Here is a 226,349-nt window from a genome sequence, read left to right on the forward strand (position 1 = left end):
GTAGTGAGGAACACGCGGTAGTCAGAAGGCAGAGCGGCGCCAAGAACTGACTCTAGCTTTCTTACCGCTTCGAAAGACATGGGTTGTGATGCCTAACGCCTAAGTTAAGCCGCGCCGCGAAGCGGCGTCGGCTTGAATGAATTGTTAGGTGCCAACCCGGATAGCTGAGTGCGCGGGCTCTACCACTGCCAAGAACTGACTCCTCACGTCTTGGGACGAGTATGCGGCCTTGGCCGGAACTGTGAGAAACGGCAAGTTGATGGCACGGCACACATTGGCCAGCAGTTCGTCACGAGCCTGCGCCCGTTGGCTGGTGTGAGATTTGTCATTGAGCTCGACAGCGCAGACAACTGATAGGTCGCCGGAGCGGCATACAAGGAAGTCAAAGTGCTTGTAAGCGATGCGATTGAGCGCGCCTTGCCGGGCAGAGTTGCCTAAGCCCGACTTGACCGCAGCTACGTCCGCTACCCGAACCTTGCCAAAGACGCGGTGCTCTTGGCCCACAGCCTGGTCAAGTACGCCAAGGAAAGAAAGCTCCGCAGCCGAGAAAAGCGGTTTGGCAGGTTGATACGGAAATCCGATCTTGCCGGAGCCGCCGCCTTGTTTGCTCTTGAGCGCAGCAAGGACGATGAAGACAACGAAGACGATAACAGCGAGCAAAACTAGCGATGACATGCGAAGTGCTCCCCTTGGCACCTAACACCTAGTAGACCCCGAATCAGGGGTGTAGCAAGAAGCATGTGGCTTCTCATGCTGCTCGTCAATCCGGAAATTTCCTCACGGAAACATGGACTTGGCTGATGCATCAGGTCGTCGTGGGGCCAGGATGACCGTCTGTTTTTGGGGAGCTAACTGATATCAGCCACCAAATGAGGTGATATCCGGCGCAATGATTTGCCCAACGGGTCAGCCTGCCCCCGCAAGGACAATCTGGCCGGCACCGGCCGATTCGCAAGCTTCTCCACGGCGCTCAGCCCACCAGCCTCTCCAGCAGCAACACTCCCCCCAGCCCGACGATGGAGATCGTCGTTTCCATCACCGTCCATGAGGCGAAGGTCTGCTTCATCGACAGGTTGAAGAACTCCTTGAACATCCAGAACGCGGAGTCGTTGACGTGCGAGCCGAACACGCTGCCTGCGCCGACCGCCAGCACCATCAGTTCCGGCGACGCTCCGGTGGACGCGATCAGCGGCGCGACGATGCCTGCGGCGGTGATCACCGCGACCGTGGCCGAGCCGATCATCACCCGCAGCAGGGCGGTTGCCAGCCAGGCGAAGATCAGCGGCGGCATCTGCCAGCTTTCGCTGAGGGCGGCGATCCGCGCGCCGACGCCGCTGTCGACCAGCACCTGTTTGAACACGCCGCCCGCGGTGATGATCAGCACGATCACGGCGATGCCCGCGATGGCGGCGTTGAGCCACTTCGTCTGGGTCTGCAGGTCCACGCCGCGCCGATGGCCCAGCCACCAGAAGGCCACCAGGCTGGCCAGCAGCAGCGCCACGGTGGGATTGCCGGCGAACAGCAGGACGGTGCGTGCCGGGCCTTCGGGCAGCAGCGCATCGGCAAGCACCGACAGGCTGATCAGCAGCACCGGCGAGAGCGCGATCAGGAACGAGCTGGCGTTGCCCGGCAACTCGCGCGGCCCGTCGCTGGACGCGAACAGGTCCAGCAGCGGCGGGTTGATCGCCTGCATGCGCCGGCCCAGCAACGGTCCGGCGACGACCACCGCGGGGATCGCCATCGCGATGCCGTAAAGCAGCGTGCGCCCCATGTCCGCGCCGAAGGCGTTGACCAGCACCACCGGCCCCGGATGCGGCGGCAGGAAGCAGTGGGTGGTGCTGAGCGAGGCGACCGTGGGAATGGCCAGGTACAGGATCGGCAGGCCGGTGCGGCGCGCCAGCGAGAAGATCAGCGGCACCAGGATGATGAAGCCGGCGTTGAAGTACAGCGGGATGCCGACCAGGAAGCCGGTGAGCAGCAGCGCCCACTGGATGTTGCGTTCGCCGAAGGCGGCGATGAGCGTGGTGGCGATGCGTTCGGCCGCCCCGCTCTCCTCCAGCACCTTGCCCAGGATCGCGCCCAGCACGATCACCAGCGCCAGCCCCGCCAGGGTGCTGCCCACGCCGGCGTCGATGGTCTTGAGCAGGTCCTGCGGCGACATGCCCAGCGCCAGGCCCATGCCGATCGCCACCAGCAGCAGCGACAGGAACGGACTGAGCCCGCGCGCCGTCAGGAAGATCTGCAGCGCGATCGCTGCCGCGATGACCAGGAACATCTCCATGCAATACGCCTCCTCGGCAGCTGGCGGGTTTGGAATACGGGCGGCGGGCGTCAACGCGCCGCCAGCGCGGCGCGCCCGGCCTTCAGCGTCTCCACGATGGCGTCCACGTCGTAGACGCAGCCGCCCCAGGTGCCGCCACCCACCTCCTGCAGCGCGGCCCACAGGCGGGTGTCGGCCGGCAGGCGCGCGTGCGCGGCCATCGCCGGATGCGGCTCGCGCGTCGCCAGCAGCGCCGCTGCGGCATCCGGATCGAGGGGGGTCTCCGGATCGGTGCCAACGAAATCGATCCGTCCCTCCAGCCGCGTCCGGTCGATCTGGATGCACACGATGTCGCCATCGCGCAGGCGGCCGATCGGACCGCCCGCCAGGGCTTCGGGGCCGACGTGGCCGATGCAGGCACCGGTCGAGACACCCGAGAAGCGCGCATCGGTGATCACAGCCACGTGCTTGCCCCAGGGCAGGTGCTTGAGCGCGGAGGTGAGCTGGTAGGTTTCCTCCATGCCGGTGCCGGCCGGGCCGCAGCCGGCGAGCACGACCACGTCGCCCGCCACCACCGCGTCCGGGCCCTTCGACTTGATCGCGCGGATCGCGTCGCGCTCGCTCGCGAACACGCGCGCGCGCCCGCTGTGGCGATAGACGTTGTCGGCACCGACCACCGAGGCGTCGATCGAGGTGGCCTTGATCACCGAGCCCTCGGGCGCGATGTTGCCGCGCGGGAACACCAGCGCGCTCGACATCCCGGCCGCACGCGCCGCCTCCGGCGCCATGATCACGTGCGCGGGATCGACGCCGTCGAGTTCGCGCAGGCGCTCGCGCGCGATGCGGCGCGCGTCGCTGCGCTCCCACCAGTCGAGGTTGTCGCCGAGGCTGCGCCCGGTCACGGTCGCCACATCCAGGTGCAGCAGGCCCATGTCGCGCAGGTGCAGCATCACCTCGGGCACGCCGCCGGCCATGAACACCTGCACCGTAGGATGGTGGCGCGGACCGTTGGGCAGCGCGTCCACCAGGCGCGGCGTGGCGCGGTTGGCGCGGATCCAGTCGTCCACCGTCGGCCGCGCGATGCCGGCGGCGTGCGCGATCGCCGGCACGTGCAGCAGCAGGTTGGTCGAGCCGCCGAACGCGGCGTGCACCAGCAGCGCGTTCTGGAAGGCCTCGCGCGTGAGGATGGCCGACAGCGCGGTGCCGTCGGCGGCCAGCTGCATCAGCGCCAGCGCCGAGCGGCGCGCGACATCCAGCCAGACCGGCTCGCCCGACGGCGCCAGCGCGCTGTGCGGCAGGGCCATGCCCAGCGCCTCTGCGATCACCTGCGAAGTCGCCGCAGTGCCCAGGAACTGGCAGCCGCCGCCGGGCGAGCCGCAGGCGCGGCAGCCCATCGCCGCGGCGTGCTCGAGGTCGATCAGCCCATGCGCGAAGCGCGCGCCGATGGTCTGCACGATGGCGGTGTCCTCGGCGCCGCGCGCCGGCAGGGTCACCCCGCCGGGCACCACTACGCCGGGCAGGTCGCTGCAGCCGGCCAGGGCCAGCATCATCGCCGGCAGGCCCTTGTCGCAGGTGGCCACGCCGAGCACGCCGCGGCGCGTGGGCAGCGAGCGCACCAGGCGCCGCATCACCATCGCCGCGTCGTTGCGGTACGGCAGGCTGTCGAACATGCCGGTGGTGCCCTGGGTGCGCCCGTCGCAGGGATCGCTGCAGGCCACGGCGAACGGCAGGCCGCCGGCCTGCGCGATGCGCTGGGCGGCCGCGCGCACCATCTGGTCGAGCTCCCAGTGGCCGGTGTGCAGGCCCAGCGCCACCGGACTGCCGTCCTCCGCGCGCAGCCCGCCCTGGGTGCTCAGGATCAGGTAGGGATCGCGCGCGACCTCCGCCGCGCGCCAGCCCATGCCCGCGTTCTGGGTCATGCCGAACAGATGGCCGCTGGGCGCCTCGCGCAAGGTGTCGGCATCGATCGGCAGGCGTCCGGGCGGACCTTCGCCGCTGGTGCGCGTGGCCAGCAGCGCGGAGCCGTCGCCGAGCAGGGTGTCGAGCGCGTGCGTGCTCATGGTCGTGTCCCCGTGGACGGTAGGAAGGCAGGCGCCCCGCCCTGCCCGGTCCGGATCGAGCGCAGCGGGTGGGCGCGGCCGCGGGACGCCCTCATTCGACCGGGTTCTCCAGCACCAGGCCGTCGATGTCGATGCGCACCACGTCGCCGCTGCGCAGGCTGAAGTCCTCGCCCGGCACGATGCCGGTGCCGGTGAACAGGAAGGCGCCGGCGGGCTGGCGCAGTTCGCGGAACAGCCAGGCGGCCAGTTCCTCCAGCCCGCGCTTGATCTGCGAGGTGCGGGTCAGGCCGGCGAATACGCTGGCGCCGCCGCGCAGGATCTCCAGCGCGATCGGCAGGTCGCGCATGGTGTCGGCGCTGCACAGGCGGATGCCCGGACCGATCGCGCAGGCGCCGTCGTAGACCTTGGCCTGCGGCAGGTACAGCGGGTTCTCGCCCTCGATGCTGCGCGAGGACACGTCGTTGCCGGTGGTGTAGCCGACGATGCGTCCGCCCGAATCGAGCACCAGCACCAGTTCCGGTTCGGGCACGTTCCAGCCGCTGTCGGCGCGGATGCGGATCGGCTGCCCGCTGCCGCGCGCGCGCCAGCCGGTAGCCTTGAAGAACAACTCCGGACGCTCGGCGGCATACACCTTCTGGTAGACGTCGGCGCTCTGCGACTCGGCCTCGCGCGCCATGCGGCTGCTGAGGTAGGTCACGCCGCTGGCCCAGAGTTCCTGCGCATCGTCGATGGGTGGCAGCAGCGGGGCATCGGCCGCGGCGCCGGGCGCCACGGCCTCGAGTGCGTCCGCGGCCGCGGACGGCGACAGCGTGAGCCACTGCGACAGGGTGAACCCGGCGGGAAGGTAGCGGCCGTTGAGTGCCCAGCGCGGACCGTCCGCGGTGGCGTGGCGGGTCAGCAGGTCGTGCATCGGTGCGTGCTCCATGCGGGACGGCGGGGAATCGTTGTTTGCGCATGCTTGCAAGGGTGCCGGGCGGCGCGCGCGCGCCACGGTTGCGCCTGCAACGGCGGCGCACCGGCGCCATGCGCACGGCTATGATGCGGAGGCAGCGCATGCCGGATCCCGGCATCGCACGCAGCCTGCGGCAGGCCTGTCGCGGGCATGCGGTCCGGACGCCGCGTCCGGCCCCTTCCGCCACTTCCAGACAGGACATGCCGATGCGAATGCTTCCCTCGCTGCTGACCGCCGCGCTCGCCGTCGCCCTCGCGGGCTGCTCGGACGGACGCGACGCCGCGACCGCCGCGACCACCGCCCCGCAGGACGCGACCGCGCCCGCGGACGCGGCCGACACCGGCGCGACCGCCGCGGCCGCTTTCGAGACGGTCGGGCGCGTGACGTCGTACGACGCGGCCTTCGCCGACGTGGTCGACGCCGACGCGCGCATCGAGAAGCTGACCGGGGACGAGTTCACCTGGTCGGAAGGCCCGGCCTGGATCCGCGACGGCGGCTACCTGCTGTTCAACGATCCCCCGGAAAACCGGATGTACCGCTGGTCGCAGGCCGACGGCCTGTCGCTCTTCCTCGAGCCCTCCGGCTATGCCGGTCCGCCGCTGGACACGCTGCGCGAGGGCGGCGCCAATGGCCTGTTCGCCGAGGCCGACGGCAGCGTGCTGCTGGCCGACTCGGGCAACCGGCTGGTCGCCCGCTTCAATCCGGCCGACAAGTCGCGGGTCGCGCTGGTCGAAACCTTCCAGGACAAGCGCTTCAGCAGCCCCAACGACGTGGTCGCGCGCGGCGACGGCACGGTGTTCTTCACCGATCCGCCCTACGGGCTGAAGGACGGCGACGAGTCGCCGGCCAAGGAGCAGCCGGTCAACGGCATCTACCGGCTCGATGCCGACGGCAGCGTGCACCTGCTGGACGATTCGCTCAGCCGCCCCAACGGCATCGCCTTCTCGCCCGACGGCAACACGCTGTACGTGGCCAACTCCGACGACAAGCGACCGATCTGGATGGCCTACACGCTCGATGCGGCCGGCGGGATCGTCGACCGCCGCCAGTTCGCGGACGCCAGCGACCTGATGGGCGACGACGCGCCCGGCCTGCCCGACGGCATCGCGGTGTCCAGCGAAGGCCTGGTGTTCGCCACCGGCCCCGGCGGCGTGCTGGTGTTCGCTCCCGACGGCAAGCGCCTGGGCCGCATCGAGACCGGCAGCGCGGTGGCCAACTGCGCCTTCGGCGACGACGGGCGCACGCTGTACATGACATCGCACCGCTTCCTGGCCCGCGTGCCGCTGAAGGTGACGGGCCTGGGCTTTCAAGGCTGAGGCCCCTGCGCGGCGGCGAGGGCCAGGGCCACCGCCGCCGCGTCGCCCGGCGCGAGCGTGGCGTAGGCGCCGCGCAGCGCCTCGACGAAACGCGCGTCCCCGGCCAGCGCGCCGAACACCGGCTGCAGACGGAGGAATGTTTCGACGTCGTGTGCGGCATCGCCGGTAGCGCGGCGCCCGGCCTCCAGCAGTGGCGCCTGCAGCGGATCGACCAGCGCCTCGCCGCTGCGCGCCTGGCGCGCGACGAAATGCAGCCAGCCCGCCACCGGCAGGCACAGCCGGTCGATGTCGTGACCGGCCGCGAGCGCATCGGCGATGGTGCCGAGCAGGCGCACCGGGATCTTCTGCGAGCCGTCCCAGGCGATCTGCGACAGCAGGTGGCGGATGGCCGGATTGCGGAAGCGCGACAGGATCGCGTCCACGTAGGCCTGCGCATCGAAGCCGGCCGGCAGCGCCAGCGTCGGCACGATGTCCTCGCGCATCAGCCGCTCGACGAACCCGGCGAGCGCCGGATCGCGCATGGCGCGGGCCACGGTGTCGAGTCCGAGCAGCGAGCCGAGATAGGCCAGCGCCGAATGCGGCCCGTTGAGCAGGCGCAGCTTGGCGCGGTCGTAGCCGGCGATTTCGCCGCTGAAGACCACGCCCACGCGTTCCAGCGGCGGGCGGCCGTGGCGGAAATCGTCCTCGACCACCCACTGGCTGTAAGGCTCGCGCTGCACCGGCCAGGCGTCCGCGACGCCCAGCGCCGACGCGACGCGCGTGCGCAGCGCGTCGTCGGTGGCCGGGGTGATGCTGTCGACCATCGAACGCGGGAACGACACCTCGGACTCGATCCAGGCCGCCAGCCCGCGGTCGATGCGGCGCGCATAGTCGAGCACCGCGCGCCGCAGCCGTCCGCCGTTGTCGGCGAGGTTGTCGCAGCTCAGCACCGTGTACGGGGACAGCCTGCGCGCGCGCCGTTCGCGCAGGCCCGCGACCAGCCAGCCGATCGCGCTGATCGGCTGCTCGGGCGAGACCAGGTCGCGCGCGATGTCCGGATGCGCGGCGTCGAGGCCGTCGCCGGACAGGCAGTAGCCCTTCTCGGTGATGGTCAGCGTGACCAGTCGCACCTGCGGGTCGACCAGCCGCGCCATGACCGCCTTGCGCTGCTGCGGTGCGCACAGCACCTCGCGGATCGCGCCGACCACGCGCAGCCGCACCGTCTCTTCCAGCAGGGCGAGCGTGTACAGACCGTCCTGCGGCTGCAGCGCATCGCGCACCCCCGGGTTGTGCAGGGACACCGCGCAGATCGCCCAGTCGGGATCGATGGCCAGCAGGTCGTCGAAGTACGCCGCCTGGTGGGCGCGATGGAACGCGCCCGGGCCGAAGTGCACCACGCCGATGCGGGTGGCCGCACGCACGTAGACCGGGCGCCCGACCTGCGCCGGCAGCCCGGCGAGCGCCGCCTCGCCGAGGCGGGGGTGTCCCGCCTCCGCGCCCCTGCCCTGCGCCTGCGGCGCCTGGCTCACTGCGCCTCCACCTCGAACTGGCTGCCGATGCGCAGGTCGCCGCTGGACGCGCCGATCTCGACCGCGTAGCGGCCGGGATCGACCGCATAGCCGCGCGCTGCCTCGTCGTAATGGCGCAGGTCGCGCGAGGGAACGAAGGTGAAGCGCAGTTCGCGCGACTCGCCCGGCGCCAGGTGCACGCGCTGGAAGCCGCGCAGCTCGCGCACCGCGCGCTCGCGCCCGGGCGAGAGCGCCCGCAGGTAGAGCTGCACCACCTCGTCGCTGGCGCGCTGGCCGCTGTTGCGCACGGTCACGGTCGCGGTGATCGTGTCGTCGGCGGCCACGCGGTCGCGGTCCAGCCGCAGCCCGCTGTAGTCGAAGCTCGTGTACGACAGGCCATGCCCGAACGGATACAGCGGCTCGCCCCTGAAATAGCGATAGGTGCGACCGGCCATGGCGTAGTCGTCGAAGGCCGGCAGCTGCTCCTCCGCGCTGTAGAACGTCACCGGCAGGCGGCCGGCCGGGCTGACGTCGCCGAACAGCACGTCCGCCACCGCGCTGCCACCGCGCTGGCCCGGGTACCAGGCCACGAGGATGGCGGGCAGGTTGGCCTTGGCCCAGTCGATGCCCAGCGCCGAGCCGGTGGTCAGCACCAGCACGACCGGCTTGCCGGTCGCGTGCAGGGCCTCGAGCAGCTTCTGCTGGGTGGCGGGCAGGCGGATGTCGGTGCGGTCGCCACCGGCGAAGCCCGGGTAGTCGACCTTCATCTCCTCGCCTTCGACGTCGCCGGTCAGGCCGCCGACGAACACCACCGCATCGGCATCCCGCGCCGCCGCCAGGGCTTCCTCGAACGGCGGCTTCGCGCCGGGCAGGTCCCAGGCCAGCCGCACCGAGGCGTCGCGCTCGCCCTCGTAGTACTCCAGGCGGATGTCGTAGGCGCGGCCGCCTTCCAGGTCGAGTTCGACGCTGTCCGCGCGCAGGCGCTCGGCATCCTCCCAGTGGTCCAGGACGAGCTTGCCGTCCAGGTACAGGCGGAAGCCGTCGTTGGCGCCGGCCTCCAGCCGGTAGCGCCCGCTGACCGGCGGCAGCAGCTGGCCGCTCCAGCGGATGCTGAAGTTCTCGTTGGGCACCGCGTTGTCCGGGCCGGCCTCGCCGCGAGCCATCAGGTTGTCGGTGGGCGAACCGCGGTCCCAGCGGAAACCGATCTGCGCGTCCACGCGCACCAGCACGGGCTCGCCAGCGAGGTCTTTGTTGCGGAAGTACTCTCCGCGCAGGCCGCGCTCGTTCGAACCTGCCGCGGGCCGCAGGTACTGCGGTTCGATCAGCGGTGTCGCCCCCGGATCCTCGCGGCCCTCGACCAGGTCGGCCCCGCGCGCATACACCACATCGACCCCGGGCAACGCCTCGCGGATGCCGCGCAGCACGGTCACCGGGTCGGCGGGCGTGCCGTAGTAGTTGCCCAGCAGCGCCATGGTGTCGTCCGCGGTGGGACCGACCACGGCCAGGCGGCGGATGGCCTTCGACAGGGGCAGCACGCCGTCGTTCTTCAGCAGCACGATCGATTCCTGCGCCGCGCGTCGCGCCAGCGCGTCATGCGCGGGCGCCTGGTTGACCGAATACGGCACCTGCGCCCACGGCACCTGCCCGGCCGGATCGAGCATGCCCAGCTCCATGCGCGTGGTCATCAGCCGGGTGAGCGCGTCGTCCAGTTCGGCCTCGCCGATCAGTCCCTTGCGCACCGCCACCGGCAGGTGCTTCGCATACGTGCTGCCGCAGTTGAGCTCAGTGCCGTTCTTCACCGCCAGGGCCGCGGCCTCCTCGGGCGTGGCGACGATCTTGTGGTTCTCCCAGATGTCGACGATCGCCCAGCAGTCGGACATCACATAGCCCTTGAAGCCCCACTGGTCGCGCAGGATGTCGCGCAGCAGCAGCTTGCTGCCGCTGGCCGACTCGCCGTAGACGCGGTTGTAGGCGCCCATCACCGCCTTGACCTGGCCCTCGGTGACCAGCGATTCGAAGGCCGGCAGGTAGGTCTCCCACAGGTCGCGCGCGGTCGGATGCACGTCGAAGGTGTGGCGGTCGGCTTCCGGGCCGCTGTGCACGGCGAAGTGCTTGGCGGTGGCGTCGAGCTTGCGGTATCTGCCACCCTGCGATTCGGGCAGCAGCGAGCCGTCCGGCGCCACGCCCTGCAGGCCGCGCACGAAGGAGATGCCCATGCGCGCGGTCAGGTACGGATCCTCGCCGTAGGTCTCCTGGCCACGGCCCCAGCGCGGGTCGCGGAAGATGTTGATGTTCGGCGACCAGAAGGTCAGGCCCTGGTAGCGGCCGTGCTGGCCGTTGCGGAAGGCCTCGTGGTGCTTGGCACGAGCCTCGTCGCTGATGGTGCGCGAGATCTCGTCCATCAGCGGCACGTCGAAGGTGGCCGCCATGCCGATGGCCTGCGGGAACACCGTCGCCGCGCCGGCCCGGGCGACGCCGTGCAGGGCCTCGTTCCACCACTCGTACTCGGGCACGCCCAGCCGTTCGATGGCCGGCGAGTCGTTCTGCATCTGCGCCGCCTTCTCTTCCAGCGTCATGCGCGACACCAGGGCCGCGGCGCGCTCCTCGAAACTCTTCGAGGTGTCGAGCCAGGGTCGCCCGGCTTCCTGCGCCTGCGGCGCCAGGACCGGCAGCAGGGCCAGCAGGCCGGTCGCGCAGGCGCGGGCCAGGCGACGTCGGGACGCGACGCGCCGTGCCGCCGCGGATTCGTGCAGTGCTCGCATCTCGGTCTCCTTTCCAGGTCGTGTCATGGCGCGGCGCGCTCGTCGCGCGCGTGCGGGCCGAGCGTGGCGCCGACGAAACCGCCGGCCGCGTCGGTGCTGAGGATGGTGCCGTCGGCATCGCGCACCAGCCACTGCACGCCCTGCCCGTCGCCGGCATCGAAGCCGAAGCCGTAGACGCCCGCGTCGCCCTTGATGTGCAGCGTCAGCGCGTCGTTGGCGGCGGCGGCAGGCCGGCTGGCGACCACCTCGACCTCGGCGCCGGCCTTCTTCTCGAGGAACACCTCAACGCCCTTCCCGCCCCGGCGCACGCCGAGGAAGTACCAGTGGTCGTCGCCCTGGAAGGCGGCCAGGCCCGCGGCCACGCCTTCGCCCGGCAGTTCCATCGCCGCGCTGGCGTCGAAGTTCATGTGCTGCTGGCGGCGCGCGTAGAAGGCCATGTTGGTCTTGGCATCCAGCCGCTCCTTCAGCGGGGTGATCGCCAGCCAGCCGGGGCGCGAGCTGCCGTCGTACCACGGCGTCTTCGGCACGCGCGCGGTCATCCAGCCCTTGCCCAGTTCGACCGTGTCGAACTCGTCGCGCCAGGTGAAGTTGCCGGTCATCGGCGCCTGGTCGGCGGGCTTCTTCATGAAGGACGGCCCCGGCAGCGCATACGGGATCTTCTCGCCGCGCGGCAGGATCACCGGCCAGCCGTCCTTCCAGGTCACCGGCAGCAGGAAGGTCTCGCGCCCGGTGTTGTAGTGGTCCACGCCGTAGTTGCGGCTGGCCAGGAAGGTCGCCCACCAGCTTCCGTCCGGGCCCTGCACCATGTCGGCATGGCCGGCATTGGTGACCGGCAGCTCGCGCCCGGGGTCGAGGTCGCGCTGGGTCAGGATCGGGTTGTGCTCATAGGATTCGTACGGCCCCCACACATCGCGGCTGCGCAGGACCACCTGCGAATGCTGCGGGCCGGTGCCGCCCTCGGCGTCGCTGAGGTAGTACCAGCCGTCGACCTTGTAGATGTGCGGCCCTTCGATCCAGATCGGGTTTTCCTCGGGCTTGATGCCGCCGTCGATGAGCACCTTGCGCGGCCCGAACGGCTTGCCGCTGGCGATGTCGATCTCCTGCAGCCAGATCGCGCGGTGGCCGTCGTAGCGCACCGGCACCGCCGGCTCGTCGTTGTTGAGGATGTAGACCTTGCCGTCGTCGTCGAAGAACAGCGAGGGGTCGATGCCGCCGATGGTCGGCAGCCACACAGGATCGGACCAGGGGCCGGCCGGATCCGACGCGGTCACGAAGAAATTGCCGCCCGCGTCGACCGAGGTGTTGACGACGTAGAAGGTGCCGTTCTGGTACTCGATCGCCGGCGCGAACACGCCGCGCGACATGCCCAGGCCGTCGAAGTCCAGCTGTCCCGGACGATGGATCGCATTGCCCACCTGCTTCCAGTGCACCAGGTCCTCGCTCTCGAACACCGGGATACCCGGGAAGAAGGCGAAGGTCGAGGCCACCAGGTAGAACTTCCCGTTGGCCGCGGTGATGCTGGGATCGGAGTGGAAGCCGGCGAGCACCGGGTTGCGGTAGTGGCCCTCGGGCAGCGGCGCCTCGAAGGCGGCATCGCGGCCGGTGTACTCGAACCAGTCGAAGTGGACCGGCGCCGGTGCACCGGCCGCGGCGGCGGGTGCATCGCCGCTGGCGGCCTGCGCCTGCGCGGCGGGCTCCCCGCCGCAGGCGGCCAGCAGCAGCGCGGCGATGCCGCCTGCGAGGATGCGGGTGGCGTGGCGCCGGCGGGCGCTGCGTGCGTTGCGTACAGTCATCATCACTCCCCTATCGAATTGGTGCTTGCTTACCAGTCCCACATCGCGCCGTCTTCCAGGCGCGCGATCGGCAGCTGTTTCGGCGCGTACGGATACTTCGCCGCCAGCTGCTCGTCGATGTCGACGCCGATCCCGGGCGTGTCGCCCACGTGCAGGCGGCCATCGCGCAGCACGTAGTCGTGCGGGAACACCGCGTCGGTTTCGTCGGTGTGGAACATGTATTCCTGGATGCCGAAGTTCGGCACCCAGGTGTCGAAGTGCAGCGCCGCGCCCATCGTCACCGGCGACAGGTCGGTGGCGCCGTGGAAGCCGGTGCGCACCTGGTGCAGGGCGGCGAAGTCGGCGATGCGGCGCACGTGGGTGATGCCGCCGCCGTGGACGATGGTGGTGCGGATGTAGTCGATCAGCTGGTTCTCGATCAGGTGCTTGCAGTCCCAGATCGAATTGAACACCTCGCCTACCGCCAGCGCGGTGACCGAGTGCTTGCGGATCAGCTCGAACGACTTCTGGTTCTCGGCCGGGGTGGCGTCCTCCAGCCAGAACAGGCGGAACGGCTCGACCGACTTGGCCAGGCGCGCGGCCTCGATCGGGGTCAGGCGGTGGTGCACGTCGTGCAGCAGCTCCACGTCCGGGCCATGGTCGGCGCGCAGCTGTTCGAACAGCTTCGGCACCACGTCCAGGTAGCGCGGGGTGTTCCAGGTGGTCTCCAGCGGCAGCTCGCTCTCGGCCGGCTCGTAGCCCTTGGCGTTGGAGATGCCATAGGCCTTCTTGATGCCCGGCACGCCGCACTGCGCGCGCACCGCCAGGAAGCCCTGCTCGATGAACCTGCCGACCGCGTCGGAGGCCTCGGCGATGTCGCGGCCGTTGGCGTGGCCGTAGACCAGCGCGCCCTCGCGCGAGCGGCCGCCCAGCAGCCGGTACACCGGCAGGCCGGCCATCTTGCCGAGGATGTCCCACAGGGCCACGTCGACCGCGGCGATCGCGCTCATGGTCACCGGGCCGCGGCGCCAGTACGCGCCGCGGTACAGGAACTGCCAGATGTCCTCGATCCGGCCCGCATCGCGGCCGATCAGGTTCGGCACCACGTGGTCCTGCAGGTACGAGGCCACCGCCAGCTCGCGGCCGTTGAGCGTCGCGTCACCCAGGCCGTAGATGCCGGAGGCGGTGGTGATCTTCAGGGTGACGAAGTTGCGCCCCGGACAGGTGACGATGACCTTCGCGTCGATGATCTCGCGGTCGTTCTTCGAACCGTGGGGAGTGGTTTGCGCAGGGATCTGGCTGCTCATCGTGCGTGCTCGTCATTCGCCTGCGGCGCAAGCGGGAATTCGAACGGACCGGCGGGCATGCCGTCGGCGTCGTACAGGGTGCAGACCGGGCTGTCGGCCCAGCAGTAGCGGATGCGCGTCGCCTGCGCGGCGTTGGACGCCTGCAGGGCCACGCGGTTGCCGCGGATCTCGGCACGCGCGTACTGGCAGCTGCCGGCATCGGCGCCGCACAGCTCGAAACCGATCGGAGACTCGGCGCTGTACGCCACCAGCTCGCCGCCGACGTCGCCGAACTCGACCACCACGGCGTCGCCCTCGCGCGCGGCCGCGCGCGGCACCGGGCCGGACGGCGCGATGCGCTCCCCGTACACCGCGTGGCGCGCGGCCTGCGCCAGGCGCTTGCCGACCTGCTGCTTGTTGGCCGGATGGATGTCGTAGCGGTCGCCGATGTCGATCGCCACGGCCAGGCCGGAGCGGGCGTCCTCGGCCGCCACCAGCCGCTGGGCCTCGCGAACGCCGGCCCAGCCGCTCTCGGTGGGCCGGGTGGGGGCCGGGCCGAAGTTGGCCAGCTGCACCACGAGGAAGCCCAGGTCCTTGCCGAACTGGCGGCGCCAGTCGCTGCGCAGGGCGCGCAGCAGGTCGGCGTAACGCTCCGGCTCGCCGGTGTTGGACTCGCCCTGGTACCACAGCGCGCCCTTGAAGCCATGGCCGACGAGCGGCGCGATCATGCCGTTGTACAGGGTGGTCATGCCGGCGGCGCTCTGCCACGGCGCGCGCGGCGGCTCGGCGATGCCGGCCGGCGCGATGCGGTAGCTCCAGCGCGCATCCAGCTGCAGCCGGGTGCCATCGGCCAGGCGCACGGCGTGGGTGGAGGCGGGACCGGACAGGCCGCCTTCGCGGTAGGTATCCAGCACGTTCACCACCACGGTGTTCGTGCCTGCCTTCAGCAGGCCGGACGGCAGGCGGTATTCGCGGCCGCCCCCGGCGCCATAGGTGCTGCCCACGGCCTGGCCGTTGACCCAGGTCATGTCGACCTCGTCGGCCGGACCCAGCTCGAGCACGGCTTCCTGCGCGGCCTGCGCCGCGTCGAGGGCCAATGTGGTGCGGTACCAGACCATGCCGTTGTAGTCGGCCAGGGCCGGCACGCCCCAGTGCTCCCAGGCGCCCAGTTGCGGCGGTGCCGGGCTCCAGCCACTGCCCTCGCCCGTCCAGGGCTGGTCGGCGGCCTCGGCGCCGGCCTCGCGGCTCCACCAGGCCTGCCAGAACCTGCCCCACCGGCCCAGCCCGGCCAGTGCGTCCTCGGCGTAGGTATCCAGGACGGCAAGTTCGCCGTCGTACCAGGAAAGGGCCTTCAATCCTTCCGCACTGATCCAGGGCTGGATCTTCGCTCCACCCCAGGAGGCGTTGACCAGGCCCATGGGCACGTCGACGGTCTTCTGCAGCTCGCGGGCGAAGAAGTAACAGGCCGCGGAGAAATCACGGACCGATTCGGCATCGACCGGCTTCCATGCCACCGGCTGGGTGAACTCGCGCTGTGGTTCCACCTGGCCCACCTGCGGCACGGTCAGCAGGCGGATGCGCTCGTTGCCGGCGCTCGCCAGCTCCGCGCGCGCGTCCAGCGAACGCCACACCTGCAGCTCCATGTTCGACTGGCCCGAGCACAGCCACACGTCGCCGACCATCACGTCGGACACGCGCTGGCTGGCCTCGCCGGCCTTTGCAACCAGGGTGTAGGGACCGCCGGCCTCCAGCGCCGGCAGGCTCGCCTCCCACTGGCCGTCGGCGGCGGCGCGCACGCGGGCGCGCCTGCCGGCGATCTCCACGTTCACCTGCGCGCCCGGTTCGGCGCGGCCCCACACCTTCAGCGGCTGGTCGCGCTGGAGCACGGCGTGGTCCTGGAACAGCGAATGCAGCAGCGGCGTGGCCGCTGCGGCGGTGTCCTGGGCCTGCGCCAGCGGAGCCAGCGCAAGGCCGAGAGCTGCGGCGAGATGGATCAGCTTGCGTTGGCTCACTTGCCGTCTCCGGGGGCGAACGGGAACTGCAGGGACTTGTAGTACTCCACGTCGTGCGGCGGCTCGGCTTCGCCGGCCGGCAGCGGCCGCCTCGAGAAGGTCCCGAAGTAGGCGATGCTGGCGTCGCGCCACCACTGCGCCTCCTTCTCCTGGATGCCGAGGAACACCGAGACCTGGCGGTGGCGCTCCTGGTCGACCTTGTCTTCCAGCGTGGACCAGGTGCGGCGCATGCCGCGCACGTAGTCCACGCCGCGGCCGTAGCGGGTAACCAGCTCGTCCCACAGGCTGCGGCCGGAGGCCATGGGGTGGTCCCAGGGCACGTGGTGGAACCACAGCAGGAACTCTTCCGGCACGGTGTCGATGCTGCCGAACTGCCGGGCCACCGGCGGCGCGTACTGGGCCACGGCATTGCTGCCGGTGGCGCTGCGGTCGAAGCCGATGCCGCGCGCGTCGGCGCGGTGGTAGTAGACCGAGGTCCAGTCCGCGCGCGGACCGCCCTCGACCCACGGACCCGGGCCGTAATGGTGGCCACGGCCCATCAGGTGGTGCAGGCCCAGCGGGGTCATGTAGTCGACCACCGCCTGGTGCGAGCCCATCATCATCGACACCACCGGCTCGACCACGTCCGGGTCGGTGGAGAAGGTCATGCGCGTCCAGTCGCGGGCGATGGCCTCGGCGCTGGCGTGCGGGTCCCAGGCCATGCGGCCGTAGACGTACCAGTTGGCCTGGTCGAAGTGCGAGCCGCTCCAGTTGCGATCCACGCCGATGTTGGCCACGCCGGCCATGCCGGTCAGGGCATGGCCTTCCAGCGAGCCGTCGATGATCTTCGCCACGGTCGAGCCGGGGCCGCGCGCATGGGTGTCGGCGCGCAGCACTTCCTCGTACATCGGGCCCAGGTACACCAGGTGGGTGGCGAAACCGAGGTACTCCTTGGTGATCTGGAACTCCATCATCAGCGGCGTCTTCGGCATCGCGCCGAACAGCGGGTGGAACGGCTCGCGCGGCTGGAAGTCGATCGCGCCGTTCTTGACCTGCACCAGCACGTTGTCGGCGAACACGCCGTCGTGCGGCACGAACTCGGTATAGGCCTGCTTGGCGCGGTCGTCCGGCTCCTCGTGCGAATACACGAAGGCGCGCCACATCACCACGCCGCCATGCGGGGCCAATGCCTCGGCCATCATGTTGGCGCCGTCGGCGTGGCTGCGCCCGTAGTCCTGCGGACCGGGCTGCCCTTCCGAATTGGCCTTGACCAGGAAGCCGCCGAAGTCGGGGATCGTGCGGTAGATCTCGTCGATCTTGTCCTTCCACCACTGGCGCACGGCCGGATCGAGCGGATCGGCGGTCGGAAGGCCGCCGATCTCGATCGGCGCGCTGAAGCGTGCGCTGAGGTAGACCTTGATGCCGTACGGACGCATCACCGACGCCAGTGCCGCGGTCTTTTCGAGGTACAGCGGTGTCAACGCCTGGGCGCTGGTATTGACGTTGTTGAGCACGGTGCCGTTGATGCCGATCGAGGCATTGGCGCGGGCGTAGTCGGTGTAGCGCGGGTCCAGCCAGTCCGGCAGGCGGTGCCAGTCCCAGATCGATTCGCCGGCGTAGCCGCGCTCGACGTAGCGGTCGAGGTTGTCCCAGTGGTTGAGCACGCGCAGCTTGACCCGCGGCGATTCGCGGATGTCGAGCGCATCGACCGGCTGCCCGGTCTGCAGCAGGCGCAGCAGGTGGAACGCGCCGTAAAGCGCACCCGTGTCGGTGTTGGCCGCCACCACGGTGGCGGCACGCCCGCCGACGCGCGTGCTGCGGATCGCGAAGCCCTCCGCTCCCAATCCGTCGAGGTCGAGCTCCAGCGCCGCGATCGCCGGCAGCGAGGCCGGCGTGCCCACCAGCAAGGCACCGTCGCGGTCGGGCGCCTCGGCCGTTGAGGGCGCGGCGCCGAGCAGGCCGCCCAGCCCGCGCAGCAGTTCGTCGCGCGCGGCCCGCTGGGTGGGCGTGGACGCCGGCGCCACCAGCTGCGCGAAACGCGCGCGCTGGCCCTGCGCCGCCGCGTCGGCCAGCGGGCGGTAGCGCAGCCATAGCTCGTAGCCGTCCTCCGCCGCCGCCGGCAGGCTCGCCAGCGCGGCCGACAGGCACACCAGGACCGCCAGGGCGCCCCGCCAGGCGCGCCGCGCGCGCCCCACCGCCGCGGGATGTCGCCGGTGCCTGTCGGTGTGTACCATTCGATCCGCCCTCATGTTGGTCATGTCGGTCCGGCCCCCGGTGGCGCACCGGCCGGCAGCCGTGTCCCATGCAGGCAGCACAGCTCACGGCCGCGGCGCGGCAAGGGGATCGGGAATTGCAGAAGCCTAGGAAAGCCGCGCGTCGCAAGGGCATGGCGGTGACGCTGGACGAGGTCGCCGCCCTCGCCAAGGTGTCGCCGATGACGGTCTCGCGCGTGGTCAACGGCCACGGCAAGGTCCGCGAAGCCACCCGCGAGCGGGTCATGCGCGCCGTGCGCGAACTGGGCTACACGCCCAACCTGGCGGCCAGCGCCCTGGCCACCGCGCAGGACACGCGCGTGGCCATGATCTACACCAATCCCAGCTCGGCCTACCTGCGCGAACTGGTCGTCGGCGCGCTGCGCGGCGCCACCCGCACTGCGGCGCAGCTGGTCATCGACACCTGGGACACGCTCGGCCCCAGCGCGCAGCGCCAGGCCGCGCGTGCGCTCGCCAAGCGCGTGGCCGGCGTGATCCTGCCGCCGCCGCTGTGCGAGTCCAAGGGCATCGTGGCCGAGTTCCTCGAGGCCGACGTGCCGGTGGTCGCGATCGCCTCGGGCCGCTTCCACCACGACATCTCGTGCGTGCGCATCGACGACTTCCGCGCCAGCAAGGAAATCGCCACGCACCTGATCGCGGCCGGCCACCGCCGCATCGGCTACATCCGCGGCAACCCCAACCAGACCGCCAGCATCCGCCGCTTCGACGGCTTCCACGCCGCGCTCTCGGAAGCGGGCATCGAACTCGACGAAAGCCTGGTGGAAACCGGTTACTTCACCTACCGCTCGGGGCTGGAAGTCAGCGAGCGCCTGCTCGCCCACCCGCAGCCGCCCACCGCGATCTGCGCGGCCAACGACGACATGGCCGCGGCCGCGGTCTCGGTCGCCCATCGCCGCGGGCTGGACGTGCCGCGCGACCTGTCGATCGTCGGCTTCGACGACACCTCGGCGGCCACCACGGTCTGGCCTGAACTCACCACCATCCGCCAGCCCACCGCGGCCATGGCCGATTCGGCGGTCGACATCCTGCTGCGCAACATCCGCCGCAAGGACAAGAGCACGCGCACGGTCGTCGACCACGTGGTGCCCCACGAGCTGATCGAACGCGATTCGGTCGCGCCCCCCGCGCGCTGACGCCGCGGCCCGCGAACGGGCCGGGCGACAGGCGCCGGGTCGGCGCGGCGGCTCGGCGGGCACGGGCCTGTTGGCTCCCATGTCGACCGGCCGCCGTCCCGCTCAGCGCAGCAGGTACTGGTTGAGCAGGTTCTCGTAGCGTTCCTGCTTGCCGCTGATCTGCTCGGGTTCGCCGTTCTTCGCCGCCAGCGAGGCCAGGTCGGCGAGGCCCAGCTTGCCCGCCTCGAAGTCCGCGCCGGCGCCGCTGTCGAAACTGGCGTAGCGCTGCTTGCGCCAGCTTTCCCACGGCGAGTCGTTGAGCAGCGCGTGCGCCACCTCCAGGCCCTTGGCGAACGCGTCCATGCCGCCGATGTGGGCGATGAACAGGTCCTCCATGTCGGTGGACTCGCGGCGCGGCTTGGCGTCGAAGTTCAGGCCGCCGACCAGGCCGCCCTGGCGCAGCACCACCAGCATCGCGCCGACGGTGTCGTACAGGTCGGTCGGGAACTGGTCGGTGTCCCAGCCGTTCTGGGCATTGCCGCGGTTGGCGTCGATGCTGCCGAGCAGGCCGTGGTCGGACGCCACCTGCAGGTCGTGCTCGAAGGTGTGGCCCGACAGCGTGGCGTGGTTGGCCTCGATGTTGAGCGAGAAGTCCTTCTCCAGCCCGTGTTCCTTGAGGAAGCCGGCGACGGTGGCGCTGTCGAAGTCGTACTGGTGCTTCATCGGCTCCATCGGCTTGGGCTCGATGAAGAACTGGCCCTTGAAACCGATGCTGCGGCCGTAGTCGCGGGCCGCGGTGAGGAAGCGGGCGAAGTGCGCCAGCTCGCGCTTCATGTCGGTGTTGTGCAGCGAGGCGTAGCCTTCGCGGCCGCCCCAGAACACGTAGTGCTCGCCGCCCAGTTCGACCACCGACTCGAGCACCGCCTTGACCTGCACGGCGGCGCGCGCCACGACATTGAAATCGGGGTTGGTCGACGCGCCGTTCATGTAGCGCGGGTGCGAGAACAGGTTGGCCGTGCCCCACAGCAGCTTCAGGCCGGTCGCCTGCTGGCGCTCCTTGGCCAGGCCGACCAGGTGGCGCAGGTTCTTCTCGTAGGTGGCGATGTCGTCGGCGTCCGGCGCCAGGTCGACGTCGTGGAAGCACCAGTACGGCACGCCGAGCTTGGTGAAGAACTCGAACGCCGCGTCGACCTTGGCCTCGGCGGTGGCCATGGCATCGCCCTGCTCCCAGGGGAAGCGGCGCGTGCCCGGGCCGAACGGGTCGGCGCCGGCATTGCAGAAGGTGTGCCAGTAGCAAACCGCGAAGCGCAGGTGCTCGCGCATGGTCTTGCCGCCGATCTTTTTCTCGGCGTCGTAGACCTTGAACGCCAGCGGGTTGTCAGAACCCGGGCCTTCGAAGGGGATCGTGCCGATGCCGGAGAAGTACTCCTTCGCGCCGATGAATGACTTGCTCATGTGGATATCCGTGTGCGTGGCGTGGTGGGGAACGAGCGGTCAGTCTGCGTAGAGCGGCCGGATCGCATCGAGGTGGGAAAGGAAGTGGCGGTATTGCGCCGCATAGGCGGCGGTGGCACCGGAATGCGGCTGCGCCGCCAGGCGCGGGTCGAGGCGGACGTGCGAGGCCGCCAGTGCGCTGAGGTCGCTGTCGCCGGCGCCCGCGGCGCGGCGCACCGCCCACAGCGCCTGCAGCGCGGCACCGAACGCGGCGCCCTCGGACTGCTCGGGCACGTCCACGGGCAGGCCGAACATGTCGGCCGCCATCTGCCGCCACACCGCGCTCTGGCTGCCGCCGCCGGTCAGGCGGATGGCCTCGAAGCGCAAGCCGGCATCGACCAGGGCTTCGTAGCCGTTCATCAGGCTGTAGAGCGCGCCTTCCATCGCCGCCCGGTACAGGTTGGCGGGGGTGAGGTTGGTCGCGGTCATGCCGAACAGGTTGCCGCGCCCGTGCGGCAGGTCGGGCGTGCGCTCGCCGTTGAGGAAGGGCAGCATCAACAGCCCGTCGGCGCCGGGCGAGGTGCCCGCCAGCAGCGCATCGCCGTCGCGCGAGGAGAAGCCGCACAGCCGCGCCACCGCCTCGGTGGCAACGGTGCAGTTCATGGTGCAGATCAGCGGCAGCCAGCCGCCGGTGGAATCGCAGAACGCGGCCCAGCGGCCTTGCGGATCCACCGCCGGCTCGCCCGCATAGGTGAACAGCGTGCCGGAGGTGCCCAGGCTCATGCTCAGCACGCCCGGCACGACGTTGCCGGTGCCGATCGCGGCCATCATGTTGTCGCCGCCGCCGGCGGAGACCTGCGCCGAGCGCGGCAGGCCCAGTTCGTCGGCCAGCGCGGCGCGGATCGGCACCAGGGTGTCGGCGGCCAGCAGCGGCGGCAGGCAGGCGCGCAGGTCGCGGTCGGGATCGGTGGCGGCCAGCAGTTCGGGCGACCAGTCGCGGCGGCGCACGTCCAGCCAGCCGGTGCCCGAGGCGTCGCCGTGCTCCATCCACAGCTCGCCCGTCAGCCAGTAGTTGATGTAGTCGTGCGGCAGCAGGATCGTCGCCAGGCGGGCATAGGCCTGCGAGCGGTGCTTGCGGGTCCACGGCAGCTTGGAGGCGGTGTAGCCGGCCAGGATCGGGTTGCCCGCCAGCTCGATGCAGCGCGCGGCGCCGCCGGCGGCCTCCATGATCTCGTCGCACTCGTCGCTGGTGCTGGTGTCGCACCACAGCTTGGCCGGCGCCAGCACGTTGCCGTCGCGGTCCAGCGGCACGAAGCCGTGCTGCTGGCCGGACACGCCGACCGCTTCGATCCGGCCGCGCAGCGCCGGGTCGATCCGCGCGAAACAGGCGCGCACCGTATCCACCCACCAGTCGGCCCGCTGCTCGCGGCTGCCGTCGTCGCCGGCCGCCAGGTCCAGCGGCTGCCCGGCACTGGCCACGATCCCGCGCTGCTCGGGGTCATAGACCACGAGCTTCACGCTCTGCGTGCCCACATCCAGTCCAGCAAACAGCCCCATCGAGGATCCCCAGAAAGTTAGCGCTACCACAACGCGGATACGGCTGCCCCGAAGCGATCGAGGTCGCAACGGCGCCCCGTCCCGGCGTGCGCGTGCACGGACTCTACACACCTGCCGGGCAAAAGCCTTGCTGCACTGCGGAACCCCGGCCGGCAAGCCGGGCACCAGCGGGTTAGCGTTAACATTTTATTTGCGATTGGAGCCCGCCGCCGGTCCCTCCTGGCGGGATTCGTGCGTCCGGTCACAGGTCGAGGCGGCCGGAACGGGTACCCGCTGCCGGGGTCCGCTCAGAGCAGCAGGATCCGGTGCTGCCCCGCCATCAGCGGCCCGCTCAGGATCCGGTAGCCGTCGTTGTCGAACCCCGGCGCCGGCGCCTCCGCCACCAGTCGCCGCGCCTCCGCCCGGGTCCGGGCGCTGCCGAGGTAGTGCCAGTCCCGGACGACGTGGATCTGGCTCATGTCCAGCCCCTCCTCGACGATGCCGACCGCGCCGGCATAGGGCCAGGCCACCACTTGGCGCTCCTGTAGCGCCGCCTCGAGCCGGGCTTCGTGCTCGGCCAGCGGCTCGCGCCCCGCGCAGGCGCCGGTACAGCGGTCGAGCGCGGCGCGGAAGCAGGGCCGCCCGGCAGGCAGCCGCTCGATGCCCAGCAGCCCGTAGCACAGCCGGTTGTCGTCGGCGATCGCGCGCAGCGCCTGCAGCGCGGCCGCACGGCTGGAGTACAGGCCGTACAGGCGCTGCGCCGAGGCGAAGGGCAGGCCGGCCGAATGCACCACTTCCGGCCGCCCGCGCAGCAGCCGGATCGAATACAGCTCCCGGCGCCGGCGCAGCAGCTTGTTGTGCACCGGCTGGCGCAGCTTGATCTGCTGCGCTTCAAGCAGCTGCGCGCCCAGGTCGCCGGCGGTACGGGTGAATTCGATGCGTCGCGTCTGCCGCAGCAGGCGCGCCTCCTCGGGCGTGCGCATGTGGTCCATCACCCGGTGGCGGATGTCCACGCTCTTGCCGATGTACAGCGGCACCGGGCCGCTCTCGCCGAGGAACACGTAGACGCCCGGCGCCCGCGGCAGCGACGCGATCTGGGGGCGCAGGTGCTCGGGATAGGCGTAATGGGCGGCCTCGGTGCGGCGCGCCGGCAGGGGAACGTACATGGCGGGATGCGGTGGGGCGGGAGCCGGATGCTGGCGCGCGCCCATCTCAAGCGGCGAGACGGCGGCCGGCTTCCATGGCCGGGTAGAATTCTCCGGTTCCCTCCTGCAGTTTTCAAATGACCGACGTCCGCCCCGTCTTCCACGGCTTCGAGCAGATCCCGCTGCGCGAGTACGCCGAGCGCGCCTACCTCGACTACTCGATGTACGTGGTGCTCGACCGCGCCCTGCCCTTCATCGGCGACGGCCTCAAGCCGGTGCAGCGCCGCATCATCTACGCGATGAGCGAGCTCGGCCTGTCGGCGACCGCAAAGCCCAAGAAGTCGGCGCGCACCATCGGCGACGTGATCGGCAAGTTCCATCCGCACGGCGACAGCGCCTGCTACGAGGCGATGGTGCTGATGGCGCAGCCGTTCTCCTACCGCTACCCGCTGGTCGACGGCCAGGGCAACTTCGGTTCCTCCGACGATCCCAAGTCGTTCGCGGCGATGCGCTATACCGAGTCGCGCCTGACCCCGCTGGCCGAGGTGCTGCTGGGCGAGCTCGGCCACGGCACCGCCGACTGGGTGCCCAACTTCGACGGCACCCTGGAGGAGCCGAGCTGGCTGCCGGCGCGGCTGCCGCACCTGCTGCTCAACGGCACCACCGGCATCGCGGTGGGCATGGCCACCGACGTGCCGCCGCACAACGTCAACGAGGTGGTCAGCGCCTGCGTGCGCCTGCTCGACGACCCCGACGCCACCGTCGCCGACCTGTGCGAGCACGTGCGCGGACCGGACTATCCGACCAGCGCCGAGATCATCACCCCCGCCGCCGACCTGCGCGCGATGTACGAAACCGGCAACGGCAGCGTGCGCGCCCGCGCCACCTACACGCGCGAAGCCGCCAACATCATCGTCACCGCCCTGCCCTACCAGGTCTCGCCGTCCAAGGTGATCGAGCAGATCGCCGCGCAGATGCGGGCCAAGAAGCTGCCGTGGCTGGAGGACATCCGCGACGAGTCCGACCACGCCAATCCGGTGCGCATCGCCCTGATCCCGCGTTCCAGCCGCGTGGACGTCGAGCAGCTGATGGGCCACCTGTTCGCCACCACGGACCTGGAGAAGAGCTACCGGGTCAACCTCAACGTGATCGGCCTGGACGGCCGCCCGCAGGTGAAGAACCTGCGGATGCTGCTGACCGAATGGCTGGCGTTCCGCACCGACACCGTCACCCGCCGCCTGCGCCACCGCCTGGACAAGGTCGAACGCCGCCTGCACCTGCTCGAAGGCCTGCTGGTCGCCTTCCTCAACCTCGACGAGGTGATCCGCATCATCCGCTCCGAGGACGAGCCGAAGCCGGCGCTGGTCGCGCGCTTCGCCCTGTCCGAAGAGCAGGCCGAGTACATCCTCGAGACCCGCCTGCGCCAGCTGGCGCGGCTGGAGGAAATGAAGATCCGCGGCGAGCAGGACGAACTGGCGAAGGAGCGCGAACGCATCCTCGCGACCCTCGACAGCAAGGCGAAGCTGAAGAAGCTGATCAAGGACGAACTGCTGGCCGATGCGAAGAAGCACGGCGATCCGCGGCGCTCGCCGCTGGTGGCCCGCGACGCCGCGCAGGCGCTGGACGAGACCGACCTGGTGCCGTCCGAGCCGGTCACCGTGGTGGTCAGCCAGAAGGGCTGGGTGCGCGCGGCCAAGGGCCATGACGTCGATGCCGCGGCCCTGTCCTATCGCGAGGGCGACGCGCTGCTTGCCGCCGTGAAGGGACGCACGACCCAGCAGGTCGCCTTCCTCGACAGCAACGGACGCAGCTATTCGACCATCGCCCATTCGCTTCCCTCGGCGCGCGGCAACGGCGAGCCGCTGACCGGCCGCTTTTCGCCGGCCGCGGGCGCGTCCTTCGTCGCGCTGGCCAGCGGCGGCAACGACGAGCGTTTCGTGCTGGCGTCCTCGCACGGCTACGGCTTCGTCACCCGCTTCGAGAACCTGACCGGGCGCAACAAGGCCGGCAAGGCCATGCTCTCGCTGTCCGACGGCGCCAAGGTGCTGCAGCCCGCACCGGTGGCGGGCGTCGAGACCGACCGCATCGTCGCCGTCACCAGCGCCGGGCACCTGCTGGCGTTCCCGGTTGCCGAACTGCCGGAGCTCGACAAGGGCAAGGGCAACAAGCTGATCGAGATCCCCAAGGCCAAGCGCGGCACCGAGCGCGTGGTCGCGGTGGCCGTCGTGCCGCCCGGCGGCACCCTGGTGGTCCAGTCCGGCGCGCGCACGATGAGCCTGTCGTTCAAGGACCTCGGCGATTACCTGGGGACGCGCGGTTCGCGTGGTGGACTGCTGCCCCGCGGGTGGCAGAAGGTCGATGGACTGCAGGTCGACGCCTGAGGGGCCTGGCGCGCGGGGTCGTGCCCGCATTGCCTCGCGGCGCGGCAGCGGGTCGATGGACTGCGAGGCGACGCCCGAGGATTCCCGCGCGCGGCGGCGCGACTGGCGAGGGCGCGCCTGCACTCCCTCGCGGCGCGGCAGCAGGTCGACGGATCGCACATCGACGGCTGGGCGCCACGGCGCGCGCGGGCGGACGACGGCCACCACGACGCGTACCGGAGGATCGTTCCATGGAGGCTGATTTCTGGCACGAGCGCTGGCGCGGGAACCGCATCGGTTTCCATCGCGACACGCCACTGCCGCTGCTGACCCGCCACTGGCCGGACCTCGGTCTCGCCGCCGGGAGCCGCGTCCTGGTGCCGCTGTGCGGCAAGTCGCTGGACATGGTGTGGCTGGCCGAACAGGGCCACCGCGTGCTCGGCATCGAGCTGTCCGAGCTGGCCGTCGCCAGCTTCTTCGAAGAGCGCGGCCTGGAGCCGCGGATCCGGAGCTCCGGGCTGGGCCGGCATTATTCGGCCGGCCCGTGGGAGCTGGTCGTCGGCGACGCCTTCGCGGTGACCCCCGACTCTTTGGCCGACTGCGCCGGCATCTACGACCGTGCGGCGCTGATCGCCCTGCCGCCGCCGATGCGGGCCACCTATGCCGGGACGCTGTGGCGTCGCCTGCCGCCGGGCTGCCGAGGGCTGCTGGTCACGCTGGAATATCCGCAGGCCGAGAAGGCCGGCCCGCCGTTCTCGGTGGAAGAAGCCGAAGTCCATGCGCGCCTCGACCGGGACTGGTCGGTGGCGCTGCTGGAACGCCGCGACATCCTCGCCGGCGAGCCGTCCTTCCTGGCCGAGGGCGTCACCGCCCTCTCGACCGCGGCCTACCGGCTGGAGCGCCGCGACGGGACGTGCGCGCCGCCATAGGGCGCCGCCGCGGCACGAGCCGGTCCAGGCGCCCTCGTCCGTTCAAGCGTGTTCCGGCGCCTCACCCATGCGCGCCTGCTGGTAGTTCTGCAGGCCCACCATCCGGATCAGGCGCAACTGCTGCTCCAGCCAGCGGGTATGGTCTTCCTCGGTGTCGGCCAGCTGCGCCACCAGGATGTCGCGGGTGACGTAATCGCCGTGCTGCTCGCACAGGGCCACGCCCTTGGCGAGGTTGCCGCGCACCTGGTACTCCAGGTCCAGGTCCTTGCGCAGCATCTCCTCGACCGTGCGCCCGGCTTCGAACGCGTCCGGACGCATGTCCGGCTCGCCCTCCAGGAACAGGATGCGGCGCAGCAGCGCGTCGGCATGCTGGGTTTCCTCTTCCATCTCGTGGTTGATGCGCGCGTACAGCGCGTGCAGCCCCAGGTCCTCGTAGCGCCGCGAATGCAGGAAATACTGGTCGCGGGCGGCCAGCTCGCCGCGCAGCAGGAAATTGAGGTAGTCGACGACTTCAGGCTGGCCCTTCATGGCAGGCGGCTCCGGGGGAGGGAATGCGCGGCCAGTATGCCAACCGCTCCGCGCGGCTGCCGGATGAGAGCTATTTCAGTTCGCATTCTCGACCGTCGCCGCGGGCGCGGACAGCGGCCCCGGCTGGGCGGATGACCCGGCCAGCCTGCGCAGCGCGCGCAGCGAGCGAGGCTCTTCCGCCGCCGCGAGCGCGCGCAGGTTGCGGTCGATGGCTTCGACATGGCCCAGGTCGTTGAGCAGGGACGCCGCCTGCAGGCCGTCCAGCGCGCCCTGCCCGACCAGGACCAGCACGCGCCGTCGAAACGCCGATACGAATCCCTCGCCCTGCATCGCCAGCACCTGCAGCTGGGCAGTCCGTGCCTCGGGAGCCGCCTGGCCGGCGTGCAGCGCATGCAGCTCGCGCATCTGCGCGTACAGGTGGCGGCGCAGGTCGAGATAGGCCGCACGCCGCGGGCTGTCCGCCTCGCGCAGCCGCGGCAGCAGGTTCCGCTGCAGGGTCCTCGCGTCCCGCACCGCCTCGACCATTCGTGCCGCCGCCATCTGCGCCTGCGTCCAGAAGCGCTGGTGCTCCTCGTCCAGCGGCACGGCAATCCGGCCCATGAACGCGAGCAGGTCGGCGTACACGCCCTTGACCCGCTGGCGGTAGAGCACGTCCGCGTCCGGGCAGTCGGCGGGAGCGGTATCGAGCAGCGGATCGTCGGGCGACGGCGCGTCCGCCGCCGCCGGGGGCAGGCCCAGCGCGCGGCAGATCGCTTCCCGGCTCAACGCGCCGAGGTGGCGCAGCTCCAGCGCCACCGCCGCGGCGGCCGCGTCGGCCGAATCCAGCGCCTGCCCGCTGAGGTGTCGTGCCCGCTGCGGTGTCACCTCCGAAGCGGACGCGGCAGGGGGCGGCGGCGCGCGATCCGGAAGCCAGCACTGCAGCCAGTGCGCCAGCCGGCCCTGCCAGGGCCAGAACAGCACCACGCCCGTGGCGTTGAACAGCGTGTGGAACAGCGCCAGCTGCAGCAGCGGATTGCCGCCGAACCCCGCGAACCGGGCGATCGCGCCGACCATCCAGGCCAGCAGCGGCAGCAGAAGCAGCGCGAGCGTGGCCGTGGAGACATTGAACAGAACGTGCGCCAGCGCCAGGCGCTGGCCGCTCCGGTTGCCGCCCAGCGCGCCGACCACGGCGGTACTCACGCTGCTGCCGACGTTCGAACCGATGGCCAGCGCCAGCGCCTGGCCCAGTTCGAGCTGGCCGGCCGCCAGCGCGGCCAGGATCAGCATCAGGGTGGCGTGGCTGGACTGCAGGACCACGGTTGCGGCCGCGCCGGCCAGCACGAACAGCAGCACGCCGCCCGCGCCGCCGGCCGGCAGCGCGGCCAGGTCGAGGTTGCCGCCGAACGCGGCGAAGCCGGACTTCACCTGGTCGATGCCGAGGAACACGAAGGCCACGCCCAGCACCACCCGGCCGGCCGCACGGCCGCGCGCTCCGGTGAAGCCGGCCAGCACGCCGAACACCAGCAGCGGCAGCGCCAGCGGCGAGAGGCTGAGATCGTGTCCGGCCAGCGCCAGCAGCCAGATCCCGCTGGTCGCGCCGAGATTGGCGCCGAAGATGATCGCCAGCCCGCCGGCGAGCTGGATCAGCCCGGAGCTGATGAAGGCGATGGTCAGCAGCGAAACCAGGGTGCTCGATTGCAGCACCACCGTGCCGCCGATGCCGAACAGCAGGCCGCGCCCCGCCGTGCCGGTACTGCGCGCCAGCAGCTGCTCCAGGCGACCGCCGGCGAGCTGGCGCAGCCCTTCCTCCAGGCACTGCATGCCGAACAGGAACATCGCCAGGCCCGCGCACAGCTGCAGCCAGCCGGCATCGCGCCAGAACGACCAGGCCAGCAGCGCGATCGCGATGCCCAGCAGCGACCGCCGGATATGCTTCCCCAAGTCCGTTACCTCGTCATGCCACGCGCCATTAGACCGTGCGTCGCCGCGCGCGCCTACCCGCGGCCGATCCGCTAGAGTCGCCCCGGGGCATCCACAGGGGCGGACGGGCGATGGCGCGATGGCTGAAGCGGATCGGACTGCTGGCGATCGCGCTGGTCCTGCTGGCGGGCCTGCTGGCCTGGTGGCTGCTGCGCGGCAGCGTACCGCCGCTCGACGGCGAACTGGAGCTGGCCGGGCTGTCGGCACCGGCGGAAGTGCGACGCGACGCGATCGGCGTGGTCACCATCGATGCCGCGAACGAAGCCGACGCGCTGCGCGCCCTGGGCTACGTGCACGCGCAGGAACGCTACTTCGAGATGGACCTGCTGCGCCGCGCCTCCGCCGGGGAACTGGCGGAGCTGTTCGGCGAACGCGCACTCGACCTTGACCGCCGTCATCGCGCGCACCGCATGCGCGCGCGCGCGGACGCCCACCTCGACGCGATGGCCGGCGACCGTCTGCCGCTGCTGCAGGCCTACGCCGATGGCGTCAACGCCGGGCTGGCCGCGCTTCGCACCCGCCCGTGGCCCTATCTCGTGCTGCGCCAGCGACCCCTGCCCTGGCGCCCGGCCGATACCCTGCTGGCGGGCTATGCCATGTACTTCGACCTGCAGGATGCGGGCAATGCCAACGAACTGGCGCTGTGGAAACTGCAGCCGCACCTGCCAACGCCGCTGTACGCGCTGCTCACCCACCCCGGCAGCAGCTGGGACGCGCCCCTGCTGGGCGAGTCGTTCGGCGACGCGCCGCTGCCGTCGGCCGACGAAGTGGACCTGCGCCAGCTCGCCCAGCCGGCCGAGGGCGCATCCGGCCTGCTTGCCGCGCGCGACCCGGCCGTGGACAGCGACCTGCGCCCTGGCAGCAACAACTTCGCCGTGTCCGGCGCGCTCACCGCCGACGGCCGGGCCATCGTCGCCGACGACATGCACCTGGGCCTGCGCGCGCCCAACCTCTGGTTCCGCGCCCGCATGCGCTGGCCGGATGCCGCCGCGCCGGGCGGCCGCGTCGACGTACAGGGCGTGACCCTGCCGGGCCTGCCCGCGGTGATCGTGGGCAGCAATGGCCACGTCGCCTGGGGCTTCACCAACAGCTATGGCGACTACCTGGATTGGGCGCTGGAAACGCCCTGCGCGCCCGAGGCCTCCGGCCTGCGCGCCGACGCGACCGCCTGCGCCGCGCTGCAGGTGCATCGCGAACGGATCGCGGTCGCGGGGGGCGATCCGGTGCCGCTGGACGTGCGTGAGACCCGCTGGGGACCGGTCCTGCACGAGCTGCCCGATGGCCGCGTGCTGAGCCTGCGCTGGACCGCCCACCTGCCGGGCGCGATCGACCTCGGCCTGGCGGACTTCGCCCGCGCCGGCGACCTCGACCAGGCCCTGGCGCTGGCCGACCGGGCCGGCGTGCCGACCCAGAACCTCGTCATCGGCGACCGCGAGGGCCGCATCGCCTGGCGCCTGCTGGGTCCGCTGCCGGCGCGCGCGCCGGGCTGCACTGGAACGGCGCCGGCCGCGGTTGCGATCGACGAAGTCACGGAGTCGACCGCCAGGCACACCGCGCCGGCGGACACGCCCGCGCCCTGCCCGCCCTGGCCGATCGCCCGCGACGCCTCCCCGCTGCTCGCCTCGCCCACCGTGGACCGCCTCTGGACCGCCAACGCGCGCACCACCGGCGGCGCCGAGCTGGCACGCATCGGCGACGGGGGCTACGCGCCGGGCACGCGCGCGCAGCAGATCCGCGACGCGCTGCAGGCCGGCACGCGCTTCACCGAGGCCGACCTGCTCCGGATCCAGCTCGACGACCGCGCCCTGCTGCTGGCGCGGTGGTGGGAATTGCTGCGCACGCTCGACGACGGCGCCAGCCCCGCCCTCGCCGCGCTGGCCGCGGCGTCGGCCGACTGGGACGGCCACGCCAGCGTCGACTCGGCCGGCTACCGCATCGTCCGCGCCTGGCGCCTGGCCGTGCACGAGCGGCTGCTCGACGGCCTGCTGGCGCCGGCGCGCGCAAGCCTCGGCGATGATTTCGAAGCGCCGGCCTTTCCCCAGTTCGAGGGCGTGGCCTGGCCGCTGGTGGCCCAGCGCCCGGCGCACCTGCTGCCGCGTCGCTTCGAGTCCTGGCAGGCGCTGTTCGAGGATGCGGCACGCGACGTGCGCGACGAACTCGCCGCCCACGGCCCGCTGCCCGAACGCAGCTGGGGCGAGCGCAACACGGCCGCGATCTGCCACCCGCTGGCCGGCGCGCTGCCGCTGGGCAAACGCCTGCTGTGCATGCCGGCGGAACCGCTGCCGGGGGACACGATGGTGCCGCGCGTGCAGGCGCCGTCCTTTGGTGCCTCGCAGCGCATGGTGGTGGCCCCCGGCCACGAGGACGAAGGCGTGATGCACATGCCCGGCGGCCAGAGCGGCCATCCGCTCTCGCCGTTCTGGGGCGCCGGACACGACGACTGGGTGCAGGGCAGGCCGACGCCGTTCCTGCCGGGCCCGGCCCGGCACGCGCTGCGGCTGGTGCCCGGCGGGGACTGAAACCGCCATCGCCCGTTCACCGTCGGCTTGCTAGCGTGCCGGTGCCCGAACTTGCCCTCCCACCGGCCGCATTGACCTGCGGCGTGTGCTTTCCCCGTTCCCAAGCTCAATATCCCCGCAGTCCGCCCCGACCCGCCACGCATGATTGAATTCGGACACCTCACCCACGTCGGCCTGCGGCGTGAGCTCAACGAGGACACCTATTACGGCGACAGCGAGCTGGGGCTCTGGCTGGTGGCCGACGGCATGGGGGGCCACGAGTACGGCGAGGTCGCCAGCGCGCTGGCGCGGGAGACCATCGTGCGCGAAACCCGCCAGGGCACGCCGCTGCCGCAGGCCATCCGCATCGCCGACGAGGAGATCATCCGCGCCTCCCGGCAGCGCAGCGACGCGCTGCCGATGGGAACGACCGTGGTCGCGGCGCGTGTCACCGGCCGCCGCTTCGAGGTGGCCTGGGTCGGCGACAGCCGCGCCTACCTGTGGCGCGACGGCAAGCTGGCCCAGCTCTCGCACGACCACAGCTACGTGCAGGAACTCATCGCCCAGGGCGCGATCAGCGTCGACCAGGCGCGCAGCCATCCGCACCGCAACGTGGTCACCCAGGCGCTGGGAGTCACCGATCCGCAGGCGTTGAACGTGGAAACGCTGTCGGGCGAGCTCGCCCCCGGCTCGCAGCTGTTGCTGTGCAGCGACGGCCTGACCGAGGAAGTGGACGATTCGGCGATCTCGCGCGTGCTCGGCCATACCGAGTGCAGCGCGCAGGAATGCGTGGACGGCCTGGTCGCGGCCGCGCTCGACGGCGGCGGCTCGGACAACGTCACCGTGGTGCTGGTCCGCAGCCACTGACGCGGGTTTGCCCGGCCCATGAGGGCCGGCGACCGCGCGGTCCTCAGCCGACCGCGGCCACCGCGTCGGCTTCCGCCGCTTCCGGAACGTCCCAGACGCAGTGCCCGGCCTTGCGCCGGATCGCCTCGACCCTGGCCGCGTGCAGCGCCAGATCCTCGGCCGGCACCGCGATCGACGGGCGCGGGCCGGTCGGCATGGCGGGCAGCGGGAAGCGACCGCCGCGCGCCCCGGCGACCGGTTCGGCGGCGGCGAATCCAATCTCGCCCTGGCCGGAGGTCAGCGCCAGCCAGGCCTCGGCCAGCAGCTGGGCGTCGAGCAGCGCGCCGTGCAGCTGTCGATGCGAATTGTCCACGCCCAGGCGCTTGCACAGCGCGTCCAGCGAATTGCGCTGGCCGGGGAAACGCTTGCGCGCCAGGTCCAGCGAATCGACCACGGTGACCCGGTCGCGCAGGCGGCCGTAGCCCTCGCCGAGCCGCGACAGCTCGTATTCGAGGAAGCCCATGTCGAACGCGGCGTTGTGGATCACCAGCTCGGCGCCGTCGACGAAGGCCAGGAACTCGTCGGCGACCTCGGCGAAGCGCGGCTTGTCGGCGAGGAACTCCAGGGTCAGGCCGGTGACTTCCTGCGCGCCGGCCTCGAACTCGCGGTCGGGGTTGAGGTACTTGTGGAAGGTGCGCCCGGTCGGCCGCCGCTCGACCAGCTCCACGCAGCCGATTTCCACCACCCGGTTGCCCTTCTTCCATTCCAGGCCGGTGGTTTCGGTGTCGAGGATGATGTGGCGCATCGGGCGGGACTCGTGGACGTTGGACTGGATCGGGAAGGCGGCCGGGCGGGGATCAGCCCGGCCGCGGAACCGCTGCGGGGGCCACCCGGCCCGCCGCCCGCTGGCGGATGGCTTCGTCCCGGGCCAGGACGTCCACGCGCTCGTTGTCGGGGTCGCCGGAATGGCCCTTCACCCAGCGCCAGTCGATGCTGTGCCGGCGGCAGGCCGCGTGCAGCCGCTCCCACAGGTCGCGGTTCTTGACCGGATCGCCGCCGGCGGTCTTCCAGCCGCGGCGCACCCAGTTCGGCATCCACAGGGTGATGCCCTGGCGCACGTACTGGGAATCGGTGTGCAGCACCACCTCGCAGGGGCGCGTCAGCGTTTCGAGCGCGACGATCGCGGCCATCAGCTCCATGCGGTTGTTGGTCGTCTGCGGTTCGCCGCCCACCAGTTCGCGTTCCTTCTCGCCATAGCGCAGCAGCGCCGCCCAGCCGCCTGGACCGGGATTGCCGAGGCAGGCGCCGTCGGTATGGATGCTCACGCTCATGCCGCGGGCAGCCCGCGCACGATCGGCAGCACGCGTCGCATGCGCACCGCCGTCATCGGGATGGCGCGTTTCTCGGCGCGCAGCAGGTAGGCCGCGCGCAGGCCCGGCCCCTGCTGCGGCAGCGGCGAGACCTGCACCGACCAGCTGGGACCCAGCCCCTGCGAGACCGGGTCCGGCACCAGCCCGGCCTCGCGCAGGCGCCGCCGCCAGGCCAGCGGTTCGGACGCGCTGATGCCGCTGCCCCGCCAGCGCCAGCGGTAGGGCGCCAGCGGGTTGAGCACGAACAGCCACAGCCGCCCGCCGTTCACCAGCAGACGGGCCGCCTCGGCGAACAGCGCGGCGCCGCTGGGGCCGGCTGGCCGGGCCACGTGCTGCAGGACCACGGCGCCAAACGACTCGCTGGGCAGCGGCAGCGGCAGGCCGCAGGCGACCTGGCCGCGCCAGCGCGCGCCGCCGTCTGCCGCCAGGTAGACCCCACGGCCCGGACCTTCCGGCTCGCGCCGCACCGGTCCGCACCACAGCCAGGGCTGGCCGGGCCGGTCGGCGAGCGCCTGGGCCACCGTCTCCTCCTCGCTGGCCAGTACCGCGCGGCCGGGGTCGGTGTGGAACCACTGGTGGACGGCGGCGTCGGTTTGACGGACCGGGAACTGGACGGGCATGGTCGCCATTCTAAAGGCAGCCGGACCCCGACCCGCCGATGCAGCTCACCGCGCTTCCCGCGCTGGACGACAACTACATCTGGCACCTGGCGGCCGAGGACGGGCGCTGGCTGGTCGTCGACCCCGGCCAGGCCGAGCCGGTCCTGGCCTTTGCCGGGGCTGCCGGACCACCGGAGGCGATCCTGCTCACCCATCACCACGCCGACCACGTGGCCGGGGTGGACGCGCTCCGCGCGCGCTGGCCAGGGGTTCCGGTGCATGGCCCGGCCGACCCGCGGATCGCGGGGCTGGTCGACCATCCGCTCGGCGACGGCGACCGGGTCGAGGCCGGCCCCTGGCGCTTCGCGGTGCTGGGGGTTCCTGGGCATACCGCGAGCCACGTCGCATTCCACGGCGAGGGGCTGCTGTTCTGCGGTGATACCCTGTTCAGCCTCGGCTGTGGGCGTCTGTTCGAAGGTACGCCCCGCGAGATGCTCGGCGCCATGGACCGGCTCTGCGCCCTGCCCCCTGCGACCCGCGTCTGCTGCGGGCACGAGTACACCCTGGCCAACGCCGCCTTCGCGCGCGTGGTCGATCCCGACAACGCGGCGCTCCGGCGCCGCCAAGAAGAGGCCATCGCCATGCGCCACGCCGCACGTCCCACCGTTCCCTCGTCCCTGGCACAGGAACTGGCCTGCAATCCCTTCCTGCGGATCGACGCGCCTGCGGTGCGCGCGGCCGTCGCCGCGCGCGAGCCCGGCGTCGAAGGCGACCGGGTCGAGGCATTCGCCGCGCTGCGGCGCTGGAAGGACGGATTCCGCGCATGAGGGCGCTGGCCCTCGCCGGGAGCCTCGCGCTGATGGGCGCGCTGGCGGTCCCGGCCCATGCCCGTGGCGACACGGCAGGGGAGGCGGCCCTGGGCGACGCCCAGGCGCAGCCCGGGACTGGCACGGTCGACTCCGATGCGCCCCCGCCGGAAAACGCGCCAGCCCAGTCGACCGTGGTGCTGCCGGCCGGCACCCGCAGCGGGCTCGAGATCTACCGCAGCTTCCGCGAGGGCCTGTCCGGCCCGGCCTGCAGCGCCGAGGACAGCGCCCGCTGGCGCCGCCACTTCGCGCATGCACCCGAGAAGTTCACCTCGCCGGGCAGCGACGTGCTGCCGCTGTTCGGCTACGTGGTCGACCGGCTGCGCGAAGTGCACCTGCCCACCGAGTACGCGCTGATTCCGTTCGTGGAAAGCGGCTACCGCCCCGGCGCGAAGTCGCCGCAGGGCCCCGCCGGCCTGTGGCAGTTCATCGCCCTCACCGCGCGCAACCACAAGGTTCCGGTCGGGGCGGGCTACGACGGCCGGCTTTCGCCGGTGGATTCCACCGAGGCCGCGGTGCGCTACCTGCGCACCCTGCACGGCATGTTCGCGGGCGACTGGCGGCTGGCGGTGATGGCCTACAACGCCGGCGAATACCGCGTGCTCGGTGCCCTGCGCAGCGCCGGGCAGCGCCCGGCCACTGCCGATCCGGCCTCCCTGCCGATGCCCCAGATCAGCCGGGCCTACGTGCGCAAGCTGCAGGCCCTGGCCTGCCTGCTGACCGAAGCCGGCGACACCGGCGAATGGCTGCAGGCGCTCGACCGGCCGGTGCCGATCCTGACCGCGGCCACCGTCCCGGCCCGGATCGCCTCGCTCGATGCGCTGGCCCGGGCCCATGGCGCCGACCCGGTGCAGCTGCGCCGGCTGAATCCGGCCCATGGCAACGGCCGCATCGCGCGCATCGGCGGTAACGCACGCGTGCTGCTGCCCAGTGCCGACGCCACCGCGATCGCCGCCGCAACGACGCCGCGGCCGGCCCTGGCCAGCGACAGCGACATCTCCGACGCGATGGCCGATGCGTCGGCCCTCGTCGAAGCCGTCCCGGCGCGTACCCACGTGGTCGCGCGCGGCGACTCCGCCTGGGCCATCGCCCGCCGCTACGGGCTCGGCGTGGCCGAACTGCTCGAGCGCAACGGCCTGGATGCACGCGGCGTGCTGCGCCCGGGCATGGTGCTGGCGATCGACCCCGCGGGGGCCGGAGCGACGGTCGTGGCAGAATAGCCGCCGGTCCATATCGCGAGTCATCCATGGGTTTCCTGCAGGGCAAGCGCGCACTGATCACCGGCATCGCCAGCCAGCGTTCGATCGCCAACGGCATTGCCGAGGCGATGCATCGCGAGGGCGCGGAGTTGGCCTTCACCTACCAGAACGAGAAGCTGAAGTCCCGCGTCGAGGACGCGGCGGCCAAGCTCGGCGGCGGCCCGGTGTTCCCGCTGGACGTGACCGACGACGCGCAGATCGCCGCGCTGTTCGAAGGCCTCGGCAAGCACTGGAGCGACGGCTTCGACATCCTCGTCCACGCCATCGCCTACGCGCCGCGCGAAGCGATCGCCGGCGAATTCCTCGACGGCCTGACCCGCGAGAACTTCGCGATGGCGCACGATATTTCCGCCTACTCGCTGTCCGCGCTGGCCAAGGGCGCGCGTCCGCTGATGCAGGGCCGCCAGGGCGCGATCCTGACCCTGAGCTACCTCGGCGCGGTCCGCACCCTGCCCAGCTACAACGTCATGGGCGTGGCCAAGGCGGCGCTGGAGGCCAGCGTGCGCTACCTCGCGCTCAACCTCGGTCCGGAGGGCATCCGCGTCAACGCGATCTCGGCAGGACCGATCAAGACGCTCGCGGCCGCGGGCATCGGCGGCTTCCGCAAGATCCTCGGCCATGTCGAGGCCAACGCGCCCATCCGCCGCACGGTCACGATCGAGGACGTGGGCAATGCCGCCGCGTTCCTGTGCTCCGACCTGGCCTCGGGCATCACCGGCGAGGTCACCTACGTCGACGGCGGCTACAGCATCGTCGGCATGACCGGGCTCGACACCACCGAGTAAGCCTGTGGCGCCGTGCGGCCGCCGGATCGGCTGCACGGGTCCCGGCAAAAAAAGCCCGGCCTCAGGCCGGGCTTTTTCGTGGGCGGTGGCAGGCGCTTACAGCCGCGACTCCACCACCGTCACCTTCATCTGCTGGCGCAGGGCGCGCTGCAGGGTCTGCGCGTCCTCGCCGCCGATCACGGCCGCCATCTGCTGGCGGAACATGTCGCGCTCGACGTCGCTGGCTTCCGACGCGTCGCCCGGGATCACCTTGGCCACCGCGAACACGACCACGCTGCCGTCCGGGAGCGCCACCTGGCCCGGCGAGACCTTGCCTTCCTCCGGCGCCGGCGCGCTGAAGTAGGCCTCGGCCGCCGTCTCCGAGGGCACCGGCGCGCCGCGCGGCATGCCCTTGATGTCCTGCAGCTGCAGGGAGGCCGCGTCGGCCAGCGACTGCAGCGATTCGCCGGCCCGGAGCTTCTCCACCATCTCCTGGGCCTGCGCCTGCACGCGCTTGGCGGCGCGGTCGGCGCGGATGGCCGCGACGACGCGGTCGCGCGCTTCCGCCAGGGTCAACGCCCGCTCCGGCTCGTGGCGCGTGACCCGGATGATCACGCTGCGGTCGGGAGCGACTTCGATCGGATCGCTGGCGGTGTTGTCCTGCACCAGGCTCTCGGAGAACGCCGCGCGCTGCACCGCGGGCACGGCGAGCACGCCTTCGCCCTCGCCCCGCGCGATCGGACCGGCGGTGCGCACCTCCAGGCCGGCCTTCTTCGCCGCGGCGGTGAGCTCGGTGGGGTTGCGATAGACCTCGTCCACGAAGCCGCCGACCAGGTCGTTGAACGCGCGTTCGCGGTCGGCCTGGGCCTGTTCCTGCGCCAGCGCGTCGCGCACCTGCTCGAACGGCACCTGCTGGCCGGCGCGCACCTCGCGCAGCTGGATCACGTGCCAGCCGAACGGGCTGCGGACCGGATCGCTGACGGTCCCGGCTGCGGCCGCGAACACCGCGTCTTCGAACGGCTTGACCATGCTGCCGTCCTGCCGGATCCAGCCCAGGTCGCCGCCGTTGGCCGCCGAACCCGGATCCCCGGGATTGGCGCGCGCCAGTTCCGCGAAGTCGGCGCCGGCCGACCGCGCCTGCTGCGCGATCCCGCGCGCCTTCGCCTCGGCCGCCTGGACGGTCGCCTCGTCGGCACCCTCTTCCACCGGCACCAGGATGTGCGAGACCAGGCGCTGTTCGGGCTCGACAAAGCGCGACTTTTCCTGCTCGTAACGCTGGCGCAGCGAGGCCTCGTCGGGCTCGGCCGCAGGAGGCAGCGCGCTCGAGTCGAGCTCGACATACTCCAGCGTCACGCGCTCGGGAGCGCGGTACTCGCCGCTGTGCGCGTCATACCAGGCCTGGATCTCGGCGCCCGTCACCGCGCCGGTGTCCGGCGCGGGCGCGGGCAACACCACCAGGGCGACGTCGCGGCGCTCGGACAACAGGGCCATCAGCCGCTCGGTTTCGGCGGACGTGACGAAGGCCGAACGGGCGACCTGCCCGGCCAGCAGCCCGGCCTGCAGGTCCTCGCGCACCATCTCCTGGAACCCGCGCGGCGAATAGCCCTGCGCCTGCAGGGTCATCAGGTAGCGCTGCTCGTCGAAGCGGCCGTCCACCTGGAACGCGGGGATGCCCTCGATCGCCTCGCGCACCCGCGAATCGCCGACCACCATGCCGTCGCGCACCGCGGCGAGCTTGAGCACGCGGCGATCGATCAGCGCCTCGAGCACTTCGCGCTTGGTCTCGGGCGATTCGAAGGCCCGCGCGTCGAAGGCCTCGCCTTCGAGCTGCCGGCGGCGCTGGCGCTCGTTCTCGAACGCATCGCGGAACTCCTCCGGGCTGATTTCCTCGGACTCCCAGGCCAGGCGGCGCACCAGCCACCAGTCGGGCGCGCTGCGCCACCAGGACGGCTGCACTTCGACCTTGGCGGCGTAGTTGGCGCCGCTCTGGAACAGGTACTGCTCCATGCCGAAGAACGCGAACGGAATGGCGAGGAGCGCGACGATGCAGATCGCGATCCAGCCGGACATCTTGTCTCTGAGAGTCTGCAGCATGGGCAAGCGGAGCCGGGACGTAGCCGCACAGTCTAACCGCTCCGGCGCCGGGGGGCGGCCCACGGAGCCGCGGAACGCGCCCCGTCGCGCAAGTAACCCCGGCGATGAGCGCCTGTGGTACGGCCGCACCGGGCGCGAACCACCGGCAGCGCGGGCTTGGACGATGTTCGCGCCGCACACGTCAGGGCACGGAGCGCAGCCCGGGAGACGCGCATAAAAAAAGACCCCGCATCGCTGCGGGGTCTTTCGTATCGAATGGCGGAGCGGACGGGACTCGAACCCGCGACCTCCGGCGTGACAGGCCAGCATTCTAACCAGCTGAACTACCGCTCCGCGCTTTGAAACTCGAAACCTTTCCTGCGGCCCGCGCCCCGTTGCCTGGTGGGTGCTGAGGGTTTCGAACCCCCGACCCTCTCCGTGTAAAGGAGACGCTCTACCGCTGAGCTAAGCACCCTGGCACTAGGTAAATCGCACTAGGCGACCGGGGGAACTCAGGAGCCGATTAGTTTACGGCATCCTTCAGCGCTTTGCCAGCCTTGAATGCAGGATTGTTGGAAGCCGGGATTTCGATGGCTTCCTTGGTGCGCGGATTCAGACCGGTACGCGCCGCACGGGCCTTGACCGAGAAGGAACCGAAGCCGACCAGGTTGACGGAGTCGCCGCGCTTGAGCGCCGCGGTCACCGAGTCGAGCACCGCGTCGAGCGCGCGGCCGGCGTCGGCCTTGGACAGCCCCGCCTTCTCGGCGACCTGGTCGATCAATTCACTCTTGTTCACTGGCATGTTGGACACTCCGTTGCGGACCCATGGTCCGCCTTGCTGGGGACCAGGCTTGTCGACGGGGGGTCCCGCCACGCCGCCTGGCCGTGAGGATGCTTTGACGAATCCGCGGCATTTTACGCGGAGGCGGCGCCGAATACGACAGCCGATTCACCTCCACGTGAAGTGCCCGCGTTCCGTGAACGCGTTCAAAACGCGCGGAGACAAGACGCTGTTGCAGGGCTGGCGACGAACCGGGGCGAGCCCGGCGACGCTCATGAAGCGTCCCGCTGCGACTGCAGCGGGACGCGAGAGCACATCAGTGCTTGACGCTCGGCCGCGCGGCCTTGTCCTTGCGGCGGCGCACCACCGGCGCGCGAACGGACGGCTTTTCCGCCTTCGCGGCCGGTTTTGATGACAGCGGGCGCTCCAGCGCCAGGTCGAGCACCTCGTCGATCCACTTCACCGGCACGATCTTCAGGTGGTCGGTGACATTGGCGGGGATATCAGCGAGGTCCTTGCGGTTTTCCTCGGGGATGATCACGGTCGTGATCCCGCCTCGCAGCGCGGCGAGCAGCTTTTCCTTGAGGCCACCGATCGCCGTCACCTTGCCGCGCAGGGTGATCTCGCCGGTCATCGCCACCTCGGCGCGCACCGGCACCTTGGTCAGCGTGGACACCAGCGCCGTCGTCATCGCGATGCCCGCGCTGGGACCGTCCTTCGGCGTCGCGCCATCCGGCACGTGCACGTGCACGTCGTGCTTCTGCAGGAAATCGACTTCGATGCCCAGGTGCTCGGTGCGCGCCCGCACCACGCTGAGCGCGGCCGATGCCGATTCCTTCATCACGTCGCCCAGCTGGCCGGTGAGGATGAGGTTGCCCTTGCCCGGCACCAGGGTCGACTCGATCTGCAGCAGGTCGCCGCCCACCTCCGTCCAAGCGAGGCCGGTGACCATGCCGATCTCGTTGTCCTGCTCGGCGCGGCCGAAGTCGAAGCGGCGCACGCCGAGGTAGGCATCGAGGTTGTCGGCGCCGACCTTGACCGCCTTGGCCTTGCCCTTCCTCGGGCCCGCGAGCGCGATCTGCTTGACCACCTTGCGGCAGATCTTGGCGATCTCGCGTTCGAGGTTGCGCACGCCGGACTCGCGTGTGTAGTAGCGCACGATGTCCTGGATCGCGTCGGCGGCGATCGCGATCTCCTCGGCCTTCAGGCCGTTGGCCTTCATCTGCTTGGGCACGAGGTAGCGCATCGCGATGCTGATCTTCTCCTCCTCGGTGTACCCGGGGATGCGGATCACTTCCATGCGGTCGAGCAGCGGGCCGGGGATGTTGAGCGAGTTGGAGGTGGCGATGAACATCACCTCCGACAGGTCGAGGTCGACCTCCAGGTAGTGGTCGTTGAAGGTGTGGTTCTGCTCGGGGTCGAGCACCTCCAGCAGCGCCGAGGACGGATCGCCGCGGAAGTCCATCGACATCTTGTCGATCTCGTCAAGCACGAACAGCGGGTTCTTCGTGCCGGCCTTGTTGAGGTTCTGCACGATGCGGCCCGGCATCGAACCGACGTAGGTCCGGCGGTGGCCGCGGATCTCGGCCTCGTCGCGCACGCCGCCCAGCGCCATGCGCACGAATTTGCGGTTGGTGGCCTTGGCGATCGACTGGCCGAGCGAGGTCTTGCCGACGCCGGGCGGACCGACGAGGCACAGGATCGGGCCCTTCATCTTCTGCACGCGCCCCTGCACCGCGAGGTACTCGAGGATGCGCTCCTTGACCTTCTCCAGGCCGTAGTGGTCGGCGTCCAGCGTGTCCTGCGCGACCTTGAGGTCCTTGCGCACCTTGCTGCGCTTCTTCCACGGCACGCCCAGCAGCCAGTCCAAGTAGTTGCGCACCACCGCGGCCTCGGCCGACATCGGCGACATCTGCTTGAGCTTGTTGAACTCGTTCTTCGCCTTGGCCTCGACCGCCTTGGGCATGCCCGCCTCGGCGATCTTGCGCGCGATCTCGTCCAGGTCGTTGGGCGCGTCGTCGATCTCGCCCAGCTCCTTCTGGATCGCCTTCATCTGTTCGTTGAGGTAGTACTCGCGCTGCGACTTCTCCATCTGCGACTTCACCCGGCCGCGGATGCGCTTTTCCATCTGCTGCACGTCGATCTCGCCGTCGACCAGGCCGACCAGCAGCTCCAGCCGCTCGGCGGTGTCGACGGTTTCGAGCAGGCGCTGCTTCTCGGCCAGGCGCACGCCCAGGTGCGCGGCGACGATGTCGGCCAGGCGGCCCGGCTCGTCGATGCCCGACAGCGTCTGCATCAGCTCCGGCGGCAGCTTGCGGTTGGTCTTGACGTACTGCTCGAACAGCGAGACCAGCGAACGGGCGATCGCCTCGACCTCGCGCTCGTCGCGGCTGTCCACCGGCTCGATCACCTTGCCCACGCCGGCCAGCGTCCCGTCGACCTCGCGCACCTGGCCCACTGCCACGCGCGAGACGCCTTCCACCAGCACCTTGATGGTGCCGTCGGGAAGCTTGAGCAACTGCAGCACCTGGGCCAGCGTGCCGATCGCGTGGAGGTCGTCGCCTTCGGGATCGTCGGTCTCGGCGGACTTCTGCGCCACCAGCAGGATGCGCTTGTCGCCCTCCATCGCGAGGTCCAGCGCGCGGATCGACTTGTCCCTGCCCACGAACAGCGGGATCACCATGTGCGGGAACACCACCACGTCGCGCAGGGGCAGGACGGGCAGTTCCAGCGATTCGCTACGGGGTCGATCGGTCATTGCGGGTTCCAGGATACGGCGGGGGCGGGAGCCGGGCGGCGGCAGCCGCCCTCCACGGGTTTATGGGGCCCGGCGGCGGGCGATGCAAGCACCGCAATGCAACGCGGCGGGCCGGCGGGCCTGCGCGGGGCTCGGACGGCGCAGGCGGGTGCGGGGGCGATGGCCGGGCACGGGGATGCCGGGCGCGGCAGCCGCCGCGCACTCGATTCAGGAAGGGACAGCGCCCTGCGCGGGCGCGGCCGTCCCGGGCTCTCCCGGGGAAGGGTCGCGGCTGGCCGCCGCGACCGGGACCGGCCTACTCCGCCGAGGCGACCTTGGGCGCGGCCGGCGGGGTCTGGTAGATCAGGTAGGGCTCGGACTTGTGCTCGATCACCGACTCGTCCACCACCACCTTGCTCACGTTCTCGAGCGAGGGCAGTTCGTACATGGTGTCCAGCAGGACCGACTCGACGATGGTGCGCAGGCCGCGCGCGCCGGTCTTGCGCTTGATCGCCTTTTTGGCGATCGCGCTCAGCGCGTCGGGGCGGAACTCGAGTTCCACGCCCTCCATCTCGAACAGCTTGCGGAACTGCTTGCTGATCGCGTTCTTGGGCTCGGTGAGGATCTTGATCAGCGCGGCCTCGTCGAGCTCCTCGAGCGTCGCGACCACCGGCAGGCGGCCGACGAATTCGGGGATCAGGCCGAACTTGATCAGGTCCTCGGGCTCGACGTCCGCCAGCACCTTGCCGGTGTCGGTCTTGCGCTCGCTGCTCTTGAGCTTGGCGCCGAAGCCGATGCCACCGGCCTCGGTGCTGCGCTGCTGGATGATCTTGTCCAGGCCGGCGAAGGCGCCGCCGACGATGAACAGGATGTTCCGGGTCTCGACCTGCAGGAATTCCTGCTGCGGATGCTTGCGCCCGCCCTGCGGCGGCACGCTGGCGGTGGTGCCCTCGATCAGCTTGAGCAGCGCCTGCTGCACGCCCTCGCCCGACACGTCGCGGGTGATCGACGGGTTTTCGCTCTTGCGCGAGATCTTGTCGATCTCGTCGATGTAGACGATGCCCTGCTGCGCCTTCTCGACGTCGTAGTCGCACTTCTGCAGCAGCTTCTGGATGATGTTCTCGACGTCCTCGCCCACGTAGCCGGCTTCGGTCAGCGTGGTGGCGTCGGCGATCGTGAACGGCACGTTGAGCAGGCGCGCCAGGGTCTCGGCCAGCAGGGTCTTGCCCGAACCGGTGGGACCGACCAGCAGGATGTTCGACTTCGCCAGTTCGACGTCGTCGTTCTTGCTGCGGCTCTCGATGCGCTTGTAGTGGTTGTAGACCGCGACGGCGAGCGTGCGCTTGGCGCGGTTCTGCCCGATCACGTACTGGTCCAGGACCTCGAGGATCTCCTTCGGCTTGGGCAGCGAACTGCGCGCCGACTGGGCCTTTTCCTCGAGTTCCTCGCGGATGATGTCGTTGCACAGCTCGACGCATTCGTCGCAGATGTACACGCTCGGGCCCGCGATCAGCTTGCGCACCTCGTGCTGGCTCTTTCCGCAGAAGGAGCAGTAGAGGATCTTGCTGCTGTCGCCGGTGCGGCCCTGACGGTCTTCGGTCATGAACGGATCTGTCTTGCTGGTGCGGTCACGGGTCGAGAATAGCACAGCGTCCGGCGGCGCAAGGACCACGCCACCGGCACACCGTTTTCGTTTTGGATCAGACGCTTACGCCGACTGGATCGACTCTTCCGGGCGCCGTTCCAGCACCTGGTCGACCAGCCCGTATTCGCGGGCGGCCTCGGCGCTCTTGAAGTTGTCGCGCTCGGTGTCGGCGGCGATGGTCTCGATCGCCTGGCCGGTGTGGCGGGCCAGGATCTCGTTGAGACGCTGCTTCATCGACAGGATCTCGCGGGCGTGGATGTCGATGTCCGTCGCCTGGCCCTGGAAGCCGCCCAGCGGCTGGTGGATCATCACCCGCGAGTTGGGCAGCGCGTAGCGCTTGCCGGCCGCGCCGGAGGCCAGCAGCAGGGCGCCCATGCTGGCGGCCTGGCCGACGCAGATGGTGCTCACGTCGGGCTTGATGAACTGCATGGTGTCGTAGATCGCCATGCCCGCGGTGACGATGCCGCCGGGCGAGTTGATGTACAGGTTGATGTCCTTCTCGGGGTTCTCGGCCTCGAGGAACAGCAGCTGGGCGACGATCACGTTCGCCATGTAGTCGTCGATGCCGCCGACCAGGAAGATCACCCGCTCCTTCAGCAGCCGCGAGTAGATGTCGTAGGCGCGCTCGCCGCGGCTGGTCTGTTCGACCACCATCGGCACGAGGTTCAGGGCCTTGGTCTCGTAGCTGCTCATGGATCGTGCTCTCGCTTGCGGGGTCGTGGGCCGGCGCATGGCCGGCCCGGGGGGTTCGCCGCGGCCGCGGCCGGGCGCAAACCCGGCTTACGGCGTGATGGCTTCCTGGAACGTCAGCTGCTGTTCGGTGTGCTGGGCGCGCTCGGCGATCCAGTCGATCACCTGCTCCTCCATCACCCGGTTCTGCAGTCCGGACATCAACTGGGGATCGTTGCGGTACAAGTCAATGACCTGCTGCGGCTCCTCGTAGGTCGAGGCGATCAGGCGCAGGTGCTCGTTCAGGCGCTTGGGATCCAGGCGCAGCTGGTTGCGGCGGGCGACCTCGCCCACCAGCAGGCCGACCAGGACGCGCTTGCGCGCGGCGTCCATGAAGCCCTGGTGCGCGTCCTCGGGCACCTGGCCCGGGTCGCGGCCGCTGCGGCGGACCTGCTCGACCTGCTGCGCCAGCAGCGCGCGCGCCTCGTTCTCGACCAGGCGCGGCGGCAGCTCGACATGCGCGTAGGCCGCGACCAGCTGCTCGCCGACCTCGCGGCGCAGGCGGTTCATCAGCGCGCCCTTGAGCTCGCGCTCGAGGTTGGTGCGGATGTCGCCGCGGAACTGCTCGAGCTGGCCGCTCTTGACGCCGAAGCTCTTGATGAACGCGGCATCGACCTCGGGCAACTGCTGCTCGGAGACCTGCACGGCCTTCAGGTGCACGGTCGCGGTCTTGCCGGCGAGCGCGGGCACGCGCCAGTCGGCCGGGAACTCGACTTCGACCGTCTTTTCCTCGCCCGCGGCCAGGCCGGCGAGCGCATCCTCGATGCCCTTGAACATGCCGCCCGAGCCGACCACCGTCACGCCGCGCTCCACGCCCTCGGCGGGGATGCGCTCGTCGCCAGCCTGCGACCAGGTCTCGACCTCGACCGCGTCGCCGGCCTGGGCCGGACGCGTCACGACGCTCCAGCTGCGGCGCTGCTGGCGCAGGTTCTCGATCATGCGGTCGATGTCCTCCTCGGTGACCTCGGAGGTGTGGCGCACGACCGCGAGCTTGGAGACGTCGATCTCGCCGAAGTCGGGCACCACCTCGAAGGTCGCCACGTAGGCCAGCTCACCCTCGGCGGCTTCCTGGCTGGGCTCGATCTTCGGCTGGCCGGCCAGGCGCAGCTCGTTGCTGCGCACGGCCTCGTCGAAGCCCTCGCGCAGCAGGCCGTCGAGCACCTCGGCGCGCACCTGCTCGCCGTAGCGCTGCTCGATCACCTTCGCCGGGACCTTGCCGGGGCGGAAGCCCTTGATGCGGGCGGTGCGCGCGATCTCGCGCAGGCGGCCGCCCACCTGGCTCTGCAGCCGCTCGGACGGCAGACGGAAGGTCAGGCGGCGCTCGAGGCTGCCCAGGGTTTCGACCGACACTTGCATTGACTCACTCCTGCCGCACGGCGTCCGCCGGCGCTGCTGATCGTATGGGGAGCCGGGATCCCAGGCCTGCCGGCGGCAGGCCGGCGACGGCCGGCGGAACGGGATATTTTGGCGGAATCGGGGGTTGGCCGCCAGCGTTTGCGCTTAATTGATCCGCGCACGACCGGCCGTCACCCTCCCGCCCCCTTCGCCGGCGAAGGAATCGCGGGCCACTGCGACCGGCCGGGCCTGATCGACGGACACCGCATTCGTGAGGTATTTCCCTCCGGCCGGGCGGACCTGCGGACGCAGACAGCCGTGGCGCCGAAGGCCTCCCCGCCACGGCCCGATTGCGCGCGCAGCGCGAGCGTAACGATCGGGGCAGGCGTAAAGCCGACGAGCCTGCGAGGCTTGCCCTCGCGAGCGCTCGCGACACGCCAATGCTGCCGCCCGCCGCCGGCAGGCTGGTGCGAAAGGGGGGACTCGAACCCCCACGCCTTGCGGCACTGGAACCTAAATCCAGGGCGTCTACCAATTCCGCCACTTTCGCAATGCGCGCATCTTATGCCGGGCCACGCGCGAGCGCCGCCCGGAAACGGAAACGCCCGGCCGAAGCCGGGCGTTCCGTGAACTGGTGGGCCGTCAAGGATTCGAACCTTGGACCTACTGATTAAGAGTCAGCTGCTCTACCAACTGAGCTAACGGCCCCGAAAAGCGGGCGCGCAGTGTAACCAGATGCACGCCGTGCGGCAATGCCTTCGCCGCGGATGACACAAAAAAAGTGGGGTGGCTGAGGGGACTCGAACCCCCGACATCTGGAATCACAATCCAGGACTCTAACCAACTGAGCTACAGCCACCACAGCAAACACGCACAGGATACCCGAGCCAGGCACGGATTCCCCGTTTCGGTCGACCCCCGCCGCCGCATCGCGATGCGTGGCGCGCCCGGCAGGACTCGAACCTGCAACCACCGGCTTAGAAGGCCGGTGCTCTATCCGGTTGAGCTACGGGCGCCTGGGCGCATGATAGCTGTCCCGGACGGGACGGATGGTCGGGGTAGAGGGATTCGAACCCCCGACATCCTGCTCCCAAAGCAGGCGCGCTACCAGACTGCGCTATACCCCGGCCGGTGACGGGCGGTCGAACCGATTTTCCCCGGGCATGCCCGGAGAAGCCGGCCATTGTCCGGAGGGGGGCCGCCGGTGTCAACGCGGTCGCGCCGCGCGACGCGGTCGCCACGCCGCTTGCGTGTATCCTGAACGCCGGTTTCGAGCGGACAGGGCACCTCCATGCGCAGCGGCAATCCGGTACTCAAAGATTCCACCTTCCTCGACCTCGGCAGCGGCACCGTCGTCTCGCGCGACGCGGAGACGATGAGCCTCAACGGCACGGTCAACAAGACCGGCTTCCTGCTGCTGCTGACCGTGCTTACCGCGGCTTTCGCCTGGAACCAGGCGCTGGGCCCGGATGGCACGCCGGCCCCGGGCTTCTCGGTCTACGTCTGGGGCGGCGCCATCGGCGGCCTGGTGCTGGCCATCGTCACCGCGTTCAAGAAGGAGTGGTCGCCGGTCACCGCGCCGCTGTACGCGCTGGTGGAGGGCTTCTTCCTCGGCGCGATCTCCGCGCTGTACAACCAGTTCTACGACGGCATCGTGATGCAGGCGGTGATGCTGACTTTCGGCACCCTGTTCGCCCTGCTGTTCGCCTACCGCAGCGGCCTGATCCGCGCCACCGAGAACTTCAAGCTCGGCGTGGTCGCGGCCACCGGCGGCATCGCCCTGGTCTACCTGGCGACGATCGTGCTGCGCATGTTCGGCAAGGACATCCCGATGATCCACGAGAACGGCATCGTCGGCATCGGTTTCAGCCTGTTCGTGATCGTCATCGCGGCGCTCAACCTGGTGCTGGACTTCGACTTCATCGAAAGCGGCGTCGAGCACGGCGCGCCGAAGTACATGGAATGGTACGGCGCCTTCGGCCTGCTGGTCACCCTGGTGTGGCTGTACGTCGAGTTCCTGCGGCTGCTGGCCAAGCTGCAGTCGCGCGACTGACCGGGCTCAGCCCGGCGTGAGGAAAAGGCGCCTGCGGGCGCCTTTTTCTTGCGCCGCCGCCAGGCTCAGGCCGGCGGTCCGCTCCCCTCCTCGCCCGGTGCCGGGCGCGACGGCCAGGCCATGAAGCCGACCGCGACCAGGGCCAGCAGCCAGCAGTACCAGACCTTGCCGGCCAGGGCGACGGGCGACACCGTTGCCAGCGACGCGGCCAGCAGCAGTTGCGCGCCATAGGGCAACAGCCCCTGCGGCACGCAGGCGAAGATGTCGAGCACGCTGGCCGCGCGGCGCGGGCTGATGCCGTGTTCCCGGGCGATGTCGCGGGCCACGCTGCCGCCGACCAGGATCGCGACCGTATTGTTGGCCGTCGCCATGTCGGCGGCGGTGGCCAGCGCGGCGATGCTGAACTCGCCGGGCCGGCGCCCGCGCCGGCCGCGTGCAAATCCCGAGATCACTCCTGCCAGCCAGGCCAGGCCGCCACTGGCCTTCATCAGCCCGGCCATGCCGCCGATCAGCAGCGACAGCAGCAGGATCTCGACCATGCCCTCGAACCCGGTCCAGATGTCGGCCGCATACTGGGCGAGGTCGTAGTCCTCGACCAGCAGCAGGCCGAACCCGCCCGCCAGCGCCAGGCCCAGGCCCAGCACCAGCAGCACGTCCAGCCCGGCCAGCGCCAGGACCAGCACCAGCAGGTAGGGCAGCGCCAGCCAGGCCGACGCGGCGACCTCGGGCTCCACCGGCGCGGGATCGCCGGCGAAACCGAGCAGCACCATGGTCAGCAGCGCCGCGGGCAGCGCGATCCTGAAGTTCTCGCGGAACTTGTCGCGCATCTGCGCGCCCTGGGTGCGGGTGGCGGCGATGGTCGTGTCCGAGATCACCGACAGGTTGTCGCCGAACATCGCACCGCCGACCACGGCACCGGCCACCAGCGCGCGGTCCAGCCCGGCCGCGTCCGCCACGCCGATGGCGATGGGCACGACCGCCGCGATCGTCCCCATCGAGGTGCCGATCGCCAGCGAGACCGCGCAGGCCACCACGAACAGTCCCGGCAGCAGCAGCGCCGGGTGCAGGGCGCCGATGCCCAGCGACACCACCGCATCCACCGCCCCGATCGCCTTGGAGACGAAAGCGAAGGCACCGGCCAGCAGGAAGATCAGGCACATCAGCACGATGTTCGGATCGCCCATGCCCTGCAGCAGGGTCTCGGCCGGGCGGAGGCCGCGCCGCCACGCGATCAGGGCCGCGAGCGCCAGCGCCGGCAGGATCGCCACCGGCGCGCGCAACTGGTAGAAGCCCATCGGCTCGCCCTGCAGCGAGTAGTAGAGCCCTGCTCCGAAGAACACCGCGACAAACAGCAGCAGCGGGGTGAGCGCGAGCGCGCTGGGGCGTGGGGTCATCGCGGGGGCCGTCGGAAAACGCCGATTGTGCGGCCTGCCGCCAGGCCCCGCCACGCACGGCGCCGGGACGCCATGGCGCCGCGGCTGGAACGCCCCGAAACGCGACGGGACGCCGAAGCGTCCCGTCCATGCGTACCGCCGATGCGCCCGGGTCAGATCCGGGTGGCGATCGCCTTGGCGAACGACATCGTGTTGCCGCTGCCGCCGAGGTCCGGCGTCAGGCTGTCGCGCGCTTCCAGCGTGGCGACCACGGCGTTGCGCAGGCGGGTGGCGTCGTCCGGCTTGGCCAGGTGGTCGAGCATCTGCGCCGCGCCCAGCAGCAGGGCGCAGGGGTTGGCCTTGCCCTGGCCGGCGATGTCCGGCGCGGTGCCGTGCACGGCCTCGAAGATCGCAGCGTCCTTGCCGATGTTGGCGCCCGGGGCCAGGCCGAGGCCGCCGACCAGGCCGGCGCACAGGTCGGAGATGATGTCGCCGAACAGGTTGGTGGTCACGATGATGTCGAACTGCTCGGGTCGCATCACCAGCTGCATGCAGGTGTTGTCGACGATCATCTCGTTGCACTCGATCTGCGGGTACTGCGCCGCGATCTCGCGCGCCACCTTCAGGAACAGGCCCGAGGTGCTCTTGAGGATGTTGGCCTTGTGCACCACGGTGACCTTCTTGCGGCCGGTCTTGACGGCCAGGTCGAAGGCATAGCGGACGATGCGCTCGGAGCCCTTGCGGGTGATCTTCTGCATCAGGGTCGCGGTTTCGCCGTCCTCGGTGATGGACTGGCCTTCGCCGATGTAGGCGCCTTCGGTGTTCTCGCGGACGGTGATCAGGTCCACGCCCGAGGCGAAGCGCGACTTGGTGTTCGGAAACGACTTGGCCGGACGCACGTTGGCGTACAGGTCGAAGCGCTTGCGCAGCTCGACGTTGATCGAGGAGAAGCCCTCGCCCACCGGCGTGGTGAGCGGGCTCTTGAGCGCGATGCGGTTGCGGCGGATCGAATCCATCGTCGCCTGCGGCAGCAGTTCGCCGTGCTTCTCGAGCGCTACCAGGCCCGCATCGGCCTCTTCATAGGCCAGGCCGACGTTCATTGCGTCGAGCACGTGCAGGGTGGCGTCCATGATCTCCGGGCCGATGCCGTCGCCGCGGATGACCGTGATTGTCTGGGTCATGTGGGGGAGTTCCATGCAAAAGACGCCGCGCAGGCCGCGCGGCGTTGAAAAAGGTTCAATCTGAAATTATGCCCGAAACCGCCCCCCCGCCCCAACCCGACCAAAGTCTTGGCGGCCCTCCGGGCCCTCAGGGCTGGCCGTGATCGTGTGCCGCGGGCGCCCCGGCCTCGCCCTGCTCGAGCCGGTCCAGGAAGTCCACGGCCCGGCGCAGGTGGGGGATGACGATGCTGCCGCCCACCACCAGCCCCACCGAGAAGGTCTCGAACAGCTCCTCGCGGCTGGCGCCGGCTTCCCGGCACTGCGCCACGTGGTAGCTGATGCAGTCGTCGCAGCGCAGGACCAGCGAGGCCACCAGGCCCAGCAGTTCCTTGGTCTTCACGTCCAGGGCGCCGGCCTGGTAGGTCTGGGTGTCGAGGGCGAAGAAGCGCCGCACCACCTGGTTGGGCTCGGCGAGGATGCGCTCGTTCATGCGCTGGCGGAACGTGGTGAATTCCCTGACCCGGTCTGACTCGCTCATCTGGCCCGTTCCTGGCTCATGTCTGAAGAAAATGGATACCGATCGGCCACGCAGGCGTGGCGCGCGCCGCTCAGCGCTGGTCGAGCAGCGCGTCGAGCCCGCCGGCCCGGTGCAGGGCCATCATGTCGTCGTAGCCCCCGACATGGGTGTCGCCGATGAAGATCTGCGGCACCGAGGTGCGACGCGTGCGCGCGACCATCCGCTCGCGCTCGGCCGGGTCCAGGTCGATCCGCACTTCGTCCCACTGCAGGCCACGGCTGCGCAGGAAGTTCTTGGCGGCCACGCAGTAGCCGCAGATGGCGCTGGTATAGAGCGTGATCGGCGGCTGTGCCGCGGCGGTGGGATCGGCCATGTCGGGAACCTGTCGCGCTGGAGTGGGTCGAATGGTGGGTGCCAGCGCGGCGCTTTTCCACCTCTGCCGGCGGAACGCTGCGAACGATTAACATCGGATTCACTCCCCACCGGCGACGCCCCGGCATGCTTGGCCGGGGCGATGCCCCGTCCTCCGCTCCGCCGCCGGACCTTCATGCGCACACGCTTCGCCCGCTTCCGCACAGTGTTCGCGACCGCCATGCTGGTCGTCGTCGCCGCGTCCGGCGCGTCGGCGCAGGAGAACCGCCTGCCCGACATCGGCTCCTCGGCCGGCGCGGTGCTGGGACCGGTCCAGCAGGCCGAGTACGGCCGCATGATGCTGGCCCAGCTGCGCCACTACGGCTACGTGCTGGAGGATCCGCTGAGCGAGGCCTGGCTGCAGTCGACCGGCAATCGCCTCGCCGCGGTCAGCGACGACCCGGAGCAGCGCTTCACCTTCTTCATGATGAAGGACCGCAGCATCAACGCCTTCGCCACGCTGGGCGGCTACATCGGCATGAACGCCGGCCTGGTGCTGGCGGCCGAGAGCGAGGACGAGGTGGCCGCGGTGCTGGGCCACGAGATCGCCCACGTCACCCAGGCGCACGTGCTGCGCAGCGTCGAGCGCGCGCAGCGCGACAGCATTCCGATCCTGCTCGCCATGCTCGGCGCGATCGCGGTGGCCCAGTCGGCCGGCGGCAACTCGTCCGACGATGCCGCCATGGCGGCCATCGCCAGTGCGCAGGGCCTGGCCGCGCAGCGCCAGATCAACTACACCCGCTCCAACGAGTCCGAGGCCGACCGCATCGGCATCCGCACCCTGGCGCGGGGCGGCTACGAACCGATCGCGATGGCCAGCATGTTCGAGCGCATGCAGGCGGCGTCGCGAACCAACCAGGGCGGCGAGCGCGAACGCCTGCCCGACTACCTCAAGACCCATCCGGTCACCACCACGCGCATCAGCGAGGCCAAGGATCGCGCCCAGCGGCTGGGCGCGACCACGGTGACCGGATCGGTGTCGACCCCGGATGCCACGCGCACCGAGCGGGTCCGGATCGACGGCGTGGCGGTGCCCGACAGCCTGCGCCTGAGCGACAACCCGCTGCTCCCGTCCACCCTGTCCCTGGCCGGCGGCCTGCAGGGCGGCGATCGCCAGGAGTTCGGCTGGGCGCGCGAGCGCCTGCGGGTGCTCAGCGCCAACACGCCCGATGCCGCTGTACGCGAGTACGAGCAGATCGCCCGCGCCAGACCGCTGGACGACGCGCAGCTGTACGGCCTGTCGGTGGCGCAGCTGCGCGCCGGCCGTGGCGAGCAGGCCGCGCTGGGCCTGGCCGGCCTGCTCGAGCGCCATCCGGGCGATCTTTGGATCGGCCTGGCCCTGGCCGAGGCCGAGGCCCATGCCGGCCGCGCGGACGCCGCGGACCGGCGCTTCGAGGACCTGCTCGCGCGCATGCCGCGCAACCCGGCCGTGGCCCTGACCTACGCCGACATCCTCGTCGCGCGGGACACGCCCGAGGCCGGCCGCCGTGCGCAGGCGGTGCTGCGGCCGCTGCTCAACGCCAGCGGCGACGATCCGGCGTTCCAGCGCACCTTCGCGCGTGCCAGCGAGATCGCGGGCGATCCGGTGCGCGCCGGTGAATCCTGGGCCGAGGCGGCCTTCCTCAGCGGGCGCGAGGAACAGGCCCTGGTCCAGCTGACCACGTTGCGCAAGCGCGACGACCTCGACTACTACGCCCGGGCGCGGATCGACGCCCGCATCGCCCGCATCACCCCGGTGGTGCTGGAGCTGCGTCGGCAGGGCCTGCGCGACCCCGACCTGCGCCGCAACTGAATACCGCCCGATGCCGCCCGCGCCCGGCGGCGTCATCATCGCGTCACAAATCTGTCGTCTAATGCCCGCCATCGGCCCCGCAGGCGGGCTGGCAGGACCGGACGTGCAGAAACGCATCCTGATCGTCGACGATGAACCCGCGATCCGCGAGATGGTGGCCTTCGCCCTGCGCAAGGGCGATTTCGAGCCGGCCCACGCCGGCGACGCGCGCGAGGCGCAGTCGGCCATTGCCGACCGCGTCCCCGACCTGATCCTGCTCGACTGGATGCTGCCCGGTACCAGCGGCCTTGAACTGGCGCGGCGCTGGCGCAGGGAGCCGCTGACCCGCGAGGTGCCGATCATCATGCTCACCGCGCGGGGCGAGGAGAACGATCGCGTCGGCGGGCTCGAGGCCGGCGTGGACGACTACGTGGTCAAGCCGTTCTCGGCGCGCGAACTGCTGGCCCGGATCCGCGCGGTAATGCGACGTTCGCGCGAGGACGACGAGGACGGCAGCGTCGCCGTCGGCTCCCTGCGCATCGACGGCGCGGCGCACCGCGTGTTCGCCGACGACGCGCCGGTCGCCATCGGACCCACGGAATACCGGCTGCTGCACTTCTTCATGACCCATCCCGAACGCGTCTACAGCCGCGCCCAGCTGCTCGACCACGTCTGGGGCGGCAGCGTCTACGTCGAGGAGCGCACGGTGGACGTGCATATCCGGCGCCTGCGCAAGACACTGGAGCCGTCAGGACTCGATGGCATGGTGCAGACGGTCCGCGGCGCCGGCTACCGCTTCTCCGCATCGACGTGAGCCGGGGCGGCGCCGGGACTTCCCGCGCGGGAACCGGCAGACTGCCGACCGGGACGCGCCGCCGGCATCTGCCAGCCCGGACCGCGCCGCCGGCATGAGTCCCATCCACCCGCCCCGGCCCAGCCCCGCCCGAGACACGATGCCTCCCAGCGCCCGCTCCGCGTGGACCCGCACCCTTGGCCACCTCGCCCTGGCGCTCGCGGCCGCGCTGGCACTGGGCCTGCTGCTGGACCGGGTCGGACTGGCGTTCGCGCTGGCGGCACTGGGCGTGGTGGCCTGGCACTACTGGCGGCTGCACCGCCTGGTCGCGCGGCTCGCCTCGCGCCAGCGCCAGCCGCAAGCCTCGGGTCACGGCATCTGGAACGAGCTCGAACGGCAGCTGCACGCCAGCCAGGAAGGAATGCGCGCACGCAAGCGCCGGCTGATCGGCATGCTGCGCGCCTACCGCGCGGTGGCCGCGGCCCTGCCCGACGCGGTGGTCGTGGTCGAGCGCAACAGCCAGCGCGTGCAGTGGTTCAACGAGGCGGCGGTGCGCCTGCTGGGCCTGCGCTATCCGTCCGACGTCGGCCAGCCGCTCGGCGAACGCCTGCAGCCGCTGCGGATCGCGCACTGGCTGGCGTCCGGGCGCAATGCCGAGCCCCTGCTGGACGTCGCCTCGCCGCTGAGCCCGGACATCCGCCTGACCTTGCGCCTGATCCCGTACTCGGACGAGCTGTGGCTGGTGGTCGCGCGGGACGTGACCAAGATGATGCGGCTGGAGCAGGTGCGGCGCGATTTCGTCGCCAACGTCTCGCACGAACTGCGCACGCCGCTCACCGTCGTGCACGGCTACCTGGACATGCTCGATGCCGACGAGCACCCGGCATGGGCGCCGATGCTGGGCGAGATGCAGCAGCAGTCGCAGCGCATGACCCAGCTGGTCGAGGACCTGCTGACCCTGTCGCGGCTCGAGGCCCAGGAAGGCGTGGACAGCGAGCCGGTGGCCATGTCGGCGATGCTGGGCGCGCTGCAGCGGGAGGCCCTCGCGCTGAGCCAGGGACGGCACGAGGTGACCGTCGAGGACAGCGCGCGGGTGGACCTGGCCGGCTCGCAGCGGGAGTTGCACAGCGCGTTCTCCAACCTGGTCAGCAACGCGGTGCGCTACACGCCCGCGGGTGGCGCGATCGCCATCGTCTTCGCCCGCGATGGCGACGGCGCGGTACTCTCGGTGCGCGACAGCGGCTACGGCATTCCGCCCGCCCACCTGCCGCGACTGACCGAGCGCTTCTACCGCGTCTCGACCAGCCGCTCGCGCGGGTCCGGCGGCACCGGCCTCGGCCTCGCCATCGTCAAGCACGTGCTCAACCTGCACCAGGCGCGGCTGGACATCGCCAGCGAGGTCGGCCGCGGCAGCGTGTTCTCCTGTCATTTCGGTCCCGCGCGCATCCTGGCGCGCGAGGCCAACCGCTCCGGAGCCGTCCCTTGAACCGACCAGGCAAACCCACGATGCCGGGCAACCCGCGCGAGCCGCGCCAGGCCCTTGCCACGCCGCCGGTGCCGGCCATGGACCCGGCCGCGCCGGATCCGCTGCGCGATCCCACGCTCTACTTCAACCGCGAGCTGTCGCAGCTGGACTTCAACTTCCGGGTCCTGGCCCAGGCCATGGACGAATCGGTGCCGCTGCTCGAGCGCCTGCGCTACCTGTGCATCTCCTGCACCAACCTCGACGAGTTCTTCGAGATCCGCGCGGCTACCGTGCGCCACGCGCAGGATTTCGGCACCGTGCCCACGCCGCCCGACGGGCTGGCCCCGGCGACGGTGCTCAAGCGCATCCACGAACGCGCCGCCGAGCTGGTCGAGGCGCAGTACCGCTGCTGGAACGAGGTGCTGCGGCCCGGCCTGACCGAGAACGGCGTGCGCGTGCTGGCCCGCGGAAGCTGGAGTGCGCGGCAGACGCGCTGGCTGCGGGCGTACTTCCGCGACGAGATCATGCCGGTGCTTTCGCCGCTGGGCCTGGACCCGGCGCATCCGTTCCCGAAGATCCTCAACAAGTCGCTGAACATCGTGGTGGTGCTCAAGGGCCGCGACGCGTTCGGGCGGGTCGGCAACCTCGCCATCGTCCGCGCACCGCGCTCGCTGCCACGCATCATCCAGCTGCCGGAGAAGGTGTCGGGCGGCGAACACGATTTCGTGTTCCTGTCGGCGGTGCTGTCGGAGTTCGTGCACGAGCTGTTCCCCGGGATGGAGGTCAAGGGCGCCTACCAGTTCCGGGTGACCCGCAATTCGGAACTGATCGTGGACGAGGACGAGGTGGAGAACCTGGCGCTGGCGCTGCGCGACGAGCTGGCCGGCCGTGGTTACCTGCGCGCCATGCGGCTGGAAATCGCCGCGGACTGCCCCGCCGCCATCGTCCGCACCCTGCTGCAGAACTTCGACCTGCCGGAAAACGCGGTGTACCGCATCGACGGGCCGGTCAACCTCAACCGGGTGATCCAGGTCTACGACCTGGTGCAGCGCCCCGACCTGAAGTTCGCGCCGTTCCAGCCGCGCGCGCTCAAGGGCAGCGACGCGATCTTCGACCTCGTCGCCAGGGGCGACGTGCTGCTGCACCACCCCTTCGACGCCTTCTCGCCGGTGCTGGAGCTGATCAAGCAGGCCGCCGAGGATCCCAACGTCCTGGCCATCAAGCAGACCCTGTACCGCACCGGCGCGGACTCGCCGATCGTCGAGCACCTGGTGCAGGCGGCGCGCAACGGCAAGGACGTGACGGTGGTGGTGGAACTGCGCGCGCGTTTCGACGAGGAGGCCAACCTCGGCCTGGCGGACCGGCTGCAGGAGGCCGGCGTGCAGGTGGTGTACGGCGTGGTCGGCTTCAAGACCCACGCCAAGATGCTGCTGGTGGTGCGCCGCGAGGGCCGCAAGCTGCGCCGCTACGTGCACCTGGGCACGGGCAACTACCACTCCGGCACCGCCCGGGTCTACACCGACATCGGCCTGATCAGCGCCGATCCGGACATCGGCAACGACGTCCACCTGATCTTCCAGCAGCTCTCGGGGCTGGCGCCCGCGATCTCGCTGCGGCGGCTGCTGCAGTCGCCCTTCACGCTGCACGCGGGCATCCTCGAGCGGATCGCGCGCGAGACCGCGCATGCCGAAGCGGGCCGGCCCGGCCGGATCATCGCCAAGATGAACGCGCTCAACGAGCCGCAGGTGATGCGTGCGCTGTACGCGGCCTCGCAGGCGGGCGTGCAGATCGACCTGATCGTGCGCGGCGCCTGCTCGCTGCGACCGGGCGTGCCGGGGGTGTCGGACAACATCCGCGTGCGCTCGATCGTCGGCCGCTTCCTCGAGCACCACCGCGTGTACTGGTTCGGCAACGACGGCGATCCGGACCTTCTGTGCTCGAGCGCGGACTGGCTGGAGCGCAACCTGCTGCGGCGCGTCGAATGCTGCTTCCCGATCCTCGATCCCGCGCTTGCGGCGCGGGTCAAGGAGGAGGCACTCGACAACTACCTCGCCGACAACTCCAACGCCTGGGAATTGCGCGAAGACGGTGTTTACCGCAAGCTTGCGCCCGACGAGGATTCCCTGCCGCACTCGGCGCAAACCTTCCTGCTTGCCAGACTCTGCGGATGATGGATGCGCTCGCCCGTGCCGGTACCCTGACCTCGCCGCTGCGCGACGGCGACATGCTCGCCGCGATCGACCTGGGTTCCAACAGCTTCCACATGGTGGTCGCCAGCTACACGCTGGGCCAGCTGCGCATCGTCGACCGCCTGCGCGAAACCGTGCGGCTGGCCGAAGGCCTGGACGGCAAGGGCGGCCTGTCCGCGGACGTGCGCCAGCGCGCGCTGACCTGCCTTGCCCGTTTCGGCCAGCGCATCCGCGAGATCCCGCCGCATCGCGTACGCGCCCTGGCGACCAACACCGTGCGCCTGCTGGCCTCGCCGCAGTCGTTCCTGGTCCCGGCCGAAACGGCGCTCGGCCACGGCATCGAGGTGATCTCCGGCCGCGAGGAAGCGCGCCTGATCTACCTGGGCGTGGCGCATGCGCAGCGCCCGCGCCCGGGCAGCCTGCGGCTGGTGATCGACATCGGCGGAGGCTCGACCGAGTGCATCATCGGCCGCGGGTTCCAGGCGGTCGAGCGCGAAAGCCTGCAGGTCGGCTGCATCGCCACCACGCGCCGCTTCTTCGGCAACGGCAGGCTCTCGCGCCGGAAGTGGAGCGAAGCGGTGATCGAGGTCGGCGCCGAATTCCAGCAGTTCGCCAATACCTACCGCGCGCTGGGCTGGAACGAAGCGATCGGCGCCTCCGGCACCAACAAGGCGATCGGCGAGATCTGCGCGGCGATGAAGCTGACCAAGGGCGCCGTCACCGCCGAGGCGCTGCCGCAGGTGCGCGAGCGCCTGCTGCGGGCCGGCCACATCGACGACATCGACCTGCCCGGCCTGTCCGCCGATCGCCGGTCGATCATCGCCGGCGGCATTGTCGTGCTGGAAGCGGCGTTCGCCGCGTTCGGCCTGGTGCGCATGGCGGTGAGCAAGGCGGCCATGCGCGAGGGCGTGCTGTACGACATGCTCGGCCGCGGCGGCGAACACGATCCGCGTGAAGCCTCGATCCTCGCCCTCACCCAGCGCTACGGCATCGACGTGGCCCAGGCCGCGCGCGTGGAGACCACCGCCATCCGCCTGTTCGAGCAGGTGGCCCCGGCCTGGCGGCTGGACCACGACGACCTGCTGATGCTGGCCTGGGCCGCGCGCCTGCACGAGGTCGGCCTGGCGATCGCGCACAGCCAGTACCAGGTGCACGGCGCCTACGTGATCGAGCACTCCGACATCGCGGGTTTCTCGCGGCAGGAGCAGCAATTCCTGGCCGCACTGGTGCGCACGCACCGGCGCCGCATCCACAAGAGCGCCTTCGACGCCCTGCCCGACCGCCTGCTCGATGCCGCGCGCCGCAGCGCCGCCCTGCTTCGCATCGCGGCGCTCCTGCACCGCGCGCGCGATGCGGACGAGATCCCGCGCCTGGAACTGGAAGCAGACGGCATGCGACTGACCCTGCGCCTGGAGCGACGCTGGCTGGAGATGCGCCCCCTGCTGCGCGCCGACCTGGAGAGCGAACCGACCGCCATCGCCGCGCTCGGGATCCAGTTCGAGATCGCGGTCGACTGAGCACCGCCGCGGCGCTGCCGCGCGGCCTCCCCGCCCGTCACCGGACGGTCATCCCCTCGCCATCCCCGCGTCACGGCGGCGCGCCAGCATGCGCCAAACGCGGAGGAGCCATGCACTACGCCATCGTCACCGAGACCTATCCCCCCGAGGTCAACGGCGTTGCGTTGACCATCCAGTCGCTCGAACACGGACTGCGCCAGCGTGGACACCGGGTCTCGCTGGTCCGGCCACGCCAGGACGGCGCGGCGCCGGCGGATGCCGACCACCTGCTGGTCGGGGGCGTCGCCCTGCCAGGCTATCCCGGCCTGCGCGCAGGCCTGCCCTCTCCTGGCCCGATCGCCGCCGCCTGGCGGCATGCACGCCCCGATGCCGTCTATATCGCCACCGAGGGTCCGCTCGGCTGGTCGGCGCTGCGCACCGCGCGCCGGCTCGGCATCCCGGCGGCGACCGGATTCCACACTCGTTTCGACACCTACATGCGCGACTACCGCCTGCCCTGGATGGAGCCGGTGGCGCTCGGCTGGATGCGCCGCTTCCACAACCAGGCCGACGCGACCCTGGTTCCCACGCGGGACCTGCAGATGGCGCTGCGCGCGCAGGGTTTCCGCCGCCCGCGCGTGCTGCCGCGGGGCGTGGACACGGTCCTGTTCGACCCCGTGCGACGCAGCGCGGCGGTCCGGGAAGGCCTGGGCGTGGCGCCGGACGCGCCGCTGCTGATCCATGTCGGCCGGCTCGCCGCCGAGAAGAACCTGTCCCTTGCCCTGTGCGCCTTCCGCCGCCTGCAGGTGCGGCGCCCCGACGCGCGCATGGTATGGATCGGCGACGGTCCACTGCGCGAGCGCATGCGGCGCGAGAATCCCGACTGCGTGTTCGCCGGCACGCTGCGCGGAGAAGCGCTGGCTCGACAGTTCGCCAGCGCGGACCTGTTCGTGTTCCCCAGCCTCAGCGAGACCTTCGGCAACGTGACGCTCGAGTCGATGGCCAGCGGCGTGCCGGTGGTCGCCTACGACTACGGGGCCGCGCGCGAGCACCTGATCCACGGCGCGCACGGCGCGGCCATCCCCTGCGGCGACGAATCCGCCTTCGTCGCGGCCGTGACGGCCCTGGGCAGCGACATGCCGCGGCTGGCGGCGATGGGCCGGTCGGCGCGCGCCGCCGTCGCCGGGCTCTCGCCCGCCCAGGTGGCGGCCGAGTTCGACCGCCTGCTCGCGGGATTGCGCGATGGCCAGCGGCCGCACGCGCACCTCGCCGCCTGATCGCTGGCCGTTGGCCGACGCCGACTGGTGCCTGCGCGCCAACCGGGCGGCAGACCGGCGCCCGATCCGGCGTTGCCTCGCGCTCGCCAGCCGGCTGGGCGACGGCGTCTTCTGGTACCTGCTGATGGCCGGGCTTGTGCTCGCCGACGGCTGGCAGGGATTGACTGCCAGCAGCCAGCTTGCCGCTACCGGCGCGGTCGCGCTCGGCCTGTACAAGGGTATCAAGCGCTGCACCCGTCGCCCGCGGCCATTCGCGGCCGACCGTCGCATCCGCGCCTGGGTCGCGCCGCTGGACGAGTTCAGCTTTCCATCGGGTCATACGTTGCACGCGGTCGCCTTCACCACCGTGGCGGTGGCGTGGTACCCGGCGCTGGCCTGGCTGCTGTTGCCGTTCACCGCGGCAGTCGCGGCCTCGCGCGTGGTGCTGGGCCTGCACTATCCCAGCGACGTGATCGCGGCGACGGCGATCGGATCAGCGCTGGGGGCGCTGTCGCTCTGGATCCATGCGCCCGCGTAGCCGGTGCGGCGCAGGCCTCAGCCTGGTCGTTCCACCCGCGCCGCGGCCAGCGCGGGGATCGACTGCCCGCGCCAGTCCCGGTCATTGGCGACCTGGGCCCGCGCGCGCGATGCTTCGAGCGTTCCGAGATCGAGATCGGCGATGGCCCAGTCCTCGTCCTCGCGGGCCCGCGCCAGGACGCCGTCGGCGGGAAAGCCCACGTCCATCGGCGCGTAGATCGCCGCCTCGCCGGTATTCACGTCCAGCGCCGGGCTCCACGGCGCTTCGCCCGCGGTGACCGCCTGGGCGACGAAGCAGCGGTTCTCGAGCGCCCGCGCCAGGCAGCCCACGCGTACGCGCGTGGCGCCGGCCTTGGTATCGGTGCAGCTTGGCACCAGCAGCAGGCGCGCGCCGGCCTCGTACTGCGCGCGCACCGGCAGGGGGAACTCGATGTCGTAGCACACCGCCAGCCCCAGCCTGGCCGCGCCCGTGTCGAACACATTCAGCGCGTCGCCGCCCTCGATCAGGCCGGTAGCCTTCTCGAAGCCGGTGAGCTGCAGCTTGTCCTGCCAGGCGTGGCCGCCGCCGGGCAGCAGCAGGTCGGCGCGGTTGCGGTAGCGGCCGGCGCCGGTGTCGAGCAGGAAGGTCCCGGCGGCGATCGCCATGCCGGTATCGCGCGCGAGCGTCGAGAACAGCTGCAGCCACGGCGCGCGATAGCGCTGCGTCGCCGCCAGCGACGCGGGCAGGTCGGAAGCGATCGCCGGACCGAAGCTCGCGGCCAGCTCCAGCGACAGGTACTCGGGCAGGACCGCGAGTTGCGCGCCGCGCGACGCCGCCGATTCGAGCAGGCCCCGGATCCGCGCGGCAAAGTCGTCGAAGCTGGCCGGCGCCTGGACGGCATACCTGGCGGCCGCGACCTTCATGCCGCCTCCAGGGAGCGCGTCCAGAAGGTCAGCGTGTGGGTGCACGGTCCAATGCCGATCTCGTCCCAGTCCAGCTGCATCGACAGGCCGGGCTGCCGCACGTAGCCGCGTGCACGCCACAGCGACTCGCGGCCGCGATGTCCCTGCGGCCGCCGCGCGTCGCCCGCCTCCCGGTCGACCGCGGCGAACGCCGTCCAGCCGAATCCACCGAGACCGCGCGCATGCGCCTCGCGCGCGTCGAAGAACGCACGCCCCACGCCGCGGCCGCGCCAGGCGGGCAGCAGCACGGATTCGCCGAAGTAGAACACCCGCGCCGGGGCCGGCCCGTCCGCCTCGAACGGCGCCCGGAACGCCGGCGCGTCGTCGAGCAGCGGCAGCCCCGTGGAGGCGCCCACCACTTCGTCGCCAGCGAAGGCCAGCACGAACACGCAGCGCGGCGACGCGGCATAGGACGCCAGGTAGTCGCGCTCGTAGTCCAAGTCGCCGGCGTAGAGGTAGGGCCAGTCGCGGAAGACCGCGATGCGCAGCGCGGCGACATCATCCAGATGTCGCCGCGCGTCCTCGCCGGTCAACGTGCGGATGCGGGGGATGGGCTGCCCTGTCATCCGCGGATTCTACCGCCGCGCCCTTCAGCCCTGCGCCACGCCCGGGCGCGAGGCGACCTGGTACCAGTCGACCTTGCGCGTGGCCACCATGATCGCGGCCAGGATCAGGAACAGCAGCCCGGCGCCGAGCACCAGCGCGTTGTCATCGGACACCAGCAGGCCGTAGAGCGCCGCGTACAACGCCGCGAGCATCACCGCGAAACCGAGTCCGCGCGCGGTGCTGCGAAGCACCGCCGACAGGTAGAAACCGATCAGCCCGATGCAGGCCACCGCCGCGGCCAGATAGGCCAGGCCGAAGGCGACGTGCTCGCTGAGGCTCACCAGCAGCAGGAAAAAGATCGCGATCGCCAGGCCGACCAGGGCGTACTGGATCGGATGGATGGGCAGGCGCTTGAGCAGCTCGAACATGAAGAAGCCGACGAAGGTCAGCATCACGAACAGCAGCCCGTACTTGGTGGCGCGGTCGGCCTGCAGGTAGGGATTGACCGGATCGACCAGCGCGACGCTCACCCCGTCCGGTTGCGCGGTCCACGGCACGCCGGCGGCCTGCTCGCCGGCGAGCGCCGGCGACTGCAGGTAGCGGCGCTGCGCGTTGCTGGCGACCGAAGCGATCTGCCAGCGCGCGCGAAAGCCCTGGGCGTCGATATCGTGCTGCGGCGAGACGCCCTCGAACTTCGGATGCCGCCAGGGCGAGGCCAGCTGCAGGTCGTTGCTGCGCCCGTAGGGCATCATCGCGAAGGCCTCGGTCCCGCGCAGCTGCAGTTCGATTCCGGTTTCGAGCTCGATCCGGTCCGTGTCCGGAGCGTCCAGGCGCACGTGCAGGCCGGGGCCGTCGACGTGGCCGATGCCCTGCAGCGGCGTCACCGCGGCGCCGTCCACCTGCAGACGCGGCGTGCCGCGCAGGCCGCGCACGTCCACGATGCCGTAGCTCAGCCAGGGCCGCCCCACTTCGCGCTGGGCCGCCGCATCCTCCAGCGGCGGCAGGCGCACGTCGAAGCTGGCTTTCGCCACGCCGTCCCACTGGTACACGCGCACTTCGTGCAGGCCGCGCCGGCGCGTGTCGGGCTGCAGGCTGCCTTCGATCGACAGCGTTTCGGGGAAAAAGGTCCAGCTGCCGGTCCGGCGCTGGACGGTGCGCCGCACCTCGCCGTCGGGCTGGACCACATCCTCGTCAACGGTTTCGGTGTAGGGCACCACCAGCACCGGTCCACCGAACACCTGCGGGCCACCGAAGTTGGCCGCCACGTCGCGCACCGCTTCGTTCCGGTAGGCCTGGCGCTCGTGGATGGTGCCGCGGATCAGCGCCAGCGGTACCAGGATCGCCAGGGTCATGCCCACCACCATCAGGATCTTCAGCCACAAGCGCATCGCACCACTCCTCGTCGGGAACCGGACGGCACGATGCGCCGGCGCTGCGGGGGGACGATGGCGCGGCGGTGAAGCGAGGGTGAAGCGCGAGGCCGTGGATGGGCGAAGCGCCGGGCAGGTCCGGCTCACGGTGATCGTTGGCCCCCACCCCGGCCCTCCCCGCACGCGGGGGAGGGAGATATGCCGAGGCGCGGCGAGATCGAGGGCGTGCGCCCCCCGCACGCCGGGGAGGGAGTCGACACATCGCGCGTGGCCTGCTTCCTCGCCCTCCGTCAGCCGGCCGGCAGCCAGACGCTGGCCACCGCGCCGCCGTCGGGGCCGTTGCGCAGGTCGGCCTCGCCGCCGTGCAGGGCCGCCACCTCGCGGACGAAGCCGAGTCCCAGGCCGCTGCTGCGCGCACCGCTGCCCGGCCGCGGCAGCGAGTAGAAGCGCTCGAAGACCCGCCCGGCCGCGTAGTCGGGGATGCCCGTCCCCTGGTCGCACACCTGCAGCCGCAGCCGCGGTCCTTCCATGCGCGCATCCAGCGACACGGCGCCGCCGCGGGGCGAGAAGTCGATGGCGTTGTCGAGCAGGTTGCCCAGCATCTGCCGCAGCAGGAACCGGTCGCCCTGCAGCGGCGGCAGCGCGTGCTCCGCCCGCGATTCGAGCCGCACGCCCGCCTCGCTAGCGCGCAGCGCGGCGTCGGCCAGCACATCGTCGAGCAGCGCGGCCACGTCCACCGCTTCCGGCGCCTCGATCCGCTGCCGGTACTCGACCGCGGCCAGCGCCAGCAGCTTGTCGATGGTGCGGGTCATGCGCTCGCCCTGCTGGCGGATGGTGCCGGCGAACTGGATGCGGTCGGCCTCGGGCAGCGGCCGCTCGAGCAGTTCGGCCGCGCCGCGGATCGCGGTCAGCGGCGACTTGAGTTCGTGGGTCAGGCTGTGCACGTAGTGCTCCACGTACTGCTTGCCCTCGAGCCGGTCGCGCATGGTTTCCAGCGCCAGGCCGAGGTCGCGGAACTCGCCGGCGGCGCGCGGCAGGCTCGCGCGTTCGCCTTCGGTCACCGCGCGCGCGTAGCGCTGCAGCCCGCCCAGCTGGCGCGACAGCCACCACGCCGCGTACAGCCCGATCGCCAGCGCCGCGCCCAGCAGCACCATGCCCCAGCGGCGCACGATGCGCTCGCTGCGCAGGATCACCGGCTCGATGGTGCGGTTGGGCTTGGACACCGTCAGCACGCCGATCACCCGCTCGCCGTCGCGGATCGGCGCGGCCACGTACATCACCGAGGAGGATTCGTCGTCCGGATCGCTGCGCGTGGAGCGCGCGCCGTACTGCCCGCGCAGGGTGCGGTAGACGTCGTTCCAGCGCGAGTTGTCGCGCCCCAGCTCGCGGCCCGCCGAGTCGTACACGACGATCCCGTCGGCATCGGTCACCGTGATCCGGTAGCTCACGCTGGCCTTGTCGAAGTCCCAGATCCGGGCGTCGAGTTCGCGACCGTGCAGGGCGGCGATGCGCGCGGCGAAGCGGCCGTCGGCCATGCGCCCGGCCAGCATGTCGTCCGTCGCCAGCTCGGCCAGCACGTTGGCGGTATCGGCCAGGGTGTCCTCCATCGCCTGCCGCACGCCCGGCTTGACCTCCTGCACGAAGACCCGCATCAGCAGGAAGCCCGCGATCGCGACGATCACGAAGTAACCCAGCAGGATGCGCAGGCCGATCCGCATCGCGGCTCAGTCCACTGCCAGCGAGTAGCCGAGGCCACGGTGGGTGCGGATCGGCTCCGCTTCCGGGTCGATGGCGTGCAGCTTGGCGCGCAGGGTCTTGACGTGGGTGTCGATGGTGCGGTCGCCGCTTTCCAACGCATCGCCCCACACCCGGTCCATCAGCTGCGCACGGCTGAGCACGGCGCCCGGCCGCGCCAGCAGCGCCGCCAGCAGGCCGTATTCGTAGCGGGTGAGCTCGAGCAGGCGCCCGCGGTAACGGATGCGCATGCCGTCGGCGTCGTGGCTGAAATCGGCCGCGGCAGCGGTCTGGCCGGTGGCGCCTGCCTGCGCCCGCCGCAGCACCGCACGCACGCGCGCCACCAGCTCGCGCGGCGAGAACGGTTTGGGCACGTAGTCGTCGGCGCCCAGCTCGAAGCCCAGGATCCGGTCGGCTTCGTCCTGGCGCGCGGTGAGGAAGATTACCGGCAGGTCGCGGTGCTCGCGCAGGCGCCGGCACAGCGCGAACCCGCCGAGGTCGGGCAGGCCGACGTCGAGGATCGCCAGGTCGAAGCCGGACGTCGCGGCCTGCTCCAGCGCCTCGCCCGCGGTCAGGCAATGCGTCGCCTCGTAGCCTTCCTCGCGCAGCGCGTAGAGCACCGTGCCGGCGATGGCGGCTTCGTCTTCGACCAGGAGGATGCGCATGGAGCCGTGATTCGCGATTGGTGGTTGGTGGTTCGAAAACGCCGCCCCGCCGCTGCGGCCGGTGCTGACGCGGCGGGACCGTACCGGCATGATGGCATCCGACGCGAGGCATCAGTAGCCCAGCCTCTTCAAATCACCAACCACGAATCACGACCCCATGAACTACCGCCACGCCTTCCATGCCGGCAACCACGCCGACGTGCTCAAGCACACGGTGCTGCTCGCGCTGTGCGAGGCGCTGGTGGCCAAGCCCTCGGCCTGCTTCGCGCTCGACACCCATGCCGGCCGCGGCCTCTACCGGCTGGACGGGGACGACGCGCGGCGCACCGGCGAAGCCGAGGCCGGGATCGGGGCGGTGCTCGCGCGCGGGACCGATCCGGTCCTGGCGCCCTACCGCGCCGCCGTCGACGCCTGCCGCGCCGCCCATGGCGAGGGCGCCTATCCCGGCTCGCCCTGGCTGCTGGCGCATGCGCTGCGCGGACAGGACCGCATCGCCTGCTGCGAACTGCAGCCCGAGGAAGCGGCCGCGCTGCGCCGCAGCTTCGCCGAGGACGCGCGGGTGGGCGTGCACCAGCGCGACGGCTATGCCGCCATCGACGCCCTGCTGCCGCCGCGCGCGGGCACCAGCCGATTCGGCCGCGGCCTGGTGCTGGTGGACCCGCCGTACGAGGCGCAGCGCGCGGAATTCGAGCCGATCCTGGCATCGCTGCGCTCCGGGCTGCTGCGCTGGCCGCAGGGCATGTTCGTGCTGTGGTACCCGGTCAAGCAGCGCGCCACCTTGCAGCCGTTCCTGCGCCGCGCCGCGCACCTGCCGGCGAAATCGGTGCTGGTGGCCGAACTGATGGTGCGTCCAGAGGAATCGGCCCTGCGCATGAACGGCAGCGGCCTGCTGCTGTGCAACCCGCCCTGGCGGTTCGAGCAGGTCCTGCAGGGGCTGCTGCCCGCGCTGCAGGGCGTGCTGGCGCCGGCGGGCGGCGCGCACCGCCTGCAGTGGCTGCGCCAGGACGCCGCCTGAGCCGCGCCCGCGCCTGAGGCGCCCTCGCATGGCGCTCGCGCGGCCAAGGTAAAATCGCGCCTTTCGCACGCTGGCAACGCTGTTGCCGGCGCGGTCGTGCTTTTCCGGATCCCGTGCCAATGCCCCAGGACACCGCCCCCGCCCTCCTGCCGCGCGCCGGCCAGCCCCGCGCCTGGTGGCGTGCGCCGGCCAGCCGCAGCGCGCTGGCCTGGCACGCTGCCCGCGCCGCGCGCGCGCAGTCCGCGCCGCTGCTGCTGATCGCGCGGGACAACCACGCCGCCCACCAGCTCGAGTCGGACCTGCACACCCTGCTGGGCGAAGACGCGGCCCTGCCGGTGGTCCCCTTCCCCGACTGGGAAACCCTGCCCTGGGACCGCTTCAGCCCGCATCCGGACATCATTTCGCAGCGCCTGGCCACCCTGCTGCGCCTGCCCTCGCTGCGCCGCCAGGCGATCGTGATCGTGCCGGTGCAGACCCTGCTGCAGCGCCTGCCGCCGCTGCGCCATGCGGTGGGCAGCGCGTTCGACGTGCGCGTCGGCCAGACCCTGGACCTGGAGGCCGAGAAGCGCCGCCTCGACGGCGCCGGCTACCGCAACGTGCCGCAGGTGTTCGACCCGGGCGAGTTCGCCGTGCGCGGCGGGCTGCTGGACGTCTATCCGATGGGCGCTTCCGAGCCCTACCGCATCGAACTGCTGGACGACAGCATCGAGACCATCCGCGCCTTCGACCCGGAAACCCAGCGCTCGCTCGACCGCGTGGACGCGGTGCGCATGCTGCCCGGGCGCGAAGTGCCGACCGATCCCGACGCGCTCGGCGACGCGCTGGACGCGCTGCGCGAGCGTTTCGACGTCGATGCGCGGCGCAGCGCGCTGATGCAGGACCTGCGCGCCGGGATCGCGCCGGCCGGCATCGAGTACTACCTGCCGCTGTTCTTCAAGGACACCGCCACCCTGTTCGACTACCTGGCGCCCGGCTACCTGCCGCTGGTCGACGAGGGTGCGCTGGAGGCGGCCGACCATTTCTGGAAGCAGGCCGGCGAGCGCTACGAACAGCTGCGCCACGACATCGAGCGCCCGATCCTGCCGCCGGGCGAGCTGTGGATGTCGCCCGAGGCGCTGCGCGAACGGCTCAATGCCGGCCAGCGCATCGAGATCTGCCCGGCCGCGCATCCTCGCCACGCCCAGGCCACCGCCCTGGGCGACCAGCCCGCCCCCTCGCTGCCGCTGGCGCTGCGCGACAGCGAGCCCGGCACCGCGCTGCGCGGCTTCCTGGCGAGCTATGGAGGACGCGTGCTGGTGGCGGCCGATTCCGCGGGCCGCCGCGAGGCGCTGCTGGAGATGCTCGACGCGGCCGGGCTGAAGCCCGCGGTGGCGGCGACGTTCGCCGACTTCGCGCGGCAGGAGCAGCGCTTCGCCATCGCCGTGGCGCCGCTGGACGACGGCTTCGCGCTCGATCCCGAGGCTTCGGGCGCCGGACCGCTGGCCATCCTCACCGAGCGCCAGCTGTTCCCCGAGCGCGCTTCGCAGCCGCGCCGCCGCAAGCGCGCCGGCCGCGAGCCCGAGGCCATCATCCGCGACCTCGGCGAACTCAGCGAGGGCGCGCCGATCGTGCACGAGGACCACGGCGTCGGTCGCTACCGCGGCCTGGTGACGCTGGAGGCCGGCGGCCAGCCCGGCGAATACCTCGACATCGAATACGCCAAGGGCGACCGGCTGTACGTGCCGGTCGCGCAGCTGCACCTGGTCAGCCGCTACTCCGGCGCCTCGCCCGAAACCGCGCCGCTGCACAACCTCGGCGGCGAGCAGTGGACCAAGGCCAAGCGCAAGGCGCAGGAGAAGGTACGCGACGTCGCCGCCGAACTGCTCGAGATCCAGGCCAAGCGGCAGGCGCGCGCCGGCCTGGCGCTGCAGGTCGACCGCGCGATGTACGAGCCCTTCGCCGCCGCCTTCCCGTTCGAGGAAACGCCCGACCAGCACGCCGCGATCGAGGCGGTGATCCGCGACCTCGGCTCCAGCCAGCCGATGGACCGCGTGGTCTGCGGCGACGTCGGCTTCGGCAAGACCGAGGTCGCGGTACGCGCGGCCTTCGTCGCCGCGGCGGCGGGCAAGCAGGTGGCGGTGCTGGTGCCGACCACCCTGCTGGCCGAGCAGCACTACCGCAACTTCCGCGACCGCTTCGCCGACTGGCCGCTCAAGGTCGAGGTGCTGTCGCGCTTCAAGAGCACCAAGGAGATCAAGGCCGAGATCGACAAGATCGCGGAAGGCACGATCGACGTGATCGTCGGCACCCACCGCCTTCTGCAGAAGGACGTGCGCTTCAAGGACCTGGGCCTGGTGATCGTCGACGAGGAGCAGCGCTTCGGCGTGCGCCAGAAGGAGGCGCTCAAGGCGCTGCGCGCCAACGTGCACCTGCTTACCCTCACCGCCACGCCGATCCCGCGCACGCTCAACATGGCCATGGCCGGGCTGCGCGACCTGTCGATCATCGCCACCCCGCCCGCGCACCGCCTCGCCGTGCAGACCTTCGTCCACGCCTGGGACGACGCGATGCTGCGCGAGGCTTTCCAGCGCGAGCTGGCGCGCGGCGGCCAGGTGTATTTCCTGCACAACGACGTGGAGAGCATCGGACGCATGCAGCGCCAGCTGCAGGAGCTGGTCCCCGACGCGCGCATCGGCATCGCCCACGGCCAGATGCCCGAGCGCGAGCTGGAGCGGGTGATGCTCGATTTCCACAAGCAGCGCTTCAACGTGCTGCTGTGCTCGACCATCATCGAGTCGGGCATCGACATCCCCAACGCCAACACCATCATTATCAACCGCGCCGACAAGTTCGGCCTGGCCCAGCTGCACCAGCTGCGCGGTCGCGTCGGCCGTTCGCACCATCGCGCCTACGCCTACCTGGTGGTGCCCGACCAGCGCTCGATCACGTCCGACGCGCAGAAGCGCCTCGATGCCATCGCCTCGATGGACGAACTCGGCGCCGGCTTCACCCTGGCCACGCACGACCTCGAGATCCGCGGCGCAGGCGAACTGCTGGGCGAGGACCAGAGCGGGCAGATGGCCGAGGTCGGCTTCAGCCTCTACACCGAACTGCTCGAGCGCGCGGTGCGCAGCATCCGCCAGGGCAAGCTGCCGGACGTGGACGAGCCGGCCTATCGCGGTGCCGAGGTCGAGCTGCACGTGCCCGCGCTGATCCCCGAGGACTACCTGCCCGACGTGCACACCCGCCTGACCCTGTACAAGCGCATCAGTTCGGCGCGCGACAGCGAGGCGCTGCGCGAACTGCAGGTGGAGATGATCGACCGCTTCGGCCTGCTGCCCGATCCGGCAAAGCATCTGTTCGCGATCGCCGAGCTCAAGCTGCAGGCGACCGCGCTCGGCATCCGCAAGATCGACCTGGGCGAATCCGGCGGGCGCCTTCAGTTCACCGAGAAGCCGGCGATCGACCCGATGGGCGTCATCCGCCTGATCCAGGGCCAGCCGAAGCACTACCGCATGGACGGCCCGGACAAGTTGCGCATCAGCCTGGTGCTGCCAGACTTCGACACGCGCCTCAAGGCCGCGCGCGGCATGCTGGTGGCGCTCGGGCCCACCGGCCAATCCACGGGAGCCACGCGATGAGCCGCCTTCGATCCAGCGCCGCGTTGATGCGTGCCACCATCCTCCTGGGTGCGATCCTGGCGCTGGCCGCCTGCGCGGGCACGCCCGGTGCGCAGGCGGAGGCGGCCGACGGCACGGTGTTCGTGGTGGTGCGACATGGCGAAAAGGCCGACGCCGGCCATGATCCCGCGCTGAGCGAGGCCGGACTGGCGCGCGCGGACCGCCTAGCCGGCCTGCTGGCCAATGCTCCGCTGGTGGCGGTCTACAGCACCGACCTGCGGCGTACCCGCCAGACCGTGGGCCCGACCGCCATCGCGCACGGACTCGAGGTGCGGGTCTACGAGCCGCGCGAGCCGGCCGCGGATCTCGTCGCGCGCCTGCGCGCGGAGCACGGCACGGGCACGGTGCTGGTCGCCGGCCACAGCAATACCGTGCCGGACATCGTCGCGGCCCTGTGCGCCTGCGAGGTCGCCGCCATGCCCGAAACCGAATTCGACCGGTTCAGCACCGTGCGCATCGGCGCCGATGGCCGGCCGCGGCTGGAGGTCGGCCGCTACTGACCGGGACCGCGGCACCGCGACAAATCGGGACGCGGATCACCATTGGTGCATTGCATCATGCCGCTATGCATGGCATGGTCCGGCGGTCTACCTTGCATGGACAGCCCGATGATCAAGCGCTGGATTCCGCTCGCCATCCTGCTCCTGCCGCTGCAGGCCCTCGCCCAGTCCGGCGCGTGTCCGCAGCTGCCGCCGGCCGAAGGCCTGTCCTGGGAGGTCTCCGAAGGCCCCGGATTCCTGTATTGCCGGGCCATGCGCGAAGCGGACGGCAGCCAGGCGTTCTCGGTCATGCTGCGCGACCAGTCGCCCATGCGCGAGCGCATCTCCCTGCGCGAGGAGCGCGGCACGATCGACGGCCATGAGATCCGCTGGTATCGCGGCGACGTGACGACTTCCAACGCGCTGGTACGCGAGACGGCGGTCGAGCTCGACGACGACCTGGTCGCGCACATCGTGCTGCGCGCCGTCTCCCAGCAGCAGCTGGACGAAAGCCGCCGGCTGGCCGAAGGACTGCGCTTCGCCGATACCCGGATCGGCAGCCACTGACCCGTCGCAATCCGTCGCGGCGGCGCTCAATCGCCGCCGACGGCGGTCGCGTTGAACCGCAGGGCTTCCGCCAGCTGCCGGTTGCGCGCCAGCTGTTCCTCCGAATCGGCGCGCACCACGATATGGGCGTTGCTGCGCCGGCCCAGTTCCACCAGCGTCTCGCGCACGTGCACGTCGCGGCGCGTGGCCACGTCGCCGCGATACCAGCGCACCCGGTGACCGTCGATCACCCCGTCCCTCTCGCGCAACGCGCGATCGGCGCGGAACACGGGGTCGGGGCCGATCAGCACCGAGAACGCCTGGATGCCATCGGCCTGGCGGATCGCCTTGCAGAAGACGAAATCGGGGCCGTTCACCACGTCCCAGCCCAGCGCCGCGCCGGCGGGGAGTTCGGGGCAGTTCTCTTCGGCCGACTGCGCGGACGCCTGGCCCGACCACAGCAGGGCGGCCAACAGCAGGAATATCGTTCTCATCGGAAATGCTCCATGTAGCGAAGGGACCACGTGGTCTCAGTCCTGCATGGGGGATGTGCCGTACCGCGACAGCTCCGTGGGATGCCACCGATCTGCTTGGGGGGGCGAAATCCGTTTCCGCGCCCCTACTATACCCACGCGCTCCCGGAACGCCTGCTGCAGTGCCGCACGTCGCGGGAGTCGTCTCCCGGCGCGGGCCGGCCGATGAAAAAGCCGGGCAAAGCCCGGCTTTTCCAACGCACGCTGGCGCTCGGTTCAGAAGCGGCCTTCCTGGTAGTCGACGAACGCCTGCATGATTTCCTGCCTGGTGTTCATCACGAACGGACCATGGCGCGCCACCGGCTCGCGCAGCGGCCGTCCGGCGACCAGGATCAGCCGCGCCCCGGCCCCGTCGGCCCGCAGCCGCAGCACGTCGCCGCCGCCCAGCACCGCCATCTCCTGCGCGGACAGCTCGCGGGCGTCCTCGCCCTCGCCCAGCCACGCGGCGCCCTCGAAGGCGTAGGCGAAGGCGTTGTGCCCGGTGGGCAGCGCATAGAGCCATTCGGCGCCCGCCTCCAGCGCGATGTCGAGGTAGAGCGGCTCGGTGGCCGGCTGCGAGATCGGACCGCGCACGCCATCCACGTCGCCGGCGATGACCTTGACCGTGACACCGGCTGCCGGCGCCACCACCGGCAGCTCCGCAGGGGGGAATTCCTGGTAGCGGGGGTCGGTCATCTTCTCCTTCGCCGGCAGGTTCACCCACAGCTGGAAACCGCGCATGCGGCCTTCCTCCTGCTCGGGCATCTCCGAGTGGACCAGGCCGCGGCCGGCGGTCATCCACTGCACGCTGCCCGGCACCAGCAGGCCCTCGTTGCCATGGTTGTCCTTGTGGCGCATGCGGCCGTCCAGCATGTAGGTCACGGTCTCGAAGCCGCGATGCGGATGGCTGGGGAAGCCGGCCAGGTAATCCTCGGACCGGTCGGTGCCGAACTCGTCGAGCAGCAGGAACGGATCGAGCTCCGGCAGCTCGGCGCCGCCGATGACGCGGGTCAGCTTGACTCCCGCCCCGTCGGACGCGGGCGTGCCGCGGACCTTGCGGGCGATGCGGGCGTAACGGATGGGATCGATGGTGCTCATGGGCGGCGCCCTCTGTGGACTGGCGCCACTATGCACCCGTTTTCGCGCGCTATTATGATCACCTACAGAACAATCACTACCAATAATGAATCATCGTTCCATTAAGATACTCCCCGGCAGACTCATGCACGCGCCCGCAGCCGCCACGTGCGGTGGATGCGCGGGTTGCGCGCGAAGTCCGGCGGCACGGTGGCCGGGCTGATGTCCTCGATTTCGGCGAAGGCCGCCACCGCCTCCGTGTCGAGCCGGAAACGCCGGAAATTGTTCGAGAAATACAGCACGCCGCCGTAGGACAACCGCGCCACCGCCAGCCGCAGCAGCTCCACGTGCGAGCGCTGCACGTCGAAATCTTCGGCGCGCGCGGAATTGGAGAAGGTCGGCGGGTCGCAGAACACCAGGTCGTACTCGCCGCGGTCGGCGCGCAGCCAGGCCATGGCGTCGGCCTGGGCGATGCGGTGTCGGATGCCGCCGATCGCGTTCTCGCGCAGGTTGTCGGCCAGCCATTCGAGGTAGGTGGCCGACAGGTCCACGCTGGTGGTCTGCGCCGCGCCACCCACCGCCGCCTGCACCGTCGCGGCGCCGGTGTAGCAGAACAGGTTGAGGAAACGCTTGTCGCGCGCCTCTTCCGCGATCGCCAGGCGCAGCGGGCGATGGTCGAGGAACAGCCCGGTGTCGAGGTAGTCGAACAGGTTCGCGCGCAGGCGCGCAGCGCCCTCGCGCACGGTGAGGAACTCGCCGCGATGCGCGAAGTGGCCGTACTTGCTGCCGCCCTTGCCCCTGGCGCGCGTCTTCACCGCGATGCGCTCGCGCGGCACTTCCAGCGCCTCGGCGGCGCCGGCCAGCAGTTCGCCGAAGCGCTTGCGGGTCACCGTCTCGGGGATCTCGGTCGGGGCTGCGTACTCCTGCACGTGCAGCCAGCGCGTGCCGGTGTCGGCCTCGGCATAGACGTCGACCGCGGCGGCGTATTCGGGGATGTCGGCATCGTAGGCGCGGAAGCACTCGACGCCTTCGCGGGCCCGCCACGCCTTCGAGGCCCTGAGCGTCTTGCGCAGCCGGTTGGCGACCATGCGCGCGCCTTCCGACAGTTCGCGCGCCCCGTCCTGCGCACGCGCGGACGGGCGCACCGGATCGCAGACGATCAGGGTGCATTCGAGCGCGCCGTTGAACAGCTGGTAGCTCTTCTTCGCCCGCAGGCCGCTGGCGAAGGCGAGCTCGCGGTCGCCGCACAGCAGGCTGGCGCGCCAGTCGGGCACCGCCCGGGACAGCGCGCTTCCGAGGCTGCGGTACAGCGCAGGATCGGCGGCCAGGCGCGCGTCGTAGGGCGGATTGCAGACCACCAGCCCGCGTGGGACGGATTGGACCGCCAGGTCGGCGATATCCCCGACCTGGAAGTCGATGGCATCGCGCAGGCCCGCGGCCGTGGCGTTCTCGCGGGCGTTGCGGATCGCCTGCGGATCGAGGTCGCGGCCCGCGAACACCGGCCGCAGCGCCGTGCGCCCGGCGCGCTCGCGCGCGCTCGCCCCGGCCACCAGCGCCTCCCAGCAGGCGAGGTCGAACCCGCGCCAGCGGCTCGGCGCGCGCCCGCCATGGCGCAGCAGGCCGGGCGCCACGTCGGCGGCCATCAGCGCGCCTTCGATCAGCAGGGTGCCGCTGCCGCACATCGGGTCCAGCAGGCCGCCGCCCTCGGCGTACAGCGCCGGCCAGCCGCCGCGCAGCAGCAGCGCCGCGGCGAGATTCTCCTTGAGCGGCGCATCGCCCTGCGCGCGCCGCCAGCCGCGGCGATGCAGGGGGCCGCCGCCCAGGTCCACCGACACGATCGCGCGGCCCTTGCGCACCACCAGGTTCAGGCGCAGGTCCGGCGATTCCACGTCCACGTCGGGGCGCGCCCCGCTGGCCTCGCGCAGCACGTCGACCACCGCGTCCTTGAGCCGCTGCGCCGCATAGCGCGCATGGGTGATCGCGCTGCCGGACACATGCGCGTCCACCGCCAGGGTCATCGCGGCATCCAGGTGGGCGGTCCAGTCCAGCGCGCGCGCGCCGGCGTAGAGCGCGTGTTCGTCGGCGCAGTCGTAGTCGGCCAGCGGCCACAGCACCCGGCTGGCCAGGCGCGACCACAGCACGGCGCGCTGGGCGTCGGCCAGGGAGCCTTCGGCGTTGACCCCGGCCACGGTCGCGGTGGCCTGCGCGCAGCCGAGGGCCAGCAGCTCGTCCACGAGCAGGTACTCGAGGCCTTTGGCGCACGAAACGAAGAACTTCAAGGGATTTCCTGCAGCTGCGGCGTCAGGCGCCGTCGATGGGACATTCTGCCGCATGGGACCTGCGGCCACATCCGCGATCACCAGGGCACGAGCCGCCACGGCGTCGTGCCGGTATCGATCCGATGCTCCAGACCGGCGTTCTCCAGCAGCCGCCGGTCGTGCGAGACCAGCACCAGCCCGCCCCGGTACTGGCGCAGCATCCGTTCCAGCGTCTCCAGCGCATCGAGATCCAGATGGTTGCCCGGCTCGTCGAGCAGCAGCAGGTCCGGCGGCGCCTGCGCATGGAGCACGCAGGCCAGCGCGGCCCTGACCCGTTCGCCGCCGCTCAGCCGTGCGCACGGCGTCCGCGCCAGGTCTGCATCCAGGCCCAGCAGCGCCAGCCGCCCGCGCGCCTCCGGCTCCGGCAACGACGGGTTGGCGGCGCGCAGGTGCTCGAGCGGCGACCGCGCCGGATCCAGTCCGTCGAGCTGCTGGTCGAACAGCGCGACCCGTCCGGCCACCACGATACGTCCGCTTGCGGGCGCCTCGCGTCCGGCCAGCGCGCGCAGCAGGCTCGACTTGCCGCTGCCGTTGGGACCGACCACGCCGATCCGGTGGCGCGCATCCAGCACCAGCTCCAGCCCGGCATGCGTGGCCGGGACATGCGCCAGCACCGCCTGCGCGCAGCGGACCACCACCCTGCGGCTGTCCGAGGCGGTGTCGACAGGCATCGCCAGCGCGGGCGCCGTATCCACCGCGGCCGCAGCCTCGCGCAGCGCCGCGTGCGATTGCGCGCGCAGCGATGCCGACCGGAGCTCGAGCCGGCCCAGGCTGGCCTGGCTGCGCGCCCGGGCCAGGCCGAGCAGGATCGGCGCCTGGTTGGCCTGCTTCGCCGCGCGAGCGGCGCGCGCCTGGCGCCGCTGCTGCCGCTCGCGCTGCAGCTGCTGTTGCGCCTGCAGCCGCCGGTGCGCGGCCCGGGCCTGGTCCAGCGCCGCCTCGGACGCCGCCCGTTCCGCGGCGCGCTGGCGCGCGTAGAAGGCATGGTTGCCGCCATAGCTGCGCAGGCCGGAGGGCGACAGTTCGAGGATGCGATGCATGCCGTCGAGCAGGTCGCGGTCGTGGCTGACCAGCAGCAGGCCGCGGCGCCATTCGCGCAAGCGCTGGCCGAGCGCGGCGCGCTGCGCGAGGTCGAGGTGGTTGCCGGGTTCGTCGAGCACCAGCAGGTCGGCATCCGACAGCCACGCGCCGGCCAGCGCCACGCGCATGGCCTCGCCGCCGCTGAGCGTGGCCGCGGGCCGCGCCGGGTCCAGTCCCGCCAGGCCCGCCTGCGCCAGGGCCTGGGCGAGCTGCTCGCGCAGCGTCCAGCGTTCGCCCAGCCGCTCGAAATCCAGCGGATCGGCGCTGCCTGCCTCGATCCGCGCGAGCGCCGCCAGCGCTTCCGCGCAGCCCATCAGCCCGGCCACGCTCTGCCCGGGTGGGATCCGCACCTGCTGTGGCAGGTAGTGCACGCGTGCATCGCCCTCGCGGCGTCCCGCCGTCGGCTGCAGGCGACCGGCGACGATCTTCGCGAGCACGCTCTTGCCCACGCCGTTGCGGCCGACCAGGCCGGTGGGCACGTCGTCGAGGACGAGATCGAGGGACTGGAACAGGATCCTGCCGTCGGGCAGGACGAACGACAGCGCGTTCAATGCGAGCCGGGAACCGGCCATGCGCACCTCCACGATGAATGCCTGACGCCCGCGGTCCTGGGACGGCGGGAACCTGGCCGTCCGGCGGACGGCGGCACTCAGTGGCGCATGGGCGTGGAACTCCTCCGGATCAGGCGCGCATCCTAGCGCGGCGCGCGTCTGCCAGGCGGGCTGCGCCCCGCCGGCGGTCAGACGCGGGACAGGAGCGCGCGGAACGCGTCGGCCGACGCCTCGACGCTGCCCGCGAGGCGGTGCGCATCGTCGACCAGCAGCAGGGTGGCGCTGCGGCAGGCGGCCCAGCGCACCACTTCGTCGGCGGCGATCAGCTCGTCGTGCCAGCCGTGCACGATGCTGGTCGGCACCTCGGCACCCTGCAGCGGCGGCGCCTCGCCCATGCGCACCGGCGGCGCCATCAGGAACAGCGCGCGCACCGGCACGCGCAGCGAGACCTGGCCGGAAATCCATGCGCCCAGGCTCGATCCCGCCAGCACCAGCGGCCCGCGCGCGGCGGCCGCCGCGGCCAGTCCGGCCAGCCGCTCCACCCGCGCCAGCACGTCGCCGACGCGGCTGACTTCGCGCCGCGCGTCGAGGTCCGTGTAGTCGGGCCGCTCGTGGCTCCAGCCGAGCCGCTCCGCCACTTCGGCCAGGGCCGTGACCTTGGTGGCGTCGGGTCCGCTTTCGAAGCCGTGCGAGAGGATGCAGTGCCCGCGCACGCTCATGCGGCCACCCACTCCACCCGATCGCCCAGGCGCAGCGTGCCGCCTTCCAGGATGCGCGCGCACAGCCCGCCCATGCCGCGCATCGCGTTGTAGCCGCCCTCGCCCAGCGCGGCCTCCATGCGCGAACAGGGATCGCAGCTGTCGGTCCCCTCGAGCAGCACCTCGCCGATGCGGAAGCGGTTGCCCCTGAGCGCGGCCAGCACGATCCCGGAGACCACCAGGTTGCGTCGCAGCGTCGCCGCCGCGACCGCCGCGTGGCCGGCGAGCGCGGCGATCGCGGGCAGATGCTCGGCCTGGATCAGGGTCACGCCGCGCTTGCCGCTGCCGCCGCCGTAACGGTCGCCCACCAGCCCGGCACCGGCCACCGCTTCGACCGCGTCCACCTCGCGCATCGGCACGTCGCGCGCGGGACGCAGGCCGATCCAGTCGACCGTTCCGGCGCGCGGGAACCTGGTCATGAGGCGGTGCAGGTCGGTTCCAGGCGGCGGCATTTTCATCGCGCAATGCTAGCATCGGCCGATGCCGCCACTCACCGACGACACGGGCATCGAACGCCATCACCTGCCCTATGTCGAGCGCCTCGGCGCGCGTCCGGTGGAGGCCGTCGAACTGGTGGTAATCCACTGCACCGAACTTCCCGACCTGGCCACCGCGCGCGAGTACGGGGAGCGCTTGCTGTATTCCGACAGCGGCACCGGCAACAGCGGGCACTGGTACATCGACCGCGACGGGCGCGTGGTCGAGTACGTGCCGGCCACCCGCATCGCGCACCACGTGCGCGGACGCAACGCCAGCTCGGTGGGCATCGAACTGGTCAACCGCGGACGCTGGCCGCACTGGCTCGACGCCGGCCACCAGGCGATGGAAGAAGCCTATCCCGAGCCGCAGATCGCAGCGCTGCTCGGGCTGCTCGACCGGCTGCGCACCGCCCTGCCCGCGCTGGCCTGCATCGCCGGGCACGAGGACCTGGATACCGAACGGGTGCCGGCCACCGACGATCCGAGCGTGCTCGTGGCGCGCAAGCGCGATCCCGGCCCGCTGTTTCCCTGGCCGCGGGTTCTGGCGTCCTGCGGGCTGCGCCGCGTCCCCTGATGCCGCCGGCGCCGCGATGGCGGCCCGTATAATCCGGCGCATGACCTCCACCGTATCCGAACTGATCGAACTGCTGTCGCTGGAACGTCTGGAGGACGACCTGTTCCGTGGCCAGAGCCGCGACATCGGCACCAAGTACGTGTTCGGCGGCCAGGTGCTGGGCCAGGCGTTGTCCGCCGCCCAGGCGACGATGCCGGAGCCGCGCCCCGCGCATTCGTTGCATGCCTACTTCCTGCGCGCCGGCAACGTCGACGCCCCGATCGTCTACGAGGTCGACCGCACCCGCGACGGCGGCAGTTTCTCGGTGCGTCGCGTCACCGCGATCCAGCATGGCAAGGTGATCTTCTTCTGCGCGGCCTCCTTCCAGGAAACCGAGGCAGGCGCCGAACACCAGCCGCCGATGCCGCAGGTCCCCGCCCCCGAGGACATCCGCCCGCCGGAGCCGCCGCCGCCCGAGGTGCTGGCCACCCTGCCGAGCAAGGTGCGGCGCTGGCTCGACCGCTCCGGCCCGTTCGAATTCCGCCAGGTGCATCCGCGCAACGACCTGGAGCCGGCGCGGCAGCCTCCGTTCAACCACGTCTGGTTCCGGTTGTCCGAGCGCGTCGGCGACGGCGCCGAGCTGCACCGGGCGCTGTTGGCCTATGCCTCGGACTTCCACCTGCTCGGCACCGCCACCTTTCCGCACGGCATCAGCTACTACCAGCCGAACGTGCAGATGGCCTCGCTCGACCACGCGCTGTGGTTCCACCGTCCGTTCCGCGCGGACGAGTGGCTGCTGTACGCGATCGACAGCCCCAGCGCGCAGGGTGCGCGCGGACTGGCGCGCGGGCAGATCTTCTCGCGCGACGGCCGCCTGGTCGCGAGCACGGCGCAGGAAGGCATGATCCGCGTGGTGGACGCGCACGGCCGCGCTTCGTCCACGCCGGGGAACGCGCGATGACCGCGTGGCGCGCGCGCCGCGGCCACGAGGGCGCGCACTGACATGCGCCAGGTCTTCAGCAGCGCACGCATCGAGAACGTGCAGGCGGTGGCGAAGCTGCTCGCCGACGCGGGCATCGAGGTGCGGGTCGAGGATGGGCAGCGCTACCGGCGTTCGATCCGCGGCAGCTTCAGCTACCGCGACGGCGAGGGGACGGGCCCGCGTGCCGCGGTCTGGGTGGTGCGGTCGGACGACCAGCCGCGCGCCCGCCAGCTGCTGCACGAGGCGGGCCTGCTCGAGGCCACGCCCGCCAGCCCGTCGAGCTTCCTGCCATCGACCGGCCATGCCGCGCGCATGCGGGCACCCAGGCGCAGCTCCCGGCTGAGCCTGGGCCTGATCGTGGTGGCGGCGGTGGCCCTGGCGCTGTGGCTCAACCAGTTCCGCAACCCCGGCTGGGACCTGCCCGCTCCGCGCGCGGCCACCGAACCGGGCAGCGTCGCGCTCGATCCTTCGCTGCAGGCGGTCGCGACGGCCGATACGGTCCACCGCATCCCCACCCCGCCCGCCCTCGCGGCGACCCTGGCCGCGGCCGCGCTGGCGGAAACGCCCGGCGCGCCGCTGTGCCTGTCGGTCGACGGCGAGGACCCGGCCGAGGCCGCGCTGGCCGCCGCCCGCGAGGCCGGGCTGTCGCCCCATGCTGGCTCCGCCTGCCCTGCAGGCAATGACCGGCTGCGCGTGGCGGTGTCGGACTACCGCACCGACGGCTCCGGCGTGGGTACGGTCGCGCTGGAGACGGCCCGCGGGGATGCAGCGCCCACGACCCGCCGCATCGACGTCCGCCGCGAAGGCGACCACTGGCGCTTCTCCGACGCGCCCTGACGGTCACATCCGCCGTCCCGGCACGTCACGTCCACTGGCCACCCGACCACAGCGCATGTCCAACGACGCCATCGACCTGCTGATCAAGCGCGAACTGCCCGCCGCGGTGCGCGGCGACCGCGACGCCTACGGGCGCATCGTGGTCGCCAGCCAGAACGCGGTGACCGCCGTGGCCCTGGCCATCACCCGCGACGTGCCGGCCAGCGAGGACATCGCCCAGGAGGCCTTCCTGTCCGCCTGGCACCATCTCCCGCGGCTCAAGAACCCGTCGAGCTTCCTGCCCTGGCTGCGCCAGATCACCCGCAACCTGGCGCACGACCATCTGCGCGGTCGCCGCAACCGCATGCTCGACGGCGACGCGGCGGAACTGGCGATCCAGCACGCCGCCGACCCCGACGGCTGTCCGCTGCAGCAGGCGCTGGACGCCGAGCGCGACGCGGTCGCGGCCGACCTGATCTCCGAACTGCCCGAGGACAGCCGCGAAGCGCTGCTGCTTTACTACCGCGAGGGCCAGAGCTCCAAGCAGGTGGCGATGCTGCTGGGCCTGTCCGATGCGGCGGTGCGCAAGCGCCTGTCGCGCGCGCGCCAGAGCGTGCGCGAGGACCTGCTGGCGCGCTTCGGCGAGTTCGCGCGCAGCAGCGCGCCTTCGGCGGCGTTCGCGGTCGGCGTCACCGCCGCGCTGGGCATCAGCAAGCCGGCCGCGGCGGCCGGTCTGGGAATCGCCACCAAGTCGATCGCCGGCAGCCTGTTCGCGCGGTTCGCGCTGGGCATCGCCGGCGCCGCCGCGGGTGGCCTGCTCGGCGGCCTGGTCGCGGCCTGGTTCGCACGCGGCATCATCCTCGACTATGCCGCGGACGAGCACGAACGCAGCGCCCTGCTGCGCTTCTCGCGCCGCTATATCGGCCTGTCGCTGGCGATGATCGTGGCGATCATCGCCACCCACGCCCTGCTGCGCGACCCGGCCTCCACGTTCATCGCCATCTCCGTGGCGCTGCTGGCGATGAACTGGCAGCTGCTGGTGATCCTGCCCCGGCTCATGAACCCGCTGCTGGCGCGCGACGCGCGCCAGGACCCGGTCGGCGCCGGCCAGCGGATGCTGGCCTACCGGCTCACATGGGGCCGAACGGGCGTGCTGATGAGCAATATCGTGGTGATCGGCTCGCTGGTGATCGCGCACCTGCATTTGGCCTAGGCGCAAAAAAGCCCGCGTCCGAGGACGCGGGCCATGCAGTCCAGCATCGAGGCGCCTTAGCGCCGCTTCGGCTGCAGTTCCTCGCGGCTGAGGAAGCCGTCGCGGTTGTCGTCCATCCAGGCGAAGCGGCCGGCCATGCGCGGCATCTTCTCGTCTACCTCGACGCGGCTGAGCCTGCCGTCGCCGTTGAGATCGGCGGCGGCGAAACGCTCGTCGAAGCGTTTGCGCATCTGCGCCTCGCGCTGCGGACGCTGGCGCTCGTGCCAGTCGCGGATCTCCGCGCGCACCAGGTAGCCGTCGCCGTTGGCGTCGATGGCGTCGAAGTTCCGGACCAGCGGGCTGGTGCGGGCGGGGCGGCCTTCGCGGGCCGGCGCTGTGCCGGCTTCGAGTTCGGCGCGGCTCAGGCGGCCGTCGCCGTCCTTGTCGAGCCTGGCCGGGTCATGGACACCATGGCCACCGCGATGCTGCCAGCCACCCTTGCCGCCGTGCCGGGCGTGGCGGGCATGGCGCTGCGGGCGCTCGCTGGCGTCCAGGCGGCCGTCGCCATTGCGGTCGAGCTGGTCGAAACGCTCGGCCAGGCGCGGGAACTTCGCCGCTTCGGTGCGATCGACGACACCGTCGCCATTGGCGTCGAGCGTCGCGCGGGTGCCGCGCTGCGGCTGGGTGGGCTCGGCGGCGGTGGCGCCCGCGGCGATCACGGCCAGCGCCAGCGCGGTGAACAGGATGCGGTGCTTCATGTTGCGTGTCCTCGGTGATGCGGCTGCAGCGCCGCCGTGCATCCGTCAACGCGTCGCCTGCGCCTGCCGTTGACCCGGAGCCAGCCCGGTTCAGCGGGCAGATACATGGCCGCTCGCACCCGCTGCGACCGCGGCGCAGTATCCTCCCCGCGCAATGGGCGAGAACGACAACCTCCGGCTGTTCCACACCGGTGAGCATCCCTGCGGCTACTGGCCTGGACGGGTGGCGCGCGACCTGGTGTTCGATCCCAATGACGACCGCCTGGCCACGTTCTATCCGCAGGCCCTGCAGTGGGGCTTCCGCCGCTCCGGGGACATCGTCTACCGGCCGCATTGCGTGGGCTGCCGCGCCTGCGTCGCGGTGCGCATCCCGGTGGACGAGTTCCGGCCCGATCGCAGCCAGCGCCGCTGCCTGGCGCGCAACGCCTCGATCGAAGCGCGCGTGCTGCCGGCGCAGCGCAACGACGAGCGGCTCGCGCTGTACCGGCGCTACCTCTCCGCGCGCCACCCCGGTGGCGGCATGGACGGCCACGGCGCGCACGAGTTCGACCAGTTCCTGGTCGGCAGCTGGGCCACGACGCGCTTCCTCGAACTGCGCGAGGACGGACGCCTGCTGGCCGTGGCGGTGACCGACCTCGACGCGCAGGCGATGTCGGCGGTCTACACCTTCTATGATCCCGACCAGGCCGCGCGCGGCCTGGGCACGCTGGCGATCCTCAAGCAGATCGAGTGGGCGCTGCGCGAGCGCCGCCGCCACCTCTACCTCGGCTACTGGATCGCGGGACACGGCAAGATGGACTACAAGCGCAGGTTCCTTCCGCTGGAAGGCTTCGACGGACGCCAGTGGCGCCCCTTCGACACGATCGGTGCGGCATGACGTCGCGCCGGCCGATCGCCCTGGCGGCACTCGCGGCCCTGTCCGCACTCGTGGTGGCCGCTTGCGTGCGCGCCGATCTCCAGACCCCCGCGCCGCAACCCGGTAACCCGATGGCCGACTCCGTCCCGCTCCGCGTCGCCAGCTACAACGTCTCGCTCTACGACGAGGATGCCGGCGGGCTGGTCCAGCGCCTGGAGCTGGGCAACGCGCACGCGCGCCGCATCGCCGCGGTGCTGCAGAAGGTGCGACCGGACATCGTGCTGCTCAACGAGTTCGACTACGACCCGGAGGGACGCGCCGCCGACCTGTTCCAGCGCCGCTACCTCGAACAGGCGCAGGCCGAAGGCGGCGACGCGCTGCACTATCCCTACCGCTACCTCGCGCCGGTCAACACCGGCGTGCCCAGTGGACTGGACTTGGACGGCAACGGCAGCGTCGGCGGCGCCGGCCGCGAGCGCGGCAACGACGCCTGGGGCTACGGCCTGCACCCGGGCCAGTACGGAATGCTGGTGCTGTCGAAGCATCCGATCGACGCCGCGCGCGTCCGCAGCTTCCAGCTGCTGCGCTGGAGCACGATGCCCGGCGCGCGCCGCCCCGTGGATCCGGCCACCGGCGTCCCCTTCCATTCCGACGCGGTGTGGGAACAGCTGCGCCTGTCCTCGAAGTCGCACTGGGACGTGCCGGTGGCCACGCCGCTGGGCGAGGTGCACCTGCTGGCCGCGCATCCCACGCCGCCCGCCTTCGACGGGCCGGAGAAGCGCAACGTCGCGCGCAACCACGACGAGATCCGGCTCTGGCGCGAATACCTCACTCCGGCGCCCGGGCAGGACGCGTGGCTGTGCGACGACGCGGGCCGCTGCGGCGGCCTGGAGCAGGATGCGCGCTTCGTGATCCTGGGCGACCTCAACAGCGACCCGGTCGACGGGAATGGCGACCCGGCGGCGATCCGCTCGCTGATCGGGCATCCGCGCGTGCTGCGCCACGAACCACCGGCCAGCGAGGGCGCGGCGCTGGCCGCCGCCAGCGAACCGGGCAACGAAGGACACCGCGGCGTGCACGCGCACGACACCGGCCGTTTCGGGCCGCGCGTGGGCAACCTGCGCCTGGACTACGCCCTGCCCTCGGCGGGCTTCCGCCTGGCCGGTTCCGGCGTGTTCTGGCCGCCGCCGGACCATCCGGACGCGGCGATCGCCGCGGCCAGCGACCACCACCTGGTCTGGGTGGACCTGCTGGACTGAGGGCTGGCCCGGGTCACGCCTGTGCCGGATCGTTGCCGGCCTGCCCCTCCGCTGTCGCCACGGGCCCAGGCGCAGGCGTCGCCGGCGCGTGCGGCCGGAAGCCGAAGCTGCCGGGCTGCTGGCTGGAGACGATCATCCGCACCATGCCGGTGGGCACCAGCAGGTCGAGCGCGACCTCCTGGCCTTCGGTGGTGACGGCCGACATCGTCATCTCGACGAAGGCACCCGCGGTGTCGATCTCGCGACAGACCACGTGCGGACCGCCGTGGCTGTCCTGCAGGTAGGGCTTGATGGTGTCGCCCAGCGCTTCGAGCGCCTGCGGGTAGAAGAATACGGCGTAGCCGCTGCTGCCTTTCATGCCTGCTCCATCGGTCGGGACGCGGCGCGCCCGGGGCGCTACTCCAGCTCGATGGTAACGGCCGCGGTCGCATCGCGCGCGACGGCGCGCGCCGCCTCGATCGATTCCGCGCGCGCCAGGGTCACGCCGACGCGGCGCTGGCCTTCCACGCGCGGTTTGCCGAACAGGCGCAGCGCGGTGTCGGGCGCGCGCAGCGCGGCCGCGACGTTGCCGAACACCGGCACGCCGTGGCCCTGGGCCAGCATCGCGCTCGAGGCCGAGAGACCGCGCTGCGGAACGAAGGCACCATCGTCCGCGCCCACCGGCAGGCCGAGGATGGCGCGGGCATGCAGGGCGAACTGGCTGAGGTCCTGCGACACCAGGGTGACCAGGCCGGTGTCGTGCGGGCGCGGCGAGACTTCGCTGAACCACACCTCGTCGCCCTTCACGAACAGCTCCACGCCGAACACGCCCCAGCCGCCGAGGTCGCCGGTGATCGCGCGCGCGATCTCCATCGCACGCTCCAGCGCACGCGGCGACATCGGCTGCGGCTGCCAGCTCTCGCGGTAGTCGCCGTCGCGCTGCAGGTGGCCGATCGGCGCGCAGAACGAGGTGCCGCCGGCATGGCGCACGGTCAGCAGGGTGATCTCGTATTCGAAGTCGATGAAGCCCTCGACGATGCAGCGGCCCGCGCCGGTGCGCCCGCCGGTCTGCGCATAGTCCCAGGCCGGGCCGATGTCGGCCTCGCTGCGCAGCGTGCTCTGGCCCTTGCCCGAGGACGACATCACCGGCTTGACCACGCAGGGCAGGCCGATCGCGGCGACGGCCTCGCGGTATTCGGCCTCGGTGTCGACGAAGCGGTAGGGCGAGGTCGGCAGGCCGAGTGTCTCGGCGGCAAGCCGGCGGATGCCCTCGCGGTCCATGGTCAGCCAGGCCGCGCGCGCGGTCGGCACCACGCGCTGGCCGCGGTCCCGCTCCAGCGCCACCAGGGTCGGGGTGTGGATCGCCTCGATCTCCGGCACCACAAGGTGCGGGCGCTCGCGTTCGATCAGGGCGGACAGCGCGGCCGGATCCAGCATGTCCAGCACGTGGCTGCGATGGGCCACCTGCATCGCCGGGGCATCGGCATAGCGGTCGGCCGCGATCACTTCCACTCCCAGCCGCTGCAGCTCGATCGCCACTTCCTTGCCCAGTTCGCCCGAGCCGAGCAGCAGCACGCGGGTGGCCGAAGGGGACAGCGGAGTTCCGAGGCGGGGCATGGCGGGGTCCGGCGAACAGGGGGCGCCCATTCTAGGGGCGCCGGCGGCCGCCACCCGGCACTTGCCATCTGATATCAGTTTGATATCTTCCAATCGTCCGATGGGGACGCGGAGACCACCATGAAAGAGAACCCGATCCGTTCGCTGCCCGGCATCCCGGCGCTGCTCGCGCTGCTCGCCGCCGCCTTGGCCGCAGGCTGGGTGCTCGTCGACTCCGGCGGTTCGCCCCTGCAGGCCGTGCTCGCCGGCCTGGCCGGACTGCTCGCCCTGTTCTGCCTGCTCGGCCTGTACATGGTCGAACCCAACCAGGCCGCGGTGCTGAGCCTGTTCGGCAAGTACGTGGGCACGGTGAAGGAAAACGGGCTGCGCTGGAACAACCCCTTCTACAGCAAGAAGAAGGTCTCGCTGCGGGTGCGCAATTTCGAGAGCGGCAAGCTCAAGGTCAACGAGCTCGACGGCTCGCCGATCGAGATCGCCTCGGTGATCGTCTGGCGCGTGGTGGACTCGGCCGAGGCGGTGTTCAACGTCGACGACTACGAGAGCTTCGTCCACATCCAGTCCGAGGCGGCGCTGCGCGCGATGGCCACCAGCTATCCCTACGACCAGCACGAGGACGGGCAGATCTCGCTGCGCAGCCACCCGGTCGAGATTTCGGACCGGCTCAAGGAGCAGCTCGACGAGCGCCTGACCGCCGCCGGCGTGGACGTGCTGGAAGCGCGCATCAGCCACCTGGCCTACGCGCCGGAGATCGCCCAGGCGATGCTGCAGCGCCAGCAGGCCAACGCCGTGATCGCCGCGCGCACGCGCATCGTGGCCGGCGCGGTGGGCATGGTCGAAATGGCCCTGGCCGAGCTGGAGAAGAGCGGCACGGTCAAGCTCGACGAGGAGCGTCGCGCGGCGATGGTCAGCAACCTGCTCGTGGTGCTGTGCGGAGACCGCAGCACCCAGCCCATCGTCAATACCGGCTCGCTGTACTGAGCGCCATGGATGCCCTCGGCCCGCTGCTGATCGCGCTCACCGCGCTGCCCGCGCTGGGCATCGCCGCCTGGCAGGCGCGCGCGGCGGCGGTCGATCCGAAGGCGCGCGGGCTGGCACTGCGCTGGGCCGGGATCGCGCTGGCGATGTTCGCCGGCGCGATCGGACTGTACTTCGCGGGCGGCCGCGGCGGCGCGACCGCTGTGGCGCTGCTGATGGTGGTCGTGGTCAACGTCCTGCTGGTGTCGATGCTGCTGCACCTGCGCGGCCGGAGGCGGGACTGATGGCCGAGCGCAAGGCCTATCCGCTGCGGATCAACGCCGACGTGCTGGCCGCGGCCCAGAAGTGGGCCGACGACGAACTGCGCAGCCTCAACGCGCAGATCGAATACGTGCTGCGCGACGCGCTGCGCAAGGCAGGGCGGCTGCCGAATCCGCCGAGGGAACCGGGCGAAGGAGAGGAACAGCCATGAGCCAGCGCTGGGAACACAAGGTGGTCGAGATCACCACCACCCTGTTCAACCGCAAGCTCACCGAGAAGATCCAGGAAGAGCTCGACCGGCACTCGCGCCAGGGCTGGGAGCTGGTGGCGGTCAGCCACACCAACGCGGTCGACTCGGTGCGCCTGTATTTGAAGAAGGCGGTCTGAGATGCGCCGCCGCCGCTGCCAGTCGCGGACCCCAACCGCCGGGCCGATGCGGCCTGGCGCGGGGATGACGTGGAGGACGGCCGGATGACGCGCCAGGAGTTTGCCGTGAGCCCGCTGTCGCGGGTCGCCTGGCTGTGGCTGCTGGTGCCGTCGCTGGCCCTGCTCGCCGGCGCATGGCTGCATGCGTCGCGGGTCGCCACGCCGGCGCCCGGCTCGTTGCTGGCCCCCTTCATGTTGGCGCTCATTCTGGTCGTGCCGTGGCTGGCCCTGCGCCGGCGCAGGATCGCCATCGAAGGCCGCGAGCTGGTGGTGGCCGCCGCGTTCCATACCCGCCGCGTCGCGCTCGATGCGCTGGACCTGGTGCAGGCACGGATCGTCGACCTGGCCGAGCACACCGGTTACAGGCCGATGCTGGGGCTCAACCGCTTCGGGCTGCCGACCTATCGCGCCGGCCACTACCTGCTGCGCAACCGCAAGCGCGCGTTCTGCCTGCTCACCGCCACCGACCGCGTGCTGGTGCTGCCGCAGCGCGACGGCCGCGTGCTCCTGCTCAGCCCGGAGCGGCCGCGCGAACTGCTCGATCGCCTGCGCGAACTGGCGAGCCCGCCACCGCACCGATAAGCTGCGGCGATGCGCACGCCGCTCCGTACCCTGCTCAACACGCCCGACATCGAGTTGTGGCCAGCCTGGCTGCTGCGCGCCCGCGCCAGCGGCGATGCGCGGACCCTGGCGCGCGCCACCCACGTCCTGCGCCGCAAGCGCGACGGGGGTTATCTCGCCGCCGTGCTGCCCGAGGGCCTGATGCCGCTGCAGCCGCGCCTATCGCGCGAACCCGGCCTGGATGACGCGCTCGACCTGCTCGACGATCCGCCGCGCGCCCACTCGCGTGCCGGCACGCTGCCACTGCACCGCCTGGCCGAGCGGCTCGACGCGCTGGGGCTGGAAGCCGGCGCCTACGCGGACGACTGCGGGCTGCCGCTGGTGCCCGAACCCGCGCAGCTGGCGCTGGCGGGCTTCGACCGCTACCGGCGCCCGCTCTGGCTGCGGGCCGACGCCGCGCGCGCCTGGACCCGGATGCACCTGGCCGCGGCGCGCGAGGGCGTGGCGCTGGATGCGATTTCCGGCTATCGCAGCCACGACTACCAGCTCGGGATCTTCGAGCGCAAGCGCGCGCGCGGGCTGGCGCTCGCGGAGATTCTCAAGGTCAACGCCGCCCCCGGTTTCAGCGAACACCATTCGGGCGACGCGCTGGACATCGGGGCGCCGGGAGAGCCACCGGCGGAAGAATCCTTCGAGCAGACCGCGGCGTTCGCCTGGCTGCAGCGGCACGCCGCAGGGTTCGGATTCGCGATGAGCTACCCGCGCGGCAATCCGCACGGAATCGTGTACGAGCCCTGGCACTGGCGCTACCGGCGGCCTGCCGCCGAGGCGTGACACCCACGCCGTGCCGCGGCACGGCGACGCACGCCCCGGCACCGCAATGCGATCCGCGGCACGCCACCGCGACGCGCTGCGGTTCAGTCCCGCAGGGCCGCCGCGGCCAGCACCAGCCAACCGCCGATCATCAGCATCCCGCCGATGGGCGCGGGCGCGGACGTGGTGCCCGCCAGGGCCTTGCCCAGCAGCGCGCCTCCGAACAGCAGCGTGCCCGAGAGCAGCATCGCCAGTCCGACCGAGGCCAGCCGCGACAGCGTGCCCCGCGCCAGCGCGGCCAGCGCGATGCCATGGCCGAAGCCGAACAGCGCGGCGATCTCCAGGTTGCCGCGCGTGGCCGGGTTACCCGCATGCGAGGCATAGGCGGCCAGCGCCACCGACGCACCCGCCAGCAGCGCACCGGCGGCCCGCAGCCAGCGTCCCTGGCCCTGCCCTCTGTCACTGCTCACCGTCCCGGACTCCCCAAACGCAGCGCGCCGCATCCGGGGATGCGGCGCGCGACGGACACGATCACGAAGGACCGGCGTCTTACTGCTTGAGCTTCCAGAACACCTGGAACTGGCCGTCGGCGGTGAAGGCCGAATCGATGCCGTTCTTGTAGATCTCGTACGGACGGTCGGTGACCTCGTAGCCGTGGGTCATCGCCCAGGCGCGCACCGCGTTGCGCACGTTCTCCAGCTCGGCCATGTAGCCGACGTAGTCGCCCGTGGCGGCCTTGCCGGCCTGGGTGCGCACGTACTCGACCGGCGCGCCGTCGGGGATCTTGACCTCGAGCTCGCCCTCGTCGACCGCCGGGGCCTGCGCCACCGGCTGCGCACCCTCCTCGCCTTCGCCTTCTTCCGCGGTCGCCGCTTCGGCATCCGCGGCGGCCCCAGCGGCCTTGCGGCGCACCGGCTGCACCACGTCGAAGGTGTAGTTCTCGCGGCCCAGTTCGGTGGACACGATGCGCAGCGGGCCGGCGGCCACCAGGCCGTTGGCGTCCATGGTGCGCTTGATCCACTCGCTGTTGGACTTCATCGACTGCTTGATCTTCTCGTTGTTGCGCTCGACGGCGCCCGCGGAGACGACCAGCAGGTTTTCCGCCGGCACATCGACCACCGCCAGGTTGGTCAGCGGCACGCCGTCGGCGCGATAGTCGACGTTGGGGACGCCAGCCAGCATGCTGGTCAGCTTGCCCAGGCCGAGCTTCATGTCCTCGCCGACATGGCCGCGCACGTACAGGCCGGCGTAACGGCCCAGCAGGTTCCAGCCGTAGTCGACGTCGTAGCGCTGGGTGATCTGGATGTTGCGGCCGCCGCGACCCGTCGGCTTGAGGTTGACCTCCATCCGCTTGTTCTCGCCGCGATCCGGGTTTTCCAGCCGGTAGACGATGCGGCTGTCGGGCTCGCTCTCGACGATCTCCCAGCTGCCCTCGCCCAGCGCGCGCGCTTCGGAGGCGTAGTCCAGGCGGGCGCCCACGCCCGACTCGGGGCCGGACAGTTCCAGCTTGGCGGCCGGGTCGCGCATGGTCAGCGCATTCCAGTCCTTGAAGCGCTTGAAGCTGTTGAGGGTGTCGAACACGATGGCCTGGCGCCGATTGGTCTCGACCTGTTCGGTGATCGTGCGGCTCGAGGGAAGGAACAGCGCGACGAGCACGAACAGCACGGCGACGATCGCCGTTGAAATCAGGATCTCGAGCAAACGGGTCATTCAGGGTTCTCCGGGACCAATCCCTGCCGAGGCAGGCGCAAGTGGCCAATCCTATCAAGAACGCCCCGCGCGGGGCGAGTCGAAAACGGCCGTTCCGCCCCGGGCCGCGCTCAGGGGTCGGTTGCGGGCGCAACCGGCGGCGCTGGCGGCAGGCGCCGGGAACGCCACGCATGCCGGTGCCGGGGCGGCAGTTTGTTCGCCGTGAAGACGCCCCGTCCGGCTGCTTTGGGCAGACGGCATGGTCCGGATCGGTCGAGCACCGCGCAGCGCGTTGTCCACTCCCGTCTGGTAGGGCGGCAGCGCTCCCAAGGCACTGCCTCCCGCTGCCGGCGAACGCCCGCCGCGCTGCAGCGGGCCGGGCATCCTGTCCCGGTCAGACCAGCTGCAGCTCGAAGGCCTTGAGCACGGCGCGGCTACGGTCGCGGACGCCAGGCTTGGACAGGGTGAGCCGGTAGCGCTTGCGAGGCACCGCCTCCCGCTGCCGGCGAACGCCCGCCGCGCTATGGCGGGCCGGGCATCCTGTCCCGGTCAGACCAGCTGCAGCTCGAAAGCCTTGAGCACGGTGCGGCTACGGTCGCGGACGCCAGGCTTGGACAGGGTGAGCCGGTAGCGCTTGCGAGGCACCGCCTCGCGCTGCCGGCGAACGCCCGCGCGCTGCGGCCGGCTGGGCATCCTGTCCCGGTCAGACCAGCTGCAGCTCGAAGGCCTTGAGCACGGCGCGGGTACGGTCGCGGACGCCAGGCTTGGACAGGGTGAGCCGGCAGCGCTTGCGAGGCACCGCCTCGCGCTGCCGGCGAACGCCCGCCGCGCTGCGGCGGGCCGGGCATCCTGTCCCCGTCAGACCAGCTGCAGCTCGAAGGCCTTGAGCACGGCGCGGGTACGGTCGCGGACGCCAAGCTTGGACAGGATGTTCGACACGTGGTTCTTGATCGTGCCCTCGGCCACGCCCAGCGAGTTGGCGATTTCCTTGTTGGAGAAGCCGCCGGCCATCAGGCGCAGGATCTCGGTCTCGCGGTCGGTGAGCGGATCGGGCCGGTCGAGGCTGACGAAGTCGTTGCGCATGTGCTCCAACCCCGAGAGCAGGCGCTGGGTGACGGCCGGCTGCACCAGCGACCCGCCCTCGGCCACGGTGCGGATCGCGCCTACCAGCTGCTCGAGCGACACGTCCTTGAGCAGGTAGCCCTTGGCGCCAGCCTTCATTCCGGCCAGCACCAGCTGGTCGTCGTCGAAGGTGGTGAGGATGATGGTCGGGGGCAGCTGGTTGGCCTTCGACAGGGCCTGCAGGGCCTCCAGGCCGGACATCACCGGCATGCGCATGTCCATCAGCACGACGTCGGGCCGGATCTCGGGGATCAGCTCCACCGCCTGCTTGCCGTCGCCGGCTTCCGCGATCACCTCGATTCCACCGTCGAGCGCCAGCAGCGAACGGATGCCCTGCCGGACAAGGGTCTGGTCGTCGACCAGGCAGACGCGGATCATGGGACCTCCAGGGGTCGGATCTTGATGGAAGGGTCTTGGTCGCCGGCCTCGGCCGGACGGATGGTGTCGATGACCACCACGCCGCCGTCCATGGGCAGGCGCAGGCGGACCGTGAAGCCGCGACCGGGGGAGGTCTCCACCTGCAGGCTGCCGCCGTGCGCGGCCAGCCGCTCGCGCATGCCCAGCAGGCCGTTGCCGGCGGTGGCGCCGTCGGCGCCGCGGCCGTCGTCGCGGGCTTCCAGCAGTACCGCGTCGCCGTCGAGCCGGTAGCGCAGCCGCAGCAGGCTGGCCTCGGCGTGGCGCACGGCATTGGTGATGATCTCCTGGGTGCAGCGCAGCAACACGTGGGCGCGTTCGGGATCGTCGACCAGGAAGGTCTGCGGCATGTCCATGTCGATGCGCAGGCCCGGCACGTTGTCGGCCAGCGGCAGCAGCGTGGCGCGCATGTCGATGGCGTCGTCGTCGCGCAGCCGGCTGACCGCCTCGCGCACGTCGCTGAGCAGCAGCTTGGCCAGGGTATGGGCCTGGCCGACGTGTTCCTGGGCCTGGCCGCTGACCAGGTGGTTGGCCACCTCGAGGTTCAGGCTCAGCGCGGTCAGGTGGTGGCCCAGCAGGTCGTGCAGTTCGCGGGAAATGCGGGTGCGCTCGTTCACGCGCACGCTCTCGGCGAGCAGCGCCCGGGTCGCGCGCAGTTCGGCGTTCAGCCGCCGTTGCTCGTCGCGGGCCAGCACCTGCTGGCGGGCCACGTAGCCGGTGGCGAACACGAAGCAGTTGAAGCCGACGTACAGCATCGACTGCATCACCGCCTCGAGCAGCGAGAAGCCGATGGCGCGCACGTACACCGGAACCACCAGCAACACGCTGACCACCAGCGCGGCGATGCTCACCGGCAGCGGCAGCAGCCACGGCAGCACGCAGGCCGCCACCATCAGCAGCAGCACGCCCAGGCCGGTATTGCTGTAGTAGCTCAGCGCCACCGCGCTGCCGATCATCACCACCAGCAGCACGTAGTCGGGCAGGCTGACCCGGCGCGAGTCCAGCGCCCGGGTGAGCCAGGCGAAGCTGAACCCGAACAGTCCCCACGCGAACCAGGCGTTCCAGCCCGCGCCCACGCTGGACAGCGGCTCGGCCTCGTCGACCGGACCGGAAATCACCCACAGCGGCAGCAGCATCACCACCCAGGTGAAGAGGCCGGCGTAGCGCAGCAGGCGGGCATGGTCGAGGCGGGACAGCATGGCCCATGGTAGGCGCATTCGGCGGCCCGGCGACCCCCTCGGAAGTCATGCGGCAGAGCCGCCGCGCGGTCGCCCCCGGGCGGAAGGCCATGCGATAATCCGTGCTGGCCGTCGCATGACGCCCCCGCCGTTTGCCACCTGCGGCCAGGCAGCACCCGCAAGTCTTCTGGAGTCAGGAATGTCGATCGTCATCCGCGACGTGCGCGAGCACGAGCTGGATTCCATCCTCGCCCTCAACAACGCCGCTGGCCCGACGATCCTGCCGCTGGACGCGGCGCGCATCCGCAGGTTCCACGACACCGCCGAATACTTCCGCGTCGCCGAGCGCGACGGCACCCTCGCCGGCTTCCTGGTCGGCCTCGGCTCGGACGCCGAGCACGACAGCAGCAACTTCCACTGGTTCCGGGCGCACTGCGAGCGCTTCTTCTACATCGACCGCATCGTGGTGGCCAGCCGCCGTCGCGGCGGCGGCGTGGGTCGCGCCTTCTATGCCGACGCGCAGAGCTACGCCGAACTGCGCTACCCGCTGCTGACCTGCGAGGTGTTCCTCGAGCACGACGCCGACCCCGTGCGCCTGTTCCACGGCAGCTTCGGTTTCCGCGAGATCGGCCAGCACGTCATGCCCGAGAGCGGCATCCGCGCCTCGATGATGGCCAAGGACATGTGCAGCCACGCCTGGGTGCGCGACACCTACGGCGAGGAGCTGCCCGACGAACCCTGGCTGCTGCGTCCCCGCGTGGCCGTCGCCGAGTCCTCCGCCGCATGAGCGCGGCGATGGATTTCGAGCAGGCCGGCGAGCTCAAGATCGGCCAGGTCGGCATCGCCAACCTGCGCGTGCGCACCCTGGACATCCCGCGCCTGGCCGAGGAGATGCGCAGCCGCGTCGCCCGCGCCCCGAAGCTGTTTGCGCGGGCGGCGGTGATCCTCGACTTCGGCGGCCTGGCCGGCACCCCCGACGCGGCCACCGCCCGGGCGCTGGTCGAAGCGCTGCGCGAAGCCGGCGTGCTGCCGGTCGCGCTGGCCTGGGGCAGCAGCGAGAACGAGAAGCTGGCGGTCGAGATCGGCCTGCCGGTGCTGGCCCGGTTCCGGGCCCAGTACGAGCCTGTCGCAGGATGTCCTGAGACTCCGCCGGTTGCGGAACCTGCCCCGCCTCCGGCCCAGCGCCCTGCGGCTGCGGCGTCCGCGCCAGCACCGGCGCCGCGCCCCGATTCCGCCGCCCCGGGCCTGGTCCAGGCGGCGCCGGTGCGCTCGGGCCAGCAGCTGTACGCCGAGAACCGCGACCTGACCGTACTGTCCCAGGTCGGCGCCGGCGCCGAAGTGATCGCCGACGGCTCGATCCACATCTACGGTCCGCTCCGTGGCCGCGCCCTGGCCGGGGCCCAGGGCAACGCGAAGGCGCGCATCTTCTGCCGCGCCTTCCACGCCGAGCTCGTGGCCGTGGCCGGCCATTACAAAGTGCTGGAAGATATTCCGAAGGAGCTGCACGGCAAGGCGGTGCAGGTCTGGCTCGACAACGACGAACTCAAGATCGCCGCACTCGATTGACGGCGGCACACACAGGAGACGTGTTTTGGCAGAAATCATCGTGGTCACCTCGGGCAAGGGAGGCGTCGGCAAGACCACCAGCAGCGCCAGCCTGGCCAACGGCCTGGCGCGGCGCGGCAAGAAGGTCGCGGTCATCGACTTCGACGTCGGCCTTCGCAACCTCGACCTGATCATGGGCTGCGAGCGCCGCGTGGTGTACGACTTCGTCAACGTGGTCCAGGGCGAGGCATCGCTCAAGCAGGCGCTGATCAAGGACAAGCGCTTCGACAACCTGTACGTGCTGGCCGCCTCGCAGACGCGCGACAAGGACGCGCTGACGCTCGAGGGCGTGGAGAAGGTGCTCAAGGACCTGTCCGAGGACGGCTTCGACTACATCCTGTGCGACTCGCCCGCCGGTATCGAGAAGGGCGCGTTCCTGGCGATGTACTTCGCCGACCGCGCGGTGGTGGTGGTCAATCCGGAAGTCTCCTCGGTGCGCGACTCCGACCGCATCCTCGGCCTGCTCTCGTCGAAGACCCGCAAGGCCGAGGCCGGCGAGCGCGTGCAGGAATACCTGCTGCTCACCCGCTACAACCCGGCGCGCGTCGAGCGCGGCGAGATGCTCTCCATCGCCGACGTCGAGGAAGTGCTGGGCATCAAGACCATCGGCGTGATTCCCGAGTCGAGCGACGTGCTCGACGCGTCCAACAAGGGCGAACCCGTCATCCTGGCCAGCGAATCCAGCGCCGGCCAGGCCTACGACGACGCGGTCGCCCGCCTGCTCGGCGAAGACCGGCCGATGCGCTTCACCCAGGCCGAGAAGAAGGGCTTCTTCAGCAAGCTCTTCGGGAGCTGAGGCATGGGACTGTTCGATTTCCTCAAGCCCAAGCAGAACACCGCCGCGATCGCCAAGGACCGCCTGCGCATCATCGTGGCGCAGGAGCGTACCAGCCGCGGTGCGCCCGACTACCTGCCGCTGCTGCAGCGCGAACTGCTCGAGGTGATCCGCAAGTACGTGAGCGTGGACGTGGACGCGGTCAAGGTGGACCTGGTCAAGGACGGCGAACACGACGTGCTCGACATCTCCGTGGCACTGCCCGAAGACCGGCCGGCCACGGCCTGATCCGGCTGCGCCCGCAATCGTGATTTCCGCCCCATCCCGAACCGGGATGGGGCTTCTTGCGCATGACCGACCACGACACGCCAGGCCCGCGTCCAGTGCTGCTGCTGCGCGAAATCGCCTTCGCAGACGCGCAGGCGCTGTTGCGCGGTTACGGACTGGCGCTGCACCTGCTCGACGACGGCGCGACCATCCCCGGCAGCTACTGGGGCGAGTGCGAGGCCGGCATCATCGGCAGTGACGTCTACGTGCGCGGCGACACGCCGGTGCACTCGATGCTGCACGAGGCCGGCCACCTGATCGTGCTGCCGGAAGAGCGCCGCCAGGCGGTACACACCGACGCGACCGATTCGGTGGCCGAAGAAGACGCGGTGTGCGTGCTGCAGGCCCTGCTCGGCGACGCCCTGCCCGGCGTCGGCCGCGAGCGCGTGCTCGCCGACATGGACGCCTGGGGCTATACCTTCCGCCTCGGCAGCGCGCACGCGTACTTCGAACACGACGCCGACCAGGCCTGGGAGTGGCTGCGCGCGCGCGGCCTGGTGGACGCGCAGCGACGGCTCGTGACGCCCTGACCCGTCCCGCACTTGCCCGGGCGCGGGCCGCGCTCTAGCCTGCCCGCACCGCATCCTGCGCCTGACGGATCCCATCGTGAACCATCGCCACGCCCTGCTCGCCCTGGCCATCGGCGCCAGCCTCGCCCTGTCCGCCTGCAAGCGCGAACCCACGGCCACGCCCGACGCCGCGCAACCCGTCGCCACCGCCGGCGCCCCGGCCGACGAGACCGCCGACGCCTTCGTGGCGCGGGTCAACGCCGAGCTCAAGGCCATGTATCCGGAACTCACCGCCGCGCAGTGGCTGTCGAGCACGTACATCAACGACGACAGCCAGTTGCTCGCGGCCAAGGCCAACGAGAAGTTCCTGACCTCGCTCAACAGCTGGATCGAACAGTCGAAGAAGTTCGAAGGCCAGCAGATGTCGCCCGAGACCGCGCGCGCGATCACCCTGCTCAAGCTGGGCACCGCGATGCCCGCGCCCAAGGACCCGGCGCGCCTGTCCGAATTGACCCGCATCGCCACGAAGATGGAGGGCATGTACGGCGCCGGCACCTACTGCAAGGCCGCTGGCGACAGCCAGAGCTGCCGCCAGCTGGGCGAGCTGGAGGAGGTGCTGGCCAAGAGCCGCGACTACGACGCCCAGCTCGACGCCTGGCAGGGCTGGCACACCATCGCCCGGCCGATGCGCGAGGACTACACCCGCTTCGTCGAGCTGGTGAACGAAGGTTCGCGCGAACTCGGATACGCCAACACCGGCGAGATGTGGCGGGCCGGCTACGACATGTCGCCGGTCGAACTTGCCGCCGAGACCGACCGCCTCTGGGGCCAGGTCAAGCCGCTGTACGAGCAGCTGCACTGCTACGCCCGCACCCGCCTGGAGGCGCAGTACCCGGGCCGCGGTTCGGTCGACGGCCTGCTGCCGGCGCACCTGATGGGCAACATGTGGCAGCAGGACTGGGGCAACCTGTGGGACGTGCTGGCGCCCTACGGCGAGCAGCAGGCCGGCAGCCTCGACGTCGGCGGCGCGCTGCAGCGCCAGTACCAGTCCGTGCTCAACGACCACCTCGCGCGCGAGAACGCGCTGATCGACACCGACCGGCGCGTGGAAGTGGTGCGCAAGGCGCAGCTCGAGCATGCCCAGCAGATGACCCGCCAGGCCGAGGAGTTCTACACCTCGCTGGGCATGCCCGCGCTGCCGGAGAGCTACTGGCAGAAGACCCAGTTCATCAAGCCGCGCGACCGCGACGTGGTCTGCCACGCCAGCGCCTGGGACATGAACATGGGCGGCGAGGACGGCAAGTCGCCGGACGTGCGCACCAAGATGTGCATCAAGCCCAACGAGGAGGACTTCTTCACCATCTACCACGAGCTGGGCCACGTGTATTACTACCTGGCCTACAACAACCTGCCGCCGCTGTTCCAGGGCGGCGCGCACGACGGGTTCCACGAGGCCATCGGCGACACCATCGAACTGGCGATGACGCCGGCCTACCTGAAGTCGATCGGCCTGGTCGGCGACCAGCAGCCCAGCCAGGAAGCGCTGATCAACGCGCAGATGCGCATGGCCCTGGCCAAGGTGGCGTTCATGCCGTTCGGCCTGATGATCGACCGCTGGCGCTGGGGCGTGTTCGACGGCTCGATCACGCCGGAGAACTACAACACCGCCTGGTGGGACCTGAAGGCGAAGTACCAGGGCGTGGCGCCGGCCACCGCGCGCGGCGAGGACTTCTTCGACGCCGGCGCCAAGTACCACGTGCCGGGCAACACCCCGTACACGCGCTACTTCCTCTCGCACGTGCTGCAGTTCCAGTTCTACAAGGCGCTGTGCGACGCCGCGGGCCACCAGGGTCCGCTGTACGAATGCACCTTCGCCGGCAACAAGGCCGGCGGCGGCAAGTTCTGGGCGATGCTCTCGCGCGGCAACAGCCAGCCCTGGCAGCAGACGATGAAGGAACTGACCGGCACCGAGCAGATGGATGCCTCGGCGGTGCTCGAGTACTTCTCGCCGCTGCAGGAATGGCTCAGGCAGCAGAACGAGGGCCGCAGCTGCGGCTGGCAGGCCCCGGCCGCGGCGGCCGCCGCAGACCCGGCGCCGGCGAAGGGCGCCGCCCCCGGCAACGGCTGACGCCCGGAAGCGGCCGGGCCGCCCACGGCGGCCCGGCTGGCCGTATGATCCGCGCAGACAGGGGACCACAGGACGCCTTCATGCGCAGGACCATGCTTTCGCTGTGCCTTTCCATGGCCACGGCCGCCGCCGCGGGCGCCGACGGCCCTCGCGTGCAGGCCGAACCCAGCCGCACGCCGGTGCAGGCGTCGACTGCCGCCTGGCGTGCGCCCACCGCGCCGGTGGCCCGCCTGCGCTATGGCGAGATGTCGGCGCAGCGCATCCACGCGCTGCAGCAGGCCAACGACTCGCGCGTCGGCAAGCCGCTGCAGATCGGCATCGCCCGCGAGGCCGCGGGCGAATCGGCGGAGCGCGCGCTGCCGCTGCTGCGTTGGACCAAGCTCGCCGACGGCAGCTCCGTGGCCAGGATCGAATTCGTCTCCCCGCTCGCCTACGGCGTCCGCGCCGGCCTGCGTCTCGACGGCCTGGATCCCCGCGCCGAACTGCGCTTCGCCGGCTCTGCACGGCCTGGTCGCATCGTGGCCACGGTCACCGCGGCGCAGGCGGCGACACTGACCGGCGACGACGGCCTGTACTGGACCCCGGCGACCGACGGCGAGCGGCAGGTCGTGGAGCTGTGGCTGCCGTCAGGCGCGCGTGCCGAGGACGTACGGGTCGAGGCGCCCCGCCTGAGCCACCTGATGGCCAATGCCGTCGACGACTTCCTGATCCTGAAGAACGTCGGCGGTTCGGGCAGTTGCAATGTCAACGCCGTGTGTCGCGTGGGTGAGCTTGGCCAGGGTTACGGGGTGGCAAGGGACGCGGTGGCGCGGATGGTCTTCCAGAAGGCCGGCGGGAGCTACCTGTGCACCGGCACCCTGCTCAACGACATCGACAACAGCACGCAGATTCCCTGGTTCCACAGTGCGGCCCATTGCATCGATTCGGCCGATGTCGCCGCCACCCTCAATACCTATTGGAAGTACGAATCCAGCACCTGCAGCACCAACACCCTGGGCGAATACGAACAGCTGACCGGCGGCGCCGACCTGCTGTACTCGAACGCCGCCACCGACGGCGCCCTGTTCCGGCTGCGCGACGCGGCTCCGGCCGGTGCGACGTTCGCCGGCTGGGACGCCAACGTGCTGCCTTCGGGCGTCTCGGTGCTGGCCATCCACCACCCAGCTGGCGACGTGAAGAAGGTCTCGTCGGGCGTGCATGTTCCCGCACGGAGCGATGACGTGGAGCACGGGGTGCGCTGGCTGCAGGGCACGACCGAGGGCGGCAGTAGCGGATCAGGACTGTTCACGCTCGACGGCGGCCAGTATTACCTGCGCGGCGGCCTGCACGGCGGCTATGCGTCCTGCGCGAATACCGGCACCACCAACAGCAACAACATCGACTGGTACTCGCGCTTCGACGTGGATTTTCCGAGCATCCGCCAGTACCTGTACGTCCAGCCGACTACGCCGCAGCGCCGCAACGGATCCCAGCCGCTGCGTCCGCGCTGAGCCCCGGCGCGCAGGATCCCGATCCGGGGCCCGCGCGTCGCGACCGGGGTGCAACGGCGCCGGCCGGGAACGGGCGCCGCGATGCAGCCGCCCACGCCCGCCCGGTCACACCTGGGCGGTCGGCTCCAGCGCTTCCGGCGGCGGTGGGCAGTCCGGCGGAGTCCGGCCACGGCGCGCTTCCCAGCGCCAGAAGGCCCAGCCGGCCAGCATGAACGCGGCCGCCAGCGCGGCCAGGTGCAGCGGGTCGTGGCTGACCAGCGGCGAGAGCACGCCGGCGATCACCGCGTTGAGCACCAGCCCGACGAAGGCCTGCAGCGACGAGGCCGAACCGCGCTGGCGCGGGTACATGTCGAGGATGGTGAGAGTGACGATCGGGAACACCAGGGCGATGCCGAAGGCGTTGAACACCATCGGCAGCACCGCCCAGGGCACGGACGGCGCCTCCACCAGCGCGCTGTAGGCGAGGTTGGCGAGCATCGCCACGGCGCTGATCGCGAATCCGGCCCCGGCCAGGCGCGTGCCGCTGATGCGACCGGCCGCGCGGCCGGATACGAATGCCCCCAGCATCATTCCGCTGATCATCGGGATGAAGAACCAGCCGAACTGGCGCTCGTCCAGGCGCAGCAGGTCGAGCACGAACGCCGGCGCCGAGGCGATGTAGAGGAACAGCGCGGAGAAGTTCAGAGCGCCGGCCAGCGACAGGCGCAGGAAGCGCGGGTTGATCGCGATCCAGGCGTAATCCCGCAGCAGCCGTTTCGGCGACGGCGCCAGCCGCGAGTCCGGCGGCAGCGTCTCGGGCAGCCAGCGCCAGGTCGCCAGCAGCAGCAGCAGCGAGAAGCCGACCAGGAACCAGAAGATCAGCGGCCAGCGCCCCACTCCCAGCAGCCAGCCCCCGACCACCGGGGCGATCGCCGGCGCCACGCCGAAGATCATCGAGACCTGGCTCATCAGCCGCTGCGCGTCGTCGCCATGCAGCACGTCGCGGATCACCGCGCGCCCCACGATCAGGCCCACGCCCGCCGACAGTCCCTGCAGCGCGCGAAAGACCAGCAGGGTGAACAGGTTCTCCGACAGCGCGCATCCGACCGAGGCGGCGATGAACACCACCAGCCCGCCGAGGATGACGCGCCGGCGACCGAACATGTCCGACAGCGGTCCATGCACCAGGCTCATCAGCGCATAGGCGATGAGGTAGACGCTGATGGTCTGCTGCATCGCCAGCTTGTCGGCGCGCAGGTCCGCCCCCATGGCCGGGAATGCGGGAAAGATCGTGTCGATCGAGAACGGCCCGAACATCGCCAGGCCGGCCAGCAGCAGCGCCAGGCGGCGGAGCGGAACGCGCGTCGAGGTCATCGGCCCTGGTCTCCTGCGGGCGAGGACGGGGTCGCCCCGCCTTCTCCAGCCGCCGCGGGGATCCCGCCGCCGGGCTGGATCCCCGCGATCGATTCGACCGGCAATACCAGCGCACGCTGTTGCGCAGGCTCCCAGAGGAAGACGTATGCGCTGCTGGTTCCGAGCATGCGCCAGTCGCCGTCGATGGAACCCCGGCTTCCCTCCACCTGCACCGGGTTGCCGCCGCCGGCTCGGATGGAGAGGGCGCGCGAACCACCGTGGTGGAAGAGCAGCATCGCCATCACGGCCAGCGCGGTCAGGGTCGCCATCGTTTCAGGATGCAGGCCGAAGTACGCCCACCAGTCGCCGCGGCGGGGGAAGGCCACGCGGAACCACCAGCGGCCGTCCAGGCGCGCGGCGCGCTCGGGATGGCGCATGCGCCAGCGCTGCGGCCAGATCGACAGCGCCGCCACCAGCAGCGTCCACGCGAGCAGCCCTGCATAGGCCGGCCGGCGCAGCCCGGCCACGAAGTAGTCGCTGCTCTGCAGGAACTCCAGGATCGGAATGTCGAAGCCGCGGTAGAACCAGTACAGGTCCCACAGCCCGACGACCGACACGAACAGGTAACTGCAGGTCACCAGCAGCATCGGCTCGCGCCGGAACACGTCGCGGAGGCGGCTGACGACGGACACGTCGTCGGACGCCGATGCCACGGCGGCTGGAACGACCGGGTCGGGAGGACCGGGATCGGGATCGGGAGCGGACAGGGCCGTCGGGGAGGTCACGTGGGGGCGGCGGAGGGACGGAACGCTCAGGTTAACAATTCGGCGCCGCGCACGGCCGCAGGGGACGCCGTCCGCAGCCCCCCGGGCGCTATAATCGACGCGCAAAGGTGGGAGAAGCACAGGGCCGCGCGCCCGTGCTGCCGAAGGCGCAAACGCCCGTAATCGCTCAGGCCCGATACCACCGGACGCGGCAAACACTCTGGAGAGACCGACCGGCCTTGCCGGAACCGGCGCCGAAGGGGCACGAAGCGCTCGCCGTGCGCGCTTCCAAACTCTCAGGCAAAAGGACAGAGGGGCACCCACGCCACGGAATGCCCGTCGCCGGACAGACGCTGCCCGGCTCCGCGCCCGCCACCCCGCAAGGCGGCGGCAGCGCGGATTCCGGCCCAGGCCGGAACGACGGCCCGCCATTCCGGCGGCGCCCTCCACTTCCCGGTGCCTGCCATGTCCAAGCCCAGCCTGCGCGAACTCGAACACCACGACGCCTTCGTCGAACGCCACATCGGCCCCAACGACGCCGAGGTCGCGCACATGCTGCGCGAGGTCGGCCACGACTCGCTGGAGGCGATGACCGAGGCGATCGTGCCGGCCAGCATCCAGCCCAGCGCCCGCCTCGACCCGGCCTCCAGCCCCGGCCTGGCCCTGCCCGGCTCGCTGACCGAGGTCGAGGCGCTGGCGAAGATCCGCGCCATCGCGCAGAAGAACGACGTGTTCCGCAGTTTCATCGGCCAGGGCTACTACGGCACCCACACGCCCAACGTCATCCTGCGCAACATCCTCGAGAACCCGGCCTGGTACACGGCCTACACGCCCTACCAGGCGGAGATCTCGCAGGGCCGCATGGAAGCGCTGATCAACTTCCAGCAGATGTGCGCCGACCTGACCGGCATGGACATCGCCAACGCCTCGCTGCTAGACGAGGCCACCGCCGCCGCCGAAGCCATGACCCTGGCCAAGCGCTCGGCCCGGTCGAAGTCCAACCTGTTCTACGTCGCCGACGACGTGCACCCGCAGACGCTGGAAGTGGTGCGCACGCGCGCCGACGGCCTCGGCATCGAGCTGCAGGTCGGTCCGGCCGCCGGCGCCGCCGACGCGGACAGCTTCGGCGTGCTGCTGCAGTACCCCAACACGTTCGGCCGCATCGAGGACCACGCCACGCTGGCCGAGGCGGTGCACGCGCGCGGCGCGCTGCTTGCGGTGGCCAGCGACCTGCTCGCCCTCACGCTGCTCAAAGCGCCGGGCGAATGGGGCGCCGACATCGTGGTCGGCAACAGCCAGCGCTTCGGCGTGCCGTTCGGCTTCGGCGGCCCCCATGCCGGCTTCATGGCCTGCCGCGACGCGTTCAAGCGCTCGATGCCGGGCCGCCTGATCGGCGTGTCGGTCGATGCGGGCGGCATGCCCGCCTACCGCCTCACCCTGCAGACGCGCGAGCAGCACATCCGCCGCGAGAAGGCGACCTCCAACATCTGCACCGCGCAGGTGCTTCTGGCGGTGATGGCCTCGATGTACGCGGTCTACCACGGGCCCGACGGCCTGGCGCGCATCGGGCGCCGCGTCCACCGCCAGGCTGCGATCCTGGCCGAGGCGCTGCGGCGCGCCGGCGTGCAGGTGGGCGGCGACTTCTTCGACACGCTGCACGTGACCGGCGTGGACGCCGAGCAGATCCATACCTACGCCAGCCACCAGCGCATCAACCTGCGCAAGATCGACGCGACCAGCGTCGGCATCAGCCTGGACGAGACGGTGACCCGCGCCGACCTCGCCGCCCTGGCCAAGATCTTCGGCACCTCGCTCGACGGCGGCGCCATCGACGCGCTCGATGCCGAGGTGGCCGATGCGCTGCCGCAGGCCCTGCTGCGCGAGTCGAAGTTCCTGCAGCATCCGGTGTTCAACACCCACCACAGCGAGCACGAGCTGCTGCGCTACCTGCGCGCCCTGGCCGACAAGGACCTGGCGATGGACCGCACGATGATTCCGCTGGGCTCGTGCACCATGAAGCTCAACGCCACGGCCGAGATGATCCCGATCACCTGGCCCGAGTTCGCCAACATCCACCCGCTGGCCCCGGCCGCGCAGACGCGCGGCTACCAGGAGCTGGTGGCCTCGCTGGAGGCGATGCTGGTCGAGATCACCGGCTACGACGCGGTGAGCTTCCAGCCCAATTCCGGCGCCCAGGGCGAGTACGCCGGCCTGCTGGCGATCCGCGCCTGGCACGCTTCGCGCGGCGAGAGCCATCGCGACATCTGCCTGATCCCCGAGTCGGCGCACGGCACCAACCCGGCCTCTGCGCAGATGTGCGGCATGAAGGTCGTGGTGACCAAGTGCGACGCCAACGGCAACATCGATGTCGAGGACATCCGCGCCAAGGCCGCCAAGCATTCGGCCAACCTGGCCGCGATCATGATGACCTACCCGTCCACGCACGGCGTGTTCGAGGAGGACGTGGTCGAGATCTGCGAGATCGTCCACCAGCACGGCGGGCAGGTGTACACCGACGGCGCCAACATGAACGCGCTGGTCGGCCTGGCCAAGCCCGGCAAGTGGGGCTCGGACGTGTCCCACCTCAACCTGCACAAGACGTTCTGCATTCCGCACGGCGGCGGCGGCCCGGGCGTGGGCCCCTGCGCGGTCAAGTCGCACCTCGCGCCGTTCCTGCCGCGCGGGCACAAGGATGCGAGCGGCGCGGTGGGCATGGTGTCGGCCGCCACGCACGGCAGCGCGTCGATCCTGCCGATCAGCTGGATGTACATCGCGATGATGGGCGCACCCGGCCTGCGCAAGGCCACCCAGGTGGCCCTGCTCAACGCCAACTACATCTCGCGCCGCCTGGCCCCGCACTACCGCACGCTCTACACCGGCCGCAACGGCCTGGTGGCGCACGAGTGCATCCTCGACCTGCGTCCGCTGGAGAAGGCCACCGGCGTCACCGCCGAGGACGTGGCCAAGCGCCTGATCGACTTCGGCTTCCACGCGCCGACGCTGAGCTTCCCGGTCGCGGGCACGCTGATGGTGGAACCGACCGAAAGCGAATCGCTGCACGAGCTGGACCGCTTCATCGATGCGATGATCCAGATCCGCGACGAGATCCGCGCCATCGAGGAAGGCAAGCTCGACCGCGAGGACAACCCGCTCAAGAACGCGCCGCACACCGCCGACGCGGTGGCGGCGAGCGAGTGGACGCATGCCTATCCGCGCGAGCTCGCTGCGTTCCCGCTGCCCAGCCTGCGCCAGCAGAAGTACTGGCCGCCGGTGGCGCGCGTGGACAATGTCCACGGCGACAAGAACGTGTTCTGCGCCTGCATCCCGGTGGATGCCTTCAAGGAGGAAGCGGCGGAGGCCTGACGGTTTTTTCGCCACCTCCGCAAGCACACGCGCAACCGCCCCGCAAGGGGCGGTTCGCGTTTGCGGCATTGGCGTTGTTTTCGCCAAACCGTCCCCGGCCATGGCGCCACGCGGGCTGGCGACGATTGTTCAATGGCCGTTCCACAACGTTGTCCACAGCCAGCGTGGATAAGTCGCGGGCAGCCGTGCGCGCCGATGCGGAAGTCGTTGCGCAATGCAAGTCTTTTCGCGCCGCACTTGACGGATGCGAACCGATGCGCGGGCGCGCAACCGGTTCGCGGCCCGTCATGCACCGGCCGACGAGATCGCGTCGAGCACCTCCGCCAGCGGTGCGGGCCTGCCCAGCAGGTAGCCCTGGGCCTGGTCGCAGCCGTTCGCGCGCAGCCAGTCCAGTTCCTCCGGCTGTTCCACCCCCTCGGCGATCGTGCCGAGGCCCAGCCCGTGCGCCAGTGCGATCAGGGCGCGGCAGATCGAGGCGTTGCGTTCGTCGGCGTGCACGCCCTGCACGAAGCTGCGGTCGATCTTGAGATAGTCCAGCGGCAGGTCGCGCAGGTAGGCCATGCTGGAGAAGCCGGTACCGAAATCGTCGATCGAGATCGACACTCCCGCCTCGCGCAGTTCGAGCATGCGCGCGCGGGCCGTCTGCGGCTGGCGCAGCACCACGCTCTCGGTCAGCTCCACGTGCAGCGCTCCGGGCGAAAGTGCGTATTCCCGCTGCACCTGGCGCACCACGGAGGTCAGCGTGTCGCCCAGCAACTGCACGGCCGAGACGTTGACCGCGATCGAGACTCCTCCGAGCGCGCGTTCCCCCAGCCGCGCATGGCAGCGCGCGGCCTGCTCCAGGACCCAGCACCCGATCGGCACGATCAGGCCCGAGGCCTCGGCCAGCGGCACGAACACCGCCGGCGACACCATCCGCCCCTCGTGCCGCCAGCGCAGCAGCGCCTCCAGCGCCACCACGCGGCCGTCGGCGACGCGCCGGATCGGCTGGTAGTGCAGTTCGAACTCGCCCTGGTCGAGCGCGCTGCGCAGCTGCCTCGCCAGCGCGATGCGTTCGGTCGCCTGCTCGGCCATGCCGCCGTCGTAGGGCAACAGCGGAAGTTGCTCGCGCCGCGCCTGCAGCGCCGCCAGTGCCGCGTGGCCGATGACCTGCTCGGCACCCTGGCCGTCTTCCGGTCCCTCGGCGATGCCGATCGAGGCCTCGACCGGATGCGCGCCGCCCTCGGTGTCCACCGGCACCGACACCATTTCCTCGAGCGCCGCCAGCATCTCCTCGCGGCGGGCCGCGTCCAGCGCCACGACCACGAACGACTCGCCCGGCCAGAATCCACTCAGGCCGAACCTGCGCCCCACTTCATCGATGCGCGCGGCCACTTCGCGCAGCAGCAGCTCGCTGGTATGCGCGCCCAGCGTCGGCGCGATCAGCTCCATCCCGCGGATGCGGACGAAGGCCACCGCGTAGCGCGTCCCCGGGACATGGCGCGCGTTGACCTCTTCGATCAGGCTGGACAGGCGCGACAGGCCGGTCAGGTCGTCGTGGCTGGCGCGCCAGGCGAGGTCGCGCTCGTAGGCCACGCGATCGCTGACGTCCTCGGCCAGGACCAGCCGCGCCGGCCGGCCTGCGAACTCGATGCCGCTGCTGAACACACGCACGTCCAGGCGGCTGCCGTCGCGCCGCACGTGGCTCCAGATACCGTCCACGTCCTCGCGCGGGCCGCGTTGCGCCATCGACGCCTCCACTTTCGCGCGCTCGTCCCGCGGGCGGATGTCGAGGATCGTCATGCGGCGGAACTCGGCTTCGCTGTAGCCGTACGAGGCCACGGCCGCGTCGTTGACCGCCAGGAAGCGCAGCGTCTGTTCGTCGAACACCCAGAACGGCAGGGGGTTGCGCTCGAACAGCGCCCGGAACTGGGCTTCCGCGCGCTCGATGCGCGCCTGCGCCTCGTGGCCCTCGGTGACGTCCACCACGGTGCCCGACACCCGTGCGGTGCCCTGGCTGTCGGAGACCAGTCCCCCGCGCTTGCGCAGCCAGCGTTCCACGCCCGGGCGCGGGTGCACGCGGAACTCCGCCTGGTAGGGCTCTCCCGCCTCCAGCGTCCGGGCGAAGGCACGCTCGACCTCGTCGCGGTCGTCCGGGTGCATGCGCGCGAAGAAGTCCGCCAGCGGCATCACCCCGCCCTTGGGCTCGAAACCGTAGAGCGCGGCCATGTGCGCGGAAACCTTGATGCGCTCGCCGTCGGCTTCCATCCGCCACACGCCGGTGCGCGAGGCGCGCTGCGCCTGGTCGAGCCAGTCGGCCTGTTCCTCCAGTTCGGACAGCAGCGCCTCGCGCACCCGCTCGCCCTTCGCCAGCCGCCGCAGGAAATAGCCCATGCCCAGCCAGTACAGGAGCAGGAAGCCGATCGCGAGCGATACATTGCGATACCAGGGCACCAGCGCCTCGCGCACGCCCAGGCCCGCGACCACGATCAGGTCGTAGCCGCTGGTCGCGCTGAACCCGGACAGGCGCGCCACCCCGTCGATCTGGCTCACGCGCAACCCGGAGGTGGTGCCGCGCGCGTCGCGCAGTTCCGGAGGCAGCCGCGTGCGCCTGCCGACATGGCGGTCGGCGTCGGGCGACCGTGCGATCACCACGCCGTTGCGGTCGAGCACGGTGACCTGCCCTTCGCGGCCGACGTCGAGGTCGTCGATCATCCGTTCGATGGCCACCGTATGCAGACGGCCCAGCAGCCAGCGGCCATCGTCGAACGGCAGGGCCACGCGCAATCGCCAGCCGCCCTGCCCGTCCGGCTCCAGGCCGCCTACCGCCAGTTGTCCGTGCGCACGCGCGGACCACTGCGGCAGGTCTTCGTCGCCCTGTCCGCCTTCGGCCAGGGCACGGCCCTGCGCGTCGACCAGCACGACCGAGGCCAGTTCGGCTCGCCGTGCCACCACGCCCGCGATCGCGTCGCGCAGCAGCGCATCGGCCTGCTCCGGCGCCCGATCCCCGTAACGGGCGGCATCGGCGCTGATCCCCCCCAGGGCGCGTTCGAGGCTGCCGAGTTCCTGCCGCAGCAGGCGGTCCACGCCGGTGGACAGGGCAAGCGCCTGGCGCTGGCCCCCCGCGATGCGCGTGCCCCGGTCCTGCCACAGCAACAGGCCCAGTCCCAGCATCATCAGCAGGCCCACCGTCACCCCGACGGCCGCCACCTTGGAGACCGAACCGCGGGACCGCTTGGAACGTGGCGATGGAGGCATCGAAGGATCGCGCTCCGGTCAGGTCACCGCACCATGCCAACGCACGGGGGGCGGCGCAACTGCCTCGGTCCTGCGGCGCCCTGCGTTGCCGGTGGCGCGGCGCGCTCAGCCTGCACGCTTGCGCGCCGCGCGCCGCCCGGGGGGCCGTGGATTCCCGCCGTCGGTATAGGCCGGGGGCGAATAGAAGTTGAGCGTCTTCAGCAGCCCGTGCCCGGTGTTGCGGATCTCGTGGCGCTCGCCGCGTTCGATGACCAGCAGGCTGCCTTCCCGCAGCTTGCGTCGCGCGCCGTCGACGATGGCCAGGCCCGAGCCCGCCACCACGTAGATCCACTGGTCCGCGCCGCGGTGGTAGTTGTCGGGCCCACCTTCGCTGCCGCCCGGCGGGATCACCATCTCCGCCGCCTGGACCTTGCGGACCGCGAAGACCGGCCGGAAGCCTTTTCCGAAGCGCAGGTGCCTGGATTGCATCGTGGTTTCCATGTGGCGCGTGGCCAGCTTGGCCCCGCCTGCGTCAAAGCGCCGCGACGGGAGGGCCTGCCGACACGGCGTTCACGCGGGCGCGTCCATCTTTGGCGCGCCGCGCAGCCCCGGACGGTCCGGCCCGCGGCCGTTACCGGAGTTCCCCATGTCGCTCACCATCGCCGTGATCGTCGGCAGCCTGCGCCAGGATTCGTTCAACGCGCGGCTGGCCGACGCCCTCGCCAAGCTCGCACCCGACGACGTCGAGTTCCGCCGGCTGCGCATCGACGACCTGCCGCTGTACAACCAGGACGACGACGATTCGCCGCCGCCTCCGGTCACCCGACTCAAGCAGGGCATCCGCGAGGCCGACGGCCTGCTGTTCGTGACGCCCGAATACAACCGATCGATTCCCGGCGTGCTGAAAAACGCGCTCGACCACGCCTCGCGCCCGTACGGCGATAGCGCCTTCCCGGACAAGCCGGCCGGCATCATCGGCGTGTCCATCGGTGCGATCGGCACCGCTGCGGCGCAGCAGCACCTGCGCACCATCCTCGCCTATCTCGACATGCCGACCCTGGGCCAGCCCGAGGCCTTCCTCAAGGCCGACGACGTGCTCGATGGCGCCGACATCGCCGAGGGCAGTCGCGACTTCCTGCAGGGCTGGATGGACGCCTATCTGGACTGGGTGCGGCGCCACGCCTGACCACGCGTCCGCTCAAGATCGGTGCGAGCGCGGCTCCGGGGCCCGGGGCTCGCCCGCGCCCGCCCTGCGCAGCCGCCGCGCCATCGCGCGCATGTGTTCGCGCAGCTCGACCGGCTCGAGCACGCTGAAGTCCACGCCGAGCATGGCCAGGTGGAATCCGAGCACGTCGGGCCGCTGCGCACCGGTCTCCAGCACGCAGCTGCCGGCATCGCAGGCGGAGAGATGGCCGACCGAGGGCGGGATGCGTTCGCGCATCCGCGCCAAGGGCGCGTGCAGGACGATGCGCGCCTTCAGCGCATAGGGCTGCACCGAGATCGCGCGCGAGACGAAGACGGCCGCATCCCCGCCCGGCACCTTGCGCGGCAGGAAGCGTTCGCCCCCCCTCGGCAAGCCGGCGATGCGGTCGACACGGAAGGTGCGCCAGTCGCCGCGACCGAGGTCCCAGGCCAGCAGGTACCAGCGGGCTTCGGTGGAGACCAGCGCGTGCGGCTCGACCTGGCGCACGCTGGCGCGGCCCTCCTGGTCGGCGTAGTCGAACTCCAGCCGCTGCAGCGCGCGGCAGGCCTGCGCGAGGGCGGCGAGCCGGTCGTAGGGCACGCCGGGACCATCGGGGCCGATCGGCAGCACGGCCGCATGCAGGTTGCGCACGCGCGTGCGCAGCCTCGCCGGCATCACCTGCTCGAGCTTGGCGAAGGCGCGCAGCGCCGCTTCCTCCATGCCCTGCACGGTGCCGGCGGTGGCCAGGCGCAGGCCCAGCGACACGGCCAGCGCTTCGTCGTCCTCCAGCAGCAGCGGCGGCAGGTTGCTGCCCGCGGCGAGCTGGTAGCCGCCGGCCATGCCCGCGCTCGCGTCCACCGGATAGCCGAGGCTGCGCAGGCGGTCGATGTCGCGGCGCACGGTACGTTCGGTGACGTCCATGCGCGCGGCGAGTTCACGGCCGCGCCAGAACGGACGCGATTGCAGCAGGGAAAGCAGGCGCAGCAGGCGCGATGAGGTCTGGAGCATGGCCGCAGGATGGCATGGATTGCGGACCGAACCTGTCCGCAATGGGGGCCTAGCCTGTTCCACGTCCGGCCACGCACGCCGGCCCCGCCATCCACAGGAGCGACCGCCATGACCCTGAAGCTCTTCGCCGCCCCGATGTCCAGCGCCGTCCCCGTCCAGCATGCCCTCGCCGAACTCGGCCTCGACGCCGACATCGTGCAGTTCGACCTGGCCAGCGGCGAGCAGAAATCCCCGGCCTACCTTGCGATCAACCCGCATGGCGTGGTCCCGACCCTGGTGGTCGACGGCACGCCGCTGTACGAGGCGCTGGCGATCCTGCAGTGGCTGGGCGACCGGCACGGCGTCGAACGCGGCCTGTGGCCGGCATCCGGCACGCCGCAGCGGCTGGTCGCGCTGTCGTGGAGCACTTGGGCGTATGTCAGCTACGGCGCCCTTGTTTCGACGCTGAATTTCGCGCAGAGCCCACACGCGGACCCGAGGCTGCACCACGCCCCGCTCGCCGCCGACGTGCTGGCGCGCCTGGACGCGGCCCTGGGCCGGCTCGATGCGCAGCTGGCGAAGTCGCCCTTCCTGCTCGGCGACGATTTCTCCCTGGCCGACCTGATCGTGGCGAGCGTGGTGACGTACAGCACCTATTGCGGGGTGGATGCGGGCGGGCACGCGAACGTGCAGCGCTGGCTGCAGGCGTTCCAGGCGCGCCCGGCGTACAGGAAGGTGTGGATGGATGAAGAGGTGGAGGCGGCCTGAGGCCGCCCCTGCCCCTCGTTGTTGCCCCTCGCTGTTGCGCTTCGTTGTCCTTATCGCTGTTGCTGCTGCTGTTCTGGGCCCTGTTCTTGCTCCTGATCCTCGAGTCGTAAAGCGAGCCGAGCATCGCAGGGCGGCGGGGCCGTAGAGCGACCCATGTCTGAGCGCAGCGAGTTTGGGCCGCGTGCCCCGACGCCTGAGAAGCGCAGGGGACCGGACCGGCGCAGCTGGACCGGCTCGCGTCCAGGCGGAGGCGGTTTGACTCGCGCGTTGCGCTCGACCTTTGGGCCGGCTTCGCCGTTCTTCGCTGCTGCGCTGCTCCGTGCTTACTTTTGCCAAGACAGAAGTAAGGCGCGCGACAGCGCGGAAGCTGTTGCCCTTGACCTTCTGCCTTCTGGAAAGCGGGAAGCAAGGCAGGAGCAGAGCTTTCGCCCGCCGCGCGTGCGAGTTCCTTTTGACGGGCTAAAAGGAACCAAAAGCCCTTTCCGCCGGACGCGAGCCGTCGCCGCTGCGCGGCGCCGTGCCCTGCGCTCCTCGCCGGAGGCGGCACGGGGCCCAAACTCGCTGCGCTCAGACATGGGCCCCTCTTCGGCCACCTCCGCCTGCGGTGCTCGGCTCGCTTTACGGCTCGAACGTCAAAGGCAACCGCAACCGCAACCGCAACCGCAAAGACAAACGGCAAAAGGCGAAAGGCGAAAGGCGAAAGGCGAAAGGCGAAAGGCGAAAGGCGAAAGGCGAAAGGCGAAAGACAGTTTGCGGCCGGGCTACTGTCCCCTGGCCCGGAACACCACACTGATCCTCGCCCCCGCCTCCCTCACCTTCGGGATCCCGTGCTCGTGCGTGCGCTGCATCGCATGGCTCATCGCCAGCAGGCTGCCCGGCATGAGGTCGACCGCGACGCGGTCCGAGTGATCGTCGATCGCGCGGATCAGCATCCTCCGCGGCGCGCCCAGCGACAGGATGGCGATCGGATGGCCGTCGCCAAGCAGGTGCAGCTTGTCGCCGTGCATGGCGACGCTGTCGTTGCCGTCGCGGTACCAGTTCATGCCGATCGAGGTGAAGGGCGCGGGGACGTGGCGCCGCACGCAGTCGAGCATCGCCGAAAGCGGCAGATGGCCGGGCAGATCGTCGACCTGGTAGGACGCCAGCAGGCGCGGCACGTCGACCATGCGGTCGTACATGGGCCGGCGCAGGTGGCGCCACTCCGCGTCCTCCACCAGCGCGTCGAACCAGCGCCGGGCGGTGGCCGGGTCGACCACGCCCGGCCAGTAGCGCGCGCCACCTTGTGCATCGTCCACCAGCTGCAGCATGGACGGCGCGAACAGGTCGTCGGCCAGCGAAGCAGTGCGCAGCGCCTTCATCAGCGGAAATCCCGCGAGCTGGTGCGCACCTGGCCGAGCAGGCCGGTCAGGTCCTGCAGGTCGCGCGCAATCAGGTGGCGGACGCCATCGACCTGTTCCCAGCGCCCGCGCACGCCCAGCAGGCGCGCGCCGAGCAGGGCCTTGCGCCGGCGCAGCGCCAGGTGCGCCCACACCACCACGTTGACCATGCCGTGCTCGTCCTCGAGGGTGACGAAGATCGTGCCCTTGGCCGTGGCCGGTCGCTGGCGCTGGGTGACGATGCCGGCGGCGAAGGCGCCGCGCCCGTGCGGCAGTTCCAGCAGCTGGCGCGAGTCGAGCACCCGCTGCGCGCGCAGGCGTTCGCGGATCAGCGACAGCGGGTGCGCGCCCAGCGTCAACCCGGTGCTGCGGTAGTCCGACACCACCTCCTCGCCGGCCGAAGGCGCGGGCAGCGCGATCTCGTCCTCGTCGGGGCTGCCCGGCAGCAGCGGGCGCTGGCGCTCGATCCCGGCCACGGCCCAGCGCGCGGCGTGGCGATGTCCCGCCAACGAGGCCAGCGCGCCGGCCTCGGCCAGCGCAGTGCGGGCCTTCTCGTCCAGGCCCGCGCGTAGGCACAGGTCGCGCACGTCGGCGAACGGGCGCTGCGCGCGGGCCGCGACGATGGCCCTGGCCATGGCCTCGGACATGCCCTTGATCTGTCGGAAGCCCAGGCGGATCGCCGCCTGCCCGCCGTCGTTACCGCGATAGACACCGCCGCCTTCGAGGGTGCAGTCCCAGTCGCTGCAGCCCACGTCGACCGGCAGCACCTCGACGCTGGCGCGGCCGCTGCGGCTGCGGCGGGCGTCCTGCACGATTTCGCTGGGGGAGTAGAAGCCCATCGGCTGCGCGTTGAGCAGGGCGCAGTAGAAGGCCGCAGGTTCGTGCCGCTTGAGCCAGCAACTGATGTAGACCAGCTTGGCGAACGAGGCGGCGTGGCTCTGCGGGAAACCGTAGGAGCCGAAACCCTTGATCTGCTCGAAGATCTGGTCGATGAACTCGGGTGCATATCCCTTGCCCACCATCAGTTCGCGGATGCGGATGCGGTGCGGCTCCATGTCGCCGCCGCGCCGCCAGGCCGCCATCGAGCGACGCAGGTTGTCGGCCTCGTGCGGCTTATAGCCGGCATGGATCACCAGCTCCATCACCTGTTCCTGGAACAGCGGAATGCCGAGGGTCGGCCCCAGGATTTCCTTCACCCCGTCCGAGGGATAGGTCACTGCCTCCTTGCCCTGCCGGCGCCGCAGGTAGGGATGCACCATGTCGCCCTGGATCGGGCCCGGACGCACGATCGCCACCTCCACCACCAGGTCGTAGTACTTCTCCGGCCTGAGCCGCGGCAGCATGCTCATCTGCGCGCGCGATTCGATCTGGAACACGCCGACAGTGTCGGCGGCCTGGATCATCTCGAAGGTGGGCGCGTCGTCGGTGGGCAGCCTTGCCAGGTCCACCTCGTAGCCGCGATGGCGCTCCACCAGTTCCACCGCCTTGCGGATGCAGGTGAGCATGCCCAGGGCCAGGCAGTCGACCTTGAGCAGCTTCATCGTCTCCAGGTCGTCCTTGTCCCACTGGATGATGCTGCGCTCGGGCATCGAGGCGTTCTCGACCGGCACCACGGTCGACAGCGGCGCATCGCTGATCACGAAACCACCGACGTGCTGGGAGAGATGGCGCGGGTGGTCGCGCAGCTGCATGGTCAGCGCCAGCACCCGCTGGATCAGCGGGTTGTCCGGATCGAAGCCGGCCTCGCGCAGGCGCTGCTCCATCGGCGACTCGCCGTTGCCCCAGCCGAAGCAGTCGGCCAGCAGCGAGAGCTGGTCGGGCGGCAGGCCGAAAGCCTTGGCCACGTCGCGCACCGCGCTCTTGCCGCGATAGCGGATCACGGTGGCGGCCAGCGCGGCGCGATGGCGGCCGTACTTGGCATAGACGTACTGCAGCACTTCCTCGCGGCGCTCGTGCTCGAAGTCGACGTCGATATCGGGTGGCTCGTTGCGCTCCTCCGACAGGAAGCGCGCCATCAGCAGCCGGCTCTCGGCCGGGTTGACCACGGTGATCCCGAGGGCGAAGCACACCGCCGAATTGGCCGAGGAACCGCGGCCCTGGCACAGGATCTCCCGCGACTTCGCGAAACGGACGATGTCCTCGACGGTCAGGAAGAAGGCCTCGTACCTGAGCTTGGCGATCAGGGCGAGTTCGTCGTCGATCTGGGCGATCACCTCCACCGGCGCACCTTCGGGCCAGCGCTCATGCAGGCCGCGACGGGTGAGTTCGCGCAGCCAGGTGGTGGGGGTATGGCCTTCGGGCACCAGTTCCACCGGATAGGCGTAACGATGGTCCTTGATCAGGTCGAACGTGCAGCGCCGCGCGAGCTGCACCGCCGCGTCCATCAGTGCCGCGCCGTAGATATTGCCCAGCGCGCGGCGCGTGCGCAGGTGGCGCTCCCCGTTGCGGAACAGCTGCGCGCCGCATTCGGCCAGCGTACTGTTGTGACGGATCGCGGTCATGGTGTCCTGCAGCGCGCGACGGCGGCGCACGTCCATGTGCACGTCGCCGGCGGCCAGCGGCTGCAGGCCGAGCATGGCCGCCACGTCCAGCAACTGCGCCAGGCGCGCGACGTCGTCGTGTTCGCGGTGCAGTTCCACCGCGAGGAAGGCGCGATCGGCGAACACCCCACGCAGCCATTCGCCCTGGGACAGGTCGACCTCGCGCCCCGGCACCCACAGCGCGAACAGGCCGCACAGGGCCGGATCGACGTCGCCGACGTGGCGTTCCACGTCATCGCGCGTGAGCCGGTAGCCCTTGCCGGTGACGGCGCGGCGCGCGGTGGTGATCAGCTCGCACAGGCGCGTGTAGCCGGCCGGCGTCTCCACCAGCAGCACGCACTTGAGGCCGCAGTCGAGGGTGAACTCGCTGCCGACGATCAGCTGCACGCCGGTTTCGCGCGCCGCTTCGAGCCCACGCACGATGCCCGCCAGCGAGCATTCGTCGGTGATCGCCAGCGCCTCGTAACCGCACTGCGCCGCGCGCGAAAACAGTTCCTCGGCGCTGGCGGCGCCGCGCAGGAAGGAGAAATCCGACAGGCAGTGCAGTTCGGCGTAGGCCGGCAGTCCGTCCTCGACCGGCGCATCGTCGTTGGCGGCCAAAGCCAACCCGCGCAGGCGCTGCGCGGTTTCCCAGGCGCGTGGTGGGCGGCCGCCGGGGGTATCGCGATCGACATCGTCGTGGTCAGTCACGGGGCGCAGTCTCCGGCAACCCCCACCCCCAACCCTCCCCCGCAAGCGGGGGAGGGAGCAAAGCCCACCCCACGCGCCCCTGCTTTCGCCCCTTCCCCCGCGTGCGGGGGAAGGCTGGGATGGGGGCGCGCGCGAAGCGCGCGTTGGGCAACGCGGCGAATGTCGCCCCCACCCCAGCCTCCCGCGAGCGAAGGAAGGAGCAGAGCGCGCACTCCGACGCTCACGAAAACCACCCCTGCAGCATCCAGCCGCCCTGCTCGCCCGCAGGCGCGAAGGCCCACGCACGCTGTCCCTGCGAAGTCTCGATGACGTAGTAGTCGCGGCGCGCATCCCCGCCGTCCCACCAGCCGCTTTCCAGGCGTTCGGGGCCCGAGACGATGCGCGGGCGCGGATCGCGCAGCGGGACCGGGCGCGGCAACAGCCAGCACGGACGCGGCGGGCGCGGGGGCGCCTCGTCGACCACGGCCGCGGCGTCGCCCATCCGTTTCCAGGCCCGTTCGGGGCGCGGATCGCCCGAGGGCGCCACCGCGTACACCGCCTCGTCGCCCAGGCGTGCGCGCAGGCGTTCGCGCAGCTGCGGCCAGGGCAGCTGCTGCTGGCTGCGGGTGTCGAACAGGTCGCGCGAGGCCGGTGCGAACGGCGGCAGTTCGCGCGCAAGCAGGCGCACGCCGACCACGGGGCGTTCGAGCCGTACCTTCTCCAGCCGGCTGCGGGTGACTTCGAACAGCATCGCCGCATCGCGCTCGGCCGAGAGCAGGCCGACTTCGACGTCGGTATGCCCGGTCTCGTGCTCCAGCCGCAGCACGAAGCGCTGCACGCCGCCGTCACGCATCGACAGGAAGGTGCACAGGTCGCCGACCAGCCGTCGCAGCGGGAACAGCAGCGCCATGTGGCTCTCGACCTCGTAGCCGAGTTCGACGCGTGCGTCGAAATGGTCGGGCGGCGCATAGCACGACAGCGGGTCGTCGGCCTTGCCGTAGAGCCGGTCGAGGTGCTCGAGCACCGGCAGGCCGAAGCGGCGGCGCAGCGCGTCGCGCGGCAGCGCGCGCAAAGCCCCCAGATGGCGCACCCCCATGCGCTGCAGGCGTTCGCCACTGTCTTCCGGCAGGCGCGCGTGTCGCACCGGGACGCGGTCGAGGGTGGTACGCATGGCCTCGCCATGCATCAGCGCCAGGCCGTCGCGCAGGCCGGCGAAGACATGCGCGGCGCGCGGCGTGGGCGCCAGCGCGATGCGGTGTTCGAAGCCCAGCGCGGCCAGCTCCCCGCGCAGGCGGCGTTCGATCCCTGGCCAGGGCCCGAGCAGGCGGAAGCTACCGCGCACCTCCAGCACGATGCAGCCCGGCCACTGCGCGCTCACCAGCGAACTGTGGCGATAGGCCCAGGCGGCGAGGAAACGCTGCCAGCGCGCCTCGGCCTGCGGGTCGTGTTCGACCATCGCGAAATCGCGCAGCAGCGCATGCGCGGCGGTCAGGCGCATGCCGGGGCGGAGCCCGGCTTCGGCAGCGGCGGCATTCACTGCATGCAGGCTGCGCAGCTGCGCAGGCCCGGTCACCAGCGCCAGCGGCGCATCGGGGTCAGGCAGACGCCGGAGGACGCCATCCAGCGCCAGTTGCGGCAGCAGTACGCAGGCCCAGAGCATTGGCGTCAGTCACGCGCGAGCGGCGCAGGGACAGCAACGAACTGCAGTTCTTGCTGCGGGCTGGAAGAGACACTGGCCATGCGACGCATCGGGACATCGATGGCCACGCGTGGGGGATCGGGTTCGATGCCAGGCAGGGACCTGTCCTTCCTCCGTTCGTGGAAGGCGCCGAAGGCAGATGGGGGCGCGTCGAAGGTGCGTGTGATGTCGTCGCGACCGGCCTGCCCCCACCCCAGCCCTCCCCCGCAAACGGGGGAGGGAGCGTTGGCGATACGGCGCGCCGGGACTTCGCTGGTCAAGTGTGATGGATCTATTGCCCTTCCCTTCCCCCGCTCGCGGGGGAAGGTGCCGAAGGCGGATGGGAGCGCGCCGGAGGCGCGGGGGGGAGCGTCGCGGCGGGCCGGCCCCCACCCCAGCCCGTCCGGCCCGGCGTAGCACGCCGGGCGCTCGGTCAGGTCGCGCGGCGGTGCCGCGCAAGCGGCCTGCCCTCGCCCCCCGCGAACGGGGGAGGGAGTATTGAGCTCGCGGCGCGCCGGAACATCGCTGGCAAGGTGCGATGGATCCTGATGGTGTTCGACCACGAACGGCATCGCCGGCACCGGCCCACCGCGGCACTTGCGCACCTGCCAGGCGATGCCGCGTTCCGCGCGCACCGCTTCCAGGCGCAGCGCCGCCGGCGAGGGGTTGGCGAGGTGGCGGCGGTCGCGCAGGGCGAAGCCCAGGCACTGGCCCGTATCGGCGGCAACCTGCAGGCGGCGCAAAACGCGCGCGTCGGCCTGCTGCGGCCAGCCCAGCACCGCGGAGCAGCTGCCGCTGCGCAGGCACTGCTCGAACGCCCACAGCGCATCGCGCGGCGCGGCTTCGATGATGCGCAGCTGCGACAGGTCCACGCCCGCCGCCTGCAGGGCCGGCGCATAGGGAACATAGGGCGGCGCCACCAGCACCACGCGTTCGCCAGCCTGCGTGCAGCGCGCCAGCGTCGGCAGCAGCAGCGACAGCTCGCCCACCCCGTCGGCCGGCAGCAGCAGTTCGGTCAGCGCGCGCCGCGGCCAGCCGCCCTGCGGCAGCAGCGCGTCGAGCGCGGCATGCCCGGTCGGTTCGCCGTCCGCGGCGATGACCGCGCTGCGCCCGGCATGCCACAGCGTGCGCGCGGCCAGCAGGGTGTCGAGGGCGACCACGGCCGACATGCTCAGCCCCTGCGCACCAGGCCGCAGTACACGCCTTCGATGGCGAAGTCCTGGCCTGGGCGCACCTCGATCGGCTGGTGCTCGGGATTGCGCGGCAACAGGCGGACACGCGCGCGCCCGCGCTCGAGCCGTTTGATCGTGACCTCACCGTCGATGCGCGCCACCACCACCTGGCCGTTGCGGGCCTCGCTGCTGCGTTTCACCGCCACCAGGTCGCCGTCGAAAATGCCGTCGTCGCGCATCGAGTCGCCCTTCACCTTGAGCAGGTAGTCGGGCCTGTCGGAAAACAGCGCGTGGTCGAGCAGCAGCAGCTCGTCGCTGCCGATGTCGGCACCGATCGGCGTACCCGCCGCCACCTGGCCCAGCACCGGCAGCGGCAGCTGGTCCGGGCGCCCGGGCAGGCGCAGGCCGCGCTTGCGCCCGCTCTCCTGCTCCAGCAGGCCCTCGGCGACCAGGGCCTGCACGTGCTTCTGCGCGGCATTGCGCGAGGCGAAGCCGAAGGCGTGGGCGATCTCGGCCAGGCTCGGGGCCCGGCCCGCGGCCAGCTCGTGGCGCAGGAAGGCCAGCACGGCGGCGCGTTGCGGCGGCAGGGAGTCGGCAGAGTTCATGGGTGTACATTTGTACACCCTTCCGGCGCACGGCGCGAGACTGGACAAAGTTCCGCTTTCACTTGCAGGCAAGGCTGGCGAGGCGGAATATAACGTTCGTTATAACAATGGGATGCCCCTATGAGGCTCAAGATCACCGCCATCGGCAACTCCGCCGGCGTCATCCTCCCCAAGGAACTGCTCGCCCGCCTGCGTCTGGGCAAGGGCGACGAGCTGTACGCGCTGGAAACCCCCGACGGCATCCGCCTGACCGCCTTCGATCCCGAACTGGCCGCGCAGATGGAGGTGGCCGAAGAGGTCATGCGCAAGCGCCGGACGCTGCTCAACAAGCTGGCCCAGTAGCCATGACCATCTGGATCAGCAAGCCACTGGCGTTGGCCATCCACGACCGCCAACTCGCCGAACACGGCGGCGGCAGCGGAGTGCGCGACGAGGCGCTTCTCGATTCCGCCCTCGCCCGCCCCCAGCAGCTGTATGCCTACGGCGATCCCCCGCCCGATCTTGCCGCCCTGGCGGCCAGCCTCGCCTTCGGGCTTGCGCACAACCATCCCTTCGTCGATGGCAACAAGCGCACGGCTGCCGTCGCATGCGAAGTCTTCGTGGTCCTCAACGGTGGCACGCTGCAAGCGCAAGACCACGAACTGTATCCGCAGTACCTCGGTCTGGCCGAAGGTTCACTGAACGAATCCGCCTTCGCCGACTGGCTGCGTCCGCGGATCACGGTCAAGCCGCATGGGCGGGTGCAGGAGGCTGCGGGAGGCTGATCGAGCGGGTCCATTTCGCGCCGGTCATGGAGTTGCTGTCCATGGAGGCCAAGGCTGGCCACCTCATCGCAGAATCCGTTCTCGCCTTCGTTGTCATCTCGACCGCAGGGCGGGATCTGTCATCCGGCACGGAGATTTCTCCCTACGGTCGAAATGACAGGCGTGGAAACGACAGATGCGGGAGACGACAGGCGCGAAACGAAAGAACGAAAGGCGGTGAGCGACAGGCAGCGAGAAAATTCCGTTGCCAAGAGCAACACGGACTCCCCCGCACAGCGACGCCGTGACTCACTCCTCCGCGGGTGGCGCAGGCCCCAGCCACTGCGGATACCGGCGCACGATCTCCATCATCCGTTGCTGGAAGTCGTGATGGTCGCGACCGATCGAACGGGCCAGTTCCACCCGGTCGAGGAAGAACTGCTCGAAGCCGCCCGGCGACAGCCTGGTCAGCAGACGCACGGGTTGGCCATCGGCGCTGCCCTGAGAGTGCACCGTGCCCCTGGGGATATCGACATACGAGCCCGCGGGCAGCCGGTATGCAATGCCGTCCATCTCCAGCGCCAGCGCCCCTTCGAGCACGTAGAAGCTCTCGTCCAGCTGCGGATGCACGTGCGCGGGCGTGCGGTAAGGCGGCTGCTCGATCAGTTCCACCAGGGCATAGGCCCCGCCGGTTCTGGCGGACGGTACCAGCAGGCGCAGCGCGCCGGCGTCGTATGGCAGCGCGGGTGCATCATCGGCGGCGATCGCCAATGGCTCCACACTCGCCGGCGTCTGGCCAGCGGCCATGGGGCTGGCGGTGACGAGGCAGACAGCCAGAAGACTTGCCCCATAGGCGCATCGGAAGTTCTGCAACCGCATCGGGTGCTCAATCTGCGGCGACATGCCGATTCCAGGCACAACGGCGCGGGGTGGCCATTTCGGCCACATCGCTGCGACCAGGCGCCCGGGCCATCCGCTCTCCCCCCTTCAGGCGCTCCCGCGGCGCGCGTCCAGCCGGTGCATGAACACGCCCGCCACCGCCACGCCCACCGCCACCACGCCGATGATCAGGGTCGCCAGCGCATTGATCTCCGGGGTCACGCCCAGCTTGACCTTGGAGTAGATCAGCATCGGCAGCGTGCTCGAACCCGGCCCCGAGGTGAAGCTGGCGATCACCAGGTCGTCCAGCGACAGGGTGAAGGCCAGCAGCCAGCCCGCCAGCAGGGCCGGCGCGATCAGCGGCAGCGTGATCAGGAAGAACACCCGCCACGGCCGCGCGCCCAGGTCCATCGCCGCCTCTTCCAGGCTGCGGTCGAGCGAGGTCAGGCGCGAACGCACCACCACGGTCACGTAGCAGGTGGTGAGCGTGATGTGCGCCAGGGTGATCGTGGTCATGCCGCGCTGCGGCCAGCCGGTCATCTGCTGCAGGGCGACGAACAGCAGCAGCGAGGACAGGCCCAGCATCACGTCGGGCATCACCATCGGCGCGGAGTTCATCAGGCTCAGCACGCCGCGCCCGGGGAAGCGCCCGAAGCGCGACAGCGCCATGCCGCTGGCCGTGCCCAGGAACACCGCCGCGGTCGCCGCCGTCGCCGAGATGGTGAGGCTGCGCCACAGCGCATCGAGGATCTGCTGGTTCTCGAACAGCGCCACGTACCAGCGCATGGAGAACCCGCCCCACACCGTCGCCAGGCGCGAGGCGCTGAACGAGTACACGATCACCGACAGGATCGGGATGTAGAGGAAGGCGTAGCCGCCGACGATCACCGCCCACAGCCACCACGGACGCCGGTTCACGAGGTCGCCTCGCGCTGCTCGCGCCGGTTCTCGAGGTACTCGAACACCAGCGTCGGGATCACGATCAGCAGCAGCATGGCCACCGCCACCGCCGAGGCCAGCGGCCAGTCGCGGTTGGTGAAGAACTCGGTCCACAGCACCCGGCCGATGGTCAGCGCATCGGGGCCGCCGAGCAGGTCGGGAATCACGAACTCGCCCACCGCCGGGATGAACACCAGCAGGCAGCCGGCGATGATGCCGGGCATCGACAGCGGCAGGGTGATGCGCAGGAAGCCCTGCCAGGGCCGCGCGCCGAGGTCGGAGGCGGCGTCGAGCAGGGTGAAGTCCAGCCGCATCAGGGTCGCCGCGAGCGGCAGCACCATGAACGGCAGGTAGTTGTAGACGATGCCGATATAGACCGCGAGATTGCTGTGCAGCACCGCCTCGCCGGGGTCCAGCACGCCGACCGCGGCGAGCGCCGCGCTCAGCCAGCCATTGGCCTTGAAGATCCCGATCATCGCGTAGGTGCGCAGCAGCGAGCTGGTCCAGAACGGCAGGATCACCAGCATCATCAGTACCAGCCGCATCACCGGCTTGGCCCGCGCGATGCCGTAGGCCATCGGATAGCCGATCAGCAGGCAGAACAGCGTCGACACCCCGGCGAACAGCAGCGAGCGCAGGTAGGCGGCCACGTACAGCGGGTCCTGCAGCAGCAGCGCGTAGCTGGAGATGTGGACCCGCAGCGACACCGCGCCGTTGGCCGCCTGCTCGAGCAGCGGCGTATACGGCGGCACCTGGCCGAACACCGCCTCGGCGAAGCTGATCCGGGCCACGATCAGGAACGGCACCGCGAAGAACAGCCCCAGCCACAGCATCGGCACCAGCTTCACCAGCAGCCGGCCGCGGCGGGTGCGGAACTCGTCGCGCACCACCCGGAAGAACCCGAACAGGTTGCGGACCACGTCCGCCCAGAAGCTCCAGGCTCCGTCGGCGCGCGGCGTGCTCACGAGGCCAGCACCACCGCGCCGGTGGCGGGCCAGCTCAGCCACAGCGTGTCGTCCCAGTCGTAGTGCGGCTCGGAGCTGCGTTCGACGTGGGTTTCCTGGACGCGGATGGTGGCGCCTTCCTCGGTCTGCACGTGGTAGATCGACACGTCGCCCAGGTAGGCGATGTCGCGCACCTTGCCCACCGCGACGTTGTCGGCGGCCGGACGCTGCTCGTGCACGTCGATCTTCTCGGGGCGGACCGCGACGCTCACCGCGGTGCCCTCGGGAAGAAAATCGGTATGCCGCGCCAGCACCGGCTCGGCCAGCCGGTCGCACTGCACGCGCACGAGGCCGGCGTCGGCATCGTGCGAGAGCACGCGGCCCTCGAACAGGTTGATGCCGCCGATGAACTCGGCCACGAAGCGCGTGGCGGGGAACTCGTACAGCGCCGCCGGGGTGGAGACCTGGACGATGCGGCCGGCGTCCATCACCGCGATGCGCGAGGACATCGTCATCGCCTCCTCCTGGTCGTGGGTGACCATGATGAAGGTGGTGCCGACCTTTTCCTGGATGTTCACCAGCTCGAACTGGGTGCGCTCGCGCAGGCGCTTGTCGAGCGCGCCCAGCGGCTCGTCGAGCAGCAGCAGCTTGGGCTGCTTGGCCAGCGCGCGCGCCAGGGCCACGCGCTGGCGCTGGCCGCCGGAGAGCTGGTCGGGCTTGCGCTTGCCGAGATGGCCGAGCTGGACGAGGTCCAGCATCTGCTGCACGCGCTCGCCGACCTCCGAGGCCGGCAGCCGGTCCTGCTTCAGGCCGAAAGCGACGTTCTGGGCCACGCTCATGTGCGGGAACAGCGCGTAGCTCTGGAACATCATGTTGACCGGCCGCTGGTAGGGCGGCAGCGCGGTCACGTCGACGCCGTCGATCAGCACCCGGCCTTTGTCGGGGGCCTCGAAGCCGGCCATGATCCGCAGCAGGGTACTCTTGCCCGACCCGGACCCTCCGAGCAGCGCGAAGAACTCGCCGCGGTAGATGTCCAGCGAGATGTCGTCGCAGGCGTAGAACTTGCCGAAGGTCTTGGTGACCCCTTCGATCCGGACGAAGGGCTGCGCGGCCGCGTCGCGCCAGGGTTCGACCGGCGGAGTGGCGCGTGCGGGTGCAGCCATGGGCAGGTTCTCCAGACTGGCCCGGCCGCGCGGTGCGATGGACGGCGAGACCTGTGTAACGACGGAGCGGCGCGTCCACGGACGCCGCCACCCCACGGAAAGCGCGCATGGTACGACTCGTGCGCGGCCGGTGCACGGCCTCAGCGCATGGGCGCCACCACCGCATGGTGCAGCAGCCGCCGTGCCATCGGCCGGCCGGCGAACTCCACCGCCAGCAGCACCAGGCCGCCGATCAGGGTGTCGACCAGGCGGTCGACCAGCAGCGGCGCCAGCGCCGACACCTGCGCGAGGTAGCCGACGGTCAGCGCCAGCGGGGTGATGAAGACATTGCCCAGCCAGTACACCCGGCCCACGAACAGCTCGGTGGCGAACTGCAGGGCGCCCACCGCCAGCACCAGCACCCAAGCCGGCGGCTGCAGGCCCAGCAGCGCGCCGGCGACCAGCACGCCCAGGGCGGTACCCACCACGCGGTGCCCGGTCTTGACCACGAAGTGCCGGCTGTGCGGACGCGGCATGCAGGCCACCACCGTCACCGCCGCCCAGTAGGCATGTCCGAAGCCCAGCGCCTCGACCACCACGATGGCCAGCGCCACGGCCACCGCGACCTCGCCGGCGACCCACCACGCCACCGGATCGCGCCAGGCGTCCGGGCGCCGCCGTACCTCGCGCAGCGCGGCGAAGCCGGGCCAGGCGCGGCGCGCGATCCGGGGGACGCGCGGCACCGGCGGCGGGCTGCGCCGCAGCAGCAGTCCGGCCATTCCCACCACCAGGCACAGCGCCACCGTCGCCATCGACAGGCCCAGCCGCCCCGGGACCTGCTCCGGCGCCAGCGGCACCGAGGACACCACCGCGAAGGCGAACACGTGGAAGGTGGCGCCGAACGGCACCCACTGCATCCGTTCGGACACCAGCACGCCGGCCGCGGCCAGCGTCGCCAGCACCGCCGTGGCCTGCCATCCGTCCAACGGCACGGTCGCGGCCAGCATCGCCAGCGACATCACCAGCACGAAGCCGGCGCCGGCCACCAGCAAGGTGACGATGCGGTCGCGATAGCGCTCGCCGCGCCCGTAGAGCGAGGTGAACGCGGGAAAGGCGGTGTAGACGATCAGGTCGCCGCGGCCGCAGGCCACCAGCAGCACCAGCGGCAGCAGCGCGCAGATCGAGGCGCGCACCGCCGCCTCGACGTCCACGCGCCCCAGCCGCTCGGGCCAGACCCAGTCGGGAAGCCTGCGCGCCATCGCTGGGTCAGCGCCGGCGACAACGGACCCTGCGCCCCCGCGCCGGCGCGCCCGCCGTCACGGCACCGGCCTCGCACCGGCGCCGCGGGTGGCCGGGCTCAGCGGCCGCTCTTGATCGCCGTCCACGCACGCACGCGCTGGCGCTGCACGTCGTCGGGCAGCGCCGCCGGGTCGACCAGCTTGGCGCGCACCTCGGCCGGCGGGTACACGCCCTCGTCGCCGGCGATCTCCGGATCGATCAGGGCGGTGGCGTCCTTGTTGGCGTTGGCGTAGGCCACGTAGTCGCTGACCTTGGCGATCACCTCCGGCTGCAGCAGGTAGTCGATGAAGGCGTGCGCATTGGCCGCGTGCGGGGCGTCCTTGGGGATGCCCATCACGTCGACCCAGCGGATCGCGCCTTCCTTCGGGATCACGTAGCGGATGTCCGGCGCCGGCTTGCCGGTGGCCTCGGCCGCTTCCGCGGCCACGTCGCGCGCCTGGCCGATGTCGCCGGAATAGCCCATCACCACGCAGGCGTCGCCGTTGGCCAACGCATCCTTGTAGGCGGCGTTGTTGAAGGTGCGGACGTGCGGGCGGATCGCGGCATACGCCTGCTTGACCAGCTCGATGTCGCCCTCGGCGCCGGCGTTGGGATCCTTGCCCAGCCAGATCAGGGCCGCGCCGAAGGCTTCCTGCTCGTCGTCGAGCACGTGGATGCCGCAGGACGCCAGCTTCGCGGCGTTGGCCGGATCGAACAGCAGCGCCCAGGAATCGATCGGCGCGTCCGCGCCCAGCGCGGCCTGCACCTTCTCGACGTTGATGCCCAGGCCGGTGGTGCCCCACATGTAGGGCACGACGTGGGCATTGCCCGGGTCGATGTCGGCCAGGCCGGCCAGCACGTCCGTGTCCAGGTGCGACCAGTGCGGCAGCAACGCCTTGTCGAGCGGCGCGAACAGGCCGGCCTTGATCTGGCGCTGCGCGAACGGCCGCGCGGACGGGAACACCACGTCGTAGCCCGAGGACCCGGTGGTCAGCTTGGTCTCGAGCGTCTCGTTCTCGGAATAGACGTCGTAGTTGACCTTGATCCCGGTCGCCGCCTCGAACTCGCGGATGGTGTCCTCGGCCACGTAGTCCGACCAGTTGTAGACGTTGAGCACCTTCCCGTCGCCGCCGCCCGCGGCGCCATCGCCGGAGCCGCCACCGCAGGCGGCAAGCATCAGGGCGCAGGCAAGGGGGGCGACGCGGAGCGGGATCGGGCGCATTGCGGGGTTCCTGTGGATGGACGGCAGCCGCGCGGACGCACGACGGGCGGAAATGGTAAGCCCTGGACACCATGCCCGCATGGTCCGGACCCGGCCGGGCCGCGGCACGTGTATCGTATGCGCCCCCTCCACGCCGCGATTGACGCCCCATGCGCCTCCAGACCAGCCTCCTGCTCGCCCTTGCCGCCCTGCCCGGGCTCGCCCTTGCCCAGGAGGCCGACGGCAGCGCCTGGACGGTGGAAGGCGAGATCGCCGCCGCCAGCGACTACGTCTGGCGCGGCGTCACCCAGACCAATGGCGACCCGGCCTTGATGGGCGAAATCACGGTCTCGCACGAGAGCGGCTTCTACGCCGGCGCCTGGGCCGGCCGCGCCGACACCGGCGATGCGGAATCCGGCATCGACCACGAGATCGACGTGTACCTCGGCTGGGCCGGCGATCTCACCGAAACCGTCGGCCTCGACCTGTCCGTGACCCGCGCCAAGTACCCGGGCACGAACGAGGGTTACGAAATGGACTACACCGAGTTCGCCGCCGCGCTGTCGCTGGGCGGGTACTACACCCTCGGCGTGGCCTGGTCGCCCGACATCTTCCAGCTCGGCGAACAGGGCACCTACTACAGCGCCGCCGCCGAGTATCCGCTGGGCGACAGCGGTTTCGGCCTGAAGCTGTCCACCGGCTGGTACGACCTCGACGACGCCGCCGGCGACAGCTACGGCGACTACCTGGTGGGCGTGACCCGCGCCTTCGGCCCGATCGACGCCGAGCTGGCGTACACCAACACCTTCAGCTACGGCGACGCGCTGGCGGAAAACCTCGACGACGCCGGGAAGGCGGACGGCCGGGTCGCGCTGCGCCTGGGCTGGAGCTTCTGAGGTCCGCGCCACGGGCGCCGGACTGCAGTCCGGCCCGCCCGCGGCAGCCGTTGCCACACCACCGGCGCGCTCAGGCCCGCCGGTGCATCCCGGCCATCAGCGCCGGCACGCCCGCGGCGATCTCGCGCGCAAGGAAGCCCGCGGCTCCGCCAGCGGGCAGCCGCGCCGCCGCGCGCGCATGCAGCCACACGCCCCAGCACGCGGCCTGCGCCGGCGTCGCGCCGCGCGCGCACAGCCCGCCGATCAGGCCCGCCAGCACGTCGCCCGATCCGCCGGTGCCCAGGCCCGGTGGACTGCCGCGATGCCGCCACAGGCCCCCAGCGGGATCGGCGATCCAGGTCTCGGCATGCTTGAGCACCACCACCACCCGCCAGGCGCGCGCGCAGTCCGCCGCGATCGACCGCGCATGCGCGGCGACCGCATCGGATCCGCATCCCAGCAGCGCGGCCATCTCGCCGTGGTGCGGGGTGATGACCGCCGCCGGCCGCTCCGGCAGGCGCGCCCAGCGGCGCAGCAGGGCCAGGTCGATCGCGCCCGCATCGAGCACCGCGATGCCCTGCAGGCGCGGCAGCAGGCGCGCGGCCAGGGCGCGCAGCGGGGGGCCGGCGACCAGGCCCGGCCCCAGCACCAGTGCATCGGTCCGCGCCGCCAGCGCCGGCAGTCCCCCTCCACCACCGACTTCGCCGCCCCTGGATTCGGGCAGCGCCAGCACGCGCGCCTCGGGCACGGCGACCGCCAGCGCGGCGGCGGCACCCGAGGCGACCGCCAGCTGCAGCTTGCCCGCGCCCGCGCGCAGCGCCGCTTCGCCGGCCAGGCGCACCGCGCCCACCAGGTCGCGTCGCCCGCCCACCACCAGCACGCGGCCGCGCTGTTCCTTGTCGCCGCCCTGCGCCGCACCGGGCAGCGGCCAGGCGCGCAAGCGCGCTGCATCGAGCGTGTCCGCGCGCGATCCGCGGACGGTTCGTTTCACCGCGGCCCCGCGGGCACGTCGGCCGCCCCGGTGACCGGCGTGCCGGCCTCGCGCAGCGGCAGCGCCATGTTGGCGACTTCCAGGCGGAAGCGCGCATCGGGCGCGTGGCGGTCGATGGCGTAGCTGGTGACCGAACAATTGGGTACGTCGGCCTCCCGGTCGATGCCGAGGATCTCGGCCTCGTCCATGCACTCGAGCAGGTAGCGGAAGCAGTTGACGATCACCTGGTGGGCCACGATCAGCACGCGCTCGCCCACGTAGTCGCGGCGCAATACCTCGACCACGCTGCGCAGGCGCAGGATCACGTCGCACCAGCTCTCGCCGCCCGGCGGGCGGAAGTAGAACTTGCCCACACGGGCGCGCTGTTCGGCCAGCTCGGGGAATTTCGCGCGGATGCCGGCGGTGGTGTAGCCGTCGAGCACGCCGAACTCCTTCTCGCGCAGTCGCTCGTCCACCAGCACGTCGTCGTCCGGCGTGCCGAGCGCGCGCGCCACCGCCTCCATGGTCTGGCGCGAGCGCACGAAGGGCGAACTCATCAGGATGGTGGGCCGCATCGACGCGGGCAGCTGCGCGAACCACTCGCCCAGCGCGCGCGCCTGCTCCTGGCCGAGCGCCGACAGCGGCGTGTCGGCATCGCGCGTTTCCAGGTCGATGAGGTGGTGGGCCGCCAGTTCGGCGCGGTCGCGGGCGACGTTGCCAGCGCTCTGCCCGTGGCGGACGATCCAGAGGCGGTCGGGCCAGTCGGTGTGTCGAAGTCGGGCCATGGCGCGATGTGGCGTGGGGCGGTCCAGCTTCGCCAGCACGCCGTCAACGGCGCGCGAATCGCAATGCGCCCACGCACCCGCCCATTCCGCGTCCCTGCGGGGATGGGCGCAGCCGGTTACTCGATGTCCGCGTCGTCCGCGCTCATCGCGATCTTCTGGGTCTTGGCCATGGTGCCTTCGGCCTTGCCCAGCTCGACGCCCGTGACCGGATTGGAGGCCGGGTCGGAGGCGGTGCGCTCCGCCATCGCCAGCACCACGCGCTCTTCCATCGGCGAGAGCACGATGCTCGGCACGCCGTCGCCGCCGTCCACCGCGGTGAACTGTTCGGGATCGGAGACGAAATCGAAGTTGTCGTCGCTGTTCCAGGGCCCGCGCATGTCGCCCTCGCCCTGCGAGGTGTTGACGTACATCTCCTCGAACTGCGGCATGCCGGCCAGCTTGCCCGGCGGGAAGTTCGGCTCGATCGAGTACAGCGCCTTCTCGAACGACTTCAGGTGCGCCATTTCGCGCGTCATCAGGAAGGTCAGCGCGTCGCGCACGCCCGGGTCATCGGTGACGTTGATCAGCCGCTCGTACACGATCTTGGCGCGCGCCTCGGCCGCGATGTTCGAGCGCAGGTCGGCCGTCGGCTCACCGATGCTGTCGATGTAGCCGGCGTTCCACAGCTGGCCGCCGGAGTTGACCAAGGCCGGACCACCGCCGTACAGCACCTGGGTCACGTGCGAGTCGTTGCCCTCGCCCTGCAGCGACCGGAACAGTTCGGCCTCTTCCTCGACCGCCTCGGCCAGGCGGCCCTTGGCACCCTTGTTGAGCATCGCCACCAGCGAACCGATCACTTCCAGGTGGCTCAGCTCCTCGGTGGCGATGTCGAGCAGCATGTCCTTGCGGCCCGGATCGTCCTCGGAGATGGCCTGGGTGAAGTAGCGCATCGCCGCGGCCAGCTCGCCCTGCGGGCCGCCGAACTGTTCGAGGAGGAGATTGGCGAGGGCCGGATTCGGGGCGGCGACGCGGACCGTGTACTGCAGGCGCTTGTTGTGGGTGAACATCGATGGCTCCTGACGCGCTGGGGGAAGGCCAGGGATAGCCGGGCGCCCGCGCGGTGCTTCGGGTGCCGGGATCCACGGGGAGCAACGAAACTATCGGCACGCCGGCAATGGCAGCGTGAATTGACGCATCCCGCATGCGGGCGCCTCGCGTTCAGGCGCATCAGGGCGAGATGCGCACCTGCGGCGTCATTCGTCGAGCGCAGCGGCAAGCGGCGCGAGGTCCTCGATGGACACAGGGCGCACCACGCGCGCCAGTTCCTCGCCTGCACGCAGCACAACCAGGGTCGGCCACAGCTTGACGCCGAACGCGCGGCCGAGCGGCTTGCCGCGCCCGTCCTCGACCTTCACGTGGATCACGTCCGAGTACCCGGCCAGCAGGGCGCGCAGCGCCGGTTGCGCCGCGCGGCAATGGCCGCACCACGGCGCGCCGAACTCGAGCAGCACCGTGCCCGGCGCCGCGTCGACGTCGGCGCGCGCCGGCTCCACCACCTCGTACGCCTCGCGATAGGCCATCACGCCGCCCGCAGCGCGCGCTCCACGTCTTCCAGCGGCGCATTGGTGAGGGTCTTGGGCAGCTCGACCAGCAGCCGCGCCTGCACTTCCTTATGCAGCAGCGGGCGCATGCGGCCCAGCGTGGTGGGGTCGGCGGCCAGCACCAGGTACTGGTACTGGTGCTTCAACGCGCCTTCGTTGAGCGCCAGCGCCAGCTGCTTGGCGAAGGTGGCCTCGTCGATCTGCTGCCCGGTCGACTCGCCCGGCATGCTGCCGGCCGGGCCGTCGTCGTCCATGTTCATCAGCTCGCGTATTTCGATCTGGTGCAGCGACAGCGCGCGCGCGTCGCCGCGGTTGCGGAACAGTCGCGCGCTCCCGCCGTCGGCCACGACAACGAGTGCATCGGATGGAATCACGGTCATGCGGTACTCCTTCGTACGGGTGGCCCACCTTCGACCATGCCCGATCAATGCGGCGTGACCTGTTCAGCTCTCCCCCGCACCGTCTCCTTCGCCATCGGCACCGGTCTCGCCATCGGGACCGGGCGGCGCATGGCGCTGGGTGCCGCCCTCGTGCCTGGGCATGCGGTCCTTGCCGAACGGCGAGAAACTGTTGCGGTCGCCGCTGCCGTGCGGATATGAACGCTGTTCGCGTTCGGGTGGGTCGGGCGTGGTGTCGGGCTTGCGCGTCATGGCGTCCTCCTCGGACTGTCGCGGTCAGTGCTGGCGCGGACGATGGTCGGGGGTGCGATCGGGGCCGGAGCCCGGGTCCTGGCGCGGTTGCTGTCCCGGTCGCTGGCCCGGCGCCTGGCGCTCGGGGTTGGCCGGATGCGGATCCCCGTGCGGAGGCGGGTCTTCCCGCACGCCGTGGTCGTCGCGCTTGTCGTTCATCGCCTGCACTCCTGGAACCGTGGCGCCCTACCCTGCGCCGCCCGCGATCCAGACGATGTGAGGGGCGCGGCGTTCAGGCCTGCGGCCGGGCCTCGATCTTCGGCTCGGCCACTTCCTTGCCTGCTTCCGCGCGCCCGGCCATCTCGGCGCCGGCGTCCGGCGCCAGCTTGCGCATCTGCAGCACCGAGACCAGCGATATCAGGCCTACGGTGAGGAAGGCGAAGGTGAAGTTGATCGGCGTGCCGTCCCCGGTGCCGGTCAGGCGCGTGGCGATGCTCAGCGCGAAGCCGCCGATGGTCACGCCCAGCGCCAGCGACAGCTGCTGCGCCATCGCCGCCAGGCTGCTGGCCTGGCTCATGCGCGCCTGGTCGATGTCGGCATAGGCGATGGCGTTGATGCTGGTGAACTGCAGCGAGCGCAGGAAGCCGCTGGTCAGCAGCACGCCCACCATCAGCGCGTAGGGCGTGTCGGCGCGGAACAGGCCGAAGCCGCACAGCAGCAGCGAGGCCAGCAGTCCGTTCCAGACCAGGACCGGGCGGAAGCCGAGGCCGCGCAGGATGCGTGGTGCCAGCACCTTCATCAGCATCGCGCCGGCGGTGGAGGTGAAGGTCACCAGGCCCGACTCCAGCGGATCCAGGCCGAAGCCCAGCTGCAGCATCAGCGGCAGCAGGAACGGCGTGGCGCCGATGCCGATGCGGAACAGCGAGCCGCCCAGCACGCCGGCGCGGTAGGTCGGCACGCGCAGCAGGTCCAGCCGCAGCAGCGGATGCGGATGGCGCAGGGCGTGGCGGATGTAAAGGCCCAGCAGCGCCGCGCCGACCAGGATCGCGCCGGCCAGGGCGACGCCGGGCACGAGCCCCCTGCCGATGGCGGACAGGCCGAACATCGCCAGCGCCAGGCCCCCGGCCGAGAGCAGGAAACCGCGCCAGTCCAGGGGCTCCACCGGCTGTCGCAGCATCGGGATGTGCCGCCAGGCCAGCCAGATGCCGAGCAGGCCCATCGGAATATTGATCAGGAAGATGAAGCGCCAGTGCGCATAGGTGGTGATCGCGCCGCCCAGCACCGGTCCCAGCATCGGCCCCAGCATGGCCGGCACCGTCAGCCAGCTCAGCGCGCGCACCAGTTCGGACTTCTCCACGCTGCGCAGCAGCACCAGCCGTCCGACCGGCACCATCATCGCGCCGCCCACGCCCTGCACGAAGCGGCCGGCCACCAGCTGCCCCAGGCCTTCGCTGGCCGCGCAGCCCAGCGAGCCGGCCAGGAACACGCCGATCGCGCCCATGAACACCGGCTTGGCGCCGAAGCGGTCGGCCACCCAGCCGCTGATCGGGATGAAGATCGCCAGCGCCAGCATGTAGGTGGTCAGGGCCAGCTTCAGCGCCACCGGCTCCACGCCCAGGTCCGCCGCGATCTGCGGCAGCGAGGTCGAGATCGCCGTCGAGTCCATGTTCTCGATGAACAGGGCGGTGGCGATGATCAACGGGAGCAGACGCTGCGGCGACAAGAGAAACCGGGGGCGGGCAAGGCCGCGCATTGTGCCGGCTCGCGGCGGGACGCGGCGTGACCGGACGGGCGACGGCCTCCCGCGCGAGCGCCTGTTCGCGCGCCCTTCACGGCGGGGACACGCCGCAGCCGTAAGCATTCGCCGGACGACGACTGCGCGGAGCGCACTTGGACACCCCGCTGGAGCCCACGGGCCAGACCGCGGCGCTTGCGAAGCTGCGCCTTTACGAAACGATCCTGCAGGCGGTTCCCGACCTGCTGTACGTGTTCGATCGACAGCACCGCTTCATCTATGCCAACCAGGCCCTGCTCGACATGTGGGGCCTGGACTGGGAGCAGGCGCGCGGCCGCACCTGCCTGGAGCTGGGCTACGAGCCCTGGCACGCGGCGATGCACGACGAGGAGATCGAGCGCGTCGTCGCCACCCGCGCGCCCGTGCGCAACGAGGTGCCGTTCCAGCACAGCCTGTTCGGATGGCGCCACTACGACTACATCTTCATCCCCGTGTTCGGCCCGGACGGCGAGGTCGAGGCGGTCGCCGGCACGACCCGCGACATCACCGAGCGCAAGCGCCAGGAAGAAGCGCTGCGGCGCAGCGAGCAGCGCCTGAGCGCGATCGTCAACGCCAGCTCCGACCTCATCTACCGGCTGTGCCCGGACTGGACGGAACTGGCCATCGTGGGCGGACATGGCGCGACCGACCTGCCGCGCGGCGAGACGATGGCATGGTCGGCCGACCGCATCCACCCGGAAGACCAGGAGCGCGTGATCGCCGAGATCGCGCGCGCGCGGGAGACGACCTCGCCCTACCGGTCCCAGCACCGGGTGGCGCTGCGCGCCGGGGAATGGACCTGGATCGAATCGCGCGCCGTGCCGGTCCAGGACGACGACGGGAACGTCAGCGAATGGTTCGGCGCGGCCACCGACGTCAGCCAGCGCGTCCAGCACGAAAGGCAGCTGCGGCTGATGGTCGACGAGCTCAACCACCGGGTGAAGAACAACCTGGCCATCGTGCAATCGCTGGTCGCGCAGACCTTGCGCCATTGCGACGACCCGGCGCTCGCCGCGCCGGTGATCGAAGCGCGCCTGCGCACGCTGGCCGCCACCCACGACATGCTGACGCGGGACAAATGGTCGGGCGCGTCGATCGGCGAGATCGTGCAGGTCGCGATGGACGACTGCCTCGACGGCGGCACCCGCGTGCAGGCGCATGGCCCCCCGGTCCTCCTGGATCCGCAGCGCGCCGTGGCCCTGTCGATGGCGCTGCACGAGCTGTGCACCAACGCCACCCGGCACGGCGCCCTCTCGACCGGCGAAGGATGCGTGCGGATCGAGTGGCGGATCGAACCGGCGGAGGGATCGCCGCGCCTGGTGCTCGAGTGGCGGGAAAGCGGCGGCCCACCGGTGCAGCCGCCCTCGCGCGGCGGCTTCGGCACGCGCCTGCTCAGGCGCGGCTTGCCGCACGACCTCGACGGCACCGTCCAGCTCGATTTCCCGCCCGATGGCGTACGCTGTCGCATGGAAGCGCCCCTTTCCGAACCGCAGGCCATGCCATGACGCCCCAGGTATTCATCGTCGAAGACGAATCGCTGCTGGTGATGGTGCTCGAGGACATGCTGCCGGAGATCGGCTACGAGGTCGCGGCCACCGCGCACTCGGTGCCCTCCGCCCTGCAGGTGCTCGAGGCCAACGATCCGGACCTGGCGATCCTCGACGTCAACCTCGCCGGCAAGCCCTCCTTCCCGGTCGCCGACGCACTGGCGATCCGCGGCATTCCGTTCCTGTTCGCCTCCGGCTACGGCGAATCGATCCTGCCCGACCGCCACGCCAACGTGCCGCTGGTGCCCAAGCCCTATGGGCGGCGCGAGCTGGAGACCGCCCTGGCGCGCCTGCCCCCCCGGCGCGGAATGCCGTCGGCGGGCGCCTGAGCCCGCATCGCCTCGTCAGCCGTCTCCGCGAGGCCCTCACCCAGCCGCCGCGCCAGCGCACGCGCATCGAAAGGCGCGTGCACCTTGGCGTCGTTGTCGAAATAGCAGTAGACATCGCGCGGTACGCGCTCCACCGCGCCGCGAACGATGCGGCGGGCATCGCGCGGCTGCGCGCCGCGCCGCCAGGCGCGCAGCCGCCGCGCCCAGCCGTCCAGCGCCGCGTCGCTGTAGCCGCTGACGTACAGCTCGGCGTCGCCATGCAGGCGCAGGTACATGAAATCGGCGGTCGGCTCCTCCACCCACGGCCAGCGGCCGGCGGTGTCGGCCACCACCAGGGCCATGCCGCGCAACCGCAGCATGTCCACGAACGCGGGATCGAGGAAGCTCTCGTGCCGCACTTCGAAGGCATGGCGCAGCGGCCCGTCGTGGCGGGGCTTCAGTACCGCGCGTCCTTTCAGCCGCGACGCATCGCGGCGCCTGGCCAGGCGCGCGGCCGCGTCCGTATCGCGGGGCAGCAGGTCGAGGAAGGCCTCCATGCGCGCCGGGTCGAAGCGCATCGCCTCGGGAAACTGCCTCAGCAGCGGGCCGAGCTTGGCGCCGAGCGCCAGCAGCCCCTGCGCGAAGAACGTGGCCAGCGCCTGCTCCACGCCGCGCAGCTTGAGCATGTGCGTGATGTAGCGGCTGCCCTTGACCGCGAACACGAAGTCGTCGGGCGTCTCGTCATGCCAGCGCCGGAAGCTGTCGGGATGCTGCAGCGAATAGAAGCTGCCGTTGAGCTCGATGCTCGAGAAGCAGCGCGAGGCGTATTCGAGTTCGCGGCGCTGGGGTAGCCCGGCCGGATAGAAACTGCCGCGCCAGCGCGGGTAGCGCCAGCCCGAGATGCCGATGCGCACGCGTCCCTGCCGCACTTCGCCCGGCTCCGTCAGCCTCCGGCGAGTCCGCCGCCGGCGCGTCCGGGCAGGGCGCCGTCGTCCTCCGCGTCCGGATCCTCGAGGTCGCCGACCTCGCGGTCGATGCCGGCCTGCGGATCCGCGGGGCGGCGCGGTGCGTCGTCGTCGGAGCCGTGCTTGCGGGCAGGGCCGTCGCGGCGGTCGTCATCGTCGGGCTGCATGTCGCGCTCCACGTCGGGAAGGGTCCGAGCCTATCCGCCGCGGCGTGAGGAACCGGCGATGCCGCGGGGTTTCGCGACGACCACCGACGCGCGAAGATGCCCTGCCGCCACGCCGGAGCGATCCGATGACGCCACTCGACAAGCCGCTGCGCCGCGAAGTGCAGATCGACGGCCAGCCCTACACGCTCACCATCGATCCCGAGGGCCTGAAGCTGGTGCCCAAGGGCAAGCGCAAGGGCCTGGAGCTGCGCTGGACCGAACTCACCAGCGGCGACGCCGCGCTGGCCACCGCCCTGCAGGCATCGCTGCAGGACTGACGGCCGCGCGGCGCGGAGCGTGAAGCGTTCCGGGCCGGAAACTTGCTTCACCCGCGCATCGTGGCGAGGATGGGGGCGACACTCCAACCGACCAGGAGCCCTGATGCCCGCATCCACCGGCCACCGCGCCGGCCTCCGTCCGCACGTCGCCCGCAGCCGCCCCGGCGTTTCGCCCGTCCTGCTGGCCGACGAATTCACGCCGCTGCAGCACGTCCTCCTCGGCCGCCATCCCCGTTTCGGCGCCCAGCTGTTCCTCGAGGACGACCTGCAGATCTCCGAATCCGATACCGCCTACGGCGTGGCCATGGCCAGCCCGCTGCTGGAGCTGCCGCGCCCGGCCCGCATCGCCATCCTCGGCGGCGGCGATGGCGGAGTGCTCCGCGAACTGCTGCGCACGCTCGATCCCATCGATGCCCAACCGTCCGAAGTCACCCTCGTCGAGATCGACGAGCGCGTGATCGCCCTGTCCCGCGAACACCTGCCGGCGCTGTGCGGCGATGCCTTCGACAGCCCGCAGGCGCGCATCGTGATCGGCGACGCCTTCGCCTGGATCGCGCAGGCGCGCGACCTCGACGCGGTGATCTACGACCTGACCATGGATCCGGTACGCGAGGGGCAGAGCCGCGCCGCCTTCATCGGCGGCATCGTCGGGCACATGGCGCGCGCCCTGCGGCCCGGCGGCATCCTGAGCATGCAGTGCTGTGGCCACGGCCTGCGCGATGCGGACGATCGCGCGACCCGCCGCGAACTGCTGCCGCTGATCCGCGCCGCGGTCGACGCGCACTTCCAGGATCGCTGCGAACAGAGCGTGCTGGTGCCTTCCTACCGCGACCTGTGGACCTTCCTCAGCGCGCGCAAGCCGGCGTGAGCGAACGCTCCAGCCGCCGGTAGTACGGCAGCACCGCCAGCGCGCGCGCCACCACGAACAGCACGAACGCCGCCCACAGCCCGTGGTTGCCCCAGGCGGCCGCGGCGGGCCAGGCGCACAGCCAGAACGCCGCCAGCGACAGCACCCCCGCATTGCGCAACTCGCGCGTACGCGTGGCGCCGATGAACACGCCGTCGAGCTGGAACGCCGCCACCGACAGCAGCACGTACAGGCCGGTCCACGGCAGGAAGGCGCGCGCGGTGGCGGCCACGTCCGGCAGCGAGGTCAGCAGGCCGATCACCGCGCCGCCCAGCGCCCAGATCCCGAGCGCCAGCGCCAGGGCCGTGGCCAGCGCCAGCTCGCTCGACAGGCGTACCGCACGACGCAGCCTCGGCAGGTCGCGCGCGCCGACCGCGCTGCCGGTCAGCGCCTCGGCCACGAAGGCGTAGCCGTCGAGGAAGAACGCGCTGAACGAGACCAGCTGCAGCAGCAGGTGGTTGGCGGCCAGGGTCACGTCGCCGAAACGCGCGCCCTGGCTGGCGAACCAGCCGAAGCCGGCCAGCAGGCACAGGGTGCGCAGCATGATGTCGCCGTTGGCCGACATCATCCTGCGCAGGCGCGCCCCATCGCGCAGCCGTGCCAGCGGCAGGAATGGCGCCGGGTCCCGGTGGCGCGCACGCAGCGTACGCCACAGCACCAGCGCGGCCACCGCGCAGGTGGTCCATTCGGCGATCGCGGTGCCCAGTCCGATGCCGCGCGCGCCCAGGTCGAGCACGCCGGCGAACCAGACGTCGAGGGCGGCGTTGAGGCCGTTGAGCAGCAGCTGCACCAGCAGCAGGGTCCGGCTGTGGCCCAGCCCGATCAGCGCGCCGCTGAACGCATACAGCGCCAGCGCCGCGGGCGCGCCCCAGATCCGCGCCTGGAAATAGGCCGTGCCGGCGCGCTCGACCGCGTCGCTGGCCTCCATCAGCCCGAACCACGCGCCGGCCAGCGGCCACTGCAGCAGCAGGATCGCCAGCCCCAGGCCGAGGCCAAGCAGCAGCGAACGGGCCAGCGTCGCGCGGACCTCGGCCTCGTCGCCGGCGCCGTCCGCCTGCGCGATGAAGCCGGTGGTGGCCATGCGCAGGAAGCCGAAGCTCCAGTAGACGAAGTTGAACAGCAGCGCGCCCAGCGCAAGCGCACCCAGGTCGGACACGCTGCCGTAGTGGCCGATCACCGCGGTATCGACCAGTCCCAGCAGCGGCACCGACGCATTGGCCAGGATGATCGGCCAGGCCATGCGCGCGATGCCCGGGCGCGAGAGGGGCGGATGCGGCGTTCGCATCGCGCCATCATGCCGCACACGCATGACGGCCGTCAGGCGATCTGCAGGCGCTCCTGCACGGCGCGGCGCAGCTCTTCGACCGAGTACGGCTTGCGCAGCAGCGGGATCCCCAGCGCCTGCGCATGGTCGACGAACGCATCGGCGTGTCCGCTGCACAGCAGCACCGGCAGGCCGGGGCGGCGCTGGCGCACTTCCACCGCCAGCTCGATGCCATTGGTGCCGCCGGGCATCATCACGTCGGAGAACACCAGGTCGATCCTGCGCCCGTCGGCCAGCGCGCCCAGCGCCGACTGCGCCCCCATCGCATGTACCACCTCGTAGCCGAAGTCGAGCAGCATCTCCTTGACCAGGGTGGCCACTTCGACATCGTCCTCCACCAGCAGCACGCACTGGCCCGGTCGCGGGACGTCCGCCTCGGGCCGCCGTTCCGGTGCGGCCTCGTCCGGCAACGGCTTGTGCGACCGCGGCAGCAGCAGGGTGATCGTGGTGCCCTCGCCGACCGCCGAGTCGATGCGCACCTCGCCGCCGGACTGGCGCGCGAAGCCATAGACCTGGGCCAGGCCCAGGCCCGTGCCCTTGCCCACGTCCTTGGTGGTGAAGAAGGGCTCGAACACCCGCGCCTTGATCTCGTCCGACATGCCCGAGCCGGTGTCCGAGACGGTCAGGCGCACCTGTTCCTGCGCGCCTTCGGCGAGGTTGACGGCGGCGATCGTGATGCGCCCGCTGCCGTTCATCGCGTCGCGGGCGTTGACCGCGAGGTTGAGGATCGCAAGCTCGCACTCGCCGGCGTCCACGAAGACCGGCCACAGGTCCGGCGCCAGGCGCATGTCCACCTCGACGTCGCCGCGCAGGCTGCGGTCGAGCAGTTCGCTCATGTTGCCCAGCAGCCGCGGCAGCGACACGACCTCGCCGCGCAGCGCCCGGCTGCGCGAGAAGGTCAGCAACTGGCGGGTGAGCGCCGAGCCGCGTTCGGCGGCGTGCCGCATTGCGCCCATGTAGCGCTGGCGGCGTTCTGGCGAGTCGTTGCGCTCGAGCATGTCCACGCCGGCCTGGATCACCATCAACAGGTTGTTGAAATCGTGCGCCACGCCGCCGGTCAGCTGGCCCAGCGCCTCCATCTTCTGGGCATGGCGCAGCGACTCCTCCACCCGCGCCCGCTCGGCGATCTCGGCGCGCAGGCGCGTGTTGAGTTCGCGCAGCTGCAGGGTGCGATTGAACACCTGCAGTTCGAGGTCGGCCGCCGCGGCCTCGCGGGCGTCCAGCAATGCGCGGACCTCCAGCTGGCGCCTGCGCGCGCGCAGGGCCGACTGCACCACGCTCACCAGGGTGATCGGCTGCACCGGGCGCTCGATCAGGGCCACGTTGCCCAGGCGCTCGACCTGGCGCTGGCGCCACGCGCGCACCTTCGCATCGTCGCGGCGGCTGGTCAGCATCACGAACGGCAGGTCCGACCACGCCGGCTGCCGGGCCACCCACTCCGACAGCGCCTCCGGCGGCTGTCCCACCAGGCCTTCCTCCGCGACGACGACCGCGGCCGCCTCGTCGAGGCCCGCGACCAGCGCCGCGTGGTCGCCGCATATCCTCGCGGCGATGCCGGCCATGGCCAGCAGATCCGCGGCCGTCGCGGCATCTCGCCCGGTCGGGGCGAACAGCAACACCGCGGGTTCGGGTGCTTCAGTCTCCGGCATGGCCATGGCCGGACAGCAGCGGCTCGGCATCGCCGTTGTACTCAGGGATGCCGACCAGCACGCCGCTGAAGGCGGGTAGCGGCGGGCCGACCCGCAGGCCGCCCGCGCCCAGCTGGAACTCGCGGATGCAGCGCTCATGCGGCCCGCTGCGCTTCTTCAGCACCGACAGCGCGCGCCGCACCTCGCCGGCGTGCTCGAAATAGCGCAGCAGCAGCACCGCGTCGCTGAGGTAGCTGATGTCCAGCGGCGTCTCCGACGTGCCGGCCAGGCCGTGCTGGGCCAGCACCAGCAGGCTCACCACGCCCTGCTGCCCAAGGTAGGTCAGCAGCTCGTGCATCTGCAGCACCAGGAAGCGTCCGTCCGGCATGGCGTTGAGATAGCCGTTGAGGCTGTCGATCACCACCAGCCGCGCGCCATCGGCTTCCACCCGCCTGCGCACGATGGAGGCGAACTCGCCCGGCGACATCTCGGCCGGGTCGATCTGCTGGAACAGCACCAGGCCCTGCTCGATGGCGCCGGCCAGGTCGAGCCCGAGCGCCCGCGAGCGCGCTTCGATGGTGCCGCGCCCCTCGTCGAAGGCGAAGATCGCACTGCGCTCGCCGCGCCGCGCCGCCGCGATCGCATAGGTGAGCGCGAGCGAGGACTTGCCCACGCCGGCCGCGCCCACCAGCAGCGCGCTGGTGCCGCGCTCGAGGCCGCCGCCCAGCAGCGCGTCGAGGCCGGCGCTGCCGCTGTGGATGACATCGCTGAGGAATTCGGTCTTGTGTTCGGATGCCACCAGGCGCGGGTACACCTCGATGCCGCCGCGCACGATCTTCATGTCGTGGAAGCCGGCGCGGAAGTCCATGCCGCGCATCTTGATCACGCGCATGCGCCGCCGCTCGGCGCCGTAATCGATCGCCAGCTGCTCGAGCAGCACCACGCCGTGCGAGATCGAATGCAGCTGAAGGTCGCCCTGCTGCGAGGTCATGTCGTCCAGCAGGACGACCGTGCAATGGCGGTTCGCGAAGAACTGCTTGAGCGCCAGCACCTGGCGCCGGTAGCGCAGCGAGTTCTGCGCCAGCAGGCGCAGCTCCGAGAGGCTGTCGATCACCACGCGACTGGGGTTGAGCGCGCTCACCCGCTCCAGGATCAGGCGCGTGGTCTCGCCCAGTTCCACTTCCGCCGGGTGCAGCAGGGTGATTTCCTGGGACTGGTCGAGCACGGTTTCCGCCGGCACCAGCTCGATGATCTCCACGCCGGAAATGTCCCAGCCGTGGCGCGCGGCCACCAGCTGCAGCTCGCGCTCGGTTTCCGACAGGGTGATGTAGAGCACGCGCTCGCCGCGATGCGCGCCGTCGAGCAGGAACTCCATCGCCAGCGTGGTCTTGCCCGCGCCGGGACGGCCTTCGTAGAGGTACATGCGGTCGGCGTCGAGGCCGCCACCGAGGATATCGTCGAGTCCGGCATTGCCGGTCGAGACGCGTTGATCGGAATCCGTGGAACCCTGCTGTGCTGGCATCTGTCTGCCTTCCGGTCCGCGCGGACCGAAGAATTGGGTGTGGACATGATCGGATGGCGGGGACGCCGCCGTCACGCGCGCCGTCCACGCGGCTTGTACAGCTTTGTGTAGACGAGAATGAACGGCCGGGCGTGAAAGTGGCGCAGTGACGACCACCGGCCTGCGAGGCTGTCGCCGCCGCCCACCCCGGCCACGTGCCCGGCGAGCTCGTCCTGCCCGCCGAGCGGCCGGCGTGCGCCAGGGCGAAGCGCAGCCGTCCCGCGCCGCTACAGCCGCTCGATTCCCATCGCGCGGACGAGTATCTCGTCCTGGTCGAACCGTTGCTCCAGCTGCTGCCGGTACCGCGCCCACCAGCCGTGGTCGAGCTGGGCGACCATGACTTCCACCAGCACCACCTCGTCGCGCTGCACGCGTCCCGCCTCGTCCTCCCAGGCGCCGACCGCCGGCGACCGCACAAAGGCGGTGACGCCGCCGTGGACGTCGGTGAGTTCGCCGCGTACCCGGTCGAACAGGCTGCGCCCGAACGCCTCGCCGCGCGCGTCGTACAGCGGCAGGAAGATCTGGACCAGATGCATGCTCGGGCTGTGGTGGCCGTGGACGGGTGGCACCTTCGCACGGCGTACGTGCCCGCGCCGTCTGCATCGCCGCCGACGTCCGCTGACGGTCCGTTCACCGGGCTGCGTCCATAAGGCCGCCATGACACGCACCGCCGCCTCCGTCGCCGCGCTCGCGCTGCTGCTGGTCCTCGCCGGCTGCGGGCGCTATCCGCGCGATGCCGACGACATGACCGCGCAGGCGGCCGAACGCGGCATGCGCGTGGGCGCCAGCCACGATCCGCCCTGGCTGACGGTCGGCGCCGATGGCGCGGTCCATGGCCCCGAAGCCACCCTGGTCGAGGCTTTCGCCAGGTCCCATGGCTATCGGCTCACATGGATACCGGGCAGCCACGACGCGCTGATGCGCGACCTGGAGCGCGCGCGCCTGCATGCCGTCGCCGGCGGCCATCATCCCGACTCGCCGTGGAAGCCGAAGGTCGGCTGGTCGCGGCCGCTGCGCCTGCGCGCATCCGGCGACGGCGCGATGCCCGAGCGCCGCATCGCGCTGCCGCCGGGCCAGTCCGCCTGGCACCTGGCCTTCGACGGCTTCCTGCTGGCGCGCGAGGAGCGCTCGTGAGCGTCGCCCGACGCCCGCCGCCGCGTCCGCTGCCCGGGCCCCAGCAGGAGGCCCTGCGCAAGGCCGAGCGACTGTGCTGGTGGAGCCTGCTGTGGATCTCGCTGGTCTCGGCGCTGATGTTCCTGGCCATGGGCGGCTCGCAGGCGATGAAGACGGCGCTGGTCGAGGACCTGCTCAGCCTGGTGCCGCCGATCGCCTTCCTCGTCGCCAGCCGCTTCCGCCGCAAGGGCGTCGACGAGGAATACATCACCGGGCGCGAGCGCGCCTTCGACGTCAACTTCCTGATCTCGGCCGTGGCCCTGACCGGCGTGGGCCTGGCGCTGGTCTACGACAGCCTGCACACGCTGCTGACCGCCACGCGCCCGGTGGTGGGCTCGGTCGTCGTCGCCGGCCACGTGCTCTGGCAGGGCTGGTTGATGATGGGTGCGCTGCTGGTGTCGGCGGTGCCGCCGATGATCCTGGGCCGGCGCAAGCTGGCGCTGGCCAAGCAGCTCTCGCTCAAACCGCTGCACACCGACGCGGACATGGGCAAGGCCGACTGGATGACCGCCGCCGCGGGCATCGTGGGCGTGGCCGGCATCGGCTTCGGCCTGTGGTGGGCCGACGCGGTGGCCGCAATCGTGATCGCCGGCAGCATCCTGCACGACGGCGCGACCAACCTGCGCGGCGCGGTGCGCGACCTGCACGACGCGCGCCCGCAGAAGCTCGAGCGCGACGACCCCGACCCGCTGCCCGACCGGCTGTGCGCCGAGATCTCCGCGCTGCCGTGGATGGATGGCTGCGGCGTGCGCCTGCACGAGGAAGGCCTGCACCTGTCGGGCATCATCCTGCTGCGCAACCGCACGCTCACCGCCGCCCAGGTGGAGGAAGTGCGCGCCATCGCGCAGGCCGTGGACTGGCGGCTGGACCAGATCGACGTGTCGATCGCGACCTCCACCGATCGCTGAGGTCGTACCCCGCGCGCTTCACGCCGGCTTGGCTTAATGTGCGCGGGACCTCCCGCCGAGCACGCCATGCCCCGACGCCTGATCCTGCCGCGCACCTATTGGGCCGACCGGACCCTGCTGGCGCTGATCATCGGCGCGAGCGCGTGGCTGGCGTTGACCCTGGCCCGCGGCCCTGGCGAACTGGCCGCGATCTGGATCGGCAACGGCGTGCTGGTCGGCTGGCTGCTGTCGCGCCGCACCGCGTCCTGGCCGGGCTACCTCGCGGTCGCCTTCGCCGCGGAGCTGCCCGCGCGCGTGGCCGCCGGCGACGAGGCCGGCTATGCCATCGCGATCGCCGCCTGCAACCTGGTCGAAGTCCTGGTGGTGGCGGGCGCCGTGCGCAAGGTGGTGCCCGACACCCGCGATCCGCGCAGCTGGCTGCGGCTGGGCGGCATCGCCACCAGCGCCACCCTGCTGGCGTGCGCGCTGTCGGGCGTGCTGGCCGCGACGGTCGCGCACCAACTCCACGGCCAGGAGTTCGCGCCAGCCTTGGGACGCTGGTTCGCCGCCCACGTGGTAGGCATGGTGGTGGTGGCCACCACCACCCTGGTGGCGCAGCGCGAGGGCCTGGGGCTGTTCATCGCGCCGCACCGGCGGTGGGACCTGGCCGCGAGCCTGTTGCTGGTGGCGCTCGTCGGCGCAGCCGTCTTCCTGATCGACTACCCGATCGTGTTCCTGTCCTATCCCCCGCTGCTGCTGGTGGCGGTGCGCCACCGCTTCGCAGGCCTGGGCCTGGGCGTGATCGTCCTGGCGCTGGCCGGCGCGATCGCCACGACACTGGACGCAGGGCCGTTCGCACGTCCGGATCTCGACCCCGGTGTGCGCATCGCCCTGCTGCAGCTGTACATCGCCGGCGCCTGCCTGATGACCCTGCCGGTGTGCCTGGCCATGACCGAACGCGACCGCCTGGCGGCGCGCCTGCGCGAGAGCGAGCGCCAGTACCGGATGCTGGCCGACTACTCGCACGACGCCATCGTGCGCATCGGTGCCGACGGCCAGCCGGCCTACGTCTCGCCCTCGGCGGTCGAGATGACCGGCTGGCCGCCGGAGGAACTGGCCGGCTCGCCCTGGGAACTCGTGCATCCGGAAGACCGCGGCCTGCAGCAGGCGTCCATGAACGCCGCCTTCGCGACCGACGCGCCGCGCACCGACATCTATCGCCTGCGCCATCGCGACGGCCGCGATATCTGGGTGGAAGCGGTCTCGCGCCGCGTGCCCGCCGATGCCGACGGCGGCTACGACCTGATGATCACCGCGCGCAACATCAATCGCCGGGTCGCCGCGGAACAGGCGCTGGCCGAAAGCCGGCGCGAGCTCGAGCGGCAGTCGCGCGTGGACGCCCTGACCAACCTGCCCAACCGCCGGCACTTCGACGAACGCCTCGACCTGGCGCTCAAGCGCGTGCAGCGCCACGGTACGCCCATCGCCCTGCTGTGCCTGGACCTGGACCGCTTCAAGGCGATCAACGACGGTTACGGCCATGCCGCAGGCGACGCGGTCCTGCAGGCGTTCGCGCGGCGCCTGTGCGACTGCGTCCGCGAGACCGACCTGGTCGCGCGCCTGGGCGGCGACGAATTCACGATCCTGCTCGAGGACGTGCCGCGCGGCGGTGCCGAGGCCGTGGCGCGCAAGGTGATCGCGGCCATGGCCGTCCCGGTGGATGCCGCCGGCCAGCGCCTGCAGGTGGCGACCAGCATCGGGGTCGCCTGCACCGGGCAGCCGACGGAAGCGGCGACGCTGATGGCCAAGGCCGATGCCGCGCTGTACGTGGCCAAGCACGCCGGTCGCAACCGCTATCACCTCGCCGACTGAAAGCTGGCAGCTGTCCAGCGCCATCGCGGTCCGGAGCCACGTGAGTCCGGCAGCCATGGGCGAAACGGCCCGGTCGACAAGGCGGCCGGCCTGGTGGCTAGGGATGGGCGATGCACGCAGCTCCCGTCGCAGCGCTCCGCGTGGACTGCCGCCTGCCACCAGCCCGGCCATGGCTGTCCTTGCTGAGGCTGCCGCGCGCGACTTCCGGGCGGGCGAATCCCGCAGCCGGTGCGCGGATGCCGGCCCGGATCAGGATTGCGCGCGCGGCGCCGACGCCGTCCAGGATCCGCTCGTCCTTGTCCACGCCATACACCCGCCCGCTTTCGCCGGCCCTGTACAGCTTGCCGTCGGAATCGAGCGGCGGGCTCGTGCTCTTGCCGATCCCTCTGCTTCGCCGCCAGGCGCTCGAACGCTTTCAGCGGTCCGGATTCGCCCTTCTTTGTCCACGCCATAGACCCGCCCGCATTCGCCGGCCTCTACAGCGTGCCTCCGGGATCGAGCGGTGCGCGCTCGCGCTCCTGGTGATCGACTTGCCTCGCCGCCAAGCGCTTGAACGCCGTCAGCGGTCCAGGATTCGCCCTTCCTTGTCCACGCCATACAACCGCCCGCTTTCGCCTGCCTCGTACAGGTGCGGTCGGGATCGAGCGGCGGGCGCTCGTGCTCCTGGCGATCGGCCTGCCTCGGCGCCAGGGGCTTGAACGCCGTCAGCGGTCCAGAATTCGCCCGTCCTTGTCCACGCCGTACACCCGCCCGCTTTCGCCGGCCTTGTACAGCGTGCCGTCGGGATCGAGCGGCGGGCGCTCGTGCTCCTGGCGATCGACCTGCTTCGCCGCCAGGCGCTCGGCCAGCGAGGGCAGCAGCTTGCTCATCGTCGTGTTCATGTGCGACATCGCGCCGACCTTGGCATCGCGCCCGCCCTTCTGCGCCGCATCGAGGATCGCTTCGGCGACGCGGTGCGGATCGATCAGCGGATCGGGCAGCTTGGGCTCGTGGTCGAGATAGTTGCGCGCATGCTGCGGATACGGCGTATTGGTGGCGGTGGGCTGCACCAGCACGATCGACAGGTCTTCATCGTCCACCCGCACCTGCTCCACGCGCAGTGCATCGGTGAACCCCTTCACCGCGTGCTTGGACGCGGCGTACATGCCCTGCAGCGGCAGCACCGCGTCGGAGACCTCGCTGCCCACGTTCACCAGCACCCCGTGCGCGGCACGCAGCGCCTGCAGCGAGGCCAGCGAACCGTTGACCACGCCCCAGAAGTTGACGTCGAACAGGCGCCGGCTGTCGGCCTCGGCGACCTCGTCCAGGCGACCGTAGATTGCCACCCCCGCATTGTTCACCCAGGCGTCGATGCGGCCATGTCGCGCGAGCACCTGCGCCACCGCGGCATCCACCTCCTCGCGGCTGGACACGTCGCAGGCGATGGCTTCCGCGCGGCCACCGCCTTCGCCGACCGCCTCCACGACCGACTGCAGCGTCGCCGCGCTGCGCGCCAGCAGCACCACCGTCGCGCCGCGCTCGGCCGCCAGCAGCGCGGTACACAGCCCGATGCCGCTGCTCGCCCCGGTGATCACGATCACCTGCTGATCCAGCGCCTTGTGCTTCATCGCCTCGCTCCTTGGCCGACCGCAGTCAGGGCGGACGAGCGTGGCAAACGGGCAGTGAAGCGACCGTCGCGCGTGTTCAGGAGAAGAGCGGCGGGCACTCGCTTCGACAGCCAGGCGGCGGCACAACGAACGCGTCCCGGCCACGGTCTCGCCCCCTCCCCCGCTTGCGGGGGGAGGGCTGGGGTGGGGGCCACAGATCGCCTCAGCATCCAACGCGCGCTTCGCGCGCGCCCCCATCCCAACCTTCCCCCGCAAGCGGGGGAAGGAGCTGCCGCGCGCAAGCGTCCAGTGACGCGGTCGGTCCCGCCGTGCCGCAGTCGGCCCCGCCGTGCCCCAGTCAGCGGCCGCCGCGACGCAGGTCGGCCGCACCGCGACACAATCGGCCGCACGCACCGCGCTGCTCCCTCCCCCGCTCGCGGGGGAGGGCTGGGGTGGGGGCCACAGGTCGCCGCACCGTCCAACGCGCGCTTCGCGCGCGCCCCCATCCCGACCTTCCCCCGCAAGCGGGGGAAGGAGCTGCCGCGCGCAAGCGTCCAGTGACGCGGTCGGTCCCCCGTGCCGCAGTCGGCCGCACACCGTGCCCGCAGTCGGCCCCGCCGTGCCCCAGTCAGCGGCCGCCGCGGCGCACGTCGGCCGCACCGCGACACAATCGGCCCCGCGCACCGCGCTGCTCCCTCCCCCGCTCGCGGGGGAGGGCTGGGGTGGGGGCCACAGGTCGCCGCACCGTCCAACGCGCGCTTCGCGCGCGCCCCCATCCCAACCTTCTCCCGCAAGCGGGGGAAGGAGCTGTCGCGCGCAAGCGTCCAGTGACGCGGTCGGTCCCCCGTGCCGCAGTCGGCCGCACACCGTGCTCGCAGTCGGCCCCACCGTGCCCCAGTCAGCGGCCGCCGCGACGCGGGTCTGCCGCACCGCGACACAGCCGGCCCCGCGCACCGCGTTGCCCCCTCCCCCGCTTGCGGGGGAGGGCTGGGGTGGGGGCCGCAGGTCGCCCCTCGCCCACCGCCAGGCGCTACCAGATCAGATCGTCGGGCACCTTGAACTGCGCGTAATACGCATCGTCCTCGCTGCTCTGCGCCGGCGCCTCATCCCCCGCCCGGCCATGATCCAGCACGATCATCGACGCATCGCGCTCGCGCACCTGCTCTGCCGCGATGCGCGGCAGCAGCTCGTAGCCCTCGCCGCCGTTGGCGATTACCAGCACGCCATCGGCCAGCTTGCGCCGCAGGTCCTCGTTCACCAGCAGCGTGCGGATCGCGCCATCCGCGGTGAACCGGTACTCGCTCTCGCCGCTGCGCGGCACGCGCTTGTCGCGGATGATCTGGCGCGCCTGCGCCTGCAGCTCGCGCTGGCGGGCGGCAGCCTTGCGTTCGGCCTCCAGCGCGCGATCGCGCTCGACCTTCTGCTCGCGCGCACGCTGCGCCTCGCGCTCGATCCCGGCCGCCGTGGGCGCCGCCTTGCCGAGACGCGCGTTGAGCTGTTCGCGCGCCACCTGCGAAACCTTGGATTTCTTGACCAGGCCGGCCTTGAGCAGCTGTTCCTGGAGCGGGTTGCCTTTGGCCATGGCCGTGCGCCTTGCGGGGTGGCGGGCATGATAGCGGCCACCTGTCGCGTGAGCCGGCGAGGCGCCGCCGGGCCCGCCACCGCGGCCTCGCGTCAGGCGTGCTGGATGGATGCGCTATCTCCGCCGCCGCGCGACCCTTACGACCGGCGATGCACTGGACGCACTCGAACGGCTCTCTGGGCGATGGTCGGCCCGCCCTTGCCCCTGCACGGCACCGCCCTGCGAGGCTCGACGGCCTCGGCACCTCACGACCAGGTGCGCCCGGACACCACCAAGGTGCTGCCCAACCTTGACCCGGACCGCTTCGTGACCGCCGTGCGCCGGCTGGGATCGAGCGTGGGGCCCGCAGCGTGGCCCGCGCCACGCAGGCTGCAGACGCACCCTTGGCCCGCGCGCCGAAACCCAGCGCGCTGCCCGGGTCGACGATCAGCTGCGCAGCTTCAGCGTCGGCGTCTCGTCCAGCGTGCCGTCCTCGCGGATCACCACGAAGCGGGTGTCGCCCTGGTCGAACAGCACCGGGATCGGCGCCTGGAACAGCGGCCGGCGCACGAAGGCCAGCCGCCACCGGAAGATCTCCAGCGCCTCCAGCGTGACCAGCTGCGCCGGGGTGAGCCCCTCGCGCAGCATGGACGGATCGCCCGCGGGCGGAGCCTTGCGCCGCTCGGGCGTGCGCCGCGGCGCTGGCATCGGCGGCGGCGGAGGGGGCGCCTGCCACGGGCCGGCGACGACGGTGGACTGCATGGGACTGTAGGACATGGCCTGGCCCTCCCGGGGGCCTCACGTTGCGCGGCCGTCCCGGACTGGGCCAGCAGCACGCGCCCATGCCCGTGCAAGCACCGTGCCACGACTGGCGCGACGGCCGCCCGACGCCGATACGGGCGATCAAGTTTCCCGGACGCCGCATCGCCACCGCCCGGCACGCCAAGCGCACAGTGCCTCCACCGGCCCACCCCGCGACCGGACCACCCAACGAAGGACACGCCCATGACCAGGATCCTCCCCGCCCTGCTGGCGACCGCGCTGGCCGCCACCGCCTCCCCCGCCACGCAGGCCCAGTCCCCCGACGCCCCCGTCCGCAATGTCGTGCTGGTGCACGGCGCCTTCGCCGACGGCTCCGGCTGGCGCGGCGTCTACGACGACCTCAGCGCACGCGGCTACCGCGTCACCATCGTCCAGAACCCGCTGACCTCGCTGGCCGACGACGTGGCCGCCACCCGCCGCGCCCTCGACCGCCAGGACGGCCCCGCCATCCTCGTCGGCCACTCCTGGGGTGGCACCGTGATCACCGAAGCCGGCGTGCACGACAAGGTGGCCGGCCTGGTCTACGTCTCCGCGCTGGCCCCCGACCAGGGCGAGACCACCAGCCAGCAGTACGAGGGCTTCGCCACCACGCCCGAGTTCGTGATCGACGTGCACCCCGACGGCATCGGCTACCTCAACGGCGAGAAGTTCAAGGCCGGCTTCGCCGCCGACGCCAGCGACGAAGACGCCGCCTTCCTGCGCGATTCGCAGGTGCCGATCACCATGGACCAGTTCGCCGTCCCGGTGAAGCACGCCGCCTGGCGCAGCAAGCCCAGCTGGGCGGTGATCGCCACCGAGGACAAGGCCTTCGACCAGGCGATGCTGGTGCACATGGCCGAGCGCATCGGCGCGCGGATCAGCTACGTCGAAGCCAGCCATGCGCTGTACTTCACGCAGCCCAGGGCGGTGGCGGACGTGATCGAGCAGGCGGCGAAGGGCGCGAACAACCGGTAAGCGCATCGTGCAGGCACCCCGACCGGTGGCGCCTGCAGGACCACACCACGCTGGACGCACGAACAGTTGCCTCGCGCGTCGTGCAAGGGACAACAACCTGCGGCATCGCGCGCCGAGGCATCGGCCACCCTCTTAGTTGTCGACAGGACCGTCGGGAACCCGAGACAGCCCACAGGAAAAGGCCCCGCCGAAACGGGGCCTTCCAGGGCCGGACACGCCACGTCGCGATCAACCGGCCGGCACCGGCTCCGGCTGCGCCGCCGCGCTGCGCGCCGTGCGGCTGAACCGCTGCGACAGCAGCCGCTTCAGTGCTTCCATGCCCTCTCCCCGGCCCGACACCTTGAGCACCGCATAGCCTTCCAGCGCGGCGTTCATCAGGTCGCTGCCGAGCGCCACCTCCGCGCCGGCCATGCGCTCCTGCAGGCGCTTGATCCGCTGCAGGCGCGGGCGCAGCGCGTCGAGCGTGGCCAGCTCGCGCTGGAAGCCTTCCAGATCGAAGTTGCGCGGAAGCACGCCCGGATTCTCGGCAAAGGCCACCGTGCTCTGGCGCACGAAGGCCTCGGACTTGGCGCCCATCTTGGTCAGCTCGCGCGTCTGCTCCGGCCCGAGCGCGGCCATCCCGGCCAACTCGGTCTCCACCGCCGCCAGCGCGGCATCCAGGCGTCCCAGCCGCTCAGCATCCAGGCTCAGGTCGATCAGGTTCTGCGACATCACGTGTCTCCTTGGTCCATGTGAAAGTTGGCCGGCACATCCCCGTCCGGCCTTGGCATTCCAGCGGGCGGCTGCCCGCCGCGCCGCGGGGCAAGTCCGCGCGCTGCTGTAGGACAACGCCCCGGCGACGGGTAGGACTGGGCCTACGCGGCTGCCGGCGGGCATGGCACAAGCCGTCATCGGTAACGCGCAAGCGGAAATGGCCGGCGCGCAAGCGGGAAACAGTGGGCGGTGAGCCGAAATGGCTTGCGCGCAAGCGTTCGACGGTTGCGCGCTAGCGAGCCCGGCTTGCGCGCAAGGCGGCAACAGTCGCGCGCAAGCGAAGTTGGCTTGCGCGCAAGCTAACAGCGGTCGCGCGCAAGCACGAACCATCCAATCGCAAGCTGCGAAGGCTTGCGCGCAAGCGACACTTGGTTGCGCGCAACTGGATTTCAGTCGCGCGCAAGGCGCGGCAGCTCGGCGCTGATGCAAATCCGGTCGTGGGCCGCGTCTGGGCAGCCGGAAGTCGCAACCTTCTAATGTCCGCGCCACCTGAAAGCAAGGCGACTCCGGCCGCGTGCGTCTAAGCCCTACCCTTCCCTTTCACCCCGTTGCGCCGCCACTGTTGCACAGACGGCAACGACCGTTGCCCGGAAGGCAACTCGTGACCGCCAAGCGCTCTCCTGACCTGCGCATGCGCCATAACCCACTGATCCAAGTACACTTCAGCCGGAAGCACCGCGTCACCGTGGGGGGACGATGACACCGGAAACCAAGGCAAGGTTACTGATCGACGGCAAGCTGGAAGCCGCCGGCTGGGTCGTACAGGACATGAAGCAGCTCAACCTCGGCGCTGGTCCGGGTGTCGCCGTCCGTGAGTACCCCACCGACACCGGGCCAGCGGACTACATCCTGTTCGTCGACCGCTCCCCGGTGGGCGTGATCGAGGCCAAGCGCGACGAGGCGGGTGCCAACCTCAGTGCCCACGAAGGCCAGACCGAGCGTTACGCCAACGCCACCCTCAAGTGGCGTACCGGCAGCACGCCATTGCGCTTCCTGTACGAAAGCACCGGCCAGATCATCTGGTTCACCGACGGCGCCGACCCGGCGCCCCGCGCCCGCGAGCTGTTCCACTTCTTCCAGCCACGGACGCTGGCCGACTGGGCGTCAAAGCCGGACACCCTGCGCAGCCGCCTGACCCGGATGCCGCCGCTGCCCGAGCGCAACCTGCGTGACTGCCAGATCGGCGCCGTCACCGGGCTGGAGAAGTCGCTGGCCAGGAACAGGCCGCGCGCCCTGGTCCACATGGCCACTGGTGCCGGCAAGACCTTCACCGCTATCACCTCGGTCTACCGCCTGCTCAAGTTCGGCGGCGCAAAACGCATCCTGTTCCTGGTCGACACCCGCAACCTCGGCAAGCAGGCCCACCAGGAATTCATGGCCTACACGCCGCCGGACGACGGCCGCAAGTTCACCGAGCTGTACAACGTGCAGCGCCTGTCGAGCATCCACATCGATCCGCACGCGCAGGTCTGCATCAGCACCATCCAGCGCATGTACTCGATCCTCTCGGGCACCGAGCTGGCCGAGGCCAGCGAGGACATCTCGCTCAACGAGCTGGGGCAGGCCGATACCCAGACGCGACTGGTGAAGTACAACCCGCAGGTCCCGATCGAGACCTTCGACTTCATCGTCATCGACGAGTGCCACCGCAGCATCTACAACCTCTGGAAGCAGGTGCTCGACTACTTCGACGCCTTCCTCATCGGCCTCACCGCCACGCCCGACAAGCGCACCTACGGCTTCTTCAACGAGAACGTGGTGGCCGAGTACAGCTATGAGCAGTCCGTCGTGGACGGGGTGAACGTGGGCTACGACGTCTACGAGATCGAAACCGAGATCACAGCCAAGGGCGCCGAACTCAAAGCCAGGGAGTGGATCGACCATCGTGACCGCGAAACCCGCGCCAGGCGCTGGGCGCAGACCGAGGAGGACACCGCCTACGGCGCCACCGAGCTCGACCGGTCGGTGGTCAACCCCAGCCAGATCCGCCAGGTGATCCAGGCGATGAAGACGGCGGTGGAGACCCACATCTTCCCGCACCGCAAGGAAACGCCCAAGACCCTGATCTTCGCCAAGACCGACAGCCACGCCGACGACATCATCCGCACCGTGCGCGAGATCTACGGAGAGGGCAATGCCTTCTGCAAGAAAGTCACCTACCGGGCCGGCATCGACCCGGAGACCGGCAAGGCCGTCCCCGGCGACGACGCCGACAGCGTGCTCGCCAGCTTCCGCAACGACTACCACCCGCGCATCGCGGTGACCGTGGACATGATCGCCACCGGCACCGACGTCAAGCCGCTGGAAGTGCTGCTGTTCATGCGCGACGTGCGCAGCAAGGGCTACTACGAGCAGATGAAGGGGCGTGGCGTGCGCAGCCTGGACGCCGAGTCGCTCAAGAAGGTCAGCAACTCCGCCGACAGCGCCAAGACCCACTTCGTGCTGATTGACGCCGTGGGCGTGGAAAAGTCGCTCAAGACCGAAAGCCGGCCGCTGGAGCGCAAGCCCGGCCTCAGCCTGGACAGCCTGCTCAAGGGCGTGGCGATCGGCGCGCGGGACGAGGATACCGTGCTGAGCCTCGGCAACCGCCTGGTGCGCCTGGCCAAGCAGCTGGACGACAAGGCGCTGGCGAAGATCAGGCAGGCCAGCGGCGGGATTGGCCTGCACGATCTGGCGCGCGGCCTGGTGCAGGCGCTCGACCCGGACCGCGTGGCGGCCGACGCGCTGGATGCGGCCAGGGCCGCGGGGATCACCCGCAGCCTCGACACCCTGACGGCCGGGGAGCTGGACGCCGCCCGCCAGAAGCGGGCAGACGCCGCCTGCGCGCCGTTCGACAACCCGGCCCTGCGGGAGCTGATCGAATCGGCGCGACGGGACCGCGAGCAGCTGATCGACCATCTGAACCTGGACTCGGTGACGCGCAGCGAGTATGCCGCGCAGGCGCAGGCCAATGCCGAGGCCGCGGTAGGCCGGTTCCGCGAGTTCCTGGAGACGCACCGCGACGAGATCGCGGCGCTGGGCTTCTTCTATGCCCAGCCCTACAGCCGCCGCGAGCTGACCCTGGAGATGATCGAGGACCTGCACGACGCCCTGCAGCGCCCGCCGCTGATGCTGACCACCGAGAAGCTGTGGTCCGCCTACGCCCGCGTGCAGGAGAGCAAGGTACGCGGCAGCGGCCTGCGCCGGCAGCTGACCGACCTGGTGTCACTTGTCCGCTTCGCACTGGGGCTGGACGACGAGCTGCGGCCCTTCGCCGACCACGTGGACAAGCGCTTCCAGGACTGGGTGTTCCGGCACAATGCCCGCCGCGCAACGGCGTTCACGCCCGAACAGATGGAGTGGCTGCGGCTGGTCAAGGACCATATCGCCAGCAGCTGCCGCATCGAACGCGAGGATTTCGACTACGCGCAGCTGGCCGGCAAGGGCGGGCTGCAGAAGGCGTGGACAGTATTTGATGGCCAGCTGGATGAACTGTTGGCCGAGATGAATGAGGAGTTGGTGGCGTGAGTGATGCCTTACCCCCTGGCTGGGCCAAGGAGAAGTTAGGTGAAATCGTTGAGGTCAGAGATTTTGAGCGCGAGCCCATCAATTCCTCAGAACGGTCCAGACGGATCGAAGGAAAGCCGCAAGCCGAGCTGTTCCCTTATTACGGTGCAACCGGTCAAGTAGGCTGGATCGACGATTACCGGTCAGAGGGAGAACAAGTTCTCCTTGGCGAGGACGGCGCCCCGTTCCTCGATCAACACCGCGACAAGGCCTACATGGTCAACGGGCGCTATTGGGTCAACAACCACGCGCATGTGTTGCGCGGACTTGAAGGAGCTCTAAGCAATCGTTTCTTAGTGCATCAGCTCAATCTGACCGATTACCACGATTTTGTTACCGGCAGCACGCGCTTGAAGTTGACCAGCGCGGCAATGAAGAAGATTCCGCTTCTCGTGCCGCCCTACGCCGAACAAGTACGTATTGTCGAAAAACTCGAAGAACTGTTGTCCGACCTCGACGCCGGCGTGGCCGAGCTGAAGGCCGCGCAGCGCAAGCTGGCGAAGTACCGCCAGTCGCTGCTGAAGGCAGCGGTGGATGGCGCCCTGACCGCCGACTGGCGCGCGGCTCATGGTGCGCCGGAAGAAACCGGCGCGGAACTGCTGCAACGCATCCTCACCGAACGCCGCGCCCGCTGGGAGCAGAAGCAACTCGCCAGGTTCGCCGAGCAAGGCAAGACGCCACTCAAGGGTTGGCAAGCCAAATACCCGGAGCCTACAGCAGCCGATCTAACCGACCTCCCTCCACTGCCGGAGGGCTGGGTATGGGCAAGCGTTGAGCAACTTTCCATTGCGCAAAAGTACGGTTCGTCCGCGAAGACCAATGAGGACAGCAGCGGTGTTCCTGTGCTGCGCATGGGCAATATTCAAGATGGTGAGATTGATTGCGAGTCTCTTAAGTACCTTCCAGTCGACCACTCTGAGTTCCCGGAGCTTTTGCTTGAGGATGGGGATCTTCTATTCAACAGGACGAACAGCCCAGAGTTGGTCGGGAAGACTGCGGTATATCGTTCTCAGATGTCCCCGTGCTCCTATGCGTCGTACCTCATCGCTGTAAAACTATCGCCGTGGTGCGTCCCGGAGCTTGTCGCCGCATTCATCAACTCTGCGTACGGAAGGCGCTGGGTAAAGTCAGTTGCCACACAGCAAGTCGGCCAAGCGAATGTAAATGGAACAAAGTTGGCAGCGCTCGCCGTACCTCTCGCTCCATTTGTGGAGCAGGCCAAGATTGCAGCAGTCCTTTCTTCCCAGCGACAGGAGTCTGCGCAGCAACGAGAGGCAATCTTGCGCGGACTAAAGCAAGCCTCAGCCCAACGCAAGAACATCCTCAAAGCCGCCTTCGCCGGTCAACTCGTCCCGCAAGATCCCCACGAGGAGCCCGCCCGCAAACTGCTGGTCCGCATCCGCGCCGAGGGGGCAGAGAACGCCAAACAACCCAAGCCCCGCAAGGCCACCAAACCAAAGAAGGAGATCGCCGCGATGGTGACTCAATTGATCGACGTGCTGACCGAAGCGGGCGACTGGGTCTCCGCGCAAGAAGCATTCCGCCGCTGTGGTGTAGCCGATGGAGCACTGACGGACCGGATTGAAGAGTTGTATGCCGAGCTACGCGAGCTGGACAAGGCAGGGATACTTGCAGTCGAGACCGTGACTGATGCGCAAGGCCGCAAACTGCATGACAATCTGAAGTTGCTGGTGGACTAAGCATGCGTCTGGACAAACTCACCATCGGCAGCGACAAAGACAGCCCGAAGCACCAGTTCAAGAACCTGAAGAATGTGACCATCGATTTCGATCAGGGTCACTGGGTCACGGTGGTGATCGGCTGGAACGGCACCGGCAAGTCAAACGTGCTGGAGGCGCTGGCCATTATCTTTCGCGATCTAATCGCCAAGAATCGCTCGCCTGCCTTTGCTTTTCAGCTGACCTATCGCATGGGCGTAGGCGAGAGCTTGCGGCACATTCACATTGATGCCGACCCCGACCGCAAGGAGGCTTTCAGAATTCACGTTGCGACCGATGCGCAAGCCAGTGGCGAAGGGCGCCTGACCTCACCAATCGAGAGCGAAGCGCAGGTGCCAGCCCTGCGTGGCCAGGCTATCAGACTCACGGCCTTCCTGAATGCAGGTGACGAGTATCTGCCGCGCTATGTGTTCAGCTACTACTCTGGCGAAAGCCCGCGTATGCACGAAGTTTTTCGCCCCTATCTCGAAAACTACGACAGTAAGCTGCGTAACGGCGAAGACCCCGGGCTGAAGCGCCTGTTCTACGCCATGCCGGTTCACAGCCAGTTTGTATTACTAGCCTTTCTGATCCAGCAGTCTGAGGTGGTGCGGGCCTTTCTCGATAACCACCTCGGCCTCGATCCGGATGAGGGCATTGAATCGGTACTGTTCGTGCTGCGCCAACCACCGTGGAAATCACGGGCAGCCGACGGTGATTCGAGATTCTGGAATGCGCGCGGCGTTGTGCGCGATTTTCTGTCTCGCCTCTACGACATTGCGTTGGCACCCATCGAGGTTAGTCGCCGCGTTTCAACATCGCTCTGGAATAAGGAAACGCTGCAGTTCAAGTATCTCTATGTAAAAGACATCGCAGCTTTGCGGCGCCTGGTTGGCGAGCAGCCAGCGTCGCACTTCTTCCGTGACCTAGAAAGCACCTACGTTTCGGAGCTCATCGAAGAAGTACGAATCCGGGTGAAGCTCAAGAAGAACGATGGCAGCGTGACCTTCCGGGAACTCAGCGAAGGTGAGCAGCAATTGCTAACCGTGCTGGGCTTGCTGCGCTTCACCGCCGAGGACGAAAGCTTATTCCTGCTAGATGAGCCGGATACTCATCTGAATCCGCGGTGGTGCGTGGACTACCTGACCTACTTAAAATCCTTTGTCGGGCAAGGCAGTCACGGGAAGGATAGCAGTCACATCGTGTTGACGACCCACAACCCGTTGGCCATTGCAGAGTTGGCGAAAGAACAAGTGCAGATCCTGTATCGCGAAGCAGGCAGCCATGCAGTACGCGCCGAGAATCCGGCCGTCGATCCGAAAGGCATGGGTTTCGCCGGCATCGTAACCAGCGATATGTTTGGCTTGGGCACCAGCTTGGATACAGCCACCAATGAGGACCTGCTGGCACTGCACCAGCTGTCCACTCAGCAGCTCCCACTCAGCGATACCGATCGCGCCACACTAGTTGAGATCCGTACGCGTCTAGAAGGACTGGATTTCAACTTTGCTTCCCGGGATAGATTGGAGCAAGAGTTTCTGCGTGCCCGATTTGATCTGGCTGCGGACGGCGATATCGACGGCGCCATTGTGACTCCAGAGAACAAGCAGAAGGCGCTCGACGCTTTGGTGTTAAGCCTGTTGCGCAGCTTGAAGGAGGGGCAGGCTTGAGATTCATCCTGATTCCTTCGCCCCCACATTTGCCGGCGCGCTGGCCAAAGGTTCACGCAGGCAGGCTCGCGAAGGTCAATTCCTTGGGAACTCACGCGCTTCGGTCTGCCTACATCAGAAAGAACGGTAGCTGGGGCTTGCTAAAGAACTGGCTTGCCAAGGCCAGCGGGTACAAATGCTGGTATTGCGAAGCCAAGAGCACACGCGCACCGTTTGATGTCGACCACTTTCGGCCGAAACTCGGCATTACGGTCGATGGCGTGAAGCTGGCGGGTCATGAGGGTTACTACTGGTTGGCCTATGAATGGTCGAATTTCCGGCTGTCGTGCCAACGATGCAATCGACCGGAGAAAGATGACACCGACGTTCTGCACGGCAAGGCCAACGAGTTCCCTATTCGTGATGAGACACAGCGTTGTGCACTGCCTACGGGACAACTGGATACTGAGTCGCCTAGGTTGCTGGACCCTTGCGTTCAGTCTGATTGCGCGCTGCTCGCTAATGGCATTGACGGCGAGGTCAAGCCGGCCGCGCCGGATGGCACATGGGAGTATGCGCGCGCGCGATACACAATTGATCGGTTGGGATTCAATGAGTGGAACACGCCTGAAGACAAACGCAGTCGCTGGCAAACACTGGCCACCCTGCTAACGTTGATGGGTAACACATCGAACCCGGCGGTCACTTCTGAGATAACAAAGCATCTTTCCCAAGATCACGAATACTCAAGTTTTTTCCGGGCTGCTATTGGCACCCATCGAGACAAAGCTTGGGTGGAAGCCCTTCTATGAACACAAGCACCCTCGTCCAGAAGGTCTGGAACTTCTGCCACACCCTGCGCGACGACGGCGTCGGCTACGGCGACTATCTGGAACAGCTTACCTATCTGCTGTTCCTCAAGCTGGCGCATGAGTATTCGCAGCCACCCTATAACCGCGACACCCGTATCCCGAAGAGTTGCGACTGGACCAGCCTGCGCAGCAAGGCCGGCGAGCCGCTGGAAGCACACTACCTGAAAGTGCTGCACAAGCTGGGCGAAGAGCCCGGCATGCTGGGCGCGATCTTCTTCAAGGCCCAGAACAAGATCCAGGACCCGGCCAAGCTTGCGCGCCTGGTGCAGATGATAGATGCCGAGAACTGGATCGGGCTCGATACTGACGTCAAGGGCGATCTTTACGAAGGCCTGCTGCAGAAGAACGCCGAGGACACCAAGAGCGGCGCCGGGCAGTACTTCACCCCTCGTGTACTGATCGAAGCCATGGTCGAGTGCGTGCAACCCGAACCCGGCAAGACCATCGCCGATCCGGCCTGCGGCACCGGCGGTTTCTTCCTTGGCGCGTACGACTGGCTCACCCGCGATGACGTGACCCTAGACCGGAAACAGAAGAACTTCCTGAAGCATAAGACCTTCTTCGGCAACGAGATCGTTGCCGCCACCCGCCGCCTCTGCCTGATGAACCTGTTCCTGCACAACATCGGCGACCTTGATGGTCAGCCGACGGTGGATCGCGCCGACGCGCTGATCTCCGAGCCCGCCCAGAAGTTCGACTACGTGCTTGCCAATCCGCCCTTCGGCAAGAAAAGCAGCATGACCATCACCAGCGCGGACGGTGAGGAAGACCGCGATGCGTTGACCTACGAGCGCCAGGACTTCTGGCAGACCACATCAAACAAGCAGCTCAACTTCCTTCAGCACATCGTCTCGATGCTCAAGACTACCGGCCGGGCAGCCGTGGTGCTGCCGGACAACGTGCTGTTCGAGGGGGGTGCCGGTGAGAAGATCCGCCGCAAGCTGCTGGAAACCTGCGATGTCCATACCCTGCTGCGCCTGCCAACCGGCATCTTCTATGCACAGGGTGTCAAGGCCAACGTGCTGTTCTTCGACGCTAGGCCGAAGGATGGCAAGGTGCAGACCAAGGGCATGTGGATCTATGACCTGCGCACCAACAAGCACTTCACCCTGAAGACCCGGCCGCTGCGCCGCGAAGACCTGCAGGAGTTCGTCGAGGCCTACAACCCGGCCAACCGGCACAAGCGGAAGGAGTCGGAGCGCTTCCGTTACTTCGCGTACAAGGACCTGGTTGCCCGTGACAAGGCCAGCCTGGATATCTTCTGGCTCAAGGACGACAGCCTCGACGACCTGGAGAACCTTCCGCCGCCCGATGTACTGGCGCAGGAGATCATCGACCATCTGGAGGCTGCACTGGCCTCGTTCCGCGATGTGGCGGCGGCGCTGCCCCGCTCTGCTCCCTGACACGCCAGTACCCTCGGAGAGATCGAATGGCGCTCTATACCTACCATCACGACGCGCCGACCATCACGGCAGCTGGGCGCCGCTGGGTGCAGACCAGTCTGGTTGGGGACGCCAGCGTGCTGGGCGGCGGCACGATCAGTACCGCCGCGAACTACGACGCGCTGGACCGGCACTTCATCCAGCAACCCGACGCCGGCAGCGGGAGCTTCTACGAGAAACTCAAGACGCAGCTTGCCTCCGCGCCGGCGGATGCCCGCAAGCTGATGGCCGAGCTGCTCTGGGCGCTGTTCCTGTTTCCCAGCAACATCACCGAAGACACCAAGCGCGAAGGCATTCTGGAGGTCTGGGGCTGGTCTGGCGAGCAACTGGACCCCGCACACCCAATGCTGTCGGACAAGCTGCTGGACGGCATCGGTTCCGGCGGCATGGGTGTCAATACCAACCGCTGGCGCGAAATGGCTTACCTGATCCGGCTGGGGCAGTCGATCAAGGCGGTTCCCGAGGCGGACCGTGCCGGAATCTTCGCCGACTACGACCGCTTTCTCGACTGGATCGAGACGATCCAGGAAAGCGGCGACCGGCAGTTCCGCCACATGCTCCGCTACTTCCTGTTTCCCGAGCGAGTCGAGCGCATGTCCAGCAATGGCGACCGCTACAAGGTGCTGGCTGGTTTCGGCGTGTCACCGATCAGGCAGACCCGCCGCTGGACCGATCGGCAGCTGGATGATGCCCTCCTCGATCTGCGTCGCAGCCTTGAAGAACGGTACGGCACCAAGGATCTCGATTTCTATCTGGAACCGTTGCGCGACCAGTGGAAGAAGCCCAATGAGCCCGACGAGGCGGCGGGAGAAGAGAGCGGGATCGAGGACGGTGCGACCCACGTGCAGGAGAACGAGCCTGCCTACGTGAGGCGTACGGGGCCTGCGCGCAACCTGATCCTGTACGGACCACCCGGGACTGGCAAGACCTGGAAGCTGCAGCAGTTGTTTGCGAAGTACACCGACCAGCCGGCGGACGTGGACCGGACCACGTGGGAGCTGGGGTTGGTCGCCAGATTCGGCTGGCGTGCCGTCATCGCGGCTGCCCTCGCGGATCTGGGCAAGGCCGTCAAGGTCACGACGCTGGAGCAGCACGCACTGATTCGGGCGAAGGCTGCCCAGCGTAAGCGGAGCAATGTGCGGGCCAGCCTGTGGGGCTACATGCAGAGTCATACGCCGCTGGATGTCACGACGGTCAATGTGGCCGACCGTCGTCCGCCATTCGTGTTCATCAAAGGCGAGGAATCAGACTGGACCGTCGTCGCGGACTGGCAGGAGGCGGACCCAGAGGCCGCGGAACTGCTGGACGCGTGGCAGACAGGGCCGGGAGTCGCCGGCCGGGCTGTCTCGCGCTACCGCGTGGTGACCTTCCACCCTTCCTACTCATACGAGGATTTCGTGATCGGCCTGCGCCCCATTGCCGCCGACAGCAACGGCGATGCCGGCTTCCGCATGGTCGACGGCGTGTTCAAGCAGATCTGTGCGGAGGCACGGGCCAATCCCGGCAAGCCCTACGCCCTGTTCATCGACGAGATCAATCGGGCGAACATCGCCAAGGTGTTCGGCGAACTCATCACCCTGATCGAGCCGGACAAGCGCGCGCACTACGATGCGGAAAGCAATCTGGTCGGCGGCATGGAGGTCCAGCTTCCCGGGACGGGCGACGAGGATGGCGAAGCGGAGCGGTTCGGCGTGCCGGACAACCTGGATATCTACGGCACGATGAACACGGCCGACAGGTCGATCGCCCTGCTCGATATCGCGCTGCGGCGTCGCTTCGAGTTCGAAGAGATGCCGCCCAGTTACAAGGTGCTGGAGCGGCGCGTGGAAGGCGTCGAGCTTGCGCGGCTGCTGCAGGCGATCAACGAGCGCCTGGAGTTCCTGGCCGACCGCGACCGGCTCATCGGGCATGCCTACTTCACCCGCGTCGGGAGTCTGGACGATCTGCGCAATGTATTCCGTCTGCAGGTCATTCCTCTGCTGCAGGAGTACTTCTTCGATGATTGGAGCCGGATCGGGCTTGTGCTGGCGGCGCGTGGCGGGAGTTCGTTCTTCCTGCGTGCCGAGACGATGGACGCGGCTGACGTGTTCGGCAGCCTCGCGGACGTCGGAGTACAGGAGCGCGTCCGGTATGCGTTGACGCCCGCGTCGGATTGGACAGTCGAGGCGTTCCGATCCCTTTACGAATCCCCGGAAGCCATGGGCTGAGCGATGCAGGGGCGCACGCTCACCGCGATCGAGCATCAGGTGCTCCCGGTCGGAACGGGTGACGCTGCACTGTCGCCGGCCGACGCCGAGCGCCTTGCCTCGGTGGCCCGGCAACGCCCCGGCTTTTGCACGCCGGGGCACAGGTCGATCCGCCTGTCCCAGTTCGTCGGGCTGGTAAGCCTTGGCAACGGACGCGTACTCGAGATCTTGCCCAAGGTAGGCGAGCAGGTGGAACCCACACGGGCGCGGGGCACTCTGCTTCGGCTTCTGCGATGGGCGTACGACCTGCCCTCCTTCGCCGGAGTCGAGGTAACCCATGGCCTGCAGCAGCGCACGCTGCTGGATGTTTTCGTGCTGGCGTACCTGCGCGCGCTGGTCCCTCTGGTGCGGGCCGGGCTCGTGCGGCGTTACAGAAGCATCGAGGATGACCTCGGCGTCGTTCGTGGACGCCTGCTGCTGCAGCGCCAGGTTGCGACCCACGCAATGCGCATCGACCGGATTGCCTGCCGGTTTGACGACCTGGACATCGACAACTCATGGAACCAGGTGTTGAAGGCCGCGCTGGTTGCGACAAGACCATGGGCGCGCGGGCTGGAGTCGGGGCGTCTCTGGCTGGAGATGGCAGCCGCGTTCGATGAGGTTCGCCTGCGCGATGACGGGCTGGCACTACATCGCAACCTGCCTTTAGACCGTCAAGTCAGTCACTACACCCCGGCACTGCAATGGGCCGGCTGGATTCTGCAGTTGCTGTCCCCTGACGTTCGCAGCGGTTCCAGTTCGGCGCCCGAACTGCTGTTCGATATGAATCGGGTATTCGAGTTGGCCGTGGCGACGCGGCTTCGGCGACGCGCCAATTCCTTGGGGCTCCACCTGCATTCGCAGCACAGCGGCCGCCACCTCGCACACGATCAGGAAGACCCGCATCGGCGCTTCTTCAGTCTGCGGCCCGATCTCGTGCTGAGTCACGGCGAAACGGTAGTCGCGGTAGCCGATACAAAATGGATCCGCCTTGGAAAGGACAGGCGCGGATACCTCGTCCCCGTCGACGCGCATGCCTATCAACTTCACGCCTACGCCGCTGCTTACCCGTGTGACGAAGCGGTGCTGATCTACCCCTGGCACGAAGACCTGGACGGCGCGCGTATCTCCGGCTATCGCCTACCAGGCGGCGGCGACCGCCGGCCGGTGCTGCATGTAGTCTGCGCAGACGTGGAAGACGAAGCTCTGCCTCTGTACCTCGCCGGAGAATCGGCCAGTTTCTCGCGCTTGGCCTGATCGTCAACAAGGTCGGGATAATGGGATCAGGTTCACTTTGGCGTAGCCGCAAACGCACTTAGCTTGCAACGGCCGCAGTTTGGCGCCGCTTGAGTTTCCTCACGACCCACTCCTCCACATCATCCACCAGCGTAAACGCCGCCGGCACCACGACCAGGCTGAGTACGGTGGAGGTGATCAGGCCGCCGATCACGGCCACGGCCATGGGCATGCGGAAGCTGGCGTCGGCGGTCAGGCCCAGGGCGATGGGCAGCATGCCGGCGCCCATGGCCATGGTGGTCATGATCACGGGGCGGGCGCGCTTGTGGCAGGCGTCCATCAGGGCTTCGTGGCGCGACATGCCCTGCTCCTGCGCCATCACCGCGTAGTCCACCAGCAGGATGGAGTTCTTCACCGCGATGCCGATCAGCAGGATCAGGCCGATCAGCACCGACAGCGAGATGTCCAGGCCCGTCACCAGCAGCGCGCCGAAGGCGCCGCCTGCGGCCAGCGGCACGGCCACGAGGATGGTGATGGGCTGGCTGGCGTGGTTGAACAGCAGCAGCAGCACGCCGTACACGCAGAAGATGCCGGCCACCATGGCCATCACGAAACCGCCGAACATCTCGGCGAACACTTCGCTGTCGCCGGCGGCCTGGCGCTCCACGCCCGGCGGCAGGTTCTGCAGCGCAGGCAGCGCGTCGATCTGCTTTTCCACCTCGCCCATGGCCATGCCGTTGAGGTCGACGGTAATCGTGACGTTGCGGCGGCGGTCGAAGCGGTCGATCTGCGAGGGTCCGCTGGCGGTGGTGATCTCGGCGACGGACGACAGCGGCACGCTGCCGCCGCTGGCGGTGGGCACGCGCAGCTGGCCGAGCAGGGCCGGGTCCGACAATGCCGCTTCGTCGAGCTGCACGCGGATCGGCACCTGGCGCTCGGGCAGGTTGAGCTTGGACAGGAACTGCTCGTAGTCGCCGCGGGTGGCCACGCGGGTGGCGGCGGCGATGTCGGCGGTGGAGACGCCAAGGTCGGCGGCGCGCGCGGCATCGGGGCGCACGATGATCTCCGGACGCACCAGCGCGGCCGACGAGCTGACGGTGCCCAGGCCCGGCAGCTGGCGGATGCCGCGCTCCACGTCGCGCGCGGCTTCGGCCAGCTTCACCGGGTCGTCGCCGGCCAGCACCAGCTGCAGCGCGCGGCCGGGCTCGCCGCCCTGGAAGCTCAGGCGCAGGCCGGGCAGGTCGGCCAGGCGCTCGCGCACCTGCGATTCCAGCTCGTACTGGGTGGGGTCGCGGTCGTCCTTCCAGCGGATGGTGAGCGTGGCCTTGCGCAGTTCGGCGCTGCTCAGGTCGCCCGCCGGGCCACCGGGGCCGGAGGTGCTGCCGGCGGTGACGAACACGTGCTCGATCTCGGGGATGTCGGCGATGCGCTGGCGCGCGGTTTCGGCGACTTCCTCGGTGGTGGCGAGCGCGGTGCCCGGCGGCAACTCGAGCAGCACGCTGCTCTGGATGCCGTCGGTGGGCGGGATGAAGGTGACTTTCAGCAGCGGCAGCAGCGCCAGCGAGCCGATGAAGATGCCCAGCGCGACGGCGAGCGTGCGGTTGCGGTGCCTGAGCGAGTTGTCGACGAAGCGCAGGTACCACTGCATCAGCTTCGAATCGCCCTTGTGCTCGGGCAGCGGCTTGAGCAGGTAGGCGGCCATCATCGGCGTGATCAGGCGCGCGACCAGCAGCGAGAACATCACCGCGGCCGCGGCGGTCCAGCCAAACTCGCGGAAGAACTTGCCGGGGATGCCGGGCATGAAGGCCACCGGGATGAACACCGCGGCCAGGGTGCAGGAGGTGGCGATCACCGCCAGGCCGATCTCGTCGGCGGCCTCGAGCGCGGCGGTCTTGGGCGCCTTGCCCATGCGCAGGTGGCGGTCGATGTTCTCGACTTCCACGATGGCATCGTCCACCAGGATGCCCACCACCACGGCCAGCGCCAGCAGGGTGATCATGTTGAGGCTGAAGCCGAACCAGTACATCACCGCGAAGGTCGGGATGATCGACAGCGGCAGGGCCACGGCGGAGATGAAGGTGGCGCGCCAGTCGCGCAGGAACAGGAACACCACCAGCACCGCGAGCGCGGCGCCCTCGTAGAGCATGTGCATCGAGGATTCGAACGAGTCCTCGGCCACCTGGGTGGTGGAGGCCACTTCCACCATGCGCAGGCGCGGCTGCTCGTCCTGCAGCTTTGCCACGGCTTCGCGCACGGCGTTGCCGACGTCGACCTCGCTGGTGTTGGTGGTGCGCTGCACGGCGAAACCGATCACCGGGCGGCCGTCGAGCGTGGTGCGCTGGCTGACCGTGGCATTGCCGTCGGTGACGGTGGCCAGCGTGGACAGGCGCACGCTGCGGCCGTCGGGCATGGAGATGGGGAAGTCGGCCAGGTCCGCAGCATCGGTCACGGTGCCGAGGGTGCGCACGGCCTGCTCGCTGCCGCCCACGGTGGTGCGGCCGCCGGGCTGCTCCTGCTGGATGCGCGCGAGCTGCTGGCTGATCAGCGCCGGGCTGGCGCCGAACCCCTGCACGGCCTCGGGCCGCAGGGCGACGCGGATCTCACGGTCCACGCCGCCGATGCGCCGCACCGCGCCCACGCCGGGCACGGCGAACAGGCGCTTGGCCACGGTGTCGTCGATGAACCAGCTGAGCTCCTCGTCGCTCCAGCCGTCGGCGGTGACCGCGTAGTGCAGCATGTCGCCGCCGGTGACGTTGACCAGCGAGACGATGGGCGGTTCGACGTCGGCCGGCAGGTCGATGCGCACGCGGTCGATGGCGTCGCGCACCTCGTCCTTGGCGATGGTGCCGTCCTTCTCGATCTCGAAGGTCAGCACGGTGGTGGACACGCCCTCGTTGACGATCGAGACCATGTTGTCCAGCGCCGGGATGCTGGCGGTGGCGTCTTCGACCTTGCGCGTGACCTGGGTTTCCAGGGTGCTGGGGCTGGCGCCCGGAAGCGTGACGGTAACGTTGACCACCGGCACGGTGAGGTCGGGGAACTGCGAAACCGCGAGGCGGTTGAACGCGACCAGCCCGGCCGCGGTGAGCAGGATGAAGACCAGGATCGCCGGCAGCGGGCGGTGGATGGACCAGGCGGAGAAGTTCATGGGCTGGCGGCCGGGGCGTCGGTGGCGGCGTCATCGGAACCGGCGCTGCGGGCGGTTCCGCTACCGCCGGTGCTGGTGCCGGAGCGGGCCGGGTTCGCGGCCGTGCCCGCACCCTGCGCGGGCGCGGACGCATCGGTATGCGCGCCGTTGGCGCTTGCCGCCGCAGCGTTGCCGTCGGGGTTGGCTGCCGCTGCGCCGGCCGGCGGCGGCGCATCGACCACGCGCACCAGGTCGCCATCGCCGAGGAAACCCGCGCCGCGTGCGACCACGCGTGCACCGGAGTCCAGGCCGCTGCGCACCTCGATGTGTTCCCCGTGCATCGGCCCGACCTCGATGCCCTGCTCGCGCACGCGGTTCTCGCCATCGACGATGAACACGTAGGCGCGGCCATCGCGGCGCACCACCGCTTCGTTCGGGATCAGCAACGCCTGCGCGCGGCCCAGCGCGATGCGGCCCTGCGCGAACATGCCGGCGCGCAGGGGGCCAGGCTCGACGAGGTCGGCATAGATGGTGCCGGTGCGGCTCTGCGCATCCAGCGCCGGCGCGACGCGTCGCACGGTGCCGGCCACCGGCCCGGCCGGGGTGTCCACCTGCACGGTGGTGCCGGGCGAGACCAGCAGCAGGTCGCCCTCCGCCAGCTCGGCGCGCCACTCCAGGCGGCCGTCGCGGATCAGGCGCAGCAGCTCGCCGCCGGCGCCCACCACCTGCCCGGGCTGCACGCTGCGCGCGGAGACCACCCCATCCACCGGGGCGCGCACCACGGTGAAGTCGCGCTGCACGCGCGCCGCGTCGCGGCTGGCGATTGCGGTGTTGAGCCGCGCCTGGGCATTGGCGCGCGCGGCTTCGGCCTCTTCGGCGTCCTGCAGCGAGACCATGCGGTCGTTGGCCAGCGCGCGCACGCGCGTGGCTTTGCGGCTGGCGGTATCGAGGTTGGTGCGGGCTTCGGTCACCGACGCATCGGCCTGGGCCAGCTGCGAGGCCAGGGTGCGATCGTCCAGGCGCAGCAGCACGTCGCCCTGCTCCACCACACTGCCCACTTCCACCTCGACGCTGGACACGCGCACGCCGGACAGCTCGACACCCACCGACACCTCCTCCCACGCCGCCACCGCGCCGGAGGCCGTGACTTCGCGCACCACCTCACGCGTCGTTGGCGTGGCCAGCGATACGGTCAGGCTTGGCGTGGCCTCGGGAGGCGCGTCGTCGCCGCAGGCGGCCAGGGACAGCAGTCCGGCAACGGCCAGCGCGCGCAGGGGAAAGGCAGGCATGGGGTTTCCGCTCGTATCAGAAGGCTGATACTCTATCAGCACACTGATAAGTTGCGGAAGCCCGCGGAGGTGGCCGATGGCCGATCACGACGCCAGCCCCCTGGAAGCGTTCAGGAATTCCCCCGCCTACCGCACCACGTCGCTGCTCAAGCGCCTGCACATGGGACTGACGGTGGTGATGGAGGAAAGCCTGCGCACCCATGGCATCGAACTCTCGCGGCCACAGGCGCTGGTGCTGATGCACCTGCTGGAGCACCCCGGCGCCTCGAACGCGGACCTGGCGCGCCTGAGCGCGGTGTCGCCGCAGACCATGCACAAGATCCTGCTGCGTCTGGCGCGCGACGGACTGGTGACGCGTGCGCCGCACCCGTGGCTGGGACGGGTGATGTCGTTCCGGATCACCGACGCGGGACGCGACCTGGTGACGCACGGCGCGCGGGTGGCGCAGGGCGTGATCGACGGTGCACTCGGGGGGCTTTCCCCTGCGGAGCAGGAGCAGCTGGTCGGGCTGCTGGAGCGCTGCGTGGCGCGACTGCCGTCGAACCTGCTCAAGCCGGAGTGAGGCAGCCCCCCGGCGGGGATTTCGGCTCAGCCTCCGCGTTACGCCGCTGGCCGCGCTCCTGGTTTGTACGGCAGGGCTGCCGGGCAGGGGCCGCGCAGAATGCGACCGGTTACGACTGTTGCATTCTACAACCCTCGTTGTAGAGTCTTGATTCATGAACGACAACGACGCCGTCTCCGCCCTGGCTGCGCTCGCCCATGGCGACCGCCTCGCCGCCTTCCGGATGCTGGTGCGCGCCGGCGCCGGGGGCATGGCCTCCGGCGAAATCGCGGAGGGCCTGTCGATCCCGCCGACGCGGATGAGCTTCCACCTGGCCACGCTGGAACGCACAGGCCTGCTGCGCTCGTGGCGCGACGGGCGCCGCATCCTCTACGCGGCGAGCTATGACGACATGCGCCAGCTCCTGGCCTTCCTCACCGAGGACTGCTGCTCCGGGAAACCGGAGATCTGCGGCGACCTGGCCACGCTCCCCGCTTCCTGTTCCGCCGAGACCTGCGCATGACCCCTGCCCCGCCGTCGACTTCGACGATCTACCACAACCCCGCCTGCGGCACCTCCCGCAACACGCTGGCGATGATGCGCGAGTCGGGCGAGAACCCCGAGGTGATCGAGTACCTGGTGACGCCGCCCTCGCGCGAGACGCTGGTGGCGCTGATCGCCGCAATGGGAATCCCGCCGCGCGATCTGCTGCGCCGCAAGGGGACGCCCTTTGCGGAGCTGGGCCTGGACGATCCCGGACTCAGCGACGACGAACTGGTCGACGCGATGGTGGCGCATCCGATCCTGATCAACCGCCCCATCGTCGTGACCCCGCGGGGCGCGGCGCTGTGCCGGCCGTCGGAGAAGGTGCTGGCGCTGCTGGACAACCCGGTCGCGTCGTTCACCAAGGAGGATGGCGAGGTGGTCGCGCCTGGCGGGCCGTCGAAGTGATGGATGCCATTGCGTTCGATCTGCCCCATGTCGACCTGGCGCAGCTCGCGCCGATCGATGCCGGCGCGCTGGCCGCGCCCGGCGATCCGGGCCATCCGCCCCGGATCCTGATCCTCTACGGCTCGCTGCGGGAACGTTCGTACTCGCGCCTGCTGGCTGAAGAGGCCGACCGGCTGCTGCGCTGGTACGGCTGCGACGTGCGCATGTTCGACCCGCACGGCCTGCCGCTGCCGGACGACGCGGCGCCCGACCACCCGAAGGTGGGCGAACTGCGCGGTCTCGCGGACTGGTCCGAGGGCATGGTCTGGGTCAGCCCGGAGCGCCACGGCGCCATGACCGGCATCATGAAGGCGCAGATCGACTGGATTCCCCTGGCGCAGGGCGCCCGGCGCCCGACCCAGGGCAAGACGCTGGCGGTGATGCAGGTCTGCGGAGGCTCCCAGAGCTTCAACGCCGTCAACCAGCTGCGCGTGCTGGGGCGCTGGATGCGCATGGTCACCATCCCGAACCAGTCTTCCGTCGCCAAGGCGTACCAGGAATTCGACGAGGCCGGGCGCATGAAGCCGTCGGCCTACTACCAGCGGGTGGTCGATGTCTGCGAGGAGCTGGTGAAGTTCACCTGGCTGGTGCGGGGGCGTTCGGCCTACCTCACCGACCGCTACTCCGAGCGCGTCGAAACCGACGAAGCGCTGTCCAGGCGCGTCGACCAGCGCGCCATCTGACCCCTCCGGAAGCGCCATGCTCGCCCTCGCGATCTTCGTCGCCACGCTCGTGCTGGTCATCTGGCAGCCGCGCGGGCTTGGCATCGGCTGGTCGGCGCTCGCCGGCGCGGCGGTGGCGCTCGCCACCGGCGTCGTGGGCTGGAGCGACGTGGGCACGGTGTGGGGCATCGTCTGGGATGCCACGTTCACTTTCGTGGCCCTGATCGTCATCTCGCTCATCCTGGACGAGGCGGGCTTCTTCGCGTGGGCGGCCCTGCACGTGGCGCGCTGGGGGGGCGGGGACGGCCGCCGGCTGTTCCCGCTGATCGTGCTGCTGGGCGCGGCGATCGCCGCGGTGTTCGCCAACGACGGCGCGGCGCTGCTGCTGACGCCGATCGTGCTGGCCATCCTGCTGCGCCTGCATTTTCCGCCCGCCGGGGCGCTGGCCTTCACCGTGGCCTGCGGCTTCATCGCCGACACCGCGAGCCTGCCGCTGGTGGTCTCGAACCTGGTGAACATCGTCACCGCGAACTTCTTCGACGTGTCGTTCGGTCGCTACGCGGCAGTCATGGTGCCGGTGAACCTGGTGTCGGTCGTCGCGACGTTGCTGGTGCTGTGGCTCTGGTTCCGGAACGACATCCGCGTCTCCTACGCGGTCCGCGAGCTGGAGGCGCCGCGCCTGGCGATCCGCGACCACGCCGTGTTCCGGGCCGCGCTGCCGCTGCTGGCGCTGCTGCTGGTGGCCTACTTCGCCACAGGGCCGCTTGGCGTGCCGATCTCGCTGGTAACCGGCGCGGCCGCGCTGCTGCTGATGGCCATCGCGGGACGCTGGGCGACCGGCGGCCGGGGCGCCACGATGGCGCTGCCCGCGATCCTGCGCGGCGCGCCCTGGCAGATCGTGCTGTTCTCGCTCGGGATGTACCTGGTGGTCTACGGGCTGGGCAATGCCTGGCTGACGGCCGCGGCGACCGGCGTGCTCGAATGGCTGGCCGCGCAAGGGACGTTCGTGGCGGGCGTGGGCACGGGCTTCGCCGTGGCCGCCCTGGCGTCGGTCATGAACAACATGCCGGCGACCCTGGTCGGTGCGCTGGCCATCGACGGCGCCGACGTCCCGGCGGCGACCCGCGAGCTGATGCTGTACGCCAACGTCGTCGGCAACGACCTGGGGCCCAAGCTGACGCCCATCGGTTCGCTTGCCACCCTGCTGTGGCTGCACGTGCTCGCAGGGAAGGGGCAGCGGATCACGTGGGGCCAGTACATGAAGGTCGGACTGGCGCTGACGCCACCGGTCCTGCTGGCGACGCTGGTGACACTGTGGCTCTGGCTGCCGCTGTCCCGGTAGGCGAGCGGCGCGCGGTCGGGGGCAGTCGCCTCTGCTCGACGGACTCCATCCGCATGCGGAAGCTGCGCACACCGCTCATCCGCCTGTTGCGGACGCGATCGCATCCCATAACTCGCCGAGCCACCCACGACCCGCACGCTAGACGATCTCGCGACTCCGATTCGAGGTTTGCCCTCCCCCGCACGCGGGGAGCAAGCCGATGCGCGAGGCGTTGGCGCACATGGACGCCAGGCTGCCTGCTGTTGCCCCTGCCCCGCGTGTGGGGGAAGGCCACAGAACGGCTTCAAAGCGCCTATGACAGCCTTCCCCCTTCCCCTGCGTGCGGGGAAGGCCGGGATGGAGGCGCGCGCCGAAGGCGCGTGCTGCTGACGCGGCGACCTGCCGTCCCCACCCCAACCCTCCCCCGCGCGCGGGGGAAGGGCCGATGCGCGAGCGTTGGCGGAACACGCACGCCAGGCCGCCTGCTGTTGCCCTTCCGCTCGCGGGGGAAGGCCGGGATGGGCGCGCGCGCCACAGGCGCGTGCGGCTGACGCGGCGACCGGCTGCCCCCACCCCGACCCTCCCCCGCGCGCGGGGGAGGGAGCCGATGCGCGAGCGTTGGCGGAACACGCACGCCAGGCCGCTTGCTGTTGCCCTTCCTCCGCTCGCGGGGAAGGCCGGGATGGGGGCGCGCGCCAAAGGCGCGCGTGCGGCTGACGCGGCGACCCGCCGTCCCCACCCCAACCCTCCCCCGCGCGCGGGGGAAGGGCCGATGCGCGGGCGTTGGCGGAACACGCACGCCAGGCCGCCTGCTGTTGCCCCTCCCCCGTACGCGGTGGAGGGCCGGGATAGGCGCGCGTGCGGCTGACGCAGCTACCTGCCGCCCCCACCCCACCCCTCCCCCGCACGCGGGGGAGAGAGCCGATGCGCGATGCGCAGCTGAACGACGACGCGTGGCGGCCCCGGGCCGGCACCTAGTTGCCGCCGCCGTCCACCAGCACGTATTGCCGCCCGCGACTTTCCCAAATCGGCGCGTCCCGATCGAGCCGGATGCAGGGCCGCCCGCCACAGGCGCTCATCTCCACGTGCCGGACGGCGCGCTGCACTTCTGCCGACACTTCCGCCGCATCGGCCTTGGCCTGCGCGTCCTGGAGGCGGACATGCGCATGCTGGAGCAGCAGCGCGAAGCCGATCGCCAGCAGCGCCAGCGCCGCGCTGGACAGGATCAGGCCGCGCCACGCCCTCGCCACCGCCGGCCGCAGGGCGAGTTCGGTGTTGCGCCGCTGCTCCTCGAACAGGCGTGCCATGGCCTGCCGCCACTCCGCCTCTTCCGCACCGCGCGTCGCGGCCAGTCCGCCCTGCGCTGCCTGCAGGCGCTGCAGCGCTGCCGCGGACTGTCGCGCCTGCGCGGCTTGCTGATCCGCCGCACGCTCCAACCGCTCTACCGCCAGCATCAGCCGGCGGATGACATCCCTGTCGTCCATGCGTCCTCCGCCCTCAGCGTTGCATCGCCTGCTGCAACTCCGCCAGCTCATGTGGCCCGCTTGGGAAGGGGATTGAAGGCACGGCGTCCGGCCAGCGCCCATCGGATGCCGGCAGGGCCCGTTCCGGCGACGGTGCCGGACCATGTCCCTGCCCTGTGTTGCGCACCGCGGTCCCGGTCGCCTCGGCCCACATCCCCCGGCCCTCGATGGAATCGGCGAAGGCGCGCTGCACTGCGCGTGCGGCGGCATGATCACCGTCCTGCAATGCCTCGATCCATGCATCGACCACGGCGTCGCCACTGCGCATGATCCGTGGCAGGTCGGCCACCGGCACGTGCTGGTGGTCGTGCCCCATGCTGGCGTCCTGGGTGTGGTGGAAATGCCCGGTCGCGGCGGGCGACCGGCTGGTATCCAGGTACGGCCGCGGCGCCCGGTTCGTGCCCAGGTCCAGGCCTTCCATTTCGATCAGGTCTTCGCGCAGGCCCAGCCCGGCCATGTCGATGGCGATCTGCGGCCGCGCGCCGCGATGCCGCACGTCGGCGCGATCCTCGGCCGCGATGATCCGCTCCACCGCCCAGGTGCCGTAGTAGTTGGTGTAATCGGCCGACGGCCCCGGGCGTCCTTCGCCAAGCGTGACCGGGCGCTCGCCGGGTTGGGCATGCAACGGCGACGGGCGGTCGAAGTAGTGCTTGCCCATGGCGGCGACATTGGCGGGGGTCGGGGAGAGGCTGCCGTCGGGGTTGAAGGTGATGCCGGAGTTCACGACAGCTTGCGACGGATTCAGCGGATCGGCCCGCACGAAATCCAGCAGCCGGTCGTTCTGCGTATTCAGCATCAGCCCGATTCCGTCAGCATGTGGGTTGAACTGCCGTTGCCTGCTGAGGAGCGCGTTCCAGCCCGCGATCTGCGCCTTGGCCTCGTCATCGCGGCCAGCACCGAGATAGGCCCTGAGTTCGTCGCTGTAGTCGTGAACCGGACCCGGCGCCTTCGCCTGGATGGCGATATCCCGCAGGAAATCGAGTGTTGCCTTGTCCTTCTCCGCATCGTTGAACCCGTGCTGGATTTCGTGGCCCAGCACAAAGGTCAGATCCTGCGCGTCGTACGTGCCCTGCGGGGTGCCCGGTGACCAGCGCTGCAGTGCGACCGGCGGAAGGTTGATGCCTTTGGGCGTGCCATCGCCGACGGTACCGTCGTAGGTGGCTCCCGCTGCCATTCCGTTGTCGAGAAGGCTGAGATGTTGAACGTGTGACAGTGCCACTGCAGCCTTGACCTGCGCTGCGAGAACGGGTGACCCATTGAAGGTCGCATTGAGGTTGTCGACCATGTCCTGCGTGATCGAATGGGACTGACCGTTCGAGTCGCGCCAGGACCTGCGTGAGAAGTCGGCGACGAGCACCTGAAGTCCCGCCACCGGCTCCAGGTCGCCGTCCCTGAAACTGGCGGCAGGCAGATGGATCATGCCCGCCTGTCTGTCGTAGGTACCGACCAGGGTGGCATTCGAAGTCTCGATTGCGAAACCGCGAAGCTGCCCTGACGCCGCCATGCCGTTGAGCAAAGCCATGCGATCGGGGTCTGCCGAGAGCGCTGCGCGCAGTTGACGCTCTTCGTCTGGTCCTGAGAGCGGGCCTGCAGCGAACTGCCCGAGCAATGCTTCCAGTGCAGTGTTGGGCGTGGCCATCCTTGGCCTCCTTCGATCAGTTCAATGTCCCGATGGATTCCACGCAGAGGCGTCCGGTCTCCCCGGGACGCACGTTCTGGGGAACGATCGAAATCGTGATGTCGCCCTTGTGGTAGCGCACGGAGCGTAGCTCGCCGATCTCGCCCGGGATTGCCACGTCCTGGTACCCCATCGCCAGCAACGCATTGTGGTACGCGTCCAGGCCCAGGCCACAGACAGGCTCCATGCTGGCGGAACGCCGCCCCTGATTGACGAATGAGAGCGCAATGCCTCGGGCGCTGGACGGCGACTCCGGCACGTAATTGAGCACGTAGTGCCATCCGTCACCCAGGTCGTCACTTGCGACTCCGGCCCGCAGCGCGCCGGGTTGGTGCGGGATGGTGATCCCCATCACTTCGCGGATCCGGTCCAGGCTCAGCTGGTCGCGCGACTCCAGCCCGGCGAGCAATGCCAGGAACCGCCTCCCGATCTCCTCGGCGGTGAGCTTCGGGGTATCGGCGGGGGTGTCGGATCCGGGTGCGGTCATGGCGTCGGCCTCCTCTGCGCGGGTTGGCCCGGACGGAGGCGACGAATGCGCGCAGCCCGCGGAAGCCGTGGCGGCACAGGCCAGGAAGAGCCCGGCCAGGCGGGCGCCGGGAAGGCGGATCCATCGCGTCATCGTCATGCGTTCCGTCGCAAGTCCGGTGGCCAGCATACCCGCCACGGCTGGCATGGCAAACCGGGCGGAGATGGGCCCGGCCGATGGCCCCGGGACGGCCGGGTCCGAGCGTTCGCAGTTCGCGAACGAGGGACCCGCGGCGGCGCCCGCTACGCCGGCCGCAATGCCTGCACGTCGTCGAACAACGCCTCGAGCCGCGGATGCGTGCCGCGCAGTCTGGCAACGACCTGCGCCGTCCAGTCGAAGTACTCGCGGCGGCGGTAGGCAGGCCAGTCGGCCGGCGGGAACTCGATGAGGTCGCGCAGGTTGGCGATCTTGTCGGCCAGCTTCACCAGGCGCGCGCCGTGGGAGGCGTGGGCGGCGCGTTCGACCTGCAGGCGCTTGCGCTCGGGCTTGGGGAGGGTCTTGTCGTCGGTCAGCGCTTCGACGTAGGCGAGGACGGCTTCGCCGAACCGGGCACGCAGTTGCCGGCGCCCCTCTTCGAGGCCGGGCTGGTCGTCATGGCCGCAGCAGTCTTCCAGGTAGTCGTGCAGGGCGGCGGCGCAGAGCACGTCGGGATCGTCGATGCCCGCTTCGACGGCGAGGATGCGCACCAGGGCGACGGGGTGGTTGATGCAGGGCGTGGCGTCGACGTCCTTGCGGCGCTGGGCGCGGTGCGCGTGCGCGGCGAAAGCGATGGCGTCGATGACGCGGGCGATGGGCTGGGTGGTTTGGGTCATGCGGTGGTTCCCCTGGATTGGGCCCATGATCGGACGCCGGTGTCGCAGCGTCTGACATTGCTCCACCGTCCTTCGCTTTGTCCCTTCCCCCGCTCGCGGGGAAGGCCGGGATGGGGCACGCGCCGGAGGCGCGCGTCTGGTGACGCGGCGACCTGCTTGCCCCACCCCAACCCCCCCGCAGGCGGGGGAGGGAGTCAGGCGGGATGCGGCAAACCATGCCAGGGAGTACGACCGCGAAAGCACTCGTCCAGCGGCAGCGAGGCACGGCCAAGCCTCGCCGCGCCTTGCCCCTTCCCCCGCGCGCGGGGGAAGGCTGGGATGGGGGCGCGCGCCGAAGGCGCGCGTCTGATGACGCGGCGACCTGCGTGCCCCCACCCCAGCCCTCCCCCGCAAGCGGGGGAGGGAGCAGCACCGCTTATGTGCGTGGGGGTCAGATGCCCTTGCAGGCTTCGGTCCGGTCCGGGCCTTCGGCCGATGCGAGGCAGCGTTCCAGCGCAAGGCGCTTCCGCACTTCGGACTCGAGGCTGCGCAGGCCCCAGCGGCGGCCTTCGGCGATGGCAGCTTCTTCTTCAGCGCCGTTCAACCAGGCGGCGCGCAGTGCCGCCAGGGCGCCGACGCGGTTGCCGCTGGCGCAGTGGACGAGCGCAGGTCCTTCAATGCCGAGGAGCAGCTGATCGAAGGCGTCGACGGAGGCACGGTCGAGATCGGAGGCGCCTGCGATGGGCAGGTTGTCGTAGGCGAGGCCTGCGGCGCGAACGGCGGAAGCTTCGTCGAAGTCGGGGGTTTCGGCGTCGGGCGTCAGGTCGATGACGTGGCGAATGCCGGCGGCGCGCAGGGCAGGCAGGTCGTCGGCGGTGATGCGGCCACCGGTGAGGATGCCTTGCGCCGGCTTGTTGAAGCGGGAGAGTGCATCGGTCGCGGGCGCTTCAGCGCTGGCGGCGGCGGTCGCGTCGGTCTGTGCGCGCGAAGTGGCACAGCCGGCGAGGACCAGCGCGGCAATGGCGAGGCAAAGCGTTTGCGAGTGGCGGAGGCGGCTCATCTGGGAGGGCCTTCGGAGATTGCCTGGGGATTTGGGATCAGGGCTCCGGTGGCCCCCACCCCGGCCCTCCCCCGCGCGCGGGGGAGGGAGGCGGAGCGCGGCGTCGGAGGAGACTTCTCTTCGCTGTGACGCCTTCGCTGTGACGCCTTCGCTAACGCCGTCGTTGACGTCTTCACCGGGTGGTCTTCGCTGTCGCTTCGCCTGCTTGAGACGGGTCGCGAGCAAGGACGCCGCAGCCGGTCAGGCGAACGGATCCTGCAGCACCATGGTGTGCTCTCGGTCCGGGCCGGTGCTGACGATGCTGATCGGGCAGCCGGCCAGCTCTTCCAGCGCGCGCAGGTAGGCGCGGGCGGCGGGGGGGAGTTCGTCCCAGTTGGTGATGCCGTGGGTGTTCTCGGTCCAGCCGGGGAACTCCAGGTACACCGGGGTGATCTCTTCCCAGCCATGCGCGTCCAGCGGGGCGTACTCGGTGCGCTTGCCGCGGTATTCGTAGGCGATGCAGACCTTCAGCTTCTCCATGCCGTCGAGCACGTCGAGCTTGGTGATGCACAGGCCGGTGATGCCGTTGATGGCGACGGCGCGCTTGAGCGCGACGATGTCCATCCAGCCGCAGCGGCGCGGGCGGCCCGTGGACGCACCGTACTCGGCGCCCCGGTCGCGGATGCCCTGCCCGATCTCGTCGTCCAGCTCGGTCGGGAACGGGCCGCCGCCCACGCGCGTGGCGTAGGCCTTGGCGATGCCCAGCACGTAGTCGATCGCATCGGCGCCCACGCCGGTGCCGGCCAGCGCGCCACCGACGGTGGTGTTGGAGCTGGTGACGTAGGGATAGGTGCCGTGGTCGATGTCCAGCAGTGCGCCCTGGGCGCCTTCGAACAGCACGCGCTTGCCCTGCTTGCGCAGGTCGTGGCAGATGCCGGCGACGTCGCTCTTCATCGGCTCGACGTATTCGCCGAAGGCCAGCGCTTCGTCCAGCGTCTTCTGGAAGTCGACCGCCTCCACGCCCAGGTACTGGGTGAGCACGAAGTTGTGGTAGTCGAGCGCGGACTTGAGCTTCTCGGCGAGCTGCTCGGGATAGTGCAGGTCGGCGATGCGGATGCCGCGGCGCGCCACCTTGTCTTCATACGCCGGGCCGATGCCGCGGCCGGTGGTGCCGATGGCCTTGCCGCCGGCGGCCTTTTCGCGGGCCTGGTCGAGGGCGATGTGGTACGGCATGATCAGCGGCGCGGCGGGGCTGATCTTCAGGCGCGAACGCACTTCCACGCCGGCGGATTCGAGTTCGGCGATTTCCTTGACCAGCGCTGCCGGCGAAATCACCACGCCGTTGCCGATCAGGCACAGCGCGTCGTCGCGCAGGATGCCGGACGGGATCAGGTGCAGCACGGTCTTCTTGCCGTTGATGACCAGGGTGTGGCCGGCGTTGTGGCCGCCCTGGAAGCGCACGACCGCACCGATTTCCTCGGTAAGCAGGTCGACGATCTTGCCCTTGCCTTCATCGCCCCACTGGGCGCCGAGAACGACGACTGACTGGCCCATGGCCATGACTCCTCTTGCATGCGGCCGTCGGGGCCGCAGGGGTGGCCGGATCCGGCGCCCGCGTGCTGGAGGGAGGACGCCATCGGGGCGCCGTCCGCCACGCCGGGCCAGACACGGAAAAAGCCGGCGGGGCGATGTCCCCGACCGGCTTTTACGCATTATCCGGGTTTTGGGGCGCAGGGGCCAGTTTCGGGGGTGTGGGGTTGGCTGGGGTTCGGGTGGGCCACGACGTCCTGGCGTGGCCGCCCCATGCTGTCTGGGGGCTTTTTCTCCTTCCCCCCCCTGCGACCTTCCCTTCCCCCCTGCGCGCGTTTCTCCTTCCCCCGCTCGCGAGGGAAGGTTGGGATGGGGGCGCGCGCCGAAGGCGCGCGATACCAATCAAGCGACCTGCGGCCCCCACCCCAACCCTCCCCCGCACGCGGGGGAGGGAGTCGAAGCTGCAGGCGGGGCGGGAATCGATGCCGCAGCGGGTGGCGACTCGACGTCGCTGGTGCGGCGGAAGCAGAGGCCGCGAGCGGTGAGGGATGTCAGGCTGCTCAACCCCGCCAGCACGAGCCCGACGCTGAAATCCGTGGCCAGGCACGCCGCCCTGCCCCTTCCCCCGCTTGCGGGGGAAGGCCGGGATGGGGGCGCGCGCCGAAGGCGCGCACTCCTTCAGTCACTACGCAGTAGCGGGTGGCGACTCGACGTCGGTGGTGGCGGCGGAAGCAGAGGCCGTGGGCGGTAAGGGATGTCAGGCTGCTCGACCCCGCAAGCGCGAGCCCGAAGCTGAAATCCGTGGCCAGGCACGCCGCCCTGCCCCTTCCCCCGCTTGCGGGGGAAGGCCGGGATGGGGGCGCGCGCCGAATGCGCGCACTGCTTCAGTCACGACGCAGTCAATCAGGCGCGACGCAGTCGATCCGTCACGACGAAGCCGATCCGGCACTCGAGCCGATCAGCCGCGCACGAAATACAGCGCCGCCAGTCCGCAGGCCAGGACGATCGCACCGATGCGGCGCAGCTGCGGTTCGGCCAGGGCCTGCATCTGTTCCGCGGTGCGCTTCCACACGCCCGGTACGGCGAACAGCACGAGGCCTTCGATCACGGCGACCAGGCACAGGGCGGCCCAGAGGTCCTGCATGGGGCGGGTTCCTTGGCTGGTGGAGTGAGGACGCGGCGATCGGAGCGGCGCCCCCATCGGCCTTCGGCACCTTCCCCCGCAAGCGGGGGAAGGAAAGACCGGGTTGCACGCCGCTGGGCGTGCCCGTCACGGTCCGGTGCGGAGCGCGCTGCCTCCCGTCGAGGCGCGCGCCATGTCAGCGGTCGCTGCGCATGTACTGCAGGAACGGGTCGTTGCGCTCGAGCACGATCACGCCGTTGCCGTCGGCGAACGCCGCGCGATAGGCCTCGAGGCTGCGCTGGAACGCGTAGAACGACGGGTCGCGGCTCGCGGCCTGGCCGTAGATGCGGGTGGCCTCGGCATCGCCCTCGCCTCGCAGCTTCTGCGCGTCGCGCTCGGCCTCGGCCACCAGCACGGTGCGCTCGCGGTCGGCCTGGGCGCGGATGATGCGGGCCTGCTCCTCGCCCTCGGCGCGCAGGCGGCTGGCCACCTGGCGGCGTTCGGCGCGCATGCGGTCGTAGACCTGGGCGATGACGTCGCTGTCGGTGGGCAGGTCGATCTGCTTGAGGCGGATGTCGATCACCCGCATGCCCAGCGTCTTGGCGGCCTCGTTGATGCCTTCCAGCTGCCTGGCGATGATCTCCGAGCGGTCGCCGGACACCAGCTGCTGCAGGGTGCGGGCGTTGATCTCGTTGCGCAGCGAGTCCTTGATGATCGGGGCGAGGCGGTCGCTGGCCAGCTCCATCTGCCCGCCGGTGGCGCGGTAGAAGTCGGCCACGTCGCTGATCAGTCCGATCGCGACGAAGTCCACGCTCACGTCCTTGCGCTCGGAGGTGAGGTAGCGCTCGGGCGAGAACTCGGCCGCGTAAAAGCGGCGGTCGAACACGCGCGCAGTTTCCACCAGCGGGATCTTGAAATGCAGGCCCGGGCCGATGTCGGTGCGGGCCACGCGGCCCAGGTTGAGCACCAGCGCGGTCTGGCCTTCGCGCACCACGTATACCGAGCCCATCAGCAGCAGCAGGGCCGCGACGATGATGGGGGCGATCAGGTTGAGTCTCATCGGTTGCCTCCTTCACCGCGGGCGCCACGGGTGGGCCGCGGCAGGGTCGATTCGCTGCCGGCGCCGTTGGCCGGCATCACGATCTCCGGCGGCAGCACGGGCGGCTGCTGGGTGCCGGAGGAGGACGCGGTCTCGGGCTGCTGGGTCATCGGCACGTAGATCAGCTGGCGGCCGTCGCCGCCGACAACGGTGCGGTTGTCGGCCAGCACGTCCTGCACGGTTTCCAGCCACAGTCGCTTGCGGGTCACGTCGGGCGCGTTGCGGTACTCGTCCACCAGCAGGCTGAAGCGCTCGGCGTCACCGGTGGCGCGGGCCACGGCGGCGGTCTTGTAGCCCTCGGCGGTGGTGCGCAGGCGCTGCGCGTCGCCGCGCGCTTCGGGCACCACGCGCGCGGCGTAGGCGCGGGCTTCGTTGACCAGGCGCTCGTTGGTCTGCTGGGCGCTGTTGACCTCGTCGAAGGCCGGCTTGACCTCCTCCGGCGGACGCGCGTCCTGCAGGTTGAGCTCGGTCACCACCAGGCCGGTGCGGTAGGCCTCCAGCGAGGCCTGCAGCGCGGTCGAGGCGGCCACCGACAGCGGGCCGCGTGCGTTGAGCGCGGTGTCCAGGTCGGCGCGGCCGATCTGCTCGCGCACCGCGCTCTGCGCGATCTGCTCCAGCACGCGGGTGGCGTTCTGGGTGCCGAACAGGAACAGTTCCGGATCGCTGACGCGGTACTGAACGTTGAACGAGACGGTCACGATGTTCTCGTCGCGGGTCAGCACCGGCAGGCTGTTGGTGAAGGTGCGCACCGTGGTGGCGTCGACCTTGGTCACCGTCTCGATCGGCCACGGCGCCTTGAAGTTGGGACCCGGCTGCATCACCCGGGCCACCTGGCCGAAGCGCAGCACCACGCCGCGCTGCTGCTCGCCGATAAGCACGAAGCAGTTGAACACCAGCCACAGCACCAGGGCGATGGCGATCCAGCGCAGCGGGCTGCCGCCGCCGGGGCCGCCGCCGAACAGGCCGCGCAGCCGGTCGCCCAGGTCGCCGAGCCCGCCGCCGCTGCGGCGCCGCTTCGGCGGCCAGGGATTGCGGCCATCGCCGCCGGGGCGCGGACGTTCGGGCCGCTCGCCGTTGTTCTTGCCGGGAATGTTCCAGGCCATGCCTGCTCCAGTCTGGGTGCGCCGCCACCGGGTGGCGCATCGTGTAGCGGGTGCGGGTGCGGACGGCCCGGCGCGCACCGGATCGCACCCGGTCGCGGAAGGGCCGGCTCAGCGCCAGCGGGTCGGTAAGTTTACAGGGTGGGGTCGGGCTCGAGTTCCGGCAAGAGCGGGCGCAGGGCGGCGCCGTCGGCCTGCGCGGCCAGGCGCGCGGCATCGGCCTCGGACAGGTCCACCTGCAGGCGCCAGCCGTGCTCGTCGTGGGTCTCGCCGCGCACCGCGTCGAGCTGGTGCAGGCGCGCGCGCAGGCGTCCGGACTCCGGTCCCAGGGCCAGCTCGGCCACGATCCGGCGCTGGGCCAGGCGCTGCGACAGGGCCTGCTGCAGCAGGTCCAGGCCGAGGCCGTCGCGGGCCGAAATCCAGACCCGCTCGCGGCCGACGGCCACGGTATCGCCGGGCAACGCCGGCTCGCCGTCGCCGGGGTCGGGGGCGTCGCGACGGGCCTGCGCACCCTCGATCCGGTCGATCTTGTTGAACACCAGCAGCTGCGGGATATCGCCCGCGCCGATCTCCGCCAGCACCGCGTCCACCTGGCGGATGCGCTCCTCGCGCAGCGGGTCGGCGGCGTCGATCACGTGCAGCAGCAGGTCGGCCTCGCGCGCCTCGGACAGGGTCGAACGGAACGCGGCCACCAGCTCGTGCGGCAGGTCGCGCACGAAGCCCACCGTGTCAGCCAGCACCAGCGGGCCGCTGGCAAGGGCGATGCGGCGCACGGTCGGGTCCAGGGTGGCGAACAGCTGGTCGGCGGCGTAGGCGTCGGCGCCGGTCAGGGCATTGAACAGGGTCGACTTGCCGGCGTTGGTGTAGCCCACCAGGGCCACGCGCGGGACCTCGCTGCGCACGCGGGCGCGGCGCATCTGGTCGCGCTGCACCTGCACCTTGGCCAGGCGCTTCTGCAGCATGTCCACCCGCTTCTGCAGCAGGCGGCGGTCGGTTTCGAGCTGGGTCTCGCCGGGGCCGCGCAGGCCGATCGAGCCGCCGCGCTGGCGCTCGAGGTGGGTCCAGCCGCGCACCAGGCGCGTGGCCATGTGCTTGAGCTGGGCCAGTTCGACCTGCAGCTTGCCGTCGTGGCTGCGGGCGCGCTGGGCGAAGATGTCCAGGATCAGGCCGGTACGGTCGACCACGCGCCGCTCCAGCGCCTTTTCCAGGTTGCGCTCCTGGCCCGGGGTGAGGTGGTGGTTGACCAGCACCAGGTCGGCGCCGGTAGCCTCGCAGGCGGCCTTCACCTCGTCGAGCTTGCCGGTGCCGATCAGCAGCGCCGGATTGGGCTTGTCGATGCGCGCGGTCAGCACCGTGGCGACGGTGGCACCAGCCGAACGCGCCAGTTCGGCGAACTCTTCCAGTTCGGCGTCGTCGGGCGCGCCTCCGGCATGGGGCTGGATCAGCAGCGCGTGTTCGCCCTTGCGGGAGCGCTCGAACAGTTGGGTCGGCATCGGATCTCGGCGGTCGGCTCAGGCTGCCGAGATGGAGGCCGTGGTGCCGGACTTCAACCGCCGGGGCGCACGCGGCGCCCCGGACCGGCTTCAGGCCGGGTCGGCCGGGGCGTCTTCGCCGCCTTCGGTGGCCTGGACCACGCCGCCGCCCGGCCCCACGCGCACGTTGCGCGCCGGCACCACGGTGGAGATGGCGTGCTTGTAGACCATCTGGCTGACGGTATTGCGCAGCAGGACCACGAACTGGTCGAAGGATTCGATCACGCCCTGCAGCTTGATGCCGTTCACCAGGTAGATCGAGACGGGTACGCGCTCGCGCCGAAGCGCATTCAGGAAAGGATCCTGCAAGGACTGTCCCTTGGACATCGGTGTTTCCCCAGCTTGGTTATTGTTGTATCCGGCCGGCGCCCTCGGGCATCCCCGGCCGCATTGCCCGACCCGCAGCATCCCCGGCGGCGGCAACACCCCGGATGGTACACAACCGGCCGCGCCAGGGGCGGAATGCGCGGCGATGGCGTCACAAAAGCCGGAAAAGGCCCGCGAACGACCCGTTCGGGGCCCGCCCACGGCTGCCGGGAGCCCGGCGCCACCGGCGCGGGACGCTGACGCGAACCTCGATGGTGTCCTGCCAGCCACCGCGGCATTGCGCCCGGCCCCGATGCCGCCGCGAACCACGGCGGGCCGCGCCACCCGCCGGGCGCGCGGGCAGGGCTTGCATGGCCCATCGGTGGGCTGCGCCGCGCGGGGCGCCCCCGAGCGGCGCGAGGGAATCAGTCGCGGCCGAGGAACCGGGTCACCGCGCGGTCGACGGCGGCGCCCTGCCCCTCCGGGTCGAACCACAGTGCGTCCAGCTCGCCGCGCAACCAGGTCAGCTGGCGCTTGGCCAGCTGGCGGGTCGCGGCGATGCCGCGCTCGCGGAACTCCGCGACGTCGCAGGCGCCGTCGAGGTGCTCCCAGGCCTGGCGGTAGCCCACCGCGCGGATGGCGGGCAGGTCCAGCGGCGCCGGGTGCGCGGCGAGCCGCGGCAGCGCGCGCAGGCCCCGAACCTCGTCGAGCAGGCCGGCCGCAAGCATCGCGTCGAAGCGCCGGGCGATGCGCGCATGCAGCACGGCGCGATCGTCCGGGGCGATGACCAGGCGCAGCACGCGCACCGGCAGCTTCGGATCGGTGGACGGCGCCGCCTGCCAGGCGCTGATCGGACGGCCGCTGAGGCGGAACACTTCGAGTGCGCGCTGGATGCGCTGCGGATCGCCGGGCTGGATGCGCGCGGCGGCGGCGGGATCGACCCGGGCGAGTTCGCCGTGCAGTGCGGCCCAGCCGCGCTGCGCCGCTTCCCGTGCGATCGCGGCGCGCATGGCCGGATCGGCCTCCGGCATGGGCGAGAGTCCGCGCAGCAGGGCCTGGAAATACAGGCCGGTACCGCCGGCGAGGATCGGCAGGCGGCCGCGGGCGAGGATGCCGTCGAGGGCCGCGCGTGCGTCGCGGGCGAAGTCGGCGGCCGAGTAGGTCTCCCATGGATCGCGCAGGTCGAGCAGGTGGTGCGGTGCGCGGGCGCGTTCATCGGCGTCGGGCTTGGCCGAACCGATGTCGAGGCCGCGATAGACCAGGGCCGAATCGACGCTGACGATCTCGCCACCGAAGCGCTGCGCCCAGTCCAGGGCGAGCGCGGTCTTGCCCGAGGCGGTCGGGCCCATCAGGGCGATGGCGGGTGGGCGGGTATCGATCGGCATGGGTGGATTATCGGGGCTGGCGGCGCGGGGCGCGGAAAGCGTTTGTGCCAGCGGGTGGCGTTGGATGGGACGGCGTTCGGTGGCGTGGATGCATAGGATGGTCGCTGCAACAGCGGTGGCTCCGGCGGCCCCCACCCCAACCCTCCCCCGCCTGCGGGGGAGGGAGACAGCGCCCCTCCGCGGCCTGCTACCTCCCCTCACCCACGCGTACCTCCCGCGCCTGCCTCCTCATTGTCCTGCCTCCTCCTCGCATTGCCTCCTCCTCGCACTGCCTCCTCCTCGCACTGCCTCCTCCTCGCACTGCCTCCTCCTCGCACTGCCTCCTCCTCGCGCTGCCTCCTCCTCCGTACATGGTTCCTCCTCCGTGCCTGGCTCATCCCCGCGGTGGTTTCCCTGCGCACCTGCTCCCTCCCCCGCTCGCGGGGGAGGGCTGGGGTGGGGGCGCGCAGCACCGGATCCGTTCCGTCTCCCCGGACCCACCGGAGCAACCCCATTCCCCCATCACAGGCGTTCAAGCTCCGGTCCACCACGGAGCACCGCCATGCATCGCCATGTTCTCGCCCTCGCCCTGGTCGCCGCGATCGCCGCCACCGCCTGCAGCACCCGCTCCGATTCCGTGGCCGAGGCGCCGCCCGCAGCCGCCCACGATGCCCAGCCCGATTCCATCGTCGTCAGCGGAACGCGCGCCCGGGCCGAACAGGCCCGCAGCGCCGCCCTGCACCAACGCCATGCGGCCATGCCCGCCGCGCTCGTGGCGATGCCCGCCCCGCCTGCGCCGCCGCCCTACTACGCCCAGCCCGCCAACACCGAGCGATACGCCGAGCGCCAGGACAATCCCGTGCGGCGCACGAGCGAGCAGCCGGTATCGACGTTCTCGATCGATGTCGACACCGGCAGCTACAGCAACGTGCGGCGCATGCTGCGCTTCGGCAACCGGCCGCCACCGGACGCCGTCCGCGCCGAGGAGTTCATCAACTACTTCGATTACGGCCATCCCGGCCCGGACTCGCTGGACACTCCATTCCGCGCCACGACCGAACTCGCACCGGCCCCCTGGGACGCACGCCGCCACCTGCTGATGATCGGCATCAAGGGTTACGACGTGCCCAGGGCGGAACTGCCACCGGCCAACCTGGTGTTCCTGATCGACACCTCCGGCTCGATGAACGCGCCGGACAAGCTGCCGCTGCTCAAGCGCGCCTTCGCCGAACTCACCGGCCAGCTGCGCGCGCAGGACCGCGTCTCGATCGTGGTCTACGCCGGTTCGGCCGGGCTGGTGCTGCCGCCCACGCCGGGCGACCGCAAGGACGAGATCCTCGCCGCGCTGGAGCGGCTGGAAGCCGGCGGCAGCACCAACGGCGGTGACGGCATCCAGCTGGCCTACGCGATGGCGCGCCGCGCCTACATGGACGGCGGCGTGAACCGCGTGCTGCTGGCGACCGACGGCGATTTCAACGTCGGCACCATCGATGGCGGCTCGCTGGAAGCCCTGGTGGCCGACCAGCGCAGTTCCGGCATCGCGCTGACCACGCTCGGCTTCGGGCAGGGCAACTACAACGACCACCTCGCCGAGCGCCTCGCCGATGCCGGCGACGGCAACCATGCCTACATCGACACCCTGCAGGAAGCGCGCAAGGTGCTGGTGGAGGAAATGTCCTCGACCCTGCTCACCATCGCCCAGGACGTGAAGATCCAGATCGAGTTCAACCCTGCGCTGGTGTCGGAGTACCGCCTGATCGGTTACGAAAACCGTCTGCTCGCGCGCGAGGAGTTCGCCAACGACAGGGTCGACGCGGGCGACATCGGCGCCGGCCACGAAGTCACCGCGCTGTACGAGATCGCCCTGGCCAGCTCGGGAGCCGGGCAGCTTCCGGCACTGCGCTACGGCCAGCCGGCGCAGGCTGCCGCGTCGGCCACCGCCGGCGAATTCGCCCACCTGCGCCTGCGCTACAAGCGCCCCGGCGAAACGCAGAGCCGGCTGATCGAGACTCCGGTGACGCGCGCGCACCTGCGTGCGCAGCCCGGCGAGTCGATGCGCTTCGCTGCGACGGTGGCGGCCTTCGCCGATGCGCTGCGCGGGGGCAGGCACCTGGGCCAGTGGGACTGGGCGGAGATCGCCGGGAACGCGAAGCAGGCGCTCGGCGACGACCCCTGGCAGCTGCGCGCCGAATTCGCCGGACTGGTCGAGGACGCCGCGCGCATGGTCGCCGGCAGCGAACCGGCGCAGCCGGACCCGCCGCCGGTCGCGCCCTGATCAGGCGGGCAGCAGCAGGGGCGCCGGCGTGCCGGCCGCGGCCTTGATGGGCTGCGGCCGGCCGAACAGGTAGCCCTGGCCGTAGGCGCAGCCCAGTTCGCACAGCAGCTGGCGCTGCTGCTGGGTTTCCACTCCCTCGCCGATGGTGTCGATGCCGAGGGTGCCGGCAAGGGCCAGGATCGCGCGCACCAGGGCCAGGCTTTCGGCCTGGCTCTCGCCGGCCAGGCCGGCGATGAAGCTCTGGTCGATCTTCAGCGCCTGGATCGGGAAGCGGTGCAGGTACGACAGCGCCGAGAAGCCGGTGCCGAAGTCGTCCAGCTGCGCCAGCACGCCCTGCGCGCGCAGGGTGCCGAGGATGCGCGCGGCGCGCGGCGCGTCGTCGAGCAGCGCGCCCTCGGTGATCTCGATGCGCAGCCGGTGCGGGTCCACGCCCGCCTCGTCGGCGATGCGCAGCAGGCGTTCGGCGAAATCCTCGGCGTGGAAGTGCCGCGGCGAGACGTTGATCGAGACGTAGCCGCCGGGGTTGGCCGCCATCCACGCCACCACGCGCCGGTACAGCAGCCAGTCCACTTGTTCGATCAGGCCGCTGTCCTCGCACACGCGCAGGAACTCCGACGGCGGCAGCCAGCCGTGGAGCTCGTGCTTCCAGCGCAGCAGCGCTTCGTGCCCGACCACCGCGCCGTCGGTCAGTCGCACGATGGGCTGGAAGTGCGGCTCGAAGGCCTCGCGCTGGATCGCTCGACGCAGGTCGGCTTCCAGGTCCAGCAGGCGCATCGCCTCGGCGCGCATCTCCTCGTCGAACAGCGCGCTGCGGTCGCGGCCGCGGGCCTTGGCGCGGTACATGGCGGCGTCGGCGTCGCGCAGCAGTTCGTCGGCGTGGCGGTAGCGCGGCTGCCACAGGGCGATGCCGATGCTGGCCGAGGGGAACAGCTCGCGCCCGGCCACCCACATCGAGCGGCCGAGCTTGCGCAGGATCCGGGCGGCGCGCGATTCGGCCGACTGCGCGTCGGCGGCGGCCAGCACGATCGCGAACTCGTCGCCGCCCAGCCGCGCGACCACGTCCTCGGTGCCGATCGCCGCGCGGATGCGGCGGCCGATCTCGATCAGCATCGCATCGCCGGCGGCATGGCCCATCGAGTCGTTGATGAGCTTGAAGCGGTCGAGGTCGAGGAACAGCACGGCGAAGGGCTGCCGCCCCGGCTCGTGCATGCGCCGCATCATCGCGTCGAGGCGATCGAGCAGGAACACGCGGTTGGGCAGGCCGGTGAGGTCGTCGTGGCGGGCCTGGTGGGTCAGGCGCTGCTGGGCGCGCACGCGCTCGCCGATCTGCGCGCGCAGTTCGCGGTTGGCCTGCTCGAGTTCGCGCGTGCGCGCCTCGACCCGGAATTCAAGTTCGGCGTGGGTGGCCTTGAGCGCCTCCTGGGTGCGCTTGCGCGCCAGCGCGCCGTCGACGTGGTGGGCAACGAAGGTCAGCAGGTCCTGGTCGGCCGGGGTGAAACCGACGTCGGTGCCGTAGCTCTGCACGGCGATCACGCCGCAGGTGATGCCGTCGCGGCTCAGCGGTACGCCCAGCCAGCAGTGCGCCAGGGAACCGTGGCTGCGCACCTGGCCGGCCTGCTCGAGCTGCTCCATGCCATAGCGGTCCACCAGCAGGGCCTGGCCGGTGCGGATGACGTATTCGGTCAGGCCGGTGCCCAGCCGCCGCGGACGCCGTACCGGGTCGCGCTCGTCGACCGAATAGGGGAACTCGAGCGCCGAGCCGTCCTCCGACAGCAGGGCGATGTAGAAATTGCGCGCGTCCAGCAGCTCGTCGATGATCCCGTGCACGTCGGCGTAGAAACGCTCGATGCTGCCGGCGGTGATCGACAGCTCGCTGATCCGGAACAGCGCGCGCTGCAGTCGCTCGGCGCGCTCGCGTTCCACGATCTCGGCCTCCAGCACCCAGTTGGCGTGCTGCAGCTCGCGGGTGCGCTCCTCGACGCGGCGCTCCAGTTCCTCCTGCGCGGACTTGCGGTCGAGCGCGGTGAGGATGTGCTGGGCCACGAACTCGAGCAGGGCCCGGTCTTCCTGGGTATAGCGCCCGGGCTGGTCGTAGCTCTGCACCACGATCGCGCCGCTGACGCAGCCGTCGCGCCGCATCGGCACGCCCAGCCAGTCGGCGCTGTCGGGACCGTGCGCCGGATCGGTTTCCACGCCCAGCGCGCGCCGCACCTGCACCGAAGGCCCCAGCATCGGCTGGCCGTGGCGCAGCATCGCCACGGTCAGGCTGCTGGACATCTCCGCCAGCGGGATCTCCTGGTCCGGATCGGCGACCCAGGGATCGTGCTGGTCGACGAAGTACAGGAAGCACAGCGTTTCGCGCTCGTCGTCGTAGCGCACGATGTAGAAGTTCTCGGCCGGCATCAGGGTGCCGACGATGGCGTGGATCCGCGCCAGCATCTCCTGCATGTCGAGCTTGGCGCCCGACAGGTCGGCGATCTCGTAGAGCGCCTGGCGCAGCCGCTCGGACTTGCGCAGGCCCTCGAAGCGCGACTGCGCGCGGGCGCTGGCGAAGTGGGCATCGATGGTGCCGCGCGCCAGGCCGGTCCAGCCCTCGCGCAGGGTGGCGGGGATGCGTCGCCCGGGCTGCACCGCCAGCGCGACGCGGGCGGTCTCGACCGTCCAGCACAGGGCCAGGTCGTGGCGGCCGCCGGCCGGCTCGCCGCCGGCCAGCAGGGTCGCCACCGCCTCGGCCGGGGCCGGCGTGGCCGCGCCGCCCAGGGAGATGCCGGCACCCAGCAGCGGGTCGTCCCAGCCCACCGCCACGGCCGCACCCGGCGGCAGGGTCCGCGCGAGCAGCGGGCCAAGGACGGTCAATCCGGCCTGCTCCCCGGGGTCCCGGATGTGCGCCTCGACCACGGGGATATTCACGGTTACGACACCTCCATCGGAAAAGCATAACGGGAACCGGCACGCGAACCGGCAACCCCGTCCGCCCCCGCCGACCGTTCGCCATGCACATGTCCGCTTTCCCCCTCCCCCTGCCAGCGTCCCCGTCGCAGCCGCGCGGCTTCACTCGCACCGGGCCAGCGCTTACCCTGCCGCAGGTGAACGAAGCCGCGCCCGCCAGCGACCCCGACCCCAGCGACGAAGCGCTGATGCTGGCCTATGCCGGCGGCGACGCGGCGGCATTCGACATCCTTTACGGCCGCTACCGGCTCCGCCTTTACCGCTTTCTCGTCCGCCAGCTGCGCGACCCCGCGCTGGCCGACGAACTGTTCCAGGACGTCTGGCAGAAGCTGATTGGCGCCCGCGCCGGCTGGACCCCGGACGCGGCCTTCAGCACCTGGCTGTTCCGCATCGCCCACAACCGCCTGGCCGACCACTGGCGCGCCCAGCAGCACCGGCCGCCGGCGCCGGCCGACGCGGACGAGCGCACCGCGCGCGTGCCCGACCCGGACACGCCGGAGCGGCAGCTGTCCGAATTCGAGCAGCGCCGACGGCTGCAGCTGGCGCTGGACGAACTGCCGCCGGAACAGCGCGAGGTGATCGCGCTGCGGCTGGAGCAGGAGCTGAGCCTGGAGGAGATCGGCCGGGTGACCGGCGTGGGCCGGGAAACGGTGAAGTCGCGCCTGCGCTACGCCATGGACAAGCTGCGCGCGCGGCTGGGGAGCGTGGCGCCATGAGCCGCCGCGAGCACGACCCGCTGTCGCCGGACGAGCGCGGGATGGCCCAGCGCCTGTCGCGGCTGGAGTCGACCGCCGCACCCTCGCCCGAACTCGACGCCCGGATCCTGGCCATGGCCCGCGGTGCGGGCGGCGCGGGCGCCACGTCCAGGCCGGCGGCGCCACGGCGCGCGCGCCCACGCTGGCCCGTGTCGATCGGCCTGGCCGCCTCGCTGGCGGTGGCGGTGGGCGTGGCCTGGCAGCTGCGGCCGCAGCCGGACAGCCAGGTACTGCCCGCGCCTGCGGAGCGCGGCGACATACCGGCGGCGGTGTCGAGCATGCCCGCTGCGGAAGAAGCGCCGGTCGCGGTCGTCGATGCACCCGAACCGCCCGGTTCCGGTGGCGATACCGTGCGCGCCCGGCCGCTGGCGGAAGGGCCTCCCGTCGCGGCGGCCGCGCCTGGGGAGACCACGCCGGCACGGCAGGCGGCCGAACGCGAAGCCCGCGCCGAAGCGGAAGCGCGACAGGCCCGCGCACGCGGGCACGCGGCGGAGGACGCTGCCCGACGCCAGGCACGGCCAGCGGCCGCCGTCGCGGCGCCGGCCCAGGTGGCGGCCGCACCGCCGCAACGCGCCGTGGAACCGCTGCGCACCAGGACCACTGCCTCGCAGGACGAGGCCATCGAATTCGTGCCGCCGCCTCCGCCGCCCGCGCCACCTGCCCCTCCGGCACCGGCACCGGCGCCCGCGGCCGCGTCCGGCGACGCGGCACGCACGAAGGCGCCCGCGCCTGCGGTGGAGCAGATCGTGGTCACCGGCACCCGCGCCGAAGAGGCGGCCGGATTCGACGTGGTGGCCGACCAGCCGCTGGACGACCGTCCGCCCGCCTCGGCCGATTCGCCCGAGGTGCGCGAGCACTGGCTGCAGCGCATTCGCGAGCTGCGCGAAGGCGGCGAGGTGGACGCAGCGCGCGCCAGCCTGCGCGAGTTCATGCGCCGCCATCCCCACGCAAAGGTGCCGGCCGACCTGCGCCCGCTGCTCGACGAATGACGCTGGACACCCTTGCTGCGCCGGTGCAGCACGTCATCGAGGTCAAGCACAGCCGCTTCCTCGCCCGGGGCGCGCCGATCGACTCGGCCGCGGACGCGGCCGCATTCCTGCGCGAGGTGGCCGTGCCCGACGCCACCCACAACTGCTGGGCATGGCGGCTGGGCGGCGACTACCGCAGCAGCGACGACGGCGAGCCGGCCGGCACCGCAGGCCGGCCGATCCTGGCGGCGATCGACGGCCAGGGCTTCGACCGGGTGATGGTGGTGGTGACGCGCTGGTACGGCGGGATCAAGCTCGGCGCCGGGGGCCTGGTGCGCGCCTACGGCGGGTCGGCCGCCGAGTGCCTGCGAACGGCGCCGCGCACGCCACTGCTCGAAACCGCGCAGCTGCGCGTCCACGTGCCGTTCGAGGACGTGTCCCTGCTGCACCACCTGCTGCCGTCGTTCTCGGCCGCCAAGCTCGGGGAAAGCTTCGATGCGGACGGGGCCCGGATTGCGCTCGAACTGCCGGCCGACCAGGCCGACGCCTTGAAAATCCGGCTCCGCGACGCCACCCGTGACCGGGCACGATTCGACGACGAAGGCTGATGGCGTTCTCCCACGACCGGCGCACCGGCGCCCGCGACCCCGCGCCCGGCGCCGGCAAGGCCCCGATCGGCTCGCTGCGCACGCTCTGGCCCTTCGTCATGCGCCAGAAGCGGCTGTTCGCCGCCTGGCTGGTGGCGCTGGCCGCCTCCTCCACCGCCACCCTGGCGCTGCCGGTGGCGGTGCGCCACGTGATCGACCAGGGCTTCAGCAGCGGCAGCAACATCGACGCCACCTTCGCCATGGTGCTGCTGGTGGCGCTGGCGCTGGCCTTCGCCACCGCCGCGCGCTTCTTCTTCGTCTCGCTGCTGGGCGAACGCGTGGTCGCCGACCTGCGCAACCGCCTGTACGCGCACCTGGTGGGCCTGGACCAGGACTTCTTCGAACGCAGCCGCAGCGGTGAACTGGTCTCGCGCCTGAGCGCGGACACCGAACTGCTGCGCAGCGTGATCGGCTCGACCATGTCGGTGGCCCTGCGCAGCGTGGTCACCGTGCTGGGCAGCGTGGTGATGCTGGTGGTCACCGCGCCGAAGCTGGCGGGCTGGGCCCTTGTGGGCATCCCGCTGTTCGTGCTGCCGCTGGTGCTCGGCGGGCGCCGGCTGCAGAAGATCTCGCGCCAGGCGCAGGACCGCGTGGCCGACGCCAACTCGCTGGCCGCCGAGTCGCTGGGCGCGATCCGCACCGTGCAGTCGCACGCGCGCGAGGACTACGAGCGCGAACGCTTCGCCGGCGCGGTGGCGCTGTCGGTGGACACCGCGCGGCGCCGCATCGGCGTGCAGTCGCTGGTCACCGCGGTGGCGATCTCGCTGATCTTCGGCGCGATCATCCTGGTGCTGTGGTCGGGCGCGCACGACGTGATCCGCGGCGAGATGACCGCCGGCACGCTGGGCCAGTTCGTGCTGTACGCGCTGCTGGGTGCCGGCTCGGTGGGCGCGCTGGCGGAAGTGTGGAACGAACTGCAGCGCGCGGCCGGCGGCATGGGCCGGATCAGCGAGCTGCTGGGCGAACGCAGCGGCATCACGGTCGCGGCGCAGCCGGCGGCGCTGCCGCAACCGCTGCGCGGCGCGCTGCGACTGGAGGGCGTGACGTTCCACTATCCCTCGCGGCCCGAAGCACCGGCGCTGCACGACTTCGACCTCGAGGTGGCGCCGGGCGAGACCGTCGCCCTGGTCGGCCCCTCCGGCGCGGGCAAGAGCACGATCCTGGCCATGCTGCTGCGCTTCCACGACCCGCAGTCGGGCACGGTGCGCGTCGACGGCATCGACGTGGCCACCCTGGACCCGATGGCGCTGCGCGAGGCGATGGCGCTGGTGCCGCAGCACCCGACGATCTTCGCCGCCAGCGCGCGGGAGAACATCCGCTACGGCCGCCTCGGCGCCAGCGACGCCGAGGTCGAGGCCGCCGCGCGCGCCGCCGAGGCGCACGAGTTCATCGCCGCCCTGCCCCACGGCTACGACGAACAGCTGGGCGAGCGCGGCGCGCGCCTGTCGGGCGGCCAGCAGCAGCGCATCGCCATCGCCCGCGCCCTGCTGCGCGACGCGCCGATCCTGCTGCTCGACGAGGCCACCTCGGCGCTCGACGCGCAGAGCGAGCGCGCGGTGCAGACCGCGCTGGAGCACCTGATGGAAGGCCGCACCACGCTGGTGATCGCGCACCGGCTGGCGACCATCCTCAAGGCCGACCGCATCGTGGTGATGGACCAGGGCCGCATCGTCGCCCAGGGTACGCACGGGCAGCTGCTCGCCCAGGGCGGGCTCTACGCCGAGCTGGCGCGGCTGCAGTTCATCGACTGACGCCGGGCGCGTCCGCGCCGGCGGCCAGCGCGCGGCAGTGGGCCACGGTGGCATCGTCCATCGGGAAGCAGCACTCGATGTGCAGTTCGTCCAGCGTGATGTCGCGTGGCATGGCGAAGGTGGTGATCGTCGAGAAGAAGCGCAGCTCGACGCCATCCCGGCGCAGCACGGTCGTCAGCAACGGCGACGGCGGCGCCGAGATATCGCGCAATCGCCAGCGCGCGGGCACGCCTGGATAGGCCAGCATCTGGTCGAGCAGCTCGCGCGCGCCGCGGTCGCCGGGCACGGCCGCGACCTGCTCGTGCAGGTGCCGGATCAGTTCGCCCGCCACCTCCTCCCAGTTGACGATTGCCGCGCGCAGGTCGGCCGGGTCGAAGAACTGGCGCAGGATATTGGCGTGCGCGCTGTCGCGCCCGCCGAGCATCAACCGGTTGACCCGCGCGGCGGCGTCGTTGGCGCGCAGCACGTCCCAGCGGCGGTTGATCAGGAAGGCCGGGTACGGCGACTGCTGCGCCAGTATCGCGTCGATGGCCTGGTCGATGCGCGCCAGTACCGGGGCCCCGAGCGCGGTCTCGGGAAACTGCGGCGCGAAACCCGCGTCGAGCAGTAGCGCGTTGCGTTCGCGCAGCGGCATCTCCAGCGCGTCGGCCAGCCGCCCCAGCAATTCGCGCCCCGGCCGCGACTTGCCGGTTTCGATGCAGCTCAGGTGGCGCGCGGAGGTGTCGGCGGCCAGCGCCAGCTCGAGCTGGCTCAGGTGCCGCGCACTGCGCCACGCGCGCAGTCGCGCGCCGACCGGCGCCGGAGCGAGGTCGCTGCTCTGCCGCTGATGGGCACCGTCCATGCCGCGAGGATACGGCCGCGTGCCACCCCGCTGCCATGACCCCGGGGTCATGCCGGCATGACCTGCGCGTCATTGCTGGCGGCATGCCCTGCGCGCAGCCTGCGCAGCACCCATACGGCCAGGAGCCACGCCATGCATCCGCGCACCCCGCTCGCCCGTCGCCTGCACGCCCTGCACCAAGGCCCGCGGCCGCTGCTGCTGTTCAACGCCTGGGACGCCGGCAGCGCGAGGACCATCGCGGGCTGCGGGGTCGAGGCACTGGCCACCAGCAGCTGGTCGGTGGCCGCGGCGCACGGCCTGCGCGATGGCGAGCAGCTGCCGCTGGAGGCCACCCTGGAGACGGTCGCGCGGATCGCCACGGTCAGCGACCTGCCGCTGACCGTGGACCTGGAACGCGGCTACGACGATCCGGCCGACACCGTCGCGCGCGCCATCGACGCCGGCGCGGTCGGCGGCAACCTCGAGGACGGACTGGTGTCGGGCGTACGTTCGCCGGATGAACAGGCGGCGCGACTCGTCCAGGCACGCGCCGCAGCCGATGCGGCCGGCCTGCCGTTCTTCATCAACGCCCGCACCGACCTGTTCCTGCAGCGCCCCGCCGAGACGCACAACGCCGCCCTGGTCGACGACACGCTGACGCGTGCGCAGGCCTATGCCGCGGCGGGCGCCAGCGGCTTGTTCGTACCGGGGCTGGTCGACCCGGCGCTGATCGAGCGCGTCGTGCACCGCTCGCCGCTGCCGGTCAACATCATGTGGGTGCCCGGCTGTCCCGCGTTCGATGCGCTGGCCCGGCTCGGCGTTGCGCGCGTAAGCCACGGACCCGGGCCTTACCTGGCCGCGATGCAGGCGTTGACTGCGGCATGCCTCGAGGCGCGGGGCGCAGCTGCGGCGACGTAACGTCGCCGCTCGATGCCCACGCGGCTTCGTCGCGATCGCGCAGTTCCCTGCGCCATTCGCGCGGCGAGCGCCCGGTCTGTGCCTTGAACGCGCGCGAGAGCGCCGCCTCGCTGCCGTAACCCACGTCCGCCGCCACCGCCTTGAGCGGCCGCCCGCGGCGCAGCGCCTGCTGCGCCAGGCCGATGCGCCATTCCTGCAGGTACTGTCCCGGCGTGGTCCCGACGGTATCGCGGAAGGCCGCGGCGAACACGCTGCGCGACATTCCGGCCGCGTTCGCCAGGGCGTCGAGCGTCCACTCGCGCGCGGGGGCGTCGTGCATCGCCGCCAGCGCGCCGCGCAGGCGCGGATGCGCGAGTCCGGACAACATCCCGGCGCGCAGGCCGTCGCGCTCCATCAGCTGGCGCAGCACCTGGATCATCACCACCTCGAACAGCCGTTCCACCAGCGCCATGCGGCCGCAGCGCTGTTCGAACGCCTCCTCGAACAGCAGGCCCAGGACCGGCGCCGCGCCCGCGACCTCGTCCAGCGGCAGGCACACCAGCGGCGGCAGCGAGGCGGCGATCGGATTGCCCGCTCCGCCCTCGAATGACAGGTGCGCGCAGACCATGTCGGCCCCGCGTTCGGGATCGGTGACGAAGCGGTGCGCGAGCGGCCGCGCGAACAGCAGCAGGCTGGGGCGCTCGACCTGCAGCGCCTCGCGCCCGTACTGCACCTCGACCGCGCCATCGCGCACAAGGTGCAGCTGCCCGCGCCCGGAAGGATCCTCGACCGCATTGATCCCGCACAGCGGCCCGGCGTTGAACACGTGGGCGCTGACCGGGAAGTGCGCCATCAGGGCGGCGAGCCGGTCGGCCATCGCAGGACTCCTGGACAAGTTTCCAGGACTCTACATCACCAGGCGCCGCGTCCGGGACCGCACAGTACGTCTCACCGGCGCAGCCTGCCCGGCCCATCCACCACAGGAGCGACACCATGGCCATCGACCGAATCCTTTACGCCGCCACCGCCACCGCCACCGGTGGACGCGATGGAAGCGCCCGTTCCGACGACGGCGCGCTCGACGTGCAGCTGTCCACCCCGCGCGAACTCGGCGGCGCCGGCGGCCCCGGCACCAATCCCGAACAGCTGTTCGCGGCGGGCTACTCGGCCTGCTTCCTGGGCGCGCTGAAGTTCGTCGCCGCGCGCGAGAAGGTGAAGCTGCCGGCGTCCACCAGCGTCACCGGCAAGGTCGGCATCGGCCAGATCCCCACGGGCTTCGGCATCGAGGCCGCGCTCACCGTCTCGGCCCCCGGCATCGAGCGCGACACGCTGCAGTCGCTGGTGGAGCAGGCGCACATCGTCTGCCCCTATTCCAACGCGACCCGCGGAAACATCGACGTGACGCTGTCGATCGCCGACTGACGCCACCCCACCCCCACTTCCCCCACTCCCCACAGACAGGAATCCCATGAACGCCATCACCCGCACCCTCGCGACCGGCATCCTCGCCGCCGCCAGCGCCGCTACTGCCGCAACGCCCTCGCCCACGAGTCTGGAAGCCGCCGCCCGTGCCGCCACCGTCGAAGGCGACCACGTCGTCACCGCCGACGGCGTGCGCCTGTACTTCAAGGACTGGGGCCCGAAGGACGGCCCGGTCGTCACCCTCAGCCACGGCTGGCCGCTGAACTCGGACAGCTGGGAATCGCAGATGCTGTTCCTGGCCTCCAACGGCTACCGCGTGGTCGCCCACGACCGCCGCGGCCATGGCCGCTCCAGCCAGCCATGGGACGGCAACGACATGGACCACTACGCCGACGACCTGGCGGCGGTGATCACCGCGCTCGACCTGCGCGACGCCACCGTGGTGGGCTTTTCCACCGGCGGCGGCGAGATCGCCCGCTACATCGGCCGCCACGGCACCGGCCGGGTGAAGAAGGCGGTGCTGGTGGGCGCGGTCACGCCCTTCATGCTGCGCACCGACGACAACCCGGGTGGCGCGCCGATCGAGCTGTTCGACGGTTTCCGCAAGGCCGCGCAGGAGAACCGCGCGCAGCAGTACCTGGACATCGCCTCGGGCCCGTTCTTCGGCTTCAACCGTCCCGGCGCCGCCCGGAACGAGGGCCTGGTCCAGACCTTCTACCTGCAGGGCATGCAGGCCGGACACCGCAATACCTACGAATCAATCGCCGCGTTCTCGGCGACCGACTTCCGCGGCGACCTGGCGAAGTTCGACGTGCCGACCCTGGTGATCCACGGCGCCGACGACCAGATCGTGCCGCCGGAGCTGTCGGCGCGGCTGGTACCGAAGTACGTGCCGCACGCCGAGGTGATCCTGTATCCGGGCGCGCCGCATGGGATCACGGATACGCACAAGGACCGGCTCAACCAGGATCTGCTGGACTTCGTTTCGAAGTGAGTCGCGAGGAACGCCGGTCGTGGGGAAACCCGCGGCCGGCGTTTTCTTCTTTGGATGTGATGCGTGCTCTCAGGATCGCGGATGCGGAGCGTCCCCCCCTCCCAACCTCCCCCCGCAAGCGAGGGGAGGGGCGGAGCCCCGGGGCGTCGAGTGGAACGCGATGACCGGGCCCCATGCATGCCCAGTCCACGGGTACCTGCATGGATTCACCGGAGGTGCTGGCGTGGAGCTCACCCGGAGTCGCCTCCCCTGGCCGGCGGCTTCGCAGCAGAACAAGGAGGCGGCGTGCGCGTGGCGCGCACAGAGGGGACATCTACTGCGAAGGCTCGCCGGCCACGGCGCTCTCTTCACCTCCCGCGCGACCGGCTAACGCAACCTCGATCTTCCACTCGATCTCCTGTTCGATTTCTGCTCAACCTGCCAAGGAGCCACTCGCACAAGCTGCCGCTCGAGCTCCAGCAGGCTCCGCGTGTGCGCCACCCGTGCGCCACTCTTGCACCGCTCGAGCCTCGCCAAGCTCCCGTGCAGCCCACGGACATGCCGCCCAATCTGGGGCGCCGAATGACCGCGTCGCCTGGGTCACGGCAACCTGTTCGCACCGCCGATAGAGCCGATCAGGCACCACTGGCCCGCTCAAGCACCCCGTCGAAACCGGTTGAGGGGTCCAGCGCGCCATACACGCCCGCCGTACCACCGAGGCGGCTGCGGCAGAACTTGCTGGCGATGGGGCTTCCCGCCTCCAGCAGCACCGCCGCCTGCAGCTGCACCGCCATCGCCGCAACCAGCCGGCGGGCGCCCGCCTCTTCGGGCATCGCCAGCGCCTCGCGCAGGCGATCGAGTCCGGCATCGAAATCCGCATCGCGTCCCGACGCCGCCTCCAGCCGCGACAGCAGCGCCGCAGCCGCGGCGGGCTCGCGCGACAGCGCACGCAGCACGTCCAGGCACTGGATGTTGCCGCTGCCTTCCCAGATCGAGTTCAGCGGCGCCTGCCGGTACAGCCGCGGCAGCAGCGATTCCTCCACGTAGCCGGCCCCGCCCAGGCACTCCTGCGCCTCGTTGGCGAAGGCCGGCGCCCGCTTGCAGATCCAGAACTTGCCGATCGCGGTCGCGATCCGCGCGAAGGCGGCCTCGGCCGGATCGCGCGGCGCCGCATCCACCGCGCGCGCCACCCGCATCGACAGCGCCAGCGCCGCCTCCGCCTCGATCGCGAGGTCGGCCAGCACGTTGCGCATCAGCGGCTGCTCCAGCAGCGCCCGACCGAATGCCTTGCGATGCCGGCAATGGTGCAGTGCCTGCGCCAGCGCCATGCGCATCAGCCCCGCCGAACCCAGCATGCAGTCCAGGCGGGTGAGCATCACCATCTGCAGGATGGTCGCCACCCCGCGCCCCTCGTCGCCGACGCGCCACGCGCGTGCGGCATCGAACTCGATCTCGGACGAGGCGTTGCTCCAGTCGCCGAGCTTGTCCTTGAGCCGCATCAGCCGGAAGCCGTTGAGCGCACCGTCCGGCAGCCGGCGCGGCATCAGGAAGCAGGTCAGCCCGCCGGGCGCCTGCGCCAGCACCAGGAAACCGTCGCTCATCGGTGCCGAGAAGAACCACTTGTGTCCGCGCAGCAGGTAGTCGCCGCCGGACTGCGGCGTGGCCGTGGTGGCGTTGGCGCGCACGTCGCTGCCGCCCTGCTTCTCGGTCATGCCCATGCCGAGCGTGACGCCGTGCTTGTCGGCGATCGGCAAGTCGCTCGGATCGTAGCGGCAGGCCGCCACCTTCTCGCTCCATTCGCGCAGCGACGGCTCGCGTGCCAGCACCGGCACCGCCGCATGGGTCATGGTCAGCGGACAGCTGCTGCCGGGCTCGGCCTGGTAGTGCAGGTAGGACAGCGCCGCGCGCGCGACGTGCGCACCCGGCTCCGGTCGCGCCCAGGACAGCCCGGCAACGCCGCCGCCGATCGCCACTCCCATGATGCGGTGGTAGTTTGGATGGAACTCGACGGTGTCGATCCGCCGGCCGAAGCGGTCGTGCGTGCGCAGCCGCGGCCGGTCGCGATGCGCATCGCCCGACAGCGCGAGCAGCTCCCCACCCGCGAGCGCCCCGTAGGCCGCGACCAGATCGGCGAAACCGGCGCCGCCTTCCCGCTGCAGCGCCTCGCGCAGCGCCAGGTCGTCCCGCCACAGGTCCCGCGCCGCGAACTCAGGCGGCTGGTTCTCCACGGCATGGGTGGCTGCTGCGCTCATCCTGTCCTCCTTCCGGGTGGCGGCCGGCAGCCAGCGCATCGACGAAGCCCGCGTCGAGCGCGATCCGGCCGAACAGACCCTGCTGGGTCCCGCTCAACACCCGCAGCATATGCGTCCTGGCCAACGGCAACCGCCCCGCCGGGCGCAGTGCAAGATCGCGCAGGCGCGCCACCGTGTCGAGGTCGGACTGGAACATCGGCGTCAGCCAGCGGCTCCAGCGCTGGTAGATGCCGACATGGCGACGTCGCTCGCGCTGCAGCGCGTGCAGGGCATCGTGGACGTCGCCGTGGATGCGCAGGGCCGTTGCCAGCGCCATCGCGTCGAGCAGGGCCATGTTCACGCCCTGCCCCAGCTGCGGACTCATCGCATGCGCCGCATCGCCGATCAGCACCGCGTGGCCGCGATGCCACGGCGCCACCACGCTGTCGCGGTAGCTGGCGCGCGCCAGCCGGGACGGCTCGCACACGTCGCGCAGCAGCGGCGCGGCCTCGGGCCACAGCGACGCCACCTCGGCCTTCCACGCCTCCATGCCACCCGCTTGCCAGGCATCGAACGTGGTGGTCGGCAGGCTCCAGAAGAAACTCAGTCGCGCCGTGGCATCGCCCGGCCGCGTCCCGACCGGCAGCAGGCCGACCATGCGCCGCGCCGCCACGTAGCGCTGGCGCAGTTCGCGCAGGTGCGGCCAGCCGCTCGCGGGCACCAAGCACCACAGCGCGCCCCAGGGATACGGCCTGTCCAGCCGCACGCGTCCGACTTCCCGGCGCAGCAGCGAGGCCGAGCCGTCCGCCACCACCACCACGTCGTAGGGGCCGTGGCGCCTGCCGGCGGCATCGACCAGCACCCGCCCCGCGTCTTCCAGCCCGGTGATCGCCACGCCGGCGCGCACGTCGCGTCGACCGTCGAACGCGTCGGACAGGATCGAGAACAGCGCGCCCCGCTGCAGGCCGATGCCCACCAGGCGCGGATCCAGGCCGTCGTAGCGCATGTCCATCACCGCGCGCCCGCAAGGCGTATCGCCGAACAGGCGCTCGACCACCGCGCCATGCACCAGCACCTGCGGCAGCAGGCCCATCCGCCACAGCACCTGCAGCCCGCTGGGCTGCAGCAGGAAGCCCGCGCCCACCGGCCCGGGTTCCGGCACCCGCTCGAACACCTCCACGCGATGGCCGTCGCGCTCGAGCAGCACTGCAGCGCATTGCCCCGCACTGCCGTAGCCGACGATGGCGATGCGCCGTTTCAACCGCATCCCCCGATGCGACGGAAAAAGTTGTGTCCGCCAACCATCTTGAAACTGCGCAATCCCGATCCCCCTTCGATCGCGCCGCACGTCAGCGCCGCATCCTGTGCAATTCCGATGTGCCGACGCCCGGCGCTTGTCCTGTTCGCGACCCACCGGGAGCCGGCAGCGTCGTGGCCGCCGGGCCTGCGCGGCGGAATCAAGGGGGAGGCATCCGCGGAGCAGGCCCGACGGCCGCGACGCGATCGACCCGCGGACACGCCAGCGGGCCACGCCCGAGTGCTACCACCCTTGGGTCAACCGTCTCGGAAAGCACGCGGAAACCGCAGAAAAAAGCCCCGCCGGAGCGGGGCTTCAAGATCTCATTGCCGACGGCCCTCAGGCGACCGGCTGCACCCCTGCCGCCTGCGCACCCTTCGGACCCTGGGTGACTTCGTACTGGACACGCTGGCCTTCCTGGAGACTGCGAAAGCCCTTCGAATCGATCGCCGAGTAGTGCACGAAGACATCGGCGCTGCCGTCTTCCGGCGCGATGAATCCGAATCCCTTGGCGTCGTTGAACCACTTCACTGTGCCGTATTGCATGACTCGTCAAACCTCGTGATGGCTGGTGGCGCCCGCCCGGACGCTGGCTGGCCCGGTCGCGCCAGCCGAGTATGCAAAGCAAGACGCAGTGTTGCAATCACCGCCCCGACAGGGCCGCGACCAGCGCCGGGATGCCCGCCGAGGCGGCGTCCACGTTGGCGAGCACGTCCTCGAGGGTGATCACCTCGTCCGGATCCGGGCCTGCGCCCGCGGCCCAGTTGGCGACGATCGCCAGGCAGGCGTATTCCAGTCCCAGCTCGCGCGCAAGTCCCGCTTCCGGCATCCCGGTCATGCCGACCAGGTCGCAGCCGTCGCGGCGCATGCGCGCGATCTCGGCCTTCGTCTCCAGCCGCGGCCCTTGCGTTGCGCCGTAGCAGCCGCCGTCGACCAGCGCGACGCCGGCGGTACGCGCCGCCTCCAGCACCTGCGCGCGCAGCGCGGGGGTGTAGGGATCGCCGAAGTCCACGTGCAGCACCTCGGTGCCCGGCTCCTCGCACAGCGTGGAGATCCGCCCCCAGGTGTAGTCGATCAGCTGGTCGGGACAGGCGAGCACGCGCGGGCCGAAACGCTCGCCGATGCCGCCGACGGTATTGAGCGCCAGGACCCGCCTGGCGCCCAGCATCTGCAGCGCAGCCAGGTTGGCGCGGTAGTTGATCCGGTGCGGCGGGACCGAGTGCCCCTCGCCATGGCGGGCCAGGAAGGCCACGCGGCGACCGGCCAGCGTGCCGACGCGGACCGGCCCGGACGGCGTACCGTAGCGCGTGACCGGCTGGTGGGCTTCGACGTCCTGCAGCCCGGCCAGCGCGTACAGGCCGGTGCCGCCGACGACGGCGAGTTCGATGGAATCGGGAGTCATGCGGATCGCGGAATGGGGCGCGGGCCCGAAGGATACCGCGCCGGTCATTCCCCGATGGCGTAGATGCCCGGCAGGTTGCGGCCCTGCTCGTGGAAATCCATGCCGTAGCCGAACACGTAGCGGTCCGGCACTTCCACCCCCACGTAGTCGGCGCAGATCCCGTCCACGCAGCGGTCATGCTGCTTGACCGCGAGCACCGCGACGCGCACGTCGGTCGCGCCCTGGTCCTCGCACCAGTACTTCACCGCCTTGAGGGTATGGCCTTCGTCCAGGATGTCGTCGACCAGCAGTACGCGGCGACCGCGCATCGGCGTGGCCGGCCGATGCAGCCAGGCGAGGCCCGAACCGGTGGTGTTGCCGCGGTAGCGGGTGGCGTGCAGGTAGTCGAACTCCAGGTCCAGCCCACGCTCGCCGAGCGCGAACGCAAGCTGCGCGGCGAACGGCAAGCCGCCGTGCATCACCGTCAGGAACAGCGGCGGCTGCGCGTCGTCGGCGTAGTCGGGGCCGATCGTCTCGGCCATCTCCTCGACCGCCTCCTCGAGCTCGTCGCGATCGAACAGCAACTCGGCGCTGTCGAGGATTTCGGAAAGCTTCGGCACGTTCATGCGGTCGATCCCAGCTGCGCGGCCAGCTGCGCCTGTGCGCCACTGTAGCGCGCATCGGCCAGCAGGCCATCCCAGCCCAGGCCGCCACGGCCGAGCAGGCCCACCAGCGCCATGGTGTTGAGGCTGCGGTGCCGCACCGCCGCCAGCGATTCCTCCACCAGCTCCGGATGGCAGACCAGGACCACGTCGCAGCCGGCGTCCAGGTGCGCATCGACGCGCGCCTTGATGCCGCCGGCGGAGAACGCCGCCGCCATGCCGATGTCGTCGGAGAACACGACGCCGCGGAAGCCCATCTCCCCGCGCAGGATCTCGTTGATCCAGCGCGGCGAATAGCCGGCCGGTTCCGGCGCCACCTGCGGATAGACCACGTGCGCCAGCATCACCGCGTCGGCGCCGGCCTCGATGCCGGCGACGAAGGGCACCAGGTCGTGCGCGCGGATGGCCTCGAGCGGGCGGTCGTCGACCGCGTTGTCGAAGTGCGTGTCCTCGCGCACCGTGCCGTGCCCGGGGAAATGCTTGAGCGTGGCCGCCATCCCGGCCGAGTGCATGCCGCGCACGTAGGCGCGGGTGAACTCGGCCACCACCTGCGGATCCTCGGAAAAGGCGCGGTTGCCGATGGCGAGGTTGCCGTGGCCGACATCGACCACCGGCGCGAAGCTCAGGTCGACGCCGGTGGCGCGGATCTCGCTGGCCATCAGCCAGGCGTGTTCTCCGGCGAGCGCCAGCGCCGCGGCCGGATCCCGCGCGTACAGCGGCCCGAAACCCTGCAGGGGCGGCAGCGCGCTGTAGCCGTCCTGGAAGCGCTGCACGCGGCCGCCCTCCTGGTCGACGCAGATCAGCAGCGGCCGGGCGGTGGACTCGCGGATCGCCGCGCACAGTTCCATCACCTGGGCGCGCGAGCTGAAGTTGCGCTTGAACAGGATCACGCCGGCGCAGGCGTCGTCCTGCAGCCAGTCGCGCTCCTGCGCACTGAGTTCCATGCCGGCAACGCCGATCACGAGCATCCGCGGGTCTCCTTCACGTGCGCGGCCGCGCACCCGGGCATTGTCGCAGATGGCCGCGCGGCGGACGTCGCGTCCGGCCGCCGCCGTTCAGACCCGGCAGCCGTCCGGGCCGCAGGCGCCGTCCTCGGTGCCCGCGGCGGGGACGGCGGCCGCACCTGCGCGGCGCAGCGCCTGCGCGAACAGCGCCGGCGGCTGCGCGCCCTGCACCAGGTAGCGTCCGTCGATCACGAAGGTCGGCACCGACTGGATGCCCAGCGCCTGCGCCCGGGCGACGGCCGCGCGGACCTCGGCCTCGCCCTCGCCACTGCCCAGCAGGGCGCGTACGCGCGCTTCCGCCAGGCCGCCGGCCTGACCGGCCGCTACCAGCACCTCCTGATCGGCCAGGTTGCGGCCCTCGGCGAAGTGCGCGTGGAACAGCGCCTCGCCCACCCGGCCGACGTCGCCTTCGCGCGCCGCCAGCCACAGCAGGCGATGCGCAGGCAGCGTGGTCACCCGCACCTGGCCGCGGTCGAAGTCGAACGGCAGGCCCTCGGCGCGCGCGGTGGCCTGGATGCTGGCGAGCATCTGCGCGGTGCGCTCGGCCCCGCCGAACTTGCGCGCGTAGGCCTCGCGCAGCGGCACCGGATCGGTGCCGGCGTCGGGATCGAGCAGGAAGGGGTGCCAGTGCAGCTCGACCGGCGGCGCGTCGACGCCCATCAGTTCCAGCGCGCGTTCGAGCCGGCTCTTGCCGATCCAGCACCAGGGGCAGACCACATCGGACCAGATGTCGATTCTCATGGCCCGATCATCGCCCCGACGTGGCGACGCGCCAAACCGTCAGCCACGTTCTTCCACGTTCCAGCACGCGTAGGGATGCGACGCCAGCGCCAGGTTGTAGTAGCGCGCCTGGTCGGTGACCTCGTGCCCCGCCCAGGGGGGCAGTTCGAACGGCTCGTCCGGGCTGTCGAGTTCGATCTCGGCCACCACCAGGCCTGCGTTGTCGCCGAGGAACTCGTCCACCTCCCACAGATGGCCGCCGTGATGCACGAGGTGGCGGCGCTTGTCGATCACCCCGCCCACGCACAGCGCCAGCAGCGCGCGCGCATCCTCGACCGGGATCGGATAGTCGAACTCCTGCCGGCTGCGGCCGAGTTCGCGCGACTTGAGGTTGAGGAACGCCTCCTCGCCCTGGATACGTACCCGCACCGAGGCCTTCTGTCCGCCGTGGTCCATGGCGCCGAGGTCGTTGATATAGCCCTGCGCCATCGGCACCACCGCATGCGCGGCGGTTCGCCAGCCGTCGCCGGTCACCAGGAACTTGCGTTCGATTTCGAGGGCCATGGTCTTCGGTGATGTCCGGAATGTGGGGCGAAATCGCCGGGATCGGAGCGGGCGGAGTTTCGATCAGCGCGGGAACAGCGTGATGCCCTCCACCTGCGCAGCCTGGAGGACCATGTCCGCGCCGCTGTGCGTGCAGGGGCGCCCGGATGATGAACGCGTCGCCACGCGCGACGCCGTTCACCGCAGCGCCTGCCTTCACCCGCGCACGAACAGCGCAATGCTCTCCACGTGCGCGGTCTGCGGGAACATGTCCATCACCCCCGCATTCACCAGCGTCCACCCGCACTCGTTGACCAGGTAGCCGGCGTCGCGCGCCAGCGAGCCGGGGTGGCAGCTGACGTAGACGATGCGCTCGAACCGCTCCAGCGGCAGCTGGCGCAGCACGTCGATCGCGCCCGAGCGCGGCGGATCGAGCAGCAGCTTGTCGAAACCCTGCCGCATCCACGGCGCGCCGCGCTGGTCCTGGGTGAGGTCGGCCGCGTGGAAGGCCGCATTGGCCAACCCGTTCTCCGCGGCATTCTCGCGTGCACGCGCCACCAGGCCGGCATCTCCCTCCACGCCCACCACTTCGGCCACCAGCCGCGCCATCGGCAGGGTGAAGTTTCCCAGCCCGCAGAACAGGTCGAGCACGCGATCACTTGCGCGCAGGTCGAGCAGCTCGAACGCGCGCGCGATCATGTCCTCGTTGAGCCGGGCGTTGACCTGGATGAAGTCCAGCGGCCGGAACGCCAGGCGCACGTCCCAGGCGTCGAGCCGGAACGACAGCGACGGCGCCTGCGGCCACAGCGCATGCACCGAGTCCACGCCGCGCGGCTGCAGGTACACCGCCACGCGACGGGTTTCGGCGAAACCGCGCAGGGCCGCCAGGTCGGCCTCGCCCAGCGGCTGCAGGTGGCGGAACACCAGCGCCACGCCGTCGAACTCCGGCTGCGCGTCGCCGACGATGAACTCCACCTGCGGCACCTCGCGCCGCGCCTGCAGGCCGTCGACCAGCGCCGACAGTGGCTCGATCAGCGCCGCCACCTCGGGCACCACCGTGTGGCATTCGCGCAGGTCGGCGACGAAGCGCGGATCGCGCTCGCGGAAGCCGACCAGGGTCTTGTCCTTCTTCTCCACCCGCCGCACCGAGAACCGGCCCTTGCGGCGATAGCCCCAGGCCCCGCCGGTCAGCGGCGGCAGTACCTCGCCGGGCGTGACGTGGCCGATGCGCTCGAAGTTCTCCAGCAGCACGCGCTGCTTGGCGAGGATCTGCTTCGACTCGTCCAGGTGCTGCAGCACGCAGCCGCTGCAGACGCCGAAATGCACGCAGCGCGGCTCGACCCGGTCGGGTGAAGCCTGCAGCACCTCCAAGGCGGTCGCCTCGTCGAAGCTGCGCGAGCGCGCGGTCTGGCGCACCACCACGCGTTCGCCCGGCAGGGCGTCGGCGACGAACACGGTCTTGCCGCCCTCGCGGCGGGCCACGCCGCGGCCGTCGTGGCTCAGGTCGATGATGTCGAGTTCGAAGGGCGTCTGGTCGATCCGGGCCACGTGGCGTCAGCTGCGTGCGAAGGGCCGGATATTGTCGCAGATGCGCCGCGGCGGCCGGGCGCCGCCGCCGCGGGCGAAACTGCCCCGCTACGACGCTGCGCAGCGGGGCGCGGCGATCACTTCTGCTTCCAGGCGCCGCCCTGCTGGTACCACCAGCCCGGACGGGCGCTGGCGATCCACTGGCGCGCGAACACGTCGCGGATCTGCGATTCCCACTCCGGGTGGCCATTGGCCACCGCGATCTCGCGGTACACCGCCTTGCGATCGCGATTGTCGTCGGCGACCGCGGCGTTGACGGCCACGCGGTCCTTGATCGCGAGCTTCGAGGCATCGCGCACCACCACGGTGCCGTCGCCAGCGAAGCCCAGCGCGCCGGAGTCGAAGTGCGGGCGCAGCACCGTGCTGAAGCGCGACTCCATCCGCGACTGGATCGCCTGGATGGCGGGCGTACGGATGGTGATGTCGGGGGTGGCCTGGGCCTGCGCACTGCCGATGCCCAGCAGCATCCAGGGGTCGAAGCGCAGCTGGCGCATCGCCATGCCGCCGCCCTCGGGTACGGGCGCCGGGGCCGGCACCGCTTCGTCGCCGATCACGTTCTCGACGAACTCGCGCGCGGCCTCGCGCGCCTCGGCCGCGGGGAAATAGACGTTGATGGTGACGCACGCGCACAGCACCAGCGACAGCAGCGACATTCCCAGGACACGACGCATGCGGAGCACTCCTTTGATTGATGACGCGCGGGCCGCTCAGTCCACCACCGGAGCGACGTCGCCGGCGGCCACCGCGGCGAGGCGTTCGAGCAGGGTCGGCCAGTCCACGTTGCGGTTGAATCCCACCACCTGCAGCCGCGGCACGCCCGCGCCTTCGACGATAGTAAAGCCATCGCCCGCTGAATACAGGCCCGACATCCTGCAGACCTCATTGGCCAGCCGGCAGCCGATGCCGATGCGCCGATAGCCGAAGTCGTCGAACAGGCCGATCAGCCGGCCCTGCAGGCTGCCGACGAAGGAAGCATCGCCGACGCTCGAGATGTCCTGCACCGCGCGCTGGCTGATGCGCTGGCGCACACCGCGCCTGGGTTCGGTGTGGAATTCGGCGTCGAACGCGGTTGCGGTCCAGTCGACCAGGCGCAGGCCGTCGATGCGCCCGTGCAGGCGACCACTGATGCTGCCGAAGTCGAACGCGCCGGTGATCCCCATCAGGTCGAGATCGTGCAGCGCCACGTCGGCCGACAGCGTCGGCGCGACGCCGAACGGCCGCTCCATCGACAGCGCGCCAACGTCGATGCGGCCGTCGAACACGCGCACGCTCAGGCCTCCGTCGAACTCGAGCCGCTCGTTGGCATAGCGCGCACTGGGGATGCGCCCGCCCAGGGTGCCGGCGAAGGCCGGCCAGCCCAGCGCCGCGGCGAGCTCGCCGACATCGAGCGCGTCCAGCGCCAGGCCGAATCCCACCCGCAGGCCGGTTTCGCCATCCGGCGGCGCCAGGCTGAAGCTCTCGAACGCGACCCGCCCGCCCAGCATCTCCAGTTCTGCCGGCTCGCGCAGCCGCAGCGTGCCGCCTTCGCTGCGCAGCGGCAGTTGCACCGGGCCGAAACCCAGTTCGTACAACGCGCCGCTACGCCACGCCAGGGCGCTGTCCACTGTCCCGGCCCCGGCGTGGCGCAGGTCGCCCTGCAGCCCCTCGATGCGGAAGCGGTCGCGCGGGTCGCGGACATCGACGTCGTCCAGATGCAGGTCCAGCGCCTGCAGCCGGCCTGCCTCCAGCTGCACCCTCCCCTGCGCACCGCCTTCCAGGGACAGGCCGGTCAGGCCGGCCAGGCCCAGCCATCCGGACAGGTAGCGCTCGGGCAAGGCCGCCAGCGTCGGCGCGCGCGCTTCCATCGACAAGCGACGGACGCCGCCCTGGGCGTCGAGTTCTGCCTCGCCCTGCGCCAGCAGCGCCCGGGGATCGCGCCATTCGACCCGCGGCGCCAACCAGCCGCCGTCGGGCAGGCGCCGCGCGTCCAGGCCAAGACCGACTGGTCCGTCGCCCAACGCGAGATAGGCATTGCCGAACAGCGCCTCGCCGCGCGCGATGTTCGCGTCGAGCGCGAGCAGCATGCCGCTCGCCTGGGGAATGCGCAGGTCGAAGCGCACATCCGCATCCAGGTCGCCCAACGCGATCGTGCCGTCGTCTGATTCAAGCCCGGCACCCGCCAGCGCCAGCCGGCCCTCGACCTGCAGCGGTCGCGTGGTCGGCGTGTGTACGGTCAGCGTGCCATCGAGCGTGCCCGCGCCGAGGCGTCCGCCCGCCCAGGCCTGCGACAGCAGCGCCTGCGACCAGGCCAGCGGCACGCGCGTGAGATCCAGGCGCGTGGCGTCGGGACTGGCGGCGGTCCGGTGCAGCGCCAGCCTGGACCTGCCACCCGACAGCACCGCCTCGGTCGTCGCCGACGACAGTTCCACGGCCAGGCGCAAGGCCGCGCCGCCATCGCCGCGCAGCGGACCCTCGCAACGCCAGCCGCTGTCCTGCGGGCGCGCCAGCGGGCAGTCCCAGCGCACATCGGCGAAGCGGTAACCCAGGGCCGGCGCCTCGACGCGCGCCGCCTCGATTCGCAGTTCGCCCCGCGGCGCCTCCGAAGGCCAGTGCAGGCGCACGCGCACATCCCGCAGCTCGACCCCGGCCGCATCGATCCGGTCGATGTGCGCGGTCGCAGTGCGCGCCGCCGCGGGCGCGGCCGCCAGCGCCACCAGCAACAGCGTTAAGATGCGGCCGAGCATCGGGCGAGCATATCCGCAGCGCGGGAAGCGGCGATGAATCCATGGATCCTGCTGGTCGAGGACGACCCCACGAGCCGCGCTTTCCTGCAGGCGGCCACCGAAGCCTTGCCCGCGCGGGTGGATACGGCCGCCAGCGTGGCCGAAGCGCTGGCCCTGGCCTGCGCCAACGACTATGCGCTGTGGCTGGTGGACGCCAACCTGCCCGACGGCAGCGGCATCGAGCTGCTGGCGAAACTGCGCGGACGCGGCTTCTCCACCCCGGCCGTTGCGCACACGGCCTCACGCGAAGCTGGCGACCACCGTGCCCTGCGTGCAGCCGGTTTCGTGGATACGCTGGTCAAGCCGCTGCCGGCAGGCGCATGGCGCGAGGCGATCGCGCGCGTGCTCGGCGCTGAGGCCGGAATTGCATCGGGGGCAGGCCATGGCCACCGCATTGCGGAAGTCGTCGACGAAACGGTGCCTCCGCCCCTCTGGGACGATGCGCGAGCGCTCGCCGCCCTGGCCGGCGACGCCGGCAATGTCGCCGCCATGCGGGGGCTGTTCCTGGCCGAGCTACCGTCGACGCGCGACGCGGTCGCGCGCGCGGCGACGTCGGGCGATACGGAGGCGCTGCGCGCGGCGCTGCACCGGCTCGAGGCCGGCTGCGGATTCGTGGGCGCCGCACGCCTGGAAGCGGCGCTGCGGCGGCTGCGCGCCCTGCCCGGCTCGGCCGAGGCGCTGCGGGCGTTCGACGCCGCGGCTCAGGACACGCTGTCGGGCGCCTGATCGGCCGGGCGCGAGAACCTTCCCAGTTCGCCCGCGAGCTGCCACGACTTCAGCCCACGCGGTCCGAGGTGCTGCGAGAGCACGTCGCGCATGGCGCCGCGCAGGCTGTCGAGGTCGGGCGCATCCGGCCGGCGGTCCCCGGCCAGCGCCAGCAGCGCGCTGCCGGTGGCGTAGCGCGCGCGCGACTCGCCCACCCTTTCGCCCAGTACCCGGCGCGGGCCATGTTCGGCATCGAGGCGATAGCGGGCCCCGGGATCGATCGGCGCGCCGTCGCCGTCGTGCGCCAGGTCGAAACCGAAGCCCAGCGCCTCCAGCAGGTCGCGTTCGAAGCGGCGCAGGTTCCAGGCCAGCGCCGGGGCATCGTGCAGCTGCGCGCGCAGCTGGCCGTACAGCGCATACAGCTCGGGATGCGGATCCTGCCGCGGCGCCAGCCGCAGCAGCAGTTCATTGACGTAGAACACCGCGAGCGCAGCGTGGCCCGGCAGGGGCGGCGGCGCGTCCAGCGCTTCCACCGACACCAGGTTGGCCAGTTCGCCGCGCTGCACCGCGGTCAGCCGCACGTGCTGCAGCGGCTGCAGCGCCGCGAACTGCGCCTGCCTGCGCGGCCCGCGCACGCCGCGCGCCAGCAGACCGAGGCGTCCGTGCGACTGCGTCAGCACGTCGACCAGCAGGCTGGTCTCGCGCCAGGCGCGCGCGTGGAGGATGTAGGCCGGTTCGGCGTCGTAGCGCACGGAGGCCCGCGTCCCGCGCGGCGCTTATTCGTAGCCGAGGGTGCGCAGCGCGGATTCGTCGTCCGACCAGCCCTCGCGCACGCGCACCCAGGTCTGCAGGAACACCTTGGCGTCGAACAGCTGTTCCATGCGCTCACGCGCACGCTTGCCGATATCGCGCAGGCGCATCCCGCCCTTGCCGATCACGATCGCCTTCTGCCCCTCGCGCTCCACCCAGATCACCGCGCCGATGCGGTACATCACCCCCGCCTTCGGCGAAGGCTCCTCGGTGAACGACTCGATCTCGACCGTGGTCGCGTAGGGCAGCTCGGCGCCGAGCTGGCGCATCAGCTGCTCGCGCAGCAGTTCGCCGGCGAGGAAACGCTGGCTGCGGTCGGTGATCTCGTCCTCGCCGTACAGCGCCGGCTGCTCGGGCAGCTGCTGCAGCAACGAGGCCACCAGCGACTCCAGGCCGGTGCGCTTGAGCGCAGAGACCGGATGCACGGCGGCGAAGTCGCGCGCTTCGGTCACCTTCTGCAGGTAGGGCAGCAGGCTGGCCTTGTCGGCGATGCGGTCGACCTGGTTGACCACCAGCACTACCGGCAGGCCGCTGGCGCGCAGGGTGTCGTAGGCCAGGGTGTCCTCCTCGTCCCAGCGCCCGGCCTCGACCACCAGCGCGGCGGCGTCCACGCCTTCCAGCGCGCCGCGCGCGGCGCGGTTGAGCACGCGGTTGAGCGCGGACGATGCGAGCTTGCCGCCTTCGCGATGCAGGCCGGGCGTGTCGACCAGGACCAGCTGGCCGCCGGGCACGGTGGCGATGCCCAGCAGCCGGTGGCGCGTGGTCTGCGGACGGTTGGACACGATGCTGACGTTGGCGCCCACCAGGGCGTTGACCAGGGTGGACTTGCCGACGTTGGGACGGCCGATGACGGCGAGATGGCCGGCGCGATGCGCGGCGGGTGGGGTCTGCGACATGGCGCGGATTGTAGGGGTTTGCCCGCCGGGGCGGGTGATCGTGCCCCGCAGCCGGGCTCAGGCGCCCGATTCGAGCTGTTCCAGCACCGCCGCCGCGGCCACCTGCTCGGCGGCGCGGCGCGAACCGCCCTCGCCCTCGCCCGCGGCCGGCGGGTCCGACACCACGCAGCGGACCACGAACACGCGCGCGTGCTCCTCGCCGCTCTCGGACTTCAGTTCGTACTGCGGCAGCGGCTTCTGCCGGCCCTGCAGCCATTCCTGCAGGCGGGTCTTGGCGTCCTTGCCGACCTTGCTGGCCGGCACCGCCGACACCGCCTGTTCGAACCAGGGCAGGACCACCCGGCGGCAGGCCTCGAAGCCGGCGTCGAGGTAGATCGCCCCGATCACCGCCTCCAGCGCGTCGGACAGGATCGAGTCGCGCCGGTGGCCGCCCGACTTCATCTCGCCCGGGCCCAGCGTGAGCCGCTCGCCGATCGCCAGGCGGCGCGCCACCTCGGCCAGCGAGGACTCTCGCACCAGCTCGGCGCGGGCGCGGGTCAGCGAACCCTCGTCGGCCTTGGGCCAGCGTGCGTACAGCGCCTCGGACACGATCAGGCCCAGCACCGCGTCGCCGAGGAACTCCAGCCGCTCGTTGTGCGGCGCGCCGGCGCTGCGGTGGGTCAGCGCCTGCCGCAGCAGGGCGGGGTCGGCGAACGCGTGCGCGTCGAAGACCGCGGGCGGATCAGTTGGCGGCACCGGTACCGGTCAGGTGCTGGCTGGCGTGGAACCGGCCCACCGCGTCGAGGTTGGCGATCATCGGCTTGCGCACTTCGTACTGGACGTCCATCTGCCAGCCGGCGTCCTTGCGCACGATCTTGACGTGTTCCTTCCTGATATTGGACGCGTAGCTGATGTTGAGCCGGCGGAAGAACAGGTCCTGGATCCGGCCCGGCGAGTAGTTGCCCACCCCCGGCTCGGCCGCCAGGCTCTTGAGCGCCTGCTTGACGCTGTAGTACTCGGAATACATGGGGAACAGCTTGATGCCCATGAACACCAGGAAGCCGACCAGGCCGGCCACGAAAATGAAGCCCAGCAGCGTGATGCCGCCCTGCCTGCGACGCATACCCATGATTTTCGATCCCCCGTTTGCTGCAGATGTGCCGGCCTGCCGACAGCCTTCCGCGCCGGCGCTACGGAATGCGGCTGCCGATCCGGCCCCAGTCGATCCAGCCCGGCGCGCTGCTGTCGAGGTTCATCCACACCAGGAACGCTTTTCCGCGCAACTGGCTCTCCGGCAGCGTACCCCAAAACCGGCTGTCGTCGCTGCGGTCGCGGTTGTCGCCCATCACGAAATACTCGCCCTCCGGAACGCGCCACTCGCCCTCGCCCGGATCGAGCATGCCCGGTCGCCGGGTCTCGAGCACGTGGTGGGTGCGGCCGGGCATGGTCTCGGCGATCAGGCCGGCGCCGGTCATGTCGCTGCCCCGGCCGGCGCCCTGGTAGCTCTGCGGCTCGCCGTAGGAGAAGGGTTCGCCGTTCACGTAGACCATGTTGTCGCGATAGGCCACCACGTCGCCGGGCAGGCCGACCACGCGCTTGATCCAGTCCTGGTCGGGATGGTGCGGCGGGCGGAACACCACCACGTCGCCACGCTGCGGCTCGCCCAGCGCGATCACCTTGCGGTTGTTGACCGGCAGGCGGATGCCGTAGCTGAACTTGTTGACCAGGATGAAGTCGCCGATCAGCAGGGTCGGCATCATCGAGCTGGACGGGATGCGGAACGGCTCGGCGATGAAGCTGCGCAGCACCAGCACCACGAACAGGACCGGGAAGAAAGCGCGTGCATAGTCGACGACGACCGGCTCCTTCTCCTCGAGCAGTCCGGCCCGCCGGGCGCGCCGCTTCGCGAAGAACAGCCGGTCGAGCAGCCAGGTGATGCCGGTGGCGAAGGTCAGCACGACCAGCCCGAGCTCGAACCATTTCATCATGTCAGGCCATCCTTACTTGTTGTCCACCTGCAGCACCGCCAGGAACGCTTCCTGCGGGATCTCGACGCGGCCCACCTGCTTCATCCGCTTCTTGCCCTCCTTCTGCTTCTCGAGGAGCTTCTTCTTGCGGCTGATGTCGCCACCGTAGCACTTGGCCAGCACGTTCTTGCGCAGCGCCTTGACCGTGGTGCGGGCGATGATCTGCGAGCCGATCGCGGCCTGGATCGCCACGTCGAACTGCTGGCGCGGGATCAGGTCCTTCATCTTCTCGGTCAGCTCGCGGCCGCGGCGGTCGGCATGGCTGCGGTGGACGATGATCGACAGCGCGTCGACCCGGTCGCCGTTGATCAGCGTATCCACGCGCACGAACGGACCGGCCTCGAAGCGCACGAAGTGGTAGTCGAGCGAGGCGTAGCCGCGGCTGACCGACTTGAGCTTGTCGAAGAAGTCGAGCACCACCTCGGCCATCGGCAGCTCGTAGCTGATCTGCACCTGGCTGCCCAGGTACTGGATGCCGATCTGGCTGCCGCGCTTGTCCTCGCACAGCTTGATGATCGCGCCGATGTAGGCCTCGGGGGTGAGGATGTTGGCGCGGATGATCGGCTCGCGCACTTCCTCGATCTGGTTCACCGGCGGCAGCTTGGCCGGATTGTCCAGCGGCATGATCTCGCCATCGGTGCGCAGCACCTCGTACACCACCGTGGGCGCGGTGGAGATCAGGTCGAGGTCGTACTCGCGCTCCAGGCGCTCCTGCACGATCTCCATGTGCAGCATGCCGAGGAAGCCGCAGCGGAAGCCGAAGCCCATCGCCTCGGAGCTCTCGGGCTCGAAGCGCAGCGCGGCGTCGTTGAGCCTCAGCTTTTCCAGCGCCTCGCGCAGGTCCGGGTAGTCCTCGGCGTTGACCGGGAACAGGCCGGCAAACACGCGCGGCTGCATCTCCTGGAAGCCCGGCAGCGGCGCGGGCGCGGGGTCGCCGGCCAGGGTGAGCGTGTCGCCCACCGGCGCGCCGTGCACGTCCTTGATCGACGCGGTGATCCAGCCCACCTCGCCGGCCGAGAGCTTGCCGGTAACCTTGCGCTTGGGCGTGAACACGCCGACGCCGTCCACCTGGTGCGCGCGGCCGGTGGACATCACCAGCAGCTTGTCCCCGGACTTGACCTCGCCCTGCATCACGCGCACCAGCGAGACCACGCCCAGGTAGTTGTCGAACCAAGAGTCGATGATCAGCGCCTGCAGCTTGTCGGTTTCGCGGCGCCTGGGCGGCGGGATGCGGTGCACGATCGCCTCGAGCACCTCCTGCACGTTCAGCCCGGTCTTGGCGCTGACCGCCACCGCGTCGGAGGCGTCGATGCCGATCACCGCCTCGATCTCGGCCTTGGCGCGATCGATATCGGCGGTGGGCAGGTCGATCTTGTTGAGCACCGGGACCACTTCCAGGCCCTGCTCGACCGCGGTGTAGCAGTTGGCGACCGACTGCGCCTCCACGCCCTGCGCGGCGTCGACCACCAGCAGCGCGCCTTCGCAGGCGGCGAGCGAGCGGCTGACCTCGTAGCTGAAATCGACGTGGCCGGGGGTGTCGATGAAGTTGAGGTGGTAGGTCTCGCCGTTGCGCGCGGTGTAGGGCACCGACACCGACTGCGCCTTGATGGTGATGCCGCGCTCGCGCTCGATCGGATTGTTGTCGAGCACCTGCGCTTCCATCTCGCGCTCGGTCAGGCCGCCGCACAGCTGGATGATGCGGTCGGCGAGCGTCGACTTGCCGTGGTCGACGTGGGCGATGATGGAGAAATTGCGGATCTGCCGCATCGGGTCGGACATGGGGGAGCGGCAGCGGGCCAGCGTCGGGACAGCCGGAGATTATCGCATAGCGCAGCTGCCGGCCCGGCCGGCATTCGCCACCGGGGCGGCCCGGCCCTTCCGGCTCGACCGGGCGGACCGTGCCCGCCCGGCCCCGGGGGCTTACTCGTCTTCGCCCGCGGTGATCGCCACGAAGCGGCTGCCGCCGCCCTGGCTGCGGACCAGCAGCATCACGGTTTCGCCCGCCTTCACTCCGCGCAGTTCGCGGTCGAGGGCGGCGGGGCTGCCCACCGGCTTGCGGCCGACCCGCAGCACCACGTCGCCCGGCGACAGGCCGGCCGAGCGCGCGGCACCCTCGACGCGCACGATGCGCACGCCCTCGCCCGCCTCCAGGCCGAGCTGGCGGCGCTGGGCATCGGTGAGCTCCTGGGCGACCAGACCCAGCGCATTGGCCTGGCTGGCCGGCGTGGGCGCCTCGGCGCCCGGACGCGACGGCGCGTTTGACACGGCCTCCTCGTCGAGCTGGGCCAGGGTGACGTCGAAGGTCCGCTCGCGGCCCTCCCGGAACACCACGATCTTCATCTTCGTGCCCGGCACCTTGTTGCCCACGATCGGCGGCAGGTCGCCCGGCTGGCGGATCGTCACGCCGTCGGCGCTGCGGATCACGTCGCCCGGTTCGATGCCGATCTTGTCGGCGGGGCTGCCCGGAACCACCTCGGTCACCAGCGCGCCCAGGGTGTCGGGCAGGCCGAAGCCGCGCGCCTGCTCGGCGGTGACCGGGTCGCGCGAGAACAGCACGCCCAGCTGCCCCCGCTGCACGCGGCCGGTGTCCTTCAGCTGGTCGACCACGTTCATGGCCACGTCGATCGGGATGGCGAAGGCCACGCCCATGTAGCCGCCGGAGTTGCTGAAGATCTGCGAGTTGATGCCGATCACCTCGCCGCGGGTATTGAGCAGCGGCCCGCCGGAGTTGCCCTGGTTGATGGCGACATCGGTCTGGATGAAGGGCACGTACTGCTGGTTGGCGTAGGGATTGCTGCGGCCGACCGCGCTGACGATGCCGGCGGTGACCGTCTGCTCGAAGCCGAACGGCGAACCGATCGCTACGGCCCACTGCCCGGGCTTGACGCTGGAGGCATCGCCCGTGCGCAGCACCGGCAGGCCCTTGCCCTCGATCTTGAGCAGGGCGACGTCGGACTGCTCGTCGCTGCCCACGACCTTGGCGGTGAACTCGCGGCGGTCGCTGAGGGTGACCTTGACCTCGTCGGCACGGTCGATCACGTGATGGTTGGTCAGCACGTAGCCGTCGTCGGAAATGATGAAGCCGGTGCCCATCGCGCGCCCGCGTGGCGCCGGCGCGCGACCGCCGGGGCCGGGCATCTGGAAGCCCGGGCCGAAGAACCGGCGGAAGATCTCCGGGATCTGCTCCTCGTCGAGCATCTCTTCCTGCGCCTGCGCGCCGCGGCGCGAGCCGATGGTGGTGTCGATCTTGACCACCGCCGGACCCACCTCCTCCACCAGCCGGGTGAAATCGGGCAGGCCGGTCACCAGCGGCGCCGCGGGCACGGCGGTGGCCTGGCCGGCGAGCGGCGCTGACGCGACGCCGCCATCCGGCGCAGGTTGCGCGGTGGCGATGGGCAGCACAACGGCGGTCGTCGCGGCCGAGGTGAGCAGGATCAGGGCGAAAGCGTGCAGCGGGGTTTTCATCGGGACAGGGCCCTCGACAAAGCGTGGAAAGAAGCGGATGGACGCGGCCGGTCGAGCCGGCCGCGGTTCAGTGCAGGACCGGGTCGGCCGCCGGCTCGGTCGCCGGGGCGGGCGCCGGCTCGGGCCAGGCGCGCGCGCCGGGCAGCAGGGGTTCGAACCGCGGCTCGCGCGGCAGCAGGCTGCCGCTGGCCACCGTAAATCCGCCCTGCGGCGCGAGCAGGGAGCGCGGCCACGGGCGCGTCGTCGCCTGCGGCAGCGCGAACGCCTCGACCGGCGCGATCGCATCCTTGGGGTGCAGGTCCGGAAGCGGGTGGCTGGACGCCACGAGGGACGGTGCAGTGGCGACTTCGGCGACCTCCGCGCGCGGCGCGCTTCGGGTCGCTCGCCGCTGCGCGGCACGGCGCGGAGACTCTGCGGCCGCCACGGCCGCAAGCGCCATCGCGGCCTCGGGACGGGCCGGGGCCTCGACCTGGGCGACAGCGGCGGGAGCAGGGTCGCCGGCGGGCGCCACGTCCGGTGTCGCCACGTCGGCCCGGGCCACCATCGGCGCGGGCGATACCGCCGGCTCCAGGCTCGGGTCGGGCAGCTGGCGCGTCGCGAACACCGCCATCAGGGCGACCGAGGCGGCGACCGCGGCTCCACCACCCCACCGCGCCAGGCGCGGCCCCGCGGTACGGCGGGCGGGCGGCGGTTCGGCCGCAACCGCCGCGCCCGCACCCACCGCCAGCGCGACGCGCTGGGCGAAATCGGCCGGCAGGAGGTCGTTGCGGCGGCCGCGCAGCACGTCGCCGCAGACCTGCCAGCGCTCCCAGCAAGAGGCCAATTCGGTGTCGTGCTGCAGGCGTCGCAGCATGAACTTCGCCTCGTCCGGCGAGAGTTCGCCGTCGAGCATCGCCGACAGCTGCTGGCGGTGGTAGACGAACAGTTTGTCCGGATCGGGACCGATCTGGACGGTGTCGTTGTCTTCAACGGAAGTCATCGTGCCGCGCGCTCCGCTCTGGTGTCGCTGTCCAACAGGGGTTTCATTTCCGCGTCGATCGCCTCGCGCGCACGGAAGATGCGCGAGCGCACCGTGCCGATCGGGCAATCCATGCGCTGGGCGATGTCCTCGTAGCTCAGGCCTTCGACCTCGCGCAGCGTGATCGCCAGCCTCAACTCCTCGGGCAATGCTTCGACCGCGCGGACCACCGTTTGTTCCAGCTGCTGGCGCATCAGTTCACGTTCGGGCGTGTCGCTGTCGCGCAGGCGCACGCCGGCGTCGAACAGCTCGGCGTCCTCGACGTCGATATCCGCGCCCGGCGGCCGGCGGTTGCCGGCGACCAGGTGGTTCTTGGCGGTATTGACCGCGATCCGGTGCAGCCAGGTGTAGAACTGCGCATCGCCGCGGAAGTTGCCGATTGCGCGGTAGGCGCGGATGAAGGTGTCCTGGGCCACGTCCTGGACCTCGCTCCAGTCGTGTACGTAGCGGCCGATCAGCGCCGCGACCCGGTGCTGGTACTTGCGCACCAGCAGGTCGAAGGCCGCGCTGTCGCCCCGCTGGACGCGCTTGACCAGTTCGAGGTCGAGTTGTTGGGTGTCGATCTCGGCCATCGGGCCTGGGCACTCCATGGTGTTGCCGGCCGCAGCCGGGCGCTGTGACCCGCCGGAAGACGGGAAGTTCCCCCGCCCGGACGATCTGGGGGCTCGAACGACCTGCCGCAAGCCTTCGGGCGGCGCGGCGCAGGCGGGCCCGGAGGCGCCGGATTTGACTGCGGCGCAACACCCTCTGGATCATAAGGGGCTTCCCATACCCTAACGGATGGTCCCGCATGATCGCTGGCCTCGACGGACTGCGCTTCAGCCACTGGCAGGTCGAGCTGCGCCCGGACGACGTCCTGGTGCTCTCGTTCGACCGCGCTGGCGAGTCGGTCAACACCTTCGCGCAGGACGTGCTGCTGGAACTCGACGGGCTGCTGGAGCGGCTGGCGCTGGACCCGCCCAAGGGCCTGGTGCTGCGCTCGGCCAAGGACAAGGGCTTCATCGCCGGCGCCGACATCCGCGAGTTCGCCGAGTTCGACCGCAAGGGCACGATCGGCGATTCGATCCGCCGCGGCCAGCAGGTGTTCCAGCGCCTGGCGGACCTGCCCTGCCCCACCGTGGCCGCGATCCACGGCTTCTGCATGGGCGGCGGCACCGAGATCTCGCTGGCCTGCGGCTACCGCGTCGCCAGCAGCGACCCGTCCACCCGCATCGGACTGCCGGAAGTGAAGCTGGGCATCTACCCCGGCTGGGGCGGCAGCGTGCGCCTGCCGCGCCTGATCGGCGCGCCGGCGGCGATGGACGTGATGCTGACCGGCCGCAACCTTTCGGCGAAGTCGGCCCTGGCCATGGGCGTGGTGGACAAGGTGGTCGCGCCGGCGGTGCTGGTGGACGAGGCGGCAAGGCTGGCGCTGGACGGCCGCACGCGCCCGTTCAAACAGCGGTTCCTGGCCTGGGCGACCAATACCTGGCCGGTGCGCCAGCTGCTGGCGCCGATGCTGGTCAAGCAGGTCGCGCGCAAGGCGCGCAAGGAACACTATCCCGCGCCATATGCGCTGATCGAGACCTGGCGCCGCAGCGGCGGCGGCATCCAGGCCCTGCTCAAAGCCGAGCAGAAGTCGGTGGTGAAGCTGGCGGGCACTCCGACCGCGCGCAACCTCACCCGCGTGTTCTTCCTGATGGAGCGGCTCAAGGGCCTGGGCGGCAAGGACCCGCACGGCATCGGCCACGTGCACGTGGTGGGCGCCGGCGTGATGGGCGGCGACATTGCCGCCTGGTCGGCCTACAAGGGCTTCGAGGTCACCCTGCAGGACCGCGAGCAGAGGTTCATCGATGGCGCCCTGGCGCGCGCGCAGGAGCTGTTCGCGAAGAAGGTGAAGGACGAGGCGAAGCGTCCCGAGGTTGCCGCGCGCCTGAAGTCCGACCTGTCCGGCGAGGGTGCAGCGGCCGCGGACCTGGTGATCGAGGCGATCATCGAGCGCGCCGACGCCAAGCGCGAGCTGTACGCCGGCCTCGAGCCGCGCATGAAGCCCGATGCGCTGCTGACCACCAACACCTCGTCGATCCCGCTAGACGAGTTGCGCGACCACATCGCGCGCCCGGCGCAGTTCGCCGGCCTGCACTACTTCAACCCGGTGGCGCTGATGCCGCTGGTGGAGATCGTGCGCCACGACGCGATGTCGGCGCAGACCGAGCAGCGCCTGGCCGCGTTCTGCAAGGCGCTCGACAAGCTGCCGGTGCCGGTGCGCGGCACGCCGGGCTTCCTGGTCAACCGCCTGCTGTTCCCGTACATGCTCGAGGCGGCCACCGCCTATGCCGAAGGCATCCCCGCGCCGGTGATCGACAAGGTCGCGGTGAAGTACGGCATGCCGATGGGCCCGATCGAACTGATCGACACCGTGGGCCTGGACGTCGCCTACGGCGTCGGGCAGGAACTCGCACCGTTCCTCGGCCTCTCCATCCCGCCGGCGCTGGCGAACCCGCCCGAACAGTGCAAGCGCGGCAAGAAGGACGGCCAGGGCCTGTACGCCTGGGAAACCACCGAGAAGGGCGCGAAGCCGAAGAAGCCCGAGGTGTCGAAGGACTACAAGGTGCCCGAAGACCTCGAAGACCGCCTGGTGCTGCCGCTGCTCAACGAGGCCGTGGCGGCGCTGCACGACGGCGTGGTCGCCGATGCCGACCTGCTCGATGCGGGCGTCATCTTCGGCACCGGCTATGCGCCGTTCCGCGGCGGCCCGATCCAGACCATCCGCGAAGCGGGCGCCGACGTGCTGCTGGCGCGCCTGCAGGCGCTGCAGGCCCGCTATGGCGAGCGCTTCGCGCCGCGCCCGGGCTGGGACAATCCGGCGCTGCGCAAGGATGCCGCGGCGGCCGGCCTGTCGGCCTGACGACGAAGGGGCCGCGCACGCACGGCCCCTTTCTTCCACCGGTCGCGAGCCGCGACCGCACGCACGCCGGCCGTGGCCTGACGCGCGCCTACATCCGCGACGACTGCAGCACCGTCTCCGGCTGCGCCCAGGTCGCCTTGAACGCCGCCATCGCCTCTGCCGCGTCCGGCTTGCCCTGCGCCTCGAGGCTCCTGGCGAGGCCGAACTGCGACCAGCCGTTGCCGGGATTCCGCCGCAGTTCCTCGCGATAGACCGCCTCGGCGTCGGCCGCGCGGCCGGCCTGCAGCAGGATGGCGCCCAGCGTCTGGCGCACCGGCGCATGCAAGCCCGGCGGCTCGTCGTAGGGAATGCTGCCCTCGATCGCCACCGCCTCTTCCAGCGCCGCCACGGCCTCGTCGTATTGCCCGCGCGTGGCCGCCAGTTCCGCGGTCACGGTGCGCTCGGCGATGCGCGCGGCATGGGCCAGCGGGTAGCGGTCCCAGACCAGCAGTCCTTCCATCGCCTGGTCGGCCGCCAGCGGCCGCAGCGCGGCGAGGTGGGCCTCCGCATCGTCGATGCGCGCCTGCCGGATCGCCGCCATCGCCTGCGCGTAGTGCCAGATCGCGGTGACATAGGGCAGGTCCGGCGCCGGATTGTCCACGCCCACGATCTCGTTCCAGCGGCCGAAACGCACGCGGTCGAACCAGGGCGTGAGCCAGTAGTGCTGCAGCCCGGCGAAGCCCGGCTGGCGCATCAGCTCGGGCAGGTTGGTGCGCTCCGAGGTCGCCAGCGCGGATGCTTTCGCCACGTTCGCATTGCCTTCCATGCTCGCCGCGAACCACAGGAAATGATGGTTGTGCGGCACGTAGCCCAATGGATAGACGCCCTGGCTGTTGCCGCGGCAGAGCGCGAGGTAGGCGTCGTCGGCCTCGATCGCACGCTGGTTGGCGACGACCGCGTCGCGCCAGCGCCCGACCCGGGCGTAGATGTGCGCCGGCATGTGCACGAGGTGGCCCGAGCCCGGCACCAGGATGCGCAGGCGGTCGGCCGCGGCGACGCCGCGCTGCGGATCGGCCGAGGCCTCGACCGCATGCACGTACAGGTGCAGCGCGCCGGCGTGGTCGGGATCGCGGGCCATCACGGTTTCCAGCGTGCGCACCACCTCGGCGGTATGACCCCTGGGCTGCAGTTTCTCGTCGTAATAGTCCCAGGGCTGCAGGTCCATCAGCGCCTCGGCGAGCATCACGGCGGCATCGCTGTCCTCCGGGCGCTTGCCCACGAGGTCGCG

Annotated in this window: 192 protein-coding genes, 7 tRNA genes, 7 pseudogenes and 1 riboswitch (1 of these 207 running past the window's edge); of the genes and pseudogenes, 77 read left to right on the plus strand and 129 right to left on the minus strand. The window is 70.8% G+C overall.

Going from position 1 to position 226,349, the window contains the following annotated elements:
* Positions 1-144: 144 nt before the first annotated feature.
* From ACFQ2D_RS12030 to ACFQ2D_RS12045, 4 genes are all read right to left on the minus strand, one after another.
* Positions 145-675 (minus strand): DUF2726 domain-containing protein, encoded by a 531-nt coding sequence (locus tag ACFQ2D_RS12030; RefSeq protein ID WP_280943849.1) that lies wholly within the window; start codon positions 673-675, stop codon positions 145-147.
* Positions 676-970: 295 nt separating this feature from the next.
* Positions 971-2,281, minus strand: a complete 1,311-nt coding sequence (locus ACFQ2D_RS12035) for a GntT/GntP/DsdX family permease (protein ID WP_280943850.1) — start codon at positions 2,279-2,281, stop codon at positions 971-973.
* Positions 2,282-2,331: 50 nt separating this feature from the next.
* Entirely contained in the window at positions 2,332-4,320 is a 1,989-nt protein-coding gene (locus ACFQ2D_RS12040) for a YjhG/YagF family D-xylonate dehydratase (protein WP_280943851.1), read from the minus strand.
* Positions 4,321-4,411: 91 nt separating this feature from the next.
* Positions 4,412-5,230 (minus strand): fumarylacetoacetate hydrolase family protein, encoded by an 819-nt coding sequence (locus ACFQ2D_RS12045; RefSeq protein WP_280943852.1) that lies wholly within the window; start codon positions 5,228-5,230, stop codon positions 4,412-4,414.
* A 248-nt stretch (positions 5,231-5,478) separates the two neighbouring features.
* On the opposite strand from ACFQ2D_RS12045, the gene ACFQ2D_RS12050 reads away from it, so the two are divergent.
* Positions 5,479-6,588 (plus strand): SMP-30/gluconolactonase/LRE family protein, encoded by a 1,110-nt coding sequence (locus ACFQ2D_RS12050; RefSeq protein WP_342457143.1) that lies wholly within the window; start codon positions 5,479-5,481, stop codon positions 6,586-6,588.
* Here ACFQ2D_RS12050 and ACFQ2D_RS12055 read toward each other — a convergent pair.
* From ACFQ2D_RS12055 to ACFQ2D_RS12080, 6 genes are all read right to left on the minus strand, one after another.
* On the minus strand, positions 6,579-8,096 hold the full coding sequence (locus tag ACFQ2D_RS12055; RefSeq protein ID WP_386795667.1) for a mannitol dehydrogenase family protein: 1,518 nt from the start codon (positions 8,094-8,096) through the stop codon (positions 6,579-6,581). The two genes, ACFQ2D_RS12050 and ACFQ2D_RS12055, sit on opposite strands and share 10 nt — an antisense overlap.
* Positions 8,093-10,837, minus strand: coding sequence for a glycoside hydrolase family 3 protein (locus tag ACFQ2D_RS12060; protein WP_280943853.1), 2,745 nt, complete (start codon positions 10,835-10,837; stop codon positions 8,093-8,095). Before ACFQ2D_RS12060 ends, ACFQ2D_RS12055 begins: the two co-directional genes overlap by 4 nt.
* A gap of 23 nt (positions 10,838-10,860) precedes the next feature.
* Positions 10,861-12,567 carry a glycoside hydrolase family 43 protein gene (locus ACFQ2D_RS12065; protein WP_386795693.1) on the minus strand — a complete coding sequence of 569 codons (1,707 nt, stop codon included), beginning with the start codon at positions 12,565-12,567 and terminating at the stop codon, positions 10,861-10,863.
* A 92-nt stretch (positions 12,568-12,659) separates the two neighbouring features.
* Positions 12,660-13,916, minus strand: a complete 1,257-nt coding sequence (gene manD, locus ACFQ2D_RS12070) for a D-mannonate dehydratase ManD (RefSeq protein WP_280943855.1) — start codon at positions 13,914-13,916, stop codon at positions 12,660-12,662.
* On the minus strand, positions 13,913-15,907 hold the full coding sequence (locus ACFQ2D_RS12075; protein ID WP_280943856.1) for a sialate O-acetylesterase: 1,995 nt from the start codon (positions 15,905-15,907) through the stop codon (positions 13,913-13,915). Before ACFQ2D_RS12075 ends, manD begins: the two co-directional genes overlap by 4 nt.
* Positions 15,904-18,120, minus strand: coding sequence for an alpha-glucuronidase family glycosyl hydrolase (locus ACFQ2D_RS12080; protein ID WP_280943857.1), 2,217 nt, complete (start codon positions 18,118-18,120; stop codon positions 15,904-15,906). Before ACFQ2D_RS12080 ends, ACFQ2D_RS12075 begins: the two co-directional genes overlap by 4 nt.
* 152 nt (positions 18,121-18,272) lie before the next feature.
* On the opposite strand from ACFQ2D_RS12080, the gene ACFQ2D_RS12085 reads away from it, so the two are divergent.
* A complete protein-coding gene (locus ACFQ2D_RS12085) occupies positions 18,273-19,292 on the plus strand; it encodes a LacI family DNA-binding transcriptional regulator (RefSeq protein WP_386795668.1) in 1,020 nt (339 codons plus the stop codon).
* Between the two features lie 102 nt (positions 19,293-19,394).
* On the opposite strand, the gene xylA is transcribed toward ACFQ2D_RS12085, so the two are convergent.
* The 3 genes from xylA to cho all read right to left on the minus strand — a co-directional run bounded on the left by xylA (position 19,395) and on the right by cho (position 23,407).
* On the minus strand, positions 19,395-20,726 hold the full coding sequence (gene xylA / locus ACFQ2D_RS12090) for a xylose isomerase (RefSeq protein ID WP_280943859.1): 1,332 nt from the start codon (positions 20,724-20,726) through the stop codon (positions 19,395-19,397).
* Positions 20,727-20,765: 39 nt separating this feature from the next.
* Positions 20,766-22,262, minus strand: coding sequence for a xylulokinase (gene xylB, locus ACFQ2D_RS12095; RefSeq protein ID WP_280943860.1), 1,497 nt, complete (start codon positions 22,260-22,262; stop codon positions 20,766-20,768).
* A gap of 287 nt (positions 22,263-22,549) precedes the next feature.
* Positions 22,550-23,407, minus strand: coding sequence for an excinuclease Cho (gene cho / locus ACFQ2D_RS12100; RefSeq protein ID WP_280943861.1), 858 nt, complete (start codon positions 23,405-23,407; stop codon positions 22,550-22,552).
* A 116-nt stretch (positions 23,408-23,523) separates the two neighbouring features.
* Between cho and parC the strand changes: the two genes are divergently transcribed.
* The gene (gene parC / locus ACFQ2D_RS12105; RefSeq protein ID WP_280943862.1) at positions 23,524-25,767 is read left to right on the plus strand and encodes a DNA topoisomerase IV subunit A; all 2,244 of its coding nucleotides are present in this window, start codon (positions 23,524-23,526) and stop codon (positions 25,765-25,767) included.
* 230 nt (positions 25,768-25,997) lie between these two features.
* Positions 25,998-26,675, plus strand: coding sequence for a thiopurine S-methyltransferase (locus ACFQ2D_RS12110; protein WP_280943863.1), 678 nt, complete (start codon positions 25,998-26,000; stop codon positions 26,673-26,675).
* Between the two features lie 42 nt (positions 26,676-26,717).
* On the opposite strand, the gene bfr is transcribed toward ACFQ2D_RS12110, so the two are convergent.
* Positions 26,718-27,203 (minus strand): bacterioferritin, encoded by a 486-nt coding sequence (bfr, locus tag ACFQ2D_RS12115; protein WP_280943864.1) that lies wholly within the window; start codon positions 27,201-27,203, stop codon positions 26,718-26,720.
* A gap of 75 nt (positions 27,204-27,278) precedes the next feature.
* The gene (locus ACFQ2D_RS12120) at positions 27,279-29,123 is read right to left on the minus strand and encodes a Na/Pi cotransporter family protein (RefSeq protein WP_280943865.1); all 1,845 of its coding nucleotides are present in this window, start codon (positions 29,121-29,123) and stop codon (positions 27,279-27,281) included.
* 110 nt (positions 29,124-29,233) lie between these two features.
* Between ACFQ2D_RS12120 and ACFQ2D_RS12125 the strand changes: the two genes are divergently transcribed.
* Both ACFQ2D_RS12125 and ACFQ2D_RS12130 read left to right on the plus strand, forming a co-directional pair.
* Positions 29,234-31,681 carry a penicillin acylase family protein gene (locus ACFQ2D_RS12125; protein ID WP_280943867.1) on the plus strand — a complete coding sequence of 816 codons (2,448 nt, stop codon included), beginning with the start codon at positions 29,234-29,236 and terminating at the stop codon, positions 31,679-31,681.
* Positions 31,682-31,822: 141 nt separating this feature from the next.
* The gene (locus ACFQ2D_RS12130) at positions 31,823-32,527 is read left to right on the plus strand and encodes a PP2C family protein-serine/threonine phosphatase (protein ID WP_280943868.1); all 705 of its coding nucleotides are present in this window, start codon (positions 31,823-31,825) and stop codon (positions 32,525-32,527) included.
* Between the two features lie 43 nt (positions 32,528-32,570).
* Here ACFQ2D_RS12130 and dnaQ read toward each other — a convergent pair whose 3' ends face one another.
* From dnaQ to ACFQ2D_RS12145, 3 genes are read right to left on the minus strand one after another with little or no spacing between them, the layout of a single operon-like run.
* Entirely contained in the window at positions 32,571-33,311 is a 741-nt protein-coding gene (gene dnaQ, locus ACFQ2D_RS12135) for a DNA polymerase III subunit epsilon (RefSeq protein ID WP_280943869.1), read from the minus strand.
* A gap of 52 nt (positions 33,312-33,363) precedes the next feature.
* Positions 33,364-33,837, minus strand: a complete 474-nt coding sequence (gene rnhA, locus ACFQ2D_RS12140) for a ribonuclease HI (RefSeq protein ID WP_280943870.1) — start codon at positions 33,835-33,837, stop codon at positions 33,364-33,366.
* Positions 33,834-34,496, minus strand: a complete 663-nt coding sequence (locus tag ACFQ2D_RS12145; RefSeq protein WP_342457144.1) for a hypothetical protein — start codon at positions 34,494-34,496, stop codon at positions 33,834-33,836. Before ACFQ2D_RS12145 ends, rnhA begins: the two co-directional genes overlap by 4 nt.
* Before the next feature lie 38 nt (positions 34,497-34,534).
* Between ACFQ2D_RS12145 and gloB the strand changes: the two genes are divergently transcribed.
* Genes gloB through ACFQ2D_RS12160 form a run of 3 tightly spaced genes read left to right on the plus strand, consistent with a single transcriptional unit; the run spans position 34,535 to position 37,385 of the window.
* A complete protein-coding gene (gene gloB / locus ACFQ2D_RS12150) occupies positions 34,535-35,302 on the plus strand; it encodes a hydroxyacylglutathione hydrolase (protein ID WP_280943871.1) in 768 nt (255 codons plus the stop codon).
* A gap of 32 nt (positions 35,303-35,334) precedes the next feature.
* Entirely contained in the window at positions 35,335-36,561 is a 1,227-nt protein-coding gene (locus ACFQ2D_RS12155; RefSeq protein WP_386795694.1) for a lytic transglycosylase domain-containing protein, read from the plus strand.
* Between the two features lie 26 nt (positions 36,562-36,587).
* On the plus strand, positions 36,588-37,385 hold the full coding sequence (locus tag ACFQ2D_RS12160) for an enoyl-ACP reductase FabI (RefSeq protein WP_280943873.1): 798 nt from the start codon (positions 36,588-36,590) through the stop codon (positions 37,383-37,385).
* A 96-nt stretch (positions 37,386-37,481) separates the two neighbouring features.
* Here ACFQ2D_RS12160 and ACFQ2D_RS12165 read toward each other — a convergent pair whose 3' ends face one another.
* The 13 genes from ACFQ2D_RS12165 to ACFQ2D_RS12225 all read right to left on the minus strand — a co-directional run bounded on the left by ACFQ2D_RS12165 (position 37,482) and on the right by ACFQ2D_RS12225 (position 47,791).
* A complete protein-coding gene (locus tag ACFQ2D_RS12165; protein WP_280943874.1) occupies positions 37,482-39,458 on the minus strand; it encodes a SurA N-terminal domain-containing protein in 1,977 nt (658 codons plus the stop codon).
* 256 nt (positions 39,459-39,714) lie between these two features.
* Positions 39,715-39,791: transfer RNA gene (locus tag ACFQ2D_RS12170), tRNA-Asp, on the minus strand.
* A gap of 46 nt (positions 39,792-39,837) precedes the next feature.
* Positions 39,838-39,912, minus strand: a tRNA-Val gene (locus tag ACFQ2D_RS12175).
* A 48-nt stretch (positions 39,913-39,960) separates the two neighbouring features.
* A complete protein-coding gene (locus ACFQ2D_RS12180) occupies positions 39,961-40,239 on the minus strand; it encodes an HU family DNA-binding protein (protein ID WP_280943875.1) in 279 nt (92 codons plus the stop codon).
* A 295-nt stretch (positions 40,240-40,534) separates the two neighbouring features.
* Positions 40,535-42,976, minus strand: coding sequence for an endopeptidase La (lon, locus tag ACFQ2D_RS12185; RefSeq protein WP_280943876.1), 2,442 nt, complete (start codon positions 42,974-42,976; stop codon positions 40,535-40,537).
* A 295-nt stretch (positions 42,977-43,271) separates the two neighbouring features.
* A complete protein-coding gene (clpX, locus tag ACFQ2D_RS12190) occupies positions 43,272-44,558 on the minus strand; it encodes an ATP-dependent Clp protease ATP-binding subunit ClpX (protein WP_280943877.1) in 1,287 nt (428 codons plus the stop codon).
* A 105-nt stretch (positions 44,559-44,663) separates the two neighbouring features.
* Positions 44,664-45,293 carry an ATP-dependent Clp endopeptidase proteolytic subunit ClpP gene (gene clpP, locus ACFQ2D_RS12195; RefSeq protein ID WP_280943878.1) on the minus strand — a complete coding sequence of 210 codons (630 nt, stop codon included), beginning with the start codon at positions 45,291-45,293 and terminating at the stop codon, positions 44,664-44,666.
* An 87-nt stretch (positions 45,294-45,380) separates the two neighbouring features.
* On the minus strand, positions 45,381-46,685 hold the full coding sequence (gene tig / locus ACFQ2D_RS12200) for a trigger factor (RefSeq protein ID WP_280943880.1): 1,305 nt from the start codon (positions 46,683-46,685) through the stop codon (positions 45,381-45,383).
* A gap of 444 nt (positions 46,686-47,129) precedes the next feature.
* A tRNA-Leu gene (locus tag ACFQ2D_RS12205) sits at positions 47,130-47,214 on the minus strand.
* Between the two features lie 82 nt (positions 47,215-47,296).
* Positions 47,297-47,372, minus strand: a tRNA-Lys gene (locus tag ACFQ2D_RS12210).
* 74 nt (positions 47,373-47,446) lie between these two features.
* A tRNA-His gene (locus ACFQ2D_RS12215) sits at positions 47,447-47,523 on the minus strand.
* Between the two features lie 80 nt (positions 47,524-47,603).
* Positions 47,604-47,680 (minus strand) — tRNA-Arg (locus tag ACFQ2D_RS12220).
* A 34-nt stretch (positions 47,681-47,714) separates the two neighbouring features.
* Positions 47,715-47,791, minus strand: a tRNA-Pro gene (locus tag ACFQ2D_RS12225).
* 164 nt (positions 47,792-47,955) lie between these two features.
* On the opposite strand from ACFQ2D_RS12225, the gene ACFQ2D_RS12230 reads away from it, so the two are divergent.
* Complete coding sequence (locus ACFQ2D_RS12230; RefSeq protein ID WP_280943881.1) at positions 47,956-48,717, plus strand: Bax inhibitor-1/YccA family protein; 762 nt, start codon at positions 47,956-47,958, stop codon at positions 48,715-48,717.
* A gap of 65 nt (positions 48,718-48,782) precedes the next feature.
* Here ACFQ2D_RS12230 and ACFQ2D_RS12235 read toward each other — a convergent pair whose 3' ends face one another.
* The 4 genes from ACFQ2D_RS12235 to grxC all read right to left on the minus strand — a co-directional run bounded on the left by ACFQ2D_RS12235 (position 48,783) and on the right by grxC (position 52,140).
* Entirely contained in the window at positions 48,783-50,111 is a 1,329-nt protein-coding gene (locus ACFQ2D_RS12235) for a Na+/H+ antiporter NhaC family protein (RefSeq protein WP_280943882.1), read from the minus strand.
* Between the two features lie 152 nt (positions 50,112-50,263).
* Positions 50,264-51,271, minus strand: coding sequence for an isocitrate dehydrogenase (locus tag ACFQ2D_RS12240; protein ID WP_280943883.1), 1,008 nt, complete (start codon positions 51,269-51,271; stop codon positions 50,264-50,266).
* A gap of 127 nt (positions 51,272-51,398) precedes the next feature.
* Positions 51,399-51,788: a carboxymuconolactone decarboxylase family protein gene (locus ACFQ2D_RS12245; RefSeq protein WP_280943884.1), complete on the minus strand. Its 390-nt coding sequence runs from the start codon at positions 51,786-51,788 to the stop codon at positions 51,399-51,401.
* Positions 51,789-51,858: 70 nt separating this feature from the next.
* Complete coding sequence (grxC, locus tag ACFQ2D_RS12250) at positions 51,859-52,140, minus strand: glutaredoxin 3 (protein WP_280943885.1); 282 nt, start codon at positions 52,138-52,140, stop codon at positions 51,859-51,861.
* 174 nt (positions 52,141-52,314) lie between these two features.
* Here grxC and ACFQ2D_RS12255 point away from each other — a divergent pair, with 174 nt between their 5' ends.
* The 7 genes from ACFQ2D_RS12255 (at position 52,315) to ACFQ2D_RS12285 (ending at position 61,686) form a co-directional block, all read left to right on the plus strand.
* Positions 52,315-53,970, plus strand: a complete 1,656-nt coding sequence (locus tag ACFQ2D_RS12255; RefSeq protein ID WP_280943886.1) for a M48 family metalloprotease — start codon at positions 52,315-52,317, stop codon at positions 53,968-53,970.
* A 103-nt stretch (positions 53,971-54,073) separates the two neighbouring features.
* Positions 54,074-54,763, plus strand: a complete 690-nt coding sequence (gene phoB / locus ACFQ2D_RS12260) for a phosphate regulon transcriptional regulator PhoB (protein WP_280943887.1) — start codon at positions 54,074-54,076, stop codon at positions 54,761-54,763.
* A 139-nt stretch (positions 54,764-54,902) separates the two neighbouring features.
* Entirely contained in the window at positions 54,903-56,228 is a 1,326-nt protein-coding gene (phoR, locus tag ACFQ2D_RS12265) for a phosphate regulon sensor histidine kinase PhoR (protein ID WP_280943888.1), read from the plus strand.
* Positions 56,229-56,305: 77 nt separating this feature from the next.
* The gene (gene ppk1 / locus ACFQ2D_RS12270) at positions 56,306-58,378 is read left to right on the plus strand and encodes a polyphosphate kinase 1 (RefSeq protein WP_280943976.1); all 2,073 of its coding nucleotides are present in this window, start codon (positions 56,306-56,308) and stop codon (positions 58,376-58,378) included.
* Positions 58,378-59,913, plus strand: a complete 1,536-nt coding sequence (ppx, locus tag ACFQ2D_RS12275) for an exopolyphosphatase (protein ID WP_280943889.1) — start codon at positions 58,378-58,380, stop codon at positions 59,911-59,913. The genes ppk1 and ppx overlap by 1 nt, the downstream gene beginning before the upstream one ends.
* Positions 59,914-60,023: 110 nt before the next feature.
* A complete protein-coding gene (locus tag ACFQ2D_RS12280; protein ID WP_280943890.1) occupies positions 60,024-61,169 on the plus strand; it encodes a glycosyltransferase family 4 protein in 1,146 nt (381 codons plus the stop codon).
* Positions 61,135-61,686: a phosphatase PAP2 family protein gene (locus ACFQ2D_RS12285; protein ID WP_280943891.1), complete on the plus strand. Its 552-nt coding sequence runs from the start codon at positions 61,135-61,137 to the stop codon at positions 61,684-61,686. Before ACFQ2D_RS12280 ends, ACFQ2D_RS12285 begins: the two co-directional genes overlap by 35 nt.
* A 17-nt stretch (positions 61,687-61,703) precedes the next feature.
* On the opposite strand, the gene ACFQ2D_RS12290 is transcribed toward ACFQ2D_RS12285, so the two are convergent.
* The 5 genes from ACFQ2D_RS12290 to creB all read right to left on the minus strand — a co-directional run bounded on the left by ACFQ2D_RS12290 (position 61,704) and on the right by creB (position 66,942).
* Complete coding sequence (locus ACFQ2D_RS12290) at positions 61,704-62,588, minus strand: carbon-nitrogen hydrolase family protein (RefSeq protein ID WP_280943892.1); 885 nt, start codon at positions 62,586-62,588, stop codon at positions 61,704-61,706.
* Complete coding sequence (locus ACFQ2D_RS12295) at positions 62,585-63,193, minus strand: GNAT family N-acetyltransferase (protein ID WP_280943893.1); 609 nt, start codon at positions 63,191-63,193, stop codon at positions 62,585-62,587. The genes ACFQ2D_RS12290 and ACFQ2D_RS12295 overlap by 4 nt, the downstream gene beginning before the upstream one ends.
* A gap of 24 nt (positions 63,194-63,217) precedes the next feature.
* Entirely contained in the window at positions 63,218-64,561 is a 1,344-nt protein-coding gene (gene creD, locus ACFQ2D_RS12300; protein ID WP_280943894.1) for a cell envelope integrity protein CreD, read from the minus strand.
* 272 nt (positions 64,562-64,833) lie between these two features.
* A complete protein-coding gene (gene creC / locus ACFQ2D_RS12305) occupies positions 64,834-66,261 on the minus strand; it encodes a two-component system sensor histidine kinase CreC (RefSeq protein WP_280943895.1) in 1,428 nt (475 codons plus the stop codon).
* Between the two features lie 6 nt (positions 66,262-66,267).
* Entirely contained in the window at positions 66,268-66,942 is a 675-nt protein-coding gene (gene creB, locus ACFQ2D_RS12310; RefSeq protein WP_280943897.1) for a two-component system response regulator CreB, read from the minus strand.
* 157 nt (positions 66,943-67,099) lie between these two features.
* Here creB and ACFQ2D_RS12315 point away from each other — a divergent pair, with 157 nt between their 5' ends.
* From ACFQ2D_RS12315 to ACFQ2D_RS12330, 4 genes are all read left to right on the plus strand, one after another.
* A complete protein-coding gene (locus ACFQ2D_RS12315) occupies positions 67,100-67,957 on the plus strand; it encodes a 23S rRNA (adenine(2030)-N(6))-methyltransferase RlmJ (RefSeq protein ID WP_280943898.1) in 858 nt (285 codons plus the stop codon).
* A gap of 119 nt (positions 67,958-68,076) precedes the next feature.
* Complete coding sequence (gene mfd, locus ACFQ2D_RS12320) at positions 68,077-71,577, plus strand: transcription-repair coupling factor (protein WP_280943899.1); 3,501 nt, start codon at positions 68,077-68,079, stop codon at positions 71,575-71,577.
* Positions 71,574-72,116: a phosphoglycerate mutase family protein gene (locus ACFQ2D_RS12325; protein WP_280943900.1), complete on the plus strand. Its 543-nt coding sequence runs from the start codon at positions 71,574-71,576 to the stop codon at positions 72,114-72,116. Before mfd ends, ACFQ2D_RS12325 begins: the two co-directional genes overlap by 4 nt.
* Before the next feature lie 108 nt (positions 72,117-72,224).
* Positions 72,225-72,662 (plus strand): hypothetical protein, encoded by a 438-nt coding sequence (locus tag ACFQ2D_RS12330; protein ID WP_280943901.1) that lies wholly within the window; start codon positions 72,225-72,227, stop codon positions 72,660-72,662.
* A gap of 26 nt (positions 72,663-72,688) precedes the next feature.
* On the opposite strand, the gene ACFQ2D_RS12335 is transcribed toward ACFQ2D_RS12330, so the two are convergent.
* The 6 genes from ACFQ2D_RS12335 to ACFQ2D_RS12360 form a co-directional block, all read right to left on the minus strand.
* Positions 72,689-73,135, minus strand: a complete 447-nt coding sequence (locus ACFQ2D_RS12335) for a hypothetical protein (protein WP_280943902.1) — start codon at positions 73,133-73,135, stop codon at positions 72,689-72,691.
* A gap of 255 nt (positions 73,136-73,390) precedes the next feature.
* Positions 73,391-74,251: a pirin family protein gene (locus ACFQ2D_RS12340; RefSeq protein ID WP_280943903.1), complete on the minus strand. Its 861-nt coding sequence runs from the start codon at positions 74,249-74,251 to the stop codon at positions 73,391-73,393.
* 122 nt (positions 74,252-74,373) lie between these two features.
* Positions 74,374-76,509 (minus strand): bifunctional 23S rRNA (guanine(2069)-N(7))-methyltransferase RlmK/23S rRNA (guanine(2445)-N(2))-methyltransferase RlmL, encoded by a 2,136-nt coding sequence (gene rlmKL / locus ACFQ2D_RS12345; RefSeq protein ID WP_280943904.1) that lies wholly within the window; start codon positions 76,507-76,509, stop codon positions 74,374-74,376.
* A 77-nt stretch (positions 76,510-76,586) separates the two neighbouring features.
* On the minus strand, positions 76,587-78,197 hold the full coding sequence (locus ACFQ2D_RS12350) for an ATP-binding cassette domain-containing protein (RefSeq protein ID WP_280943905.1): 1,611 nt from the start codon (positions 78,195-78,197) through the stop codon (positions 76,587-76,589).
* A 167-nt stretch (positions 78,198-78,364) separates the two neighbouring features.
* The gene (locus ACFQ2D_RS12355) at positions 78,365-78,895 is read right to left on the minus strand and encodes a hypothetical protein (RefSeq protein ID WP_280943906.1); all 531 of its coding nucleotides are present in this window, start codon (positions 78,893-78,895) and stop codon (positions 78,365-78,367) included.
* On the minus strand, positions 78,892-79,386 hold the full coding sequence (locus ACFQ2D_RS12360) for an MOSC domain-containing protein (protein ID WP_280943977.1): 495 nt from the start codon (positions 79,384-79,386) through the stop codon (positions 78,892-78,894). The genes ACFQ2D_RS12355 and ACFQ2D_RS12360 overlap by 4 nt, the downstream gene beginning before the upstream one ends.
* A gap of 28 nt (positions 79,387-79,414) precedes the next feature.
* Between ACFQ2D_RS12360 and ACFQ2D_RS12365 the strand changes: the two genes are divergently transcribed.
* The 4 genes from ACFQ2D_RS12365 to ACFQ2D_RS12380 are packed head-to-tail and all read left to right on the plus strand — an operon-like array spanning position 79,415 to position 82,977.
* Positions 79,415-79,987 carry an N-acetylmuramoyl-L-alanine amidase gene (locus ACFQ2D_RS12365; protein ID WP_280943907.1) on the plus strand — a complete coding sequence of 191 codons (573 nt, stop codon included), beginning with the start codon at positions 79,415-79,417 and terminating at the stop codon, positions 79,985-79,987.
* 16 nt (positions 79,988-80,003) lie between these two features.
* Positions 80,004-80,927, plus strand: coding sequence for an acyl-CoA thioesterase II (gene tesB, locus ACFQ2D_RS12370; RefSeq protein WP_386795669.1), 924 nt, complete (start codon positions 80,004-80,006; stop codon positions 80,925-80,927).
* Between the two features lie 42 nt (positions 80,928-80,969).
* Entirely contained in the window at positions 80,970-81,785 is an 816-nt protein-coding gene (locus tag ACFQ2D_RS12375) for a hypothetical protein (protein WP_280943909.1), read from the plus strand.
* A gap of 55 nt (positions 81,786-81,840) precedes the next feature.
* Complete coding sequence (locus ACFQ2D_RS12380) at positions 81,841-82,977, plus strand: RNA polymerase sigma factor (RefSeq protein WP_280943910.1); 1,137 nt, start codon at positions 81,841-81,843, stop codon at positions 82,975-82,977.
* A gap of 56 nt (positions 82,978-83,033) precedes the next feature.
* On the opposite strand, the gene ACFQ2D_RS12385 is transcribed toward ACFQ2D_RS12380, so the two are convergent.
* Positions 83,034-83,714 (minus strand): EF-hand domain-containing protein, encoded by a 681-nt coding sequence (locus ACFQ2D_RS12385; RefSeq protein ID WP_280943911.1) that lies wholly within the window; start codon positions 83,712-83,714, stop codon positions 83,034-83,036.
* A gap of 154 nt (positions 83,715-83,868) precedes the next feature.
* Here ACFQ2D_RS12385 and ACFQ2D_RS12390 point away from each other — a divergent pair, with 154 nt between their 5' ends.
* Entirely contained in the window at positions 83,869-84,591 is a 723-nt protein-coding gene (locus ACFQ2D_RS12390; RefSeq protein ID WP_280943912.1) for an arginyltransferase, read from the plus strand.
* Entirely contained in the window at positions 84,588-85,829 is a 1,242-nt protein-coding gene (locus ACFQ2D_RS12395) for an endonuclease/exonuclease/phosphatase family protein (protein ID WP_280943913.1), read from the plus strand. Before ACFQ2D_RS12390 ends, ACFQ2D_RS12395 begins: the two co-directional genes overlap by 4 nt.
* Positions 85,830-85,842: 13 nt before the next feature.
* On the opposite strand, the gene ACFQ2D_RS12400 is transcribed toward ACFQ2D_RS12395, so the two are convergent.
* Both ACFQ2D_RS12400 and purT read right to left on the minus strand, forming a co-directional pair.
* Positions 85,843-86,187, minus strand: coding sequence for a hypothetical protein (locus ACFQ2D_RS12400; RefSeq protein ID WP_280943914.1), 345 nt, complete (start codon positions 86,185-86,187; stop codon positions 85,843-85,845).
* A gap of 38 nt (positions 86,188-86,225) precedes the next feature.
* Positions 86,226-87,425 carry a formate-dependent phosphoribosylglycinamide formyltransferase gene (purT, locus tag ACFQ2D_RS12405; protein WP_280943915.1) on the minus strand — a complete coding sequence of 400 codons (1,200 nt, stop codon included), beginning with the start codon at positions 87,423-87,425 and terminating at the stop codon, positions 86,226-86,228.
* A gap of 120 nt (positions 87,426-87,545) precedes the next feature.
* Here purT and ACFQ2D_RS12410 point away from each other — a divergent pair, with 120 nt between their 5' ends.
* From ACFQ2D_RS12410 to ACFQ2D_RS12435, 6 genes are all read left to right on the plus strand, one after another.
* Entirely contained in the window at positions 87,546-88,403 is an 858-nt protein-coding gene (locus tag ACFQ2D_RS12410; RefSeq protein ID WP_280943916.1) for an SPFH domain-containing protein, read from the plus strand.
* Between the two features lie 5 nt (positions 88,404-88,408).
* The gene (locus ACFQ2D_RS12415) at positions 88,409-88,684 is read left to right on the plus strand and encodes a hypothetical protein (protein WP_280943917.1); all 276 of its coding nucleotides are present in this window, start codon (positions 88,409-88,411) and stop codon (positions 88,682-88,684) included.
* On the plus strand, positions 88,684-88,872 hold the full coding sequence (locus ACFQ2D_RS12420; RefSeq protein WP_280943918.1) for an Arc family DNA binding domain-containing protein: 189 nt from the start codon (positions 88,684-88,686) through the stop codon (positions 88,870-88,872). Before ACFQ2D_RS12415 ends, ACFQ2D_RS12420 begins: the two co-directional genes overlap by 1 nt.
* Positions 88,869-89,048, plus strand: a complete 180-nt coding sequence (locus ACFQ2D_RS12425) for a DUF4177 domain-containing protein (protein WP_280943919.1) — start codon at positions 88,869-88,871, stop codon at positions 89,046-89,048. Before ACFQ2D_RS12420 ends, ACFQ2D_RS12425 begins: the two co-directional genes overlap by 4 nt.
* A 105-nt stretch (positions 89,049-89,153) precedes the next feature.
* Positions 89,154-89,669 (plus strand): hypothetical protein, encoded by a 516-nt coding sequence (locus ACFQ2D_RS12430; RefSeq protein WP_280943920.1) that lies wholly within the window; start codon positions 89,154-89,156, stop codon positions 89,667-89,669.
* Between the two features lie 9 nt (positions 89,670-89,678).
* Positions 89,679-90,482 carry a M15 family metallopeptidase gene (locus ACFQ2D_RS12435; RefSeq protein WP_280943921.1) on the plus strand — a complete coding sequence of 268 codons (804 nt, stop codon included), beginning with the start codon at positions 89,679-89,681 and terminating at the stop codon, positions 90,480-90,482.
* 83 nt (positions 90,483-90,565) lie between these two features.
* On the opposite strand, the gene ACFQ2D_RS12440 is transcribed toward ACFQ2D_RS12435, so the two are convergent.
* From ACFQ2D_RS12440 to ACFQ2D_RS12465, 7 genes and pseudogenes are all read right to left on the minus strand, one after another.
* On the minus strand, positions 90,566-90,931 hold the full coding sequence (locus tag ACFQ2D_RS12440) for a DUF423 domain-containing protein (protein ID WP_280943922.1): 366 nt from the start codon (positions 90,929-90,931) through the stop codon (positions 90,566-90,568).
* 79 nt (positions 90,932-91,010) lie between these two features.
* A complete protein-coding gene (locus ACFQ2D_RS12445) occupies positions 91,011-92,171 on the minus strand; it encodes an SRPBCC family protein (RefSeq protein WP_280943923.1) in 1,161 nt (386 codons plus the stop codon).
* 373 nt (positions 92,172-92,544) lie between these two features.
* Positions 92,545-92,613: pseudogene (locus ACFQ2D_RS12450) on the minus strand (DNA-binding response regulator); the annotation flags it as partial.
* 86 nt (positions 92,614-92,699) lie between these two features.
* Positions 92,700-92,843: a transcriptional regulator gene (locus tag ACFQ2D_RS12455; RefSeq protein ID WP_280943924.1), complete on the minus strand. Its 144-nt coding sequence runs from the start codon at positions 92,841-92,843 to the stop codon at positions 92,700-92,702.
* Positions 92,844-92,853: 10 nt separating this feature from the next.
* Positions 92,854-92,922 (minus strand): annotated as a pseudogene (locus ACFQ2D_RS17025) (DNA-binding response regulator); the annotation flags it as partial.
* An 86-nt stretch (positions 92,923-93,008) separates the two neighbouring features.
* Entirely contained in the window at positions 93,009-93,650 is a 642-nt protein-coding gene (locus ACFQ2D_RS12460) for a response regulator (RefSeq protein WP_280943925.1), read from the minus strand.
* The gene (locus tag ACFQ2D_RS12465) at positions 93,647-94,885 is read right to left on the minus strand and encodes a sensor histidine kinase (protein WP_280943926.1); all 1,239 of its coding nucleotides are present in this window, start codon (positions 94,883-94,885) and stop codon (positions 93,647-93,649) included. Before ACFQ2D_RS12465 ends, ACFQ2D_RS12460 begins: the two co-directional genes overlap by 4 nt.
* Before the next feature lie 178 nt (positions 94,886-95,063).
* Between ACFQ2D_RS12465 and ACFQ2D_RS12470 the strand changes: the two genes are divergently transcribed.
* The 7 genes from ACFQ2D_RS12470 (at position 95,064) to ACFQ2D_RS12500 (ending at position 101,698) form a co-directional block, all read left to right on the plus strand.
* A complete protein-coding gene (locus ACFQ2D_RS12470) occupies positions 95,064-95,651 on the plus strand; it encodes a GNAT family N-acetyltransferase (RefSeq protein WP_280943927.1) in 588 nt (195 codons plus the stop codon).
* On the plus strand, positions 95,648-96,430 hold the full coding sequence (gene minC / locus ACFQ2D_RS12475; RefSeq protein WP_280943928.1) for a septum site-determining protein MinC: 783 nt from the start codon (positions 95,648-95,650) through the stop codon (positions 96,428-96,430). The genes ACFQ2D_RS12470 and minC overlap by 4 nt, the downstream gene beginning before the upstream one ends.
* A gap of 25 nt (positions 96,431-96,455) precedes the next feature.
* Entirely contained in the window at positions 96,456-97,265 is an 810-nt protein-coding gene (gene minD, locus ACFQ2D_RS12480; RefSeq protein WP_280943929.1) for a septum site-determining protein MinD, read from the plus strand.
* A 3-nt stretch (positions 97,266-97,268) separates the two neighbouring features.
* Complete coding sequence (gene minE / locus ACFQ2D_RS12485; protein ID WP_280943930.1) at positions 97,269-97,532, plus strand: cell division topological specificity factor MinE; 264 nt, start codon at positions 97,269-97,271, stop codon at positions 97,530-97,532.
* Positions 97,533-97,594: 62 nt separating this feature from the next.
* Complete coding sequence (locus tag ACFQ2D_RS12490; RefSeq protein WP_280943931.1) at positions 97,595-98,101, plus strand: hypothetical protein; 507 nt, start codon at positions 97,595-97,597, stop codon at positions 98,099-98,101.
* A gap of 76 nt (positions 98,102-98,177) precedes the next feature.
* Positions 98,178-100,208 (plus strand): M2 family metallopeptidase, encoded by a 2,031-nt coding sequence (locus ACFQ2D_RS12495; RefSeq protein ID WP_280943932.1) that lies wholly within the window; start codon positions 98,178-98,180, stop codon positions 100,206-100,208.
* An 80-nt stretch (positions 100,209-100,288) separates the two neighbouring features.
* Positions 100,289-101,698 carry a trypsin-like serine peptidase gene (locus tag ACFQ2D_RS12500; protein WP_280943933.1) on the plus strand — a complete coding sequence of 470 codons (1,410 nt, stop codon included), beginning with the start codon at positions 100,289-100,291 and terminating at the stop codon, positions 101,696-101,698.
* A 105-nt stretch (positions 101,699-101,803) separates the two neighbouring features.
* Here ACFQ2D_RS12500 and ACFQ2D_RS12505 read toward each other — a convergent pair whose 3' ends face one another.
* Together ACFQ2D_RS12505 and ACFQ2D_RS12510 are read right to left on the minus strand one after the other, a co-directional pair.
* A complete protein-coding gene (locus ACFQ2D_RS12505; protein ID WP_280943934.1) occupies positions 101,804-103,051 on the minus strand; it encodes a multidrug effflux MFS transporter in 1,248 nt (415 codons plus the stop codon).
* Positions 103,048-103,743: a hypothetical protein gene (locus tag ACFQ2D_RS12510; RefSeq protein WP_386795670.1), complete on the minus strand. Its 696-nt coding sequence runs from the start codon at positions 103,741-103,743 to the stop codon at positions 103,048-103,050. Before ACFQ2D_RS12510 ends, ACFQ2D_RS12505 begins: the two co-directional genes overlap by 4 nt.
* Positions 103,744-104,004: 261 nt before the next feature.
* Positions 104,005-104,116: riboswitch (glycine riboswitch) on the plus strand.
* Between the two features lie 134 nt (positions 104,117-104,250).
* Between ACFQ2D_RS12510 and gcvP the strand changes: the two genes are divergently transcribed.
* A complete protein-coding gene (gene gcvP, locus ACFQ2D_RS12515) occupies positions 104,251-107,157 on the plus strand; it encodes an aminomethyl-transferring glycine dehydrogenase (protein ID WP_280943936.1) in 2,907 nt (968 codons plus the stop codon).
* Between the two features lie 285 nt (positions 107,158-107,442).
* Here gcvP and ACFQ2D_RS12520 read toward each other — a convergent pair whose 3' ends face one another.
* Positions 107,443-110,394 carry a bifunctional diguanylate cyclase/phosphodiesterase gene (locus ACFQ2D_RS12520; protein WP_280943937.1) on the minus strand — a complete coding sequence of 984 codons (2,952 nt, stop codon included), beginning with the start codon at positions 110,392-110,394 and terminating at the stop codon, positions 107,443-107,445.
* Between the two features lie 105 nt (positions 110,395-110,499).
* Positions 110,500-110,862: a cupin domain-containing protein gene (locus tag ACFQ2D_RS12525; protein WP_280943938.1), complete on the minus strand. Its 363-nt coding sequence runs from the start codon at positions 110,860-110,862 to the stop codon at positions 110,500-110,502.
* A 157-nt stretch (positions 110,863-111,019) separates the two neighbouring features.
* On the opposite strand from ACFQ2D_RS12525, the gene ACFQ2D_RS12530 reads away from it, so the two are divergent.
* On the plus strand, positions 111,020-111,559 hold the full coding sequence (locus ACFQ2D_RS12530) for an NADPH-dependent FMN reductase (protein ID WP_280943939.1): 540 nt from the start codon (positions 111,020-111,022) through the stop codon (positions 111,557-111,559).
* Between the two features lie 12 nt (positions 111,560-111,571).
* On the opposite strand, the gene ACFQ2D_RS12535 is transcribed toward ACFQ2D_RS12530, so the two are convergent.
* Positions 111,572-112,564, minus strand: a complete 993-nt coding sequence (locus ACFQ2D_RS12535) for a helix-turn-helix transcriptional regulator (RefSeq protein ID WP_280943940.1) — start codon at positions 112,562-112,564, stop codon at positions 111,572-111,574.
* Positions 112,565-112,672: 108 nt separating this feature from the next.
* On the opposite strand from ACFQ2D_RS12535, the gene ACFQ2D_RS12540 reads away from it, so the two are divergent.
* The gene (locus ACFQ2D_RS12540; RefSeq protein WP_280943941.1) at positions 112,673-113,311 is read left to right on the plus strand and encodes a glutathione S-transferase family protein; all 639 of its coding nucleotides are present in this window, start codon (positions 112,673-112,675) and stop codon (positions 113,309-113,311) included.
* Positions 113,312-114,072: 761 nt separating this feature from the next.
* On the opposite strand, the gene ACFQ2D_RS12545 is transcribed toward ACFQ2D_RS12540, so the two are convergent.
* The 5 genes and pseudogenes from ACFQ2D_RS12545 to lexA form a co-directional block, all read right to left on the minus strand.
* A complete protein-coding gene (locus ACFQ2D_RS12545; protein WP_280943942.1) occupies positions 114,073-114,669 on the minus strand; it encodes an alpha-ketoglutarate-dependent dioxygenase AlkB in 597 nt (198 codons plus the stop codon).
* Positions 114,669-117,917, minus strand: coding sequence for an error-prone DNA polymerase (locus ACFQ2D_RS12550; RefSeq protein WP_280943943.1), 3,249 nt, complete (start codon positions 117,915-117,917; stop codon positions 114,669-114,671). Before ACFQ2D_RS12550 ends, ACFQ2D_RS12545 begins: the two co-directional genes overlap by 1 nt.
* A gap of 220 nt (positions 117,918-118,137) precedes the next feature.
* The gene (locus ACFQ2D_RS12555) at positions 118,138-119,556 is read right to left on the minus strand and encodes a Y-family DNA polymerase (RefSeq protein ID WP_280943944.1); all 1,419 of its coding nucleotides are present in this window, start codon (positions 119,554-119,556) and stop codon (positions 118,138-118,140) included.
* 569 nt (positions 119,557-120,125) lie between these two features.
* Positions 120,126-120,743: pseudogene (imuA, locus tag ACFQ2D_RS12560) on the minus strand (translesion DNA synthesis-associated protein ImuA); the annotation flags it as partial.
* Positions 120,744-120,745: 2 nt separating this feature from the next.
* Positions 120,746-121,351: a transcriptional repressor LexA gene (lexA, locus tag ACFQ2D_RS12565; RefSeq protein WP_280943945.1), complete on the minus strand. Its 606-nt coding sequence runs from the start codon at positions 121,349-121,351 to the stop codon at positions 120,746-120,748.
* Between the two features lie 120 nt (positions 121,352-121,471).
* On the opposite strand from lexA, the gene ACFQ2D_RS12570 reads away from it, so the two are divergent.
* Entirely contained in the window at positions 121,472-121,693 is a 222-nt protein-coding gene (locus ACFQ2D_RS12570) for an AbrB/MazE/SpoVT family DNA-binding domain-containing protein (RefSeq protein WP_280943946.1), read from the plus strand.
* Positions 121,694-121,695: 2 nt separating this feature from the next.
* Positions 121,696-122,115, plus strand: coding sequence for a type II toxin-antitoxin system death-on-curing family toxin (locus tag ACFQ2D_RS12575; protein ID WP_280943947.1), 420 nt, complete (start codon positions 121,696-121,698; stop codon positions 122,113-122,115).
* A 288-nt stretch (positions 122,116-122,403) separates the two neighbouring features.
* Here the strand turns inward: ACFQ2D_RS12575 and ACFQ2D_RS12580 are convergent, their stop codons facing one another.
* The 6 genes from ACFQ2D_RS12580 to ACFQ2D_RS12605 all read right to left on the minus strand — a co-directional run bounded on the left by ACFQ2D_RS12580 (position 122,404) and on the right by ACFQ2D_RS12605 (position 128,498).
* Positions 122,404-122,997, minus strand: coding sequence for a cupin domain-containing protein (locus ACFQ2D_RS12580; RefSeq protein ID WP_280943948.1), 594 nt, complete (start codon positions 122,995-122,997; stop codon positions 122,404-122,406).
* 84 nt (positions 122,998-123,081) lie between these two features.
* On the minus strand, positions 123,082-123,891 hold the full coding sequence (locus ACFQ2D_RS12585; protein WP_280943949.1) for an ABC transporter permease subunit: 810 nt from the start codon (positions 123,889-123,891) through the stop codon (positions 123,082-123,084).
* A complete protein-coding gene (locus tag ACFQ2D_RS12590; RefSeq protein WP_280943978.1) occupies positions 123,888-124,745 on the minus strand; it encodes an ABC transporter permease subunit in 858 nt (285 codons plus the stop codon). The genes ACFQ2D_RS12585 and ACFQ2D_RS12590 overlap by 4 nt, the downstream gene beginning before the upstream one ends.
* 128 nt (positions 124,746-124,873) lie before the next feature.
* Positions 124,874-126,019: an ABC transporter ATP-binding protein gene (locus tag ACFQ2D_RS12595; RefSeq protein WP_280943950.1), complete on the minus strand. Its 1,146-nt coding sequence runs from the start codon at positions 126,017-126,019 to the stop codon at positions 124,874-124,876.
* Positions 126,020-126,159: 140 nt separating this feature from the next.
* Positions 126,160-127,257, minus strand: coding sequence for an FUSC family protein (locus ACFQ2D_RS12600; RefSeq protein WP_280943951.1), 1,098 nt, complete (start codon positions 127,255-127,257; stop codon positions 126,160-126,162).
* Positions 127,258-127,355: 98 nt separating this feature from the next.
* Positions 127,356-128,498: a polyamine ABC transporter substrate-binding protein gene (locus tag ACFQ2D_RS12605; RefSeq protein WP_280943952.1), complete on the minus strand. Its 1,143-nt coding sequence runs from the start codon at positions 128,496-128,498 to the stop codon at positions 127,356-127,358.
* Between the two features lie 149 nt (positions 128,499-128,647).
* On the opposite strand from ACFQ2D_RS12605, the gene ACFQ2D_RS12610 reads away from it, so the two are divergent.
* The gene (locus tag ACFQ2D_RS12610) at positions 128,648-129,373 is read left to right on the plus strand and encodes a TorF family putative porin (protein WP_280943953.1); all 726 of its coding nucleotides are present in this window, start codon (positions 128,648-128,650) and stop codon (positions 129,371-129,373) included.
* A gap of 70 nt (positions 129,374-129,443) precedes the next feature.
* Here ACFQ2D_RS12610 and ACFQ2D_RS12615 read toward each other — a convergent pair whose 3' ends face one another.
* The 8 genes from ACFQ2D_RS12615 to ACFQ2D_RS12650 all read right to left on the minus strand — a co-directional run bounded on the left by ACFQ2D_RS12615 (position 129,444) and on the right by ACFQ2D_RS12650 (position 135,015).
* On the minus strand, positions 129,444-130,343 hold the full coding sequence (locus ACFQ2D_RS12615; protein ID WP_280943954.1) for an NAD(P)H-hydrate dehydratase: 900 nt from the start codon (positions 130,341-130,343) through the stop codon (positions 129,444-129,446).
* Positions 130,340-131,107 (minus strand): histidine phosphatase family protein, encoded by a 768-nt coding sequence (locus tag ACFQ2D_RS12620; RefSeq protein WP_280943955.1) that lies wholly within the window; start codon positions 131,105-131,107, stop codon positions 130,340-130,342. The genes ACFQ2D_RS12615 and ACFQ2D_RS12620 overlap by 4 nt, the downstream gene beginning before the upstream one ends.
* 116 nt (positions 131,108-131,223) lie before the next feature.
* Positions 131,224-132,153 carry a manganese catalase family protein gene (locus ACFQ2D_RS12625; RefSeq protein WP_280943956.1) on the minus strand — a complete coding sequence of 310 codons (930 nt, stop codon included), beginning with the start codon at positions 132,151-132,153 and terminating at the stop codon, positions 131,224-131,226.
* Between the two features lie 186 nt (positions 132,154-132,339).
* On the minus strand, positions 132,340-132,666 hold the full coding sequence (locus ACFQ2D_RS12630) for a thioredoxin family protein (RefSeq protein ID WP_280943957.1): 327 nt from the start codon (positions 132,664-132,666) through the stop codon (positions 132,340-132,342).
* Positions 132,666-133,067, minus strand: a complete 402-nt coding sequence (locus tag ACFQ2D_RS12635; RefSeq protein WP_280943958.1) for a host attachment family protein — start codon at positions 133,065-133,067, stop codon at positions 132,666-132,668. The genes ACFQ2D_RS12630 and ACFQ2D_RS12635 overlap by 1 nt, the downstream gene beginning before the upstream one ends.
* Before the next feature lie 63 nt (positions 133,068-133,130).
* Positions 133,131-133,337, minus strand: a complete 207-nt coding sequence (locus tag ACFQ2D_RS12640; protein ID WP_280943959.1) for a hypothetical protein — start codon at positions 133,335-133,337, stop codon at positions 133,131-133,133.
* Positions 133,338-133,361: 24 nt separating this feature from the next.
* Positions 133,362-133,535, minus strand: coding sequence for a hypothetical protein (locus tag ACFQ2D_RS12645; protein WP_280943960.1), 174 nt, complete (start codon positions 133,533-133,535; stop codon positions 133,362-133,364).
* 73 nt (positions 133,536-133,608) lie between these two features.
* The gene (locus ACFQ2D_RS12650) at positions 133,609-135,015 is read right to left on the minus strand and encodes an MFS transporter (RefSeq protein WP_280943961.1); all 1,407 of its coding nucleotides are present in this window, start codon (positions 135,013-135,015) and stop codon (positions 133,609-133,611) included.
* A 203-nt stretch (positions 135,016-135,218) separates the two neighbouring features.
* On the opposite strand from ACFQ2D_RS12650, the pseudogene ACFQ2D_RS12655 reads away from it, so the two are divergent.
* The 3 genes and pseudogenes from ACFQ2D_RS12655 to ACFQ2D_RS12665 all read left to right on the plus strand — a co-directional run.
* Positions 135,219-135,612 (plus strand): annotated as a pseudogene (locus tag ACFQ2D_RS12655) (PAS domain-containing protein); the annotation flags it as partial.
* Positions 135,594-136,595 carry a sensor histidine kinase gene (locus ACFQ2D_RS12660; protein WP_386795695.1) on the plus strand — a complete coding sequence of 334 codons (1,002 nt, stop codon included), beginning with the start codon at positions 135,594-135,596 and terminating at the stop codon, positions 136,593-136,595. The pseudogene ACFQ2D_RS12655 and the gene ACFQ2D_RS12660, both read left to right, overlap by 19 nt.
* Positions 136,592-136,966: a response regulator gene (locus tag ACFQ2D_RS12665; protein WP_280943962.1), complete on the plus strand. Its 375-nt coding sequence runs from the start codon at positions 136,592-136,594 to the stop codon at positions 136,964-136,966. Before ACFQ2D_RS12660 ends, ACFQ2D_RS12665 begins: the two co-directional genes overlap by 4 nt.
* Here the strand turns inward: ACFQ2D_RS12665 and ACFQ2D_RS12670 are convergent.
* Both ACFQ2D_RS12670 and ACFQ2D_RS12675 read right to left on the minus strand, forming a co-directional pair.
* Positions 136,891-137,874 carry a DUF72 domain-containing protein gene (locus tag ACFQ2D_RS12670; RefSeq protein ID WP_280943963.1) on the minus strand — a complete coding sequence of 328 codons (984 nt, stop codon included), beginning with the start codon at positions 137,872-137,874 and terminating at the stop codon, positions 136,891-136,893. The two genes, ACFQ2D_RS12665 and ACFQ2D_RS12670, sit on opposite strands and share 76 nt — an antisense overlap.
* 14 nt (positions 137,875-137,888) lie before the next feature.
* Positions 137,889-138,077, minus strand: a complete 189-nt coding sequence (locus tag ACFQ2D_RS12675; protein ID WP_280943964.1) for a hypothetical protein — start codon at positions 138,075-138,077, stop codon at positions 137,889-137,891.
* 125 nt (positions 138,078-138,202) lie between these two features.
* Here ACFQ2D_RS12675 and ACFQ2D_RS12680 point away from each other — a divergent pair, with 125 nt between their 5' ends.
* On the plus strand, positions 138,203-138,394 hold the full coding sequence (locus ACFQ2D_RS12680; RefSeq protein WP_280943965.1) for a hypothetical protein: 192 nt from the start codon (positions 138,203-138,205) through the stop codon (positions 138,392-138,394).
* Between the two features lie 103 nt (positions 138,395-138,497).
* Positions 138,498-139,262, plus strand: coding sequence for a spermidine synthase (locus ACFQ2D_RS12685; protein ID WP_280943966.1), 765 nt, complete (start codon positions 138,498-138,500; stop codon positions 139,260-139,262).
* Here ACFQ2D_RS12685 and ACFQ2D_RS12690 read toward each other — a convergent pair.
* The 4 genes from ACFQ2D_RS12690 to ACFQ2D_RS12705 all read right to left on the minus strand — a co-directional run bounded on the left by ACFQ2D_RS12690 (position 139,240) and on the right by ACFQ2D_RS12705 (position 144,350).
* Entirely contained in the window at positions 139,240-140,586 is a 1,347-nt protein-coding gene (locus ACFQ2D_RS12690; RefSeq protein ID WP_280943967.1) for an MATE family efflux transporter, read from the minus strand. The genes ACFQ2D_RS12685 and ACFQ2D_RS12690 overlap by 23 nt on opposite strands.
* A gap of 32 nt (positions 140,587-140,618) precedes the next feature.
* The gene (locus ACFQ2D_RS12695) at positions 140,619-142,274 is read right to left on the minus strand and encodes an ATP-binding protein (protein ID WP_280943968.1); all 1,656 of its coding nucleotides are present in this window, start codon (positions 142,272-142,274) and stop codon (positions 140,619-140,621) included.
* Positions 142,261-143,775, minus strand: a complete 1,515-nt coding sequence (locus ACFQ2D_RS12700; protein ID WP_280943969.1) for an ATPase domain-containing protein — start codon at positions 143,773-143,775, stop codon at positions 142,261-142,263. The genes ACFQ2D_RS12695 and ACFQ2D_RS12700 overlap by 14 nt, the downstream gene beginning before the upstream one ends.
* A 266-nt stretch (positions 143,776-144,041) precedes the next feature.
* A complete protein-coding gene (locus ACFQ2D_RS12705) occupies positions 144,042-144,350 on the minus strand; it encodes a hypothetical protein (protein ID WP_280943970.1) in 309 nt (102 codons plus the stop codon).
* Positions 144,351-144,471: 121 nt separating this feature from the next.
* On the opposite strand from ACFQ2D_RS12705, the gene ACFQ2D_RS12710 reads away from it, so the two are divergent.
* From ACFQ2D_RS12710 to ACFQ2D_RS12720, 3 genes are all read left to right on the plus strand, one after another.
* Positions 144,472-144,948, plus strand: coding sequence for an ABC transporter substrate-binding protein (locus tag ACFQ2D_RS12710; RefSeq protein WP_280943971.1), 477 nt, complete (start codon positions 144,472-144,474; stop codon positions 144,946-144,948).
* Positions 144,945-145,895, plus strand: a complete 951-nt coding sequence (locus ACFQ2D_RS12715) for a cation transporter (RefSeq protein ID WP_280943972.1) — start codon at positions 144,945-144,947, stop codon at positions 145,893-145,895. Before ACFQ2D_RS12710 ends, ACFQ2D_RS12715 begins: the two co-directional genes overlap by 4 nt.
* Positions 145,896-145,961: 66 nt before the next feature.
* Positions 145,962-147,746: a sensor domain-containing diguanylate cyclase gene (locus ACFQ2D_RS12720; RefSeq protein WP_280943973.1), complete on the plus strand. Its 1,785-nt coding sequence runs from the start codon at positions 145,962-145,964 to the stop codon at positions 147,744-147,746.
* Between the two features lie 97 nt (positions 147,747-147,843).
* On the opposite strand, the gene ACFQ2D_RS12725 is transcribed toward ACFQ2D_RS12720, so the two are convergent.
* The 4 genes from ACFQ2D_RS12725 to ACFQ2D_RS12740 form a co-directional block, all read right to left on the minus strand.
* A complete protein-coding gene (locus ACFQ2D_RS12725; RefSeq protein WP_386795671.1) occupies positions 147,844-148,050 on the minus strand; it encodes a hypothetical protein in 207 nt (68 codons plus the stop codon).
* Positions 148,051-148,450: 400 nt separating this feature from the next.
* Complete coding sequence (locus ACFQ2D_RS12730) at positions 148,451-149,353, minus strand: SDR family oxidoreductase (protein WP_280943974.1); 903 nt, start codon at positions 149,351-149,353, stop codon at positions 148,451-148,453.
* Positions 149,354-150,362: 1,009 nt separating this feature from the next.
* Positions 150,363-150,914 (minus strand): DUF2058 domain-containing protein, encoded by a 552-nt coding sequence (locus tag ACFQ2D_RS12735; RefSeq protein WP_280941042.1) that lies wholly within the window; start codon positions 150,912-150,914, stop codon positions 150,363-150,365.
* A gap of 426 nt (positions 150,915-151,340) precedes the next feature.
* Positions 151,341-151,670: a hypothetical protein gene (locus ACFQ2D_RS12740; RefSeq protein WP_280941043.1), complete on the minus strand. Its 330-nt coding sequence runs from the start codon at positions 151,668-151,670 to the stop codon at positions 151,341-151,343.
* A gap of 228 nt (positions 151,671-151,898) precedes the next feature.
* Here ACFQ2D_RS12740 and ACFQ2D_RS12745 point away from each other — a divergent pair, with 228 nt between their 5' ends.
* Positions 151,899-152,669 carry an alpha/beta fold hydrolase gene (locus ACFQ2D_RS12745; protein WP_280941044.1) on the plus strand — a complete coding sequence of 257 codons (771 nt, stop codon included), beginning with the start codon at positions 151,899-151,901 and terminating at the stop codon, positions 152,667-152,669.
* 228 nt (positions 152,670-152,897) lie between these two features.
* Here the strand turns inward: ACFQ2D_RS12745 and ACFQ2D_RS12750 are convergent, their stop codons facing one another.
* Positions 152,898-153,380, minus strand: coding sequence for a hypothetical protein (locus ACFQ2D_RS12750; protein WP_280941045.1), 483 nt, complete (start codon positions 153,378-153,380; stop codon positions 152,898-152,900).
* A 738-nt stretch (positions 153,381-154,118) separates the two neighbouring features.
* Between ACFQ2D_RS12750 and ACFQ2D_RS12755 the strand changes: the two genes are divergently transcribed.
* From ACFQ2D_RS12755 to ACFQ2D_RS12785, 7 genes are read left to right on the plus strand one after another with little or no spacing between them, the layout of a single operon-like run.
* Positions 154,119-156,929, plus strand: coding sequence for a type I restriction endonuclease subunit R (locus tag ACFQ2D_RS12755; RefSeq protein WP_280941046.1), 2,811 nt, complete (start codon positions 154,119-154,121; stop codon positions 156,927-156,929).
* Complete coding sequence (locus tag ACFQ2D_RS12760; RefSeq protein ID WP_280941047.1) at positions 156,926-158,668, plus strand: restriction endonuclease subunit S; 1,743 nt, start codon at positions 156,926-156,928, stop codon at positions 158,666-158,668. Before ACFQ2D_RS12755 ends, ACFQ2D_RS12760 begins: the two co-directional genes overlap by 4 nt.
* A gap of 2 nt (positions 158,669-158,670) precedes the next feature.
* Positions 158,671-160,356: an AAA family ATPase gene (locus ACFQ2D_RS12765; protein WP_280941048.1), complete on the plus strand. Its 1,686-nt coding sequence runs from the start codon at positions 158,671-158,673 to the stop codon at positions 160,354-160,356.
* Positions 160,353-161,147 carry an HNH endonuclease signature motif containing protein gene (locus ACFQ2D_RS12770; RefSeq protein ID WP_280941049.1) on the plus strand — a complete coding sequence of 265 codons (795 nt, stop codon included), beginning with the start codon at positions 160,353-160,355 and terminating at the stop codon, positions 161,145-161,147. The genes ACFQ2D_RS12765 and ACFQ2D_RS12770 overlap by 4 nt, the downstream gene beginning before the upstream one ends.
* Positions 161,144-162,610: a class I SAM-dependent DNA methyltransferase gene (locus ACFQ2D_RS12775; RefSeq protein ID WP_280941050.1), complete on the plus strand. Its 1,467-nt coding sequence runs from the start codon at positions 161,144-161,146 to the stop codon at positions 162,608-162,610. Before ACFQ2D_RS12770 ends, ACFQ2D_RS12775 begins: the two co-directional genes overlap by 4 nt.
* Before the next feature lie 26 nt (positions 162,611-162,636).
* Positions 162,637-164,856 (plus strand): AAA family ATPase, encoded by a 2,220-nt coding sequence (locus ACFQ2D_RS12780; protein WP_280941051.1) that lies wholly within the window; start codon positions 162,637-162,639, stop codon positions 164,854-164,856.
* Positions 164,857-164,859: 3 nt separating this feature from the next.
* The gene (locus tag ACFQ2D_RS12785; protein WP_280941052.1) at positions 164,860-166,131 is read left to right on the plus strand and encodes an McrC family protein; all 1,272 of its coding nucleotides are present in this window, start codon (positions 164,860-164,862) and stop codon (positions 166,129-166,131) included.
* A 58-nt stretch (positions 166,132-166,189) separates the two neighbouring features.
* Here the strand turns inward: ACFQ2D_RS12785 and ACFQ2D_RS12790 are convergent, their stop codons facing one another.
* Positions 166,190-169,258 (minus strand): efflux RND transporter permease subunit, encoded by a 3,069-nt coding sequence (locus ACFQ2D_RS12790; RefSeq protein WP_280941053.1) that lies wholly within the window; start codon positions 169,256-169,258, stop codon positions 166,190-166,192.
* Entirely contained in the window at positions 169,255-170,526 is a 1,272-nt protein-coding gene (locus tag ACFQ2D_RS12795) for an efflux RND transporter periplasmic adaptor subunit (RefSeq protein WP_280941054.1), read from the minus strand. The genes ACFQ2D_RS12790 and ACFQ2D_RS12795 overlap by 4 nt, the downstream gene beginning before the upstream one ends.
* A gap of 76 nt (positions 170,527-170,602) precedes the next feature.
* Between ACFQ2D_RS12795 and ACFQ2D_RS12800 the strand changes: the two genes are divergently transcribed.
* The 5 genes from ACFQ2D_RS12800 to ACFQ2D_RS12820 all read left to right on the plus strand — a co-directional run bounded on the left by ACFQ2D_RS12800 (position 170,603) and on the right by ACFQ2D_RS12820 (position 174,061).
* On the plus strand, positions 170,603-171,088 hold the full coding sequence (locus ACFQ2D_RS12800) for a MarR family winged helix-turn-helix transcriptional regulator (RefSeq protein ID WP_280941055.1): 486 nt from the start codon (positions 170,603-170,605) through the stop codon (positions 171,086-171,088).
* Positions 171,089-171,242: 154 nt separating this feature from the next.
* A complete protein-coding gene (locus ACFQ2D_RS12805; RefSeq protein ID WP_280941056.1) occupies positions 171,243-171,590 on the plus strand; it encodes an ArsR/SmtB family transcription factor in 348 nt (115 codons plus the stop codon).
* Positions 171,587-172,018 carry an arsenate reductase (glutaredoxin) gene (arsC, locus tag ACFQ2D_RS12810; RefSeq protein ID WP_280941057.1) on the plus strand — a complete coding sequence of 144 codons (432 nt, stop codon included), beginning with the start codon at positions 171,587-171,589 and terminating at the stop codon, positions 172,016-172,018. Before ACFQ2D_RS12805 ends, arsC begins: the two co-directional genes overlap by 4 nt.
* On the plus strand, positions 172,015-172,740 hold the full coding sequence (gene arsH, locus ACFQ2D_RS12815; RefSeq protein ID WP_280941058.1) for an arsenical resistance protein ArsH: 726 nt from the start codon (positions 172,015-172,017) through the stop codon (positions 172,738-172,740). Before arsC ends, arsH begins: the two co-directional genes overlap by 4 nt.
* A 16-nt stretch (positions 172,741-172,756) precedes the next feature.
* The gene (locus ACFQ2D_RS12820) at positions 172,757-174,061 is read left to right on the plus strand and encodes an arsenic transporter (protein ID WP_280941059.1); all 1,305 of its coding nucleotides are present in this window, start codon (positions 172,757-172,759) and stop codon (positions 174,059-174,061) included.
* Positions 174,062-175,014: 953 nt separating this feature from the next.
* Here ACFQ2D_RS12820 and ACFQ2D_RS12825 read toward each other — a convergent pair.
* The 12 genes from ACFQ2D_RS12825 to miaA all read right to left on the minus strand — a co-directional run bounded on the left by ACFQ2D_RS12825 (position 175,015) and on the right by miaA (position 187,672).
* Positions 175,015-175,524: a hypothetical protein gene (locus tag ACFQ2D_RS12825; RefSeq protein ID WP_280941060.1), complete on the minus strand. Its 510-nt coding sequence runs from the start codon at positions 175,522-175,524 to the stop codon at positions 175,015-175,017.
* A 13-nt stretch (positions 175,525-175,537) separates the two neighbouring features.
* A complete protein-coding gene (locus tag ACFQ2D_RS12830; protein ID WP_280941061.1) occupies positions 175,538-177,202 on the minus strand; it encodes a hypothetical protein in 1,665 nt (554 codons plus the stop codon).
* Positions 177,203-177,218: 16 nt separating this feature from the next.
* A complete protein-coding gene (locus ACFQ2D_RS12835; RefSeq protein ID WP_280941062.1) occupies positions 177,219-177,860 on the minus strand; it encodes a hypothetical protein in 642 nt (213 codons plus the stop codon).
* 149 nt (positions 177,861-178,009) lie between these two features.
* The gene (locus tag ACFQ2D_RS12840; protein WP_280941063.1) at positions 178,010-178,579 is read right to left on the minus strand and encodes an HD domain-containing protein; all 570 of its coding nucleotides are present in this window, start codon (positions 178,577-178,579) and stop codon (positions 178,010-178,012) included.
* 430 nt (positions 178,580-179,009) lie between these two features.
* A complete protein-coding gene (locus tag ACFQ2D_RS12845) occupies positions 179,010-179,618 on the minus strand; it encodes a beta-lactamase hydrolase domain-containing protein (RefSeq protein ID WP_280941064.1) in 609 nt (202 codons plus the stop codon).
* A 240-nt stretch (positions 179,619-179,858) separates the two neighbouring features.
* A complete protein-coding gene (locus ACFQ2D_RS12850) occupies positions 179,859-181,151 on the minus strand; it encodes an adenylosuccinate synthase (RefSeq protein WP_280941065.1) in 1,293 nt (430 codons plus the stop codon).
* Positions 181,152-182,085: 934 nt separating this feature from the next.
* Positions 182,086-182,271 (minus strand): DUF2065 domain-containing protein, encoded by a 186-nt coding sequence (locus ACFQ2D_RS12855; protein ID WP_280942117.1) that lies wholly within the window; start codon positions 182,269-182,271, stop codon positions 182,086-182,088.
* 175 nt (positions 182,272-182,446) lie between these two features.
* Positions 182,447-183,310 carry a protease modulator HflC gene (gene hflC, locus ACFQ2D_RS12860; RefSeq protein ID WP_280942116.1) on the minus strand — a complete coding sequence of 288 codons (864 nt, stop codon included), beginning with the start codon at positions 183,308-183,310 and terminating at the stop codon, positions 182,447-182,449.
* Complete coding sequence (hflK, locus tag ACFQ2D_RS12865) at positions 183,307-184,452, minus strand: FtsH protease activity modulator HflK (RefSeq protein ID WP_280942115.1); 1,146 nt, start codon at positions 184,450-184,452, stop codon at positions 183,307-183,309. Before hflK ends, hflC begins: the two co-directional genes overlap by 4 nt.
* Before the next feature lie 131 nt (positions 184,453-184,583).
* Positions 184,584-185,930 (minus strand): ribosome rescue GTPase HflX, encoded by a 1,347-nt coding sequence (hflX, locus tag ACFQ2D_RS12870; RefSeq protein ID WP_280942122.1) that lies wholly within the window; start codon positions 185,928-185,930, stop codon positions 184,584-184,586.
* 102 nt (positions 185,931-186,032) lie between these two features.
* On the minus strand, positions 186,033-186,308 hold the full coding sequence (gene hfq / locus ACFQ2D_RS12875; RefSeq protein WP_280942114.1) for an RNA chaperone Hfq: 276 nt from the start codon (positions 186,306-186,308) through the stop codon (positions 186,033-186,035).
* Between the two features lie 404 nt (positions 186,309-186,712).
* The gene (miaA, locus tag ACFQ2D_RS12880) at positions 186,713-187,672 is read right to left on the minus strand and encodes a tRNA (adenosine(37)-N6)-dimethylallyltransferase MiaA (RefSeq protein WP_280942113.1); all 960 of its coding nucleotides are present in this window, start codon (positions 187,670-187,672) and stop codon (positions 186,713-186,715) included.
* 541 nt (positions 187,673-188,213) lie between these two features.
* On the opposite strand from miaA, the gene ACFQ2D_RS12885 reads away from it, so the two are divergent.
* Positions 188,214-189,926, plus strand: coding sequence for a vWA domain-containing protein (locus ACFQ2D_RS12885; protein WP_280942112.1), 1,713 nt, complete (start codon positions 188,214-188,216; stop codon positions 189,924-189,926).
* Here the strand turns inward: ACFQ2D_RS12885 and ACFQ2D_RS12890 are convergent, their stop codons facing one another.
* Positions 189,927-192,836 carry a bifunctional diguanylate cyclase/phosphodiesterase gene (locus ACFQ2D_RS12890; protein WP_280942111.1) on the minus strand — a complete coding sequence of 970 codons (2,910 nt, stop codon included), beginning with the start codon at positions 192,834-192,836 and terminating at the stop codon, positions 189,927-189,929.
* 176 nt (positions 192,837-193,012) lie between these two features.
* Here ACFQ2D_RS12890 and ACFQ2D_RS12895 point away from each other — a divergent pair, with 176 nt between their 5' ends.
* From ACFQ2D_RS12895 to ACFQ2D_RS12910, 4 genes and pseudogenes are all read left to right on the plus strand, one after another.
* A complete protein-coding gene (locus ACFQ2D_RS12895) occupies positions 193,013-193,591 on the plus strand; it encodes an RNA polymerase sigma factor (protein WP_280942110.1) in 579 nt (192 codons plus the stop codon).
* Positions 193,588-194,619 (plus strand): hypothetical protein, encoded by a 1,032-nt coding sequence (locus ACFQ2D_RS12900; RefSeq protein WP_280942109.1) that lies wholly within the window; start codon positions 193,588-193,590, stop codon positions 194,617-194,619. Before ACFQ2D_RS12895 ends, ACFQ2D_RS12900 begins: the two co-directional genes overlap by 4 nt.
* Complete coding sequence (locus ACFQ2D_RS12905; protein ID WP_280942108.1) at positions 194,616-195,206, plus strand: IMPACT family protein; 591 nt, start codon at positions 194,616-194,618, stop codon at positions 195,204-195,206. Before ACFQ2D_RS12900 ends, ACFQ2D_RS12905 begins: the two co-directional genes overlap by 4 nt.
* A gap of 30 nt (positions 195,207-195,236) precedes the next feature.
* A pseudogene (locus ACFQ2D_RS12910) lies at positions 195,237-196,996 on the plus strand (ABC transporter transmembrane domain-containing protein); the annotation flags it as partial.
* On the opposite strand, the gene ACFQ2D_RS12915 reads toward ACFQ2D_RS12910, so the two are convergent.
* Positions 196,986-197,837, minus strand: coding sequence for a helix-turn-helix domain-containing protein (locus ACFQ2D_RS12915; protein WP_280942107.1), 852 nt, complete (start codon positions 197,835-197,837; stop codon positions 196,986-196,988). The pseudogene ACFQ2D_RS12910 and the gene ACFQ2D_RS12915 sit on opposite strands and share 11 nt — an antisense overlap.
* Before the next feature lie 132 nt (positions 197,838-197,969).
* Here ACFQ2D_RS12915 and ACFQ2D_RS12920 point away from each other — a divergent pair, with 132 nt between their 5' ends.
* Positions 197,970-198,734, plus strand: coding sequence for an isocitrate lyase/PEP mutase family protein (locus ACFQ2D_RS12920; RefSeq protein ID WP_280942106.1), 765 nt, complete (start codon positions 197,970-197,972; stop codon positions 198,732-198,734).
* A gap of 37 nt (positions 198,735-198,771) precedes the next feature.
* Here the strand turns inward: ACFQ2D_RS12920 and ACFQ2D_RS12925 are convergent.
* Positions 198,772-199,590 (minus strand): annotated as a pseudogene (locus ACFQ2D_RS12925) (cupin domain-containing protein); the annotation flags it as partial.
* A gap of 116 nt (positions 199,591-199,706) precedes the next feature.
* Here ACFQ2D_RS12925 and ACFQ2D_RS12930 point away from each other — a divergent pair.
* Positions 199,707-200,135, plus strand: coding sequence for an organic hydroperoxide resistance protein (locus tag ACFQ2D_RS12930; RefSeq protein ID WP_280942105.1), 429 nt, complete (start codon positions 199,707-199,709; stop codon positions 200,133-200,135).
* A gap of 46 nt (positions 200,136-200,181) precedes the next feature.
* Positions 200,182-201,129: an alpha/beta fold hydrolase gene (locus ACFQ2D_RS12935; protein WP_280942104.1), complete on the plus strand. Its 948-nt coding sequence runs from the start codon at positions 200,182-200,184 to the stop codon at positions 201,127-201,129.
* Between the two features lie 614 nt (positions 201,130-201,743).
* On the opposite strand, the gene ACFQ2D_RS12940 is transcribed toward ACFQ2D_RS12935, so the two are convergent.
* The 11 genes and pseudogenes from ACFQ2D_RS12940 to ACFQ2D_RS12990 form a co-directional block, all read right to left on the minus strand.
* Positions 201,744-203,360 carry an acyl-CoA dehydrogenase family protein gene (locus ACFQ2D_RS12940; protein ID WP_280942103.1) on the minus strand — a complete coding sequence of 539 codons (1,617 nt, stop codon included), beginning with the start codon at positions 203,358-203,360 and terminating at the stop codon, positions 201,744-201,746.
* Positions 203,317-204,606 (minus strand): FAD-dependent oxidoreductase, encoded by a 1,290-nt coding sequence (locus ACFQ2D_RS12945; protein WP_280942102.1) that lies wholly within the window; start codon positions 204,604-204,606, stop codon positions 203,317-203,319. Before ACFQ2D_RS12945 ends, ACFQ2D_RS12940 begins: the two co-directional genes overlap by 44 nt.
* 369 nt (positions 204,607-204,975) lie before the next feature.
* On the minus strand, positions 204,976-205,182 hold the full coding sequence (locus tag ACFQ2D_RS12950; RefSeq protein ID WP_146386873.1) for a cold-shock protein: 207 nt from the start codon (positions 205,180-205,182) through the stop codon (positions 204,976-204,978).
* Positions 205,183-205,279: 97 nt separating this feature from the next.
* Complete coding sequence (locus ACFQ2D_RS12955; RefSeq protein ID WP_280942101.1) at positions 205,280-206,038, minus strand: S-methyl-5'-thioinosine phosphorylase; 759 nt, start codon at positions 206,036-206,038, stop codon at positions 205,280-205,282.
* Positions 206,039-206,082: 44 nt separating this feature from the next.
* Complete coding sequence (locus tag ACFQ2D_RS12960) at positions 206,083-206,643, minus strand: hypoxanthine-guanine phosphoribosyltransferase (RefSeq protein WP_280942100.1); 561 nt, start codon at positions 206,641-206,643, stop codon at positions 206,083-206,085.
* Entirely contained in the window at positions 206,640-207,647 is a 1,008-nt protein-coding gene (gene nagZ / locus ACFQ2D_RS12965) for a beta-N-acetylhexosaminidase (RefSeq protein WP_280942099.1), read from the minus strand. The genes ACFQ2D_RS12960 and nagZ overlap by 4 nt, the downstream gene beginning before the upstream one ends.
* A gap of 87 nt (positions 207,648-207,734) precedes the next feature.
* Positions 207,735-208,436, minus strand: a pseudogene (locus tag ACFQ2D_RS12970) (DsbA family oxidoreductase); the annotation flags it as partial.
* Positions 208,437-208,463: 27 nt separating this feature from the next.
* Positions 208,464-208,967 (minus strand): CYTH domain-containing protein, encoded by a 504-nt coding sequence (locus ACFQ2D_RS12975; protein WP_280942098.1) that lies wholly within the window; start codon positions 208,965-208,967, stop codon positions 208,464-208,466.
* Positions 208,968-209,162: 195 nt separating this feature from the next.
* Complete coding sequence (gene rlmD / locus ACFQ2D_RS12980) at positions 209,163-210,494, minus strand: 23S rRNA (uracil(1939)-C(5))-methyltransferase RlmD (protein WP_280942097.1); 1,332 nt, start codon at positions 210,492-210,494, stop codon at positions 209,163-209,165.
* A 116-nt stretch (positions 210,495-210,610) separates the two neighbouring features.
* Positions 210,611-211,204 carry a YdbL family protein gene (locus ACFQ2D_RS12985; protein WP_280942096.1) on the minus strand — a complete coding sequence of 198 codons (594 nt, stop codon included), beginning with the start codon at positions 211,202-211,204 and terminating at the stop codon, positions 210,611-210,613.
* 36 nt (positions 211,205-211,240) lie between these two features.
* On the minus strand, positions 211,241-213,256 hold the full coding sequence (locus ACFQ2D_RS12990) for a hypothetical protein (protein WP_280942095.1): 2,016 nt from the start codon (positions 213,254-213,256) through the stop codon (positions 211,241-211,243).
* 33 nt (positions 213,257-213,289) lie between these two features.
* Between ACFQ2D_RS12990 and ACFQ2D_RS12995 the strand changes: the two genes are divergently transcribed.
* Complete coding sequence (locus ACFQ2D_RS12995) at positions 213,290-214,021, plus strand: Hpt domain-containing response regulator (protein WP_280942094.1); 732 nt, start codon at positions 213,290-213,292, stop codon at positions 214,019-214,021.
* Here the strand turns inward: ACFQ2D_RS12995 and recO are convergent.
* From recO to rpoE, 9 genes are all read right to left on the minus strand, one after another.
* Positions 213,997-214,752 carry a DNA repair protein RecO gene (gene recO / locus ACFQ2D_RS13000; protein WP_280942093.1) on the minus strand — a complete coding sequence of 252 codons (756 nt, stop codon included), beginning with the start codon at positions 214,750-214,752 and terminating at the stop codon, positions 213,997-213,999. The two genes, ACFQ2D_RS12995 and recO, sit on opposite strands and share 25 nt — an antisense overlap.
* Before the next feature lie 24 nt (positions 214,753-214,776).
* Positions 214,777-215,706, minus strand: coding sequence for a GTPase Era (era, locus tag ACFQ2D_RS13005; protein WP_280942092.1), 930 nt, complete (start codon positions 215,704-215,706; stop codon positions 214,777-214,779).
* A gap of 57 nt (positions 215,707-215,763) precedes the next feature.
* Positions 215,764-216,441 carry a ribonuclease III gene (gene rnc / locus ACFQ2D_RS13010; RefSeq protein ID WP_280942091.1) on the minus strand — a complete coding sequence of 226 codons (678 nt, stop codon included), beginning with the start codon at positions 216,439-216,441 and terminating at the stop codon, positions 215,764-215,766.
* The gene (locus tag ACFQ2D_RS13015; protein WP_280942120.1) at positions 216,428-216,808 is read right to left on the minus strand and encodes a DUF4845 domain-containing protein; all 381 of its coding nucleotides are present in this window, start codon (positions 216,806-216,808) and stop codon (positions 216,428-216,430) included. Before ACFQ2D_RS13015 ends, rnc begins: the two co-directional genes overlap by 14 nt.
* 67 nt (positions 216,809-216,875) lie before the next feature.
* Entirely contained in the window at positions 216,876-217,670 is a 795-nt protein-coding gene (gene lepB / locus ACFQ2D_RS13020; protein ID WP_280942119.1) for a signal peptidase I, read from the minus strand.
* Between the two features lie 15 nt (positions 217,671-217,685).
* Positions 217,686-219,479 (minus strand): translation elongation factor 4, encoded by a 1,794-nt coding sequence (lepA, locus tag ACFQ2D_RS13025; protein WP_280942118.1) that lies wholly within the window; start codon positions 219,477-219,479, stop codon positions 217,686-217,688.
* A 153-nt stretch (positions 219,480-219,632) separates the two neighbouring features.
* A complete protein-coding gene (locus ACFQ2D_RS13030) occupies positions 219,633-221,177 on the minus strand; it encodes a Do family serine endopeptidase (protein ID WP_280942090.1) in 1,545 nt (514 codons plus the stop codon).
* A 67-nt stretch (positions 221,178-221,244) separates the two neighbouring features.
* Positions 221,245-222,156 (minus strand): sigma-E factor negative regulatory protein, encoded by a 912-nt coding sequence (locus ACFQ2D_RS13035; protein WP_280942089.1) that lies wholly within the window; start codon positions 222,154-222,156, stop codon positions 221,245-221,247.
* Entirely contained in the window at positions 222,153-222,767 is a 615-nt protein-coding gene (rpoE, locus tag ACFQ2D_RS13040; protein ID WP_280942088.1) for an RNA polymerase sigma factor RpoE, read from the minus strand. Before rpoE ends, ACFQ2D_RS13035 begins: the two co-directional genes overlap by 4 nt.
* Before the next feature lie 218 nt (positions 222,768-222,985).
* Here rpoE and ACFQ2D_RS13045 point away from each other — a divergent pair, with 218 nt between their 5' ends.
* Positions 222,986-225,082, plus strand: a complete 2,097-nt coding sequence (locus ACFQ2D_RS13045) for a 3-hydroxyacyl-CoA dehydrogenase NAD-binding domain-containing protein (RefSeq protein WP_280942087.1) — start codon at positions 222,986-222,988, stop codon at positions 225,080-225,082.
* 88 nt (positions 225,083-225,170) lie between these two features.
* On the opposite strand, the gene ACFQ2D_RS13050 is transcribed toward ACFQ2D_RS13045, so the two are convergent.
* Positions 225,171-226,349 carry the 3' portion of a tetratricopeptide repeat protein gene (locus tag ACFQ2D_RS13050; protein WP_280942086.1) on the minus strand. The gene runs 516 nt beyond the window's last position, so 1,179 of the gene's 1,695 nt are visible here — the last part of the coding sequence; the start codon falls outside the window, past its right edge — the gene reads right to left on this strand; the stop codon is at positions 225,171-225,173.

This window comes from Luteimonas composti (genome assembly GCF_042678665.1).
GTDB classification, from domain to species: domain Bacteria; phylum Pseudomonadota; class Gammaproteobacteria; order Xanthomonadales; family Xanthomonadaceae; genus Luteimonas; species Luteimonas composti.

Excerpts from the sequence above, each read along its gene's own strand:
- ACFQ2D_RS12030 (WP_280943849.1), bottom strand. The coding sequence starts at position 675 with ATGTCATCGCTAGTTTTGCTCGCTGTTATCGTCTTCGTTGTCTTCATC.
- ACFQ2D_RS12035 (WP_280943850.1), bottom strand. The coding sequence starts at position 2,281 with ATGGAGATGTTCCTGGTCATCGCGGCAGCGATCGCGCTGCAGATCTTC.
- ACFQ2D_RS12040 (WP_280943851.1), bottom strand. The coding sequence starts at position 4,320 with ATGAGCACGCACGCGCTCGACACCCTGCTCGGCGACGGCTCCGCGCTG.
- ACFQ2D_RS12045 (WP_280943852.1), bottom strand. The coding sequence starts at position 5,230 with ATGCACGACCTGCTGACCCGCCACGCCACCGCGGACGGTCCGCGCTGG.
- ACFQ2D_RS12050 (WP_342457143.1), top strand. The coding sequence starts at position 5,479 with ATGCGAATGCTTCCCTCGCTGCTGACCGCCGCGCTCGCCGTCGCCCTC.
- ACFQ2D_RS12060 (WP_280943853.1), bottom strand. The coding sequence starts at position 10,837 with ATGCGAGCACTGCACGAATCCGCGGCGGCACGGCGCGTCGCGTCCCGA.
- manD (WP_280943855.1), bottom strand. The coding sequence starts at position 13,916 with ATGAGCAGCCAGATCCCTGCGCAAACCACTCCCCACGGTTCGAAGAAC.
- ACFQ2D_RS12080 (WP_280943857.1), bottom strand. The coding sequence starts at position 18,120 with ATGGTACACACCGACAGGCACCGGCGACATCCCGCGGCGGTGGGGCGC.
- ACFQ2D_RS12085 (WP_386795668.1), top strand. The coding sequence starts at position 18,273 with ATGGCGGTGACGCTGGACGAGGTCGCCGCCCTCGCCAAGGTGTCGCCG.
- xylA (WP_280943859.1), bottom strand. The coding sequence starts at position 20,726 with ATGAGCAAGTCATTCATCGGCGCGAAGGAGTACTTCTCCGGCATCGGC.
- xylB (WP_280943860.1), bottom strand. The coding sequence starts at position 22,262 with ATGGGGCTGTTTGCTGGACTGGATGTGGGCACGCAGAGCGTGAAGCTC.
- cho (WP_280943861.1), bottom strand. The coding sequence starts at position 23,407 with ATGTACGTTCCCCTGCCGGCGCGCCGCACCGAGGCCGCCCATTACGCC.
- parC (WP_280943862.1), top strand. The coding sequence starts at position 23,524 with ATGACCGACGTCCGCCCCGTCTTCCACGGCTTCGAGCAGATCCCGCTG.
- ACFQ2D_RS12110 (WP_280943863.1), top strand. The coding sequence starts at position 25,998 with ATGGAGGCTGATTTCTGGCACGAGCGCTGGCGCGGGAACCGCATCGGT.
- bfr (WP_280943864.1), bottom strand. The coding sequence starts at position 27,203 with ATGAAGGGCCAGCCTGAAGTCGTCGACTACCTCAATTTCCTGCTGCGC.
- ACFQ2D_RS12125 (WP_280943867.1), top strand. The coding sequence starts at position 29,234 with ATGGCGCGATGGCTGAAGCGGATCGGACTGCTGGCGATCGCGCTGGTC.
- ACFQ2D_RS12130 (WP_280943868.1), top strand. The coding sequence starts at position 31,823 with ATGATTGAATTCGGACACCTCACCCACGTCGGCCTGCGGCGTGAGCTC.
- dnaQ (WP_280943869.1), bottom strand. The coding sequence starts at position 33,311 with ATGCGCCACATCATCCTCGACACCGAAACCACCGGCCTGGAATGGAAG.
- rnhA (WP_280943870.1), bottom strand. The coding sequence starts at position 33,837 with ATGAGCGTGAGCATCCATACCGACGGCGCCTGCCTCGGCAATCCCGGT.
- ACFQ2D_RS12145 (WP_342457144.1), bottom strand. The coding sequence starts at position 34,496 with ATGCCCGTCCAGTTCCCGGTCCGTCAAACCGACGCCGCCGTCCACCAG.
- gloB (WP_280943871.1), top strand. The coding sequence starts at position 34,535 with ATGCAGCTCACCGCGCTTCCCGCGCTGGACGACAACTACATCTGGCAC.
- ACFQ2D_RS12155 (WP_386795694.1), top strand. The coding sequence starts at position 35,335 with ATGGGCGCGCTGGCGGTCCCGGCCCATGCCCGTGGCGACACGGCAGGG.
- ACFQ2D_RS12160 (WP_280943873.1), top strand. The coding sequence starts at position 36,588 with ATGGGTTTCCTGCAGGGCAAGCGCGCACTGATCACCGGCATCGCCAGC.
- ACFQ2D_RS12165 (WP_280943874.1), bottom strand. The coding sequence starts at position 39,458 with ATGCTGCAGACTCTCAGAGACAAGATGTCCGGCTGGATCGCGATCTGC.
- ACFQ2D_RS12180 (WP_280943875.1), bottom strand. The coding sequence starts at position 40,239 with ATGCCAGTGAACAAGAGTGAATTGATCGACCAGGTCGCCGAGAAGGCG.
- lon (WP_280943876.1), bottom strand. The coding sequence starts at position 42,976 with ATGACCGATCGACCCCGTAGCGAATCGCTGGAACTGCCCGTCCTGCCC.
- clpX (WP_280943877.1), bottom strand. The coding sequence starts at position 44,558 with ATGACCGAAGACCGTCAGGGCCGCACCGGCGACAGCAGCAAGATCCTC.
- clpP (WP_280943878.1), bottom strand. The coding sequence starts at position 45,293 with ATGAGCAGCTACGAGACCAAGGCCCTGAACCTCGTGCCGATGGTGGTC.
- tig (WP_280943880.1), bottom strand. The coding sequence starts at position 46,685 with ATGCAAGTGTCGGTCGAAACCCTGGGCAGCCTCGAGCGCCGCCTGACC.
- ACFQ2D_RS12230 (WP_280943881.1), top strand. The coding sequence starts at position 47,956 with ATGCGCAGCGGCAATCCGGTACTCAAAGATTCCACCTTCCTCGACCTC.
- ACFQ2D_RS12235 (WP_280943882.1), bottom strand. The coding sequence starts at position 50,111 with ATGACCCCACGCCCCAGCGCGCTCGCGCTCACCCCGCTGCTGCTGTTT.
- ACFQ2D_RS12240 (WP_280943883.1), bottom strand. The coding sequence starts at position 51,271 with ATGACCCAGACAATCACGGTCATCCGCGGCGACGGCATCGGCCCGGAG.
- ACFQ2D_RS12245 (WP_280943884.1), bottom strand. The coding sequence starts at position 51,788 with ATGAGCGAGTCAGACCGGGTCAGGGAATTCACCACGTTCCGCCAGCGC.
- grxC (WP_280943885.1), bottom strand. The coding sequence starts at position 52,140 with ATGGCCGATCCCACCGCCGCGGCACAGCCGCCGATCACGCTCTATACC.
- ACFQ2D_RS12255 (WP_280943886.1), top strand. The coding sequence starts at position 52,315 with ATGCGCACACGCTTCGCCCGCTTCCGCACAGTGTTCGCGACCGCCATG.
- phoR (WP_280943888.1), top strand. The coding sequence starts at position 54,903 with ATGCCTCCCAGCGCCCGCTCCGCGTGGACCCGCACCCTTGGCCACCTC.
- ppk1 (WP_280943976.1), top strand. The coding sequence starts at position 56,306 with ATGGACCCGGCCGCGCCGGATCCGCTGCGCGATCCCACGCTCTACTTC.
- ppx (WP_280943889.1), top strand. The coding sequence starts at position 58,378 with ATGGATGCGCTCGCCCGTGCCGGTACCCTGACCTCGCCGCTGCGCGAC.
- ACFQ2D_RS12280 (WP_280943890.1), top strand. The coding sequence starts at position 60,024 with ATGCACTACGCCATCGTCACCGAGACCTATCCCCCCGAGGTCAACGGC.
- ACFQ2D_RS12285 (WP_280943891.1), top strand. The coding sequence starts at position 61,135 with ATGGCCAGCGGCCGCACGCGCACCTCGCCGCCTGATCGCTGGCCGTTG.
- ACFQ2D_RS12290 (WP_280943892.1), bottom strand. The coding sequence starts at position 62,588 with ATGAAGGTCGCGGCCGCCAGGTATGCCGTCCAGGCGCCGGCCAGCTTC.
- ACFQ2D_RS12295 (WP_280943893.1), bottom strand. The coding sequence starts at position 63,193 with ATGACAGGGCAGCCCATCCCCCGCATCCGCACGTTGACCGGCGAGGAC.
- creD (WP_280943894.1), bottom strand. The coding sequence starts at position 64,561 with ATGCGCTTGTGGCTGAAGATCCTGATGGTGGTGGGCATGACCCTGGCG.
- creC (WP_280943895.1), bottom strand. The coding sequence starts at position 66,261 with ATGCGGATCGGCCTGCGCATCCTGCTGGGTTACTTCGTGATCGTCGCG.
- creB (WP_280943897.1), bottom strand. The coding sequence starts at position 66,942 with ATGCGCATCCTCCTGGTCGAAGACGAAGCCGCCATCGCCGGCACGGTG.
- ACFQ2D_RS12315 (WP_280943898.1), top strand. The coding sequence starts at position 67,100 with ATGAACTACCGCCACGCCTTCCATGCCGGCAACCACGCCGACGTGCTC.
- mfd (WP_280943899.1), top strand. The coding sequence starts at position 68,077 with ATGCCCCAGGACACCGCCCCCGCCCTCCTGCCGCGCGCCGGCCAGCCC.
- ACFQ2D_RS12325 (WP_280943900.1), top strand. The coding sequence starts at position 71,574 with ATGAGCCGCCTTCGATCCAGCGCCGCGTTGATGCGTGCCACCATCCTC.
- ACFQ2D_RS12330 (WP_280943901.1), top strand. The coding sequence starts at position 72,225 with ATGATCAAGCGCTGGATTCCGCTCGCCATCCTGCTCCTGCCGCTGCAG.
- ACFQ2D_RS12335 (WP_280943902.1), bottom strand. The coding sequence starts at position 73,135 with ATGAGAACGATATTCCTGCTGTTGGCCGCCCTGCTGTGGTCGGGCCAG.
- ACFQ2D_RS12340 (WP_280943903.1), bottom strand. The coding sequence starts at position 74,251 with ATGAGCACCATCGATCCCATCCGTTACGCCCGCATCGCCCGCAAGGTC.
- ACFQ2D_RS12350 (WP_280943905.1), bottom strand. The coding sequence starts at position 78,197 with ATGGCCGGTTCCCGGCTCGCATTGAACGCGCTGTCGTTCGTCCTGCCC.
- ACFQ2D_RS12355 (WP_280943906.1), bottom strand. The coding sequence starts at position 78,895 with ATGAGCGTGCGCGGGCACTGCATCCTCTCGCACGGCTTCGAAAGCGGA.
- ACFQ2D_RS12360 (WP_280943977.1), bottom strand. The coding sequence starts at position 79,386 with ATGCCGCCGCCTGGAACCGACCTGCACCGCCTCATGACCAGGTTCCCG.
- ACFQ2D_RS12365 (WP_280943907.1), top strand. The coding sequence starts at position 79,415 with ATGCCGCCACTCACCGACGACACGGGCATCGAACGCCATCACCTGCCC.
- tesB (WP_386795669.1), top strand. The coding sequence starts at position 80,004 with ATGGCGGCCCGTATAATCCGGCGCATGACCTCCACCGTATCCGAACTG.
- ACFQ2D_RS12375 (WP_280943909.1), top strand. The coding sequence starts at position 80,970 with ATGCGCCAGGTCTTCAGCAGCGCACGCATCGAGAACGTGCAGGCGGTG.
- ACFQ2D_RS12380 (WP_280943910.1), top strand. The coding sequence starts at position 81,841 with ATGTCCAACGACGCCATCGACCTGCTGATCAAGCGCGAACTGCCCGCC.
- ACFQ2D_RS12385 (WP_280943911.1), bottom strand. The coding sequence starts at position 83,714 with ATGAAGCACCGCATCCTGTTCACCGCGCTGGCGCTGGCCGTGATCGCC.
- ACFQ2D_RS12390 (WP_280943912.1), top strand. The coding sequence starts at position 83,869 with ATGGGCGAGAACGACAACCTCCGGCTGTTCCACACCGGTGAGCATCCC.
- ACFQ2D_RS12395 (WP_280943913.1), top strand. The coding sequence starts at position 84,588 with ATGACGTCGCGCCGGCCGATCGCCCTGGCGGCACTCGCGGCCCTGTCC.
- ACFQ2D_RS12400 (WP_280943914.1), bottom strand. The coding sequence starts at position 86,187 with ATGAAAGGCAGCAGCGGCTACGCCGTATTCTTCTACCCGCAGGCGCTC.
- purT (WP_280943915.1), bottom strand. The coding sequence starts at position 87,425 with ATGCCCCGCCTCGGAACTCCGCTGTCCCCTTCGGCCACCCGCGTGCTG.
- ACFQ2D_RS12410 (WP_280943916.1), top strand. The coding sequence starts at position 87,546 with ATGAAAGAGAACCCGATCCGTTCGCTGCCCGGCATCCCGGCGCTGCTC.
- ACFQ2D_RS12415 (WP_280943917.1), top strand. The coding sequence starts at position 88,409 with ATGGATGCCCTCGGCCCGCTGCTGATCGCGCTCACCGCGCTGCCCGCG.
- ACFQ2D_RS12420 (WP_280943918.1), top strand. The coding sequence starts at position 88,684 with ATGGCCGAGCGCAAGGCCTATCCGCTGCGGATCAACGCCGACGTGCTG.
- ACFQ2D_RS12425 (WP_280943919.1), top strand. The coding sequence starts at position 88,869 with ATGAGCCAGCGCTGGGAACACAAGGTGGTCGAGATCACCACCACCCTG.
- ACFQ2D_RS12435 (WP_280943921.1), top strand. The coding sequence starts at position 89,679 with ATGCGCACGCCGCTCCGTACCCTGCTCAACACGCCCGACATCGAGTTG.
- ACFQ2D_RS12445 (WP_280943923.1), bottom strand. The coding sequence starts at position 92,171 with ATGACCCGTTTGCTCGAGATCCTGATTTCAACGGCGATCGTCGCCGTG.
- ACFQ2D_RS12455 (WP_280943924.1), bottom strand. The coding sequence starts at position 92,843 with ATGCCCAGCCGGCCGCAGCGCGCGGGCGTTCGCCGGCAGCGCGAGGCG.
- ACFQ2D_RS12460 (WP_280943925.1), bottom strand. The coding sequence starts at position 93,650 with ATGATCCGCGTCTGCCTGGTCGACGACCAGACCCTTGTCCGGCAGGGC.
- ACFQ2D_RS12465 (WP_280943926.1), bottom strand. The coding sequence starts at position 94,885 with ATGCTGTCCCGCCTCGACCATGCCCGCCTGCTGCGCTACGCCGGCCTC.
- ACFQ2D_RS12470 (WP_280943927.1), top strand. The coding sequence starts at position 95,064 with ATGTCGATCGTCATCCGCGACGTGCGCGAGCACGAGCTGGATTCCATC.
- minC (WP_280943928.1), top strand. The coding sequence starts at position 95,648 with ATGAGCGCGGCGATGGATTTCGAGCAGGCCGGCGAGCTCAAGATCGGC.
- minE (WP_280943930.1), top strand. The coding sequence starts at position 97,269 with ATGGGACTGTTCGATTTCCTCAAGCCCAAGCAGAACACCGCCGCGATC.
- ACFQ2D_RS12490 (WP_280943931.1), top strand. The coding sequence starts at position 97,595 with ATGACCGACCACGACACGCCAGGCCCGCGTCCAGTGCTGCTGCTGCGC.
- ACFQ2D_RS12500 (WP_280943933.1), top strand. The coding sequence starts at position 100,289 with ATGCGCAGGACCATGCTTTCGCTGTGCCTTTCCATGGCCACGGCCGCC.
- ACFQ2D_RS12505 (WP_280943934.1), bottom strand. The coding sequence starts at position 103,051 with ATGACCTCGACGCGCGTTCCGCTCCGCCGCCTGGCGCTGCTGCTGGCC.
- ACFQ2D_RS12520 (WP_280943937.1), bottom strand. The coding sequence starts at position 110,394 with ATGCCTCCATCGCCACGTTCCAAGCGGTCCCGCGGTTCGGTCTCCAAG.
- ACFQ2D_RS12525 (WP_280943938.1), bottom strand. The coding sequence starts at position 110,862 with ATGCAATCCAGGCACCTGCGCTTCGGAAAAGGCTTCCGGCCGGTCTTC.
- ACFQ2D_RS12530 (WP_280943939.1), top strand. The coding sequence starts at position 111,020 with ATGTCGCTCACCATCGCCGTGATCGTCGGCAGCCTGCGCCAGGATTCG.
- ACFQ2D_RS12535 (WP_280943940.1), bottom strand. The coding sequence starts at position 112,564 with ATGCTCCAGACCTCATCGCGCCTGCTGCGCCTGCTTTCCCTGCTGCAA.
- ACFQ2D_RS12540 (WP_280943941.1), top strand. The coding sequence starts at position 112,673 with ATGACCCTGAAGCTCTTCGCCGCCCCGATGTCCAGCGCCGTCCCCGTC.
- ACFQ2D_RS12545 (WP_280943942.1), bottom strand. The coding sequence starts at position 114,669 with ATGAAGGCGCTGCGCACTGCTTCGCTGGCCGACGACCTGTTCGCGCCG.
- ACFQ2D_RS12555 (WP_280943944.1), bottom strand. The coding sequence starts at position 119,556 with ATGCTCTGGGCCTGCGTACTGCTGCCGCAACTGGCGCTGGATGGCGTC.
- lexA (WP_280943945.1), bottom strand. The coding sequence starts at position 121,351 with ATGAACTCTGCCGACTCCCTGCCGCCGCAACGCGCCGCCGTGCTGGCC.
- ACFQ2D_RS12570 (WP_280943946.1), top strand. The coding sequence starts at position 121,472 with ATGAGGCTCAAGATCACCGCCATCGGCAACTCCGCCGGCGTCATCCTC.
- ACFQ2D_RS12575 (WP_280943947.1), top strand. The coding sequence starts at position 121,696 with ATGACCATCTGGATCAGCAAGCCACTGGCGTTGGCCATCCACGACCGC.
- ACFQ2D_RS12580 (WP_280943948.1), bottom strand. The coding sequence starts at position 122,997 with ATGTCGCCGCAGATTGAGCACCCGATGCGGTTGCAGAACTTCCGATGC.
- ACFQ2D_RS12590 (WP_280943978.1), bottom strand. The coding sequence starts at position 124,745 with ATGCTGTGGCTGGGGCTGTTCTTCGCGGTGCCGTTCCTGATCGTGGCC.
- ACFQ2D_RS12595 (WP_280943950.1), bottom strand. The coding sequence starts at position 126,019 with ATGGCTGCACCCGCACGCGCCACTCCGCCGGTCGAACCCTGGCGCGAC.
- ACFQ2D_RS12600 (WP_280943951.1), bottom strand. The coding sequence starts at position 127,257 with ATGGCGCGCAGGCTTCCCGACTGGGTCTGGCCCGAGCGGCTGGGGCGC.
- ACFQ2D_RS12605 (WP_280943952.1), bottom strand. The coding sequence starts at position 128,498 with ATGCGCCCGATCCCGCTCCGCGTCGCCCCCCTTGCCTGCGCCCTGATG.
- ACFQ2D_RS12610 (WP_280943953.1), top strand. The coding sequence starts at position 128,648 with ATGCGCCTCCAGACCAGCCTCCTGCTCGCCCTTGCCGCCCTGCCCGGG.
- ACFQ2D_RS12620 (WP_280943955.1), bottom strand. The coding sequence starts at position 131,107 with ATGGCCCGACTTCGACACACCGACTGGCCCGACCGCCTCTGGATCGTC.
- ACFQ2D_RS12625 (WP_280943956.1), bottom strand. The coding sequence starts at position 132,153 with ATGTTCACCCACAACAAGCGCCTGCAGTACACGGTCCGCGTCGCCGCC.
- ACFQ2D_RS12630 (WP_280943957.1), bottom strand. The coding sequence starts at position 132,666 with ATGGCCTATCGCGAGGCGTACGAGGTGGTGGAGCCGGCGCGCGCCGAC.
- ACFQ2D_RS12635 (WP_280943958.1), bottom strand. The coding sequence starts at position 133,067 with ATGACCGTGATTCCATCCGATGCACTCGTTGTCGTGGCCGACGGCGGG.
- ACFQ2D_RS12640 (WP_280943959.1), bottom strand. The coding sequence starts at position 133,337 with ATGACGCGCAAGCCCGACACCACGCCCGACCCACCCGAACGCGAACAG.
- ACFQ2D_RS12645 (WP_280943960.1), bottom strand. The coding sequence starts at position 133,535 with ATGAACGACAAGCGCGACGACCACGGCGTGCGGGAAGACCCGCCTCCG.
- ACFQ2D_RS12665 (WP_280943962.1), top strand. The coding sequence starts at position 136,592 with ATGACGCCCCAGGTATTCATCGTCGAAGACGAATCGCTGCTGGTGATG.
- ACFQ2D_RS12675 (WP_280943964.1), bottom strand. The coding sequence starts at position 138,077 with ATGCAGCCCGACGATGACGACCGCCGCGACGGCCCTGCCCGCAAGCAC.
- ACFQ2D_RS12680 (WP_280943965.1), top strand. The coding sequence starts at position 138,203 with ATGACGCCACTCGACAAGCCGCTGCGCCGCGAAGTGCAGATCGACGGC.
- ACFQ2D_RS12685 (WP_280943966.1), top strand. The coding sequence starts at position 138,498 with ATGCCCGCATCCACCGGCCACCGCGCCGGCCTCCGTCCGCACGTCGCC.
- ACFQ2D_RS12690 (WP_280943967.1), bottom strand. The coding sequence starts at position 140,586 with ATGCGAACGCCGCATCCGCCCCTCTCGCGCCCGGGCATCGCGCGCATG.
- ACFQ2D_RS12695 (WP_280943968.1), bottom strand. The coding sequence starts at position 142,274 with ATGCCGGAGACTGAAGCACCCGAACCCGCGGTGTTGCTGTTCGCCCCG.
- ACFQ2D_RS12700 (WP_280943969.1), bottom strand. The coding sequence starts at position 143,775 with ATGCCAGCACAGCAGGGTTCCACGGATTCCGATCAACGCGTCTCGACC.
- ACFQ2D_RS12705 (WP_280943970.1), bottom strand. The coding sequence starts at position 144,350 with ATGCATCTGGTCCAGATCTTCCTGCCGCTGTACGACGCGCGCGGCGAG.
- ACFQ2D_RS12710 (WP_280943971.1), top strand. The coding sequence starts at position 144,472 with ATGACACGCACCGCCGCCTCCGTCGCCGCGCTCGCGCTGCTGCTGGTC.
- ACFQ2D_RS12720 (WP_280943973.1), top strand. The coding sequence starts at position 145,962 with ATGCCCCGACGCCTGATCCTGCCGCGCACCTATTGGGCCGACCGGACC.
- ACFQ2D_RS12730 (WP_280943974.1), bottom strand. The coding sequence starts at position 149,353 with ATGAAGCACAAGGCGCTGGATCAGCAGGTGATCGTGATCACCGGGGCG.
- ACFQ2D_RS12735 (WP_280941042.1), bottom strand. The coding sequence starts at position 150,914 with ATGGCCAAAGGCAACCCGCTCCAGGAACAGCTGCTCAAGGCCGGCCTG.
- ACFQ2D_RS12740 (WP_280941043.1), bottom strand. The coding sequence starts at position 151,670 with ATGTCCTACAGTCCCATGCAGTCCACCGTCGTCGCCGGCCCGTGGCAG.
- ACFQ2D_RS12745 (WP_280941044.1), top strand. The coding sequence starts at position 151,899 with ATGACCAGGATCCTCCCCGCCCTGCTGGCGACCGCGCTGGCCGCCACC.
- ACFQ2D_RS12750 (WP_280941045.1), bottom strand. The coding sequence starts at position 153,380 with ATGTCGCAGAACCTGATCGACCTGAGCCTGGATGCTGAGCGGCTGGGA.
- ACFQ2D_RS12755 (WP_280941046.1), top strand. The coding sequence starts at position 154,119 with ATGACACCGGAAACCAAGGCAAGGTTACTGATCGACGGCAAGCTGGAA.
- ACFQ2D_RS12765 (WP_280941048.1), top strand. The coding sequence starts at position 158,671 with ATGCGTCTGGACAAACTCACCATCGGCAGCGACAAAGACAGCCCGAAG.
- ACFQ2D_RS12775 (WP_280941050.1), top strand. The coding sequence starts at position 161,144 with ATGAACACAAGCACCCTCGTCCAGAAGGTCTGGAACTTCTGCCACACC.
- ACFQ2D_RS12780 (WP_280941051.1), top strand. The coding sequence starts at position 162,637 with ATGGCGCTCTATACCTACCATCACGACGCGCCGACCATCACGGCAGCT.
- ACFQ2D_RS12785 (WP_280941052.1), top strand. The coding sequence starts at position 164,860 with ATGCAGGGGCGCACGCTCACCGCGATCGAGCATCAGGTGCTCCCGGTC.
- ACFQ2D_RS12790 (WP_280941053.1), bottom strand. The coding sequence starts at position 169,258 with ATGAACTTCTCCGCCTGGTCCATCCACCGCCCGCTGCCGGCGATCCTG.
- ACFQ2D_RS12795 (WP_280941054.1), bottom strand. The coding sequence starts at position 170,526 with ATGCCTGCCTTTCCCCTGCGCGCGCTGGCCGTTGCCGGACTGCTGTCC.
- ACFQ2D_RS12800 (WP_280941055.1), top strand. The coding sequence starts at position 170,603 with ATGGCCGATCACGACGCCAGCCCCCTGGAAGCGTTCAGGAATTCCCCC.
- ACFQ2D_RS12805 (WP_280941056.1), top strand. The coding sequence starts at position 171,243 with ATGAACGACAACGACGCCGTCTCCGCCCTGGCTGCGCTCGCCCATGGC.
- arsC (WP_280941057.1), top strand. The coding sequence starts at position 171,587 with ATGACCCCTGCCCCGCCGTCGACTTCGACGATCTACCACAACCCCGCC.
- ACFQ2D_RS12820 (WP_280941059.1), top strand. The coding sequence starts at position 172,757 with ATGCTCGCCCTCGCGATCTTCGTCGCCACGCTCGTGCTGGTCATCTGG.
- ACFQ2D_RS12825 (WP_280941060.1), bottom strand. The coding sequence starts at position 175,524 with ATGGACGACAGGGATGTCATCCGCCGGCTGATGCTGGCGGTAGAGCGG.
- ACFQ2D_RS12830 (WP_280941061.1), bottom strand. The coding sequence starts at position 177,202 with ATGGCCACGCCCAACACTGCACTGGAAGCATTGCTCGGGCAGTTCGCT.
- ACFQ2D_RS12835 (WP_280941062.1), bottom strand. The coding sequence starts at position 177,860 with ATGACGCGATGGATCCGCCTTCCCGGCGCCCGCCTGGCCGGGCTCTTC.
- ACFQ2D_RS12840 (WP_280941063.1), bottom strand. The coding sequence starts at position 178,579 with ATGACCCAAACCACCCAGCCCATCGCCCGCGTCATCGACGCCATCGCT.
- ACFQ2D_RS12845 (WP_280941064.1), bottom strand. The coding sequence starts at position 179,618 with ATGAGCCGCCTCCGCCACTCGCAAACGCTTTGCCTCGCCATTGCCGCG.
- ACFQ2D_RS12850 (WP_280941065.1), bottom strand. The coding sequence starts at position 181,151 with ATGGGCCAGTCAGTCGTCGTTCTCGGCGCCCAGTGGGGCGATGAAGGC.
- ACFQ2D_RS12855 (WP_280942117.1), bottom strand. The coding sequence starts at position 182,271 with ATGCAGGACCTCTGGGCCGCCCTGTGCCTGGTCGCCGTGATCGAAGGC.
- hflC (WP_280942116.1), bottom strand. The coding sequence starts at position 183,310 with ATGAGACTCAACCTGATCGCCCCCATCATCGTCGCGGCCCTGCTGCTG.
- hflK (WP_280942115.1), bottom strand. The coding sequence starts at position 184,452 with ATGGCCTGGAACATTCCCGGCAAGAACAACGGCGAGCGGCCCGAACGT.
- hfq (WP_280942114.1), bottom strand. The coding sequence starts at position 186,308 with ATGTCCAAGGGACAGTCCTTGCAGGATCCTTTCCTGAATGCGCTTCGG.
- miaA (WP_280942113.1), bottom strand. The coding sequence starts at position 187,672 with ATGCCGATCGATACCCGCCCACCCGCCATCGCCCTGATGGGCCCGACC.
- ACFQ2D_RS12885 (WP_280942112.1), top strand. The coding sequence starts at position 188,214 with ATGCATCGCCATGTTCTCGCCCTCGCCCTGGTCGCCGCGATCGCCGCC.
- ACFQ2D_RS12900 (WP_280942109.1), top strand. The coding sequence starts at position 193,588 with ATGAGCCGCCGCGAGCACGACCCGCTGTCGCCGGACGAGCGCGGGATG.
- ACFQ2D_RS12905 (WP_280942108.1), top strand. The coding sequence starts at position 194,616 with ATGACGCTGGACACCCTTGCTGCGCCGGTGCAGCACGTCATCGAGGTC.
- ACFQ2D_RS12915 (WP_280942107.1), bottom strand. The coding sequence starts at position 197,837 with ATGGACGGTGCCCATCAGCGGCAGAGCAGCGACCTCGCTCCGGCGCCG.
- ACFQ2D_RS12920 (WP_280942106.1), top strand. The coding sequence starts at position 197,970 with ATGCATCCGCGCACCCCGCTCGCCCGTCGCCTGCACGCCCTGCACCAA.
- ACFQ2D_RS12930 (WP_280942105.1), top strand. The coding sequence starts at position 199,707 with ATGGCCATCGACCGAATCCTTTACGCCGCCACCGCCACCGCCACCGGT.
- ACFQ2D_RS12935 (WP_280942104.1), top strand. The coding sequence starts at position 200,182 with ATGAACGCCATCACCCGCACCCTCGCGACCGGCATCCTCGCCGCCGCC.
- ACFQ2D_RS12940 (WP_280942103.1), bottom strand. The coding sequence starts at position 203,360 with ATGAGCGCAGCAGCCACCCATGCCGTGGAGAACCAGCCGCCTGAGTTC.
- ACFQ2D_RS12945 (WP_280942102.1), bottom strand. The coding sequence starts at position 204,606 with ATGCGGTTGAAACGGCGCATCGCCATCGTCGGCTACGGCAGTGCGGGG.
- ACFQ2D_RS12950 (WP_146386873.1), bottom strand. The coding sequence starts at position 205,182 with ATGCAATACGGCACAGTGAAGTGGTTCAACGACGCCAAGGGATTCGGA.
- ACFQ2D_RS12955 (WP_280942101.1), bottom strand. The coding sequence starts at position 206,038 with ATGACTCCCGATTCCATCGAACTCGCCGTCGTCGGCGGCACCGGCCTG.
- ACFQ2D_RS12960 (WP_280942100.1), bottom strand. The coding sequence starts at position 206,643 with ATGAACGTGCCGAAGCTTTCCGAAATCCTCGACAGCGCCGAGTTGCTG.
- nagZ (WP_280942099.1), bottom strand. The coding sequence starts at position 207,647 with ATGCTCGTGATCGGCGTTGCCGGCATGGAACTCAGTGCGCAGGAGCGC.
- ACFQ2D_RS12975 (WP_280942098.1), bottom strand. The coding sequence starts at position 208,967 with ATGGCCCTCGAAATCGAACGCAAGTTCCTGGTGACCGGCGACGGCTGG.
- ACFQ2D_RS12985 (WP_280942096.1), bottom strand. The coding sequence starts at position 211,204 with ATGCGTCGTGTCCTGGGAATGTCGCTGCTGTCGCTGGTGCTGTGCGCG.
- ACFQ2D_RS12990 (WP_280942095.1), bottom strand. The coding sequence starts at position 213,256 with ATGCTCGGCCGCATCTTAACGCTGTTGCTGGTGGCGCTGGCGGCCGCG.
- ACFQ2D_RS12995 (WP_280942094.1), top strand. The coding sequence starts at position 213,290 with ATGAATCCATGGATCCTGCTGGTCGAGGACGACCCCACGAGCCGCGCT.
- era (WP_280942092.1), bottom strand. The coding sequence starts at position 215,706 with ATGTCGCAGACCCCACCCGCCGCGCATCGCGCCGGCCATCTCGCCGTC.
- ACFQ2D_RS13015 (WP_280942120.1), bottom strand. The coding sequence starts at position 216,808 with ATGCGTCGCAGGCAGGGCGGCATCACGCTGCTGGGCTTCATTTTCGTG.
- lepB (WP_280942119.1), bottom strand. The coding sequence starts at position 217,670 with ATGAAATGGTTCGAGCTCGGGCTGGTCGTGCTGACCTTCGCCACCGGC.
- lepA (WP_280942118.1), bottom strand. The coding sequence starts at position 219,479 with ATGCGGCAGATCCGCAATTTCTCCATCATCGCCCACGTCGACCACGGC.
- ACFQ2D_RS13030 (WP_280942090.1), bottom strand. The coding sequence starts at position 221,177 with ATGAAAACCCCGCTGCACGCTTTCGCCCTGATCCTGCTCACCTCGGCC.
- ACFQ2D_RS13035 (WP_280942089.1), bottom strand. The coding sequence starts at position 222,156 with ATGACTTCCGTTGAAGACAACGACACCGTCCAGATCGGTCCCGATCCG.
- rpoE (WP_280942088.1), bottom strand. The coding sequence starts at position 222,767 with ATGGCCGAGATCGACACCCAACAACTCGACCTCGAACTGGTCAAGCGC.
- ACFQ2D_RS13045 (WP_280942087.1), top strand. The coding sequence starts at position 222,986 with ATGATCGCTGGCCTCGACGGACTGCGCTTCAGCCACTGGCAGGTCGAG.